Below are 230686 nucleotides of genomic sequence, written 5' to 3' on the forward strand. Positions count from 1 at the left end.
AAGGCCACGCGGTGGGAGACGACATGCGGCAGGCGCCTCCCGCGGGCTCGAGCCTTCCGCTCTGCGCATGGCTGAGGCCACGCCTCGACGGATGCACGATTCGCACAATGAAGAATAGGGGGAGCGCGCCCCGATTCATACGAAACGCGCTCCCCCAGTCCTTCAGGGACTACTGAAACTCGTCGTTGGATACGACGGACCGCATGCGCACGCGCGCTGCCACCACGGCTTGCACACGCTCTCCCTCGCGCTCTCCCGTTGCGATCCGTCTCAGCGCCCAACCGATCCAAGACTCATTTCAGCAAACCCGCACTCCCAACATCCCCCCACTCGATCGGCTGCCCCCCACACCTTCACCCCACCAACCAACCCGCCACCGCCCCGTCCTGCAGCGTCTCGAGCCCCGCCACTGTCAACACCCAACCCCATCCAACCCGCCACGCAGGCATGAGTATTCAAGCCGCGTGCCAGCAGCCTGGGGACAGACCTGATTTCGCATGCTCCGCGAAAAGCCATGGGGAAACCGCGAGATCCGGGCCGGCGGCAAGACACCGTCATCCAAGGCACAGGCCCAAGGCTGGCGTCATCGGTAACGACGGCACTGCCGGCATTACGGGATCGTAACCCGACGACCAAGTGTGCTCCCGCGCAGGGCTCAGCGCTCTGAGGGAGCCGGGCGCGCGGCGAAGGCGGTGCCCTCGTGAAGGGGTGCGTTGTCGAACACGAGCGTGTCGCACACACCCTCATCGAAATGACGAGCCGCAAGGTCCAGGCGCGTACGAGCGTGGTCGAGACGGTCAGGGTCCGCGTCTCGAATCACGTATCCTGCGCCGTGTCCGTCGGCCACGCTCAGCAGCGCAACGTCGCCTGAGCGAGCGAATTGGGCGCGCGCCCGCTGAGTCATCCGAAACACGTAGGCCTCGAGGTCTGCGAAGGCCTCGGTCGTCTGTGCGGCCGGCTCCCACGCCACCATCACGCAGCCTGGACCGTAAACCACCTTCATACGCGCCGCGGGCGGAGGCGCACACGCGTCCTCCACACTCGTCGAATCGCCTCTCTCGGTGCGGGCAGGCCCGGCACACGACCACCACGACATCGCTCCAAAGACACCCAAGACAAGCGGTGTCCCGGTTTTCCACATCTTGACGTTCATGGTTGCTCCCTGGGCTGCAGGTGGCGCGCCACAATTGAATTGTGCCACGGGGGCTGCTGTTTGGCAGGCCGAACGTGGCCCCTGGCGCAGGGAGGTTACTCTTGGCCCTAAAGACGACCTACGTCCTGGCTGCGGACCCAGCCTTCGAGTCCGTTGGCCAGGCGAATACGCATCCACCCGTCGTCTTGTTCGAGCAGACGTACCCGTAGTCCCGCGTGGATCTGGAAGTTGGTGCGGTAGTTCGTGTCGGCGCCTTCCTTGACGTTGACCTGGTCAGGCAGAACGATGCCGAAGGGAATGTGATCGAGCGCCACCCGGCCTAGCAGCAGGAGACCGGTGAGCACGGCGCCTGCCGCCGTCAGGGCTGCGGCAGCCGACCAGGGCGCGCGGTTGTCGCGCGGCACCCGCAAGCGCCAAAAGAGGAACCAAAAGGTCAGGAGATAAAACACGACAAAAGCCCAGGTCTCGGCCGAAGGCGTCACCACCGAGACCACGCGGATCCACAAGGCGTCCCGCTCGGCACCTTCGATCTTGTCAGTCGTCCGGCGGGCGAGCACCTTGCGGACCTGCGCAAGGTTGAACTGGGCGTCGTCGTCTTTCGGCTCGAGGTTCACGGCACGTTCGAAGCTCCAGGCTGCGCGGCCAAGATCCTCGGTGCGAAAGTACGCAACGCCCATGTTGTAGTAGAGATCGGCCGAGACCACCCCCTGGCGATCGAGCTGATCGTAGGCTGAGATGGCCTTCTTCCAGTCGCCGGCGAGGTACGCTGCGTTCCCTTGCTTCCAGACCTCCTCGAAGAGGTCGGCCCGCGCGGGCCCACTGGTCACCAGCGCGAGGAGGCTCGCCACGAATAACGAAGACGTGAAGTGGGCGAGGGAGCGTTTCACACCTGCACCTCCGACGTGACGAGGCGGGTACGTTCCAGCTGCACGATGAGTTCCCCGGCCCGGTCGAGGGCCGTCGTCATGCCGTCATCGCTGACGCTTCCTGGGGCAAAGCGCGCGCGGTCACATTCTTCGAGAACACTCGTCACCCGCGTGCAAAGGCTCTCATCGACGCCCGCTTGCATCAGCTTTGCCGTGAGCTCGTCCATGGACAAGCCACTAACGGCGCGACCGAGCTTGGCGCTCAGCAGCTCTCGCACGGTCCGGTCGATTTCGATGAAGAATTCGGCCTTGTTGCCAGCGGCGCGGTGGCGTTCGGCCAGGCCAAGCCGGCGTTTGACCTGCCGGCGCATGCGGCGGCCCCGCCGGCGTTCGGTATCTTGCCCGAGGCGCAGCCGAATCTGTCCGACCATGAGGGTGCCCGCAAACGCCAGGGGAGGCAGCAAAAGCAGCCAACCGAAGAGGCGCGACCGGTAGAGCGACGCGCCGAGATCCCGCCGCAGGCTCGAGCGGGCTCGGATGGGACGCAGCTCCGTGGGCAACACGTTCTCGACCACGGCCGACGGGGCCCCGAGGCTCGGCTGAGACGGGGCGGCTTCGACGGCCACGGGGGCCGCTGCCAGGTTTCCTGTCACCACCAACGTGATCGGCTCGGTGCGTGCCGTGGTGTATTCCACGCGCGCGGGATCGAAGTAGGTGAGGCTCATGGCCGGGATGACGAGCGACCCTGGCTTTTGCGGCAGCAGCAGCACCTCGACGGTTTTGTGGCCGGACACGGGCTCGCCGGCAATCAGGTCGGTGGTCACCTTCGGCTCGTAGGCCCGGAGCCCGTCGAGGCGGGGCAGCTCAGGGGGCGCCAACTTGCGGAGGTTCCCCTGCCCCGAGACCGTCAGCTTCAACGTGACGGGCTCGGAGACATTGACCTGGGTCTTGTCGAGCGTGGCAACGAGCGCAAACTGACCCACGGCCGCGCGATCGAAGTTCGGCGGCTGTCCCGCTTTGGGAAGCGGCAGCACCTCGACCTCCACCGCATCGGCCTTGATGAGCTCTGTCCGCATCGTCGAACCGAAGAAGTCGACTTGAGAGATCTCGGCCTCGAGCGGCCAGATGGAAAGAGGCCCGGAGCGCAGCGGGAACAGGGCGCGGCGCAAGAGTGGGGCAACCAGGTACGTACGTCCCTCGTGAGTTTGTTGGGTCAACGACAGTCCCCGATCGTTTCCCGGGATCGGGAGATCTTCGACCCAGAAGCCATCCGTACGAGGCTCTTTGAGCGTTTCGTATTTGTCCTGGCGCTCGGTGAGGTACAGGTACCACTCGGCCGTGAGCGGCTCACCCACGTAGACCTTGGTTTTGCTCGGCACCACACGAACGAAGTTTCTCCCGCCGCCGGCCGGCGCGCTGGACGGTGCCGCTCCGAACAGGCCGCCGAGCCCTCGGGGCAGGCCTCCCGGGCGCGCCGCCGGGGCAGACGGGGCCAGCCCGCCTCGTCCGGGTCCCACACTGCCGGTGATCGTCACGGACACGGGCGTGGTCTCGATCTCGCGGCCTCCCACCTTCACCTTGGCCGGGCCGATCGTGAAGGTGCCCTGCGCCAGGGCAGACAGCTCGTAGCGCCACGAGTACACCACCTGCATGAGCGTTCCGCCGCCGCCCATCTGAATCTGGGTGCTCTGGCTCGGGTGTTCACCCAGCACGCGGAAGTCCTTGAAGTTCGGGGGGCGATAGCCGGCGGCGCGGCCTTCGTCGAGCACCAAGGTCACCTCGAAAAGGAACGAATCATCGAGCGGAACTTGCGTGCGGTCTACGCGCGCCACGAAGGATTGAGCTCCGGCGTGGACCATGGGCATGGCCACCGACTGCACGAAAACGGCTGCGAACACGAGGAGGCGGCGCAAGGGGGTCACCAATCTTTCACGGGAGGAGCGCGCCGCGTGGCGCGTAGGCGGGCCCGTTGCTGCTCGATCTGGTGGGGACTTTGCTCGAGGCTGTCGAGGATCGCGTTGATTTCTTTGAGATCGGGGGTGTTGCCTTCGGATCCCGACGCCGCACCGCCCTTCGCGCCTTGGGTCTCGTCAGGTTGTTCCGGCTTCGCCGGGCTGGCTTCGGAGGGCGGCGGGGGTTGTGGCTCGGTCTCGGGCTTCGGTTCCGGCGCTTCGTCGGCAGAGTTGCCGCCTTGGGATCCTTCTTGCGGGGACTCGCCGTCTTGGGGTTCGGGATCTTTCTCCCCGGGGTCTTGCTCATTCTGGTCTTGGCCCTGGGTGTCCGGCGTCTTTGACTGGTCTTGGCCCTGCTGATCCTGCGGATTGTTCTGATTCTTCTGTGGGTCTTGCTTTTGTGAGTCTTGCTTTTGTGGGTCTTGGTTTTCGTCCTGCTTCTTTTGCTCGTCTTTGCGGCGCAGGGCCAGCTCCAGGTTCCACTTCGCGTCCGGGCTCTTGGGATCGAGCAGCAGCGATCTCTTGTAGGCCTCGACGGCCTCGCTGAACTTGTCGCCCTTGAAGAAGGTGTTGCCCAGGTTGTAGAAGGCGCGCGCGCGCAGGCTGACGTCCTTCGACTTCGTCGCTTCGAGAAAGGCCTGTGCGGCCTCGTCGTGCTTTTCGAGAGCCGAGAGGGCGCTGCCCCGGTTGAACTCCGTTGCGGCGCGGGCCTGAGGATCGGTCAAGCCGTCATGCTCCAAGGCGCGCTCGTAAAGCGCGAGGGCATCCGCAGCGGCACCGGCCTCGAGCTTTGCGTTGCCTTGCTCGACACGGCGGTTGCTCGTGCGCCACAGCTCGAACCCCGCAAGCACGGGGAACAGCACGACGAACACACAAACACGTTTCACGCGAGCCTCCTTCGTCCGCTGAGACAAGCCTCGGCCACCAACAGGAGAAACGCTGGCAAGAGGAAGAGCTCGTACACTTCATCGTACTGCTTGACGAGCCGCGCCTCGGATTCCGTGCGCTTGAGCCCTGCGAGCGCCTGCTCGATCGCCTCGACCCCGAAGCGGTTGGCATCGGCACGGATGTATTCGCCGTTGGTCTTGCTCGCGATCTGAGACAGCATGTCTTCGGCCAAGCGAGACGTGACATACTTGCCTTCCCGGTCCTTGAGGTAGCCCAGCACCTTGCCCTCGTCGTCGAGCTCGGGAATCAGCTCACCCGAACGAGAGCCCACGCCCACGGCGAAGATCTTGATCCCCAGACGCGCCGCCTCGGCCGCGACCTCGAGCGGCTCGCTCTCGGTGTCCTCGCCATCGGTCAACAGCAAGATCACCTGCGCGCGCGACGCCCCGCCCTTGGCCCGCAAACGGGTGAGCTGACCCACGGCCGCCTTCAAGGCGCGCCCCACGGCTGTGCCCCCCACGGCCATGTCCTGGGGCTCCAGATCCCGCCAGAACAGCTTCACGGCGGCATAGTCGGTGGTGGGGGGATACGACAAAGTCTCTCCCGCGAACGCCACCAGGCCGATGCGATCTCCGGCGAGGTCATCCATGAGACGCTCGAGCTCGCGTTTGGCGCGTTCGAGGCGCGAGGGGTAGATGTCTCGGGCCAGCATCGACTTCGAGAAGTCGAGGGCCACCACCAGATCGAGCCCGCGCTGCCGCTCGAGCTTGGCCCGCCCGCCCGCCTGGGGACGGGCCAGTGCCACCACCAACAGCAAAACGGCCACGGTGACATAAACCGCGCGCAGGACCTGGCGCGCGCCGGAGACGTTGGCCGTCATGCGGCCGATCAGCCCCGCTTCACCCAGCCGGGCCAGCTGCCGGCGCCGCCTCGTGAACGAGCTGACGAACGCGAACACGAGCAAGGGCAGAAGCAGGAGCAGCCACAGCACGTCGGCTTCAGCGATGCGCATCATGGCAGTCGCCTCCACCGCGTGAGGCGCAGCGCCAGCTCGATGAGCAGCAGCGCCAGCGCGGGCCACAAAAAGCGGGGATAAAGTTCGGCATAGAGCAAACCACGATCGTCCATCCGCGACTTCTCGAGTTCTTCGAGGATGGATTGAAAGCGCTTCGCCAGGGCCTGCGTGTCACTGGCGAGGTAGGGACTTCCCCCCGTGGTGGTGGCGATCTGTTCGAGCAGCTTCGGGTTGACCGGGTAGCGATGTCCGGCGCGCGCCTCGCGCGGGTCGTCGGACGAATCGTTGCTGCCGGCGAGGATCGTGTACACCTTGACCCCCAATGTTTGCGCCATGGTGGCCGCCTCTATCGGCGAGATGTTTCCTGCGTTGTTGTCCCCGTCGGTGAGCAGGATGACCACCTTCGATTGGGCCTCGGAGCGGCGCAGGCGCGCCAAGGCCACCCCCAAGCCGTTGCCGATCGCCGTGCCCTTGCCGTCGACGACGCCCAGGCGCAGATCCGCCAGCATGCGCAAGTAGGTGCCATGGTCGAGCGTGGGGGGGACGTACGTATAGGCCTCGCGTCCGAAGAGCACGAGCCCGAGCCGGTCCGAAGGGCGACGCGTGACGAAGTCGTGGATGACCTTCTTGGCCGCCTCGAGCCGATTCGGCGCCAGATCTTGCTCTTCCATCGAGCCCGACACGTCGAGTGCTACCACGATGTCGATGCCTTCGAGCTCGAGGGCATCGTCGATGCGGCTCGTCTGCGGGCGCGCCACGGCAAGGCCCGCCAAGGTCACGGCGAGCAAGCGCAACACGAGGGGCAGATGCTGCAGCTTCGCCACCCAGCCCGGCGACAAGGCGCCAAGCTCGTGGGTCCGGGCATAGCGCAAGGTACCCGTGCGCTGGGGGCGACGAATCAGCGCGGCGTAGACGATCAAGCCCAGCGCGACGGGTACGAGCGCCAGCGCGTATCTGTGCGCGAAACGAAACCCGATGGCGTCGCGCAACGTCCAGGTGTAGAGCCCCCCTACCACCACGAACGCCGCCACGGCCAGCAGCGCCGTGAAGCGCAGACGGGGCCACAGACGCGAGGGGGCCGGGGCAGCGGCACGCGCCAAGCGCTCGCGGGCGAGGGGCGCCCCCGCTTCGGCGCTGAGGTCAGGCTTCACGCGTGGCCTCCGCAGGAGGGAGCGCGGCGCTCGGAGGGGCGGGCGGGCGGGTGCTGGTCACGAAGCGGAGGGCGCTTTCGAGCGCGCCGCGGGCCTCGGTTTCGGTAGGAGCCACACGTGCGAACTTTACGAGGTCGCACGTTGCCATCCAGCCTTGAACCTCCGAGACGACCAGCGGCTTACGGCCGTGGCGCTCGAGCTCGAAGATGAGCTCGTCACTGGTCAACTCGAGGCTCTCGAATCCATAGCGGGCGCCGAAGTATTCACGGAGGACCTCGGAAAGCTCGAAGTAAAACGGCCGTAGGTCTTCGGTGCCGCCAAGGCGCGCACCCAGGCCGTCGAGCCGCTCCAGGGCCCGCTCGTGCGCAGGCCTCGGTGGGACCGCCGGTACAACCTTCTTGCGCCGACGCCACCGCGCCAGCAGAAGCGATCCGACGAGCGCGCCCAGCAAAGCAGCCAACAGGCCCGCCCCCACGTAGAGCGGCCAGCGCACCTCCTGCATGACCGCCACGGGGGCCGCGTTGGCCTTGAGCGCCGGCTCGGGCTCGTTGGCAAGCAGGCTGCTCACGGTCACCACCACGGGCTCCGTGCCCACGGTGCGCACGGCCCCCTCCTGCGCCAGATAGGTCAACGGCACGGACGGCACCGTGAGGTCACCCGTCTCGAAGGCGGCGATGCGGAAGACGAACTCTCGTCGCATGCGCCCGTCTCCCAGCGGTGTTTCGCGCTCCGTGCGCTCGACCAACTCGAAGGGGCCGAGTTCGACGTGCGCGGGCAGGTTCACGGGCACCCGCGCAGGCCCCACGGCGGTCACCGTGAGGGTGACCACGTCGCCCACCTTCACGCTGCGCGCGGACACACGTGCCGATACGGTGGGGGCCTCGGGATCCTGCGCTCCGGTCGGTGGGGGGCTTGCGCCCGGGGACTCGTCCGCCCGGGGGGCGCCGGTCTCCTCAGCGGGGGCTTGTGCGTTGGGGGGCACGGCGTCGGCCTGGGCCCCTCCGGCCCCTGCAAGCCATGCCAGCGCCACCAGTCCCGGCACAAAGCCGTGCCAACGTCGTGGGCCCCTCAATGCCGGAGCCTCCGGGCGCGGGCCTCGAAAAACGCCGTGAGGGCCGGCAGATAAGGCCGGTCCGTGCGTGCCTCGATGCCGTCGAGATCCAACTTTTTGAACAGCGCCTGGCGCGCCTCCTTGGCCTTCGCAACCGCTGCGGCGAAGGCCCGGGCCTCCGCACCGCTCGTGTCGAAGGTCAGAACCTCCCCCGTTTCGGGATCTTCGAGCTCGACGAGCCCAACCGAAGGCAAAGCTTCCTCCAGCGGATCGATCACCGACACCGGCACCAAGTCGTGCCGGCGCGCCGCCACACGCAGGGCCCGTTCGTAGGTGTCGAGCGGGGTGAGGAAGTCCGAGATCAAAAACGCCACGGCCCGGCGCCGCGCCACACGGCCCAGGAACTCGATCCCGCTGCGCAGGTCGGTGCGCCGCGAGCGTGGCTCGTAACCCAAGATCTCGCTGACGACCCGTAGCACGTGCTTTTTGCCCTTCTTCGGAGGCACGAAGCGCTCCACCTCGTCGGTGAAGATGATGAGCCCGACACGGTCGTTGTTTTTGATCGCCGAAAACGCCACCACCGCGGCCAGCTCGGCGGTGACCTCACGCTTTTCGCGACCGACCGAGCCGAACTGCCCCGAAGCCGACATGTCCACGAGAAGCATGACGGTCATCTCCCGCTCTTCGGTGAAGAGCTTGATGTAGGGCTCGTTCATACGGGCCGAGACGTTCCAGTCGATGAGCCTGATGTCGTCGCCCGGCATGTACTGGCGCACCTCGGAAAAGGCGATGCCACTGCCCTTGAACACGGACAGGTACTGCCCCGCCATACGGTCCCGCACGAGGCGCTCCGTGACGATCTCGATCTTGCGAATTTTTTTGAGTACTTCGCGGGTCAGCATGCAGAGCCCCTCAGGTGCGCCCGAGGCGAGGGTGTCAGGGCACCTCGATGGTCTCGAAGAGGCGGCGTACCACTTGCTCCGAGGTGATGTCTTCGGCCTCGGCTTCGTAGGTGAGGATCACGCGGTGCCGGAGCACGTCGATGCCCACGGCCTTGATGTCCTCCGGGGTGACGTACCCCCGGTGGCGCACGAACGCGTGGGCGCGGGCGGCCAGGTTGAGGAAGATGGACGCACGCGGGCTGGCACCGAACTCGATATAGTCGCCGAGATCCTTGAGACCATGAGCCTTGGGGTCACGCGTGGCGTGGACGATGTCCACGATGTAGTCGCGAATCTTCTCGTCGATGTAGATCTGGGACACGACACTGCGCGCGTCGGTGAGGGCCTGGGGGTCGGCCACGCGTTCGGCCCGCGGGGGTGGGCCGCCGATCGAAGCGGTCATGCGGTCCATGATGGTGCGCTCGTCTTCCTTGGTGGGGTACCCCACCTTCACCATGAGCATGAAGCGATCGAGCTGCGCCTCGGGCAGGGCGTAGGTGCCTTCCTGCTCGATGGGGTTTTGCGTGGCCATGACCAGGAACGGATCCGGCAGCTTGTGCGTGGTGTCCCCGATCGTCACCTGCCGCTCCTGCATGGACTCGAGCAAAGCCGATTGGACCTTGGCAGGCGCGCGGTTGATTTCGTCGGCCAGCACGAGGTTCGCGAACACCGGGCCTTGCTTCGCGACGAACTCGCTGCGGGCCTGGTTGTAAATCACGGTGCCGATGATGTCGGCGGGCAAGAGGTCGGGTGTGAACTGGATCCGCGAGAACGCAAGGCCCAGGGCGTCGGCGATGGTCTTCACGGTGAGCGTCTTGGCGAGGCCGGGCACGCCTTCGAGCAGCACGTGCCCCCCCGTCAGGAGCCCAATCAGAATGCGCTCGACCATGACCTTTTGGCCCACGATGACCTTGCCCACCTCGTGGGCCAGGCCGTCCACGAACCCACAGTGCTTTTGCACCAAATCGTTGATGACGCGAACGTCCATTGTCCTGCTTTCTGCGACTTCGGCTGGTTTGCGGGCACGCGGCGGAACCGGTCGGGGGTCCCGCGGGCGCGACCCGGGCCGCGCGTGCTTACAACTAACCGGAACCCCGGGTTATTTCCAGCTTTGGGCAGCCGGGGCCCGCAATCGCGTCCCGCCGTGGGGCTAGCGGCGCTCGTGGGCGCCGAGGTCGGGGGCCCCGGTGCGGGCTTGCCCGTCGAAGGCGTCGGCGGGCGCGCCACCCAGGGTGCCCCGGTCGAGGGCGGGTGAGGTGGCCTGGAGCTGGTAGGACGCCGCCTCGCCGGGCAGGCCTCCCACGAACTGGGGGTCGGAGTCCAGGTTCGAGGCCGAGAGCAGCAACCCCTGGACGAGGCTGAACGAGGGTGCGCATTCGGCGCTCAGTTGGCGATCCGGAGCGCCGTCATTGCCCCACACGATGCTGTTGACGACGGCCGTCGCGGCGGTTTCGCAACGAATGCCCGTCAGGTCGGCCATGCGGCCCCGGGCTTGATTGCCCACGACGGTGTTGTTGAAAAAGGTTCCCACGCCCTTGAGGCGAACGCCCCCGAAGGCGCTCGAGGCGCTCCCGTTGCCCGCCACGATGTTGTTCGTCAGCTGATAACCACCCTCGTTGTTGGCCCAAATTCCCCCACCCGCATGCCCGCGCACGAAGTTGCGGTTCATCACCAGGGCGCTGTCTCCGGTGGCCCGCACCCCTTCGCAGTCGCTCGGCCCGATGTCGTTGGCCACCAGCTGGGCCTTGCCGTCTTCGACCACCACGCTGCCCAGGATGCGAAAGCCCACGAGCTTCACGTCGGCGCCGCGCAAAGCGAAGCGCCGACAGGCCGTGGGCTGGAGGATGGCGCCGGGCCGTCCGTGGATCTCGTGGCTGCCGGTGATCGTGATGTCGCCGTAGGTGCCAGGCCCCAAAAGCAAAAACCTGCGTCCGCGTTCCAGGGCCTTGTCCCACGCGCAATCGGGCGCGCTTCGTGTGCCCAGGGGCATGGCCCCGCACGAGGCCTCCATATAGGTAACCTCGGCTTCGTCCGGGCACCGTCCGTCGAGCGCGCACAACCCGGAGAGGCAATCGGCTCCGCTGCGGCAAACGCCGGGGCCCCCTCCCCCACCCATCGCCCCGCCGAGCCCCCCGGCGCCCGGGCCTCCGCCCGAAGGGCCCGCCCCGCCGCCGCCCGGCGCGCCGCCCGAACCCGTCGGGTTCGCATCCGCCTTGGCGCCCCCGGCAGCATCGGCGAAGCCGCCATCAGACGCTCCGCCGTCGTCAGACGCACCGCCGTCGGACCCCAGGAGGCTTTCGGGAAAGCTCCACGACCAACAAGCCCCAAGCCACAAAGGGACCAGCCAAAGCCCGAAGCAGACGCCCCGCGCCGCCATCAGAAGGCCCCCCGCAGCCCTACCAGGGCGCCCGCATCACCCAGACCCACGTCCACCTCGACGGGGGCGGGGCCCGCGGCGTGCCGGCCCCCGAAGTAGCCCCACCCGGCGGCGAGCAGCGCCACCGCGCTCAAAGAGAGCGACACCACGGAGGTGGCGGCAAGCGTACGGCCGCTGTCGCGCAGATCGCGGCGCCGCGCCACACTGGTGGCAGGATCTCGGTAGGCTTCGCTGCGCGCGTCGGCCATCTGCCCCGTGACCAGGCCCGTGAGCAACAGCCCGAGCCCCGCACCCGAAGCCGCCCACACCCAGGGTTTAACCTTCGCGCCGGCTGCGGCTCCGGGCGCAACCGCTTCGGGCAACGCCACCGCTCGGGCCTCGGACGGGGGCGGCGCGACGGGAGCGCTCGAGGGCTCGGGCGCGCGCTCCCTCGGGGGAGGGGATTCGCGCGGCGGCGGCACGGCTTCGGACGGAGCGGGAGCCGGCGCGGTTTTCTGCCCCTCGAGCTGCGCCACCAGCGCTTCCACTTCGGCGCGGTTGGCGGCCTCGGGCGCCTTTTGCAGGTACACACGAAAGGAAAACGCAGCTTCGGCGAAACGCCCCGCCAGCCGGTGGCACTGGGCGATGTTGAACAAAAACCCAGGCAAGGGCCGGAGCTTGTACGCCTCGGAGTAGTGCGCGAGGGCCTCATCGAATTCACCCAGGCTGAAATGGACCTCCGCCTGGCGAAACAGGGCCCGCGCCTTGGCCTCGGCCTGCGAGGGGGCGGACAGCACGGGGCGCGGCGCCAGGGCATACGGCACCAGGGCCACCACGAGGACGACCACGAAGGGACGAAGCGAGGCGCGAAAACCCACCGCGCCTTCTACATCGTCAGGGCCACGCGGGAGTCAAGGGGCAAAGGGATCCAAGGTCAATCGGGGGCGCCGGGCCGACCTCTTGGTCTTCAACGGCCGCCGGCGCAGGCGCGGCGGGTCTATCTTGGCCTCCCGGCTCGCAGCGGCGGACAGAGATGGCTCTTCGGCGACCTTGGCGGGCGGCGGCGCGACGACGGGAACCAGCTTGCGCTTGACGTGCACATCCGTCTGCGCCGCCAGGGCCACGATGACGGGCTTGCGCCCGGGCATCTTCATCTCGAAGAGGCGGGTCACCCCGTCTTGCGGGAACTCCTGCCGGAAGGGAGTCAGGCCGAGCAGGGTGGGCTGACCCTGCCGGTACACCTCGGCGCCCGCGGGCTCCGACGCGAACACGAAAAGCACGCTCTTGCGGGCCGGGTCCGGGCCCCGCGGTGCACGCAGCCACCACGCCCCCGCCCCGCCACAAAGAGTGACCAGAAGCGCTCCCACGACCAGCCCTCGTCGGGATGGCCGGGGCGCGGGGCGCGGCAGCCCCGGTACGTCGACAGGCTCACCCTGCGCGAGCCGCACCAGCAGCTCCTTGACCTCCGCCGCCGAGCCGAATCGGTCGGCCGGTGACTTGGCCAGGCACTTGTAGGCCACGTCGGCCAGCGCCTGGTCGATGGGTCCGCTCAGTCGGGCAGGCTCGATGGGCGGCACAGGCAGGGTCAGGTGCTTCACGAGAAACTCGCCAAAGTTGCGCCCCTCGAAGGGCAAGCGGCCCGCCAAGAGCTCGTAGAGCACCACCCCCAGGGCGTAGATGTCCGTGCGGTGATCCACCGGCTTGGCGGAGGCCTGCTCGGGGGAGCAATAGGCGGGGGTGCCCACGAAGGTGCCTTCCATCGTGTGGTGCGAGCGCTCGCCCGGTTTGACGTCGGGTGCGGCGCTGGCAAAGGACTTGGCCAGCCCAAAGTCGAGCACCTTCACCACGTCGTCTTGCCGCCCCCGCCGCGTGAGGAAGATGTTTTCGGGCTTGAGATCGCGGTGGACGAAAAAGGCGCCATGCGCAGCGGCCAGGGCGTCCGCAACCTGAGTCATGATGCCGAGGATCCGCGCGGTGGACATGCGTTGGCCTGCCAGCAGCGCCTGCCCGAGCGAGACGCCCTCGAGCAGCTCCATGACGATGGCGTTGACGCCTCCGGGCGCCGACGATTCGACCAGATCGGTGACATCCACGATGTGCGGGTGACGGATCTTGTTGACCGCTTGTGCCTCCCGAAAGAGCCGGCGGACGGCCCCGGGCCGGTGCGCATGTTCGGGCGCCAGCACCTTCATGGCCGCGCGCCGGCCGATCGTCGTGTGCTCCACCTCGAAAACGCGCCCTGCCGCGCCTTCGCCCAGGAGGCGCATCAGACGATAGGCCCCCACCACGTCACCCACGGCGGGGCCCGGAGGCACGGCATCGGCGCGGGGACCGTTTTCGGATGCGGAGGTCATCAGCGCCGCCTACGGAGCAAAGGGATCGAGGGTGCCCACGCCCGAGGGCGGCACCGCCCTCCGGGACGTGGGGGCGGGACGCCGCCGCCCAGGGCCAGGAGGGGTCGCCTGGGCCTCCGCAGGCGCAGCCTCCGCCGCCGCGCTCCCCGCAGGCGCAACCTCCACGGGCGTGGTCCCCGTGGGCGCAACCTCTGGGGGCGGGGCCGGCGGCGCCGGCAAAGGCGCCAGAGACACCGCCACGGTGGACACCCCGAGCGCCTCCACCCGCCGCTCAAGCGGCTCGTGTCCCGGGAGTTCGAAGCGCACGGAGAACACGGCTTTTTGCGGCAACACCCGCTCGAGCGGGGTGGGGCCCCAGCGCTCGTGGGTGTCCACCCGCCACACGATGGCCCCGGGCGGTTGGCTCTGAAACAACACCCGCGCGGGCTCGGCCTGCGCCGGCGCGGCGCCCGGCCGCGTGGCCCACAGCGCGGCGCCCACCAAGGCCCCCCCCAGCACGGACAAGGCGAGCCAGCGCGCAAGGCCTCGAGGCCGCAGCGCCCGCAGCGCCTGCGTCGCCTCCAGGCTCTTGACCACCGGACGGAGCCCCGACACAGCGCGGGGGGGCAAATCGTGCGTGGGTGCCACGGGCATGAGCGCCTCGAAGGATCCTGAGCCGTCGAAGGGCCGGCCTACCGCCGTCGCCAGCGCCTGCGCCAGCGCGAACGCGGACGCGGGCCGTCCATCGGCCTCCTTGGCGAGGCAGCGGAGAATCAAGGCGTCGAGCGCGGGGGGTACGGCGGGGTTCAGCGCCCTTGGGCTCTGCGGCGGCTCGTTCAGCTGCGCCATCATGACGTCGGCGTGAGCGCCTGCCCCGAACAGGGGCCGACCCGTCAGAAGCTCGAAGGCGATGCACCCGAGACCATAAAGGTCCGACCGCCCGTCGAGCGGCTCTCCGTAGATCTGCTCGGGTGACATATAGGCCGGGGTACCCATGGTGAGGCCTTCGAGGGTGAGCCGCCCCCCGGCGCCCGCCAGCTTCACGATCCCGAAGTCGAGCACCTTGACGAAATCGGCCTGACCTTCGCGGGTGGTGAGGAAGATGTTCGCCGGCTTGAGATCGCGGTGAATGATGCCCTGGCGGTGCGTGGCCTCGAGGGCGCCGCAGATCTGTTCGAGCACATGCACCACGCGTGCGACGGCCCAGGGCTGGCCGGTCCGACGGGCCAGCTGGGTCGCCAGATCCTCCCCCGCGAGGTACTCCATGACCATGTACACATCCTGACCGTCAGAGACCAGGTCGTAGGTCTGCACGACGTTCGGGTGACAAATGGAATTGACCGCGCGGGCTTCGAGGAAAAATCGCTCCAGCACCACGTGATCGGCTTGCATCTGGCGCGCAAGCAGCTTGATCGCCACGACCCGCCCGAGGCGCTCGTTTTCGGCCTGATACACCACCCCCATGCCGCCCCGGCCCAGGCGGCGGATCAGCCGGTACGCCCCGAGCCGCTGCACGTCCGCGCTCGGAGGTCCAAGGGGCGCCCCGTCGAGGGGGCACCGGAGCAACGAAGCCTCGAGCCGGAACCCGCAGGTCGCGCACAGCCTGGTCAGGGGTTCGAAATCCAACACGTCCTGGTAGGTATCGGAAGATTCGCCCCACAACTTTTCCCGTGGTGCCTCTGCCGGTCACGATGTCTCAAGCCGCAACGAATGCTGCCGAATGCCATGGATCGGGTGTTGACCTGGCGGCAAAGACAGCCGCGTCCTTGCGGCGCGTTTCGGGGGCAGTCCGCCCGCGCGCCCCGTCACGGGCGAGGCGTGCGATGATGCGCTGTCCGCAATGTGGCTGTCGCCTCGCCTCGGCCGATCCCGTGTGCCCTGCACATGGGGTGCAAGCGCTTGCCGAAGAGGCGGCACGCCTGCCCGCGCCCCCTCCCGACCCCCGGATCGACGGGTTCGTGATCCAAAAACGAATTGGCCAAGGCGGGTTCGGGGCCGTCTACCGGGCCGAACGGCAGTCCGATGCACAGCCCGTGGCCATCAAGGTGGCCCTGGGGGACAACCCCGCCGCCCGCCGCAGCCTCGACAAGGAGATCTGGGCTCTGCAGCTGCTGCGCCCGCCCTACACGCCCGCGCTGATGGGCAAGGGCACCACGGCGGAGGGCAACCCCTTCTTGGCGCTCGAGTACGTTCCGGCACCCACCCTGGCCGAGGTCATGGACGAAATGCCCGGGCTGTGGACCTTTGACCGGCTCGCGGTCTTCGGCAAACCCCTGCTCTCGGCCATGGCCGAGGTCCACCGGGCGGGGATCGTCCACCGCGACATCAAGCCCGAAAACTTCTTCGTGAGCGGCCAGGGCACCAACGTCACCGTGCGCGTCTTCGACTTCGGCTTGGCCGCGCCCACCGGCCAACCGGGCGACCCCGAATCGGCACGTGAGGGCACCCCCGAGTACATGGCGCCCGAACAGGACGCCGCCGAGCTCTCCATCGATCCCCGCGCCGACGTATATGCCCTCGGGGTGATGTTCTACGAGCTCTTGGCCGGTGCCTTGCCGTTTCCCGGCACCGCCGCCGACATGCGGGAAGGGCACCGAAGCCGGCGGCCTCCTCTGTTGGCGCGCAGGCTCGGCTTGTCTCAGCCGCTCGAGGCGGTGATCCTGCGCTGCCTCGCGAAGGACCGCGAACGGCGGTTCGCGGATGCGGGCGCGCTGTTGGCCGAACTCAAGCCCCTCTTCCGCGCGGCCGCGCCCGACCTGGCGACGACCACCATGGAGCTGCCGGCCATCACCTCCACGAGCGGCAGCGGCAGAATGCCCGCGGCGCCCCCGGAGCCCGGGGCGCCCGCAAAAGCCAAAGCCGAACAACGTCCCTTGGCGCTCCTGTTTTTCAAGCCCAACGAGGGGCAGGCGGTGGGCCCTGGTGAAGCCCGACGCCTGGGCGGCGAGCTCGCCAGCGCCAGTCCTTCCCTGGGCTTGGTGCTGGCGTTCGATCACGAAAGCTCCGACAACCCGGTGCGCCTTGCGGCCTCGGCCGCGCAGCGGGTGGTGGAGCTCGGCATGACCGACCGCGCTTTGGTGGATTCCTTCAGCGTGCTGGTCCAGATCCGTCCGAACGGCCAGCGCCGCTTCGTGAGCGCAAACTTCAACCGCAAGGACAAGTATCCCGGGCCGTCTTTGCCCGCGGGTGTCCTGCTCACCCAGGCCGCGCTCGAGCTCGTGCCCCAGCTCGATGCCCACCCGGTGCCCGAACATGCCGACCTGCACCTGCTCGACACCGCCGACAAACAAGAGCTCACCGTGGTGGGCGCCGTTCGCCACGCCTTCGTGGGCCGCGACACCGAGCTCGAGACCCTGTTCGCCTCCGCCCGCGCGGCCGCTTCGCCCACCCCCACCATCGCGACCGTGGTCGCTGAAGGAGGGCTCGGCAAAAGCGAGCTCGCGGGCGCGTTGGCCTCCGGCCTGCCCACGAAGGTGCCCGCAGGCAACCTGTTTGCGTTTCGCTGCCAGGAGGGCCTCGACGGGGGGGGCAGCCGCTCGCTGGGCGAGCTGTTGCGCTTCGCGCTCGCCCTGCCCAAAGAAGCGCCCGAGGACAGAGGCCGCGCCCTGCTTGCCGAACATCTCGCGCACGCGGGTGAGGGCCTCTGGGCCCCCGCGGCCCTTGCCGTGGGCTGGGTGGGGCTGGAGCTGCCCGAGCTCCAGGAGACTTTGGCCGCGCCCGGCGCCCTGCGTGCGGCCCAGGCGCGCGCGGTGGGCGAGGCCCTGAGGCTGAGCGCCAAAACGCGGCCCGTGCTCGTCATTGCCGACGACGCCCACCTGGCCGACGAGACCCTGCTCGACGCCCTCGAGTACGCCACCTTGAAAGAGGGCGGCGCGGCGGTGTGGGTGTGCGTGCTCACCCGTCCTTCGCTGCTCGTGGGGCGTCCCTTGCTTGGCGCGCGCGCCGCCGAGAACCCCCGGCTCGACTTGACCCCGCTGCGCACCGAGGACGCCCTGTCCCTGGCACGCTTGCTCCTGCAGCCGGCCGAAAACGTCCCGACCCCGGCCCTCCAAAAGTTGGTGGCGCGCACCCAGGGCAACCCTCTGCTCCTCGTCGAACTGGTGCGCGGCCTCAAGCGCGACGGCGCCATCCAGCAAAGCTCGAAAGGGGAATACAAGCTGGCCGCCGAGGCCATCGACCAGCTTCCCGATTCGCCGGTGATGCAGTGGCTGGCCACCCGGGAAATCGAGTCTTTACCCCCCGATCTGGCAGGGCACGCCCGTATGGCGGCCCTCCTCGGCAGCGAGGTGAGTGACACCGAGCTCGAAGGCGTCATCGCACTCGGTGAAGGCGATGAGATCGAACTCGAGACCCTGCTCGACGCGGGCGTGGGGCTGCGCCGCTTGGTGGATGCCGGGGTGCTCGTGCGCCACCGCAACGCACGCTACTCGTTCCGCTACGGCGTTTTGCGAGACGCCACGTACAACATGGTGCCCGAAGCGCGGCGCAGGGAGATCCATGCCCTGGCCTTCCGCTTTTACGAAGCCCAGGTCGAGATGCCCGAAGAAGAGGCGCTGCCGCGGCGGGCGTTCCATAGCGCCCGCGCGGGCCTTCGCGAGGAGGCCGCGCATCTGTTCATCCGCCTGGCCGAGCGGGCGCGGCGCCGGCACGCCTACCTCGAGGCCTCGAACCTTTACAGCCAGGCCCGTGAGCAGATCGACACCGTTCATCCCGAACGCATCATGCCTTTGTCTCTTGCTCACGGCCTGATGCAGTTTCGGCTGGGCAACTACGACCGCGCCTTCGAGCGCCTGAGCGAGGCCCGCAGCTTCGCGCAGCAGCTACAAGACCGCCGCAGCGAGTTCGAGATCCTGGTGGAGATGTCGACGGTGCTCGATTTCCTCCATCACTACGAAGAATCCAAGCGGGTCGTGGACGAAGCCGCGCAGCTCATGCCGGAAGACAACGATCCCCTCAGCCACGCGCGCGTTCAGTTCGGCCGGGGCCGCAGCCTCTATCGCTTCAGCCGGGTGGAAGAATCGATCCCCCCCACCTGGGAGGCGGCCCGGGTGGCCGAAACCCTCGGCGACGCCGGCTACGAGACCCGCGTCGACGCCCTGCAGATGGTGGGTGCGGCCCTTGGCACCGTGGGCCGGCTCGACGAGGCGCTCGCGGTGTTCGACGAGCTGCTCGAGATCTGTGCGCAACACGGCGACGTGCTTCACGAGACCGCCACCCTGGGCAACCGCGTCTACGTTTGGCTTCCGCGGGGCAACTTCGCCCAGCTGCGCCTCGAGTACGAGCGCGCGCTCAACCTGGCGCGCGAGAACTGCTTCTCGACCGTCGAGACAAACCTCATCCACAACCTGGCCGAGGTGGCGCTCATCACGGGCGATCTGGAGTCGGCTGACAGCTACGCAGCCCGCGTCGTGGCGCTGAGCGATCGCACGTCGGGGCAAAGCCCCTATCCGGCGCTGGTCATGTTGCTCCTGCGCGCGCGCGCCAGCATCGCCAAGGGCGACGAGGCGGCCGCCACGGCGTTTTTGCAGGAGATCGCGCGACGGCAGGACACGGCCCGACAGGCGGGGCACCCGATCGAGCTCATGCCGTCAGACGCCGTCCTGAGAGATACGGTGGAGCTCGCCACCCGGGACGCCACCGCCGACGAGTGGAAGGCGTTGTTCGCCCGCTGTCAGGAGTTCTCCGTGCAGCTCGAGCCCATCGAGATCCATGCCCTTCGCGGCTTGGCGGCGCAGCGGCGCGGCCAGACTTCCGTGGCACGGGAGGCCCTGGCTCACGCCCTCACCCTGGCCCAGGGAACCCCCTGGGTCCCGCCCATCGAGGCGTGGCTTGCGGCCCTGGCCGCCTGAAATCGCCTGTCGTCACCGCAGCGGCGCGCCTTTTCGCTTGGCGGCGAAATCGGATTTCGCGACTCTAGGCCGATGCTTTCCCACGTCGTGATTTTTTGGACCAAACCCGAAGTGCCCGATGCCGCCGATCGGCTGCTGGCGGGCATGCGTGAATACCTCGCCGACATCCCCGGCGTCCGCGGTTTTCATTGCGGCAAGATGGTGCCGAGTGAACGCCCTGTGGTCGACCAGAGCTACCAGGTGGGGCTCTACGTGTTGGTCGACGACAAAGCGGCCGAGCTGGCCTACCAGGTGCACCCGCAACACCTGGCCTTCATCGAAAACGTGGTCAAGGCCACCACCTTGCGCGCCGTGGTCTACGACTACGCCGACTGAACGGCCTCTCGTGGCCTGGGCGCGGGCCGTCGCGCGGTGCGCACCGCGGCCCTGCGCCCCCCCTGACTAAAGCCAGCCCTCCGAACCGTCGAACCACATACCGGTTTTTCGGGAGGACGGTTGGCCACATGATCGAGGTGCGAGGCCTCACCAAGTACTACGGCGACCACGCCGCGATCCGCAACATTGCCTTCGACATCGAAAAAGGCGCGGTGATCGGCTTTCTTGGGCTCAACGGAGCCGGAAAAACCACCACCCTCAAGATCCTGAGCTGCATCCTGCTACCCACCGCCGGCACCGTCGTGGTGGACGGCGTGGACGCCCTCCAGCACCCGCACGAGATACGCAAGCGCATCGGGTTTTTGCCCGATACCCCGCCGCTATACAACGAGATGACGGTGGGCGAGTACCTCACCTTCGCGGCGCGCGTACGGGGCGTCGCCCGCGGGCGCACCATGAAGGCCGTGGGCGAGGCCGAGGAAAAAACCGGCCTTGTCCACAAGCACAAAGAGCTCGTGGGACGCCTATCTCACGGCTACCGTCAACGCGTGGGCGTGGCGCAAGCCCTCGTGCACAACCCCGCGCTGCTCATCCTCGACGAACCCACGAGCGGGCTCGACCCTCTACAAATCGTGGAGATGCGCAACCTCATCAAGAGCCTGCGCGGTCAGCACACGTTGCTCATCTCCAGCCACATCCTCGCGGAGATCTCACAGACCTGCGACCGCCTGCTCGTGATCCAGGCCGGCGAGATCGTCCGCCAGGGCACCGAGGAGGAGCTCGCCTCGTCGATGGGCACGAGGGTCGACGTGGAGATCGATCTGCAGGGGGAAGCGGGTCAAGTGGCCGAGCGGCTGCGTACGCTCGCGGGTGTGTGCCAGGTGGACGTGGCGGCCGAACAACACGGCCTCGTGAGGCTCCACGTGGTCACCGAAGGCGAAAAGCGGCCCGAGCTCGTGGCCACGGTGGTGGCCGCCGGAGGTCAAGTGCTGCGCGTGGATCGGGGGCGCGGGCGGCTGGAGAAAATCTTCATCGAGCTCACCCGTGCCAAGGAGGAGACTGTCTCATGAGCAACGTGCTCACCATCGCGGGCCGCGATCTCGGGGCGTACTTCCGCACGCAGAGCGGGTACGTCATCTTCGCCCTGGTCCTCCTCATCGACGGCCTCTTGTTCAACGCCTTCGCGCTCGGTGAACCGGACCGACGGTCCTCTGAGGTGCTCGCGAAGTTCTTTTATTTCTCGAGCGGAACCACGATGATCGCGAGCGTCCTCATCTCGATGCGCCTCTTGGCCGAGGAGAAACAAACCGGCACGATTGTCCTGCTCACGTCGTCGCCCTTGAGAGACCGCGACATCGTGCTGGGCAAGTACCTTTCGGGGTTGACCTTCATGGCCATCATCACGTTGGCCACGGTTTACATGCCACTTCTGATCTTGGTGCACGGCAAGATCTCCTGGGGTCACCTGGCGGCAGGTTACCTTGGCCTCTTGCTCCTGGGCAGCGCCACCTTGGCGCTTGGCACTTTGGGCTCTGCGCTCGCGCGCACGCAGGTGCTGGCCGCGATCATCTCGGGCGTGCTCGTGGTGTTGCTGCTCACGTGCTGGCTGCTCACCCGGGTGACGGACTACCCCATGAACGAAGTCGTGCTGGAGCTGGCGCTTTATCACCGCCACTTTCCCTCGTTCACGATGGGCCTCATACGTCTTGCGGACTTGCTCTACTACGCGATGGTGAGCTACGTGGCTCTGTTCTTGGCGATCCGTGCCCTGGAGGCCCGCAGATGGCGCTGACGCCTGTCTTGCGACCAGGCCACCGCGCAACGGGCTCCGTGGTCTATGCCTGCGGCATGGGCGCGATGTTCCTGGGGCAGCGCGTGCTGGGAAGCGGCACGACAGCGTGGATCCTCACCGCCGTGGGCTTCGTGGCCGTGGCGGGCGCCTTCGGCGCGAGACTCATGTCGCTGGCGCGGGCGCGTCTTGGGGATCGTACGGGACAATCGGGGCTCGCGTTGCTTTACGGGCTCGGCCTGGCTTCACTCGTGGCCTACGTGCTCTCTTCGGAGATCTTGCTGCTGACATTGGGCACGTCGCTCGACAGACATGCGCCGTCCCTGGATCAAGCCCTCGAGACGCTTTGGCCGGCGCTCTGGCTCGCCGGGTCGCTTCCCGTGCTCTTCGTCGAGCTGGCTTATCGCTCCATGCGACGCGCTCCGGTGTTCGAGCGGGGGCGGCTGCGCACCTCGCTTCTGGCAGGCGTGGGCGTGGCGTTTGCGCTCGTCTTCGCGTTCGCCACCGTCTACACCGGGCGCATCACGGACGTACGCTGGGACGTTTCGTACTTCCGCACGGCGAAAGCAGGCGATTCCACCCGCCGGATCGTGGAAGCGCTCGACAAACCCGTGACCATCACCACCTTCTTTCCTCCCACGAACGACGTGGCCCGAGAGGTCGATGCTTACGTAGGACAGCTCCAGGATCTATCGCCCTTGCTGAAGATCGAGCGCTACGATCACGCGCTCGACCCCGGCAAGGGGCGAGAGCTCGGGGTCACCGGCAACGGTGTCATCGTGGTGAGACGGGGCACCATGCGACGCCAGATCGGCATACCCCTCGAACTCGAAAGAGCGCGGCCGGAGCTGCGGAAGCTGGACCAACAGGTGAACAAGACCCTGCTCACCGTCACACGCCCAGTGCGTCGGGTCTATTTCACGCGAGGTCACGACGAGCGCGTCTTCAAACCCGTGACCGACACCGATCGGCGCAGCACGCTCTCGCACCTCGAGCGCACCCTCGAAGACGAAGGCTTCGACGTCGTCGAGCTCAGCATCGCTCACGGGCTGGGTGCCGAGGTCCCCGAGGACGCCGCGGTCGTGGTGGTGATGGGCCCCATGAAGGCGTTTCTTCCCGAGGAAGCAGCGGCCCTGCAAAGGTATGTGCAGCAGCGAGGCGGAAGCGTGCTCGTGGCGCTGGATCCGGAAGTGGGACTTGGTTTCGAGGGGCTCCTGGCTCCCTTGGGGCTGGCCTTCACGCCCACCCTCCTGGCCAACGATCTCGTGCACTGGCGCCGTACGGGACAGGCCTCGGATCGGGCCAACGTTGCCACCGTGAGTTTTGGTACCCACGTGTCCGTATCGACCCTGGCCAAGCTCGGCATGCAAGCGCCTGTCGTGTTCATAGGGGCGGGTGCGCTCACGAGCCTGCCTGACGCCAAGCCCGCCGCCGAGCCTGTCATTTTCAGCGACGCCAACACCTGGGCAGACGTCGAACCGGACTTCGAGCCCGGCCCCACCGAGGAGCGGACCACGTTCACTCTGGCCAGCGCCGTTTCCTTTGCGCTGCCAGATCCTCAGCCGGCCGGTCGCCTGCTGGTGGTGGCCGACGCCGACGCGTTTGGCGACGTGGCCATGCAGAACCCCGGCAACCGCACACTTTTTGCCGACTCCCTGCACTGGCTTTCGCGTGACGAGACCATCGTGGGCGAGGTGGCTTCGGAGGAGGACGTTCCCCTCACGCACTCGAAGAAGCAGGACCTGGCTTGGTTTTATCTGACTAGCTTCCTTCCGCCGGCTTCTGTGTTGATCTTGGGTACGCTCTTCACGCGGCGCCGTCGCGCCGAGCGCGCCCGCGATGAGCACCTGAATCCGCAACACACCGGCAGACCGCCCGAAGCAGCGGCAACCGAGCGCAAGGAGGCGGTCTGATGACGGGGCGAGGTACCGCCGTTCAAGGCGCCCTGGCCGCCACGGCGCTGGGCGTGGCGTTTCTTCTGTCTCGGGCCGGAGACTCTGCGAGCCTGGCGGAGGCGATCGTCATCGACGCGCGGTCGAGCGATCTCGAGAGCCTCACCTACTTCGACGGCAAGCGACACTACCGGGTCGAGCCCGATCCCGCCGCTGGCCCCGGAGAGTTGCGGGTCCACGTCTCCGGGGGCGACCGCAGGGTCCCGGTGGGCATGGCACCGGAGCGGGTCCCCGATCGCACACTCCGGGGGGGACGGCTGGCCAAGGACCTCTGGGCATTCTTCTCTCCGCTTCGTTCGATGCGCGCCCTCGGCAAGGTGTCTGACGAGCGCCGCCAGGCCCTCGGACTCACCGAAACCAAGAACCGGCTCACGGTGAAGGTGAGGGGCGTCGAACGCAAGTTCCGACTCGCGCCGCCCCCTCCCGGTGCGGTGGAACCGTACTTGCTCTCCGAGGACGATGGGCGGGCGTACCTGGTTCAGCGCGTGGTCATGAACACCTTCTCGGAGCGGGCGCTCGGACCGGCCGAGGTGCACGACTTCCCCATGACCGCCTACGACCGGATCGCGCTGACACCCGTGGGCAAACCCGCCGTCACGTTGAAGTCCCTTCGCGCCGAAGGCACTGAAACGCACCTCTCACCCGAAGCGGAGCTCTCCGTGAACCTCGCCTCCCTCGAGGACTGGCACCGTGCCCTGTTCACGATCCCGATCGAAGATGCGCTCGGACCCGAAGAGCTGCCCGCCTCCGGTCCCGTGAACGTACGGTACCGGCTGGAATACTGGAGCGGCCGCGACCGGATGGGGTGGATGGACCTCGCCGTGGCCTCCTTCCGGGGTGGGCCGCGCCTTTACTTCCGTTCGGAGCGCTCACTCGGCTGGATGGTGGGGCCCCAGGGCTCGGCTGCCTTGCTCGACCAGGCCGACAAGCTCTTTCGCTAGGGGCCCTGCGCCCCTCCTGCCGCGGGCCGGGAGCACAGCTTGTCCCCAAAGACGAGCTTCGCCTTGGGAGCAGCCTCGTGGCGAAGATGGCTTCTGTCGGGAGTGGCTGCATCGCACATTCACTTGTCGCCCGGCCGCCGACGCAGGCTCGCAGGTACGTCTCGCGTCTCGAGAGCGGCTACAGGCGTGCCGCGAACGAACTGTGTCCCTCGTGCAAGGAACCCACCTTGCCGAGCCCGCGGCCTCTCGCAGGGATCACACGCAGGCCGCTCGTCCCGGCGTGAGCTAAGTGCGCCGCGACCAACTTGGTGCGTACATACACGAAGCCCCGGCTCCACCGCAAGGTAGACGCCGGGGCTCACATCGAACCGCAAGGGTCGATTAGAACAGGAGCCGCAGACCCATCCGCGCGTTGAACGGCGCCTGAAAGAGCCGCGCGTTGCCAAAGTTCGGATTCACGTTGACGGCTTGACCGCCCACGTTCTTTGCCACTGCCAGATCTTCCTTCGTACCGCCCACGATGGGGGCCACCATGTCGAACGTGTAGTTGTCGTCCGTCAGCAGGGCCGTGCGGGTGTTGAACAGGTTGAAGAAGTCGGCGAAGACCTCGAGGCTCAGCTCTTTGCCCAGGTTTTGCCGGTAAGACAGCTTCAGATCCACCTGAGACACCATGGGCGTGCGGCCTCCCGAGCCGCGAGGCAAGAGGAACACAACCTGGTAGCCGGGGATGAGCGCCCCGATGTAGTTGCGCGGCACGCCCGAAAACGCAGAGAAAATGAGGCCGCCCAGAAGCCGCCCTGGACCCACGTTGTGCTCGTAGTATCCGGCCACGCGACCGGAGTGAGGCCGATCGTTGGCCAAAGGACCCTTGCGGTTGAGCACCAGCTCGGGGGTGTCGTAGAAGTTGCTGCCGTTCGGCGCCGCGTACGAGTTATCGGCGTCGTAAAGGCCGTTGTAGTTTCCGCGCACCCGGGCGTACGTGTACTGCGCGTCCATCCAGAAGTTGTTCGAGAACCGCTTGTTCACGTTGAAGGTGACACCCGTGTAGCGCCGCTCGGGCTTGGGCGATACCGCCAGTCCCTTGAGGTTGGCAGAGCGGGCTTGAAGATTCCCGAGCTCAGCCTCGAGCCGCTCCTTGTCCACATCGTTCGTGGCGCCGGCCAGCTCCATCTCCTTGGCCACCACTTCGGCGTCTGCCTTCTCGAGGGAGCTACCGGGGATGTTGCCGGGGTTGGCGAGCACGAAGGTAAAGTCGGGCGCCGCCGTTCCGTCTTCGATGATGTTGCCCACCCAACGGTGGGTCACGTTGAACCCGACAAGCAAGTCCTCGAGCGGTGACCACTGAGCGCCCCCGATGACTTCATCATGAAACTGACCCCGAAGGCCAGGCTGCACGGGGTAGGTCGAGCCGTTGTTGGCGGCAAAAACACCCGTCTGCTGGCAACTGTTCCACTCACCCCCGGCTCCCGTCCACTGCGAGGGGGGTACGGCACAGGTACTGGGGTCGAAGTTGCGGATCGCCACACCCTCGCCACCAAAGTAACGAGCCGCCAGGTTCAGCGGAACGGTCTCGTAAAAGCGGCCGTAGTGGCCGTAGATCTTCGCCCGGCCTTCGTTCGTGGGATCATAGATGGCGCCCGTGCGCAGCCCGAGGTTGTCGAGCGTTGCGAAGGGGTTGTCGTTGAAGTCGTACAGCTTCTGGCGCTCGTAGCGAAGCCCTGCGTTCAGGTTGAGGTTCGGCAGGGGTGAGTAGCTGTCCTGAACGAAGGCCGCGGTGCTCACGTTCCGCACCGTCGCGTTCAGCTGGTCTTTGTAAAAAGGTGGCTGGGTGAGCGGACTCGCGTCCTGGGCGAACTCGAAAGGGAAACGCCCTTGCGGCAAGGTGAAGAGGTTCCACACCTGCGTCCGGCCCCCGAAGTCCTGAATCGCGTTGCGGAACCCAGGTGGACCGGAAAAGCCCCGTTGCAGGGTCATGCGGTTCAGCTCGCCATGCAAACCGTACTTGAACTCGTGGCGCCCCGCGGCCTCGAATACATGCGTGGATTTCAGATCGCCCGCGAAGCGGTCGCCGGTCGAGCGCTCGATCTGGCCGTACCCGCCTCCGTGGTAGATGTCGACGGGGCAGGGATCGAACATCGTGCCGTTGACCATCCGGGGTTCACAACCTGGAGTTCCCTCGAGCGTCCAGAGGTTCGAGCCAAAGTACTCGATCGAGTTGCGCCCGTTGATGTCCGAGTAGGGGCTATCCCGACGGAAGAACTCACGGTGCCAGCCGAGGCTGGCGTCGATGCGCCACCTGCGGTCGAGAAGCTGAGTGGTGCCAGACAAGAGGAGATCCGTGTTGTCACGGGCGAACTCCGTCAAACCGGCGTACCGATCTTGGCTGGCCAGCGGGATCGTTTTGTTCAGGGCGTAGACCGATTGCGACCGCGTGGGCGTGCTGAAGAAGCTGAGGTTGAGGCGCGTATCGGGCTCGGGCAGGAAGGTCAGCTTGGCGCCCATCTGGTACATGCGACGATGCTGGTCCCACGATTGCGCGCCAAGCTGCGTGCGTCTGAGCTCGCCCTCTTCGTCCACATCGGCGACACCGTCGCCGTCGGCGTCGACGAGAGCCAAGGTCTGCCGCTGAAACGAGCTCGATTCCAGCCGTGGGGCAAAGCCCGCCCAGAAGAACAGCTTGTTCTTGACGAGCGGCCCGCCCACCTCGAACCCAAAGTTCAGATCGTTGCCGGGATCCGTCCGGCCGGTCAGCACCGAGCTCACGCGTTTTTCCCCCTTGGGCGTTCCGTAGAACGAGGAGGGGGTCCACATCCCGAACACCGTTCCGCGGTACTCGTTTGTGCCTGACTTCGTGACCACGTTGACCACGCCGCCCATCGCACCGCCGTACTCGGCGGCATAACCACCCGTGTTGACCGAGGTCTCGTCGATGAAGTCGAGCACCAGATTCGTACCGCCCTGGCTATTGGCTTGCCGGCTCTGCGTGCTCCCGAACTCGATGCCCGTCACGTTCAGCCCGTCCACCACGTACACGTTCTCGAGGCCCGAGGCGCCCAGCACAGACACGTTCCCTGTGGTGTCGAAGAACGCACCGGGGGTGAGTGTCAGCAGATCGTTGACCGTGCGCTCGAAGGGCAGGTTCCGGGTGAGCTCGCTCGAGATTGTGAGCCCCGTCCGGGCCGAGCCCAGGTCGACGGGCGCGGGCTTCCGGGTGATCACCATGGTCTCCGACGGCGCCAGCGGCGCGTTCACCACGCCGTTGGCGCGAAGGGACTCACCCGCGTGCAGCTCGATGGGCGGCGTCACGACCGGTGTCGTGGCGTCGGGGGCGAAAAATTGCAGCACGTACGCGCCCACGGGCAGCGCTGTGATCTGGTACGACCCGTCATCTCCTGTGAGCGTCGCCTGGTCGCCCTGAGGCCCCGAGGCGATCACCGTCACTCCGGAGGCGGGTAGCTGGGTGGTTTGGTCCACCACGTTTCCGAAGAGGGTGCCGGTCGTGGACTGTGCGAAGGCTTGCTCCGCCACCAGCAACCCACCCAACACAAAAGCAATTCGCTGGATCCAGGATTTCATGCTGTCTCTCCTTGCGGTCATGCGCGTGTGATTCGTCATGGGACACGCGCGGCTACGGCGCAGCCACGGGGAAGGTCAGGGTGACGAGCTGCCCAAGCGGCACGCCGAAGAGGTCTGTCGCGTCTTGCGCCACCGTCACCACGACGGAGGCCCCGGCGGGCCACATGCCGCTCTTCGGCGCTATCGAAAAGCTGGCAGGATCGGATTCGTCCGGGGTGATCTCGGTCTCGACCCCCGCCACGGGCACCGTACCCACGCTCACGCTGACGGAGATCTTCGAGGCGAAGGTGTCCGCCGGCAGGTTGTTGGCCGTGATCTTGAAAACGTGATCTGCCGTGAAGGGCATTTCGCTCTCCTCGCCAACGACCATGAACGCGTCCGTCACGAAGGTCAGCACGGGGGCGGCGCTGGGACCCACGACCAAGGGCGCACCGTTTTTCCCGCGCATGATCGCCGTGTTCAGGCTGACCTTCACGGCAGAGCCCGCGGGCAACCCGGGCACCGGTTGGGCGCTGATCGACGGACCGGGCGCGTAAATCAGGGTGAATTGGCTGTCACCGTTGGGCGTATACACGGTGGTGGCCGTGGGGTTTCCGGTGGCTTCGATCAACACCACGCCGGGCTTGTCCACGCCCGCGTCCACGTCAACCAGCGGGTCGAAATCGAGCAGCTCGGAGAAGAGCGCGTTGAACGACACCCGCGGTGGAACCGAAAACACGCCCGCGTCAGGGTCTCTCGTCACAGGCGAGCCCGAGGGGCCCACGACATCGAACGCAAGCAGCGTGGGGGTCCCGGCCTTGTCGGTCTCCACGCACGCGGTCATGGGCACCAACGCCGCGAACCCGAGGAGAAGAAAAGGTCTGCCGAATCGAAACATGTGTCACCTCGCCAAAGAAAATGAAAACGCCACCCTGATGGCCCTCAGCATCATTCGGACGCCCCTGGATACAGCTTGAGCACTTTTGTTTCAAAAGTGCACAGCGGCGAGAGTGCGGGAAAAAAGGCAAAAATCGAGAATTCGTACACCCCAGGCCTGGCCCGACACACGGCGCGTTAACAGCCCACGACCGAGCGGCGGCAGGGCAAAGGCCCCGATCGTCGTTGGGTTTTCCCCGGTCACTCGGCGCGGAACTCGAAGCGCACGAAGGTGCAAAACGGCACTGCGGTGTCGCCAGCGACGAGCGGTTTATAGCGCCACGTCCTGACGGCCTTGGCGATGCTGTCATCGAGCGTGGGATCTGCGCGCTTGACGAACTCGACCGACTCGACGGCCCCGCTCATCGACACACAGACCTTGGTCATGGCCACGAACGAGGCCCCCGTTTTCGCTAGATGCGCAGGAAAGGACGGGGGCTGCCCCGAAACCCGCTGTAAGCGCCCCAGGGCCTCGGGGAGCATGCGTGGCCTCGCGGCTCCGGTACCGCCCGGCACGCCGCCACCGGTCCCGGTGCCCGTGCCGGCTCCGCCACGCCCCAGACCCCCGCCACCCGCGGGACCCGCAGCCGCCACCGTCGCCGCGGCGCCTGCGCCTGCCGAAGAAGCCGTTTCCGGACGTGGCTCAACCGGAGGCGCCGCAGCTTCGGTGGGCGCGATCACCGGTGTGGGTGGAGAAGGCCGCTCCTCGGGTACGGAGGGCGGCGGTACCTCGGGGCGACGCCTCAGGTTGGGTCTTTGTCCCTGATGCCTCGGAGGACCCTTGTCTGCCGCCGGCGCGCCCGCAGACGCCTCCGGCTCACCCTTCAGTTCCGGTGGCGCCGCGGCCAGCGTGGGCGCGCGCAGGAAGCTGAGCTTCACCGAAGGCGCGGGAAGCTCCTCCACGGTGGTGAGGGACTCGACCGTGGCCCACGCCAAGGCCCCCGCGTGTGCGAACACGGAGATGAGCACGGTGGCGTGAAATAGAACGCCGCGCTTGGCCTTGGTTTTTCCTAGGTAGGTCTCGAAGGGCAAGGTGTGGGGCCTCGCAGTGTTTGCCCGGGTAAGACTCTCTTCTCATGAAGCGTTCGGCGGCTTTCGATTCAGTCTTGATGTAGGTCCCACGCGTGCCGGTCACCGCTTGGCGTCGCGGCCGCACGGGGCCCGTTCTCGCGGCCGCATTTCAGCTTTCGCCCGTCTCTTCCGAGTACCCAGGACGTCCGCTCATGGTTGGGTTTTGGCGCCGTCGGCACCTCGGGTAGGGGGGCTCTGGGTGCCGTTCATGCGCGGAAGGAAACGAATGCCTGTGTCGAAAACGGGGGAATACTCGACTTATCCTTTTACGCCGGAACGGCGTGCCCACGTGGCGTCCGCCTTCGATCGGCTCGTGGGTTCGTCGGACCTCATGAGGGCCGTCTTCGAGCGTCTGCGGCGCGCCTCTCTCTCGGACGCAACCATTTTGCTCCAGGGCGAGACGGGAACGGGCAAAGAGGCGGTGGCCGAGGCCATCCACCTGACCAGCACACGGCGCAATGGGCCTTTCATCGTGGTCGATTGCGGCGCTCTGCCGCCGCAGCTGATGGAGGCCGAACTGTTCGGGCACGAAAAGGGCGCCTATACGGGCGCCGTGGTGGCGCGTCCCGGGTGTTTCGAGGCGGCTCACCAGGGCACGGTCTTCCTCGACGAGATCGGGGAACTCGACATCTCGTTGCAGCCAAAGCTGCTCCGCGCGCTCGAGCGCCGGCATATCAAGCGGCTCGGCAGCACCGAGTACAAGCCGGTGGACGTGCGCATCCTCGCGGCCACCAACCGCGACCTCAAACGCGACGTGGAACGGGGGACGTTTCGCTCCGATCTCTTCTTCAGGTTGGCAGTGGTCTCAGCCGCCTTGCCACCCCTGCGCGCCCGCACGACTGATCTGGCGGGTCTCATTCAGCACATCCTCGCGACGCTCGGGGACGTGGATCGCGAGATCTTCGACATGATGATGGATCCCGCGTTCCACCGGGAACTTGCCCGGTATCCCTGGCCGGGCAACGTGCGTGAACTGCGCAATCACATCGAATGCTGTGTGGCCCTGGGCGAATCTCGCCCGCCCGGCAGCGTCGACATGGACATCACCGGGGTGATTCCCCTCGACCAGTTTGCCCTGGATCTTTCGCTGCCGCTCAAGGAGGCGCGGGACGTGTGCCTGCGCGCGTTCGAGCAACGCTATCTGGACGGCCAGCTCGCCAGGCACCACGGCAACGTCAGCGCCGCGGCCCGGGCGTCCGGCGTCGATCGCGCACACTTTTACCGCATGCTGTGGAAATACGGGCTGCGCGAGCCCGGCACCGAAACGCGTGAGCTGCCAGCCATGGGGCCTGACATACCGGCAAACCTCGACGAGTACACGTAGGCGCACGAGGCATGAGGATTTCGGAATGAAGGCGCGGCCCACGCGCAGCACACCGGGGCCCGAAAGGGTGCCCGAGGCGCTCATCCCGGGCGCCATTCCCAACATGGTGAGCCCGGCGACGACGACGGACTCCGCCTTGCCGTGTATGGAAGAGCGCACGCTCGAACGGCTGACCGAGGTCGTCGAACGCACCCAGTCCGTATCTGCCGCACCGACGATTCCCACCATTCCTCGGGCCCCCTATTTGGTCGTGCTCACGGGGGATCATGAGGGCCGCGTGATCAAGCTTCCCCTCGAGGGCAGCTTCGTCATCGGCCGATCGGAGTCCTGCGATCTGTCCCTCGAGGACGACGGGATCTCGCGCTTGCACGCGAAGCTCGACGTCAAGGCGGGCAGCGTGATGCTCGAGGATATGGACAGCCGCAACGGCACGTTCATCGGTCCGCAGGCGGTCCGGCGCCAGCGGCTCCTCGGCGACGAGATCATCCGCGTGGGTGCCCGCACGGTCCTGAAGTTCTCACTCATGGATGCGGTAGAGGAAGACTACCTGCGGCGCTTGCTTGCGGCAGCGCTTAAGGATCCCCTCACCGGACTCTATAACCGACGCCACTTCGACGAACGCTTGGCCATGGCCTGCGCCGCTGCCCAGCGGCACGGCGAACCCTTCGCCCTGGTGCTCGCCGACGTGGACGACTTCAAGCGCGTCAACGACACGTATGGGCACGGCACCGGGGACCTCGTGCTCCGGCAGGTGGCGGACATCCTTCACACCCGCGCTCGCCGTGAGGATGAGGTATTTCGCTACGGCGGCGAAGAGTTTGCCCTCGTCATGCGCAACACACCTCTCGCGGGCGCCGCAGAGGGGGCCGAGCGTATGAGAGCCGCAGTGGCCCTTGCGTCGGTCGAGACCGACGGAGTGTCCGTGGGCGTCACCCTCAGCCTGGGTGTGGCCGCGTTCCGTCCCGGCGACACGCCCGAGGGCCTCTTCGACCGCTCGGACCGCGCGCTCTACGAGGCCAAACACGAGGGCAAAAACCGCGCGGTTACGCTCAGCGACTGAGCGCGGAATCGTTTCGCGCCCCGGGGTGAGTGGGTCACCTCCCACGCAGAGCCCGCGCTTTTGGTCTCAACCTCGGGCCCGACCCTGCCGAAGATCCAGTCTCGGGGGTCCTGCTCGTGCCACGAACGTACACGCTCGACATACAGAGTTCGCAGAGCTCGTTTCGGCTCAGGACCGGCAACGGGTTCGTCCTTACAGGAGGTGCACACCGTGGCTGAGTCCGAAAAAACGCGCGTTTTGGCGGTCCCGCCGCAAGAGGACTCATCGTCCGGGTACCTGGCGCCCGGGTCGCCGGTCGGCAACTACGTCATCTCCGATCTCATCTCTGACGGCGGCTGCGGCAGCGTTTACCGTGCCAAGCACAGCCTCTTGGGGCGACCCGTCGCCATCAAGGTTCTGCGCCGGGAGTTCTCCGAGACGGGCTCGTCGATGGCCAAGCGCTTCTTGCTGGAGGCGCTGGCCATCAACATGATCCGGCACCCCAACATCGTGGATGTCTTCGAGTTCGGTCAGCTTCCCGACGGGCGCCCCTTTTACGTGATGGAGCACCTCGAGGGTCAAGACCTCGATAGCGCCATCAAACGGCATGGCCGTTACACGCCCGCCGAAGCGCTCGTTTTTCTCGAGCCGGTTTGCGAAGCCCTGGAGGCTGCCCACCGCGCGGGGTTCGTTCACCGCGACATCAAAGCAAGCAACGTTCACGTGGGACGAAGCCTGGATGGTAAGACCACCGTGAAGCTGCTCGACTTCGGTGTGGCCAAGGCACTCAACCCCGACAACCCCGGAGCGGGCCTCACCGTTGCCGGTTCGCGCATCGGGACCACCAGCGCCATGGCGCCCGAACAGATTCGCGGCGGGGACATCACGCCGGCCACCGACATCTACGCGCTGGGGGTGCTCCTGTTTCGGGTCCTCGTGGGACGCAACCCGTTTTCAGCCGCGGATCCCAACGAAGTGGAGCAGATGCACCTCAAGGCGTCGCCCCCCCGACCGAGCGAGTTCGCCCGGGTCTCCCCCGAGATCGACGCTGTCGTCCTGCGCGCCATGCAGAAAAAGCCCCAGGAGCGCTTCGGGACGGCGCACGCCTTCCTCGACGCGCTCAAGGCCGCGGTGACGGCCGAGTCGCAGGTGTCCGCCCCGCCGGCGGCAAGGGCCGTCGGCATTCTTGTCGACCTGCGCACGGATGAAACCGCAGACGACCTGGCCATGGCCGACGTGCTGACCTGCCTCGACATCGCGGAGCCAGCGCTCATCGCCGCCGGGTACAGCATGGTGCTTCAGACCGGCTCGGCCCTTCTAGCGGTCAAGCCCCTTCCCGAAAATGACCCTGTCATGGACCGCTTGATGCGGGCTGAGGCCATCGGCACCGCCCAGCACCTCTGGCAGGAGCTTTCGGCGCGCCCCGACCCCGAGACGGCCGTGCAGGTGAACGTGTCGGTTCACGCGACCTCCGCCACCGTTCGGAAGGTCGGCGACGGGCTCGAGATCGAAGGGGGCCCCATCGTCGAGATCTCCCAGTGGGCACCCGGGGATGCGCAAACCGGCGTGTTCGTGACCGCGGATGCCGGTCGAGACGTCGACCAGGCCGCCTGAGCCACCGTCCGCCCCGGCGCCTTAGACGCACCGGTGCAGAAGAATCCGGGCCGTCCGTCTTGACTTCGCCCAGGGCCTCGGATACGAAGCAGGCTCCATGTCCAGCGAAGAAGATCGCAAAGCGGAACGCCTGTTCGATAAGCGAACGCTCGAACGCAACCTGCGCAAGGGTCTGGTCTCCGTCAAGGACCTGGAGAAGCGAAACAGCGCCCTTCCTGACGTGAAGGACAAGATTGCGCCGCCGCCGGCCGACCTGCCCTTCAGCCCGACGCCCATCGCAGCCGTCCTGCCGGCCCCGACCTACATCGTGAGCAACGGGCGTCGTGACAGCCTGTCCGCCGACCTCGACGATGAGGACGAGGACGAGGACTTCGACGACGAAGAGGACGAAGAGGACGAAGAGGACGAAGACGAAGACGAAGACGAAGGCCTCGACGACGAAAAGGGCCTCCCCGAGGCCGGCTGAGCCTCTTGAGGGCCGCTGCCCACGGTGGGCCGTTGATCCCTCCGAGGGACGCGGTAGATTGCCTCCATGACCAGCGGTGAATTCCCAGCTCGGGGCTCCGCCGACGGGGCCGAGCGTCCGGCGTCCCTGCCCCCCGTGGATTTCCAGACGCTGGTGATCTCTCTTGGCAGCTCTGCCTTGATGCACCTCGGCCTGGTTCCGCACGTCGAGTCCGCGGGAACACGGCCTGATCTGCCCCTGGCCAAGCACACGCTCGACGTGCTGGCCATGCTGCAGGAAAAGACCCGGGGCAATCTGAGCAAGGCGGAGGCCGACCTGCTCGAGGGATTGCTTTACGACTTGCGTCTCAAGTACATCGAGGCCACGCGGCGGTGACGGCTCCTGCCGTGGGCCCACGAGCTCTCGCAAACGGGCCCCGGTAGGAGGACATCAAGGTGCGCTTCGATTTTCTGTCCCCCGCATCCCGCCAGGTGGTGGTTGGCGCCCAGCGGCTGGCACGCGGGCGCGGCGAGGAGCAAGTCGAGCTCGAGCACCTCTTGGCCTCACTTTGCGAGCATGAGGCCACACGCGACATCCTCGCCCGCGCGGGCGGTCGACCGGACGAACTCATCGCGCACCTGACACCGGTAATGGCCGGATTTCCCAAGGTGAACGCACCGACGGTCTACCTCGGGGAGCGGGTGCTGCGCCTCTTCGACCTGGCCCAGGCCGAAGCCGCGGAACGCGAGGGCGGCCTCGTCGAGCCTTGGCATTTGCTGCTGGCAATCCCTCTCGAGGATTCTGCAGCGGCGCGGGCCCTCAAGAGCGCCCAGGTGACCCTCGACCAGCTCGAACGCGCCACCATGGCCGACAAACTCGGCGCCGCACAGGAGGCCCAAGCGCCGACGAGCACGCCGCTGCTCGATCAGTATGCCCGTGACCTCACCGCCATGGCCGCGGCGGGCAAGCTGGACCCCGCGGTGGGGCGAGACCGGGAGCTACGCCGGGTGCTGCAGATTCTGGGTCGAAGGACCAAGAACAATCCGGTTTTGGTGGGCGAGCCCGGCGTGGGCAAAACCGCCATCGTCGAGGCCCTGGCCCAGCGAATCGTGGCAGGCGATGTGCCTCCGCGTCTTGCACGCCAGCGGATCTTCGCCATGGATGTGGGGGCTCTCGTGGCGGGGGCACGTTTTCGGGGCGATTTCGAGGACCGCGTGCGCGGGATCTTGGCCGAGGTGCGGGCGAGCCAGGGAGACGTACTCCTGTTCTTCGACGAACTGCATACCCTGGTGGGAGGGGGTCGCAGCGGCAACCTCGACGCAGCCAGCCTGCTCAAACCCGCGTTGGCGCGGGGCGAGGTGGCCATCATCGGTGCCACGACGCCGGACGAGTTCCGCCAGTCGATCGAGGCCGACCCCGCCTTTGAGCGGCGCTTTGCCCCCGTGCCGGTCGACGAGCCCGACGACGCCCGCTGTCTCGCGATGTTGCGGGCACAAAAGCGCCACTACGAGCAACGTCACGAGATCCGGATCCAGGATGCGGCGCTCGAGGCTGCGGTGAAACTGGCCCGTCGCTACATCAGCGCCCGCGCCCTGCCCGACAAGGCCTTTGACCTGCTCGACGAGGCGGCCAGCCGCTTGCGCCTCGAGCTGGACGGTCACCCCGACGAACTCGACGCCGTCGCGCGGGAGGTGCAGGCCCTCGACATGGAGCTCGCCATGCTCGCCCGCGACGGCTCACCCCAAAAAGAGCTCACCCGGACGCGCCTCGAGGACGCCCGCGCGGCCAGCGCCGTGAAGCTCACCGGCCTTCAAGACCGGCTCGCCCTCGAAAAGGAGGCCATCGAGATCCTGTGGGCCGCCACGGCAGCCTTCGAGGCGGCCCAGGAGCAGGCCGTGCGCGACGAAAAACGGGGGTGATCTCGCGGCCGCCGCGCGCCTGCGCCACGGCGAGTTGCCCGATCTCACGAAGCGGCTCGACGACGCCCGCACCCGCCTTGCAGAGGTGCACCGCGCGGGGCGCTTGCTCGAAGACGCCGTGGAGCCCGTTCACGTCGCGCGGGTGGTGGAGGACTGGACCGGCATCCCTGTGGCACGTACCCTCGAAGGCGAGGGCGACAAGATCCTGAATGTCGACGAGCGCCTCGGCGCCCGCGTGATCGGCCAGGACGAAGCCGTCAAGCTGGTGGGCAAGGCGATCAAGCGCAGCCGCGCCGGGCTCTCCGATCCGAACCGGCCCATCGGTTCGTTCATGTTTCTCGGGCCGACCGGCGTGGGGAAGACAGAGCTGGCGAAGGCCCTCGCGGCCTTTCTTTTCGACGACGAACACGCGCTCGTGCGCATCGACATGTCGGAGTACATGGAGAAGCACGCGGTGGCACGGCTCACGGGAGCGCCCCCGGGTTACGTGGGCTACGAAGAAGGCGGGCAGCTGACCGAGGCCATCCGCCGACGCCCCTATGCCGTCGTCCTGCTCGACGAGGTCGAAAAGGCCCACCCCGACGTGTTCAACGTGCTCTTGGCGCTTCTCGACGATGGCCGTCTCACCGACTCGTCCGGGCGCACGGTGAGCTTCGCGAACGTGGTCCTCATCATGACCTCGAACCTGGGCGCGGCGGCGATCCTCGAGACTGCCGAAACCCTCACCGATCCGCCCGCCCGGCGCGAAGCGATCACGGCCGCGGTGCAAAGCGCCCTGCGGGGACACTTCCGCCCCGAGTTCCTGAATCGGATCGACGAGGTGGTCGTGTTCAACCCCCTCGACCTCGAGACGATCGGGGCCATCGTGGACCTGCAGATGACCGCCCTCAACAAGCTGCTCGCCGAGCGGCGTCTGCGGCTCGAGCTGTCGCCCGAGGCAAGGGCCTGGCTCGCGGCAGAGGCTTACGATCCCGCATTCGGTGCGCGCCCGGTCAAGCGCACCATGGCACGGCACGTGCGCGACGCCCTCTCCGAGTCCATCTTGAGGGGGGCCTTCCAGAGCGACCAGGTCATCCGCATCGAGCGCGGCGAAGACGGTCTGCGTTTCGTTTAACGCGCGTGGGGTAGGGCGGGGCAGGATTTCTCCAACCTGCGCCCCGGCGTTATGATGGAGGCTCGATGCCGCTCCGTCTCGCCCACGTGCGCCGATTGGCCACCCTCGCGGTGCTCGCGGCCAGCGCGGGCTGCATCGAGCAGCCCCTCGCCTCGAACGATGCGGGCCTCGAAGCCGACACCGCGCCGAAGCGCGACGCCGCGCCCCCGCCCCCCGTGACCCTCGTGCCCACCACACGCGCGGCGCTCGCCACCTTTCTCGAGGAGGGCCAGTACCGGGCGTTTGCTGCCGAGTCACGCGTGCACGCGTCCGAGGGGCCGCACGGTCTCGTCCTCACCTTCATGAACCCCATTCTCTTCGACTCTCTTGCCGCAGGAAATCGCACGCATCCGCGCGGGGCTGCGGCGGTCAAGGAGATCTACAAGGGTGGGCAGACCCTCGCGGGCTGGTCGGTGATGGTGAAGGTCGCCTCCGAGAGCCTTGGGGGTGACGGCTACTTTTGGTTCGAGGCGGTGGAAGGCCGCTTGACGGCGGAAGGCACGGGCGATCCCTTGTGTGCTCAGTGCCATCAGGTGGGTAACGATTTCATCCTTTCGCGCTTCCCTCTGCGGTGAACCCTCGGATATGAGTCCCCCACGCCCCCCCGTCACGGTTCCGATCACGCGGCCCGCGTTCGATGAAGCGGAAGCCGAGGCCGTGGCCCACGTGATCAGGTCGGGATGGATCATGCAAGGCCCCGTCGTGGAGCGGTTCGAGCAGTGCCTGGCCGATTACCTCGGCGCGCCCCACGTGATCGCCGTAGCCAACGGCACCTCCGCGCTCGAGCTCGCGCTGCGGGCCCTTCACATTGGGCCGGGTGATGAGGTCGTGACCGTGAGCCATAGCTTCATTGCCACGGCCAACGCCATCCTCGCCGTCGGCGCCACACCCGTGTTCGTGGACATCGAACCCGAAGGGCTCGGTATGGATCCCGCAGCGGCGGCGGCAGCACTTTCGCCCCGCACACGGGCCCTTCTGTGCGTTCATCAGCTCGGCTTCGCCTGTGAGATGGGCGGGCTCTTGCAGCTGGCCGCGCGTGCGGGCATTCCGCTCGTCGAGGATGCGGCCTGCGCCCTTGGCAGCGAAGTGCTGTCCCCCACGGGGAGTGAATGGCACAAGCTCGGCCGTCCCCATGGCGTGATGGCATGCTTTTCGTTTCATCCCCGCAAGGTGATCACCACGGGAGAGGGAGGGGCCATCACCACCCGTGACGTTGCGCTCGCCGGCCGCGTGCGGGCGTTGCGCCAGCACGCACTGGGAACCGTGCCGGTGCCCCGCGCGAACGAGGGGCACGATGGCTTCACGATACCCGCCTTCAACGCCCGCATGACGGACATGGCGGCTGCGCTCGGCGTCTGCCAGATGGCCAAGCTCGAGCGCCTGCTCGAAGCCCGGCGCGCCCAAGCCGCTTCACTCACCGCCGCGCTCGCGACCCATCCCCTGCTCGCACCCGCACCCGTGCGAGCGTTCGAACGGCCGAACTGGCAAAGCTATCCCGCACGCCTGCGAGACCCCGAGAGCGTCACGGGCCAAGCCGTCATCGAAGCCCTCGCACAGAGGGGCGTGGCGGCCCGCGGCGGGCTCACGAACGCACATCGCGAGCCCGCCTACACGACCGCCGCCGCGGGGCGCTGGCGCGCGCTGCCCGCTGCCGGTCTCCGAGCGCGTACGTAAGGAAGTCATCATGCTGCCCCTCTTTGCCGGCATGACGGACTCAGAGCGAGACGCCCTTCACGAGGCACTGTCGGTGCTGCCCACACTCGTCACGAACGCCTGAGGTGCTGATGCGTTCGCGCCCCAGGCACGAAGGGGCCGAGACGCGGCCTCGTCCGGTCACGTCAGCGCTTCTGGCAGCCCGCACAGAAGAAGGTCGAGCGTCCCGCGTCCACCCGCCTGCGGATGAGCGCCCCGCAACGCACACAAGGCTCTCCCGCGCGCCCGTAGACCTGCAAGCTGTGTTGGTTGCCACCCGCGTGCCCGGCACCATCCACGTAATCGCGCAGCGTTGTGCCTCGGTTCGCGATGCCCCGCTCGAGCACCTTGCGTATCGCCGCGAGCAAGGTCCCTGCGTGTCGGCGTGCGCTTCGCGCGGGTTTTCGTGGATGCAGCGACGCTTCGAAGAGCGCCTCGCACACGTAGATGTTGCCCAGCCCTGCCACCTTGCGCTGGTCGAGCAGAAACGACTTGAGCGGCGCACGGCTACCCACGAGCGCGGCGGCGAGCCGTTCTTCGTCGAGCTCGTCGAGCGGCTCGGGTCCCATCTCCGCCAGTTCCGGAAAGCCCTCGCGGGTGCTGGCCACCTTGACCAAGCCGAAGCGGCGCGGATCGATGAAGCGAAGCTCCTCGCCGCCTGCGAGCGTGAGCGCTACGTGCGTGTGGGGGGGACGCAGCGTAGGGGCCTTGGCCACGACGAGCCGTCCACTCATCCCCAGATGAACGAGGACCACGTGCGGGCTTGCACCCTCTACATCGAGCAGCAGGTATTTGCCCCGCCGTGCCACGCCGTGGATGCAGGAGCCAACGAGCGCATGGACCAGGGCCGCGGCATCGACGGCGCGTTGCAGGTGCAGGGGAAAGCCACTCGTCCACACGGCCTCGATCCGCCGTTGCTTCAACACGGGGTCCAGGGAACGAACGACCGTCTCGACCTCGGGCAATTCAGGCATCGGCGTCGTCGAGGGTCTCGGCGTGGGGCGCGTCGTGCGCGCGCGCGCCACGCTCCCACAGGGCGTTCGTCAGCGCGCCGAACTCGGCCACCGACAATGTCTCTGCACGACGCGTGGGTTCGATGGCGCTGGCCTCGAAGGACGCCGTGAGGCGCTCCGCACCAAACGCTTCGAGTGCCCGGCGCAGCATCTTGCGGCGGGTGCTGAAGGCTTGCCGAACGACCGCCGCAAAGAGGGCGTCGTCGTGCACGGCGGCCCAGGGCACCGCCCGCGGCACCAGCGCAAACACCGTGGAGGTCACCTGCGGTTGAGGGACGAACGCATGGGGAGGCACACGAAACAAGGCCTTCACCTCGGCCAGCTGTTGCACCATCACCGAGAGCCGTCCGTACACCTTCGACCCGGGCGGCGCCGCGAGCCGATCCGCCACTTCCTTTTGCACCATGAACACCGCGTGGTTCACCACCGCACCGCCACCTGCCTGCGCGAGCACGTGGAAGAGAATCGGGGTGGTGATCTGATAGGGCAGGTTCCCCACCACACGAAGAGGACGCCCCGCCTCCTGGGCTGCCGCCCGAAAGTCGAAGTCGAGCGCCGAGATGAACGATACGGTGACTTTCTGGGTATCAACGAACACGTGTTCGAGCACGCGGATCATGTCCGGATCACGATCGAGCGCGATCACACGGCCCGCCCGTTCGGCCAGACCCATCGTCAAGGCCCCCAGCCCCGCGCCGATCTCCACCACGGTGTCGTCAGGGCCTGCGTGGGCCGCTTGCACGATGCGGCTCTTCGCATGGCCATCCACGAGGAAGTTTTGACCCCAGCTCTTCTTCGGCTGTAGGCCAAAGCGATCGAGTAGCTCGCGCGTGCTGCCCAACCTCGGATCCTCAGGTGAGGGGAAGCCCCGGATCGACACTGAGATCCAGAGGGGCCACGATGCCGGCCCTGAGCAGGCGCGTGCCCGCCGCGGCGATCATGGCGGCGTTGTCCGTGCAGTAGCAAACCGGGGGGATGTGCAACCGGAAGCCGTCCTGGCGCGCGGCGATCTCGAGGGCGGCGCGCAAGCCCCGGTTCGCCGCCACCCCGCCACAAACGAGCAGGTCCGAAAGCCCTTCCTGCACGAGAGCCCGGCGTGCTTTTCGCACCAGCACGTCGATCACCGCCGCCTGAAAGCTGGCGCAGACGTCCGCCAGGGCCTGGCCCTCCGGCATGGGACCTCGGGCCAGAAATGTGGCCACGGAGGTCTTCAATCCGGAAAAAGAGAATGCCAGATCGTCGCGGCCTGGCAAAGCACGGGGAAACGCATGGCGCTGCGGATCCCCGGCCGCCGCGAGCTCGTCGATGCGCACCCCGCCCGGGTAGCCGAGACCCAAAAGCTTGGCTGTTTTGTCGAACGCCTCGCCGGCCGCATCGTCGCGTGTGGCGCCGAGGAGCGTGCACCCCGCGTCCGTCACCCGCACGAGGGCCGTGTGCCCTCCCGAGACCAGCAAGGCCACGTGGGGCCCGCGGGGGCCGGGCTGTGCCTCGCCCTCGTGCGCGAGGTAGGCAGCCGCCATGTGCCCCGCGTGGTGATGAACGCCCACCACGGGTTTTTGGAGAGCGTAGCCCAGCGCCTTGGCCGTCTCGACACCCACCAGCAAGGCGCCCACGAGCCCCGGCCCATGGGTCACCGCGATCCCGTCCAGGTCCGCCCACTGCACCCCCGCGCGGGCCAGCGCCTGCTGGATCGTGGGAACCACCGTTTCGAGGTGATGCCGGGACGCCACCTCGGGGACCACGCCTCCGTAAAGCGCATGCACCGCCACCTGAGACGCCACGACGTTGGCGTGCACCACACGCCCGTCGGCCACGACAGCGGCCGCCGTTTCGTCACACGAGCTTTCGAGACCAAGAACCAGCACGGCGAGGGGCGCTCGACAGCGCGAGCCCACTCTAGCAGGCAGCGTGCGCGTTAGAGGTTCTGTACGATCACCCGGAGATCCCGCGCGTAGCGGCCGTTCGGCTCGAGCTCCAGGTACCGGCGGTAAGCGGCCCGGGCGCCGTCTTTGTTGCCCCCCTCTTGCTCCACCTCGCCGATGAACACGTAGGCGTCCGCGATCTTCGGATCGGCCGCCACCGCCTTGCGGGCCCAGCGCAGCGCAGCCCCGCTGTGGCCCCGGTCTAGCTCGGCGTGGGCCAGCATCACCATCAAGCGCGCATCGTCAGGGCGCAGCGAAAGGGCTTTGCGGCAGGCCGTCATGATGGGCTTGTACCTCTCGCGCCCGTACGCCTTCCTGCAGGCCTCGAGAGCCGCTTCGGTCTCGGAAACCGACGAAGCTTCGGGCGCAACCATCGCCGTGGGCGAGCCCTCCGTCGGCGCGTTGTCCACGGCCGGTTTGTCGCGCACCGCCGGGGCTTTGGAGGGTGCCACGGGCGGCGCACCGGCCCCGGCCAGCGCGGGGGCCGCTTCGGGCGCCGCAGACGGGCGCTCCGCGACGGGATCGGGAAGCTCGACTGCCGGCAAGGTTTCGGTGGACGCGGCTTCGGTGGGCCCGGGCTCTTGCTGCGACGCGGGCGGGCGCGCGCCCGGGGTCGCCATGAGCGGTTCCACCTTCCAGTTTCGGTACACCACGAAGCCCACCACAGCTCCCACCAACATCGCTGCGACCACGAGCGGCATCGCCCGGCGTTGCCGATAGGGCTCATCCCCCAGATCGAGATCGGCAGCGTCCTTGCGGGCCGATCCCGAGCGACGTGGCAACGTGGCGCTCAGATCGGCAGCAGACGATCCCGCCGGGGGAGGCGGTGGAGGCGTGGGCCGGGGCTCGGGCACGGCCGGGGGCTCGGGCTCGAGCAAGGCAGTGCCCTCCACGGCAGAGGGCGACTCCGGAAAGGGTTCGGCTTCAGCGGTGAGGGCCTTCGGGTCGTCTCCGTCGAGGTTCGCCAGCGCGGAAAGCACCGGCGTCAGATCTTCGTGAGCCTCTCGTCCCTGAAGATCCGGCAGCTCATCGGCAGGCGGGGCGGCTGACACCACGGCATCCTCGTCCTTGTCGTCCCGCGCCTCTTCTTCCTCGTGCCCTGCTTGCCCTTCCCCTTCCTCCGCGGATTCCTCCGCGCCCGCGCGGTCACCCGCGACCAAGGCCTCGTCGCCCTCGCCGAGCGCGGCCGAGGACTCGGACTCGCCCTCTTCGAGCGGTTGAGAACCGAGCGCCACGGGAGAGGGCGTCTTGTCGGGATCTGCCTCGAAAGAGGGCGGCTCGGGCAGAGGAGACGGCACGAGCACGGGCGCAAACCCGTGCAGGGTACGACCCGTAGGCGCCCCAAGCAGGTCGGGCAGATCGTCTGCCACGGCCGCCATGCCGGGGTTCGTGCCGCCAGGGCGGGGCTCGGGCTCAGGGGGCTCCTCCTCATCCGCCGCCGCGAGGCCCATGAGGCTCAAGAGATCCTCGGACTGCCCGAGCTCGGGGGCGGCCGCTTCCACACCGCCCTCGTCCCACGCAGGAGCATCGGTCTTCGCGTCCTCCCTCTCGGTCTCGTAGGCGGCGGCCTCTGCAGAGCGGTCGTCCTGCTCTTCCTCCCCGTCACCGTGCGCGCTGACGGGTGCCTCCGCGCGAGCCTCCTCAGCTTCGAGAGCGACCGGGTCTCCCGCGTCGGTGCTGTCTTCGTCACGCGCGTCGGTGCTGTCTTCGTCACGCGCGTCGGTGCTGTCTTCGTCACGCGCGTCGGTGCTGTCTTCGTCACGCGCGTCGGTGTTGTCCTCGTCACGCGCGTCGGTGTTGTCCTCGTCACGCGTGTCAGTGCTGTCTTCGTTACCCGCGTCGGTGCTGTCCTCGTCACGCGCGTCGGTGTTGTCCTCGTCACGCGTGTCAGTGCTGTCCTCGTCACGCGTGTCGGTGTTGTCTTCGTCACGCGTGTCGGTGCTGTCCTCGTCGCCCGCTTCAGGGGTGTCGGCGCTTTCGCCCTCCTCGGCGTGTTCGTCCACGGTGGGGGACGGCTCGGGTTCGCTTGGCGCATCCGCCGCCTCCCGCTCGGCCGGACCTGCCACCTCTGGCTCCGCGGCCTCCGCGACAGGGGGCGGCGTGCGCTCACGCGCCCAAGGTGACTCGGAAAGCCACCTCTCCAAGCGGCCCAGGCGCGTCTGGCGGGGCTCGGCCTCGGGTCGTGGTTCGCCACGGGCCTCGCCGATCACCTTGTCGTCGCGCAGGCGGCACACGATCGCAAGCGCCTCGAGGTCGGAGAAGTCGCCGTCTTCGATGACCTGTAGCAACGAACGACGTCCGTCGAAGAGGCGAAGCAATGCGTTGACCTCATCCGGGATGTCCGCAAGCCGCTCGGCAAGCGCTTGGTAGTCGACCTCGAAGACGGTCTCGAGCGGAGGCAAGGTCTCGAGCAAACGGGCCCACTCGTCGAGCCGCCTCATGCCCTCGACGAGCATCGCTTGAGCCGAAAGTTCGATCACGTCGCGACGTCGAATGTTCTTGAACTCGACCTCGAAGCTTCCGTCGGTCCAAGCGAACAAGCGGTAAACCGCCTCGACCCCGGTCTGGCGCCCCGCTTCGGCGTCGATGACACGGCCCTCGCGAAAGTAGATGTCCGCTCGACGCCCATCGGCGTTCGTGACGTGCACGATGCCGCTCTTCCGGTTCACCTCGATCGTCTGGACCAGGTCCACGACACCGATGTCCGCAAGCTCCCCGGCAAAGCGGGTGCGCGTGTCGCGCCTCGATTCCAGCCGCTCGCGCTCGCGGCGCTGCAGAAGCATACGAACCCGCGTGGTGAGCTCTTTGATGTAGACCGGCTTGATGAGGTAGTCCTCGACGCCGATCTCGAGGCCGCGAATCTTGTCTTCGATGGCCTTACGGCTCGACACGAAGATGAAGGGGATGCGGGCCCACTCCGCGCTTTCCTTGATTCGCCGACACAACTCGAAGCCGTCCATCTCCGGCATGTGCGTGTCGGAGATGACGAGATCAATCGGGTGCTCAGCCAGGCGGGCGAGGGCCTCGGCGCCGCTGGGGGCCGTCAGCACGTCGTAGCCAGCCTTCTTCAGACTGACGTCCAAAACCCGGAGGCTCTGGGGATCGGCGTCCACCAACAACAGACTCTGTCGTGCCCCCACAGTCATGCCGCGTTCGTCTCGGCCTCCGATTGTATCCGGGGGCTCGTGGGGCCGCAAAGTTGGGCCGGCGATTGTGAGGCCCGCCGGTGTCAGCGCAGCTCGGGGAGATATCGCCCCAGGAGTGCGTGAAGGTCGGCCCACGCGGGCAGGGACGCAAGAGCGTTTCGCACGTATTCGAGCGTAAGTGGAATTGCAGAGAGAAAGCCGGGATTCCCCCGCTTTCGATCGATGAAGACAAATCGCCCCGCGTCCTTGAGCTTTCTTTGCAGGGTCTGCAGGTGAAAGAGGTGGCGGGTAGCGGCGGCGGACTCGCCCGTCAACTCGGAGAATTCATCAATGAATTCATTAACTTCCGAAGTTGGAAGCGAGAGGTACGAGTCGCGAAGCAAGGCCACGAGGTCATACACCCGGGGTCCGAGCAGGGCGTCTTGAAAGTCGATCACACGGATCTCGGGCCCCGTCGTTCCTTCCAGCACCATGAGGTTGCGGCTCTGAAAATCGCGGTGGACGAGCACCGCGGGACTCTCTGCCAGAGTCTGGGCGAGGGTATCGAAGTGCGCATCCAGCTGGGCCCGATCTTCGGGTGGAAGCACCACCCCGCGTCCCTCCTCCAGGAGCCACTCGCGAAAGTGGTCGAGTTCCCAGCGCAAGAGCGCAAAGTCGAAGCGGCGGCCGAAGGCCAGGCACGCGGGGTCGGGCCGTGCGGCACCAAGCACCTGGAGGCGGGTGATGAGGGCAATGGCCTGCCTGTAGAGAGCCTGCCGATGGCCCGCCGAAGGTGCCTCCGCCACGGCCCGCTCCAAGGTGAGGTCCCCCAGGTCCTCGAGGGCGATCAGGCCCTGGGCCAGGGCCGAGCGATAAATGCGTGGCACCGGGTAAGCCCCGCGTTCGAGGTAGTGGTGCAGGTTCAAAAACGGGTACTGCGCCTCGGGCACCTTTGTGTCGTCTGCGGGAAGCTCCATGACGACACAGCTTGCGGGCCGGCCGGTCGTGCTCACGCGATGGTAGCGTCTCGTCGAGGCCTGTCCCGCCAAGGTGGCCACCGTGCCGTCAGTCCCTCCCGCGAAGGTGTGGACGAATCCCAGAATGTCTTTTGCACCGGTCAAGGCGGCTTCCATCGCGTTCGGCCCACTATACTGGCGACGTGCCAGCCAACAAAGTTTCGCAGCGGGAGCCCAGGCAGGCCTCGTTCGCCAGCCTGCTCGACGGCCTCTTGCCGGGTCTTGCGCTCCGTGGCCAGGGCCCCTCCGCGGCTCAGATCGGGGCCCTGGAGGCGTTTGCGCGATTGATGCTGGACTGGAACAAGAGCCTCAACCTGACGGGCGCACGCGGGGTCGAGGATCTGGTCGAGGACCATCTGGGCGACCCGCTGGTGGCGGCGGAAGAGGTCGCACAGGGCGCTCGCGTGATGGATGTGGGAGCCGGAGGTGGCCTTCCGGGCCTCGCCCTCGCCATCTTGCGTCCTGACCTGAGGCTGGTGCTGATCGAGCCCCGGGCCAAGAGGGTCGCCTTCCTGCGCACCGCAACAAGGGAACTGGGCTTGAAGGGCGTCGAGGTGTTTGGCGGGAGGGTCGAGCAGTTCGAGCCCAGCGGCCGTCCCTCTGTTGCCATCTCCCGCGCCACGTTCCCGCCGGAACTCTGGGTCCCGATGGGGAAGTCACTCGTGGCGCCGGACCCCGCGAGCCGCGTTTTTGCCTTTTTGGGCGACAGGGAGGCCCCCGACACTTTACCGAGCCCACTGTCGACGCGGTCGTACAGGCTCCCCAAGGGGCAGACCCGGGTGCTACTGGGGTTCGGCGCCCCGTAGATGGGGCTCAACCGTTCGTTTCACGTGGAACGGCGGGCGCCTGGCAAGTGTTCCACGTGGAACGATTTCCCCCACCGGGGCCTCATCCCGACGGGGACTTCGGAAAACGTTCCACGTGAAACCTCCAAGCCGAGACCCCATGTTCCCCTGCCGCCAGTGTATCTTCCCCCGGACATGAGCAGCCCCCTCGACACCGTGCTCGAACAGGAACTCGCGGCGATCGCAGGCCGAAACCGCCGCCGCTCCTGCCCCGAGATCTCGGGGCCCTCGAGGTCCTACCCCTGCGTCGAGGGCCAACCCGTCGTTTCCTTCTCCTCGAACGATTACCTTGGCCTCTGCAGCCACCCGGCGGTCGTCGACGCCGCGGCCCAGGCCGCCCGCCGCGGCGGTGTGGGCGCCGGTGCCTCCCGTCTGGTCTCGGGCGACCACCCCGAACACCGCACCCTCGAGGCGAGCTTGTCCGCCCATCTCGGCACCGAGGCCGCTCTGGTCTTTCCCTCTGGCTACCAGGCTAACCTCGGCCTCATCGGCGCCCTCGCAGGCCCCGATGACCTCATCCTCTCCGACAGTCTGAACCACGCCAGCCTCATTGATGGCTGCCGACTCAGCCGTGCTCGCGTGGTCGTCTACCGCCATGCCGACCCCAAAGCCGCCGCAACCTGCTTGCAGACCGCCCGCGACGAACACACCCGGCTCCCTCGGCGCATTTTCCTCGTCACAGAGTCCGTCTTCAGCATGGACGGCGACCTCGCGCCCCTTCCGGAGCTCAACGCGCTCTGCCAGGCCGAGGGCGTGCACCTGCTGGTCGACGAAGCACATGCCCTGGGCGTGCTCGGCCCCGGAGGCCGGGGTGTCGCGGCCGCCCAGGGAATCACCCCCGCCGCGCTCGTGGGAACTTTGGGCAAAGCGTTTGGGGCCAGTGGGGGCTTCGTTGCAGGAAGCCGAACCCTGCGCCAACTCCTCGTGAACCGCGCCCGCACCTTCATCTTCGCCACCGGACTTCCTCCCATCCTGGCCGCCGCCGCCCGGGCCGCCCTCGATGTCATCACCTCCTCCGAGGGGGACACGTTGCGGCAGGCCCTCCACGCCCGCATCGCCCAGCTACAGACCCTGCTCGACCGCCAGGTCCCGGCAACACCCATCCTGCCCCTGATTCTCGGCAGCGAGGGAGCCGCCCTCACGGCCTCTTCGCAGCTTCGCGCGCGCGGTCTCTTCGTCCAGGCCATCCGTCCCCCCACGGTTCCCGAGGGTACCTCCCGCCTCCGCATCACCCTCTCCGCCGCCCACCGACCCGAGGACATCGACGCCCTCGGCATTGCCCTGCGCGCCGAGGCTCTGCTCTCCTGAGCCCCAGCCGCGCGGCCCCGGCTCCGCGACCGGCCGGGTCCTTGCCCGCCGGCCCCCGCTTGTCATTCTGCCTCCATGCCCCCCAACACCCCGACTCCTCTGCGCTTCCCTGGTTCTCGCCGGGGGCTCATCGTCGTGGGCACCGACACGGGCGTTGGAAAAACCACCGTATCTCGAGGCCTGCTGCGCCTGGCCGCCCGTCGCGGCGACGCCTTCGTCCCCGCAAAACCCACCGAATCCGGCGTTCCCCTCGGCGGCTTGCCCCCGGACGCCAGCGCCCTCCTGAACGCCAGCGGGCAGGCCAGCCTCTCCGTTTCCGACGTCTGCCCCTTTCCCCTTACCCTTCCGGTGACCCCCTACGTGGCCGCCCAAGCGGCGGGCCTAGCCCTCCGGCTCGACCAGCTCCTGGCCGCCTGCGAGACCCTCGCCCGCAGGGGCGCTCCCCTCCTGGTGGAAACCGCGGGCGGCCTGCTCAGCCCCCTCACAGCCCGCGAGACCAACGCCGACCTCGCGGCCGGGCTGGGGCTACCGATCCTGCTCGTGGCACGAAACGCCCTCGGCACCATCAATCACACGGCGTTGGCCGTCGCGGAGCTGCGGCGGCGCCAGCTTCCGCTGCGCGGGGTCATCCTGTGTGACACCCAGGCTGACGGGCCTGACGCGCCCACCAACCAGCCCTGCATCGAGACGCTCTGCGGGCCCGTCGTGCTCGGACGCCTGCCCCATCTACCTGCCGGCACCGATGACGCGTTGGCAGACGCTTTGGCCTCACAGCCCGCCGTCGTCGCCCTTATCGAGGCTCCGCAGGGCGACCCGAGCCTGCCCAAGCCCACCTAGCAGGCCAGCTCGAGAGCTCTTTTCAATCCAACGCGGGCGCGCCCGACCGCTTCCCGTTCGTGGGGAACACCACCACGCGTCGGGCAGGGCCTTCGCCCTCGGACTCGGTGCGGACACTCTCGTCGTCCGCCAGGGCGTTGTGCACGATCCGCCGATCGTGGGGACTCATGGGCTCGGCCGCCACGGGACGCCCGGAGCGCACCGCCTTCTCTGCCAGCTTCTTCGCCAGATCGGACAGGGAGTCTTCTCGACGACCCCGGTACCCTTCCGCATCAACGACGACGGAAGGGCCCGTGCCGGGCTTCTTGAACACGATCCGGTTCACGAGGTACTGGAGCGCGTCCAGCGTCGCGCCCTTTTTCCCAATGATTATGCCAGATTCCGGTCCATGGGCGTCCAGGATCACACGCTCGCCGTCGTCGAACGCGCTCACTTCCGCCTCCATCCCCATGCGTTCGAGAATCTCACGCAGAACGCGCGCGGCTTCTTCCCTTTGCTCCGCCAATCCGGTGTTCGTGCTCATCAGAGGGTCCTTTCCGTAACCACATCGCTCACAGCGTGAAGGTCGCCACCGGTTTAGGCAGCGGAGGCGGCGGCCCGCGATCGGGATCCTCGGCCGCCTCACCCTTGTCGCTCCGCTTATCCTTTTTCGGGCCCTTGTCCTTTGGGCCCCGGTCTGACCGCTCCGGCTTGTCACCCTTGCGCGTCTTCCCTGGCTCCGCAGCGGCAAACTGGGCGCCACCCGCCGACGGCCCGACGGCCTCGTCAGCGATGAATTCATCGAGACGCGCGCGGCTCTCGGCGCTTGCCTTCGCTGCGGGACTCGCGCCTACACCCGCCATCTTCGACTCCGGTTTCACCATGGGCTCTCGGCCTGGGGTCCCAGAAACTACGGGACCTTCCGCCATGCTGTCAACTTGGAAGCCTTTGATTCTGACCGCTTGGCCTCGCTTCCTTGCTCCCTCCGAGACCCACGGGTACCTTTGCCTGGTGCCTCTGAATCTCACGACGTCCACCCTTCCCTGGTCCGAACACGAGGCCGACTGCCTCGCCCTGGTCTGCGACGAAAGCGCGTTCCTCGCATCCCCTGCCATCGGTCTCGTGGCCGAGATTGATGAGGCCCTCGGCGGCGCCCTGCTCTCGCTCGCGGCGTCCGAACGCTTCAAAGGCAAAAAAAATCAAACCCTGACCTTCCCGACCTTCGGCCGCCTGCGCGCCCAGCGCCTCGTTTTGTTGGGGGTCGGACCCGCCGCGGACCTCACCCCAAACGATCTGCGGCCTGCCGCCGCCCGCGCCGTGCGCGCCGCCAACGGGTTCGGTGCCCACGCGGTCTCTCTCTTGCTGCCTTCCGGGCTGCAGACCCAGGAGCACGCCGCCGCGTCCGTGCAAGCGGCCGCCGAGGGTGCCTGGCTCGGCACCTACCGCTTCGACAAGTACCTCTCCGAGGACAAACGCACGCCCGTCACCGTCACGGACGTCCAGATCGCCCTGCCAGCCACCCCGGTCGACGCCGATCTCGCACCCGCGCTCGCGCGGGGCCGGAACACCGCTCTCGCCATCTGCCAGGCCCGCGACCTCGTCAACGAACCCGCCGTGGCGATGACGCCCACGCTTTTGGCTGCGGCTGCCGACGCCCTGGCCAAAGACTGCGGCCTCAGCATCAAGGTGCTCGGCCCCGAGGCGTGTCGAGACGAGAACATGGGCCTCTTCCTGGCCGTCGCGCAGGGCAGCGACGAACCCCCGCGATTCGTCCATCTGGCCTACACGCCGCCCCAACCCAAAAAGCGCGTCGTCATCGTGGGCAAAGGTGTCACCTTCGATTCGGGTGGCCTGTCGCTCAAGCCCAACGACGGCATGCTCGACATGAAGGTCGACATGGCAGGCGCGGCTGCCGTGATCGCAGCCATCGGGGCCGTCGCCCGCGAGAAGCTGCCCATCGAGGTTCACGCGCTCGCCGCCTGCACCGAGAACATGCCCTCGGGCAGCGCCTATCGCCTGGGCGACGTGCTGCGCTCCAAAGCCGGCAAGACCGTGGAAATCAACAACACGGACGCTGAAGGGCGTCTCACCCTTGCCGACGCGATCACCTACGGCCTTGCGCTCGAGCCCGACCAGCTGTTCGACTTCGCCACGCTCACCGGTGCCTGCATGGTAGCCCTGGGGCCGCACATCGCAGGCGTCATGACAAACGACGAGGGGCTCGGGCAAGACTGGCTCGCCGCGGCCCGCCAGGCCGGGGAAGAGATGTGGCGGCTTCCCCTGCCCGAACGTCTCAACGACATGTTGCGCTCCGAGATCGCCGACATGAAGAACACGGGCGAACGCTGGGGTGGAGCCCTCACCGCCGGCTTGTTCCTGAAGAGCTTCGTCGGCAACACCCCTTGGGTTCACGTGGACATCGCGGGTCCCGCCACAGCAGACAAAGAAGCGGGACACGTGTCGAAAGGTGGAACCGGCTTCGCCGTGGCCACGATTCTTGCGCACCTCCGTCGTCTGGCCGCAGCGTAAACGTTCGCGTACGGATCACGCTTCGGTGATCGAAACGACAGCCCGCCTCCGTCATCGCGAGGCGGTTGACGTTTTTTGCCCTCATGACGCCTTTGCCGGGTCCAAACTTGAGGAATGGCCGATCAACAGAAAAAACCCCAGCAACTTCAATTAGCTTGACGGTGCAAGGGTTTAGTGGTCTTTCTAGCTTGCCCTGTGTGTGCCCTCGTGGTAGATTCCGGCCGCCTCGAAGCTAGGGCAAGAGGCAAATCCACTCAATCTTAGGAGTGTCTTCTCTATGGAGCCGAACTTTCAGGTGGGCGATTTGGCAGTCTATCCGGCTCACGGCGTTGCCGAAGTCATGGGCATCGAGACGCGTGAGATCGCTTCATCGAAGCAGACCTTTTACATCCTCAAGATTCTCGACAACGGGATGAAAGTGATGATTCCCACGCGTAACGCAAGCGCCGTGGGGCTGCGCGAGCTGATTCGCGAAGACGAAGTGGAAGAGGTTTTCGAGATCCTCAAGAGCCGTGAGATCGCCGTGGAAGGGCAGACATGGAACCGGCGCTACCGTGAGTACATGGAGAAGATCAAAACGGGCTCGGTGTTCGAAATCGCCGAGGTTCTGCGAGATCTTCAGCGTCTCAAGTCCGACAAAGAGCTTTCGTTCGGTGAGCGCAAGATGCTCGACACCGCACGAACGCTTCTCGTCAAAGAGATCGCTGTCGCCACCAAGTCGAACGAAGTCAAAATCGAAGAGAAGTTGAACCACATCTTCTCCTGCTGATTCGCGCAAGCCACCGCTTGCTGAAAAACCCCGGAAGGCACGCGCCGACCGGGGTTTTGCTATTTTGCGGCCTTCTCCACGTGGGCCCGCTGCGCGCTCGATGCGAAAAGGGCCACACCCGCAACCTGTGCCGGCGTGGCCCTCGGAAAACCTACGCTTCGTTCAGATGTCCAGATTGCGCACGCTCAGCGCGTTGGCCGCAATGAACTCACGCCGCGGCTCGACCAGATCCCCCATCAGCGTCGAGAACAGCTTGTCCGACTCGAAAGCGTCTTCGACCCGCACTTGCAGCAACGTTCGCTTCGCGGGATCCATCGTGGTCTCCCAGAGCTGCTCGGGGTTCATTTCCCCCAGGCCCTTGTAGCGCTGGATCGCGAGCCCCTTTTTGCCCATCTCGCTCAGTTTGTCCCCGAGATCGTCGAGCCTCTCGAGGGGAAACTGCCCCGATTCACTCTCGAGCGCGTACGTGTCCTGCCCCACCGCCACGAGCTGCGCCCAGAGGCGACGGAGGTCCGCGTACTCGCCTTCGTCCAAGAGCACGTAGTCGAGCACCGTGTATTTCCGAACTCCGCCGGGCCTCACTGAGGACTCGATACGGAAAGCCCCGTGCTCCTCGTCGCTCGTGACAGAGAAAACCACGTCACTCAGCTCCGGCTCGTGCCGCGCAATGTAGGCCTTCATGGCCTCCACGGCTGCGTCTACCGCACTGCGATCCTTGAGCCCTTCGCGATCGAGCTGGGTCGCCTTGATGGCGGCGTTCACGATGCGGCTGTCCAACTTGCGATCCAGCAATCTCATGATGCGCCGGTAGTTGCTGGCAGCCCGTGCCAGTTTCACGAGCGCTTCACCCGAGGTCACCGTCGCGTCGCCACTGCGCAGCGAAATCCCCTCGACTGCGCCCTCGAGCAAATACTCCTCGAGCGCTTGCTCATTCTTCAAATACAGCTCGCGCTTCCCCTTCTTCACCCGGAAGAGCGGAGGCTGGGCGATGTACAGGTAGCCATGCTCGATGATCTCCGGGTAGTGCCGGTAGAAGAAGGTGAGCAGAAGCGTGCGGATGTGACTTCCGTCGACGTCTGCGTCCGTCATGATGATGATGCGGTGGTAACGAAGCTTCTCGATGAGCTTCTCTTTTTCGACACCGCACCCAAGCGCCGTGATCAGCGTGACGATCTCCTGCGAGGACAACATCTTGTCGAGACGCGCCTTTTCGACGTTCAAGATCTTGCCTCGCAGCGGCAACACCGCCTGATCCTTGCGGTTCCGGCCTTGCTTCGCGGAGCCGCCGGCGCTGTCACCCTCGACGATGTAAAGCTCCGAGTGCGCCGGATCGCGTTCCTGGCAATCCGCCAACTTTCCCGGAAGCGACGAGAAGTCGAGGGCGCCTTTGCGCTGCACGAGCTCCCGCGCCTTGCGAGCTGCATCACGGGCGCGCGCCGCAAGCACCGCCTTCTCGATGACGCTCTTGGCCTCTTTCGGATGCTCCTCGAAGAAGCGCGAGAGCCTCTCGTTCACGATCCGCTCGACGATGCCTTTGACCTCGGACGAAACTAGCTTGTCTTTCGGCTGGTTCGAGAACTTGGGATCGGGGTGCTTCACCGAAACCACCGCGGTGAGCCCCTCGGTGATGTCGTCGCCGCCCAGGCCCGCCTTCAAGTCCTTGAGCAGACCGTTTTCCTGGGCATAGGCGTTGACGGTGCGCGTGAGCGCCGTCTTGAAGCCCGTCAGGTGGGTTCCGCCATCCTTGTTCTTGATGTTGTTCGTGAAGCAAAACACGGCCGGCTGGTAGGAGTCGTTCCACTGGAGCGCGATCTCCACCACGGTGTCGTCCACTTGGCCCTCCACCATGATGGGGGCGTCGTGCACCGTAGTCTTCGACTTGTTCAGCTCCACGACGAACTCGGCGATCCCGCCGTCGAAGCGAAAGTCCTGGTTCTTGCCGCTGCGCTCGTCGCCGAGGGCGATGGTCAGCCCCTTGTTCAGGTAGGAAAGCTCGCGCAGCCGCTGCGAGAGGATCTCGAAGCTGAACTCGACCATCTTGAAGATGACGGGATCGGGCTTGAAAGTGATCTTCGTCCCCGTACGCGGGCTCTTCCCGATCGGCTTGAGCTCGGTGACCGGATCGCCCTGTTGGTACAACTGATGAAACGTCTGCCCGTCGCGGCGGATCTCCAGCTTCAGCCACTCGGAGAGGCCGTTGACCACCGAGACGCCCACGCCGTGAAGCCCCCCCGAGACCTTGTAGTTCGACTGATTGAACTTGCCGCCGGCGTGCAAGACGGTCATCACCACCTCGGCCGTGGGGCGCTTTTCCGTGGGGTGCTCGCCTACCGGGATGCCGCGGCCGTTGTCCTCGACGGAGACCGACCCGTCGAGGTGGATCTTCACGTCGATGCGATCGCAGTGACCCGCCAAAGATTCGTCGACCGAGTTGTCGACGACCTCGTAGACCATGTGGTGCAGGCCCGTGCCGTCGTCGGTGTCACCGATGTACATCCCGGGCCGCTTCCGAACGGCTTCGAGGCCCTTGAGAACCTGGATGCTGCCTTCGTTGTACTCGGAGCCCACAGGTACACGGGGCTCACTAGAGGACGCATTCTCCTCGGCTTCGCTCATGTCTCGTCACTCACCTCGAGGGGCGCGGGTCGGCGCCTTTTCGGCGCTGGCCTCGAGACCCTCGAAGGGCTGGCCAGCAGTCCGGACCATTCCGAAAAAACAAAGAATTTTTCAATATCTAGCACACTTTGGGGGCACACGGACAAGGAAAAGCGGAGGCGCGCCGGCGGGCGGCTCCGTGCCCCTTCATGCCTGCCCCGGAACCATCACCGAGCCGCCAACCAGCTGCACGTCTTGCCGCCCCGGCAACTGGGGTAGCAGATCGGGATCCGTCACCGTGATGAGAGATTGTCCCGGGAGGGCGGCGATTGTCTCGAAGAGCCGTCGGCGCCGCAAACCGTCGAGCTCGCTCGCCACGTCGTCGAGCAGCAGCATGGGCGGCTCTCCCAGCGCCTCCGTGAGCAGCTCCAGCTCGGCGAGCTTGAGGGCCAGAACCAAGGAGCGAAGCTGGCCCTGGGAACCGTGATCGCGCGCCAAATGCCCCTTGAGACCCAGCTCCAAGTCGTCCGTGTGGGGACCGTACCCCGTAAAGCCACGCCGCAGGTCCAGACTGCGACGCGCCCGCAGCCCGTCGGTGAGCGCCGCGACGAGATCCTCCTCGCTCGAAACCCCCCGTAGACTCTCGTGCCCGCGATAGGCCAAGGTCGCACCCAGGTCGGCGTGTATTTCAGAGAACACCCGCGCGAGGCGCGGTGCCAGCGCGTCCACCATCTTCCGACGCCGGCTCACCAAGCGCGCGCCCGCGGCTCCCAGTTGCAGGTCGTAGCTATCGAGGAGGTTCGGGTCACCGCCGAGCTTCAAGGCCGCATTGCGGCTCTTGAGCAGCTTTTGGTATACGGCTGCCTCGCGGTAGTAGGACCTGTCGGTCCCGAAAATGGCCAGGTCCACGAACCGCCTCCGCGCGGCGGGGGCTGCCTTCGGCAAGAGCAGATCCTCTGGCACGAAGAGCACGAGCCCAAAGGGTGCCAACGACGCGCTGTCTCGCCTGACACCCTTGCCGTCCAACTTGAAGCCCTTGCGCCCCGGCTGAAGCTCGGCCTCGAGCCGGCGGTGAAGGCCACCGCCCTCGACCTCGGCGACCAGCTTCAGCCCCGGCTCCTCCCAACCCAAAAGATCCGCCACGGCATTCGTCCGAAACGAACGAAAGGTCAACAGGAAGTAGACGGCCTCGAGCAGGTTGGTCTTGCCCTGGCCGTTTTCCCCCCAGACCACTGTCGCCCGGGGGCCCGGACAAAACACGGAGGGCCGCAGGTTTCGCCAGCCCCGCGCCCGCAGGACGTTCAGCTGCATGAAGGTTCCCAGGCTGACCCGGGGCCACTGCCCCTGGGCCCCGCCGTCAGCTCACAGGCGCATGGGCATGACCACGCCCAGGTAGTCACCGTTGTCCGAAGGGCGCACCACCGCCGGATCCAGCTCTCCCGCGAGCTCAAGCTGCACCTCGGGGCTGCCCATCTCTCCGAGCAGCTCGATGAAATACCGTGCGTTGAAGCCCACCTGAACGGGTTGACCCTTGTACTCCACCTCGATCCGCTCACGCGCGTTGCCCAGGTCGGGGCTGTCGGCCTCGATGGACAGCCACCCCTTGTCGAGCGACAAACGCACGCCCCAGGTCTTGTCAGAGGCCATGATGGCCACGCGCTTGAGGGCGTCGAGGAAGGCATCTCGGGATACGAAGACCTTTCGGTCATTTTCGGCCGGGATCACCTGTTGATAGGGGGGGAACTGGCTATCGGACAGCTTCACCGCCAAGCCGATCTCATCCGCCTTGACGATGAGCTGCCCGTCTTTCACGCCGAGGCCCACGGGCGCCTCGCGTCCTTCGACCACGCGGCGAAGCTCCAGCACGCCCTTGCGGGGAATCAGGATGCCCGACGCCAGCACAGGACCGCCTTCGAGCTTCCGCTCCACCTTCGAGAGGCGATGGCCGTCGGTCGAGACCATGCGCCCCACCTTCCCGTCGCATTCGAAAAGCACGCCAGCCAGGTGCTGCCGCGTTTCATCCGAGGACACGGAGAATATGGTCTTGCTGATCATCTCCGCGAGGGTGCGCGGATCGACATCGACCGTGGGCACCTCGGCGATCGATGGGAGCTTCGGAAAGTCTCGGTCCGCCATGCCGACGATCTTGAACTCAGCGCGGCCCGCCCGAATCTCGGCCCAGTTCTGCTCGGTTCGCCGCAGGTGAACCTCATCGCCTGAAAGCCCCTTGATGATGTCGTGGATCTGCTTGGCCCCGAGCGTGAGACCACCTTCTTGCTCGACCCGGGCGGGTAGATCCGCCACCAAGGTCACGTGCAGATCCGTCGCGGCGCAGATCAGGCGATCCTTGCCGTTCGTCTTGAAGAGGACGTTCGCCAGGATCGGTAAGGTGCTTTTTCGATCCGCGATGCCTGATGCCAGGTGCAGACCCTTGAGGAGTTGATTGCGGTCTATTTTGAAGTCCATCGGGACACCTCGTCCGGGGCGCCTACCCTACATGAAAATAAAAGAAATAGATCAGATCTGTAGAGGTCTTTAGTAGGGCCTGTGGGAACGTTGAAGAGCATGAGATAACTCGGGTTTTCCTGTGAAATGAGCTGGGGACGAAAGCTGGTCTCGCCGGGGATAAGCCCAAAAAGGCGCGCTGCGCGGCTTTATCCCATATCGCACAACAGGTTTGCCACACCTCCACCAACAGGGATGTCCACACGTTCATCCACAGGGGCGAAACCCCAAGCGCGCGTGGTGAAGGGGGATACAGCACCCCACAAACGAAAAAACCCCCGTGTGCACGGGGGTCTCCTGGCCAGATTCCTGGCCTGCTGGGGCAACGCGGCTCAGTCGTCGCGGAGGTGTGACTCGAGCGTGTTCACGATGCTGCGCTGGGCGGGATCCTCTTTGACCAGCCGTTCGATCTTCCTCACCGCGCTAATGACCGTGGAATGATCTTTGCCGCCGAAGCGTGAGCCGATTTCGGGGTAGCTCATCGACGTGAGCTTACGTGCCAGGTACATCGCCACGGCGCGGGGATGCGCCACGGCCCGGTGGCGCTTGGGGCCCTTGAGGTCGGCCAACTTGATGCTGAAATAGGTGGCCACCTCCCGCTGGACCGCCTCGATCGTGAGACCCACCGGGGAGCTCGCCACGATGTTCTTGAGCGCATCTTGCGCCAGCTCGAGGGTGAGCGGGCGGCTCTCGAACGAGGCGCGGGCGCTCACCCGCGCGAGGGCACCCTCGAGATCTCGGACGTTCGTCTTGATGGCTGTCCCGATGAAGAGAGCCACGTCGTCGGGAAGCTCGATCCGGTCGAGCTCCGCCTTGCGCTTGACGATGGCGACGCGGGTCTCCATGTCCGGCGTACCCACCTCCGCGATGAGTCCCCAGGTAAAGCGGCTTCGCAGCCGGTCTTCGAGCCCCGCGACCTCACTCGGGAGCTTGTCGCAGGTCATCACGATCTGCTTGTGGGCGTAGTGGAGCGCGTTGAAGGTGTGAAAGAACTCGTCCTGGGAGCTGTCCTTGTTGGACAGGAACTGGATGTCGTCGATGAGCAGAACGTCAGGGAACTCCCGGTAGCGGGCCCTGAACTCCTCCATCTGGCTGCCGCCGCCACCGCCTCGGTTCATGAGCGAGCTGATGAAGTCCGTGACGAAACGCTCACAGGTCACGAACACCACGTTCCACTCGGGGTGCTGACGGTAGATCTCGTGTCCAATCGCCTGCAGGAGGTGGGTTTTCCCCACGCCCACGCCACCGTAAATGAACAGCGGGTTGTACTTTTCCCCGGGCGACTCGGCGACGCTGAGCGCGGCGGAGTGGGCGAACCGGTTCGTGGGCCCCACGACGAACTTCTCGAAGGCGTAGCGCGTGAGCAGGTTGGGCGGCTTGGCCCGTGAGGGAAGTTCGACCGTGGGGCTCCGGGTGGCAACCGACGCGGGGGAGCCCTCGGGGGCAAGCCCGGCTGGACCCGTTTTCGGGGTGGCGGCGGCCGCATCCTCTTCGATGACGAACTCCACCGTGAAAGTCGTCTGCGTTCGGCCCTGGAGATCCTTCAATATGGACGGGAGGAAATGGTCCTCGAACCACTCCTTGTGGTACCGGTTCGGCGCCCTGAGCCGAATGCGCCCGTCCTCGATGGACACACACTCGATGGGCTTGAGCCACATGCTGCGATGCAGTGGCTTGACCATCGGCTCGATGGAACGGACGGCTTCTCCCCAAAGTTCGATCATGTTCTCCACAGGTCAGGGCGCAAGAATTCCATAATAGACACGGGAAATTACGACGGTCTTTCCCCAGTCTATCCACACGACGCACCCCCCTTGAGGGGCCCCCGGATGCCCGTCACGAAAAGCATGGTGACGAAACGGCCAGAGCCCGTTGGGCGCGTCGGGCGAGCACCTCTCTAGCAGAGCCTTTTCGAGCCCAGCAAGAGCGTCCAAACCCGAAGCCGTAAGGTGTCGGAGATCAGGGAGGTTTTTTTACAAGAAACTTTTTCTCACTTGCCGTCTTGACGAGCCGACGGCGTCCAAATCAACGCATAACTATTTGGAATTCCTTGCCTTTTCATCACGCCTCCGAACCCCGTGTCGGGCGCGTCGGCAAATCTCGGGACGATCGCTCACTCGTTCCCGCTAGGCCCCGTAACTTGGGACTTCGCGGGACCGGGGACCCTACGCATGCCGTTTTTCCGGGTGATCGCGGAACGGGAGCGTCACGAACCTGTCACAGCCCGCGAAAAACGAGGTGTTGGTGCCGTATCGTATTGTAACCATATGAAACTATTCACCTATCTGGGATGAGGCGCGGGGCGGTGAGGTAACCGGCCTCCTGCCCCGATCCAGAATGTGAACGAACGGCGTTTTTCGCCCCCAGGGCTCCTGGTGACCGCTGGGGCGTGCTTGTGGATAAGTGGGGCGATTCAGGGGGGCGTTTCGTTGACACCCTAACCGGCCAATGCTAGTTGTTCGCTCCCACTGCGGTTCGGAGCCGGAGGACAAGCGTGAAACGGACATATCAGCCCTCTCGAAAAAGCCGGAAACGAACTCACGGCTTTCGTAAACGAATGAAAACCAAAGCCGGTCGCGAGGTGATTCGTCGCCGTCGCCGTCGTGGGCGCAAGCAGCTCACGGTCTCCGTACCCAAGAAGTGACGGGCCCGCGGCCCTGCGCAGCCGCACGATACGGAGCGCAGGCCAGCCAGCCGGGGAATCGGGGGGGCTCATGTCTTTAGCCAAGGACCGTCACCCCAGGACCCGACCCCGGTCGGTACTGTCTCGCAACATGCGTGTCCGCAAGCGCACGGAGTTTATGGAACTTCAGGCGCAGGGCGAAAAAGCGAGCGGTAGGCATTTCACCGTACTCGGCGCCCCGGCGCCCGGTGGGGTGTGGCGCCTCGGCGTCACGGTGAGCCGCAAGGTCGGCAACGCCGTGACCCGCAACCGGGTCAAGCGGCGCATCCGTGAGAGCTTCCGGCGTCACGTGGTGGACCTACGAGCGCCCTGGCGGGTGGTCGTGATCGCGCGCCCTTCCGCTGCGGAGGCCGATTGGGAGGCCGTGTTCCGGGAGCTTGGCCATCTGCTTGCACGTTTCGGGAGGCGGCCATGACAAGCCCCTCGCCGAACCCTCCGCGCGAGCGGACCCCGCCTGCGCCCGGCCTGGTGGTCCGCGGCCTTGGGGGGATCCTTCGTCTTTACCAGCTTCTGCTGTCTCCCTGGCTCGGGCGTGCTTGCCGCTTCGAGCCCAGCTGCTCGGCATACGCCCGAGAAAGCATCGAAACCCATGGAGTCGGGCGGGGTATATGGTATGCCCTGCGGCGCCTGCTGCGCTGTCACCCGTTTTGCGCGGGGGGCTTCGACCCCGTTCCTCCCAGGGCTGCGCCACGACGTGCGGCGGGGGGGCAAGGATCCGGGGAGTCAAGCAGGTAGGTCGTCATGGAAAATCGTCGCAATCTGATCGTCGCCGTGGTCCTGTGCATTGGCATCTTGTTGGTGTGGGACCGTTTTTTTCTTCCCAAGTCGGCCCCGCCGCCAAGCCCTGCGCCTGTCGCCGGCGCGGGCACTGCGCGGAAGGCGGGCCCCGCGCCCGAAACGCAACCCAAAGAAGCCGCCCCCGCGCTGGCCCCCGGTGGCCGGGCCGAGCGAGGTCCCGAGCGGACCGTCAGCCTCGAGACACGTGACGCGCGCTACGTGTTCAGCACCTGGGGCGCTTCGGTCAAAGCGGTCTACCTGACCGGCCCCCAGTTTCGGGCCAAGACCGGTGACGGCAGGCCCAAAGGCAGCGCGCTCGAGATCGTGCGGGCCCCGACGGGTGACGCAGCTCCCTTCGTCATCGGTTTTCCGGAGTCCGGTTTCTCATGGCCCGACGACGTCGCCTGGCAGGTCGTGAGCCAGACACCGAATCAGGTACGGTTTGCCGCCGCGGCCGGGGGCGTCACCGTGACGAAGATCTTCAGCACGGTCCCCGAAAGCTACCAGCTGCGTCTCGACGTGGAGGTGCACAACCAGTCGGGCGGGTCCTTGGCGCCCCGCTTGTCTTTGACGATTCCCGGTCGGCAGGACCCCGACAAGAAGGGGGGCGGCATGTTCAGCTACGCCGTCGCCAGCGTCGAGGAGATGGTGTGCTTGGTCGACGACAGCATCGAACGACACGCCGTCGAAGGCCTTCGCGAGGACCCCATCAACAAATCGGGTGTGGTGAAATGGGTGGCAGCGGACGAGCGCTTTTTCACGATCGCGGCCGTCCCGCCCCAGCAAGACTTGGCTGACACGCGCACCTGCCGCCAGACGGCCTCGAGCGAAGAGGCGGGAGCGGTCACGGTGGTCCTAGGACCTCTGACCCTTGCGAACGGGGACCGCCACACCTATCCCTTTGCGCTCTTCACGGGACCGAAGTACCGCGATCTTCTCGCCGGGGTGGCTGCGTTTCCGATGGAGGGCGTGCAGGCCAAGGGTGGCCTCTCCGCCGCAGACGTCGAGCTCGACAGCAGCGTCAACGTGACCTTCGCCTTCATTTCGCGCCCCATGATGGCGACGCTGCGTGCGTTCCATGGTTTCACGCAGAACTGGGGGCTTGCCATCATCCTGCTCACCATTCTGGTGAAGCTCATCACCTTCTACCCCGCACACAAGGCACTGCTCTCGGGCAAGCGCATGGCGAAGCTTGCCCCGAAGGTGGCCGAACTGAAGGAGAAGTATGGTAACGACCGGGAGCGGCTCGGTCGCGAGACGATGGCCCTGTACAAGGCCCAAGGCGTCAACGTGCTTGGGGGGTGCTTGCCCTCCCTCATTCAGATGCCCATCTGGATCGCCCTCTACTCGACGCTGAGCTACTCGGTCGAGCTCTACCGCGCCTCCTTCGTAGGGTACATACACGACCTTTCTTCACCCGACCCGTACTACATCCTGCCCCTCGTCATGGGTGTCACGATGTTCGTGCAGATGCGGATGACCCCTGCCGGCACGGATCCGCAGCAACAGAAGATCATGTCGGTGATGATGCCCGTCATGTTCACCTTCTTTCAGATCTTCTTGCCTTCAGGCCTGGCTCTGTACGTTCTCACGAATTACACGCTGGGCATCGTTCACCAGGTGATCGTGAACCGGCTCGACAAACAAACCGCGAAGCTCCGACCGGCGAAGGCAAGCTAACCTGGCTCTCGGCCGTCCCCGGCCTTTGTCTCGTACGAGGGATCTCGAGGTTGCAGGCTTGAAACTTCTTCATGTCTGCGACGATCCTGAGTTTCGTCAAAGCGAGAGAGGCAGACGCATCCGGGGATGGAGTCCCGCGGGAGTTGTGATACGCTCTACCGGTCATTGGGCGTCTTGGATACGGGTGTTGAATGTCAGAACGGCTTTCGGATCTCGAAGAGAAGCTAAAGAGCTCGCGCAGCAAGCTCGAAGCGCTCGCTGAGCGCGCCGCTCAACTGCGCACGAAGCTCGAAGCTGACACCGCGCTGATCTCGTCCATGGAGAAACTGGCCGAGTTGGCCAAGCGCGCTCCGAACCCCGTTCTCCAGGACGACTATCACGAGGATGATGGCTACTACCTTTCGGACGGCTGGGAGATCGAGCTGGCCAACGAAGAAGGCAAGTAGCTAGGCAACTCGTTGGTATCGTGAGGGCAGGTCCCCGGCGCTTCAGTGCGGGACCGCAGGGGGCTGCACGAAAGGCGTACATCTGGCACACTGGCGCGCCTTCGCATGTCTTCTCGTCGCGTTCGCCAACACGTCAATCCTCTGCGCTCCGATCTTCTCTCGATAGACGACGTGCCGCGGGTCGAGGGGCCCCCGGGCGCGTCTTTAGAGGTCGAGCTCGGCTCGGCCGAGGCCCACTTTCTGATGGACCGGGCTGTCGAGACGCCCGACCGACACTACGTGGGGATCGAGATCCGGATAGAGATGGTGCACAAGGCGAACCGAGAAGCTGCGCACCGAGGCTTGGCCGGGAAGGTTCGCAGCGTCTTCGCGAACATCTCAGTGGACATGCCACGCCTGTTTGCTCCGCACAGCGTCTCTCGCTTCTTCGTAAACTTCCCCGACCCTTGGTTCAAGGAGCGCCAGCACAAACGGCGTGTGATCGACCCCTCTTTGGTCGACGACATGTTGGATGCCTTGGTGGACGGCGGCGAGATCTACGTGAACACCGACATCTTCGAGCTCGCGCTCGACGCCATGCAAGCCCTGGAGATGAACCCGGGCGTCCGCAATGTGCTGTCCCCTTGGACCTTTCTGCGACAGAGCGTGTTCAGCTCACGCTCTCGACGGGAAAGGCAATGTGAGCGGGACGGCACGAAGATCTGGCGGCTCGCGTACCGTCGCGCGTGAGCGTTCGTGCTCAGGAAAGTTCGACCAGGCGATCTTCGAGCAGCTTGATCTGGTCTCTGACCGCAGCGGCCTTCTCGAATTCGAGCGCCTCGGCGAGGCGGTGCATGTCCTTGCGTAGCTTGTCGAGGGCTTTGGGGATCTCGCCGAGGGGCAGGTCGAGGGGGCTTGCGTGGCGCTTACGCCCCTTGTCGCGCCCGCGCGGAGGTGCCCCTTTTCCAAGGTCGTAAAAGTCGTCGAGGGCCGTGCCCGCGAGTTCTTCGATGGCCTTGCTGACCGTCTGTGGGGTAATGCCATGTTCCTCGTTGTACGCCTGCTGAAGGGCCCGACGGCGTTGCGTCTCACCGATGGCTTTCCTCATCGACTCGGTCTCGCGGTCGGCGTACATGATGACCTTGCCCCGCACGTTGCGGGCGGCGCGGCCGATGGTCTGAATGAGTGAACGCTCGGCACGGAGGAAGCCCTCCTTGTCGGCGTCGAGAATGGCGACCAACGAGACCTCGGGCAGATCGAGTCCTTCCCGCAACAAGTTGATGCCCACGAGCACGTCGAACTCGCCGAGGCGAAGCTCGCGCAAGATCTCGATGCGCTCGAGGGTATCTATATCCGAGTGCAGGTAGCGCACGCGGATGCCGAGCTCCGTGAGGTATTCGGTGAGATCCTCGGCCATGCGCTTGGTCAGCGTGGTGACGAGCACACGATCTTTCATCTCGACACGGGTCCGAATCTCGCCAACGAGATCGTCTACCTGGGTTCCGACCGGGCGCACCTCGATCTGGGGATCCAGAAGACCCGTGGGCCGAATGATCTGCTCCACCACGATGCCCTCGGCTTGTTCAAGCTCGTACTCACCCGGTGTGGCCGAGACGTACACACATTGGCGCGCGCGCTCCCGCCACTCCTCGAACTTGAGAGGTCTGTTGTCGAGCGCCGAAGGCAGACGAAACCCAAACGACACCAGCGTTTCCTTGCGCGCCCGATCGCCCTTGAACATCGCGCCGATCTGCGGAATCGTCTGGTGCGACTCGTCGACGACCATCAGGAAGTCCTTCGGAAAGTAATCGATCAGTGTGGGGGGAGGGTCGCCCGCGCCTCGGCCTGACAGGTGCCGGGAGTAGTTCTCGATGCCCTTGCAGCGCCCCATCTGTTCGAGCATCTCGAGATCGTACATCGTGCGCTGCTCGAGGCGTTGGGCCTCGACGAGCTTGTTGTCTCGTTTGAGGTCAACGAGCGCTTCGCGCAGCTCTTCCCGGATGCCGCGCATGGCGCGGGTCAGCTGCTCTGCCGGTGTCACGTAGTGCGAGCCTGGGAAGATCGAGACCTCCTCGAGCTTGCGCAGGACGCGTCCCCGCAGCGGGTCCACCTCGGAGATGGATTCGATCTCGTCGCCCCACCACTCGATGCGGATGGCCTTCTCCCTTTCGTAGGCCGGGAAGATCTCGACGACGTCTCCTCGCACACGGAAGGTGCCGCGCGAAAAATCGAGGTCGTTGCGGTCGTACTGGATTTCGACGAGGCGCCTCAGCACGGCGTCGCGGCGGACCTCGACGCCCGTTTCGAGATCCACCTTCATGCCGAGGTAGGCCTCGGCGGCACCGATGCCGTAGATGCACGAGACCGAGGCCACGATGAGCGCGTCACGACGGGTGAGCAACGCGAAGGTCGCCGCGTGGCGCATCCGGTCGATCTCCTCGTTGATGAGCGAGTCCTTCTCGATGTATGTGTCCGTGGAGGGGACGTAGGCCTCGGGCTGGTAGTAGTCGTAGTAGCTGACGAAGTAGTGGACGGCGTTGTCGGGGAAGAGGTTCCTGAACTCGAGGTAGAGCTGATGCGCCAGGGTCTTGTTGTGCGCGATCACCAGGGTGGGGCGCTGGATGGCGGCGACCACGTTGGCCATCGTGAAGGTCTTGCCGCTGCCCGTGATACCCAAAAGGACCTGTGCGGCATCGCCGCGCGTGACGCCTTCGATGAGCTCCCCGATGGCGCGGGGCTGGTCACCCCGGGGGGACAGGGAGGTCTGCAGACGAAAGGGCGTGGGCATCAGGTCTCGCTTTCGACGGCCCCGACGGGCGGGTCGGTGAAGTAGTGTACGCGGATGTTGCACGGTTTCTATGCGATCCTCGACCTCTCACCGCACCTCGTGCTCGGGGGTGCATCGGCAATTGAACGAGCGGCTCGGAACCTGCTTGCCGCAAAACCCTGTGTTCTGCAGTTGAGAGCGAAGAGCGCCACCGCGGCCGAGATGCTGGCGGTGGCCGAGCAGGTGGCGCCTCTCTGCCAGGAGGCGGAGGTTCCCTTTTGCGTCAACGACCGCCTCGACGTGGCCATGGCCGTGGGCGCCGACGCCGTGCACCTCGGACAAGACGATCTGCCCCTGGGCGCCGCCCGCGCGGTCCTGAAACGCCAGGGCTTCCCGATGCGCATCGGGGTGTCGACCCACGATCGGGCCCAGGCCCGGCGCGCAGCCTCCGAAGGCGCTGACTACATCGGCTTTGGACCCGTCTTTCCCACGCAGTCCAAGCTGAATCCGGATCCCGTCGTGGGCCTCGAAGCCCTGCGGGCCGTGGTGCAGGAGGTGACGGTACCTGTGGTGGCGATCGGCGGCATCACGCTCGCGTCCCTGACGTCCGTGGTGGCGAGCGGCGCCGCGGCCGCTGCCGTCATCTCAGCCGTATCCGCCCATTCTGATCCTCGTTGGGCGGGCCAACAGGTGCAGGCGGCGTTCGGGGTTCAGCCGAAACGGCCGGTGATGTAGTCTTCCGTGCGCTGCTGGCTGGGCTTGGTGAACAAGATCTCGGTCTTGTCGAACTCGATGAGATCACCCATGTAGAAGAACGCGCAGTAGTCGGAGACGCGCGCGGCCTGTTGCATGTTGTGAGTCACGATGATCACCGTGTAGTCGTCCGCCAGCTCGTGGATGAGCTCTTCGATGTGCGCGGTGGCGATGGGATCCAGCGCCGAGGCTGGCTCATCCATCAGAAGCACCTCGGGTTCGACCGCCAGCGCGCGGGCGATGCAGAGCCGCTGCTGCTGGCCACCCGAGAGGCCAAGGGCGCTGTCCGAAAGGCGATCCTTCACTTCGTCCCAGAGCGCGGCGTGCTTCAGGGCACGTTCAACGCGCCCCGCGATTTCGCTGTTGTCCTTGATGCCGCCGATGCGGAGCCCATAGGCCACGTTCTCGAAGATTGATTTCGGGAAAGGGTTCGAGCGCTGAAACACCATGCCGATGCGTCGGCGCACCGAAACCGCGTCGATGCCCGCGCCGTAGATGGCGTCACCGTCGAGCCGAATGTCGCCTGTGACGCGACAACCCGGAATCAACTCGTTCATCCGGTTTATCGATCGCAAGAAGGTGGACTTGCCACAGCCCGAAGGACCGATGAGCGAAGTCACGTGCTTCTCTGGCAGATCCAGAGAAATGGGGCCGATGGCCTTCTTCTCTCCGTAAAAGACCGAGAGCTCTTTTACGGTCATCTTGGCGGGAGGGGTCTCTTCCGTACTCATGGGCGCGGCCGTCTCTTTATCAGGGTTAGTCTAGTGGGCGCCGGAGATTCGTCGCCGCATCCTCGCGCGCACCACCACGGCAGCGAGGTTGAGCGCGAAGGTGAGCGCCAAAAGTGCAGCCACGGTGGCGTAGAGTAACGGTTTGGTGGCGTCCACGTTCGGAGACTGGGTGGCCAACGTGTAGACGTGGTTCCCGAGATGCATGAACTGCGACGACAAGTTGTCCGGAAGCGTGGGAAGGAAGTAAGCGACGCCTGTGAACATGATGGGTGCCACCTCGCCAGCACCGCGGCTGATCGCCAGGATCGTCCCGGTCAAAATGCCGGGTGCAGCCTGCGGCACCACCACCCGAAAGATGGTCTGAAATTTCGTTGCGCCGAGCGCGAGGGACGCTTCTCGCAGGTCGCGCGGGATGGCCCTCAAGGCTTCCTCGGTGGCCACGATCACTACCGGCAAGGTGAGCACTGCCATGGTCAGCGACGCCCAGATGAGCGCGGGCTGGGCATAGATCTTTTCGCCTCCGAAGAAGACATCGTCCACCGCGGGGCCGACGAACTGAACGAAAAAACCAAGCCCAAACAGACCGAACACGATCGAGGGAACACCTGCGAGGTTGTTGACCGCGACACGTATGGCGCGGGTGAACTTCGAGCTGGAGGCGGCGTACTCGCTCAGGTAGATCGCGGTCGCCACGCCCACCGGCACGACGGCCACGGTCATGAGCAGCACGAGGGCCACCGTTCCGATGAGAGCGGGGAAAATGCCCCCTTCGGTCATGCCCTGCCGGGGGGATTCGAAGAAGAAGCCCAGCGACAGCTTGGGCCAGCCGTGCACCAACACGTCCGTCACGATGAGGAAGAGAACCGTCAGAATCAGCAACGTGGCGAGCCCGGTCGCAATCTTGAGGGACGCGTCGGCAGCCAGGTGCCTTCCGCTGCGCCTGAAGGGCGCGGTCATGCCGACACTCCGAGCTTACGCTTCATGCGCTGAATCACGAGATCACCCGAGAAGTTCACGAGGCCCGTCACCACGAAGAGAAAGGCGCCCAAGAAGAAAAGGATGGTGTAGTGAGCGCCGCCGAAGACGACCTCGGCGAGCTCTGCGGCGATTGTGGCCGGGATGGTCCGCACCGAATCCGCGAGGCTGGCTGTCAAAAGGGACGCGTTGCCAGAGGCCATGAGCACGATCATGGTCTCGCCCACCGCACGGCCAAGACCCAGCGCGACGCCGGCAGCGATGCCGGGGCTGGCCGCGGGCACCACCACGCGCAGCACGGTTTGCCATCGTGCAGCGCCCAGAGCGGTCGATGCCTCGACGAAGCTGCGTGGGACGGCGCGGAACGCCTCCTCCGAGATGGTGAACACCACGGGAACGACCGCGAAGGCCAGAGCCACGCCGGCGACCAAGGCGTTGAGTCGAGACTCGAGGCCGAGCCAGGATTGGAACACGCTCGCCATCACGATGAGGGCGAAAAAGCCCAGAACCACCGAAGGAATGGCGGCCAGCATTTCGATGGCGGGCTTGACCACCTCGCGCACACGGTTGGCCGCGAATTGGGAGACGTACAGCGCGCCTCCCACCGCCAAGGGCACGCCCACCAGCATCGCCACCAGCGTCACCTTGAGGCTACCCACGATGAGAGGCCACACGCTGAACTTCGGTACATCGGAGACGGGTTGCCAAATGTAGGCCGCTTCGTCGTAACCCGGCCACAACTGCGGGGTCCACATTTGTCCGAGGGTGACCTCCTCGTGAACGAGGGGGCTCCACAGAAGCGGCAGAGCTTCCTTGGCCACGAAGAGGAAGATGAGAGCCACGGCGCCAATGGCCGAAAAGGCCATGACCTTGAGCAGCACCTCGGCTGCGGCATGCCAGCGGGGCGGGCGCTTGAGATGGAGCGCCTGCGGACGGGCCATCTCCCCGACACGGCTGGGCGTGCTGGTTGAGGGCGCCGCCGCCTCCATGGCGTTGACGCCACCTAGGGTACCGCCTTCGGTTGACACGGCTGAAATAAACCAGGCTGCGGTGGAACCTGTGTGCCTGCTCTGTGACATCTGCGTGACAGAACCGATACTTCTGGGCCAGGCCCCAGGCGATCTCCTTCCCCGTCGCTGGAACCGACGGAAGGAGGGCCGAACGCGCCGCTGCGATCCGGCCCCGCTGCGGGCAGCGTCAGAGTACGGGGAAGTAACCCACGTCAGCCACCAGAGACTGCCCCTGCTTGCTGAGGACCCAGTCGATGAACGGCTTCACCGAGCCTCCGGGAGGCTTCGCGAGATAGAAGAAGAGGGGCCGGGACAGCGGGTAGCTGCCGTCACGCACGGTGTCTTCCGAGACGGACACGGCGGGACTGCCCTCGTCTTTTTTGACCTTGAGCACCTTGATGCCCTCGGCGTATGCCGCACCCCCGTAGCCAATCGCGTTGTTCTCCTTCGCCACGGCATTGACGACCGACGCGGTGCCCGGCATGGTCTGGGCCTTGGCGGCGAAGTCGGCGCTCTCGAGTACGTGTTCCTTGAAGAAGACGTAGGTGCCAGAGCTGTTCTCCCGGGAATACACGATGATGGGCGCGTCCGCGCCACCGAGCTCTTTCCAGTTCGTCACCTTGCCGGTGAAGATCTGGTTGAGCTGCGGCACCGAGATCTCTTCCATCGGATTTGTTGCGTTGACGTAAACGGCCAAGCCATCTTTGGCCACCGGAATCTCGACCGGCTCACGGGAGGTTTTCTCCTTCAGCATGGTTGTTTCTTTGCCCTTGATCTGGCGCGACGCCTGGCAAATGTCGGTGGTGCCGTTGATGAGCGCGCTGATGCCGGTACCCGAGCCGCCCCCGGTCACCTGCACCACCGCGCCCGGGTGGCCCTTCATGTAGACCTCGGCCCACCGCTGTCCCAGCGTGACCATGGTGTCGGAGCCCTTGATCGTGATCGGTTTGCCGGCCGCTTCGGATCCGCTCCCGCCTTGGCCCGCGCGCGGCTTGCAGCCCGCGAGGGCGGCGAGGGCCATCAGCGCGAGCAGAGTGACGTTCTTCGAGCGGGTCTCCATGAAAATCTCCTGAGTGAGCGCGGAAGGCTAAGGCCAGCGACCGGAAGAGTGTGGGACGTGCTCGCGAAAATACGAGCCCTTTCGTGCGGCATCACGGTAGTTGCGGATTGTGACGTTCCTGTGCCAAGCCCGAAAATTCTGACGGGGCGCTCCGCAGCCCCATCCGCGCGGTCAGGCCTCGGGGGGCCGCTCGAGAAAGCGATAGCCCACGCCCCGCACCGTTTCGATGTAGTCGCCCGCCAGGCCCAACTTTTCGCGGAGGCGCTTGACGTGAGTGTCTACCGTCCGGGTGGCCATGTCCTCGCTGGCCCCCCAGACCTCGTCGAGCAGCGTCGCACGCGACTGCACGCGGTTCCGGCGATCGAAGAGGGTGCAGAGCAGCCGGAACTCGAGGGCCGTCAGGGTGACCTCCTGGCCGCCCACCCACACGCGGTAGGCCTCCCGGTCGATGGTGAGCTTGCCGAACCGGGTCGTGGCGCCGCTCAACACGGGCTCGGGCGTCGAGGGCTGCTGGCGCCGCAGGATGACCTGCAGGCGCAGCATCAACTCCCTCGTGCTGTAGGGCTTGACGACATAGTCGTCTGCGCCCAACTCGAAGCCCACGACCCGGTCGATTTCCTCGCCCTTGGCCGTGACCATCACCACGGGGATGCTTTTCGTCTCCGCGTCACTCTTGAGAGAGCGGCAGACGTCGAGCCCCGAAACGTCGGGCAGCATGAGGTCGAGCAGCACGAGGTCGGGCTGATGTTCGCGCGCCAAGGCGAGCACGGCCGCCCCATCGTTCGAGACCAACACCTCGTGGCCGGCGGCCCTGAGATTGTAAGTCAGAACGTCTTGTAGGTCCTTTTCGTCTTCAACGACCAAGATGCGGGCCATGGGCCTTCCGAACGCGTTTTAGCGAACCTGAACGATAGGGCAAATCGATTCTCGACGATCTTGTCATCAGTTTACTTGAACACCACCAGAAGGTCGCCGCCGTCCACACGATCCCGCGCCTTGACCGCAATCTCCTTGATGACCCCCGCAAGAGGGCTGGCCACGGTCATCTCCATTTTCATGGCCTCGAGCACGACCAACTTGTCGCCCTCTGCCACCGCGTCACCAGGATTTACCTTGACCTCGATGACGGTGCCGGGCATCGGTGCGCCGAGATGATGCAAGTTGCTGGGGTCGGCCTTGGGGCGTACGGCCCGCTCGATGCCCAGCGTTTGGTCGAACACCTGCACCTCGCGCGGGTGCCCATTGAGCTCGAAGAACACGGTGCGCATGGCGTGCTCGTTGGGCTCACTGATGGCCACCAACTTGATGAACAGGGTCTTGCCCTTTTCGATCTCGATCTCGGCCTCTTCGCCGACGCGCAGCCCGTAGAACATCACGTCGGTGGGCACCACGGAGACATCGCTGAAGGCCTTGCGGAACTCGGCGAAGTCCGTGAAGACCTTCGGGTACATGAGATAAGACAGCACGTCTCTGTCCGAAGCCGGGCGCCCCGTTTTCTTCTCCACCTCGGTGCGCGTCGTTTCGAGATCGATGGGGGGCAGGCTGTCACCGGGTCGCCCTTCTTTGACGGGGCGCCCCTTGAGAACCACCTGGCGCAGAGGTTCGGGGAAGCCTCCCGGGGGCTGTCCGATCTCGCCCGCGAAGTACCCGATCACGGATTCAGGGAACGAGAGGTCTTTGCCACGCTCCACGAGATCTTGGGCGGTGAGGTTGTTCGTGAGCATGAACAGCGCCAGGTCGCCCACGATCTTCGACGACGGGGTCACTTTGACGATGTCCCCCAGGATCTCGTTGACCACCGCATACATGCGCTTGAGCTCGGGCAAGCGATGTCCCAGGTTCATGGCTTCGGCCTGAGGTCTCAGGTTGCTGTACTGGCCCCCGGGTATCTCGTGGATGTAGACGTCGGCCGAGCTTGCCTTGAGACCGCTCTCGAACGCGGCGTAGTAGTTGCGAACTTCTTCCCAGTAATACGTGAAGTTGACGAGGGTGTCGAAGTCGAGCTTCGTGTCCCGCTCCTGGAACGCGAGCGCTGCAACCACGGATTCCAAGTTTGGTTGAGATGTGAGCGAGGAGAGCGCGCCAAAGGCCGCGTCCACCACGTCCACACCGGACTCGGCCGCGAAGAGCAGCGTGCCAGCTTGAATGCCGGCGGTGTCGTGCGTGTGCAGGTGAATGGGCAGGCCCACCTCGTCCTTGAGGGCCTTGACGAGGCGCCGCGCGGCGTAAGGCCGGAGCAAGCCAGCCATGTCCTTGATGCCAAGGATGTTGGCGCCCGCCTTCTCGAGCTCCTTGGCCATGTTCACGTAGTACGTGAGGTCGTAGCGCGAGCGCTTCGGGTCATCGATGTTGCCCGTGTAACAGATCGCTGCCTCGGCGAGCGCCCCCGCGTTGCGCACCATCTCGACGGCGGGCAAAATGCCGGGCAGCCAGTTGAGCGAATCGAAGATGCGAAAGATGTCGATGCCACCGGCCGCGGCCTGCTTCACGAAGGCCTCGACGACGTTATCGGGGTAGTTCGTGTAGCCCACGGCATTTGCGCCCCGCAGGAGCATCTGGAAAAGCACGTTCGGGATCTGGACCCTCAGCAGATCGAGTCTCTCCCAGGGATCTTCGTGCAAAAAGCGCATGGCCACGTCGAAGGTGGCACCGCCCCACATTTCGAGGGAGAACAAGCCGCTTAGCTGTCGCGCCACTGCGGGCGCCACGCGGGTCATATCATGGGTGCGAAGCCGCGTGGCGAGTAGCGACTGGTGGGCGTCGCGGAACGTGGTGTCCGTGAGCAACAGCGGCTTTTGCTCTCGCATCCACGCGCTGAAGCGCTCCGAGCCCAGCGTCTTCCACAGGTCGCGGCTGCCCTGCGGAATGGGGGCGTCGGGGTCGTAAGCGGGAACCACCGGCTTGCGCAGGAGCGCAGGCTTGGATTTGCCCTTGATCTCGGGATTGCCGTTGACGCTCACCTCGCCCACGAACTGCAGCAGCTTGGTGGCGCGATCGAAGCGCTCGGGGAACTCCAGCAGCTCTGGTGTATCGTCGATGAAGGTGGTGGTGGCTTCGCCCGCGCGGAACTTCGGGTGCTTGAGCACGTTGCGCAGGAAGGGAATGTTCGTCTTCACGCCGCGGACGCGCCACTCGGCGAGGGCGCGCTCCATCTTGCGGCAGGCGTCGTCGTAGGTGAGGCCCTGCGCGCAGACTTTGACGAGCAAGGAATCGTAGTACGGGGTGATTTCGGCGCCGGAAAACGCCACGCCGGCGTCGAGGCGAATGCCGAAGCCCGCGGCCGAGCGATAGTGGCTGATGCGGCCGTAGTCGGGGATGAAGCCGTTCGCGGGATCTTCGGTGGTGATGCGGCTTTGGATGGCGAAGCCCCGCACCGAAACGGCTGCCTGCGCGGGGAGGCCGATCTCCCGGCTGGCAAGGGGGTGACCCTCGGCGATGCGAATCTGCGACTTCACGATGTCGATGCCCGTGACCATCTCGGTCACGGTGTGCTCGACCTGAACACGGGGGTTCATCTCGATGAAGTAGGGGCGACCCGCCTTGTCGACGAGGAACTCCACCGTTCCGGCGTTGACGTAGCCGCTGGCCGAGGCCAAGCGCACGGCGTCTTCACAGAGCCGATCGCGCAGGGCCGGGTCGAGCCGCGGCGAGGGCGCGATCTCCACGACTTTTTGGTGACGGCGCTGGATGGAGCAGTCGCGTTCGTAAAGGTGCACCACGCTGCCGTGGGCGTCCGCCAGCACCTGAACTTCGATGTGCTTGGGGCTCTCGACGTATTTTTCGAGGAAAATGTCGCCGCGCCCAAACGCCGCCCGCGCTTCGCGCCCGGCTTGTTCGAGGAAGGCGCGCAGCTCGCCGTCGTGGCGGCACACGCGCATGCCACGCCCACCCCCGCCGAACGAGGCCTTCAAGATGACGGGGTAGCCGATCTCCGCCGCCAGCCTGGATGCGGTGTCGGCGTCCGGCAGCGGCTCGTCGGTGCCGGGCACCACGGGGATGTTCAGCGCCTGGGCACATTTGCGGGCGGCGGTTTTGTCGCCCATGAGCTCCAGCACCGAGGCCGGCGGCCCGATGAACACGATGCCCGCGTCGGCGCAGGCCCGGGCAAAATCGGCGTTCTCCGAGAGAAAGCCGTACCCGGGGTGGATCGCGTCCGCACCGTTGCGTCGCGCGATGGCCACGATGCCCTCGATGTCGAGGTAAGCCTTGAGGGGTTCCAGCCTCTCGTCGAGGGGGTAAGTTTCGTCGGCTTTGTAGCGGTGAAGGGCGGCGCGGTCCTCTTTGCTGAAGACGCCCAACGTGCGGATACCGAGCTCGGAACACGCGCGGAAGATGCGGATGGCGATCTCGCTGCGGTTCGCCACGAGCACGCGCTGGAATTGACGAGGACCGGTGGAATCCATTTTGTGGTAGTGCCTGAAATGTTTGGTGATTCGCCGCAGCCTCGGGCACCCTGCCCGCGACGCCTCGGCCCGCGTGACCTGACGCGGAAGTCTAACCCCAAACCTGCCTCCGCTTGATGGAAAGCCTCGTGAAAATACAGCCCGATCCCGCGTGCCGCGCCTGGTTTGCCGTGGCGAGCCCGGGTCTCGAGGACGCGGTGGCCCGCGAGGTCGAGCGGGTCCTGCCAGGCTGTGCCTTCTTTCCGGAAAAGGGGGGCGTTTTGGTGTCGGCGCGGGTTGAGCAGGTGCGGCGGGCCTTGCCGCTCCTGAGGGTGACCGCGCGGCTTTGGCAGCGCGTGGCGCAGACGCGGGGGCGCGCGTTCGGCGAGCTCGAGCGGAAGTGGGCCGCGCTGCCATGGGAGGCGTACATGCGGGCGGGGCAGTCGGTGCGCATCGACGTGACCACGCACCGCTGTCGCCTGCACCACACGGGGGCCCTCCGTGAGCGCCTGCTCGACGCCCTTGGCAAACGCCTCGGCCAGCCGTGCACGCTCCTGCGCGACACGGACGACGCCAACAGCCACGAACCGGCTGCGGAGGCCCGGCCGGCCGCGCGGCTCCTGGTTCGGGGGGAACAGGACGCGTTCGAGCTCAGCGTCGACGCCGGGGGTGACACGCTGGCCTTTCGCGGGTACCGCCTGGAGATCGGCAAGGCGCCGCTGCGCGAGACCTTGGCGGCTGGCCTGCTTCACCTTGCGGGCTGGACGCCGGCAGAGCCTCTCGTCGACCCGATGTGCGGCGCGGGTACGATCCCCATCGAAGCGGCCTTGCTCGGGGTGGACCGAACGCAGGCCCGCTTTGCGATGGACGACTGGCCGAGCATGACGCCCCGGGCGCCTGTGATGACGCAGGCCCCCGCGGCCGGGGCCGGGCTGGTGTTGGGCTGCGATCGGGATCCGCAGATGGTCGACAAGGCCCGACGCAACGCCGCGCGCGCCGGAGCGGACACCCTGCGCTTCGAGGCGCAAACCTTCGAGGCGCTCGCGCCCCCGGCCCCCTCGGGCTTGCTGCTGTTCAATCCACCCTACGGCCACCGCCTCGGCGGGCCAAGCGCCGTGACGAGGCAATGGCGGGACCTCGCAAAGACCCTGGCCCTGCGGTGGCAGGGGTGGCGGGCTGGTGTTTTGGTGCCCCAAGGCACCCGGCTCGAGGCGCCCGGGCTGCGCACGGTGCGCGACCACCCGCTCAAAAACGGAGGTCTCCCGGTCTCGCTGCTCGAGCTGGCGATCGGCCCGGGCGCGGGGCCCTGAGCGCGCAGGCGCGAGGGTCTCCTCGGACGGTTCACGGTGGGGCCCCGAGCGCGCAGCTGCCAGGTCGTTGCCCTGCGGGCGCCTGGCGTGCAGTATCCCCGCATGAACGGGGCGCCCCCGATCGGCTTTACGTTGAGCCCCGCCGCCAAGTGGCTGCTGGGCTTTGGCGTTTTTTGTTTCTTCATGCTGACGGGCAGCCGGGAGCGGCCGTGGGCCGACGCCACCCCCATGTACGAGGTGGCCGACGCGATCGTGAACCGCGGTGAACTCCACATCGCGACAGCCTGGCCCGAGGATCTGCACGAAGGGCGGGGCGGCAAGATCTACGCGATCGCCCCCCTGCTCCAGTCCCTGCAGCACGTTCCCGGCGTCTTCATCCGCAAGGCGCTCGTTTCCTTGTGGCCTGGCACCTATGAGCTGTCGTGGCCCTTCGCCGCGCACGTGGGGCCCGCCGCGCTGGGGGCGCTCACGGTGGTGCTGTTTCTGGCGCTCGTGCGGCTGTGGGGTGCGAGCCTGCGCGCCGCCCTGGTCATGGGGGCCGCTTTGGCGGTGGGCACGATGCTGTGGGTCTACGCCCGATCTTCGTACTCCGAGTGCCTGCAGGCGGCCTGCTTCACGTGGCTCGCCGTCGAGGTGACGCGGGTTGGTGGGGGTGAGCTTTCGCGCCGCCGCGCGTTGGCGCTGGGCGCCGCCGCCGGGCTCTTGGTGAACGCGAAGAGCGTCTACGCCCTGGCGCTCGGGGGGGCCGCCGCTTACCTGCTGGTGCGGCTGTGGCCGCGGCGTGCGGCGCTGGCCCGGTTGGTGGGCACCAGCCTCTTTACCTTCGTGCCTCTCGTAGCCCTCTTGCCTCTTTACAACTGGCTGCGCTGGGAGTCGCCCTGGCATGCGGGCTACAACCTCGACATCCCCGTCTTCGAGGAGCGGCTGCTGATGGGGCTTTGGGGGCTCTTCCTGTCGCCAGGGAAAAGTGTGTTCGTTTACTGCCCGCCTTTGCTTCTCTCGGTGGTGGCTCTGCCGCGCCTCTGGCGAACAATCCCTGCCCTCGGCCTGCTGACGATCGGCTTGGTGGGGCCGGTGCTCGCGCTTTACGGGAAGATGCTTTACTGGAGCGGCGACTACGCCTGGGGGCCCCGCTACCTGCTTTTTGCGGTGCCGCTGCTCCTCGTGCCCGGCACCCTGTGGCTCGACGATGCATGGCAGGTGGCCTCCGCGCGGGTGCGGCGGTTGCGGCTTGCCGGCGCGGCCCTGGTGGTGGCCTGTGGGGTGTTCGTGTCGTTCCTGGGCAGTGCGTTTTATTGGGACCACTTCATCCGCATTAGCCAGCAAGCTCGGCGCGACTGGCTCGGGTCACCCGATCGTTCCGGGGCGCCCACCCCGGAGGTGGACGGGCTCTGCGGCGCCTGCTTCGAGGACACGCATCAGCTTCACTGGTTGCCCCCCTTCCATCCCGTGGAAGGGCACTCCTGGTTGTTGCGGCATGCCTGGGCAGGGAGCGACGCAAAGGCCGCCCTCGCGGACGCACCCTGGGTTCGCTACACCCGCAAGCCGCTTGCCGCCGAAAGAGCCTTCGCGCGCGTGCGCTTCGACTGGTGGCCCCTCACGTTCTTCGACCGCGGCCGCGGCGGCATGGCCGTGGTTCTCGGTGCCTGGTTCGTGTTCGGCATGGCCGTGGTGGGTTTCATGCTGCCCCCGAGGCTCAGGCAAACACGACCCTGAGAGGACCTCGAGGGCCCAAACGAAAACGGCCGGAGCCCGAAGGCCCCGGCCGCATCGCGGGGTGTGCTTTTGCCCAGGTCTACAGGGTTTCCATGAAGGAAACCAGGTCGTCGAGCTGGGTCGCCGAAAGGTGCGACGTGATACCGTGCTTGTCTCCGCCGCCACAGGAAGGATCGAAGCGCTCCCGGAGCGTCTTTGCACAGCCGGTGTGCATGAACGGCGCGTGCTCGGCGATGCCCCTGAGGGACGGGACCTGGACCGCGCGACCCGTGCCCACGTCGAAGGTCTGGTTGTTCGAGAGCCGATCACCGCCGTGACAGGTGGCGCAGCCCACCTTGGCATCGTTGAAGAGCAGGCGGCCGCGTTCCACGGCAGCCAGGTCCGCGGGGTGGCTTGCCGCAACCGGCGCCAGTTTGTCCATGAAGCGGGCGAGCGCGTTCACGTGAGGCGTGTCGAGGGAGGGGCCTTGCATGCGCCCGTTGAACACTTCATGCATCAGCGTGCTGAGGTCCTTCATGTCGCCGTCCCAGTGAAAGGGCGCCGTTTGGGAGATCTGGCCCACCCGCAGCGTTTGCGTGCGCCGCATGCCCAGCGTCTCGAAGGCCCACACGCGCCCGTCGTCGCCGCCCTCGGGGTGGCAGCTGGCGCAGGCCAAGCCCGCATTCGTGGCCATGTGAAACACCTCAACGCCACTATCGGCGCGGGACTCCTTCGATAAAGAGATGTCGCCGCCATTCGGCCCAAGGATCGTGAGCACCGCGGGCTCGCGCGACTGCACGACCAAACGCCCCTCCTGGTCGAAGGCCACGGCCACGGGGTGCTTGTTCGCCACGGCCTCGACCGGATCGGGCGCGGGCAGTGTGACGTCGCCACCGCCGCCTTGTCCGCCACCCCCGCCCTGTCCGCCACTGCCGCCTTGTCCATCGGGGGCGGTGTCTGCCGGGTCCAAAGGAAGGTCGGGTGCGCCGGGGGGCACGCAGTCGCCAACGAGGAGGTCGACGTCGGTGCGCATCACGGACGTCTCGCGCGCCATTTTCCCCCCGTTGCCCGCGAAGACCATGGCCACCTGATGTCCGCCGGGCGAGACCGCCACGTCCACGGGGAGGGTCCCGAACATGACCTGACCCGAGGTGTGCACAGCTCCGTCTTTGTCCACCGTGGTGATGGCAGCTGCGATGGCCCCACCGCACACCCCGCCGCCGTAGCCGCCCGGCGTGAGGCTGAGGGGGCCGTTGCTGGCCTCCTGGTGGATCATGACGAGACCCCCGTCGCCCGTTTCGCGTAGCCGCCACGCCACGCCCGGATCCGCGGCGCGGGGCGTTTCTCGCAGTTGGCTGTCAGGCGTTTTGAAGAACCCCGGTTGTGTCGAAGCGGTGCTTCCCGGGGCGGCCGTCCGCCCCAGGACCTTGCCGTCGCTGGGATCCACGGTGAGCATTTCGGCGGAGCGGAAGCGGGACACCACCAGGCGCCCCCCCATGACGGCCACGTCGCGGAGGTCACGATCGAGCTTGAACACACGTGTGGTGCCCCCGGATGCGGACGCCAGCTGGACGAGCTCACCGCCGGCGCACGCCACCCACAGCGCGCGGCCATCGAACGCGACCCCGCGCGGGGCCGGGCAGACCTGCCGAGACCCGGCCACCGCCCAGGTGCCCGCTTGCAGGGTGAGCAGCGTGCCGGCGTTTCGCAGCACCACGTGGACCTGGCCCTCGGCGTCTTCCACGGCCCGCCCGGGTTCGCTGCCCGGGGTGAGAGGGATGGTGGCCAGCAGCTGCTTCGTGCGTACGTCGGCCACGAAGACCTTGTCGCGATCGGGATCGGCGGCCACGGCCGTGTGCCCGTCACGAAGCATGAGCAAGGTGCCGCCCGAGATCGGGGGGGGCACCACGTTCGCCTGGACCACGTCCCCGAGGTCGGGCTGGTCGGGCGCCCCGATGGGGGGACCGGGCGGCTGGGCAGGCTCGTCCCCGGGGGACGGCAGCGGCGCGCTGCCAGAGCAGGCCGCGAGGGACAGCCCGATGCCCCCCACCAGAACCAGGGACTGACGACCGACGAACCGCAACCTGGTGGCGAGAGCGCGCATGCGCTGACCATCCATCCTGAAACCACGTGGCGCCATGAGACCTCCGAGGACAAACTGAGCCAAAGAAAAAGGTGCCCTCAGTTTCCTCCATGCGGCACAGACTTGGCAAGCAGTGCAGGTCATTCGATTAACAAGTATCTGGGGGTCTTGCGAAACGCACCGCGTAACCGCCAAAGCTGTTCATTGCTCGATCCGGCGGGGCCACTGAGACCGTGGAGCCCCCAAAAGGAGCGCTAAGTGCCTGAACTTCCTGACCTCGTATACGTAGAACGCCAGCTGCGCGATCAGGTGCAGGGGGCCGTGGTGCAGTCCGTGGCGGTGGGAGATCCGACGCCGCTTCGCATTATGACATCAGGCAGTTTTTCAACGCAGCTCGAGGGCAAGCGCCTCGAAACAATCGATAGGCGAGGTCACTTTCTTCGCTTTGGCTTCTCCCAAGACCTGGTTATGGTGGTGAACGCGATGCTGGTGGGCCGCTACACGCTGGGGCCCGGACCCGCGGCCAAGCCGCCGAAGAGCCTGGTGTTCGCCCTGCGCTTCGAGGGCGGGCAGGAGCTCCGCTATCTCGACGCCAAGCGCATGGGCAAGGTGTACTTGACCCTCTGCGCCGACGAAGCCTCGATCCCCGGCTACGGGGAGCTGGGAATGGAGGTGCTTTCGGAGGATTTCACGCGCGAGCGCTTCTCGAGCTTGGTGAAGGGCCGAAGGGAGCAAGTGCGCACCTTCCTCATGGACAAGCGCACCTTGGCCTCGATCGGCAATGCGTACGCGGACGAGATCCTCTTTGCGGCCGGTCTTCACCCCAAGACCTTCTGCTACCAGCTGAGCGACGAGGATCGTTTTCGGCTTTACGACAGCATCCGGGCCACGCTCGTACATGCCATCAATCACATCGCGCAGGTGGGGCCGGACGTGTCGGAGAAGCTCCGGGACTTTTTGAAGGTGCGCGGACGTTCCGGACAGCCCTGCGAGGTGTGCGGGACCACGCTTCGGTCGGTGCGGGTGGGCCCGGCAGACGCCGACTTCTGCCCACGCTGCCAGCCGGCCCGGCGCGCGCTGTTCATCGATTGGTCCCGCACGTCCTGATCCGATCCGTGGGCTTTCCCGTGCTTTCGGCGCGACATGGCTTTACGCGACGGGGGCTTTCGGACACGATCCGGCCGCGATGCTCGAAGGAAACAAGATTTTGGGGTTCATCGGCTGCGGCACCATGGGCGAAGCCATCATGCGTGGGGTTCTGCGGGCTGGGGCGCTGACCCCCGCGCAGGTGCAAGGCGCCGACCGCTACAAAAAGACCGCTGACGCCGTGGCGGAACGTCATGGCGTGCGGACCACCACCGACGCCGAAGAGGTGGCACGGCTCGCGTCGGTCGTGGTGGTGGCCGTGAAACCGCAAACGATGAAGGACGCGCTCGACACGGAGGGCATGCGCAAGGCGCTCGCCGGCAAGCTGGTCATCAGCGTGGCGGCGGGCGTGCGGGTCGAGCAAATCGCTGCGTGGCTTCCGGGCATCGCGATCATCCGGGCCATGCCGAACACCCCGGCGTTGATTGGGGAGGGCATGACGGCGCTGGCGCGGGGCTTGGGGGTCACCGACGCGCAGATCGCTCTCGCCATGGAGATCTTCCAGGCGTGCGGACGCTGCGTGGAGATCGACGAAAAGAACATGGACGTGGTGACCGCGCTCAACGGCAGCGGGCCTGCCTTCGTGTACCTGATGCTGGAATCGCTGGCCGATGGGGCCGTGATGATGGGGATGCGGCGCGACGTTGCCTTCCAGATGGCGGCGCAGATGTTCCAGGGCTCGGCGCGCATGGTGCTCGAAACGGGCCTGCACCCGGCGGCCTTGAAGGACCAGGTCACCACGCCGGGCGGTTGCACGATCGCGGGGCTGTTGACGCTGGAAGATGGCCGCATCCGCAGCGTGCTCGCGCGGGCCGTGGAGGAAGCCACGCGGGTAGCCGGCGGACTCGGTAACAAATAGCGTCCGTGCCCCAAGGAGACGGCCAAGCTCGCCCAGGCGGCCCCGGGTGGAGATCGAAGTGACGAGGCAGGGGTTTTTGCCCGGGCGCCGGGTACACTGTGCGCATGTCGGACGCCCCTGCCTCTTCCTCGTTGGTTTGCTCCATGTGCCGTAAGCCGATAGCCCGCGGCAAGGCCCTCATTCGGTGCTCCGTGTCTACCTGCAACAGTGGGCGCGTGAAGCTGGTGTTTTGTTCGCTTCCTGCTGGGACTCGCACCTGCCCGGGGCCCGGCACCGCACGGCCTATTTCGTGGAAGAAAAGGCGCCCTGAGAGGCAGACGCAGAAAAGCTCCTGTTGCGCCGCCGCGGAAAGCGGCAGGGCAACGGGAGCTTGCACGCCTGCGGGCGTTAGCCGCGGTCGGCGGGGTTGACCTTCAAGATGCGCCCGTCGAGCTCGGCGCCGTCCATCTCTCGGATGGCCTCGGCGGCGGCGCTCGGGGCCTCGAAGGTCACGAAGCCAAAGCCCCGGGAGCTTCCGGTGTGGCGGTCCACGATCACCGTGGCTTCCACCAGCGGACCAAAACGGGAGAACGCTTCGGTCAGGCCGGCTTCGTTGGTGTCCCAGTTGAGACCACCCACGAAGAGTTTCGTCGGACCCCGTTCGCTGCGTGGAGGCCGGGGCGCGACGCCCGAGGTCATCACATCTTCAAGACTGACTTCCGGGAGGTTTTGGGGGCTGGCGGACTCGTCGATGTCCGGGTCCCTGCCCGACGCCCGCATCTCTCGATTGCGGCGTAACCTCTCGGCCTTATCTTGCTTCTTGCGGGCCTTCTCCGCCTCGCGCTGACGCTTGCCTTGCGCGTGACTGCGGTTCATCGAAGGCTCCCCATGTTTGCGAAGTGACTCGCCCCCCTCACCCGCGAACCTCGCGGGTGTGGCCTGTTCCGTTACGATCGATCATCCGCGCAGCTTAGCGGACGCGGCCCCCCGCGGCATCCCCTTTTTTCCGGGGCTCTGCGTTAGCCCTTGCCGAGCCGACTGACCAATTTCCGAAGGGTGGTTTGTGTCTCCTCGCTGAACCACTGCTCGACCACGCCGTCGATGAGGGCGGGGGTCACGCTCGCGAACGCCTCGCGCAAGGGCGCGCGGGCGTGGGCGCGCGTCTGCAACATCGCCGTGCGGGGCCGGGTGAGAAGGTCGTGGGCAAACGCCAGGGCCCGGGGCACGACCTCCTCCACGGGCGCGAGCTCGTCGACCAAGCCCACGCGCAGGGCCTCATCGGCTTCGAGCAGAAGCCCTGCCACGCCGAGGCGCGCGGCTTGGCGCTCTCCCACCACGAAGGTGAGGGCGCGGTAGAGAAAAGGCGGGACCGGAAGGCCCACCTGCACTTCGTTCAGCCCCACCACGTAGCGGCCCGCAGCCAACACCCGGTAGTCAGCGTAAAGCGCCAGCACGGTCCCGCCCGCAGGGCTGTGGCCGGTGAGCGCGGCCACCACGGGCATCGGGGCGTGCGCCAGGGACGCGAGCAGGTCGAAGAGGGCCACCCAGGCTTGACGGATCTGGGGACGTGGGAGCGCCAGCAAGGCCGGCACGTCGAGCCCGCCCGAGAACCGCCCCGGTGCCCCCGAGAGCACCACGGCCCCCACGCCCTCCCGTTCCGCCTGACCCAAAGCTTCGTTGAGACGCACGAGCAGGGCAGGGTCGAGCGCATTGACGGGCGGGCGAGCGAGGCGCAGTTCGCGAACGGCGCCGTGGTCGAGGAGCTCCAGCATCTAACGAGTTTACCCCCGAACCCCGGGGGCACGCCTGCCCGGACGGACGCCTCACACTACGACACGCGCCACGGCGTAGGGGGGCAATAGGAGCCGCTCGCCGTCCTCGAGCGCGTTTCCCTCTTCGGCCCCGCCAAGACCATGAAGAGCGTGGGCCGCCTCCCGCACGTTGTCGCTGGCAAGCACCTGCGCCCGGGCGTGCGGAGCGGCCAGCAGGTGAACGAGCTGGGGCCGCTCCGTCACGTTGGCCAGGATCAGCACCCGCTGCGCGTCCGCGGCGAACGCAAAGGCATCGACTGCGGTGCCGGGATGCGCGCTACAGCCGAGGCGGGGGCGGCCCTGGGCCTCCGCCAGCCACCGCAGCACGTGGAACGCAGGGTAGACGCAGGCAGGGGCATGCATGGGGCCCGGCACGGCGCAGGACCCGGGGCTTGCGACCACGCCGGGGGGCCCGGTGAGCGCGCCCAAGGTGAGCACTTCGATGCCCGCGCGCGCGGCCTGGGCCGCATAGCCCGCGTAGTACGCCGCGCCGAACAGACCCCGCTGGCGAGGATCGCTGCTGGCCATCGGCACACGCAGCCCGCGTGGGTTCGGGGCGGGGCCCGCGCCGGCGGGATGCAAGCGCAGGCCGATCGCCGAGGGTCCGATGAAGTAAGCCGGGGCGTTCGTCAGCTGCCACGCGGAGGCAAAGACCCAGGGCAGCGCCTGCAGCGTTTGCATGACGGACTCGTCGTCGGCGGCATGCACGATGGGACACGTGGTGTGTGTGACGAAGTCGATCCCGTCGCGAGGCGGCGGGTGGCGGTTGAGCTCGGTGAAGTGGGTCATGACCCCGCCGCCCAGCCGCACGCCCGGAAATGCCCGCCGGGCTGCCGCAAAAAGCGCTGCCTGCGTGGCGGTGTCGGCCCCCGGCCCGCCCCGCAGGAGCGCCCGCGGTGTGAGGGTGAGCGCACCCAGCGGCAGCCCCGCCTCCGCGACGAGCGCGGCCAACGGGGCCAGCTCGTGCGCGACATCGGACCCACAGACCACCGGCGCTTCGAGCCACACCTGCGCGTTCACCTCGTGGGCCAGGCGCGCGAGCGCTCGCAGGTACGCCGGATCGGTCTGCGCTTCGCAGCGGCCGACCAGCCAGGCGGGGCGCAGCGCCCGGAGGGCCTCGCCGTGGGCCTCTGTGGCGGCCAGCTCGTCGGGGGCCACGGCAAGTGCGAGCGCCGGTAGCCGTCCCGCGGGGGGACCGAGCTGGAAGGTTTCGGCCGCGGGCCCCTCGACCACGAGGTGCGGGCTGGGCCCTGCCGCCGCGAACGAGAGCCGGACCGCCTGGCTGACCAGCTGCCCCGCTGGCAGCGTGAACGGGAAGGGTTTTGCTAGCGGCCGTCCGTACGTCTTGAAGGAGGCGTCCGTCCAGTTGCGCTGGTCTTCGGTCTCGAACGCTTCGCCTTCCATCGTGCAGGTGCACGTGACGCCCGGACGGACCTCGTGGGCCAAGGCGCGCAGGTCGAAAAAGGGCTGGGAGCCGCTGACGTGTTTGGGAAAACGCGCAGCCTCCGTGCGGCCGTCCGTGTGCGTGAGCATGACCGGCTCGCCCGCCACCCCGTCGAGCGGATGCAGCACCACGAGCCCCGCCCGGTTCGTGACGAAATCCGTTTGCGGCGTGAGATGGACCTCGAAGGCAAGCGTGCCGCGGGCCTGGCCCACGATGCGTGCCGTGAACGTGAGCGCCTGAGGCCTCCTTGCCCCCGGGCCCTCGCACGTGCCCGCGTAACTGACCTCGAAGCCCTCGGCCGTTTGCACGACGCGTACGCCGGTGAGCTGCGCTTCGTAGGTGCCCCAGTTCGCGTCACGCACCAGGAACGCGATCCCGCGCATCGCCTCGTGCCCCTGCCAGCAGATCGCGCGGAGCTGCCCGCCTTCGAGCACCGCCGACAGCGGCCCCGCCGTGAGCGATCGCCTTTCAGGGACCGGGGCGTCGGTCCCGAACATGAGCACGGCGGGCGAGGGCAAAGCTGGCATGGGGGGCTGATCTCAGCACAAGATGAACGGCAGGTGTACTCATGACGTCTGCAACCTCGTTGCCGAGCTCTCCTCCGCCCCCCGGCCGCACGTTCTGGGCGCTCGAGGGCAACACGCAGCGGCTCGATGGCGGCGCCATGTTCGGCAACGTGCCGAAGGCGCTCTGGAGCCGCTGGTTGACCGCCGACGCCGACAACCGCGTCTCACTGGCCTGCCGGTGTTTGTTGGTGCGCGAAACGGTCCCCGGTGCGCCCCCGCGCCACCTGCTCTTCGAGACCGGCATCGGTGCCTTCTTCGAGCCGAAGTTGCGTGCCCGCTACGGCGTGCAAGAGCCAGAGCACCGCCTGGTGGCGAGCTTGGCTGCGCAGGGACTCTCGCCCGCCGACATCGACGTCATCGTGCTCTCGCATCTGCACTTCGACCACGCCGGCGGGCTGCTCGCGCCCTACGACGGCGGTGCCCTCACGCTCGCCTTCCCCCGGGCGCGGGTGGTGGTGGGCGCCGAGGCCTGGGCGCGGGCGCGCGCGCCCCACCCCAGGGACCGCGCATCGTTCATTCCGGGCCTCGCGCCGTTGCTCGAAGCCTCGGGGCGGCTCGAACTGGTCGAGCCCGGTGACGAAGGCCGCGTGCTCGGCCCGGGGTACCGCTTTTTCACGAGCGAGGGCCACACCCCCGGCTTGTTGCTGACCGAGCTTGCCACCCCCGCCGGCCCGCTCGTCTTCGCTTCGGACCTCATCCCCGGAGCCGCCTGGGTGCACCTGCCCATCACCATGGGCTATGACCGCTTCCCCGAGCGCCTCATCGACGAAAAGCGCGCGTGTCTCGAAGACCTGTGGGCCCGCGGGGGCGTGCTGTTTTTCACGCACGATCCCGCGCTGCCTCTCGGCCGCGTGACCTACGACCCCGCCCAGGACCGCTTCGGCGTTTCGCCCTGTGGGTTCGAAGCCTTGCACCCCGACGCGGGGGCCTGACCCCGAGGGCGCCTTGCCCCCGCGCCGGCACGCCGTTAGCCTGATTCCGATGCGCCGCTTCCCCGCCTTAGCCTTCGCCTTGTTGGCCGCCGCTGGCAGCGCCCCCGGCACCGTCCTGGCCGGCCCTGACGAGGTTTCGAGCCAGGACAAGCTGCGCATTCTCTACAGCAACGGCTTTTCATTCACTGCCGAAGGCCTGCCTCTCGTCACCGTGGAGCTGATGAGCCACCAGGGCCAGGTGCGTCTCGGGGGGGACGAGCCCTTGCTGGTATGGCCCGACGGCGAGGGCGGGGCGCAGATCGACGCGGGCCCGGGCGTGTGGACCCTGTCAGTGGAAAAGCCGACCCCCGGTGTGGTCCGCACGTGGACCGTGGTGGCCGAGATCCCGGCCGGCCACGGCGCGGAGGTACGGGAGGCCCTTGCCACCTGGAAAACCCGCGGCTTTTCACCGCGAGGCTTCGAGGTGGGCACCGTCTTTGGCGTGGAAGGCACCGTGTTCGACAGCCGCAAAACCCTGGTGGCCGTGGCCCCCGAAAGCCCGGGCGCCGGCCGGCGCCGCGCCGACGCCCTGGCGAAGACCTACAGCCTCGAGACCTCGCTCTACGAAGAGCTCGCCGAACGTCCCGCCGGCACGGTGGTGGCCCGCCACCCCTCGGGGGTGGAGGTACGCAACCCCTCGGTGCTGTGGTTCGTGCCCAAGGCCAAAGGCGCCACCGTGACCATGTACGACGTCGAGCACGGCGGCGGCGGCTCGCAGCTTGGCCCCCCGAAGCGCCAGACCCGCGCCTACCATGGCCAGGTCTACGTCACCGTGGGCAACGACGGCCGCCTCGTGGCCGTGAACGCCATCGACGCCGAACGCCTGCTCGAAGGCCTCGTGCCCTCGGAGATCTACCCCAGCAGCCACGAAGAGGCGCTCAAGTCCCAGGCTGTGGCCGCGCGCACCGAGCTGCTCGCGAGCCTGGGCATGCGGCACCACGCCGATCCCTTCCTCATCTGCTCGACCCAGCAATGCCAGGTGTATGCAGGTGCCGGCAAAGCCCACCCGCGCACCACCAAGGCCGTCAAAGACACCCGCGGACAGGTCCTGTTCCGCGCCGACGGCCGCCTGGTCGATGCCCGCTACAGCGCCAACTCGGGAGGCATCTCCGAGCACAACGACTTCATCTGGGGCGGCCCCCCCGACCCCGCCTTGCGCGGCCGCCCCGACCTTCTGGCCAGCCGCCGCCCCGAGTGGAAAGCCTTCGCCGAGGGCGTGAACGACACGAACATCGACGCCTTTTTGCGCCTGGACCCCGCAAGCGCCTACGCAGGCAGGACCAGCATCGGCGCGCGGCAGTTTCGCTGGGAGCAGACCCTCGCCAATGCCGAACTGTCGCGCCTGGTGGCCGAAGCCTACCCCCACGTGGGCACACTCCGCGCGTTGACGCCGCTTGCGCGCGGCTATTCTGGCCGCATCGGCGCGCTGAAGCTGGAAGGCAGCCAAGGACAAGCCGAAGCGCGCGGCGACCTGCACATTCGTCGTCTTCTGGGCGGCCTCAAAAGCGCCCTGTTTTCGGTCACACCCGTAGGTGACCCCAAGGTCCCCAGCGCCTTTCGCTTCGTGGGCGCAGGGTTCGGCCACGGTGTGGGCATGTGCCAAAGCGGCGCCATGGGCATGGCCGAAGCCGGCATGCGCTACAAGGACATCCTGGCCCACTACTACCAGGGAAGCCAGGTCCGCCGCCTGTACTGACCCCCGCGCGGAAGCGCGCCCCCGGGGGTGCCGGCCACCCCTGCCGTGTGGCAGATTCCCTGCCCCATGACCGATCGCCGCCTCCTCGTCACGAGCGCCCTGCCCTATGCCAACGGCCACATTCACCTTGGCCACCTGGTGGAGTACATCCAGACCGACATCTGGGTCCGCTTCCAGCGCTTGCTCGGCCGCAAGGTGGCGTACATCTGCGCCGACGACACCCACGGCACCGCCATCATGATGCGCGCCCGCCAAGAAGGCCGTTCGGAAGAAGCCCTACTGGCCGAGATGAGCGCCGCCCATCAGCGCGACTTCGCCACCTTCAGCGTGCACTTCGATCACTACGGCAGCACCAACTCGGACGAGAACCGCGAGCTTTGCCACGCCTTCTGGAAGACCTTCCGTGACCACGGCCTCGTGAGCGAACGCGAGATCACGCAGCTTTACGATCCCAGCGCCGGCGTGTTCCTGGCCGATCGCTTCGTGAAAGGCACCTGCCCCAAGTGCGGCGCCAAGAACCAGTACGGCGACGGCTGCGACGTATGTGGCAGCACCTTCTCGCCCACCGAACTCGTGGACCCCGTGAGCACCCTCTCCGGCAGCACCCCCGAGACCCGATCGGCCACCCACCTCTTCGTGAACATCGAGCGTGAACACGCCTTCCTCGAAGAATGGACCCAAACCGGCGATCGCCTGCACCCCAGCATCGCCAACTACCTCAAAGGCCACTTTCTCTCCGAGCCCCTCAAAGACTGGGACGTCTCGCGCCCCGCCCCTTACTTTGGCTTCGAGATCCCCGATGCCCCCGGCCATTACTGGTACGTGTGGTTCGACGCCCCCATCGGCTACCTGGCCTCGACCCTTGCCTGGTGCCGCAAAACCGGCCAGTCGTTCGACGACTGGTGGCGATCGCCCACGACCGACATCTATCACGTCATCGGCAAAGACATCGTGTACTTCCACACCCTGTTTTGGCCCGTGATGCTCAAAACCGCGGGCTACAGCCTGCCCCGCCGCGTGCAGATCCACGGCTTTCTCACCGTCAACGGCGAGAAGATGTCGAAGAGCAAAGGCACCTTCATCACCGGCAGCGCCTTTGCCGAACACCTCGACCCTCAAGCCCTGCGCTACTTTTACGCCAGCAAGCTTGGCCCCAAACCCGAAGACATCGACCTCGACCTGGAAGAGTTCACCCAGAAGGTCAACGCCGACCTCGTGAACAAAGTGGTGAACCTCGCCAGCCGCAGCGCCAAGTTCCTGCAGGACAGCGGCCTATCCCCCACCTACCCCGACGACGAAGGCCTCTTCGCCAAAGCCGCCGCCGCCGGCGACGAGATCGCCAGCGCCTACGCCGCGTGGGACACGAACAAAGCCATGCGCCTCGTGATGTCGCTGGCCGATGCGGCCAACGAGTACTTCGATCGCAAAGAACCCTGGAAGCTGCGCAAAGACCCCACCCGCGCGGCCGAAGCGCAGGACGTGTGCACCGTGGCCATCAACCTCTACCGCCAACTGGCACTTTACCTGGCCCCCGTGCTGCCCAAGCTTGCCGCCGACAGCGCCGCCCTGCTCAACGCCCCCTTCGCCAGCTGGGAGGAAAGCAAAACCCCGCTGGCCGGCACACCCCTATCCCCCTTCACACACCTCATGCAGCGGGTGGATCCCGCCGCCGTGGCCAAAGTGCTCGAGGCCTCCGCCACCGCGCCCCCCACCCCCGAAGCCCCCGAAGCCCCCGCCCCCCGCGACGACGCCGCCGCCCTCGAAGCCGAACCCCTCGCGCCCGAGTGCACCATCGACGACTTCGGCAAGGTGGACTTGCGTGTGGCCCGCGTGCTCACCGCCGAGCCCGTAAAGGGCGCCGACAAGCTGCTCCAGCTCACCGTGACCCTGGGCGGCAACACCCAGCGCACCATCTTCGCCGGCATCAAAAGCGCCTACAGCCCCGAAAGCCTCGTGGGCCGCCTCGTGGTGATCGTGGCCAACCTCAAGCCCCGCAAGATGAAGTTCGGCATGAGCGAAGGCATGGTGATAGCCGCGGGCCCCGGAGGCGACGACATCTTCGTGCTCTCCCCCGACGACGGCGCCAAACCCGGCCAGCGCGTGCACTGAAGGCCTCCGTGCCCGCGCCTCTACAGGTGCACAGCGCTTTTTGACCCTTCCCCCCGCAGCGAAGGTCGAACACAGCAACCCCCCAGCGCGGCCGCATTTTCGCGGCCTTCGGGCGAAAGGAGCATGTGATGCGCGCTTCCTTCGGTGTTTCGACGTGCCTAGCGGCCCTGATCGTCTGGAAAGCCCAGTCCCGCAACCTGCCCTCCGCACCAGGCGCTGCCCCTGACCCTGCCCCAAAAGACTCCGCCTCGGCCAAGACATACGAGAGCGACCGGGCGCCCGCGCGCTCCGATCGCTGGGCATCCCCATTTCTGCGCGCCCTTCCCCAATTCGTGGTCGATCCGAGTTTCGACGACATCCCCGTGCCGGCACAGCCCGACGGAGCGCAGCGGATCGACGTTCAGGTATGCGTGTTCAAGGACACCGGAGAGCCCCTGCCAGGCGTCTTCGTGTGGCTCACCGCTGGCGGCCACGAAACCTGGGATGGCTTCACGGGAGACGACGGCTGTGACGCCCTTTTCGATGTGGCCCCAGGGCCCGCCACCCTGGCAGCCCGGTGGGAAGGTGAGCTTGTCAGCTCGAGCCAAGAGCTTCGAAGCGCCGGGGAGGTCCTGGCCTTGATCATCCCCACGGAGTCTGTCGGGACATCATGCGGCGGCGGCTTCGTGGAAGAAGACTTCGAGCTGGAGCTGTCGCCCTCACATCAGGACGACACGTTCGGCGAGCCAGAGCCAGAGCCCGGCCCCGCGGCCCCCTGACCCCACGCCAGCTACGTCTGCTTCCAAGAACCCCCGCCAACGGCGGGCAAACGCGGCCTTCGTCCCAGGCACCTCACGGGCGCGGCGGAATCAACAACCCTCGTTGCACCGCCGGCCGCGCGCCCACCCTTTCGAGCCACGCTGCCACGTGGGGATACTCCTCGAAGCCACCCAGGCCTTGGCGAGACTTCACCCACGCGTAACTGGCCACGTCGGCGATGGAGTACTCCCCTGCGAGATACGCCCGGCTCTCCAGGTGCCCGTTCAGCACAGCCAAGAGCCGGTTCACCTCCTTCGTATACCGATCGATCGCGTAAGGCACCTTTTCCGGCGCGTACGTCACGAAGTGATTGAACTGCCCAAACATCGGCCCGATCCCGCCCATCTGAAACATCAACCACTGCAGCGCCTCGTAGCGCCCCTCCGGTTCCACCGGTAGCAGCTTGCCCGTCTTCTCGGCCAGGTAGATCAGGATGGCCCCAGACTCGAACACAGTGATGGGCCTACCCCCCGGCCCCTCACTGTCGACGATCGCCGGAATCTTGCCGTTCGGGTTGACCGCCAAGAACTCAGGTGTGTGCTGTTCTCCCTTGCCGATGTGCACCGTGTGCACCCGGTAGGGCAGCCCCACCTCCTCCAGCATGATGGAAACCTTGAGCCCGTTCGGTGTGGGGAAGCTGTAGAGATCGATCATGCCCCACAAGATGCCGCGAACGCCCCGCCGTTGCGAGCGAACGCCCCGCCCCACCCCCCGAGTCCCGCCCCGTTAGCCCCAACGCCCCAAATTCACGCAACTTTCCCCGGGATTCACCGAAGGCTCAGCATGAGCCGTGTACTGCCCCTCAACCCCGCCCCCACCCCCACGTCCGCCCCACCCCGCCTTCTCGACCAACTTCGCCTGGCCCTGCGCGTTCGCCACTACAGCCCCCGTACCTGCGCCGCCTACACCCAGTGGGTGCGCCGCTTCATCCTGTACCACCGCAAGCGACACCCCAAAGACATGGGCGCCGCCGAGGTTGCCGCGTACCTCTCGTACCTGGCGGCCGAAAGACACGTGAGCGCCTCGACACAGAACCAAGCCCAAGCGGCCCTCCTGTTCCTTTACAAACACGTGCTCGATTGCCCCCTCGACTGGCTCGACACCATCCAGCGAGCCAAAGCCCCCGTGCACGTGCCCTGCGTGCTGACCCGCCAAGAGACTCACGCCGTACTCAACCATTTGCGGGGCTCCACCTGGCTCGTGGCCGCCCTCATGTACGGCAGCGGCCTGCGCCTCCTGGAGGCCCTCAACCTGCGCGTGAAGGACATCGACTTCGAAACCTCGACCATCACCGTGCGCCGAGGCAAAGGCGCCAAGGACCGCCGCACCATGCTGCCGAGCTTCGTTGCCGAGCCGCTGGCCAAACACATGCGCTGGGCCCAGCGCCAACACGAACGCGACCTCGCCGAGGGCGCAGGCTACGTACACCTGCCTCACGCCCTTGAACGAAAGTCACCCGCCGCCGCCCGGCAATGGATGTGGCAATGGATCTTCCCCGCCAGCCGCCACTACGTGGACACCGAAACCGGAGAACGCCGCCGGCACCACCTGCACGAAACCGGAATCCAGCGCCAAATCCGGGAAGCCGTACTTGCCTCGGGCATCACCAAGCCCGCCACGGCCCACACCCTGCGCCACTCCTTCGCCACCCACCTCCTGGAGGCCGGCCAAGACATCCGCACCATCCAGGAGCTCCTTGGCCACAGCGACGTCCGCACCACCATGATCTACACCCACGTCCTGAACCGAGGCCCCATGGGCGTCATGAGCCCCCTGGACCTCACCGCCCGCCCCACCCCTTTATCCCAGTTCTTCAATAAACCAACCCCAAAGAAGTAACCCCAAGGATTGTAACGACTTGCTGGCACCCACGGCGTTTTATTCAAGAAAGGGCCGCAGTGCGATACCATACCAGCAGCAGTACAATTAACGTTGGACGGACTTCCCTCATCGACGAAGCCGGGAATGCCCTCCTCGACCAAAGCACGACATGCGAGGTCATGCTCCGCCGCTTTGTGTGACGGAAACTCTCAGAAAAGTTGGCTACTGGGCGGCGTTCTTACTTGGCGCGAACGTTGCAGAGGAGTGCACGAAATGGAGGCTCAGCTTAGTCCTCCGCTGCTTCCTGCCTCCGCCTGGCGCGGTGAATAAGTCGCTTCGCAATCTGGCTTGCTGAAGCTTTCACGGGCTCACATCTCTCAAAAAGGAACTTACGATGAAATGGTCTATGGCATTGCGTGTGGCTGCGTCTTCAATCGGCCTAAGTTTGGTTGCCTGCGGCGACTGCACTGAAGAGATCGAGGCGGCGAGGGTGTTCTTGGAAGAAAACCGTAGCTGCCAGACCAATGAAGACTGCGTCGCCGTCTCGACCGGATGCCACACGTTCGCGAACGGGCTATGTGCCCAGGCGCCGCTCAATCGCTCGGCTGCGGCCACTGCGCAATGGCAGCGGCTGAGCCAGGGATTGGAAGAATGCGAAAACAAATGCGCGACATGTACAGCCGCGCTTATCCCGCAGTGCACCTCTGGAGTCTGCGGAGGTGCGCCTTGAAGCGAATCGTCAACTGTCCATAGTGGTCGGTTGCGCGCTGGCCGTCCAACCCAGCGTTGAACTTGACAAAGCCCGTCGGCGTTTACGAGAACCTAGACAGGCCGACGTGGTGCAGGCACTATGCGGTTGCTTGCGTTCGCGAAGTGGGCTTTGCAAGTTAACGCCAATCACGTTATGCCGACCGCCAAGCGAGTAACTCTCCAAACGGGACTTGCACGTATGCACAACTGTGCATACACTTACAGCAGTGACCTTCGAATGGGACCCCAAGAAACGCCGCGACAACCTTGTAAAGCACAAGGTTGACTTCGCCGATGCGGTGGCAGTCCTTGAGGATCCGCTCGCCCTAACTCGGGACGACCCCCACCCCAGAGAAGAGAGATTCGTAACGTTGGGGATGGACTCACTCGGGCGCATCCTGGTGGTGTCGTGGACGCCACGTGGCGGACGGTTTCGCCTAATCTCAGCTCGAAAGGCCACCCAAAGCGAGCGAACACAATACGAGGTGGACAAATGAAAAAGAACTACGATTTTAGCCAAGCGAAGCGTGGGCCTGTCGTCGCACAGTCTCCGGGAAAAACCAGTATAACTATCCGCATTGATGACGACATTCTTGACTGGTTTCGAGAGCAAGCAGACGTCGCGGGTGGTGGCAATTATCAGTCGATGATCAATGAAGCCCTACGTTCGCATATGGCTGGTGCGAGCGGGTCAGTCGAGAAGGTACTGAGACGGGTTGTGCGGGAGGAGCTCCAGCGAGCCAAGAAGCGACCGGTGAAGGCGGCATAACCGGGCGTTGAAGGCTGACAGTGCCACGGGCATTCTTCTTGAACCTAAACACGCTGGCGGGACGCAAGCGACAATGCGGTCCTGAGGCGTTGGCGGGCACTGCAGCTTAACGCCAACCACGTTGGGCGGACGAATTGGGAACCTGATGAGAGCGGCCGAGCAGACAGATCGCCACGAGCTACACGGAGCGCAGACGGTGCTGTTGGTGGGAGACGTGAGAAAGACGGTCGCGTTCTATTGCGACGTTCTCGGCTTTCGTCTTGACTTTGAATGGGGCGATCCACCAACGCATGCCCGAGTGTCGTCAGGTGACCGTTCACACGCAAGTGCCGCGCGCATACATTTTCACGAGGCAGACCCCACGCTTCTCAAGCACAAAACATGCTCGATCTACGTGCATGTTGGAAACGACTTGGATGAACTCTGTCGGGAGCTGAAGTCTAGGGGAGTCGAAGTCGTCGAAGAGCCTACGGAGCGGCCGTGGGGGCGCCAGTTTGGCATACACGACATCAATGGGTTCCTGCTGTTGTTCCTTGCCTCAAGTTGATGTGCCAAGGGTATGAAGATGCGCCTTCAGCCTAGAATTCACGATATCGGGGGTGTCAGGACACGATCCGGGTTCGGGAGCAACAAGAAGGTGTTCCTTCGGCGGGAGGCACAAGAATTCGACGACAACATCTTCGACCGCCGCCCAACCCGGGCTTGAAGGCTGACGAAGCCCAGGACTGCAGAAGAAAACCTGGATGCACCTGAGGCTCTTGAAGCGCTGAAGGGGTTGTGAGACCCTTTCGAAAGGGCTTCGCAGCTTAAGCCCAAACACGTTGGGCGGACCACATCGCGCTATGCCATTGACTTAGTAAGCCGTGGGCTTATACTTCATGAGTGCGATTTGCCTGGGATGAAGCGAAGGACGCGTCAAACCGCTCCAAGCACGGCGTGTCGTTCGAAGAGGCAAGTTCGCTTTTCACCAGCGGGGAGGATTATCTTGAGATCTTCGATGACGCGAACTCTTTGGACGAGGACAGATTCATCGCGATAGGCCCAGTTATCCGAGGGGTTATCGTCGTCGTCTATACTGAGAGAGATGGCGACACGATTCGAATCATCAGCGCACGCTGGGCAACCAAGCGCGAAGCGAGCCGGTACCGAAGTTACAAGGAAGGAGGCTGAAAACATGATTGATGAGCTAACGGACGAGCAGTTGTCACGGGCAATATCAGCGCGCCTGCGTAAGCGGCTGATGGACGGGAAGATTGAGTCTGGCGAGGATGTGTCCGCTCTCAGGCATTTCGTTGGGTTGACTCAACAGCAGTTTGCCGAGGCTATGGGAATCAGCGTTCACACATTGCGCAACTGGGAACAGGGGCGCCGACATCCGGAGGGCCCTGCAATCGGTCTGCTCCGGATCGCGGCTCGTCATCCACGGATCATTCGCGAGAACGTGAAGACAGCCGCATGATTCCGATGCAGCCGCCCAACCCAGCGTTGAACTTGTCAAAGCCCGCAGGCGCTTTCGAGAACCTAGACACGCCAGCGCGGTGCAAGCGCCATGATGCTGTGGGCGTTCGCGAAGTGGGCTTTGCAAGTTAACGCCAACACGTTGGGCGGACACCATGAGAATTGGTGATGGCTTGTCGGCGCCACGAATGCTGGCAATTTACTTGAGAAGTGATCAGCGTCTTTAAAGCAATCTGACAATGTCGCTATACATATTCACGCCAAGGTGGAGAGAGGAACTTGTATGCAAGTGCGACGCTGGTCAGCTTGTATTCGAGATGCCCATGGGCCGCGTGAAGGTCCTTTTCCCAACTGACGACAGATGGAGCGACATCGTCAAGGCCCCTCATTGGGCACGCCTCCGACGCGGCGAGATCCTTGCCGCCCTTGAGAACTGGTGCAGGGACGAAGGGATACCCCTGGTTGTCACGCGCGAGACTTTGCCAACAGACCCGACGTGGGTACCAACGCAGTAGGGGAAGTCACTCGGTACAGCGAGGATGATCCGGCAACCCCAGCCCGCCGCCCAACCGGGCATTGAACCCGACAAAGCTCGCAGGTTACTTTTGAACCTAGACACGGCAACGTGATGCGAGCCACAATGCTGTCTTCGACGTTAACGGGCTTTGCGGGTTAACGCCAATCACGTTGGGCGGACCACATCGCGCTATGCCATTGACTTAGTAAGCCGTGGGCTTATACTTCATGAGTGCGATTTGCCTGGGATGAAGCGAAGGACGCGTCAAACCGCTCCAAGCACGGCGTGTCGTTCGAAGAGGCAAGTTCGCTTTTCACCAGCGGGGAGGATTATCTTGAGATCTTCGATGACGCGAACTCTTTGGACGAGGACAGATTCATCGCGATAGGCCCAGTTATCCGAGGGGTTATCGTCGTCGTCTATACTGAGAGAGATGGCGACACGATTCGAATCATCAGCGCACGCTGGGCAACCAAGCGCGAAGCGAGCCGGTACCGAAGTTACAAGGAAGGAGGCTGAAAACATGATTGATGAGCTAACGGACGAGCAGTTGTCACGGGCAATATCAGCGAGCCTACGTAAGCGGCTGATGGACGGGAAGATTGAGTCTGGCGAGGATGTGTCCGCTCTCAGGCATTTCGTTGGGTTGACTCAACAGCAGTTTGCCGAGGCTATGGGAATCAGCGTTCACACATTGCGCAACTGGGAACAGGGGCGCCGACATCCGGAGGGCCCTGCAATCGGTCTGCTCCGGATCGCGGCTCGTCATCCACGGATCATTCGCGAGAACGTGAAGACTGCCGCATGATTCCGATGCAGCCGCCCAACCCAGCGTTGAACTTGTCAAAGCCCGCAGGCGCTTTCGAGAACCTAGACACGCCAGCGCGGGGCAAGCGCCATGATGCTGTGGGCGTTCGCGAAGTGGGCTTTGCAAGTTAACGCCAACACGTTGGGCGGACTGCGGCAGGTTTTTTCGGTTTGACTAGTGGTCATACCGGGTCATACTAAGGGTATGAAGACGGCCATCTCTATCCCCGACGCGATATTCGAAGACGCCGAGCGCCTTGCTCGTAGTCTGAAGCGTTCTCGCAGCGAACTCTACAGCCGTGCGTTGTCGGAATACGTTGCTCGTCACGCCCCGGACCAAGTGACCGAGGAGATGAATCGGGTTGTCGCCGCTGTGGACGAGCCTGACGACACGTTCGCCACAACTGCTGCCCGCCGCACGTTGAGGCGCGCCGAGTGGTAGCCGTGAGTCAAGGAGACGTTTGTTGGGTAGACATCGGAGAGCCAAGTGGTTCGGAACCAGGGTTCCGAAGGCCCGTTGTCGTGGTTCAAGGTGATGCGCTCAACCGCAGCCGCATCTCCACCACCGTCTGCGTAAGTTTGACGAGCAACTTAAAGTGGGCGGCGGCACCAGCCAACGTACTGCTTTCGGCGGCGGCGACCGGGCTGCCAAAGGACTCAGTTGCGAACGTCTCGCAAATCGTGACCATCGACAAGACAGACCTGTCCGAGCGAGTCGGGAAGCTCCCCCGCCCCAAACTCAGCCTGGTACTGTCTGGAATTGATGTGATCCTTGGTCGATGAGACGCCGCCCAACCGATCGTTGCAGCTGCCGGTGCCGCATACGTCACCGTGATCCTAGACATTGCGGTGGCACGCGAGCGACAATGCGGTCTTGGAGCCTCAGTAGGCACCGCAGCTGAACTTCACACGTTGGGCGGACACCATGAGAATTGGTGATGGCTTGTCGGCGCCACGAATGCTGGCAATTTACTTGAGAAGTGATCAGCGTCTTTAAAGCAATCTGACAATGTCGCTATACATATTCACGCCAAGGTGGAGAGAGGAACTTGTATGCAAGTGCGACGCTGGTCAGCTTGTATTCGAGATGCCCATGGGCCGCGTGAAGGTCGTTTTCCCAACTGACGACAGATGGAGCGACATCGTCAAGGCCCCTCATTGGGCACGCCTCCGACGCGGCGAGATCCTTGCCGCCCTTGAGAACTGGTGCAGGGACGAAGGGATACCCCTGGTTGTCACGCGCGAGACTTTGCCAACAGACCCGACGTGGGTACCAACGCAGTAGGGGAAGTCACTCGGTACAGCGAGGATGATCCGGCAACCCCAGCCCGCCGCCCAACCGGGCATTGAACCCGACAAAGCTCGCAGGTTACTTTTGAACCTAGACACGGCAACGTGATGCGAGCCACAATGCTGTCTTCGACGTTAACGGGCTTTGCGGGTTAACGCCAATCACGTTATGCCGACCGCCAAGCGAGTAACTCTCCAAACGGGACTTGCACGTATGCACAACTGTGCATACACTTACAGCAGTGAGCTTCGAATGGGACCCCAAGAAACGCCGCGACAACCTTGTAAAGCACAAGGTTGACTTCGCCGATGCGGTGGCAGTCCTTGAGGATCCGCTCGCCCTAACTCGGGACGACCCCCACCCCAGAGAAGAGAGATTCGTAACGTTGGGGATGGACTCACTCGGGCGCATCCTGGTGGTGTCGTGGACGCCACGTGGCGGACGGTTTCGCCTAATCTCAGCTCGAAAGGCCACCCAAAGCGAGCGAACACAATACGAGGTGGACAAATGAAAAAGAACTACGATTTTAGCCAAGCGAAGCGTGGGCCTGTCGTCGCACAGTCTCCGGGAAAAACCAGGATAACTATCCGCATTGATGACGACATTCTTGACTGGTTTCGAGAGCAAGCAGACGTCGCGGGTGGTGGCAATTATCAGTCGATGATCAATGAAGCCCTACGTTCGCATATGGCTGGTGCGAGCGGGTCAGTCGAGAAGGTACTGAGACGGGTTGTGCGGGAGGAGCTCCAGCGAGCCAAGAAGCGACCGGTGAAGGCGGCATAACCGGGCGTTGAAGGCTGACAGTGCCACGGGCATTCTTCTTGAACCTAAACACGCTGGCGGGGCGCAAGCGACAATGCGGTCCTGAGGCGTTGGCGGGCACTGCAGCTTAACGCCAACCACGTTCGGCGGACCGGCCCGGGGAGAGGGAGAAGTACGGAGGGGGCTCGAGGCGACGGTCTGGAGGGGAGGGAGACCGGGACGAAGAGCCGAGAAGGGATGGGCGTGGCTGTATCGATGTCGTCGGAGCACTTATAGGGCGCCAGCATCGGGTCTGTCGGGTGCCAGCATCGGTTCTGCAAATAGGGTCCGGAGTCCTCTGCGCGGCCGCAGGTAGAGCGAGGCAGAGGGAAGTGATTGGGGAGGATCCTCGAAGGGATGAGGCCGGCCAGTCGGTGAAAATGCGGAGACGAGGCCGGGGCTCGCAAGGCGTATGGAACGCAGGACCGGATTCGCTCGCATCGGGGCAGCAGGTTCGGACCGGGAGGGATGCTCGAAGGGATGAGGCCGGCCAGTCGGTGACACCCATGAAAATGGGGAAATGAGGCCGGGTGCTCGCAAGCGCAGGGCCGGATTCGCTCGCATCGGGGCAGGCGGTTGGGTTCGGATAAGGACCGAAGGACGCAGGGCCCGAAGACAAGTGCGGCGACGTTGTTAAGGGAAGCACCTGAGATGTGCATGATGAGTTCAGCCGCCGAACAAAGGCTTGCAGCTGCCGAAGCCCAGAACGTTGGTGGACAACCAAGATGGGTCTTGGGCCCTTGAAGCGCATGAGGGGTTGTGAGAGCCTGTCGAAGGGCTTCGCAGCTGAAGCCCGACACGTTGGGCGGACCGGCACGGGGAGAGGGCGAAGTACGGAGGGGCTCGAGGCTTCGGTGAGTAAGGGGTGGGAGATCCGCACCAAGAGCCGACAAGGGATGGGTGTGGCTGTGTCGATGTCGGGAGGGCACTGGTTTTGGGACGTCTGTCTGCACAGGGTGGGAGATCCGGACCAAGAGCCGACAAGAGTCGAGCACGGCCACGTCGATGTCGGCGGAGCTTTGGTTGGTGGCAAGGACCGGTTGTGCAGATTCGGATCGGTCTGCCCGGCGGGGCGAGGCAAAGGAAGCAATCGTGGAAGTTGGCTTCTTGGACATCTCTTGGAGATCTCTGGCAAGAGTTTGAAACTGAGAGAAGCGAGGTCATTGACCCCCGCTGCAAGAGTGCGAGTGCGAGGCCGGAATACGGAGGCAACAATTCGGACGGCTTGAAACGAAGAAAGGAACAGGAGGTGCCTGGCCCGAAGACGACTGCGGCGACGTCCTGGAGGGAGGTACCAGAGGGGTGCACGATGAGTTCAGCCGCCCAACAAAGGCTTGCAACTGACGAAGCCCAGAACGTTGGTGGAAAACCAAGATGGGTCTTGGGCCCTTGAAGCGCCTGCGGGGTTGTGAGAGCCTATCGAAGGGCTTCGCAGCTGAAGCCCGACACGTTCGACGGACGAGAATTGAGCCATGGGCGCAGGGAGAATAGACGCCATCCTGATCGCGGGTGCGAACGGCGCCGGCAAGACAACGTTCGCCAGGCAGTTCCTGCACGTACGTTATCCCGAAGCCACGTTCTTGAACGCAGATGAGATCCAGCGAGAGAGTAACGAGTTCGATCACCCGTTCGCAGCAGGCCGAGAGCTACTTCGCCGCTTGTCGCGTTTGGAGTCCTTGCGGAGGAGCTTCGCAATAGAATCGACGCTGTCTTCGCGGATGTACGCAAGGAGGATCGTAAAGTGGAAGAGCCTCGGATACCGCACCCAACTCCACTTCATCGAGCTGCCATCGGCGGATTTGGCCTTGAAGCGTGTGGCGGCCAGAGTCGCCGCGGGTGGTCATGACGTTCCGGCGGAAGATGTCGAGAGGCGGTTCCAGCGGGGGCTTGCGCTGTTCCGTAGCGAATACTCCCACTTGGTGCATCGGTGCTATCATTGGAAGAGTGACGAGCGAGGTCTAACTCTTGCAGAACGACGCGAAAACCCCTGAAGACTCAGAGGAGTTGGAAGCCCTACTGGAGGCGGCAAGGCGAGCGAACTGGGACGCTCAGCATGGCCCGAAGCATCTGCGCTCTGGGCGATACTTCTCCTACGAGAAGCCGACGCGTCAGGGCGGAGCGTCGGTGGCGAGAGACGCCGCCGTCGAACCAGGCATTGAAGACTGACGGCCGCTTCGCGGCCGCAGCTTAATGCCCATCACGTTCGGCGGACCGGCCCGGGGAGAGGGAGAAGTACGGAGGGGGCTCGAGGCGACGGTCTGGAGGGGAGGGAGACCGGGACGAAGAGCCGAGAAGGGATGGGCGTGGCTGTATCGATGTCGTCGGAGCACTTATAGGGCGCCAGCATCGGGTCTGTCGGGTGCCAGCATCGGTTCTGCAAATAGGGTCCGGAGTCCTCTGCGCGGCCGCAGGTAGAGCGAGGCAGAGGGAAGTGATTGGGGAGGATCCTCGAAGGGATGAGGCCGGCCAGTCGGTGAAAATGCGGAGACGAGGCCGGGGCTCGCAAGGCGTATGGAACGCAGGACCGGATTCGCTCGCATCGGGGCAGCAGGTTCGGACCGGGAGGGATGCTCGAAGGGATGAGGCCGGCCAGTCGGTGACACCCATGAAAATGGGGAAACGAGGCCGGGTGCTCGCAAGCGCATGGATGGCAGGGCCGGATTCGCTCGCATCGGGGCAGGCGGTTGGGTTCGGATAAGGACCGAAGGACGCAGGGCCCGAAGACAAGTGCGGCGACGTTGTTAAGGGAAGCACCTGAGATGTGCATGATGAGTTCAGCCGCCGAACAAAGGCTTGCAGCTGCCGAAGCCCAGAACGTTGGTGGACAACCAAGATGGGTCTTGGGCCCTTGAAGCGCATGAGGGGTTGTGAGAGCCTGTCGAAGGGCTTCGCAGCTGAAGCCCGACACGTTATCCGGACTGTACGATGCCCAGAAGGACCATCTTAATTGGCAACGGAATTGGAATGGCGCTCGACTCAGAGCACTTCCTGCTTGCGAACGCCTTAAGACTGGTATGGGAAGCACCAATGGCGCTTGAGCCGGAGCAGAAAGCACTCATCAAGAGTTGCCTTAAAGCGCAGGGCGTCGGCACACATCCGCGGGGCGAAGGGGACTTAGATGTTCTTCACCGCGCGTTGATTGCCTGCAGCTTCTTGAAGGACTTGCCTGAAGGTGAGGCTAAATGGCTTACTGACCATGGCGCGGATTTCCCCGCTGCAACAATGTCCTATTTCACGCGCGTTGCCTGGCATCTACATCGTTCTCCGAAGCCACTTCCTGACGCCTTCGTGAAGCCGCTCGTCGACTTCCTACAATCCACGAGAAGTCATCTCGCTACTGTGAACTACGACAATCTCCTCTACCAGCGGCTGATTGCCGCAAAAGTGCTGCAGGGATACGATGGCTGTCTGGTCGATGGGTTTTACTCAGAAGGCGGCTTTGCTCCTACTAACCTCGACCGACGATACGGCAAGAATTTTGGCTGGTACCTGCATCTTCATGGAACCCCTCTCTTCATTGATGACTCTTCCGGGCGAACGACCAAGCAAGCTCAGAATGAAGCGAACCCTTACCCCACCAGGCACCTTGTTCTCACCCACGTCAGCCACAAGCGGTCTGTGATTGACGCTTCGCCCGTGCTGTCCGAATACTGGAGGCGACTCAGGTTGGCACTTCACGAAAGCGATGGGGTAACGGTAATCGGGTATTCAGGCTGTGACGAGCATCTCAATGAGACCATTAAAAGCAGTCAGACATCTAGCCGTTTAGTCGTGGAATGGACCGGCGCGGGGCAAGAAGATGCGCGCCGCGCCTACTGGGCCGAAAGGATCGGCGATGGCGTTCACCTAATCAGACTAGACAGTGTTCTTGATTTCACTGATTGGGGCGGAGCCGGATAACAAGGCGTTGAACGCCGACGGGCGCGTGCGCGCCCGCGGGTTAACGCCAAGCACGTTAGGCGGATCCTGGTTTCCGGTCCTTCATGCCACCCGATGGCGTGTACACGCCGTCCTTAACCGTTCCAATCCGAGGCGGGATAGCACCTGCCGGTGTGCGTTCCTGAGCAACGTCATACAAGTCATAAACGGCGTCAAGTGTCAGGCAGATCGTCTGAGTGGCCGCTTCGACATCTGTTGTCTCTCACGCTATCTCACCTCGAGTTTCTCAGCGAAGATCACCCTGACAGGGGGTTGATTTCTCAGATTGGAGGGTGGGTGCGTGCCGGGTTGGATAAGGGCACAAATGGAGAAGCCCCGGCGCGGTTGAGGCGAAGCCGGGGCTGATTTGGGGATTCTTCTCGGGGTTCAGAAGGGCAGGTCGAGCTGGTCGCAGGCGTTGTCGATGGCCACGTGCCTGTATTCCCTGATCGCGGTGCGCAAGTCGACACAGCGAAAGAGAAGGAGGTACGCCGAGCGCGCTTGCGGTGAGAGCGGCTCACCAAAGGCCAGCCCGCCCAGGGTTAGGTCTGGATGCGCTGCGTGTAGCTGTTGGGCAGCAGCTGCGAGCGTGGCGTCCAGGGCGGCAAGGACGCCGATCGCGGGCGCGACACAAAGCTCGTCGAGCCCGGGCTGGATGATGGGACCAGCCTCCAATGGAATCGTAGTGCCCATGGTCACCCGACCTCCGGCAAAGCTGCCTGGACGTGCTCGACAGTCACGGATTTGGCCCGTGCGAGAGCTGCGGCCATGAGGGCGTGGTGAGCAAGGAGGTTCACTTTTCGTGGCAGACCTCCTGTGGCCTGGAAGGTTGCCTCGAGGGCTGCGGGATCAAAGAGCGGCAGCTCGGTCCCCGCGAGGCGAAGCCGGTGAGCAAAGTATCCGGACAGCTCCTCACGGGAAAGACCTGCGAAGTGATAGCGCATGACGATGCGCTGGCTGAGCGCCTCGTAGACAGCCATGCCCAGTCGACGACGCAGCTCAGATTGTCCCACCAGCAGCAGGCAAAGCCGATTCTCTGCGTCCATTTGGTAGTTGGTCAGGAGCCTGAGGTCTTCGAGCACGTCAGGCCTGAGATGATGGGCCTCATCGACGATGAGGATGGGGCGACACCGTGCCTCGGTGGTCAGGCGTGTGACCTCGGTTCGGATCTGCCGATACACGGCGGCACGGTTGCGCTCGGTGGGCAGGCCCATTTCCCAGGCGATGGCTTTGTAGACGTCCATGACGTTGCCGGTCGAGTGGGCGACGTAGACCACCTTGTGTAGCCCCGTGTGCAGTCCCGAGACTACCTTGCGACAGGCAGTGGTCTTCCCGCTGCCGCTGTCGCCCGTGACGAGGCCGATGCCCCTCATCTCGATGAGGTGATTGAGGCGGACCGACAGCTCCTGACTTGCAGATGAGACAAAGAGGTCATCAGGCTCGACCTCCTTGCCGAAGGGATGGCGGTTCAGGCCGAAGTGCTTGCGGTACATCATCGCTCTCCTTGGTCGTGGTGCTCGACGACGTCGAAGTCGCGCAGGCGAAGTCCTTCTGGCGGATTCGGTGCAACGCGGTCGGCACGCAGGACGGAGCGCACCTCGTTGTCGCGTTTGACGAAGCAGTTGGCATACGCATCGACGGGTTTGGCCAGGCCGACTTTGCGCCCCTTGACCCAGAGCTCGACGGGCTTGCCGACCCGGCTCGGGTCGAAGCGCAAAGAGACGGTTTCGCCGACGAGCGAAGCGTCCACCTCATAGACGACGCCCCGCAAGCTGACGGTTGTCGCCACCGGCGCGGAGGGGTACCACTTTCGCCGGAATCACCGGTACCCAGGAGCCCACCCGGTGATTTCGTAGCGGTTCTTCGCCTTGACCTGCGCCGGGTTGAGGGCGCACGTCGGCCTGGGCCGTCTGAGTGACGGCCACCGGGGTGCAGGCAACCTGCCCGGTCAGGCGGCGAGGCTCATGCCCTGTTCGATCGGTACCCTTTCCCGTCAAGGACGAAGGTCTCGGAGCGCTCGGTGAGTCGTTCGGCGATCACCTGGGCGTTGAGAGCGTCGGGAAAGACCTTGGTCCAGTCCTTGAAGGCGCGATTGGTGGTGATGAGGGTTGCACGGCGATAGTCGTAGCGCTCGGCGATGACCTGAAAGGCGAGCTTGGCTTGCGCGGGATCCATGGCCAGGACGGCGAAGTCGTCGATAGCGAGCAGATCCGCGCGTACGTAGCGACGGAGGGCGCGGTCCAGTGAGCCGTGGATGTCCGCACCATGCAGGTCGGTGAGCATGCGGGGTGCCGAGGTGAAGACGACGCGCTTCTGGGCTTGGCAAGCGCGATATGCAAGCGCTCGTGCGAGGAAGGTCTTTCCTGTCCCCGGCGCGCCAATGAAGATCGGGTTGATGCCCTTGGCGAGGAAGTTCAGATCATGAAGCCCCAAGTAGCGAGCCCGCAGCTTCTTTCGCGCTGGGTCGAAGTCAAAGTCGAAAGCATCCACAGTGTTGACTTCGGGAAACCGCGCATCTTTGATGCGTCTGTCGACCGAGCTGCGGATGCGGCTGTCCTTCTCTTCGTCGCAGAGGCGGCTGATGACGTTGGCGACGGTAAGGTTCTCGGAGGCCGCGCGTGCGAGAAGATCTTTGATGGCTCTGGCCATGCCCGGCAGGCGCAGCCAACGAAGCTTCTCGGCCAGGACCTCGATGTCACTTTCGTCTCCTGTGTATCTCATGACTGTGGGTCCTCCCGGTCTGGTTGTTGGGTAAGGTCGCCTGGGTCCCGAGTCATGGCGGGCGATACGAGGCGGTCGTAAAGGCCGAGGTCGGGCTCGCGTAGGGCGATGCTGTCGAGCGCAGGGTCTCCCAAGTAGAGCGGCTCTGCCGATGGGATGAGGCCCCGCTTATGGCGCAGGACGTACTCGATGTACTCAGCGCCCACATGGCCGGTCTTCATCACTTCCTCGAGGGCGCTCGCCGTCGCCGACTCTCCGAAGAGCTCGACGAGAAAAGTAAGGCGGACGATCTCACGCCTGATGGATCGCGTGCCCGCCGCGACTATCTTGAAATACTGCCCCCCCGCGCTCCCCAATCGTGCCAGCACTGGTGGAATCTCCGCGCCACCGGCCCGGGGCTTGTGGGCGAGTGCCTTCGCCCTGTGGGATGGGTCCTCGATGTCTTTGTTGATGTCCCAGGAGCGCGGATGCGTCGCGACGAGTTTCGGTCCGAGGTACATGGAGACCTGGTGGTCGTCACCGCGTACGAGCACGACTTGATCGACGAGGTGCGGGGGTACGGAGTAAAGGTTTCTGTCGAAACGCACGCGAAAGGTCTTGCTGACCGTGGCGGTTTCGATGTCGTCCGTGTTGAATGGTAGGTCATCGAGAGGCCGAAGCATCTGCTGCTCCTCGTGCTCGAAGACAAGAGCGGGAACCTTGCCTGTCACCTCGTGAATGCGATTGTTGGCAAACGTCTCCCGCCAGGCTGCTGCCTTCGTGTTCAAGTCGAGGAGATCGCTGGGGCGACACCCCGGCCAGAAACGTTCCCTGATGAAGCCAATGGGCCGCTCGACGAGGCCCTTTTCGTTACCGCGGGCGACGTTGCAGGCCACGACGCCAAAGTGGCGGGCGCGCGCATAGTCGAGGAAGCGCTGGTTGAAGACGGTCCCTGCGGCGGTGTGCGACTTCACGACGGTCTTCATGTTGTCGAAGATGTCGACCTTGGTGGATCCCTTGAAGAATCGCAGCCCCCTGTCCATGCATCTCAGAAATGAGCCCATCGTTTGGCTGAGCTGGAATTCCAGATAGAGGTAGCGAGAGTGGCAAAGCACCATCACGAAGGCGCTCACCCGCCTCGGGCAGCCAGGAAGTGCAAAGCCGAAGTCCGCCCAGTCCACCTGCACGGCCGCTCCTGGCAGAAACTCCAGCGTCAAGAAGGGCTCGCGCTCCGCACGTGGACGCAAAGTCCGCAGCCGATCCCGCAGAATCGTAATGCCGCCGCGGTAGCCCATCACCCGAAGGCGCTCCAGCACCGCTGGGGCACGCATATCAGGTGTCTCCCGCAGAATCTGCCGAATGACCCCATCAAAGGGATTGAGCAAATGCGCCCGAGGCGCTCCCGATAGCCTCTGCTTGTGTGAGCGATCTCCATCCAAAAGCTGGCGCACGGTCTTCCTCGCCATCTTGAGGTTTCGCGCTATCGCGCGTATGCCGAGCCCCTCGGCATAGGTCAGACGCAAAACCTCTGCGCGCCGCTGGGCGAAGATCTCATCGTCAGCGCTCATGACCCACCAACATGGTGCCAGGAAAGCCTCGGACCTCCAGATGGAGGTCAACCTGGTGGAGGCCGAGCCACTGGAGGCCATCGTCCCAGCGCAAAGCCCACTCGGTATCCTCGTTTGTCCCGTCCACAGACAACACAACCCGAACCGGTCCTTGATTCCAAGCTGCTAGGATCGCCAGAAGCCGACAGATCGTGCGGGGGGGCGGCACTGAGGGTGCTACCCCCGAAAGGCGGACCTCTGTCGCCCCCGTCTCGCTTCTCCGCCTTAGCCTCAATGTCAGGGTCGTCGGCTCGAACATGGTTGCCGACCATCAATGCCACGTCGGTCAAATTTTCGCAGGCATGATCCCCCACGCATCGACTTGCACGCTTGCGTGCCCTCGCAGCACGCTGCTGGTCGCGGTGGTCCTGGCGGCCCTCATCTGACTGACGGTGACGTCGGTGTGCCGCCCGCGCTGTACGGCGCCGGCCCTCTCTCCGGCACAATTCACCGCAGTAGACATGCCCACGGTCGCACTGCCGATGCACCCAGAACGGGCCTCCGCATTGCCGACACTGTCGCTCTCGAATCTCCAGTCGCCCTCGGCGAGGTCGAGGAACTGGACAGCGCCATCACCTTCCCGCATCATCGACACACCTGTGTGGGGAGTGTGCGGTGCCCTGGTTGGCGCTGCCCACGAAAGGCTCGGAGCGCCAACTCCGGGCCTTTCGTCATTCAACCTCTCGTCGGGCCAGCTTCATCCAGACCGGCCCGTTGCGCCAATTTCGGGGTGGGCTCCTGGGTACCGGTGATTCCGGCGAAAGTGGTACCCCTCCGCGCCGGTGGCGACAGACGGTCCTGTCTTTGTGTACCTTGCGCTTTTCCTCGAAGAGAAAGAGCGCACTGAAGTCTGCGCCGATGTCCGGCAGCCGCACCTCGTCGCAAGCGCGAGCCCAGCGCTCGAGCGGGGTCTCGCCATCAAGGCCTCTGTGAGGGGCCTGGTGGTACTCCCCCTCGACCCAGGTCCAGAGCTTGCGGTTGAGGGCTTCGAGGCTCGCAGTGTCTCCTTCGGCGAGGGTGCCAAGGCATTGCCGGCGCACCTCGCGGTGCCAGCGCTCCTGCTTGCCCTTGCCCTGGGGCTGGTGGGGGCGTGCGTGGATGAGAGTCACGCCCAGCCTGGCACAGACGAGGGACAGATGATGCGACCGATATGCTGCCCCGTTGTCGACGTAAAGCCGCAGGGGAAGTCCACGCCGTCGCAGCGCTTGCTCGAAGACGGGCATGAAACAAGAGACGTTTTCGCCGAGCGCGAAGGCAGCGTACGGGACGACTCGGGTGGCGTCGTCCATGAATGAGATGAGATACGTCTTTTGGCGGCGCTTGCCTCCGATCAGCACGGACGGTCCGTGCATCACGTCGCTCATCCACATCTCCCCCGCCTTCGCGAAGGCGAAGCGACGGCGGTCGTTGCTCGTTGGCGTCTCGGGCTTGCGAGCCATCAAGCCTGCACGAGAGAGCACCCGATGCACCGTGGCTGGCGCCAGCTCCAGGTCCTGTGGTACCTCGCCCGAGGCTCGCACGGCATCGATGACCATGCGCACAGACAGTGCGGGCCTGTCTTCCTTGACCATGCACAGAAGGTCCACGATGGACTGTGGGATCTTGCGTGCCTGCCCCTCGTCACTGCGCGCCTTGGGCATCAGGGCATCGAAGCCGCCGTGGCGATAGGCCTTGAGCCAGTCTCTGATGGTTTCGGCAGCGATACGGCTCCTGCGTGAGCCGGGGATGTCGTAGGTGCGGTCCGCCTTCTTTGCGATTTGCTCGCCCAGGCCTCGCTTGCCTTTGGGCCAGTGCAATAGGTCGGCAATCACACCATAGCGAAAGAGCGCGACGGCCTTGCGTCGCTCGTTGTCGTCGGCTTGGGTGTCCATGTTTTCTCCTCGGCGCCCGTGGTTTTGGCGGTGAGCGCCTATGCCTCGACCACTACAGGCGTTAGGGCGGCGGGTCTGGCCCCGTTTCGTGTTCGCGAGGTGTCCACAGTCTGCTGGCGGCTCGACTGCGGGGGCCGAATCCGACTGGCGCGGGCAAGGCGCCAAGCTGCTTCTCGGATTCGGCTCGTACGTGCCGCAGTACCGGAGTGCCCAGACGCTGGCGGACCTCAGCGAGCGTGGGCTCGCAGTTGCCGAGCAGCGCGGGCGTCGAGGTCACCAGCACCAGCAGGGCCGCCCGGGTGGCGCTGTAGCGGCGGCGCACCCATCGCACCGCCCCGGGCAGTTCGATGTCTGGCCGCAGCCGATCGGCGGCTGCCTCTATCGACGGCGCGGCCTCCACCGCGGTCACCACGGCCTCGACCTCCTCCAGGGAGCCACTGAGCCGAGACGCCAAGCAGTCGGGCAACAGGCTGAAGGTCCGATGTGCCGTCGGGCAGTAGTACCGGGCCACCCGCATCCCAGCTGGCTCCACCCGGGCGTAGGTCCCGAGGCTGCGAAAGCCACATTTGCTACCAGATCCGTGCGCCGGACACCGCTCGAGCCTTGCCTGTTGCCAGCCTTCCTGCTTAACGTATTGCTCGCTGGTCAGTACTGTCGCTTGGCGCAACTGCACGACCGGCCAAGGGCTCGCACGGTTGCCTCCGTGGCGGGCCCAACCTTTTTCTGGGGTCCCAAGGGCGGGCGTTATGCCTGCCGGCCGGTAGCCTCACCCAGATCCCCGTTTCCCGCAAAAAGCCACCTCACCCTTCTTCCGCTTTCCGCCCCCTCATCACCAAAACCACCAGGGACCCAGTGCGGGAATTCCTTCCTGGGGGTTTACGGATTTACGTGAGACCTAACAACATCCGTCACGTCCATGCTTCTCAGCTCCTCGCGAACATCACCGCGCTTCGGAATAGTCCGCCGCTCAACGCGGCCGTTTCCTTCGAAGACCCAGCTCGCGTGGACGAACTGGTTGCGGACGTCCAGCGCGTCATCCAGCGCGGCGTTGACCTTGTCAAACTCATTCTGTAGACCTAGAGACCGAAGAGCAGTCGCCTGATCCTTGACAAGCTGTACGAGCGCTCCGAGCGTCTTCCCTCTGACAGTCCGAAGCAACGTTACCTCGTCCAGCCGCGCGGTGATCCACAGCAAGTCGATAAGCGCCTCCTCCAGGTAATTGGCCTGTACTACCAATTGCCCCAGTTCCCTCAGGAACGTCTCCGAGAAGTCTGGCTCACTGTCACCGTCGTCCATCGCTACATCTTAGGTCAAATCTGCTCATCCTCGTCAACGGCAAGTAGACCGCCTAACCCAGCGTTGAACTTGACAAAGCCCGCCGAAGCTTATGAGAACCTAGACATGTCAACGCGGCGCAGGCACTATGGGGTTGCTGGCGTTCGTGAAGTGGGCTTTGCAAGTTAACGCCAACACGTTGGGCGGACCGGCACGGGGAGAGGGCGAAGTGCGGAGGGGCTCGAGGCTTCGGTGAGTAAGGGGTGGGAGTTCCGGACCGTGAGCCGACAAGGGATGGGTGTGGCTGTGTCGATGTCGGGAGGGTACTGGTCTTGAGACGTCTGTCTGCAAAGGGTGGGAGATCCGGACCAAGAGCCGACAAGAGTCGAGCACGGCCACGTCGATGTAGGCGGAGCTTTGGTCGGTCGCAAGGATCGGTTGTGCAGATTCGGATCGGTCTTCCCGGCGGGGCGAGGCAAAGGAAGCAATCGTGGAAGTTGGCTTCCTGGACATCTCTTAGAGATCTCTGGCAAGAGTTTGAAACTGAGAGAAGCGAGGTCATTGACCCCCGCTGCAAGAGTGCGAGTGCGAGGCCGGAATACGGAGGCAACAATTCGGACGGTTTGAAACGAAGAAAGGAACAGGAAGTGCCTGGCCCGAAGACGACTGCGGCGACGTCCTGGAGGGAGGCACCAGAGGGGTGCACGATGAGTTCAGCCGCCCAACAAAGGCTTGCAACTGACGAAGCCCAGAACGTTGGTGGACAACCAAGATGGGTCTTGGGCCCTTGAAGCGCCTGCGGGGTTGTGAGAGCCTATTGAAGGGCTTCGCAGCTGAAGCCCGACACGTTAGCCCGACAAGCCAGCGCACGGGGCGGGGCGGCGAAGGAGAGCGCGCTGTCACCTCGCCTCAAATCGGACACGCCGACCGCCAGCAATCGGCCCGGCTTGCAGTGTATGTACGATGTAGTTACACTGCTGGGACGTGAAGCCGCTTGAGTTTGAATGGGACCCTGACAAAGCAGCCGCCAACAAGCGGAAGCACAAGGTTTCGTTCGAAGAGGCAAGAACCGCGTTTTTGGATGAAAACGGGTTGGTAATCGCGGACCCAGAGCACTCGAGAAACGAAGAGCGATTCGTGCTCCTGGGACTCAGTGCCAGCTTGCGTATTCTGATTGTCTGCCACTGTTACCGGCGAGACGACTCTGTCATCCGGATTATTTCGGCGCGGAAAGCCAACGGCTCAGAGCGCATCCAATACGAAAGAGGCCGAGGACGATGAATAAGAACTACGACTTTTCGGAAGCTGTCAGAAACCCCTACGCGAAGCAGCTGAAGAAGCAGCTCACGATTCGGGTCGACACGGATACGATCAGCTACTTTCAGCAGCTGGCTCAGGAGTATGCGGTCCCCTACCAAACGCTCATGAACATGTACCTTCGTGACTGTGCGACTACGCGTGCACGGCCGCACTGGGCGCCGGGGACGAAACGGCGGGCTAACAAAGGCTTGAAGACTGACAAAGCCCAGAAAGTCAGTGGAAGACTCAAAAAGGCAAGTGGGTCTTGAGGGGCCGATGGGGTTGTGGGACCCTGTCGAAGGGCTTTGCAGCTTAAGCCCAACACGTTCGGCGGACCGGCCCGGGGAGAGGGAGAAGTACGGAGGGGGCTCGAGGCGTTGGTCTGGAGGGGAGGTCGACCGGGACCAAGAGGCGAGAAGGGATGGGCGTGGCTGTATCGATGTCGTCGGAGCACTTATCGGGCGCCAGCATCGGTTCTGTCGGGTGCCAGCATCGGTTCTGCAAATAGGGTCCAATGTCCTCTGGGCGGCCGCCGGTAGAGCGAGGCAGAGGGAAGTGTTTGGGGAGGGATGCTCGAAGGGATGAGGCCGGCCAGTCGGTGACACCCATGAAAATGGGGAAACGAGGCCGGGTGCTCGCAAGCGCATGGATGGCAGGGCCGGATTCGCTCGCATCGGGGCAGGCGGTTCGGGCCGGATAAGGACCGAAGGACGCAGGGCCCGAAGACAAGTGCGGCGACGTTGTTAAGGGAAGCACCTGAGATGTGCATGATGAGTTCAGCCGCCGAACAAAGGCTTGCAGCTGCCGAAGCCCAGAACGTTGGTGGACAACCAAGATGGGTCTTGGGCCCTTGAAGCGCATGAGGGGTTGTGAGAGCCTATCGAAGGGCTTCGCAGCTGAAGCCCGACACGTTGGGCGGACCACATCGCGCTATGCCATTGACTTAGTAAGCCGTGGGCTTATACTTCATGAGTGCGATTTGCCTGGGATGAAGCGAAGGACGCGTCAAACCGCTCCAAGCACGGCGTGTCGTTCGAAGAGGCAAGTTCGCTTTTCACCAGCGGGGAGGATTATCTTGAGATCTTCGATGACGCGAACTCTTTGGACGAGGACAGATTCATCGCGATAGGCCCAGTTATCCGAGGGGTTATCGTCGTCGTCTATACTGAGAGAGATGGCGACACGATTCGAATCATCAGCGCACGCTGGGCAACCAAGCGCGAAGCGAGCCGGTACCGAAGTTACAAGGAAGGAGGCTGAAAACATGATTGATGAGCTAACGGACGAGCAGTTGTCACGGGCAATATCAGCGCGCCTGCGTAAGCGGCTGATGGACGGGAAGATTGAGTCTGGCGAGGATGTGTCCGCTCTAAGGCATTTCGTTGGGTTGACTCAACAGCAGTTTGCCGAGGCTATGGGAATCAGCGTTCACACATTGCGCAACTGGGAACAGGGGCGCCGACATCCGGAGGGCCCTGCAATCGGTCTGCTCCGGATCGCGGCTCGTCATCCACGGATCATTCGCGAGAACGTGAAGACAGCCGCATGATTCCGATGCAGCCGCCCAACCCAGCGTTGAACTTGTCAAAGCCCGCAGGCGCTTTCGAGAACCTAGACACGCCAGCGCGGTGCAAGCGCCATGATGCTGTGGGCGTTCGCGAAGTGGGCTTTGCAAGTTAACGCCAACACGTTAGCCGGAACCCATCCTTGACCTCGTATATACTTGTGTATATACTTCTAGGATGTCGGCCCGAGCAAAGATTTTTCAGAATGGCGGCAGCCAGGCCATCCGCTTGCCTAAGGCTTGCCGTTTCCCAGATGGCCAGGACGAAGTAGTGGTTCGTCGCTCGGGAAAGCGAATTATTCTTGAGCCCGCGGATGAGTGGTCAGATTCGTTTCGTTCCACCCTAGGAGGTTGGCTCGAAGAGATGGAGAGGCCTCGCCAGCGGGCCATCTCCAACAAAAAGAATCCTTTTGATTTATGAAATTTCTGCTCGATACTGATACGGTCAGTTACGCGCTTCGAGGGCAGGGCGGTGTGGGCTCTAAGATCTTGAGTCTCAAACCCTCGCAGTTGGCGGTCAGCTCCATAACGGTAGCGGAACTGCGATACGGCGCTGAGAGGAAAGCTTCACAGCGGTTGCACGCTCTGGTTTCAAATTTCCTCAGCGGAGTAGAAGTCGTTGATTTCGACAACGACGCAGCTGCCATCTTTGGTCGAATAGCGAGCCTACTCGCCGAGAGGGGCAGTCCAATCGGGGACTTTGATGTTCTCATAGCTGCCCACGCTATCTCGCTGAAACGAGTTTTGGTGACCAACAACACGAAACACTTTTCTCGCGTGCCGGGTTTGAAAATCGAGAACTGGAATGATGCAAAATGACTCTGGAGAATACCGCCGGCTAACTCATCGTTCAAGTCTGACAGCGCCTCGACTGTTGTCTCTCACGCTATCTCACCTCGAGTTTCTCAGCGAAGATCACCCGGGCAGGGGGTTGATTTCTCAGATTGGAGGGTGGGTGCGTGCCGGGTTGGATAAGGGCACAAATGGAGAAGCCCCGGCGCGGTTGAGGCGAAGCCGGGGCTGATTTGGGGATTCTTCTCGGGGTTCAGAAGGGCAGGTCGAGCTGGTCGCAGGCGTTGTCGATGGCCACGTGCCTGTACTCCCTGATCGCGGTGCGCAAGTCGACACAGCGAAAGAGAAGGAGGTACGCCGAGCGCGCTTGCGGTGAGAGCGGCTCACCAAAGGCCAGCCCGCCCAGGGTTAGGTCCAATGCTGTTCACTTAAGAAACCTCGTAACCATCTGAAAATATTGTGCAATTCGTCTTGACAAGGCCCGAGGCTGCGAGCGCCGGCCTTCATGAGCCTGCTTCGTGGACCTGGCGATCACTTTCGAGCGTTCTTCAAACTGACCAGTGGCTGTGCGGACAAGTTCGACCGGACACGGACATGGAGCGCCCGCAGCGTCTTGATGTGGCTGATGGTCCTGACGATGCCGGACCGAAAGATGAGCTATCGACGGAGCTTGCGGATCGTGGCGTACTACGGGCGCAAGGTGTTCGATTGGGCGAAGGTACCGACGTTGTCGTCCATCAGTGAAGCAAGAAAGAAGGTCTCGATCGAGACATGCCGTGGGTTGCTGCACCAGCTGGTCGAGCGGTGCGAGTCCATCATGCCGACTCCGAAAACCCCGTGGGGGAAACGTCGATTCATCGCGTTCGATGGAACGCGGGTTGTGTTGCCGCGCAGCGCGGATACAGCGAGGAAGATGGCGCGGCCGAAGCGGCCGAATGGGACGTCGGTGCACAATCCACAAGGGTTGGTGGTGATGGCTGCGGATGTGTTTCGCCGTCTTCCGTTGGATTGGTCCCTGACCGGAAAAGGCATCGGCGAGAGGACGTCCATGCAGAAGCTGGTTCACCGATTGCCGTTCAAGGCAGGCGACGTGGCCGTCATGGACAGAGGGTTTCCGAGTCGCCACCTGTTCTCAGCCTTGATTGAACATGGCGTTGACATCATTGCGAGAATGAGCGCATCGAAGGCGACGGCGTGGAAAGAGCTCAAGCCATTCTTGTCTTCAAACAAGAAGACCGCGAAAGTGACACTGACGCTTCCGGGGGCGAGAGGGAACATTGAGCTTCAGGTGCGCGTCGTCGAGCGCGACGCAAAGCCAGGCCGCCCGAGGAAAGGCACGAAGAACGAAAGGATGGTCATCGTGTCCACCTTGAGCGGAAAGGACGGATTCGATCGCAAAGACATCATCAAGCTCTACGCCTCTCGATGGGGAATCGAATCTCTCTTCAAGGAAATGAAGAGCTTCATGCAGACCGAGGACTTCCACAGCAAGAGCGTCCAAGGATGTGAACAGGAACTCATTTCCGCGATGATCTGGATAGCCCTGGCATCGTTCCTTCAAGCAGAAGCGGAGCGTACCCTTGATGGCCGACGCGTCGTTCGCGCAGACTGCCTACGAGCGGCCGGTGATCTGCTCTCTGCGATGCTTTCAGGAAAATCCATCCATGAACAGATGGACGATGACATCGCCGCCCTTCGAATGTTCGCGTACGCCCCACAACAAGACAGGCACTATCCGAGAGAGTGCAAACGTCCCTTCGGTCGCACCATCCAAAGGGGTGGTGCTTAAGTGAACAGCATTGGGGTTAGGTCTGGATGCGCTGCGTGTAGCTGTTGGGCAGCAGCTGCGAGCGTGGCGTCCAGGGCGGCAAGGACGCCGATCGCGGGCGCGACACAAAGCTCGTCGAGCCATTCCAGCCTTATGGGCAAAACCCCAGCTGAAGTCTACGAGTCGCATCCCCGCGCCCCCATGCCGGACACCCTGCTCAAAGAGGTGCTCATCGTCCGGGCCCCGCGGCGTGTTCGGCGTGACGGAACTGTCTCGGTGGCGGGCACCGACTTCGAGCTTACTCAAGGATATCTGTCCGGACGCACCGTGACGGTGGCAAGAACGCTCCTTGACGCCAGCGAACCGCCTTGGGTGGAACATGAGGATCAGAGGCTCGCGCTCCACGTCGTCAATGCGCAGAAGAATGGCAAGTTTCCTCGGCCCCACCGTCCACAGCGTGGAATTGATGCACTGCCGTTCGACCCGGCCGGAGCCCTGCTGGCCGCCGCCACGGGAGGCGCACGATGAACACCCAATGGCTTTCCCACTTCCGCCTTTCCGACCCACCCTTTTCCAAGGAGATCTCCGACGTAAACCTGTGGGTGCCATCCTCGCGGAAGGCCGTGCTGGAGGATCTGGTGGAGGCCTGCAGCGACCGCGGGCACGTGATGCTCACGGGCGAGCCTGGCGTGGGCAAGACCTGCGTGCTGCGTGCTCTGAGGCGCCGTCTTCCAGACGCAGGCTTCCGCCTGACGTACTGCCACAACGCCACCCTCGGCCGGCGTGACTTCTATCGGCAGCTTTGTCTCGCGCTCGGCCTGTCGCCGAAGGCAACCGCGGCAGCCGTCTTCTTTGAGGTGTCGAGCCACGTGCAGCAGCTCGGACAAGATCGCGTACATCCCGTCTTCCTGCTCGACGAGAGCCAACTCCTTCACCAAGATGTCTTGGATCACCTGCACATCCTCGCCAACTACGAATGGGACTCAAAGGCACTCCTGTCCCTCGTCATGGTGGGACTGCCAGAGCTGAGTGATCGCATGAGCCTGCGCCGCAATAGGTCGCTTTTCTCACGCATCCACACGCGCCTTACCCTTGCCGAAGCAGCGCCCGAGGACACCGCCGAGTACGTGGCCTATCGGCTCGAGCGGACGGGTGGCAGGCAAGACGCCTTCACCAGCGACGCCCTAGCCCTACTGCACGAGGCCTCTGGCGGCCGCCTCCGCGACATCGACCGCATCTGCACTGGAGCGCTCAAAAGGGCGGCACGCAAGGGTCTGAAACGGGTGGACCCAGGAATCATTGAACAGGCCTCAAAGGATTAAAGCAGACCTCGCGTCACCGCCCCGATGGCCATCGCCGACGTGCCGCAGATCGCGCACGTATGCGATGGCCATTGCTTTATCTGCTCAGCTGCCACGCCAATCCCCATCAGTGACCACGACTCAATGTCCATCACCCGACGTGCGCGGCAACAATGGGAGGACGCGGTGCTATCGCTTGAGCCGAATGTGCGCCCCGGACTTTTCAGCGCCCAAGACGATCTCGACATGTGTGCCTTCGTACGGATCTGCACCCACTACCTGCAGATAGGGCATGGCTTGAAGAGGGAGCGCTCATCCGCGACGCGCACCTGCTTGCAGATATCCCCGGCGTCCTCATTCACGGGCGGCACGACATGAGCTGTCCCGTCGAGACGGCATGGGAGTTGTCTCGCGCATGGCCGGGCGTCAAGCTACAGGTTATTGAGGACACAGGTCACCTTCCGAGCGACACGAAACGCAGAGCACTGCTTCAGGCGCTTGACAGCTTCGCGCGGTAAGGTTGAGGAGCATTCCGTCCAACCCGGCGTTCAAGCTGACGAAGCCCAGGACTGCAGAGGAAATCCTGGATGCACCTGAGGCTCTTGAAGCGTTGAAGGGGTTGTGAGACCCTTTCGAAAGGGCTTCGCAGCTCAAGCCCAAACACGTTGGACGGACGAAGACTGAGCCTGTTTGTCGGTTGGCCACATGTGGTAAGCTCGACCCTGTGGAAGCGAGAATCGCTACTTTTTCTACTTTCGAGGAAGCCGACGAGGCTGAGGCGCGTTATTACGCCAGCCTAAGCGGTCAAGAGCGCCTTGAAATTGTGGTCGAGCTAGCAAGTCGGTATTGGGGAGAACACGTTGAAGATTCCGGACGATTGGCGCGAGTTTATCGGGTTGATGAACTCTCACGGCGTTGATTACCTGCTGGTCGGCGGCCATGCAGTCGGGTTTCACGGGCATCCTCGCCTAACGGGAGACATCGATTTTTTCGTCCGACCGACCGCAGAGAACGCTGCTGCTCTGGCAAGAGTTCTCGAAGAGTTCGGCTTTGAGAAGACGGATGAACTCCGAAAGGAGTTCGCGAAGCCGGACAAAATTGTGCAGCTCGGGCGCCCACCTTTCCGCATCGATTTGCTGACGTCGATCTCCGGCGTTAATTTCGCCGATGCTGAAGCCGAATGTATGGCGGCTGTGCTCGACGGTGTCGCCATTCGGGTGATCGGTAAAGAGGCGCTACTGACCAACAAGCGCACATCGGGCCGTCCCAAAGACCTGGTTGATGTCGCGGAGCTGGAGAAGGTGGATCGCGTAAAGGGGCGTTAGCCCTTAGCGCCGTCCAACTAATCCCAGTGATCACTTGTGTTGAACCTGGTACCCGGCATGGGCGAACCTGAGATGTGCATGATGAGTTCAGCCGCCGAACAAAGGCTTGCAGCTGCCGAAGCCCAGGCCGTTTGTGGAGAACCAAGATGGGTCTTGGGCCCTTGAAGCGCCTGCGGGGTTGTGAGAGCCTGTCGAAGGGCTTCGCAGATGAAGCCCGACACGTTCGACGGACGAGAATTTGCCGATGGGCGCAGGGAGAATAGACGCCATCCTGATCGCGGGTGCGAACGGCGCCGGGAAAACGACCTTCGCTAGGCAGTTCCTGCACGTCCGTTATCCCGAGGCGACTTTCCTAAACGCAGACGAAATCCAAAGGGAGCGCCACGAGTTCGCCCATCCGTTCGTGGCGGGCCGAGAGCTGCTGCGTCGCTTGTCGCATCTAGAGTTCTTGCGGAGAAGCTTCGCGATCGAATCGACGCTGGCCTCGCGGATGTATGCCCGGAGGATCTTAAAGTGGAAGAGCCTCGGATATCGCACGCAGCTCCACTTCATCGAGCTGCCATCGGCGGATCTTGCCTTGAAGCGTGTGGCCGCCAGAGTCGCCGCGGGTGGTCATGATGTCCCGGCGGAAGATGTCGTGAGGCGATTTCAGCAGGGAATCGCGCTGTTCGGCAGCGAATACTCGCACTTGGTCCATCGGTGCTATCTTTGGAAAAGTGACGAGCGAGGCCTAACTCTTGCACAACGACGCGAAAACCCCTGAAGACTCGGAGGAGTTGGAAGCCCTTCTGGAGGCGGCAAGGCGAGCGAACTGGGACGCTCAACATGGCCCAAAGCATTTGCGTTCTGGGCGATACTTCTCCTACGAGAAGCCAACAAGTCAAAACGGAGCATCGGTGGCGAGAGACGCCGCCGTCGAACCAGGCATTGAAGACTGACGGCCGCTTCGCGGCCGCAGCTTAGTGCCCGACACGTTGGCCAGACTTAGCGTCACACGGAGAGATCACGCTGCGATCGCTTTTGCCAGTTCCTTCTTCGATGCGCCGAGTGCGAGGAGTGACCGAACCAATAGGTCCAACGACACTGACGGATCTCCAGTCTCCATCTTGGCCACCCGCGACTGGCTCGACCGAATCATCTTGGCCAGATCAGTTTGCGTAAGTCCACGGCGCTCTCGTCGACCCCTGAGGGAATCGCTGAGGTGAAGCTTCAGCTCCACGTAGCGTGCCTCTTCTGGCGTCAGCTCCAAAAATTCCTCGGCATTGCCGACCTTCCAGCCCTTCTTTTCGAGTGCAGTTCGCTTTGTCTTACGCATCGTCATACTCCCTCAGCCGTCGTTGCGCGGTTTCGATCGCGCTCTTCGGCGTTTGATTGGTTTTCTTCTTAAAGACCTCAGCAAATATTATGGCGTCTGAATCGGTTCGATAGACGAGCCTCCATGTACAGTCCCTGTCGACGATTCGTAGCTCATGACACCTCGGCCCGATCACCGGCATGGGACGTGACTGCGGCATCGACAGCGTCTCCCTGCTTGAAGCATTCTCAGGAGGAAGCCCGCCTCTAGCCGCGCTTCTTTGCCAATGGGTGGCGTTTTCACCACAGTTTTAAGCCAAACAAGGGGCTTGTCCTTGGGACTCACTTTCCACAAGAATATGTCATTTCTGACATGGCGTCAACAGGTTCTGTGCATGCCTCCCCGGGTGCGCTGGCCAACCCACGCCCTGAGGCGGACCGCAAGGATTAGGGAGAGGATTCGGCAGCAAACTTCAGGAGGGGTGACCCCCGCCTCTTGAGGGCCTCGAGGTAGGTGGATTCGTCGTACGAGACGCGGTCGTGCCAACAGCGCCAGAGGATGCGGATCCACTTGAAGGCCAGGGCACGAATGGTGGCGTTTGTGGGAGACGCCCTTGGCTTTGTGGCGCTCGTAAAAGGCTTTTGCCCAGAAGGACCTGGGGATGGTCTCGCCGACCCACTCGACGAAGCTCTGGCGGAGGAAGGTGGAGCAGATGAAGCGCCAATGCACCCAGCTCTTCTGGCCGCTGCGTTCGGTGACCGGGGCGACGCCGGCATACTTTTGCATCGAAGCCGCGTTGGGGAAGCGCTCTCGGTTCTCTCCGAAGGCTGCGAGCAGACGCGGGGCCAGAGCGGCGCCAGCGCCGGGGAGCTGCTTGAAGATGGCGGAATCGGGGAGTTTGGCGCACGTGGCCTCGATGGTGTCGTCGAAGCTTTGGATGGCCTTGTTCACCTCACGGAGCTGGCCGATGAGGCCCCTGACCATCAAGATGGCCGGCTCGATGACGGCAGAGTCCTGCGTGAGGGGGCGGGCCTCTGCGATGGCCTGGAGGCGCTTTTCGATGATGGCGGAATGGCGGAGGTTGCCCTCACGGAAAAAGGTCCTGAGGGTCTCTGGGCGCGCCCTCTTGAGTGCCTGGAGGATTGGCCACCGTTCGACGAAGTCCAAGAAGACATCCGTGAACTTGTCTCGAAAGAGGCTCAAAACCAAGGGATGGTAGGCTTTGAGATGCCACGTGAGGCGGTTGGTCAGGCGGGTGCGGTCCTGCACCAGCTGGCGTCTATCCTGCACGAGGCGGCGGAGCTGACGCATCTCCGGCTGCAGGGGGAAGAACCGCTCGGGGTGCCGCAGGACGAAGTCGGCAGCGAGGAGGGCATCGGAGGGGTCGTCCTTCGCCCGGGAAGGCGTGAAAGTCTGGCGGTACTTGGCGAGGCCATCTCGCCTCACCGGGAACAGCACGAAGCTGTCGTACTCGAGGAGGGCGGACACCACCGGGCCCCGTTCGAGCTCGAGATGTCCCGCCTCGATGCTCGCCCCTGTCGAGCCATTCACCAAATTGGAACGCAACACCCATACCAGCGTTGAAGACGTACAAGGCCATGACTGTCACCTTGAACCTAGACACGGCAGCGGTGCGCCGGCGACAATGCGGTCTTGGGCGTTGATGGGCTTTGCCGCTTAACGCCAAGCACGTTAGCCAGACCCGGGGCGCCCACGACACCCGCCATGATGGGCCTTGAAAATGGTATCGCCCGTGATACCATTCTAGGGACGTGGTGATTGTTGTTGATACATCCGTACTTGTCGCTGCCTGGCGGTCAAGACAAGGTGCGTCGTTTGCGCTGGTGTCTCAGATTGGTTTGGGGAAGTTTGAAGTGGCGGTTTCGGTTCCGTTGGCTTTGGAATACGAATCAGCACTGCTTCGAAATCTGGCGCCCGGTAAGTTAACGCCCGGAGACGTCCGCATCTTTGTCGACTTTATTTGCAGCGTTGCACAGAGACAGGACATTTTCTTTTTGTGGCGACCGATGTTGCGAGATCCCAACGATGACATGGTAGCGGAAGTCGCAGTGGCCGCTGCGTGTAATGCGATCATTACCCACAACACCCGTGACTTTGCCGGATTGGACCGCTTCCAAATCACGGTACAGACTCCTCAGGAGTTCATTAGAACGTTAGGGGACAAAAGATGAGCACTCTAAGTCTTCGACTCCCAGAGTCGATCCATCAAAAGCTAGGTGAAGTCGCCGAAAAAGAAGGCGTTTCGATCAATCAGTTGATCAACTCTGCTGTGGCGGAAAAGCTTTCAGCCTTGCTGACTGAAAAATATCTCTCTGAACGGGCTAGCCGCGGTGATCGAAAGGCGTTCGAATCCGTCCTGGCAAAGATTCCCAATGCCCCCGCAGCGCCTGGCGATGAATTGCCGACAACACTTAGCAAGGTGGGCAAACGTCAGCTGGCTAACCAGGTGTTGCAGCAGTCGGGGCCGCAGAAGCGTTCGCGAAAAGTTGTTTCGGCCAAGCGGCGGCCCCGTAGCTGAAGCCCAACACGTTAGGCGCACAGAGGGAGACCATTCTTGACGACCGCCCATTTAGTCGTGGGATTGCCCTGTTCAGGCAAAAGCGTTTATGCGGCAGCTCTTCAGAAGGAAACTGGCGCCGTTTTGTTCACGCTTGATCACTGGTTGATTGAAGCCTTCGGTCGTCAGCCCCTAGGCGAGGCTGGGCATCCCGAACATGTATGCCGCGTGCTGAAGGTTCGAAGACTGATCTTGAACGTGGCTTGCCAGGTACTCGCGCGAGGGCTTGACGTAATCCTAGACGATGGCTTCTTCCTTCGTAAGCATCGACGCCAAGTGATCACCGAGGTCAACGGTTGTGGAGGCGCCGCCAAAATTCACCATCTTAACCCACCGCTGGAAGTTATTTTAGATCGACTAGCGAAGCGCAATGACTTCCTTCCGGAACACAATTTCTACATTGAAGATGCGCTGTTCATGAGGTTTGCCGCGCTCTTTGAAGCGCCGACCGATGGCGAAGGAGCGCAGCTATTGATAGCCAACGCCGGCGGTAATCGGGACCCTTGAGGCCTGGGTCAGTAACTTGCTCTGCCATGCTGGCGCCCAAGATTAACCAGGCCTTCCCAGGCCTTGAAGACAGACGAAGCCCAGGACTGCAGAGGAAAACCAGGATGGACCTTGGGCTCTTGAAGCCGCAGCTTAAGCCCAACCACGTTGGACGGACTGGCGATCGTGCTATTCCGAGATCATGCTTGCTCGCTAACATTACCGTGGTAATGTGGTTGTTATGGTGCTCGCAAAGTCGAAAGTTACCGCACAGGGTCAGATCTCAGTTCCAGCCGAGATCAGACGCGTGCTTGGCGTTGGACCTGGAGCGGTTCTCGAGTGGAACGAGGAGAACGGGAGGATCATTGTTACGCGGGTGAGGCAGCACAGTTCGGAAGAAATCCACGCGGCGCTTTTTCCGAGCGGCACGAAGAGGAGAAGCACGGAGGAACTCAAGGAAGGGATCAGGAAAAATGTCAGGGCCCGCTATGCGCGCCGTTGATACCAATGTCCTGGTCCGCCTGTTTACGAGGGACGACGAAAAACAGGCGGCCTCTGCTGATGACTTCATACAAGGAGGAGCTTGGGTCTCCCATCTGGTGTTGCTTGAGACGAGTTGGGTGCTCACCAGCGTGTATGACGTGACATCGAAGCAGCTCATGGCGGCGCTGGAGATGCTACTGCAGCATGAGAGCTTGGTGATCCAGGACGCAGATGTTGTCTCTTCGGCACTCGGCCTGTTCAAGGAGAATCCATCGCTCGGCTTCTCAGATTATCTTGTTCTTGAGGTAGCGCGGAAGGCCGGTCACCTGCCACTAGGGACGTTTGACAAGCAGTTGGGGAAAGTCGATGGAGCGCATCGACTTTAAATTGGGCGTCCAACCAAACGTTGAAGCTGCCAAAGCCTTCCGGATGTCGTTGCAGAACCAAAATGGGTTATCGAAGGGCATGCTCCACCTGGTCGTGCACTTCAACGAAGGCTTCGCCGCTGAACGCCAAACACGTTGGGCGGACGGCTGGACCACGTTATGAACATCGTTCATAATCGACTTTATGGCGAAGCGATTGCAGGCGATCGGGAATAGCTCCGGAATCATTATCGACCGGCCAATTCTCGACATGCTCGGAATCACCTCAGAAACCGAACTCGAGGTGAAAACGGACGGCAAGAGTCTGATAATCACTCCGCTGGATGACGCGAAGAGGCGGAGCAGGTTGAAGGCGATTCAGGCAAGGACCCTTAAGAAGCACGCCGGGACGTTTCGGAAGCTGGCCAAGTAGTGGATTCCCCGGATTTTCTGACTCTGCAAGAGGTGCTCGCGCTGCATGCTGACCAAATTCGTGAGTTTGGCGGGGCGGATGGGGCAGAAGCATGGAGGGGCTTCGATCAGCTCTGGGGCAGCCCGAGGCAACGTTCGGCGGAGGGTACCTCCACAAGGGGTTGTTCGAGATGGCTGCGGCGTTGCTTTTCACATCGCGGAGAATCAACCATTCGTGGATGGAAACAAGCGGACGGCGCTGAACGCCGCCATGAAACTTCTTGGCGCTCAACGGCTTCGAGATCATCGATCCCGAAGAGCACCTGTATCCCGCGATGATAGCGCTGGGGTCGGACGAGAATGCCAAGGAAAACTTGGCGCTCCTGTTCGAGCGACTCTCGATTCCCTGGGTAGACTAGCGGCAACTGACGCCGCCGAACCCGGCGTTGCAGCTGCCAAAGCCGCGGGGCTCAAAGCAGAACCTAGACAGCCCTGTGGTGGGCAGGCACCATAGGGGATGTGGGCATGAGCGATTCATGGTACGAAGACGGCCGTTTCCATCCCCGACGCGATATTCGAAGACGCAGAGCGCCTTGCTCGTAGTATGAAGCGTTCTCGTGCAGCGAACTCTACAGCCGTGCGTTGTCGGGATACGTTGCTCGTCACGCCCCGGACCAAGTGACCGAGGAGATGAATCGGGTTGTTGCGGCGGTGGACGAACCTAACGACACGTTCGCCACAACTGCTGCCCGCCGCACATTGAGGCGCGCCGAGTGGTAGCCGTGAGTCAAGGAGACGTTTGTTGGGTAGACTTCGGAGAGCCAAGCGATTCGGAACCAGGGTTCCGAAGGCCCAACGCAGAAGGACAAAGGCATGCTGGGTGCTTGAAGCCCAGTCGCGGTTGTGGAACCCTGTCGTGGGCATTGAGCTTAAGCCCGAGACGTTAGGCATTCACCCGTGGACTATCAGATACATCGCGAGAAGGCGGTCCTGGACTCGACGGGGTACATGGAAATTGGGCCAGGGAGGTATTCGGGAAAGCATTGGCAACAGGGGTTTCTCTTTGTATGGGAAGATGCTTTCGGGATGGCTGAGGGAATCCTCGCCAAGCACGTCGCCAACTACGATCACTTCTCTATGATCGACATCCCGAAGCACGTCGGCGAGAAGGTGGTGGCTGAATGGCGCGACGTCGCAGATCGTTTGGAAGACATGAGTTCTGAGCAGGCACACACAGCCCTCAATCTGTCCGCCGCGTATCGTGACCGAGTGGACGGAACACCCATGAACGACGCGAAAACCCCTGAAGACGCGGAGGAGTTGGAAGACCTACTGGAGGCGGCCAGGGGAGCGAACTGGGACGCCCAACATGGCCCGAAGCATCTGCGTTCTGGGCGATACTTCTCCTATGAGAAACCGACGAGTCAAGGCGGAGCATCGGTTGCGAGAGACGCCGTCGTTGAACCCGGCATTGAAGACAGTCGGCCGCTTCGCGGCCGCCGCTTGACGCCAACCACGTTCGGCGGACAGGGCGTGCGGCACTTGCGGGCGATACCGGGATATCGTGACCAATAAGCCACCGAAAAGAGCGAAAGGGAACGCCTCGAGCTTTTTGGAGCAGCTCATGAAGGGCCCAGTGACGTTGGGAGACGCTCTGTCGGCCATTCGAGAGTCCGAGGAGATGAGCCTTTCGGAGTTCGCAGCGATTTTGGAGGTTTCGCGCTCGCACCTTTGCGACCTGGAGCAAGGGCGTAGAGCCGTCAGCCCCGGGCGAGCAGCACGCTTCGCGAAGGCGTTGAAGCAACATGAAGCTCAGTTTGTACGACTTGCGCTGCAGGACCAAGTGCATGCAGCGGGGCTCAAACTGAAGGTCGAAGTCCATGCGGCGTGAAGCCCAGGACTGCCGCCGAACCCGGCGTTGCATATGCCCAAGCCGCGGGGCTCAAGCAGAACCTAGACAGTCCTGTGATGGGCAGGCACCATGGCGGATGTGAGCGATCAGCGATGAGGCTTTGCCGCTTGACGCCAACCAAGTTCGGCGGACGGCTGGACCACGTTATGAACATCGTTCATCATCGACAGCCGGACGGCAAGAGTCTGACAATCACACCAGTGGATGACGGGAAGAGGCGGAGCAGGTTGAAGGCGATTCAGGCGAGGCAACGTTCCGCGGAGAGTCCATGTTGACCGTGGGCATCTTTGTGTTCGACGAGGTCGAGGTCCTCGACTTCGCAGGGCCTTTCGAGGTCTTCTCGACGGCATCCCGGGTGAGCGCAAAAGGGGGGGCCGTCCCGTTTCGGACCGTCACCATCGCCAAGTCCTGTGCGTTCCCGGGGTGGGCTCCAGATCCAACCTCACCACTGGTTCGGTGAACATCCTCACCTGGACGTCGTGATCGTGCCGGGCGGCGACGTGGCAGGGGAGCTACGCGATGACAGCGTCATCCGCTGGATCGCAGCGACCGCAGCCGCTGCGCGCCTGGGAAAGTCGACGGAGCTCATCGACTTTGAGTCGGTCGTCCTACAAACTCCCACGTTACAGCAGCCAAAGCTCTCAGATGAAGAACGACTGTCTCTTTTGCCGAATTGCCTCAGGCGTCATCCGGACGAGGACGATTGAGGAAGATGAGCACTACATGGCGTTTCTCACGATCTTTCCGAATACGCCCGGTTGCACGGTGGTGATTCCTCGTGAGCACACGCCGAGCTACTTCGTGGAGGCCAATCCTGCGACCCTCGCGGGGTTGATGGACTTCTCGAAGCAGGTCGCAAGCGTGCTCGACGCAGCATTCGATGACGTAGGTCGCACGGCCCTGGTTTTCGAGGGGTACGGGGTAGATCATCTACACGCGAAGCTCTTTCCGATGCACGGCACGCCGAAGCCGGGTGAACCATGGCGGCAGATCAAGTCGGACATCAATGCGTGGAGCGACACCTACAAGGGTTACATCTCGAGTCACGACTGCAACACCTGCAGTGACGACGAGCTAGACCGGGTTCATGCGCATATCCTGGCCCGCAAGGCGACGCTGCCGAGCGCTCGTGGCGATACGGGGCCGAAGACGACCTGAGGCGCACGGACGGCGCAAAGTGCAAACGTTTGCGAAGTGAGCTACATCTTCCGCATGTCGCCACCCGAACCGGTTCGCCTCTTTGGCTCGTATACGTCCCCTTTCGTGCGCCGTATCCGGATCGTGTGCCTGGAGCTGGGCGTTCCCTTTTCCATGGTCGATACCATGACCCCCGAGGGACAGGCTGATTTGCGGCAGCGCAGCCCCATTTGGAAGGTTCCTGCGGCGGAGATCAACGGCCAGCTGGTGCTGGACTCCCACGTCATCTCGGACGTGTTGCTCGCGCGGTACGGAGGCCAGGGCCCCCTGGCTTCCTTGGCCCTGGACGATATCGAAGGTCGTAACGCCGTGAGCGTGATCGACGGTGCGCTGGATGCGCTCATCAACGTCTTCTATCTTGCCAAGGATGGGGTCACACCCGAGCAGGTGCCCTATCTCGAAAAACAAAGGGCCCGTGCGGCCAGCGCGCTTTCATGGTTGGACGCGCGGGTGCATGAGCCCTTCGTGACCTCGAAGCAGGCATTGGGGCTGCCCGAGGTGGCGCTGGGCACGGCGCTCGGCTGGATGCGTTTTCGCAACGCCTACCCCATCGGCACGCACCCGCGGCTGATGCGTTGCCTGGAGGCGCTGGAGGCGCGGCCGAGTTTCCTGTCGACCGCGCCCGGCTGACCCGTGTGCCGTGCAGGCGCCTGCACGGCCTTCAACGGTGCGGGGCCTCGGGCACCGGAGCTTCGGGCGCCGGACCCAAAACGTCGCGACAAGCGGCCGGTAACGTGGGCTCGGCCTTTGCCCTGGCTTCCTTGCGCCGCTCGAGGGCCGCGCGGCTCTCGTCAGAGATCCACCACGAGAGCTTGTCGCAGCCGGGCTCGGACCCAAGCGGGGGCTGAGGCTCGCAGTGCGGGCTGTCCGTGGGGCAGCGCAGGCGCACATGGAAGTGGTCGTGGTGCCCCCACCACGGACGAAGCTTGGCCAACCAGGCCCGATCCGTGGGCACGCTGTCGCAGATGAGCTGTTTGACCCGCGCGTGCACGAAGATCCGATCCACCTCGGGGGCTGCCGCCGCCAGCGCGAGCACCCGTGCGAGGGACGGATGCCAGGCCGACGTGGCCCGCTTCGTGGCGAGATCCACGACCGCCGCGGCCTCGAAGCGGTTGCGCTCGGCTTCGCTGAGGGCGCGCCGGCGCGCCTCGGGTGGCGTGACGTACCAGATGTCCACGTCGAGACCCGTCTGGTGGCTGGCGTGGCCCGTTGGCGCGGGCCCTCCGCGGGGCTGCGACAAGTCGCCGACCATGAGCGGACCCAGCTTGGCCTTGGCCACCTGACGGCTCAGTTTGCGGACGTAACGAACCAGGTCCGGGTGGCCGAACGTACGCCTGCGGTGGGGACGCGTCACCTGGTAGGTGGGGTCGTGTTCGGGCAACGCCTGTGCCCCCGTCAGGCACCCTGCACTGGTGCCGCCATAGACCTGCGCCGGGCCCGTCGTGGGCACGCGCACCCGGCTCCAGGGCACGGGGTCCGCAGGAAAGCGGTCGGTCGAGACCCCGGGCGCTGCCGAGGCGCTGCCCAAAGACAGAGCGAGCGCCGCGACCCTCAGCCCAGCTTCCACGTGGTGCCGCTCGTGCCGTCGAAGAGCTTTACGCCCTGGGCGGCCAGCTCGTCGCGGAGCTGATCTGAGAGCGCAAAGTCCTTGGCTGCGCGGGCCTGCGTGCGCGCCGTGATGCGCCCCTCGACCCAGGCCGGATCCAGCCCCCGGGCGTGAGCCCGCCGATCGCGTACGCGCAGCAGCAGCGCCTCGGGCACCTGGGCGCCGATGCCCAGGTGGCGGTCGAGCGCCGCGAAGCCAGCCTGGGCCAGATCCACCCAGGCCTTCGGCACCTGGCCCCCTTTGCCGAGGGCCCGATCACACAGCTCGTTCACGGCGCGCAGGAAGTCGATCATGTGCGCCAGGGCCACGGGCATGTTGAGGTCGTCGTCGAGGCTGTCGGCGAGCCGCTCCGTGAACGCCGCGAGATCGGCGGGCGGCGTTTCGGCCTTGCCACCCAGGCGCTTTTCCGGGAGCGAGGCCAGGCGCAGCTGGGTCTCGTAGAGGTACTCGAGCCGCCGCTCGGCCTCCTCGAAGAGCGGAAAGCCCGTGACCTTGCCGGTCTCGTCTTGGGTCCAATCGAGGTTGAGCGGTGAACGGTAGTGCACCGTGAACATGCCCAAGCGGACCGCTTCGGCTTCGACCTTCGCGAACACGTCGCGGCAACCAAAGAAGTTGCCGAGGCTCTTCGACATCTTCTCTTTGTTCACCTGGACGAAGCCGTTGTGCATCCACAGGCGCGCCATGGTGCAGCCGGTGGCGCCCTCGCTTTGCGCAATCTCGTTTTCATGATGAGGAAAGACGAGATCCAGGCCCCCACCGTGCAAATCGAAGGAATCGCCCAGGTGCTTCATGCTCATCGCCGAGCACTCGATGTGCCAGCCGGGCCGACCGGGACCCCAGGGGCTTGGCCAGCTGAGCTCGCCCTCGCTCGCCCCCTTCCACAGCGCAAAATCGTGCGGATGGCGTTTGCGCGCGGCTTCTTCTTCGTCGGTGCGCCCGCTGGCGCCCGCTTCCAGATCCTCCACTTTGCGGTGGGACAGCTTGCCGTAGCTCTTGAACGCGGGCACGTCGTAGTACACGTCGCCGCCCGAGACGTAGGCCATTTTGGCCTCGATGAGGCGGCTGATGAGCGCGCGAATCTCATCGAGGTGCTCGCTGACCCGCGGCTCACGATCCGGCGGCAGATTCCCGAGCGCCGCCATGTCGGCGTGGTAGGCCTCGGTCATGCGCTGGGCCAACTCCAGGGGATCTTCGCCTTTGTCCCGCGCCCGGTTGAGGATCTTGTCGTCGATGTCGGTGACGTTGCGGACGTAGGTGACCTCGAGCCCCCGCGCGCGCAGGTGGCGGGCCAGGACGTCGTACACCACGTAGCACCGGGCGTGGCCGAGGTGAGAGAGGTCGTAGACCGTCGGCCCGCACACGTACATGCGAAACCGCCCCGGTTCGAGGGGCGTGAGGAGCTCTTTTTGGCTGGTGAGCGTATTGAAGAGGCGAATGTTCATGGCCGAAGGGCGGGATGATAACGGCCCCAGCCCCCCGCGCCAAGGCCACGTTGGCCGCGAAGCGGCAACGAATCTGTCACCGTGCCGGGTAAGCGGGCGAAATCAGGTTCATCGTATCCTCGCGGCGGCTGTCGCTCGCCCACAAAAGCCCGCGGCGTGTGATGCCGAGGGCCTCGGGAACGTCGAACACGTCGACCGTGTGCCCGAGGGAGCTGTAGAACACGCGCCCCTTGCCGTAGACCTTCTTCCAGCACACGGGCATCACGGCGTCTGCGATCCAGTCGGCATGGTCACCCTTGAAGGTGGTGGTGGCGAGGACCTTGTTGTTGGGGTCCACGTGCATGTAGTACTGCTCGGTGCGAAGGTCGAAGTCGGGCACGCCGCGGGTGACGGGATCTTCGTGGTCCGTGATGTTCACGCGATAGCCGATGATGCCCCCCGGGTGAGACACCCACTGGCCGCCGACCATGAACTGGTATTCCGTCTCGTTGCGGAAGGCGTCCCCCAGGCCGCCATGCCACCCGGCCAGGCCCACGCCCGACTTGACGGCCCTGAGCAGACCCTTGAGCTGCTCTTTTTTGATGGTGCCCATCGTGAAGATCTGCACGACGAGGTCGAGCGAGGCCATGAATCCGTCATCGGCGTAGGGATCGAGGGTGTCCGCCACGGTGACCCTGAAGCCCTGCGTCTTGAGCCAGGGCACGAACAGATCCCTGCACTTGTCCGGCTGGTGCCCGGGCCAACCGCCATAGACGAAGAGGGCGTTTTTGCGGCCCCTGGTGCGTGGCAGAGGGGGAGGCGGCGGCTCTTCTTTGTCGGCCGGGCGTGCGGCGGGTGAAGCGGGCTCTGACTGGGACAAGGCGCGCCCGGGCAGGGCAACGGTGAGACCCACCGTCGCCGTGCCCCGAAGAAGCTGTCTTCGGCTCGTGTCTGACATGTTCACCTGACTTGCCGGCCAGGCTACAGAGCTGGGCCGGGGTGGTGCAAGTGCAGGCGTCGCAATGCAGGCAGCGAAGGGGGCTTCGCTGCGGCCGCGCTCACTCAGGTGAGCAAGCCCGGGATGATTTCGGTGGCCTTGGCATCGCCGCTCACGGTCTTTTCGCCGAAGCTCGGGGCGTTGATGCCGATTCCGCGCAGCACCGTCAAACAGGCCTTGCTCATGTTGTCCCTGCGGCTCATCGCGTGGTGCACGCCGGCTTTGAGCTTGCCGCCGCCACGCCCGCAGATCAGCACGGGATGAGGGTTGCCGAGGGAGTGCTGCCCCCCGTCCATGTACTCCCACGTGTGGTAAACGGCCGTGTTGTCGAGCAGATTGCCGGCGCCGTAAGGTGTGTCTTTCAGCTTCTTCAGCAACACCCCGAACTGGTCCACGATGTAGCGGGCGATCTTGTTGGTGTTGTCACGGTCGTAGTGGTTCACGCGATGATGGTTCATCGTCGTGTATTGCGGGTACACGGCTTCAGACTGCGCGGCCGACCATTCCATGGAGAACACGCGCGTGATCCCACACGAGAGGGCCATGGCCATGAGGTCGGACATCATCGCGTGGCGGGTGGCATCGTTGTTGGGGCTGCCGGGCGCCGCAGGCTTTTCACACTTGACGGTGGTGGGATCGTTGCCGGGCATGGGAGGTGGCGCATCGACGGGAGTCCCAGGCGGGGTCTCTGGGGGAATCGTCTGCTTGATCTGGTTTTCGATGGCTTCGATTGATGACAGGTGAGCGTCGAGACGGACCTTGTCGGGGGCACTCAGCCGGGTCTCGAGGGACTTGGCGTGTTCCAGGACCGCGTCGAGCACACTGACCGTGGCTCGCTTGTGGTCGGGCATCTTGGGTGCGGGCATGTTGCCGCCGGCGGGCGGCAGCGTGGGCGGGGGGGGCGGGGTGGGCAGGCCGCCCCCGAAGAGGCGGTTGAAGACGCGCCCGGGATCCGTCTCGGCCGACATGAACTGTCCCGCTTGCTGGCCAGAGCCACGAAACGAGGTTCCCCCCTTGTAGGGACCCACCGGATGGATGCCGAGCTGCATGGACTTGATCGGTGACCCATCGCCCTCGAACTGGTCGGCCACGATCTGATCGATGGACGGCAGCGTGGGGCCGCCGCCGCGCGACTTGCCTTTGTGCTCGTGAGAAAAGGTTCCCGAAACGGCCGCGGGGTGGCCGTCGGAGTGCGCGAGGCCGCCGAAGTCGAAGATCCCGCCAGACACGACGGTGACGTACTCCTTCGTGGCTGCCAGGCCCTGCAGCGTTTGCGAGAGCGTGTAGCCGGGCCCCGTCTCCTTCGGGGTCCACTCGCTGGGAAGGGGGCCGCCTCCCGAAAACCAGCTGATGAAAAACGGGCGGGCGGCGAGCGCGGTGCCCTGGGCGAGCGCGTCGCCGTTACCGTTGAGCATGCCCTCGAGAAGAGTAAGGCCGATGGCCACGGAGCTACCGCCGAGCACGCCGCGAAGGACCGTTCTGCGTTCGATGAATCGCTTGGACATGTCTTCATTCCCCCTTGGATGCGAACCGAAAGCCATCGCTCGAGACCGCAGCCACGAAGAGCGCCGCCGGTGCGTAGCTCGAGGAGGCGAAGGACGTCTCGAGAGCGTCCACCAACCCTTGGTTGGCGTCGGACAACTCGTGACCCACCATCGACCGGAACACCTGCTTGGCAAAACATCGGGTGGTTTCGGGGTTGGCGCGCAGATACGCGGCGAGGTCTGCGGGGCCCTGGTAGCTTTTGTTATCGAGTTCCCAGGTGGCGTCCACGGGCTTGCCTTTGTCCTGGGTGCGGTAGGCGCCCACGGCATCGTAGTTCTCGAGCGCGAGGCCCAGGGGATCGAAGAACGCGTGGCAGCCGGCGCAAACGGGATCTTCGCGATGCTTGGCCAGTCGCTCGCGGATGGGCAGGTTCTTGAGCGATTCGGGCTGATCGCCGAGAGGCGCTACATCGTCGGGTGGATCGGGCGGGTGCTTGCAGAGCAGGCGTTCGTAGACGAACACGCCGCGAGACGTGGGGGACGTATGCCGGTCAGAGGCGTGCAATGCCAGCAGGCCGCCGAAGGTGACGAGCCCATGGCGCTGGCTTTGGGGCGTGAGGCTTACCTTTTGGAAGGCAGAGCCGTTGGGACTCTGGAGTCCGTAAAACGAGGCCAGCTCCGCGTTCACATAGGACGACTTGCCTTCGAAGAGGGACAAGAAATTGAGGTTTTCGTCCCACAGGTGCGTGAAGTTCTCTTCGATCTCGCGCTTCATGGCCGGGAACAAGCCCGCGGGCAGGTTCGAGAAGGTCGCCGTGTCCTTGACGAGGCCATCCAGCTTGTCGAGGCTCAAGTGCTCTTTGACAAACTCCAGCATGGCCTGGCGGCCGCGGGGTGAGGCCACGAGCCGCTTGGCCTGCGCGGTCACGCCCTCTTGGGTGTTCAAGGCCCCGCTGGCCGCTGCGTCGAGCAGTTCGTCATCCGGCGTGCTGTTCCACAGCGCAAACGAAAGCCTGGCCGCCATCTCGTACCCGGTGAAGCGGCGGATCTTTGCGTTCTTCGGATCGTCGACCGGCTTCGTTCACGTAGAGGAAGTGCGGAGATTGCAGCATGCCGGCGACCGTCATCTGAAGCGCGCCCCAGAGATCACCTTGCAGGTGCTCCGCCACCTTGCCGACGAGGCCCGTGAAGAGTTCCACCTCGGCGGGCTCGGGCGCACGGCGAAACAGGCGCCGCGCGAGGGTCTCTATGAAGGTCTTGATGCAGGGCTCGGAGGCGGTCTTCGGGGCACAACCCACGAGCGCCTGTCGTTTGTCCGCGGCGAAGGCGGCTCCCGAGACCGTAGCGGCCATCGATTGATATTTGTCCACGGCGGCAGGCGACGAGGTGACGAGCCGCGCCCCGATCGACGAAAAGCCCCGGGAGAGATCCTCGGGGTCGAAGGCCACGTCGTTGCCGAGCGTGACCCCAAAGATATCCTTCACGCTGTTGCGAATCTGTGTGGCGGTGAGGCGGCGCATGCCCGCCGGCGGGGGGACGATGCCGGCACTCGGGCCTGGGCCTGCGGGGGCCATGTTGCCGGGGTCCGTGGGGTCGAGCCCCGGCGGGCTTCCCGGCCTTCCAGGATTGCCGGGCGTGCCGGGACTGTTGGGAACGCCGGGATCCGCGCTGTCGCCGTCGGCGATTTTGGCCTGGCAGCCCATCAGCACGACCGCGAAGGCGGCGAGCAGAAAGCCGCTCCGCCCACTCCCGTTCCTGTCCCCCGTGCGCACCTGACCGAACTGCGAATCCGCGCTCATGGCAGGCTTAGTGCCTGCCCGGCCGTCCAAGGGCTCAACTAAGTGTCGAAGACATGAACGACGTGTTTGTGCGTGTTTACGAAAGCCGCGCCACGAAGGTGAACACGCCCGATTCCACGAGGAGCCTCGCGGACGGGCCGGGGTCCGGGGGGCAGGGGCAGCCGAAAACGTTGCGACCGGTACGCCGAACGCCGGCGGCGGGGTGGAGCTGGCCCACGTATGTCCTACACGCCTCGTGTAGTACCTCCACGGTGCGGGCCAATCGGGCGGAGGCTCGGCTGCTCGTCGCGCGCAGACCACGTCGGAGTGAAGGACCGTAAAGCCGGCGCTGCTGCCGAAGAGCGTTGCCAATCTTGCGGCGAAGTGGCGGGTCGACGAAGCAGGCCGGAAAGCCGCGGCCAGGTGGGCCGCCGGAGCGAGCTCCCAAAGCATCAAAAAGAGGCTCATCATCACGTGGCCGAGGTGGCGAGCCGCTTCGGGGTGATGAGTCACATCGACGAAGGCTTGTGCGGCCTCGGCAGGTTCGGGTGGCGTCGCAGCAAACCGATCCGCGTAAGCCGAAAGCATGTCCCCCAGCGGATCGCGCGCGCGGCGCAGGAGCTCGACGAGGTCCCTCAGGCTCTGGCTGGGAAGCACGACGAGATCATCCAGGGGATCCAGGAAGCCCTCGATGTGCCCCCGCAGCGGCGACGGTACGCCGTCAAGGGTGCCTTTGGCATGGGCGTAATCGGCCACGAAGTTGGGGAACGCGACCAGACTCTCAGTGCCGAGCGTTTCGAAGACGGGCTCGAGGTGCGTGGTCATGTCGAGCCAGTGCACGAACACCCCGCCGGGGCCAAGGACCCGGGCCACCTCGTCGCGCGCCCGCGCGGGTGCGGTCACGGCGTCGAAGGCGCACAGGCCGACGACCGCCGCCAGGGAGCCCGCGCGGAATGGCAGTGCCTCCGCCGCCGCGGTGAGGCCCCGCGCGTCGGGCCAGCGCCGCGTGAGCTTGGCCGTAAACGCGGCTGACATGTCCGAGTGCACGAGCCGGGCGCGCTGGGCCTCCGTGAGCCAAGCCCGGCTTTGCCCCGCGCCGCAGCCGATCTCGAGCACGAGGCCCTCGGGGGGCAAAAAGCGCGCAAGCGACGCGGAGACCACGTCGCCGCAGGGGGGCCCGAAGAGGCCGCGCCGGTCCTCCATGCGCTCGAGGTTCGCCAGGGAAAAGCTGAGGGTCACGGCGCCTCACTCGGACAGGGCGAAACAGTAAATGCCGCCATAGCCGCCGCCGGCGCCCACGGACTCGTCCTCGAAATCGCGGGTTGGATCGACGTTGATGCCAGCCGCGCAGCCGCCCGCCACGTGGGCAGCGATCCAGTGCCGCCCCGAGGTGGCGGAGCGGGGCCACGCGTGGCCCACCAGGGGCGGAACCGTGTCGTCGTTGTTGGCGCTCGTCCAATCGAGGCAGGTGCTGGCCTCATCGCCGTAGAGCTGGCCCCGCTCGTCGGAGCCGGTCAGGAAATCGTGGTTGTCGATGCGCAGGGGGTCGGGGGAAATGGGATCCCCCCCTTCGTCGGTGAACATCACGGCGAGCGCGGGATCGCCCCCCCGGGGGCGTCCCAGGGCATGATCTTCGTCGATGAGGTTTTCGCGCGTCGCCGCCAGGAGACGGCCCCTGAAGTCGTACCAGGGGCCGGGACCGATGCGGTCGATGGCGTGCACGGGGGCGCCTTCGTCACCCGCCGCGACGCTCAGGAAGGCGCGCCAGGTTTTGCGGTTGCCCGGGGCGCCCCGGGACGCAAGCGTGGTGCACAGGGCGTCGGCTCCGGCGAGCCCCCCGAGGTTGCCTCCGAAGCCCTCCGGCCCGGGGGCGAGGCTGATGAGTCCGGTTTGGCTGGTGGCGAAGAACGAAAAGCGGAGGTCTGCGCCCGTCACCGAAGCGGCCGGGGGCTCGGCACGCCCGCAGCTGGCAAGACCGAGTGACACGAGGACCAGCATGGGCCTCGGAATGGGCCTCGCGAACGTGCGTCTGGGCCGCCTTCCGTATTCCACCGATCTCAGGATACGACAGAGCGGGGCGCCAGGGCGCCTCGAACGTGTCAGCCCACGAGGAAGACGTGGGCCGAGCGGGCCCCATGGGCGCCGATGACCAGGGACTGCTCGATGTCGGCTGTCTTCGAGGGGCCGGCGAGGAACAGGCCGAACCCGGGGCCAAAAGTGCCGATCCGGGCGTACGCTTCGTGCATGTTGTGGACGAGGCTGGCCGCGTCCAAGATCACGGCCAGGTGCTGGCAGATGAAGAGGCCCGCTTGAAGCCGGCCCTCGAGGCCCGTGACCCAGATGGCGCCGTTTTCGGCCACCCCGAGCTGTCCCCTCACGATCGTGAGGTCGACGTCCTCGAGCGCGTGGGGGTCGGGCCCCGCCGCAGGCCCCTTCAGGGCAAAGCCCGGCACGAAGGACAACACCCGCTGGGCGCCAGCCAGGGCCGGAAGCGCCGCGATCTCGGCGCGCGCCTCGTCTTCGCTCGCGACGCGCACCACACGCCCCCCCACGTTGCCGAGCGCCGTCGTGAACTGGGCGACGGCATCGGGGTAGCGAATCCAGGGCCCTTCGAGGCTGGGCAGCGGGGGTACGGGCAGTTCCCGTTGCCGCAGGGCCCGCAGAAGCTCGTCGCGGGCGCTCATGCGGCATCTCCCTGTGAGGGTTTCGAGGGCAGCTCGGCGGGCGGAGCTGCGCGTGCGGGCTCACGCGCGGAAGCCGCGTCCCGCTTGCGGATGACGTACAACTCGCGGAAGGACTGCGGTGGCATGGGGGGAAGCTCGCGCTGCCGACCCCAGGCGTTGAACCGGTTGTAGAGCAGCGCCCGCGGAAGCTTGGGCACGAGCCTGCGCATCAACTTGCCACCGAGAGCGAAGAGCCAGCTGCGCTGAAGCACGAAGGACAAAAGCTTCATCGACAACCGTTTGGTGGCCGGCACCAGTTTTTTGAGCGCCAGCTCGCGGCGCCACGTGAACAGCTGGTGGTGCAGGTCGATCTTGACGGGGCAGACATCCGTACACGAACCGCACAGGCTGCAAGCGAAGGGAAGCGTACTGTGTTTTTCGGCGTCCATGGCCGGCGAGAGGATGGAACCGATCGGTCCCGGGACCGTGCTGCCGTAGCTGTGGCCCCCGCTGCGGCGGTAAACCGGACAGGTGTTCATGCACGCGCCACAGCGGATGCACGCGAGGCTGCGGCGAAACTCGTCGCTCGATCGAATCTGGCTGCGCCCGTTGTCGACAAGCACGACGTGCATCTCGCACCCCGGGCGGGGGCCATGGAAATGGGACGTGTACGTGGTGATGGGCTGTCCCGTGGCCGAGCGTGCGAGGAGCCGGACGAAAACCCCCAGATCCGCCGCGCGCGGGATGATCTTTTCGATGCCCATGCACGCGATGTGAAGCTTCGGCAGCGCCACGCCGAGATCGGCATTGCCCTCGTTCGTACACACGACCACGCCCCCGGTCTCCGCGATCGCGAAGTTGACGCCCGTGATGCCGGCATCGGCGGCCATGAACTTCTCGCGCAGGTGCCCGCGCGCGCTTTCGGTGAGGTATTGCGGATCGTCGGCACCGGCCTTCGTGCCGAGGTGCTGATGAAACGTGTCGCCCACATCCTGCTTTTTGAGGTGGATCGCCGGCAAAACGATGTGGCTTGGCGGCTCTTGCCGCAGTTGCACGATGCGTTCGCCGAGATCGGTATCCACCACCTCGAGCCCGTGGCGTTCGAGATAAGGATTGAGGTGGCATTCCTCCGTGAGCATGGACTTGCTCTTGACCACCTTGCGCACGCCATGCTGTTGCAAGATGCCGAGCACGATGCGGTTGTGCTCTTCAGCGTTTGCCGCCCAGTGAACCTTCACGCCAAGTCGCTGCGCATTGGCCTCGAACTCTTCGAGGTAGTGGGCGAGTTTCGCCACGGTGTGGGCTTTGATCTGGGACGCGCGCTCGCGCAGGGTTTCCCACTCGGGCAACGACGCCGCGGCGCGATCCCGCTTTTCCCGGATGAACCACAGCGACTGGTCGTGCCACGTGGCGCGCCCGCGGTTGGCAACGAAGGCGGAGGCCGCGCGGGCGTGGTCCTGCCGAGGGCTCGTGTCGTGCTGCGGGCTCGTGTCGTGCTGCGGGCTCGTGTCGTGCTGCGGGCTCATGAAGCCCTCCTTAGTTGTACGAGAGCGCTCGCGCCCGCCACGATTTGGGGCACGGGCCGTCCGGCGAGGATCTGCGCCACGTGCATCACCGCGATCGTTTGGCCTTGTCGGCGCAAGATCCCTTCGAGGTGCATGAGGCAGGACATGTCGGCGGCGGTGAGCACGGCCGTTCCGGCCTGGTTGTGATCGGCGATCCGATCCTGCCCCATCATGCACGACACGGCTTCCTCGGCCACGGCGAAGGTGCCCCCAAAACCGCAACACTCGTCGGGCCGCGCCAGCGAGACCAGCTCGAGGCCCTCGAGGCCCGCGAGCAGCTGCCGGACTTTGTTCGGGGCTTCGTTCATGAGCTCACTCGGCTTGCCGAGGTGCAGCTCCCGCAGGCCGTGGCAGCTTTGGTGCAAGCCCACCTTGTAGGGGAATCGGCCAGTCCATGTGTCCACCTTCAATACATCGGTCAGGAACTCGCAAAGCTCGAAGGTGCGTGCCTTGAGGCTGGCGAACGCCGTGTCGCCAGGGAAGTACTCGTCGTAGTGGTGCCGCACCATCGACACGCAGCTGCCCGAGGGGCAAACCACGTAATCGTACGGCGCGAAATGGCGCAGGAAGTGTTCGGCCAGAGGGCGCGCGGCCTCGGTGCAGCCGGTGTTGGCCATGGGCTGCCCGCAGCAGGTCTGCCCGGGAGGAAACTCGACCTGGAGCCCGCGCCGTTCGAGCACCTCCAAGGTGGCGAGCGCCACGTCGGGGTAGAGCTGGTCGATGTAACAGGGGACAAAAAGGCCAACCTTCATGGGCAGGGGTCCATGGGCTTAGATGAGGGAGGAAGGGGGAAAACGTCCGCCCCACGGGCGAGCAGATGCAGCTTAGCAGTCACCTGCCGAACGTCAGGATCACGGCGCGACGCGGCGGGCCGCGCTCCACTTATCCACAGCCGAGCCCTTGACCCTCGGCAGCTTCCATGTCATTTCCTTCGGCCCGCCCAGGGTTTGGGGTGAACCGTGTTCGCCCAGCACCCACGTGGGGTCCACGGAGTCTTCAAATGGCCAAAGGCAATCGCGTCATCGTCCAACTCGAGTCCACTGCGGGCACGGGGTATCGGTACACCACCACCAAGAACAAGCGCACCAAGCCCGATCGGATCGAGATCAAAAAATACGATCCCAAGGCGCGCAAGCACGTTCCTTTCAAGGAGACGAAGTAATGCCCGCTCGCATTCGTAAAGGTGACACGGTCGTCGTCATTGCCGGCAAGGACAAGGGCAAGACGGGCGAGGTGCTTCGCTTCGAAGGTGATGACCGCGTGGTGGTCCAGCGCATCAACATGCAGAAGCGCCACAAGCGACCCACCCAGCAAAACCAGAGCGGCGGCATCGTGGAGCAGGAAGGCACCATTCACGTCTCGAACGTGATGCTGGCCGACCCCAAGGAGCCCACGAAGGGAACCCGCGTCGGCTTCCGCAAGGATGGCGACAAGCTGGTTCGCGTGGCGAAGCGCAGCAGCACCGACGTTCCTGCGGCCTGAGCTCCGGCTCCCGCAACAGCGATTGGCCCGCGTAGACCCCGTGACCGCAAGGTCTCGGGGTTTCGTGCGTGTGCTCTTCGCGGAACCAGCTTATTCCGTGGCGTCCGTCGTGGGCTCGAGAGCGGGCACGCGCGTCTTCGGGCGCCAGTTGCTTTCCCGGTGCACGAGGGGGTTTTGCAGCGTGCCCGTGGCGATGTAGGCGCGGATGCGGCGGAGATCTTCCTTCGGGATCTGGGTCCACGAAAAGAAGACGTAACTCACGAAGAGGAACACCAGGTAGTCGTAGACGAGCCGTCCGTTGCCCAGCGCGGCGCTGACCACGAACATCACGGGTGAGCCCCCCAGGAACACCCATTTGCCAAAACGCATGGGTCCCATGAAGCGCCGCTTTTGGTGGTTGGGAAAGGGGATCCGGGAGAGGTGAAAGAAGCTGCCCACCACGATGAGCAGAGCCACCGACGCGGGGGCCACCACGTTCCACGGCGCGGCTTTTGCGTTGAACCAGCTCGAGTTCACGAGTGAAAGCGCAAAGAGGGCCAGCACCGGCCGGGGCAGCCCCAGCCAGTAGCAGGGGTACGAGAGCGGCCGGTCCATCGAGCGCGCTTGGCGGAGGGTTCCGAGCGTAAGCGGAAAGGCAGCGATGATCGCCGCCAGGGGCAGCGGGTACTGAACGTTTTTCCAGAACGCCCAGAACAGCACGAAGCTGGCCATCACCGAGTTCGTGATGTAGTCGCAGACCTCGTCGAGCACGCTGCCGAAGGTGTCATACTGGCCGGTGAGGCGGGCGACCGGGCCGTCGAGTACGTCGAACACGTAAGCGATGTAGATGAGGAGGCAGGCCCAATCGAAAGAGCCCAAAAACAGCGCCACCACCGCGGCGAAACCCCCGAGCAGATTGCCTAAGGTTACGTAATCCTTTAGCTTCACCGCGACCTTCCTAGCCGGAATTGCCGGGAATGTCGAGATGAGGTAACTAAGGGCGCCCGGATGGAAGGTTGGAGGACGACGATCGGCGCACCGCGGGCACTTGTTGCCATGCCCGGGGAAGCTGCGGCCGCCTCGGTGGATCATGCGGCCGGTCAGGCGGCGGCGGGGCCGGTGCCGGGAGCCGAGGGGCAAAGGGTGTTTGCCCACGGTGTGGACGCGTACGCACGCATCCTTGCACGCATCGCCGGGGCGAAGGAACGCATCGAGCTGCGGGCCTTCGTATGGCGGGACGACGACACGGGACGGGCCGTGGCGCGGGCGTTGCTCGAGGCCGCCGATCGGGGCGTGCGCATCGACATTCACAAAGACCGCGTGGCGGCCAGCTACGAATACCACGGAGGCACCCGGCAGAGCCTCTTTCACAAGCGCATCGGCATCGACCAGCGGCTGCAGACCTGGTTCTTGGACCGGGCGTATGCGACGGGCGGCTCTCTCGTCCAGCAGCCTTCGCCCGAAGCCGCAGCGCTCCTCACCCACCCCAACATCCGGATCGAGCACGCGCAGAAGCGCTTCGATCACGCCAAGGTGTGGGTGTTCGACGAGGAGGCGGTGATCCTGGGCGGCATGGGCATCGGTGACGAGCACTGCCACGAGTGGGTCGACTTCATGGTGGAGCTGGAGGGGCGGGCCGTGGTGTCACGCTTGCGTGCCCGGCTCGAAGAGCGCGAGGCCTTCTCACCTGAACGTCCGTTCGATTTTCTTTGCCACAGCCGCGCGGTACACGGCACGGGGACCTGTCCCATGTTGGGTCAACGTTTGGCCCTGATCGGGAGCGCCCGTGAGTCTCTCGACATCGCCATGGCGTACCTGGGCGATGCACGCTTTACCGAGGCGTTGCTGGCAGCCATCACGCGCGGTGTGCGCGTCTCGCTCATCACCTCGTCACGGGCAGACGTGATGGGGAACATCAACCGGGCCACGTGCAACGTTTTGCGGGCGCGGGCCGCGCGGCCGGAGCTGCTGCAGATCTACTTGCACCCTCGCGTGGTTCACGCCAAGGCGATCGTGATCGATGGCCGCGTATGCGACGTGGGCTCGGCGAACTTCACGCCGCTGTCTCACGGTGTGTACGATGAAGTGAACGTGTTCGTGAACGACCCGGCCTTTGCCCGCAAGGTGCAGGAGGCCCTGCGCGCCCGTGCCGAAGAGGCCGTGACGCCCTCGGGCCGCATCGCCACGGCGAAGACGGTGCTTTTGGTCGAGCGCGCCGTGGTGGCGTACATGGCCCGGCGGGCCCGCAAGGCTCGCCGCTGAACCAGGCCGGTACGGGCGTTTTCGGCGGCGGGTTTGTGAAAACTTGCACCCAAAGAGTGACGGCCGTGCAGAAGTCGCATCTAATGGGCCTTGGTTCGATTGGCCGCAGCGCACGGCGCGCCGGCGGCGCTTCCGGAGGAAACATCATGAAATCTCTCGTTCTTGCATCCGTATTTGTCGCCACGGGCCTTTCGGCCGGGGCCAGCCAGGCCAGCGAATGGGCCATCGACTCGTCTCACAGCACGGCCCAGTTCACGGTCCGTCACATGATGGTCACCGACGTGCGCGGCACCTTCAACAAGGTGGACGGGCTCGTGAACCTCGACGACAAGGACCCGACCAAGTCGGTCGTGGAGGTCTCGATCGATGTCAATTCGGTGGACACGCGAGAGCCAAAGCGCGACGAGCACCTCAAGGCCCCCGACTTCTTCAACGCCGAGAAGAACCCCAAGATCACCTTCAAATCGTCGAAGATCAAGAAGGCGGGCAAGGACAAGTACAAGGTCACGGGTGATCTCATGATCAACGGCGTGACGAAAGAAGTGACGCTGGATGTGGCTGGCCCCACCAAGCCCCTCAAGAACCCCTGGGGCATGATGGTTCGGGGCGTGAGCGCCACCGGCAAAGTGAACCGCAAGGACTTCGGCCTCGTGTGGAACAAGGCCCTCGACGCCGGCGGCGTGTTGGTGGGCGACGAAGTGAAGATCCAGGTCGACGCCGAGCTGGTGGAGAAGCCTGGCGCTGCGGCGGCTGCAGCCCCCGCGGCGAAGTGAAAGTGACCTAGCGCTTCGGCGCGGGTCGCCCCACGCCCTCCCCTTGGGGCCGAGTGCCCGGGAGGGCGTGTTTCGTTTCGAAGGTCACGGGAGCTTGGTCTTCAGGAACGCCTTGCGTTTGTCGAGCAAGTCCAGCACCCCGGGCAGCTGCATGCGAAAGGACGCAAGGTCATTGGCCACCCTCGTTCCGCCCTTGTCCTGCGGCCAGGCTTCGATGGCCTTGGCGCGCTCCTGGAACTCTGCGCGCAAGTCGGGCACATCGAGGGCGTTGTCGACCACCCAGCTCAAGGCCTTTTTGTAGCGTTCGCGGCTTGGCGCGTCGGCCTCGGCGAGACCTGCAAATGCGCTCGAGCCGGAGCCTGCCGGCGAGGCGCTCACCCGCAAAAAGGGGTCCTGGTTGGCGCGCGGCTCGTAGTCGGGCCACCCGTCACTAAACAGCCAGTCCATGCCATGGGGGATCATGCGGAATCGCCCGTCGGGGTGGCTATAGACGTAGTAGTTGTTGTTGCCGTACCAATACCCATCCCAGTGGCCCACGACGGCGTCTATCGCCCAGCTACGGAACGCATGCTCCACATCCATGAGCGGGGCCAAGGCCGTCATCGCGGTGGCTGCCGTGGCCGAGCGAAGCGCTGCCGCGAGGGCCTCGAGATCATCGCGCTTCCGCATCTCCTCGACCTCGTTTTTGAGATCCATGCCTTCACTGTCGGCCATGAAGTCGGCGTCTTGGCCTTCGTAGAGATTGCCGTCGTTGGCGTCCTTGCCGAAGGTACGCGTGAGGAACTGTTTGTCGATCCCGTCCTTGACGACGTAAAGACCGAAATACTCGCCGTTGACGGACACCACCGCGTGTGAAACGCGCGGAGCCGCGAATCCTGCGCGGCGGTAAAGACCGTATCCGATCGCTTCGTTCAAGAAGGTGGGATCCTGAACGGCGTTGTTTAGAATGATCTTGTCGAGTCCGCTGTGCCGCTGACCCATCACGAACTCGTTGAGCTTCAAACTGAAGGCAGGTTTTTCTCGGCTATCGGAACCACGGAACCCCTTCGTCCGGATGCCCGCCTTGGTGATCACGCGGCCGTCGATGCTCACGTCGCAAGGCACGCGCTCTTCGTCGCCGACCTCACGCAGGCGGTGACGCCACAGGCGGATGTGGATGCGGTGGACCCGATCGAGAGCGAACAGGTCGGTGTCGACGAGGGGTTCGGACGCGAGCAGCTCGTCTCCGGGAAGCTGGGGGTCACGGTAATCGGGTGCCGCCGGGTCCATCGAGGGGGGCGGAGCCATGACGACCGGCTTGTTGGAGGGGGGACTGCCCCCGGCGCCGTTGCCATTGCCGGACCCACCGCCTCCGGTATCGCCCCCGCAGCCCCACGACACCAGGGGAAGGACCACTGCGGCAAACGCGGACAGCGTGGCGGAAGGGTCGACCGAATGTAGGCGCGACGCAACAGGCATGCTGGTTTGTTTAGTGGCCTGGGCGGCCCGCAAGGGCTCAGCCAAATGCCGCGTGTGGAGGCTGCTGCAGAGCAGCAGGTAAGGCCCTGGCCGTGCCCCCGGGGACGCTCTTGCGGCTTCGCCGGGGTTGCTTCGCTTTGCATCGTGGCCCTGCGGTGTTATCAACGCGAGGTGAACCCGCCTCTCACTCCCGCCCCCGCCCCTCGTGCGGACTCTGTTCGCCCCCTGCGCTGGCCCGAGATGCTGGGCTACGGGCTCGGCGATGTAGGCTTTGGTGTCTACTGGAAGACCTTCGAGGCGCTGCTGCTGCTGTTCTACACGGACGTCTTCGGCATCTCGCCCGCCCAGGCCGGAACGATTCTTCTGGTGACGCGTGTCTCTGACGCCGTCACAGATCCGTTGATGGGCATGCTGGCGGACCGCACGAAGACACGCTGGGGCAAGTTCCGGCCCTATTTGCTGTGGATGTCGCTTCCCCTGGCGGCCGCCGCCGTGCTGACCTTCACCACGCCGAACCTCGATCAGGCGGGCAAACTGGTCTACGCCTACGTGACGTACATCTTCGTCATGATCATGTACACGGCGGCGAACATCCCGTACGGCGCCATGCTGGGCGTGATCACGCCCGACGTGAAAAAGCGCACGACCGTGTCCACTGTGAAGCTGGTGGGCGCGTTTTCGGGCGGCACCTTGTTCATGCCCATCATCCCGAAGCTGGCCGCGTGGCTCGGGCAGGGCGACGCCGCCACGGGTTGGCAGCGAGCGATGATCGTTTTGGGGGCCGTGGCGGTCGCGTTGCTCTTCGTGACGTTCTGGACCACCCGAGAGCGGGTCAGCCCGCCTCCCCATCAAAAGCCGATGATGAAGCGGGATCTGGGCGACCTCGTTCGCAACGGTCCCTGGCTCACACTGTTCGCTTTGGGCTTCGTGGTCATTCTCACGATCGCCATTCGCAACAACGCCTTCGCCTACTACATCCAGTACTACGCTCAGGTTCCGTCGGCAGACCTCGAGAACGTGCGCTACTGGTTCCTCATGGCCACGCAGGCGCCTTACGCGGTGGGCGCGGCCCTGACCCCCTGGCTGTCGCGCTACTTCGACAAGAAGCAGCTGTTCACGTACCTGATGGTGGGCGTTGCGCTGCTGTGTGGGGTGCTTTACATGGTGCCCCGCGACGCGCTGTGGGCGATGTTTGCCGTGAACATCGGGATCTCGCTGGTGTTGGGTCCGAAGTCTGTTTTGTCGTGGGCGATGTTTGCGGACAGCGCTGACTTTTCGGAGTGGAGGACCGGGCGTCGGGCCACGGGCCTCGTTTTCGCCGCGGCGACTTTTTCGGTGAAGCTGGGCGGTGGCGTGGCGGGCTGGCTGAGCGGCAAACTGTTGCAGTCCGTGGGTTACGTGCCGAACCAAGAGCAAAGCGCTACGGCGTTGACCGGGATCGTGGTGCTTTCGAGCGTGCTTCCGGGGGCCTGCGCGCTGGCGGCCGCGGGGATCGTGCGGCTTTACTCGCTGACGGGCCCGAAGCTGGCCTTGATTCAGCACGAGCTCGAGCGCCGCCGCGCGGCCGAAGGCGCCGGTCCGACGTCCTGACAGAAGGCCCGCGCCAACGAAAAACCCCCGCGAGGCGTGACGCCTGCGGGGGGTTCGAGCCGGGTGCGCAGCCGCTCTAGTAGCGGTAGTGCTCGGGCTTGTATGGCCCTTCCGCGGCCACGCCGATGTAGTCGGCCTGCGACTTGCTGAGCTCGGTCAGGCGAACGCCCAGTTTGCCGAGGTGCAGCCGTGCCACCATCTCGTCGAGCTTCTTCGGCAGCACGTAGACCTCGTTCTTGTACTCGCTGCGCTTTTGCTTGAGCTCGAGCTGGGCGAGGACCTGGTTCGTGAACGAGGTGCTCATCACGAAGCTGGGGTGTCCGGTGGCGCAGCCCAGATTGAGCAAGCGGCCCTCGGCGAGGATGAGCACGCTGTGCCCGTCAGGGAACACCCACTCGTCGTACTGGGGCTTGATCTTGATCCGCTTGACCCCCGGCACCTTGGCCAGGCCCGCCATGTCGATCTCGTTGTCGAAGTGACCAATGTTACCCACGATGGCCTTGTCCTTCATCTTCGCCATGTGAGCCGTGGTGATGATGTCGCGGTTGCCCGTGGCGGTGATGAAGATGTCGGCCGTCTCCAGCACGTCTTCGAGGCGCAGCACCTGGTAGCCTTCCATGACGGCCTGCAGGGCGCAGATGGGATCGATCTCGGTGACGATCACTCGGCAGCCCTGGCCGCGCAGCGACTGCGCGCAGCCCTTGCCCACGTCTCCATAGCCGCAGACCACGGCCACTTTGCCGGCCATCATCACGTCCGAGGCGCGGTTGATGCCGTCGATGAGCGAGTGACGGCAGCCGTAGAGGTTGTCGAACTTGCTCTTGGTGACGCTGTCGTTGACGTTGATCGCCGGGAAGGGCAGCTTGCCGCTCTTCTGCATCTCGTAAAGCCGGTGAACGCCCGTGGTGGTCTCTTCGCTCACGCCCCGGCAGGTCTCGGCGAAGGCGCTCCACTTCTTCGGGTTCTCGGCGAAGGTCTGGCGCATGATCTTCAAGATCTCGCCCCATTCTTCGGGTTCATTGGCTGCGTCGAAGTTAGGAATCCTGCCCTCACGCTCGAACTCGGCGCCTTTGACGATGAGCAGCGTGGCGTCGCCGCCGTCGTCGACGATCTGATGGGGGCCGGAGCCATCGGGCCAGGTCAGCATCTCGTTCGTACACCACCAGTACTCCTCGAGCGTCTCGCCCTTCCAGGCGAACACCGGCACGCCCTTGGGCTCGGCTGGGGTCCCCTTGGGGCCCACCACCACCGCGGCGGCCGCGGAGTCCTGCGTGCTGAAGATGTTGCAGGACGCCCAGCGCACGTCGGCGCCGAGCTCGACCAGAGTCTCGATGAGCACGGCCGTTTGCACGGTCATGTGGAGAGAGCCGGCGATCTTGAGTCCGGCGAGGGGCTTATCCTTGCCGTACTGCTCGCGCAGGGCCATGAGGCCGGGCATTTCTTGCTCCGCGAGCCGGAGCTCTTTGCGGCCAAGTTCGTGAAGGCTGATGTCTGCGACTTTGTAGGGTGAACGTGCCATCGTGTGTTGTCCTTTTTCCTCTTGCTCTTGTCTGGTTACCGAAATTTCAACCGTGCGCGGTGGTGAGCCGGGCCGTGTGGGTCTCGCGGGCGCGCGGGCTGGCGCGCTCGGGTACTGCGGCCGTTGCCACGAACAAACCAGGCCCACGGGCCGAGGGTTCCGGAGGCAACGCCACGTGATGAACGAGGGTGACGCCGGCCGCCTCGAACCACGAGACGATCTGGGGGCGGGAAAAACCGAGCCAGACGTGGCCCATCTGCTGCCGGTACTCGTTGCGCTCGTGTTGCTGCATGTCCACCACCACGATGCGGCCGCCCGGCCGCACCACGCGGGCCACCTCGGAGAACACGCGCAGGGGGTCGCTCACGTGGTGAAGCACCAGGCTCACGAAGGCCACGTCGAGCAGGGCGTCTTCGAGGGGCAGGTCTTCCAGGCTGGCCCGGTGTAGCTCGATGTTGTCGTGGCCGCGGAGCCGCTGGCGCGCGGCCTTGATCATCGCGGCGGAGGCGTCGACCGCCACCACCTTGCGGACGAAGGCTGCCATCAGCTCGGCGGTTTTTCCCGTGCCGCAGCCGAGATCCCCCACGGTGGTGCCAGGGTCGAGCAGCGCCACGAAGCCCGAAAGATCGAAGGTGGGGCCGAAGAGATCGGTGCGCAGGCGATCCCATTGTCCGGCGCTGGTGGCGAAGAACGCCTGGCTCTGGGTTTGGCGCTCGCGCAGCACCCGTTCGAGGCGCGCGTCGTCGTCCCGCAGCGTGCCGTCGTCGGCGCATTGCTGTTGCACGAGCTTCCACAGGCGGCGGGCGGCCGGCGCCAGTTCGTCCTTGGCCAGCTGGTAGAACCGGCTCGTGCCCTCGCGCCGTGCGCGCAGCCAGCCGTTTTCCCCCAGCACCTTCAAGTGCCGGCTGGCCGTGGACTGAGGGACCTGGAGCACCGCGCAGAGCTCGGCCACCGAGAGCTCCTGCTGCTCGCAGGCGTGCAGCATCCGCACCCGGGTGAGGTCCCCGAGCTCGCCCATCCAGGCCAGCACCCGATTGGCAAGCGCACGGTTCGCTGATGTATCCTTCAATCCGGATACAAGAATGGATCAGATCCCGGGCGCGTCAACCCGGAAGCGTGGGGACGTGGCCGGCGCCCGGTCTCGGGCGGGGCCCGCTCGCCCCCCTCTCGAGTCAGTGGGTCTGGCCGCCTGGGCCCGGGAGCTCTCGCACGAGGGCCTGCCAGGCCTCGTCGAGGCGGGCGGTGAGCGCAGCGAGGGGCCGCACGACGCAGGCTTCGTGGAGGGCCTCCGCGGCGGCCCGTTCGCGGAGGAGACGGGCGCGGGCCTCCGCGCGGGTCTCGGCGAGGGTGGCGTGGCTTTGCCGCAGAGGCGCCCAAAAGAAGCGCTCCGGATCGGGGAGCGCGCGCTCGAGCGTCCGGCGCCGGGCGTCACGGGAGATGCTCGGTCCCTGCGCGGCCACTTCGGCGGCGATGGCCGCCTCGAGACGCCCGCGGGTCTGTGCGAGGTACACGTCGCGCTGCCCGCAAAAACGAGCCTCCTGCCCGGGCGCGGGCAGGGTGGCGAAGGCCGTACGCAACCGCCGCAGCATCACGCGCGCGAGGGCGTCCTCAGACAAGGCGGCTCCCGCCGTGGCCGCCTCGTGGCAGGTGGACGCGAGGTCCGCGAGGGCCTGGGTGAGCGCGCTGGCGAGGGTGCTCACGTCCTGGGGAGTGAACGCGGGTGGCTCGGCTTCGAGGTGCGTGGCGGGCGGGAGGGGTGAGGAGGGGAGCCGGGCGAGGGCTTGGTGCACGAGGGCCTGCAGCGCGTGCAGCGCGGATCGCTGTTTGAGCGCCGGCAGACGGGGCTCGCACGTGGTGGACAGGGACCCGAGAAGGGCCTCCGTGGTGGCCTCGGCCTGGGCGGGCGTTCGCAAGCTGGCGTCGATGACGTCGACCACCCGGTCCGCGAAGGCAAGGGCCACGGCGGCGTGGACCCCCGGGACCTCTTCGGGCTCGAGCTGGTCGGTTTTGTTGAGCAGGGCCACGACCGGGGTGCGCGCTTCGGCGAGAGCGTCGAGCGCGCTCCTCTCCGAGGCCTTCGCGGCCTGTTGGGCCGACAAAACGAACACCACCACATCGGCCGTGCCCATGAAGGCCCGCGTGGTGCGCTCGTGCGCCTCGCGGGCGGCGTTGAGGCCGGGGGTGTCGATCCACTCGAAACGCTGGAGCGTGGCGTGGGGCATGAAGATCTCGACGTCTTCAATCGAAGCGGCATCGTCTTCGGCCAAGGTGGAGAGGAACGCCGCCACCTGAGCGCTGTCGAGCCTTCGCACCCGTCCCGTGCGGTAGACGACGTGAGCGCCCGGCAGGCCGTGGCGAAACACGTTCAGCGTGGCCGTGGTGGGCTTGACCCCCACGGGCGCCATCGCGTGGCCCACGAGCGCGTTGACCAGCGAGGACTTGCCCGCGTTGAACTCTCCCACGATGGCTACGCGGAGGGGGCGTTCGAGCTGCGCGCGCACCCGGGCGAGGGGGGGCAGCAGGGAGGCCAGCGCCGGGGTCAGGGACACCAGGCGCTCGCAGGCAAGGGTCAGGGCCAGGGCCGAGCCGTCCTCGGCGGGCGCCGGGGCAAGCCGCTCGGCCCAGTGGCGGCGCGCGGTCTCGCAGGGCGCTTCGTGCACGAGCGCGGTGAGGGCTTCCCGGTCGGGGGGCGTCCCGAGGGCGGCGTGCAGGCGCGCGGCCTCGGCGGGGTGGGTGGGGGCAAGCGCTTCCGCCCACGCGTGCAAAGCTTCGTTGCGACAGGTGCCAAGGGCGTACGCCGTCCTCGTCTGCGGCGGCAGGTGGGGATAGGTGGGGGGCAGGGCTTGGGCGAGGGCGTGCGCCGAGGCGTAATCTTCGAGTCCGGCCGCCGCCCGGGCCAGGTCGGCTACGGCCTCTTGCGTGAGCGCGGTGGGCCCGGCGGCGAGCTGCGTGAAGGCGCGCGCGCCGAGGGGCCCCAGCTGCTGGCGGGCGGTCTCGTGTGCAGGCGGCCCTTCTTGCACGAGGCGCAAACATCCATGAGCTTCGAGCGCCAGGCGCGGTTCCGGGTCCGTGGGGGCGCACGTGCGCACGTGCGCCGCGATGAGCGCAGCCGCCACCCCGGGCGCACGCTGGACGCGGGCCGCTTCGAGCACCAGGGCGTCGGTGGCGCCAGGCGCGCGGGCCGCGTGCAGAAGCCAGCGCGCTCCCTCGCTGGGTTCGGAGGGGAGCAGCGCACGTCCCAGATCGGCTGCCAGGTCGTCGTCGTCAGCACCCAGGGACAGGGCCCGCTCGAACTCGTGGTAGGCGGCTTCGGGATCGCCCCGGCGCAGGGCCACCCGGCCGCGCAGCACGAGCGCCGCGGCGCGCAGCGTCCGGCGGGCCGGCGCGGGCAGCTCGTCGCTCAGCGTAAAGACGCGGCGGGTGGCCTCGAGGGCCGGGTCGAAGCGCGCGAGCGGAAGGAGGGCTTGGGCAAGCGCCAGGTAAGGCGCAGGGCGTGTGGGGTCCGCGTCGACGGCGCGACCGAACCACGTGACGGCAGCCTCGAAATCGAGCCGGGCGCTCGCCAGCTCGCCGGCCAGGGCCAAAACTTCGGGTTCGCGGGGCCACGTGCGCACGAGCTCGTCGCAACGCGACGCGGCTTCGACGAAATCACCCCGGTCCACGAAGCCCCGGACCAGGGCCAGCTCGGCCCGCAGCGTGGGGTCGGGCCCTTCCGCTTCGAGCTCGTTGGCGATGCGCGAGGCGATCTTGTCGAGCCAACCCATGAACTCCCCATACTCCTTCAGCCGCGCGCGCGGACGCAACCCATCGCCCGCAGGGCGCGGCTTTCCCACGAAAAACGGGCCGGGGGACATCCCACCGGCCCGTCTGACCTGACCTTCGTGAAGGCTAGCGGTCGGTCAGAGCGGCCACGCCCGGAAGCACCTTGCCCTCGAGGAACTCGAGGGAAGCGCCACCGCCGGTGGACACGTGCGAGACCTTGTCCTGCACCTTGGCCTTCTTGACGGCCGAGGCAGAGTCGCCGCCGCCGATGATGGTGGTGGCGCCGGCGTCGGTGGCCTTGGCAAGCACCTCGGCCACCGCGATGGTGCCCTTGGCGGTGGCGTCGATCTCGAACACGCCCACGGGGCCGTTCCAGATCACCGTCTTGGCGGTGGTCAGGATCTGCTCGAACTCGGCGATGGTCTCGGGGCCGATGTCCACGCCCTCCCAGCCGGCGGGAATGCCATCGCGGGGCACGATCTGGGTGTTGCCCACGGTGCGGCCTCCGAAGTCGAGCTTGTCGGTCACGACGAAGTCGCTGCCGAGCACCAGCTTGTCGCCCGCCTGAGCCAGCAAACTCTTGGCGAATTCCACCTTGTCGGCCTCGAAGATCGACCTGCCGATCTCGAGCCCTTGCGCCTTGAGAAAGGTGTAGGTCATGCCGCCGCCCAGCAGGAGCTTGTCGACCTTGGGCAACAGCGACTGGATGACGTCAATCTTGCTCGACACCTTCGAGCCTCCGATGATCGCCACGAAGGGACGCTGCGGGTTGGCGAGTGCGGTGCCGAGGTAGTCGAGCTCGCGCTTCATCAGGTAGCCACAGGCTGCCTGGCTGACGAACTTCGTGATGCCTTCCGTGGAGGCGTGGGCCCGGTGTGCGGTGCCGAAGGCGTCGTTGACGTAGACGTCGGCCAGGGCGGCGAGCTGCTTGGCAAAGCCTGGGTCGTTGGCCTCTTCGGCGGCGTGGAAGCGGAGGTTCTCGAGCAGCAACACCTGGCCGCTTTGCAAAGCCGCGACGGCCTGCTCGGCGGGTGCGCCCACGCAGTCTTCGGCAAACTTCACCTCGGTGCCGAGGATGTCGCCAAGGGCCTTGGCCACGGGCCGCAGGCTCATGTCGGGCTTGCGCTGGCCATCAGGGCGGCCAAGGTGCGACATCAAAATCAGCTTTGCGCCCTTTTCGCGCAGGTACTTGATGGTGGGCAACGAGGCCTTGAGGCGCTTGTCGTTTTCCACCACGCCGTCCTTGAGGGGGACGTTGAAATCCACACGAACGATGACGCGTTTGCCCGCGACATCGATGTTCTCGATAAATAGCTTGTTCACCGCGCTCATTGTGCGGCCATGTCTACCCCGCGGGGCAGGGCGTTGTCGAGAGGGGGGACGGGGCCCCGGCCGTTCACCCGAACACCTGACGCGCGCAGGCAGCCAGGCCCCAGGCCACGGAGGTGAGCTCTTCACCCCCCATGAGTTTTTCGGCGCCAAAGCGGGCGGCCAGCGTCTGGCGCACGGCAGGCACGAGCGATGAGCCTCCCGTGGCGAAGACCGCGTCGACGTCCTTTGCCGCGACGCCGGCCCGCTCGAGCATGGCCGCCAGGGCGCCATCGATGGCGTCGAGCTCGGGGCTAATCCAATTGTCGAAGTCGCTGCGGCGGAGCGGGACGGTGAGGTCGATGGAAGGGAAGTGGAACGAGGCCTCGGGCGACGAAGACAGGCTGACTTTGGTGCGCTCCACGGCCCGGTGAAGGGGCAGCCCGAGCTCGTCACGCACGAGGCTTTGCAGCCGCTGAATCTTCTGGGGCACGTCCGTTCCTTGTTCGATGCGATCGAGCAGCCGCAACGTGGTGGGCTCCTTCAGGAACGACAAGTAGTGCCAGCGGCGCAGCTTGCCGAAGAGAGCCGCAGGCACGGGTGTGGGCCGTCCGAATTCGTCGCGGTAGCTCGTCCCCAGCCCGAGCTCGGGGGAAACGGCGGCGTCGATGAGGCGGGCGTCGAAGCTGTCGCCGCCGAGTCCCAGGCCCGCGGTGCCGAGCAGCGCGCTTTTCGGATCGTGCGTGGCCCCGGGGCCCACACGCAACAAGGAGAAGTCGCTGGTGCCGCCGCCGAAGTCGGCCACCACGATGAGCTCCTCGTGGTCGAGCCGGGCCGCGTAGCGCTTGGCCGCGGCCACGGGTTCGAACTCGAACACCACCTCGTCGAACCCCGCCGCCGCCAGGGCTGCCTGCATGCGCGCGAGCGCGCGGCTTTCGTCGGCCTCGTCTTCGGCGCCCCAGTAGCGCACGGGCCGTCCCACCACGACACGCGACCCGAGCGGCTGGGGTGCGCCTGCGCGGAGGGCCCGCAGGTACTGGGCAATGAGGTCTTCGAGCGTGAGCGGGCGCCCCATGATGAAGGTGCGCTTGAAGCTGGCGCTCGCGAGGTGGGACTTGATCGACTGCACCAGGCGCCCCTCGCCCTCCGTATCCACGAAGCGTTGAATCGCAGGGGCGCCGGCGGCGGGGGGCTGACCCTCCTCGAAAAAGAGCACCGTGCGCCAGGTGTTCGTTAAGCCGCCTTGCCCGTCGGGCAGCGGGAGTAGCTCTATCGTGCCTTGCGGGTCGGCAAAACCGAGCGCGGTGTTCGTGGTTCCGAAGTCGAGGCCGAGGCCGGGCGGCTGCGAGGGCATCGGGCGATGGTGACGGGCGGCTGCGCCGTTGGCAAGGCGGCGCAGCCGGGGCGTCGCATTCACCCTGAGGAGGTGCGCCCGTCAGGCGGCGGGTGCGGTGAGCACGGCCGTGTCTTCGGTGGCCGCAAGGACCTTGTCGGGTGGCGCCCGGAGATCCCATACGAGCCCCACCGCGGCGAGCGCCTTGAGCACGTAGTAGGTAGTGTCCACCTCCCACCAGCGGAAGCCCTGGCGGGCCGAGCTTTGGAAGTGATGGTGGTTGTTGTGCCAGCCTTCGCCGGTGGTGATCAGGGCCAGCAGCCAGTTGTTGCGCGAGTCGTCCGTCGTGGCGTAGCGCCGCCGGCCGAACATGTGCGACAGGGAGTTGATGGTGAAGGTGCCGTGCCACAGCAGCACGGTGGACACCACGAAGCCCCAAAACAGGCCGAAGCCGCCGCCGAAAGCGTAAAAAAGCCCGGCCAGGGCGGCAGCCGGCAGCAGCCGGACCGACCGGTGGTCGAGGATCTTCAGCTCGGGGTAGCGAGCGAGGTCCGAGACGCGGGACTCATCGGTGTCGTCCCAATCGGGACCCAAGATCCAACCGATGTGGGAGTACCAGAACCCCCGCTGCTTTGCCGAATGCACGTCGAGGGCGGTATCCGAGTGCTTGTGATGCCACCGGTGATGGGCCGCCCACCACAACACGCCTTTTTGGGCCGAGCTCTGCGCGCCGAGCGCCAGCAAGAACTGGAACCAGCGGGAGGTCTTGAACGAGCGGTGCGCGAAGTAGCGGTGGTAGGCCGCGGTCAGGACCGTCATGCGTACGTAGTACGAGGTCGCGGCAAGCAAGGCACCCCGACCAGACCACCCGCCGACGGCTATCCCCGTGACCACGGCGATGTGGAACGCCCAAAAGGGCCAGGTGCGCGGGGAAAAGTACCCCGCAAGGACGGACGAGGGGGCCAAGGCGTGCGAATGCGGCATCTGCAGCATTGAACGCACGCTCGATTGTGATCGTGTGCGCGTCCCATGACAGTTTGGCGACGATTGTCGGCGTCCGTTCACGGGGCCTTTTGACCCGTGACGTCCGGGGGCGGGGCGGGCGGCGCGCCGCGGGCCGTGGCCTCGGGAGGCCCGCCTTTGCGCGCGCCGTGGCCGCGGAGGCGCTGCATTTGCCAGCGGCGCAGGCGCCACTTCTTGACGGCGCTCACGAAGCCGACGAGCCCCGCAGCGATGAAGACGTATTTGAGAATGTCAGTGGCCACGCGGTTGCTCAGGTTTCGTCGGTGAGGACCAGGCGATGGGGAAAAGCGGGGGGAGGGATGTGCGACGCGACGACGTACTCGTCCCAGTGGGCCAGTTTCTCGGCGTCCCGTGGGTTCCCGCGGGCCTCGATCCGGGCTTTGCGGACGGGGTCCGAGCAGGTCACGAAGTGGACGTCGACGGGCGCGCCACAGGAGGCCTCGAGCTGCGCGGGCCAACCTGGCAGACGGCATTCGCGCGTGAAGGGCCCCACGACCACGCAGCTCGTGTGGGGGAGGTTGTGCCGGGCGATATCGAAGAGGGTGTCGTAGACGGGCTGGCGCAGCAGGGCCTTGAACGCGGGGGAGTCTCGGTCGGTTTCGGGCAGGCCGTTCGCCCGCAGGACCAGGCGCGCGAGGCGCTCGGTGGCGACGTCGATGTCGACCAGGGCGGCTTTGAGCTGCGCGGCCAACCGCTCGCCGTAGGTCGTCTTGCCCGCTCCGGCGGGGCCGCAGACGATGTGCAGGGTGTGCGGGCCAACCATTTCCGCAGTTTAGCGCTTGGGGCACATATTGGGGACCACGATGGGGCGCGGGGGCCCCCTTCTCACAAAGCGACGCGTCAGGCCGATGGGTCCTGACGTCCGTCAGGTGATGGCAAGTTCGGCGTGAGATCTTTTGGGAAACAGTGTTATCTCTTCACATGGGGCATGTTCTGGCTGAGCCCCTGAAAATCTGTCGGCGCGAGTTCCCTGCGTGGTTTCTCAGAGCTCCGACCCGTCCGCACCCGTCACAAAGGAGTTCGACCGTGGGCATTCAGCGCAGCATCCTGGCCTTGTGGTTTGCCACCGCCGCTTGCACGGGGGTGGCCAGTGAGGACCCGAACGTCGACGACGAGGGCGGCAACGGCGGCTCGAACACCGGCGGTAGGAACGGGAGCGGCAGCGGCAGCGGGGGCACCTCGGGGAGCGGTGCTGGGGGCACCCCCGGTCCCGTCACTCCGGGCCCGAACGGAGAGCTTTTCGACGGAAGCAAGCCCTTTCACCCGGGGCCGCGGGCCTTCAAGCGTCTGACCAATGAGCAGTACCTGAACGCCGTTTCCGACATTTTGGCGGTGAGTCCGGATCTATCGGCCGAGCTGAACGACGACCGACGGCTCGAGGCGTTCTCGAACGACGAGACCCAGTCGGACCCGTCGGGCGGCATGGTTCAAGCCTACGAGCGTGCGGCGGGCACCGTGGCCAGCGCCGCGACGGCCAGCGCAAAGCGGGCCGCGCTGTTCAACGACAGCGCCTGTGGCAGCAAGGACGCGTGTCTGGCGGCGTTCGTCTCCGAGTACGGGCGACTTTTGTTCCGCCGCCCGCTCGCCGACGCCGAACGAACGCCCGTGGTGGAGGCTGCCAAGGGCGAGATGGCGAGCAAGGGCGGAGATTTTTGGGCCGGCGCGCAGCTCGGTCTCGAGATCTTGCTGCAATCGCCGGCCTTCCTGTACGCCATCGACGAAGCCGCAACGACGAAGGCGGACAACGGCTTTTTCCGCCGCACGCCGGCTGCGATCGCTGCCCGGCTTGCCATGGTGCTGTGGAACTCCGTGCCCGACCGGGAGCTGCTCGACCGCGTCGATGCGGGAGGTCTCGACGACGATCAAGGCGTTTTGGATACGGCCCGCAACATGATCGAGCGCGCCCCTGCGAAGTTCGAGCGGGCCGGACGCCACTTCGTGCGGGAGTGGATGGGCTACGACCTGGCCAAGCGCGCCTCGAAGGATCCTTCCTTCGGGGATTGGAACCAGGAGCTGGCCACCTCGATCGTGAAAGAAACGGACGCGCTGGTGGACCACTTCGTCAAGAACGACGAACCGCTCCTCGACCTTTACGGAGCGGACTTCAGCTTCCTGGACGACCGGGTCAAGTCCTTCTACGGGGGAGGGCTCGACAGCATGGGCGAAGGGAAGTTCAAGTTGCCTGCGAATCGCCGCGGGATCTTGAGTCACGCCAGCTTCATCGCGGCCCACAGCGCCTTCGAGCGCCACTCACCCACCCTGCGGGGCAAGGCGGTTCTCGAGCGCTACCTGTGTGGAGCCGTGGGAGAACCGCCGGCCAACGCCCCTGCCGAGCTGCCGGCCTCGCAAACCGAGCCCGAGACGGTTCGCGAACGCACGGAGCGCTACATGCTGGGCGACAGCAATTGCAACTTCTGTCACGACTTGATGGATGGTGTGGGCTTTGCGTTCGAGCACTTCGACGCGATTGGGAAGTACAGGGAGTTCGAGGCGGTCGAGGGTGCGCCGGGGGGCAAAAAGCCCGTGAGTGCGAAGGCGTTCGTGAAGGTGCTGGGAGCGCAAGATGTCGATGGCTTGCCCGGGCTTGCCGGTGTGCTCTCTGCCAGCCCCGACGTAGAGGCCTGCATGGTGAGGAACGTGTTCAGCTGGTCGCTCGGCCGCCATGACGACAACCCCGACACCAAGACCTTGGCAGACATGCACCGCGAGTACCGGGAGGGTGCGAAGTCACTTCGTGACCTGATGGTGGGCCTGGTGAAGAGCGGGGCCCTCACCTACAAGTCCGAAGGCTGAAGCGGCGTTAGCGATTTTCGACCCGTTGCGAACAGGAAGTACGACCATGAAGACCTCCGACAAAGCCAAGCCCACGCGTCAGGTCCGTAACGTGGCTCTGCCGCGCCGCCTGTTTCTCAAAGGTGCGGCTTCGACCATCTGGCTGCCGGCGCTGGAAGGCATGCTGAACTCGAACGGAAACGCCTATGCCAACGGGGACGCTCTGGCCAAGCGCTTCGTCGAAGTGTACTTCGGCGTGAGCTACAGCAAGCGTGACGGGTCGAAGACGACCTGGGCGCCCCGAAACGGCAGCGGCCCGTTGCCCGCGCAGCTCAACTTCGAGTTCACCACGGACGACGCCTACCAGGCGAAGATCAAGCGCCTGATTTCGAAGGGGCAATACGGTCTGCGCCAAAAGGACCTGATGAACTCCATCAGCGACCCGGCGATCAAGAAGTACGTGCGCATCATCGACGGGATCAGCACGTCGGGCTTGGCGCAGTCGAATCAACACGGCCAGTGCATGAAGTCCGTGGTGGGTGTGCTGCCTGGCTACCAGAAGATGACGAACAACGCGCCCAGCGTGGCCACGCTGGACCGCTACGTGGCCTCGTACGACAAGTTCCGGTCCGGCACCACCGACGTGGCGTTTTTGGCCTGCTCGCCCGCGGGGCGGCAGACCTCGACGATCGAGTTCAAGTCGTCTTGTTACTTCAGCGGCACGAAAAACGGGCTCATCCCGGGGGGCAGCAGCCTGCAGAAGCCCGAGGCCGAGTTCGATCCCGCGGCCGCCTTCGCCGCGCTGTTCGGAAACGGCGGAGCCAACCAGCCCGCGCCGGGCGCCAACGATCCGGCGAAGGACCGGCGCCGGTCGGTGCTCAATGGCGTATTGAAGGCCAACGAATCCGTGCTCAACCGGTTGAGTGGCGCCGACAAGCAGGAGGTGGAAGCGCACCTCGATTACATTTCCGAGATCGAGAAATCGCTGACGTCCACGAAGCCCCTGTCCTGCGATACGCCCGACAAACCCGAGACCGCCAAGAAGAACGGCAGCTGGGATCTGGCGTACGCCAACGGGATCGCGCCGCGCGTGGCCAAGGACATGCGCGATATCGCCGTGCTGATGCTCAAGTGCGGTTACACCCAGGTGGTGAACCTGGTGATTACTCCTGCGTGGGGCAACATCAACGCCTCGTACTTCATCGATCACACGGGAGGCAAGGATCTGGATGCGGCGCCTGACGGCAAGCGCCAGCAGCATCCCGATAGCCACGATTTCCGTTCGACGCACGCGCTGCTCACGCCCTACCACACGGGCCAGCTTGCCAGCCTCATCAAGCAGCTTGCCGACGTGAAGGAAGGTGCCCAGAGCCTGATCGACGAGACGTTGATCTGGTTCACGAGCGAGCATGGGCCACAGACTCACGACCAAAGCAACATCGCCACGGTGATCGCTGGTGGGCCGAGCCTGGTGAAGGGCGACTACTACGACGACGTGGGGTCGCGGCGGATCGCCGATCTGCACATGGGCATCTTGGCTTCGCTCGGGCTTCCCGATGCGCAGTACCGCGACTACGTGAAATCGCCGCAACCGAGCCCGGTGAGCTTCCTCTAAACGGTGGCGAACAGCGCTTCGGCCCTGTGGGGCCGCGAGGGGCTTTTGGTGGGGGTGTTTGGCGGCTAAGCTTTCGCCCCCATGCATGCGCTCGCATCCTTGACCAAACCCTCCGGTGCCATGTTGGCGATGGCCACCTTGATGTCTTCCCCGGCGTGCCGCAAGGCCGGAGCGCCGGGCCTGCCGGCGCACGCGCCGCTAGGTGCCGAGGTCAGCTGGGGAGGGCTGAGGGTGCGCACCTTGGGAGAGCGGCGAGATCCGCAGCAGATCGTGGTGCTGCTGCATGGCTGGGGCGCTCCGGGAGACGATTTGGTGCCGCTTGGGCAGGTGCTGCGGAGTCCGGGACGGCTGTTCCTTTTCCCCGAGGCGCCGCTCGTGAGCCCGGGAGGGGGCCGTGCGTGGTGGCACCTCGACATCGATCGCCTGATGAAGCTGCGTGAGCGCGGTGGGGAGCGGGACCTGCGTCAGGAGCAGCCGCAGGGCCTCGTCGAAGCCCACGACAAGGTGCGCGCCCTGATTGATGAGGCGAAGCGGCACTTTGGCCTGCCCGCGTCCCAGGTGGTGCTGGGGGGATTCTCCCAGGGCGCCATGCTGGCGACGGACGTGGCGCTGGGGCTCGAGGCAACGCTTGGCGGGCTCGTCGTGCTCTCGGGGACGTTTTTGGCCGAGCCGCGCTGGCGGGCTCAGCTTGCGCGCCCTGTGGCGCCGTTCCCCGTGCTGCTGAGCCATGGGCACGACGATCCGATCTTGCCCTTTTTCCTGGCCGAGGAGCTGAGCGCGGTGCTCCGCGAGGCACGGCTGCCCGTGACGTGGATTCCCTTCGCCGGGGGACACGAGATCCCTCGTGAGGTGCTGGCCGAGACGGCTGCGTTCCTAAAAGCCGTTTCGCCGAGCCCAACGAGCGCTGCCCCCCTGAGGTGCAGACCCCAGCCCTCATGCGGAGGGGTGGGCTCAGCGGCCCACGAAGGGGTTGGCCACGCCCTGCTCGGCCGCGATGCGGGCGTTCCGGGTGCGCTCCCAGGCGTCCGGGGGATCGGCGTGGTGCCACGCCTCGAGGCGCGCACGCTCCGCCCCCGAAAGTCGAAAGGCTTCCGGATAGACGAGGTTCATGTAGAGGTACGCGCGAGCCACGTCACCGCGGCGGGAGGCCGGCAGCTCGGCGGTTTGCCTGGCGACGTCGATCTCGAAGTCACACTGGCCGAACGCGCGGGGCTCGCCGGGCACGTTGCCGAAAGTGAAGTGCGCGCGGGCTTGGTTGAGCTCGCCGAGGGCGGGGACCAGGTTGTGAAGATCGGCTTCCATACGGCGGAACTCATCGTCGATCTTGCGGCAGCATGCGCGGCCGTCGAGCCGACGGCCGTTGCGGTCGAGACAAGGCCGATCCCGCCAACAGGAGCGCTGGGATCCGAAGGCCGAGGCGGGCACCACGTGCTCCCATGTGAGGCGCTGGCTCGTGCGGCTTCGGCCCCGCGGACGGTAGCCGCAGCCACGCGCTTCGATGAGGCCCTCGGCAGAAAAGGAACAGCTGCAGTAGAAGGTTTCCCGATGATCGGCATAGATCGCGGCCGCCCGGCGCTTGGCCGCGGTAAACGAGGCCGGCGTACGGGGGGCTTGCATGAGCGCGGGTGTCGGTGGGCTCCGGCGGGAGGTGTGGCAGGTGGTGAACAGAAGGACCAGGACGGCCAGCGCCAAGAGCCCGCGCACCATGAAGGTCTGGGAGGGGGCACCACGCGGAGGCCGGGGCTGGGCACTGCGCGGGGACCGAGGGTGGGCCGGCACTCAGAAGCCCAGCACGAGGCCCAAGCCCCAGCGCTCGAGGCTGCAGCCGTTCGACAAGGCTTCACAGTCGGTGCCCGGGAAAAGGCGGAGGTAATCGTAGGAGATCTGCAGGGCCATAGGGCCGCCGAGCGCCACGAGCGCACCCACGGTGGCGCCTGCCCCCCACAGATCGGGGTTATTCTCCACGAACAGCCGCCCCGCCCGCGGCACCAGCAGGGGCCACAGAGGGCCCGCGCGCCAGGGCAGCCACCGCACGGCGGCCATGGTGCTGGCCACCGTGAGGACCTCGGAGCCCCCGGACACGTCCACCTCGACCGTGGGAGCGAGCCCGTCGAACAGGAAGTGGCCGTATTCGGCTCCGGCGGCCCACACGAACCCGTTGCCGCCACCGCCCAGCCCGAGGGCCACACCCACGTGGTGGCTGCCCGCATCGCCGTAGCGGGGCGGGGCCGCAGGCAGGGCGCCCAGGTCCTGCGCCACCCCCGGGCGGCCAGCGAGCACAACCACCGCCCCCACGAGCCACGCTGTTCGCATCGGGGGAGTCTGTCAAAACGTCACCCTTTGACAAGAGCCCCTGGCGTGGGGAGGCACAGGCACAGCTGGTGTTTGCAGGGCCTCACGCGCATCATGGCGGGCGAACATGTCGACCCGCCCCAAGCGCCCGCGCGCCCACCAGCGTGAAAAACGCCGGGAACTCACCAAGCTCGTGGATAAGCTGGATCGGCTGGTCCACGAGAGCGCCGGTGGCAGCCCCGAACGTGCGGTGGAGGTGAGCTCGGCTTCGGTGATCGAGGTGAAGGCCCGCGCCCATCGCTGTGGCCGTTGCGAGGGCGAGCTGCTGCTCGTGGCCCACGAGGCCGAGTTCCGCAACGGCGTGCAACTGCGGCGCGTGGACTTGCAGTGCCGGAGCTGTTTCGCGCCGAGGCGCGCCTGGTTCCGCTTGGGTCCGCCACCGGCGAACTGAGATCGCCTCCAACCGGGGCGTGCAAGCACCACGGGAGCGAGCCCCCCGTTTGCGGCTTTTGGCCAGGTGCTTGCAACTGCCGTGGGGGGGCATGGCGCTCAAGTACTTTTTGTGGGCCGCGTGGTGGCTGAGTAGCGGGGTGTCCTGTGCGCCACGGAGCGCGGGGTTCCGGCCTTTTCCGGGCACACCGGTGATCTGGCAGGAGGACGATCGCGGTCACGTGGCAGAGGTCCCCGTGCGCAGGCAGCTCGAGGCGCAAGACCTGGGGCTCTTCGTACGCGACTTCGGCAGCCGCGAGCTGCAGCGCTTCTTGTCGCTCGAGCAGATGAAACCCGCCGAGGACGTCAACGCACGCGACGAGGTGCCGTGCTCGACGTGGTTTTGCGCCCGTCACCACCTTGCACCCATGACCACGGAGGCGCTGTTGGCAGGCCCCCCGGGGGCGCGGCCACCGGTGTTGCCGCTAGCGGTCACGAAGAGCAAGGACCGGGGTGCGGCGGCTGGCTTCTCCGCCACGGACGCGCAGGGCCATCGGTTCTTGATCAAGCTGGATCCCCCGCATCATCCCGGGCTGAGTTCGGGGGCCGAGATCATGGGCAATCTGATCTTTTACGGCGCGGGCTACAACGTGGCAGGGGCCTTCAGCCTGCACGTGCCCCGGGACGCGTTTCAGCTGGCGGAGAAGGCCACGTTCCAGCTCTCGGGCGTGGCGGAGCGGCCCTTCACGCGGGCGCGCCTGGACGCACTGCTGGCGAATGCGGGGCGCACGCGCGAGGACGAGGTCTCCGCTGCCGCGATCCCCTGGATCGAAGGTGAGGTGCTGGGCGCGTTCGACATGATGGGCACCCGCGCGGATGATCCCAATGATCGCATCCCTCACCAACATCGTCGTTCGTTGCGCGCCTCGCGCCTTTTGTTCGGATGGCTCAACGTTCACGACGCGAGCGCCTTGAACACGCTCGACAGCTACGTCGAGGAGGACGGTCGACGTTTCGTGCGCCACCACTTCATCGACTTCGGCGCGGGTCTGGGCTCGGCGTCGTGGCGCCGGAAGGATGTTTTCGAGGGGCGAGAAAGCTTGTTTCCTCTATCGAGACTGCTGGCCTCACTGTTGACACTCGGGATCTACCAGCGTGACTGGCAGCGCGACCAGGCGGCACATCACGCCAGCTTGGGGCAGCTGCCGCCCGCCCTGGGGTGGTTTCATCCCACGCACGGCTGGGATCCGCGCGCGTTTCACACGAACCGAAAGGTGCCGGCGCATCTACGCATGACCCCGCGGGATGGCTACTGGGGGGCGAAGGTCATCACGTCGTTTACGCGCGCCCAGCTGCGGGCGCTGGTTGATTTTGCGTACGCGGGCCGGGGAGAAGCCGATGCCGTCTTCGAGGCCCTGGTGTGGCGCCAACGTCGCATCGGGGAGACGTACCTGCGTGGTTATGCCGCCGTTGAGTCGCCCCACGTGGAGGGCTCGCGCTTGTGTTACCTGGACATCGCGGTGGCGCGGGGGTTTTACCCAGCAGCGCCGCGGCACGTCTTCGAGCTGCTCGATGCGCGGGGGCGGCTCGTCGCGCGCGCCGACATGGTCACGTCCCAAGCCCGGTTGTGCGTGCCGCTGCCCGAGACGGGCCCCGCGCGGCAGGCGCCGTATCTGGTGATGGCGATCAGGACCCAAGAGGCCACGCACACGTCACGGCCAAGCTACGTCCATCTTCAGCGAGGGGTTGGCGGGCGGCTGCACGTCGTGGGCCTGGAGCGTATCGATTGACGTTGCGACGCCCCCGCCACCGCGTGTCCGGGGTTGTGGTGGTGATGGGGGTCCTGGGCCTTTGGCGTTCCGTGCTCGCTGCGGAGGCACCTGCGTCCCCCGGAGGACGCCCCGAGTCTGCCGCCGTGCCAGGCCTCGATGGGCGGGTCCCGCCCCCTCCCCCGCGCGATCTGGCGCTGGCGCGTGGGCTGTTGGCACCGCTACGGGCGGCCGCCTGGCTCGTGTCGACGCCGGTGGATGCGGCCGTGGGCTTCGTCGAGAGGCACGAGCTGCCGGCCCACGCCTACGAGCTGCTCACCAGCGACGATCGCCTCGTGGGGGTGCGGCCCAGCGTGCGCTACGAGTCGGGCTTTGCCTTGGCCGGCGGCGTGCACTTTTTCGACCGGCGCAGCTTGGGGCCCGGATCGTTTTTGGGCTTGAATCTGGGCGGAGGGCCACGTTCTTTCGATACCACCTTCGCGCTCAGCCCCCCCGGCAGAACGGGTCTGCGGCTCTCTGCCTGGGCGTGCTGGCAAGGAGACGCGCTGTTTGGAGGGCTTACGGGACAAAGCACCCAGGCGCTGCGGGACGAGGGTTTCGACCTGGCTCGCTACCAGGTGCACGGGCGCGGTGTGGGCGTGGGCTGGCGCTGGCCGCTCGCGGGGGGCCTGCGGACACGCACCGGTGTGGACCTTCACGACCGCCGCTACGCCAACGGGCTTACAGACGGACCGCAACAGATCCTGAACGTGTACTGTCCGCCCGGCCAGGAGAACCGGTGCGCGCTCGGGGGTGACGTGGTACCCGGGTTTGCGCGTGGCCTCACCGTGCTGCAGGGACGCGGGGAACTCGCCCTGGATACCCGACGCGATCCCCGCTTTGGCTCTGGCTGGTTGGGTGCGCTCGAGGGCGTGGGCACGCTCGGCGTGGCAGGGGATCCCAGCCGTCACGCGAAGGTGCAGGTGGGGTTCGGCCGCGTCCTCACGTTTGGTCACCATGGCCTCGACCTGCGCGTGCAGGCCGGCGCCCTGTGGCGGCTGGGTACAGCGCCGATTCCGTTCGAGGAGCTGCTGTCGCCTTCAGGGCCCCGCGGCTTGCGCGGCCTGCGCTCGGGACGGCTGCGGGGGCCGACCGCGCTCGTGGCCACGGTGCAATATCGATGGCTGCTCGCCCCGTGGATGGATGCCTTGCTCTTCGTGGACAAGGGCAATGCCTTTCGGGAGAACTTCGAGAACCTCTCCTGGGCGCAGACCTTCACGAGCTATGGGCTTTCCTTTCAGCTCGTGGAGCGGGCAAGGTCCGAAGGTGCCGAGCGCAACGTACCCTCCCTCGCGTTCACGTGGGCGTATACGCCCGGGGAGGGCATGCGCTATGCCGTCGTGAGCAACGTGACCGCCTGGTAGGCGTGAGGGCCTCGGCTCAATCCTCTGCCTTGGCGAGAAAGCGCGCGAGCTGCGAGCTCGGCGTCTTGAGATCGAGCGCTTTGACGACGGCACGGAAGCGCGAGCTGGTCTGGCCGTCAGCCTCCATGGCCTGCAGGAACGCCTGCGCGAGGGCGGCGAAGTTCTTGGCGAGGACGAGGGCGGTGAGCCCGTCCCGATCGAACGCCGCGTCCATCTCGCGCAGCCGGCGGCGCACGTCAGCCCAAGCGGCAGATGCGGACGATACGGCGGCGGGGCTCATGATGAAGAGCTTAGCGCGCGCGTCGGCGCGGGGGCGAGGGCGAGGGCGTATCGCCAGCGGGAAGCTCCACCACGAAGGTGGTGGTGGGGGCGTGCGGGTCGAGGCGCACGTCGCCTCCGTGAGCGCGCGCGATGTGGCGCGCGATAGCCAGCCCGAGGCCACTGCCCTCTTGCCGACCCGTGGCGCCCTTACGGAAGGGCTCGAAGAGGATGTCCGGGTCCACGGGTGGTACACCTCCGTCTTGGACGGCCACGAGCAAGGCGTTCCCCTCGTGCTGTAACGTCACGTTGACCTCGGTCCCCGAGGGGCCATGGCGAAGGGCGTTTTCGAGCAGATTGCGGAAGAGCCTCACGAGTTCGTTGTGGTCCCCGTACACGCGATCGTCTTCCGCGCGCGGAAGCCTGATGCGCTCGCGTGTCGCCGCCCCGGCTGCCATGTCGCGGGCCTCCTCAAGAACGCACAGAAGTGACACCTCGGCGCGCGAAGGCGCGGCCTCAGCGCCGAGCCTGGCCAAAGCAAGCAGATCGTCCGCCATCGACTTGAGCCGCCGGGTCGACGCGAGGGCGTGTTCGATGGTCTCACGATAGTCAGAGGCGGCGCGCGGCTTGCGCAAGGCGAGCGACAGCTCACCGAAGATCACCGTGAGCGGTGTGCGCAGCTCGTGGGCCGCGTGGGCGACGAAGTGTCTTTGTGCCACCAGCAGCGCGCCGAGCCTCTCGATCATGGCGTCCACGTCCCGCGCGATCTGCGCGATCTCGCCCGTGCCGAGGTGCTTGCCCATGCGGGCATCGAGGTCGCCGGCCGCGACGTTGCGGGCCACCTCCGCAACCTTGGCGTAGCCGCGGGTGAGGCGCGTGATCGTGAAGGCCACCACACCGATCGTCCAGGCGCACGCGACGGCGAAGACCGCCAACATGGCACGCCGGAGGAATGCGGCGTCGCCGTCCAGATCGGCCCGGGACACCGCCAGGAGCACCCGTTGTCCGGGCCTGCCCGGCACCGGCGCCCAGGCGCCGCGCAGCTTCACGCCCCGAGAGAGGGAGAAGTCGATGCAGCACCCCGTCGTTCGACGAGGAAGCTTGGGGACCCACATCGCGTCGAGGTTGGCGCTGCTACGGATCACGGTGCCGCTCGCGCCGATGAGAGCGGCGTAGGGTTCGAGGGGACCCACGTCGTTGGCTTCGGGCCCTCGGCGCGAGCCGAGTAACAAGAGCGCGCCTTCGTCTGCCGAGGCGAGCTCACGCGCTTCTTCTGCGGCCTCGGCCACGAGCACGTCGTCCAGTTGCCGCTGCTGATCGCGGTTCACGGCCGCCGAGATCACGGCCAGGGCCCCGCCGAGGGTGACCAGGCTCGAAGCGCTCACGGCGGCCACGAACTTGAGACGGTAGCTAGCGAGGGGTCGCGCCATCTCTTTTCCATCGATAGCCTCGCCCTCGAACGGACTCGAGCCGGTGAGCGTGGACCCCTAGCTTGTCACGGAGGCGGCTCATGTAAACCTCGACCACGTTCGTGCCCGGGTCGAACGGCATCTTCCAGGCGTCCGAGAGCAGATCGGCTCGCTTGACGAACTGGTCAGGCCGCTCGAGCAGGTAGGCCAAGAGCGTGAACTCTCGCGATGTCAGCTCCACGGCGGCTCCCTCGGGCAGGTGCAGCTTGCGCTCGCGCCAGTCGAGCGCGGGCATGTCCGGGGCACCCGGCGCGCGGGGCCTGGCCCGCGCCCGACGTGCCAGGGCGTCGAGGCGGGCCAGGAGCTCTTCCAGCTCGAAGGGCTTCGTCAGGTAGTCGTCGGCGCCCGCCCGGAGGCCCCGGACGCGGTCTTCCACCTCGAAACGAGCCGTCAACATCAAGATGGGAACGTCGTGCTGCTGCCGCCGGAGGGCCTCACAAACCTGCAGACCGTCGAGACCCGGCATCATCCAGTCGAGCACCACGACATCGAAAGGCGCCGTCGACGCCTGCTCGAGGCCTGCCTGGCCGCTTTCCACCACCAAGACGTCACGGCCGTCGTCGGCCAGCGCCCGGGCCAGGAACTTGCCCATCTGGCGATCGTCTTCCACGACGAGTACCCGCATGGGGACATAGTAGTTCCGGCGTGCCGCGCCCGTTAGCCGGGCGGGAATTAAAATCAATTAATGACCGGGCTTCGCCGCGTTCCTGCAGCTTAGGGCCCCGTGGGAAACGTACTCGAACGACTGGTCACCTTCGCCGTTCAGCGGCGCAGCGCCGTTTTGGCCGTCTCGGCGCTCGTGGCCGCGGTGGCGGCCCTCACGCTGCCGCGGCTCGCGGTCGACGCCGTGCCTGACGTCACGAACGTCCAGGTCTCGATCCTCACCACGGCGCCGGGGCTATCGCCGTCCGAGGTCGAACAGTACATCACGTACCCCGTGGAGACCGCCATGAACGGCCTGCCCGACATGGTGGAGGTCAGGTCCGTGAGCAAGACCGCCGTGTCCGCCGTCACGTTGGTGTTCGCGGATCACGTCGACGTCTGGTTCGCACGCCAGCTCGTGTCCGAGCGGCTCAAGCAGGTCGAATCGGTGATCCCGCCCGGCTACGGACGCCCGGAGCTGGCGCCCGTCTCGACGGGGCTGGGGGAGATTTACGAATTTTACCTCGACTCCAGCCAACACAGCCCGATGGAGCTGCGCACCTTGCTCGACTGGGTGGTGGCCCCGCGCCTGCGCTCCGTTCCGGGGGTGATCGAGGTGAACTCGATGGGCGGAGAGGCCAAAGAGTTCCAGGTGGTCTTGGACCCCAAACGCATGGCGTCCTTCCGGCTGAATCTGCGGGATGTCCTGAGCGCCGTGAAGGAGAGCAGCGCGAACGTGGGCGGCGGGTACGTCGAAAAGAACGGCGAGCAGATCGTGTTGCGGGGAGAGGCGCAGTTCAAGGACCTGGAGGACATCGCCGCGACCATGCTGAGCGCAAACGATGATGGGACGCCCATCCTGCTTGTCTCACGTTGCGGAGATCCGCGTGGGGTCGGCCTTGCGCTACGGGGTGGTCACCATGCACGGCAAGGGCGAAATCGTCGCGGGCACGGTGATGATGCTCATCGGGCAGAACTCCCGGGATGTGGTGGCCGGTGTGAAGACGCGGCTCGAGGAGATCGCGCGTGACCTGCCCGCCGGGGTCACGATCAAGAGCTACTACGACCGCGCCGAGTTCATCGCGCGTATGCTCCGCACCGTCACGATCAACCTGGGCGAGGGGGCCTTCCTCGTGGTTTTGGTGCTGTTTTTCACCCTCGGCAGCGTGAGGGGCAGCTTGCTGGCGGCGCTGGCGATTCCGCTTTCGATGGGTGTGGCGGTCATCGGCATGCATCAGCTGGGTGTGACGGGAAATTTGATGTCGCTTGGAGCCATCGACTTTGGCTTGTTGGTGGATGGCGCCATCGTCATGCTCGAGGGCACGCTTCATTACATCGAGCATCATCGACCCTCACGCGACGAAATCCCCACCGCCGTGGCCACGGCCATGCGGCGCTCGGCCAAGCCGGTCACCTTCGCCGTGGCCATCATCCTGATGGTCTACCTGCCGCTGATGGCGCTCGAAGGCCAGGAAGGCAAGATGTTCCGCCCCATGGCGATTACGGTGGCTTTGGCACTTGGGGGGGCCCTGCTCTTTACACTCGTAACGTTTCCAGCGGCCTGCGCCTACGCTCTGCGCACGCCGAAGGCGCGGACCAAGGAGACCCTCTTCGATCGAGCGGGCGTGGCCTATGGCCGTGTTTTGAACCGGGCGCTCGCGCGGCCGGCTTTCCTCATCTTGGCGGGAGGGCTCGTCTTCGTGGTCACGGTGCCGTTCGCGGCCCGGCTGGGGGCCGAGTTCGTGCCCCGGCTCGATGAGGGAGAGTTTTCCCTGGACGTCAGGCGCATCCCTTCGATTGGGCTTTCGACGGCCAAGGCCTTGTCCGAACAAACCGAAGCGGTGGTGGCTCGGTTTCCCGAAACCCTCTCGGTGGTCACACGCTTGGGACGCCCCGAGGTGGCCACCGATCCTGTCGGTGCCGACGAATCGGCCGTGCGGGTGAAGCTGCGCCCCAAGACCGAATGGACGACGGCCAAAGACATGGACGATCTGGGCGTGGCGATGAAAGACGCGATCGAGGCCGAGGTTCCCGCCACCTTCGTTTCAGTGTCGCAGCCCATCGAGGACCGGGTCAACCAGCTGCTCTCGGGGTCGAAGGCCGACCTCGCCATCAAGGTTTACGGTTTCGACCTTGAAACGCTGCTCAGCATCGGAAACGAGGTGGCCGCCGTCCTGCGTGGCTTGGACGGCACGGGTGACTTGCGTGTACAGCGGGTCCTGGGGCTGCCCTTTCTCGATGTCGACGTGGACCGCATGAAGGCGGCGCGCGTGGGCATTCGGCCGGCCGACGTCCTGGCGACGGTGGAGGCCGCGCGCTCGGGCATCGAGGCCGGCGTGGTCTTCGAGGGCCCCTGGCGCTTTCCGGTAAAGGTTCTGCAGCCGCCCCCGGGGGTGGATCCCGAGTCGATTGGGGAGGTTTTGGTGAGCAGCGCGCAGAGCAAGATGGTTCCCATCGCCCAGGTCGCGGACGTGAAGCTGCGGGAGGGCCCTGCCACCATCAACCGCGAGAACTTCTCCCGCCGTCTCTTGGTGGAGGCCAACGTGCGGGGGCGTGACCTGGTGAGCTACGTGGGTGAGGCCAGGCGCATGGTCGAGCAAAAGGTCGTGCTTCCGCCCGGGTATCACCTCGAATGGGCGGGCCAGTTCGAGAACTTTACCCGGGCGAAGAACCGCCTGATGCTCGTGGTTCCCGTGGCGCTGGGGATCATTTTCGGCATGCTGTTCCTGATGTTCGGCGATCTGCGCACGGTCCTGTGCGTGTTCGCGTGCGTTCCGTTCGGCGTGGTGGGCGGCATCTTCGCGCTGGTGGTGCGCGACCTGCCGTTTTCGATTCCCGCGGCGGTTGGCTTCATCGCCCTGTGCGGTGTGGCGGTGTTGAACGGTGTCGTCATGGCCAGCGAACTGCACCGGCTTCTCGAAGATCCAGGCTGCCTCAATCCCTGGCGGCAGAGCGCGATCAAGACGCTGCGCCCCATGCTGACCACTGCGCTCGTGGCCGCCATCGGGTTTTTGCCCATGGCCATCTCCACCCGCGCGGGGGCCGAGGTGCAGCGGCCGCTGGCCACGGTGGTGATCGGGGGCATCGTGTCCTCCACCTTGCTGGGGCTCTTGTTGCTGCCGGTGCTCTTGCGCCTTGCCACCCGTCGGATGCGGTCGGCCGCGCTGCCCTGAGACCGGAAGCGTCCCCGGGGAGCAGCGCACTTACGTGTGCCGCTCACGCCGCGCCCCCACGATGACCGCCACGAAGCCCAAAACACCCAGGCCCGCCAACAGCGCGGCGAGCCTCACCCCGGGGGGCTGATAGGTCATCACGAGGTGGTGCGTGCCCGCGGGGGCGGGAACGCCTCGCATCGCATGGTTCGTGCGCCACAGGGGAGCGGCCTTGCCATCCAGCGTGGCCGTCCAGCCCGGATCGTAGCCTTCCAGCACGACGATGAGCCCCTGTCGATCGAGCGTGCAGCGCGCTTCGATCCGCGACAGCTCGTAGCGCGTGAGCTGGCATGTGCCTGCGCGCCCAAGGGGGGCATCGAGGGCTTGGGCCCCCTGGCCCTCTGCCAGCAAAGCCAGGTGGCCGTCCGCGACCTCGGGCGTGAACATGCGGAACAAGACGTCCTTGTCGCTCGACACCGTTGCGCGGGCCACCGGGTACACCCGCGGCAAGGTGTTGCGAACTTTGTAAAGCCTTGCCCCGGGCAGCGGATCCATGAGGGCCTCGTAGTGCGACGCCCGCTTGTCGGGTGCGCGAGGATCGCGCACAGGCAAGATGGTGTATTCCACCCCCAGCAAGCGCAAGCTGGTGGCGCCAAAGCCAAGGCCTTCTTCCCAGATCTGATCCACCCGGTTGGACGTGGCGGCATCGTAGCCGGGCACCACGGTGATGCCGAAGGCCGCGGGGAAGTTGGGCGTCAAGATCTCGAGCCAACGCCGCTCGGAGTCTTGCCGCGTGAACGCGGGCACCAAGGGCAGGACGGTGTCGACGGTTTTTCGGCTGTGATAAAAGCGCGGCGGCGCCGGATGGTCACGCGGGTCGTTCAGGATCGCCTGCGCAGCGGCGGGTGGCCGGGACGCCACGTGCGCGGCCTCGAAAGGTTGCAGCTCCCATGCCGTGGGGGCGAGATCCATGAAGACCACGCCCGCAAAGAGAGCGGGGAGCCACCGGGGGCGCCGGCGCTTGAACCACAGCGCCGCGAACACCAGGGCGATGGCGAGGGCCCCGTGGGCGGCGCCTTTGCGCACGAAGGGGGCCCATCCCGGCGGGAACAGGGCGGGGGCCGTGACCGCCAAGCCCAGCACCAGGGCCAGGAAGGCCAGCCCTCGTTTCCAGGGCAGACCGTCCATGCGGCGTACGCGTTCGAGCCCCAGCGCCGCCAACAGGCAGACCCACGCGACCAGCAGCACCACGTACTTTTCGGGGTAGCGCATGTACGCAAACGGCAGCATCACCGAGCGCCACACCGCGTGCACGGGCGTGTAGCGCCCAAGACACAAGAAGAGCGTGAACACCCAAAAGCCACCCAACCACAGGGCCTCTTTGCGGCCTCGTCCGAACGCCAGCAAGGCCAGGCAAAACAATGAGGCCCCAAGATACGCGTTGAACGCGAGCGGGGCCCCGTCGATGGCGGCCTCGCCCGCGTAGCGGCCCCCCGGATAGTCCACGGCAGGAATGCCCATGGCCTCGGGGGCAACGAACTCGATGAGCCGGATCGGATGGAACGAATACCGTTCGGCCTCGGCACGGGCCACACCCTGGGCGCGGGGCGTCTGCGCCAGCACCGCGCGCGCCGGCGCGATCATGATCGCCCCCACGAGCAGCGCCAGCCCAAGCCCCCCCCCAAGCGCGAAGAGGTGCGCCCTCGTCAGGTGCAAGCCAGGGCCTTCGGCCTGCGCGGCGCGGGCCGTGTGGCGGTGCCACACCCAGGCGGTGAGCGCTCCGCTGCCCACGGCCATGAGCGCCACGAAGAGCTCCCCCGCCAAAAACGCGAGCGCCACGGGCGTGGCCAGCTTCAACGCCCCCGTAAACGGCCGGCGTGCACGTAAAGAGGACAGGCTGGCCAGCGTGCCCACGGCCACCCAGGGCACCCAGGCGCCCGCGATCACCAAGAGCCCCGCGGACCACATCGAACTCGTGTACCCCGACAGAGCCCAGCCAAGGCCTGCCACGAGCTGCGCTGCCTTGCCGCAACGAAACTGACGCGCGAGCCACAGCATCCCGAACCCACCCCACAGCGTGTGCCCGAAGCTCTGCCAGGTCAGGGCCTGGGCCACCCAGCCCTCGGGAACCCACAGCAAGGTCCAATTCGGTGGGTAGAACACGGCGTAAAGCGGGTTGCCCCACACCGGCAGCCCCAAGCCCGAGTAGGGATTCCAGTGGGGGAACTGACCCGACAAAAGCGCGGTGCGTACGAAGGCGCGCGCAGGAAAGTTCCAGTGCGCGGGGTCGCGAAAAAAGATGATCTGCCCCCAGAACATGGGCGCATAAGCAAGGGACAACAACACCACGAGCCACAGGCCCGGGCGCGTCCACGCAGGATCCCTCGGAGGCAAAGGGGGCGCCACGTGACCCTGCGGCGGTGCGGGGGGCTCGTCGGCGCTCACTGGCCTTCGTTGAACTCCCTGATCACCGACGAGTTGTGGGTCACGCCCATGACGTGCACGTTGTTCGGAAGACCACCCACCCCAAGGAAATTGCAGGCAGCCAGGGCATAGAACCAAGGTGTGATCGTGCCACCCGCGGCACCCAGCAAGCGGTTGCCGTAGTCGGCGCCGCCCGGCACCGCCTGGCCCGCCCTACCGGCGTTCACGATATACGTGCAGTAAAGCTCCGAGCGTCGCGGCCTCAGGCCCACCGCGCGCCAGGTCTGAGGCCACCCGGCGGGGTTCGCGATCGACGTGGCCACGCGGCGCGAGTTGAAGCCTGCGTCGTCGGGGGAGATCGGATAAAACGCCGCCGCGCTCTCGTTGGTGCTGGGCGCATCGAGCGCGTCGTCGGCACGCAGGGGCAAGTAAGCAGCGAATTCGCCGATGTACACCTGCTCTTTGGCGCTCATCTCGGCCAGCATCGCGACGGCCTCGGCGCGGCGGGCACGGCTAATCCACTTGCCGTAGCCGTAGGCCGCCATCGTGGCGAGAATCACGATGATCACCACGACGATCATGAGCTCCACCAAGGTGAAACCTGCCTGGGCGCGTCTTGGGCCCGTCGTGTTCGTATAGGAAGATTTCAAGGGTTTACCTCGTGCCGTCTCGGTTGGTGGGCTTGCCCAACGTCCTCACCCGAGGGCGTGGGCCCCGGCAACACATCGGCAGGTCGCGCCCGATCTAGAGGAGGGTGGGCAAGAGTTGACCATGTAGGCCCCCGTGTGAGGGGCGTGGTGCCCGCGGCAAAGACACGATCGAGAGCGTTTTCCTGTCGACGCGCGGTGATATAGTGCCGCCGGTCTCAGGAGGCAGCAGGATGCTTACGTCGATTCGCACGGGATGGCGCACAGTGGGCCGGTCGGCCTTGGTTTTTGGTCTCGCGGCGGGCATCGTCGCGCCGCCCGCTTGGGCGCAAGAGCCGGAAACGCTCACGGCAGTGCCCGAGAGTTCACCTTACGCGCAGCAGTTCGGTATGTCGGTGCGGGGGCGCTATGTCACCGTGCCCAGCTGGTTTTTGGACCTGTTCACGAAGGAAAACGTACCGCTGCACACGGCGGGCTTCCTGGTGGAGGCCTTCCGCCGCAAGGACAACTTCGACATCGCGCTGGGACTTGGCTACCAGAACATGTCGCCTCCCGACGGCAACTGGCTCGGGCGAGGTAAGGATCTCGCCCAAGATACGGATTACGTCCAGGTGAAGAACATGTCGCTCATCAGCCTCGACGTATCTTTCGTGTGGAACGCGTGGATCAACGAATACCTGGGCGTCTACTACGGTGCGGGCCTGGGTCTCGGGATCGTGACGGGCAAGGTGCTGCGCACGTCGGCGGCGGGCTGCACGTCCGAAAACGTGGGCGACGAAACGCAGTGCAAGCCCCTCGTGTGCAACGGCGAGACCTGCACTGAAGCCGAGCTGGCCGGCTCCGAGGGGGAGCGCGATGAGGGTCCGTTAAGACCGCACAGGTTCAAGGAGAGCTCCGTGCCGGGCGCGTTGCCCATCGTCAACGTGCTTGGTGGCTTCAACCTGCGCTTGCCCGAGGTGCCCGGGCTCGAGTTTCGTCTGCTCGAAGCGGGCTTTCACAACGCCTTCTTCGTCGGCTCGAGCGTCGCCTACCTCTTCTGATCGCGCGCGAACGAGGGCTGGGGGCCGAGTTGTCCCCAGCCTTGTCCACAGGGGCGCTGGCGCACGTCGGGTGATGGAGACACCTGGATCGGCTTGGGACATGAGGAGTGGTGTGTTTTGAAACTCCTTTTGAAGCCATCAGCAGGCTGGCTCCTGACGTTCTTCCTTCTTCTTGCGTGCTCGAAAGCGGCGAACAAGGCAAACCCCATGACGGCGACAGTGGTGCGCCATAGCAATGGTCTGAGCCTACTCATCAACGACAAGCAGCAGGCGGCTGAAACGGCAGCCGGCTTCCGGATCACGATGCGCGGGTCTCAAGAGCGTCGTAACCCCGAGGAAGTAGACGTCGAACTTCGGCCTGGCCAGCCAGCGGAAGGGTTTCCGAAGTCACGTAAGGCCGGCGGTCGGACGTACCACTACCGGATCGACGTAGAGAGCGCCGGATCTTCGGGCGATCTGCACGTGCTGAAGGCATGGGCAGACGCCGGGGCAGGTCACGTATGGATCGAACAGGCAGGGGCGGCTGAGGGGCCCGGGGCTCCCGACTTCGGGCTCGCATGGGAGGTGGCGGGCGGCGCTCGCGCGCAGAATTAGCCAAAGCCACGCCTCCGCTCCCTCCTGGATTGCTGCAGAGTGCACGCCTATTCAAGGGTTCGCGTCTTGTGAAGGTCGACGGCTGTGTGACTGCGTTCAGCACAGGCTGAGGATTCGTCAGACCTTGTCTTCCCCGGCTCGCCTGAAGCATGCTCGACTGGTCGCAGCCGCGGGGGCGCCAGGACGCAAAACGGAAACAGATGCAGCGACTCGTTGAGCCTGTGCCACGCCGTGGCATACAATCGCCAGCCTAGGATTCTGATGCCGCCGCTATGCGCTGCCCAGCCTGAAGTTCTCTTATGCCTAACGAGATGAAGATCGTTCAGCGGTGGCCCGTCCAGTCTAAATCGCGGATACCTAGTACAGCGCGAGCGGGGGCGTTTGTCCGCCTCGTGGAAGGCGGGGGCGGCGCGATGACCCCCTCCGAAGCGCCCAAGGGGGAGCTGGTCCTTTTCCAGACTGACGATGGGCGGACGCGCATCGAGTGTCGCTTCAAGGGCGACACGATTTGGCTCACGCAGCTGCAACTCGCCGAGCTCATCGAGCGCCTCCGATTGATTGAGAAGGGCATGCTGAGATGACCATCCCCGACAAGCCGAACAGCCGCTTGCAAAAGTATCGACTCACCGATGCAGGCAAGGCACGCCTCACCGCGATCAGAAAGGGCGCGCGGTGACCGTCTTCACGGAGCCCGTCGTTGTCCTCGATGGCCGCTTGCGCGAGATCCATTTGTGTCCTTGCCTATTTTGGCGTTCGCTCAACATTCCGGCCTCAGGGGCCCCATGACCCGCAAAAAGACCCCCGCCCCCGCGTCCATCGTCCGTTCCTCGGCCGCCGAGTACCTGACCTTCGTTAGCGCGACCGGCGACGGCGGGGTCGAGGCGGTCTATGCCGACGAGAACGTCTGGCTCAGCCAGAAGATGATGGCCCAGCTCTACGACGTGGAGATCCCGACCATCAACTACCACTTGAAAAAGGTCTTCGAGGACAGCGAGCTCGAAGCCGAGTCAGTTATTAGAAATTTTCGAACAACTGGGCCCGACGGCAAGACCTGCGACACCAAGCACTACAACCTCTCGGGCATCATCGCCGTTGGTTACAAGGTCAACTCCGAGCGCGCGGTGCAGTTTCGCAAGTGGGCAACCGGCATCGTTGAGGAGTTCACGATCAAGGGCTACGCGGTGGACGACGAGCGCCTCAAACGCGGCGGCTCCGTCCTTACCGAGCAGTACTTCGAGGAGCAGCTCCAACGCATCCGCGAGATTCGTCTTTCGGATCGCAAGTTTTACCAGAAGGTCACCGACATCTACGCGACGGCCATCGACTACGACGTGACCGCTCAGGCTACGAAGCGCTTCTTCGCCACGGTGCAGAACAAGCTCCACTGGGCCCTCCACGGGCAGACCGCTGCGGAAGTCATCGTGGACCGCGCCGACGCTTCCAAAGAGCACATGGGCCTGTACACCTGGTCAGACGCTCCGCTCGGGAAGATCCAGAGGTTCGATGTAGTGGTCGCGAAGAGCTACCTGAACCAGGAAGAGCTCGAACAGCTCTCTCGCCTCGTCAGCGCCTACCTCGACATCGCCGAGAACATGGCGCGTCGCAAGATACCCATGACGATGCAGGACTGGGAGACCCGGCTGAACCGCTTCCTCGACGCGACGGACTACGCGGTTCTCTCCGACTCCGGCAAGGTGACCGCCGAGATCGCGAAGGTGCACGCCGAGAGCGAGTTCGAGAAGTACCGGATCGTGCAAGACCGCCTCTTCCGGAGTGACTTCGACCGCGTTGTCGAAGAGGCCAAGCAGCTTGGTGAAGGTGCCAAGCCGAGAAAGCTCCCGCGCAAGGGGAAGAAGGCATGACGCTGTCCCAGTCCACCGTCAGCGGGATTGCCAAGTGGCATGGGGAGCCCGCCCCATGAGCCCCAAGCGCAAGAACGGCGAGACGCACCTCGTCGAGTGGAAGGAGTCGTGGCGCGACGAGTACCTGAAGTGGCTCTGCGGCTTCGCCAACGCCGACGGCGGTACGCTCATCATCGGGATGAACGACAAGGGCGAGCCTGTCGGTGCAGGTGACGCAGATCGCCTGCTGGTCGATCTGCCCAACAAGATCCGCGACACCCTCGGCCTCGTGGTGCCGGTGCGCACCGTGGCCAAGAACGGCAAGACGCTCGTCGAGATCGACGTAGCGCCCTCGCTGCCGCCCATCAGCTACAAGGGGGAGTACCACTTCCGTTCCGGAAGCACGAAGCAGCAGCTCACGGGCAACGCGCTCTCGACGTTCCTGCTGCGCAAGTTTGGCCGCACCTGGGATGGGGCGCCTGTGCCCAACATTGCAGTCAAGAACCTGAGTGCCGAGGCCTTCAAGCGCTTCAAGGGCTACGCCCGTAGCAGCAATCGACTGCCTGCTGGGGCGCTTGCGCTGAGTCGCGCGGAGCTCGTCGAGAAACTACGGCTGACCGAGACCGGAATGCTCAAGCGTGCTGCCCTCTTGCTCTTTCACGAAGATCCCGAACGCTGGGTCACCGGTGCCTACGTGAAGATCGGCATGTTCCGTAGCGAGAGCGACCTCGCCTATCACGATGAGGTGCACGGCGACCTGTTCACGCAGATGGACAAGACCGTTGAGCTTCTTCTGACGAAGTACATGGTGGCGTGGATCAGCTACCGCGGGCTCGGTCGCCTCGAGACGTTCCCCATTCCGCGCGAGGCGCTGCGCGAGGCGGTGCTGAATGCCTTGATCCACAAGGACTACAGCGTTGGCGCACCGATCCAGATCCGCGTGTACCGTGACGGGCTCCGAATCTCGAACGCAGGCGAGCTGCCGCCAACATGGACGGCAGAAACGCTTCTGAGAACACACGACTCACAGCCCCCGAATCCCGACATCGCGAACACGTTTTTTCGCGCCGGGCTCATTGAGGCCTGGGGGCGGGGTTATGAAATGATCCGCGATGCGTGCCAGGAAGCAGGCGCGCCCGAGCCGACCGTCGCCACCGAGGGTGGTTTTCGAGTGGAGTGGAAGTGGCAAGTGCCCGACGACGCGCGAGCCACGAACCCGGCGGCCACGGAAGTCACCACGGAAGTCACCACGGAAGTCACCACGGAAGTCACCACGGAAGTCACTCGTCTGCTCGCCGTGCTCACTGGGGAGACGACCCGGCGCGAACTTCGGACGGCACTCGGCCTGAAAAACGATGAGCACTTTCGCAAGGCGTACCTCCTTCCTGCGCTTGAAGCCGGCCTCGTCGAGATGACTATCCCCGACAAGCCGAATAGCCGCTTGCAAAAGTATCGACTCACCGATGCAGGCAAGGCCCGCCTCGCTGCGATCAGAAAGGGCACGAAGTGACCGCCTTCACCGAATCTGTCGTCGAGCAAGCAACCCTCGCGTGGTTCGAGGCGCTTGGATACACGATCACGGCAGGCCCCTCGATCGCGTCCGGTGAGCCCGGCCAGGAGCGGCAGACCTACGCCGACGTCGTGCTCGACGGCCGCCTGCGCGACGCGCTCGCGCGGCTGAATCCCACGGTTGCGCGCGAAGGCCTCGCCATCAAGAAGATGGCGGGGTCGACACCGTGAAGCAGAACGTCACCATCGACTGGACCGTGAAGGAATCGGTCCGCGCGAAGCTTCGCGTGATCGTGAAGCGTATCCTGCGAAAGTACGGCTACCCGCCCGACAAGCAGGAGGCCGCGACGAACACGGTGCTGCAACAGGCTGAACTGCTCAGCGATTTCTGGGTGGGGACGTCGCCGTGAGTAGCCGCACACCGCCAGAGGATTGGCGATGCGGCTCGATCGTCCGCGCGCTTCGGGGCGAGATTTGTGGACGGTCGAACGCAGGGGGTGACGCCGGGGGCCGAGTTGTCCCCAGCCTTGTCCACAGGGGCGCTGGCCTCGGGGCGCGCGTGCGTTAGACTTGGCGTGTAGGGATGTAAGGGGGTGGTCGAGGAAAGATCGTGGAAGGAGTGTGCACATGGCCCATGCGGTTGCCCTGCAGCTAACGTTCCCGCGATGCGAGTCGGATGGTGTCACCCACACCCGTGATTGCGGATGCCCACGATGCGTCTGCCGCGAGCGAGCCAGCCTTCCGCCGCAAAGCCGCGGCCCCGAGGCGCTCGACAAGGCCCAGCAGGCGCTGGCCCGAATGAAGGAAAAACGGCGCGTGCGCGCGCTCAAGATGGAGCTAGCCCTCGCCGAGTCCGAGCGGCAAACCGAGCACCTGCTGGCAGCCCAGCAGGAGGTCTACGAGCGGGTGGCCCACGACGAAAGGCTCACGTCGTTGCTCCGCCTCAGGAAGGCGGGGGTGCCCTTTGGCGAAGCGCTCGCACGCATCGACGCCGAGACGCGCTTTCCCGCACGCCCGGTGCGCCCCGGGCCCGAAGGCGGAGGCTGAGCGCCCCCTCCGGGCCGGTAAGGTGCGCAGCTCGCTGGCCAACTTTGGGCTCTGCGGTAGGCTGGGGGCACGTGAAACGTGGGCGTAGCAAAATCAATGACTTAGACGCCTTTGGCCGGAAGACGCCCGCGCCCCTTCGCCTCGAAGTCGCGCCCGCCCGAGAGTGCCTGGCATGAGCTGGCTCAGCGAGAGGGTGCGGGCCACGCCGCGCGCCGCCCTTGGGGGCACCCTGGCAGGTATCGTCCTCTTCCTGGTGGTGGCCGCTGCCACCTTCGGCATCCGGCCCGAGCAGGTGGGGGTATGCCTGCTCGTGCTTTTCGCCCTCGTCTACAGCCCGGGCAGCCGGCGCTTCCTGCTGGGCATTTTGCCCTTCGTCATCTTGGGGGTGGTGTTCGATTTGTCGCGGCTCTTGAAGCCGCTTCTCGAGCTGGTCACCGTGCACGTCAAAGAGCCCTATGCCTTCGACAAGGCGCTGTTCGGGATCTCGAGCGCAGGGGGAACGTTGACCCCGAACGAGTTCTTTCGGCTGCACCACGCGCCCTGGCTCGACTTCGTGACGGGCCTGGCCTACATCGCCTATCTCTACGAGGCGATGGGCTTTGGGCTTTATTTGGCTGTCTTTCGCCGCACTTCAGACGGACGGCGCTTGTTGGCGCGCTTTGGGTGGGTGTTCCTGGGAGTAAACCTCATGGGCTTTGCCACCTACTACATCTACCCGGCGGCCCCTCCCTGGTATGTCGAGCTGCACGGCTTTGGGCCTGTGGATCTAACCACCCCTCCCCACGCGGCCGCCGCCCTCAGGTGGGACGAACTCACGGGCATTCCCTACTTTCAGCACTTTTACGCGCGTGGGGCCTCGGTGTTCGGCGCCATCCCGTCGCTGCACGCCGCCTACCCGCTCATCGTGTTCTTCTACGCCCGCGAACTTGGCAAGCGGTGGCTGACCATCGCCACCTTCGCGTTCTTCTGCTTGGTGTGCTTCTCCGCGGTCTACCTGCAACACCACTACATCCTCGACGTGGGCGTAGGTGCCCTCTACGCGGTGGTGGGCTGCCTCGTCGAGCGGCTGGTCACGCGCCGCTTTTTTCCCCGCGCCGCCTTCGCCGCCTGAACAGGCTCACGCTCAGCCCAAGGCCCACGAGGCCAGGTAAGAGAGCGCTGCCCGGAGCGCGGCCGGCCAGCGATTCAGGCTGGAGGAAGCAGCTGCCGCCGGGGTCGCTGTCGCACGCGTCGCCGAGGCCGTCATTGTCCCGATCCCGCTGACGCGAGTTCGTGCGGGTGGGGCAGTTGTCGCAGATGTTGGCGGTGCCGTCTTGGTCGACGTCCTGGCAGGCGTCGCCCACCCCGTTGCGATCGGCGTCTTCCTGCAAGGGGTTGTAGTGCTCGGGGCAGTTGTCCTCGGTGTCGATGAACCCGTCAGGCTGAGGCGCGCCGTTGCAGGCGGCATCCGTATCGCCGAGCTTTTCGGGGTCGACGAACCCGAAGCGAATGAACTCGATGTCCACGTCGAACGCGGGCGCCGTCGACGGCACGAAGGTGAAGCCATCGAAGTCATTGCCGGCGTAGCCCGGGACCTTCGACAGATCGGCGGAATAGGTGTGCCAGCGGCCATCGGGGATGAGGAAGCTCGACGGCTCCGAGGGCAGGCGGATGGCAACGCCGCCCGGCAGCTGCAGGAGGGCCTCGGCGCGGGGGGGACCATCGGTCGGCAGGCGTAGGCGCACCGCCAGGGCGTTGATCGCGCCCGGTGTGTCCAGCTTGCCCTTGATGCGCAGCGGGAGCTGGTTTTCATGGGGGGAAAACTGCAGCGCTCCCGTGGCCCCGGGTGTTTGCAGGACCCGTGCGAAGCTGTTGATGGCGGGCTCGCCCGGCGTCGCCAAGGGGCCGGGGAATTGGACCTGCAAGCCGCCTGTGGGCACGAAGGTGCGCGCGTCGTCGAGCGGCTGGCCGAACTCCCAGTAGGGCGAATCGTCGAAGCTGGCGTCGGCCGTGGTGACCATGCGCCCCCGGTAGCTCGTGAGCATGTAGTAGTACGCGTTCCAGGCGCGGCGCCAGCGCTGCATGTACGCGAGCTGCTGCGCGGACTCGGAAGGTGCGTTCGGCTTTGTCACCACCACCCACATCTGCCGGTGGGTGTGGGGCGCCACGCTGAAGTCCGGGTCGCGGCCGCCTTCTTGTCCCAGGATCGATCGCACGGGGTCGAAGAGGCGGTCGCTGTCGGTGATGCGGGTGCCGGTTTCGGTGCCGTCGTCGGTGTCGCGCAGCTGCACGGCCACGTCGGACAGCTGCCCGAAGCGGGTGATGGCGCCCGCGAACGAGAACCCGAAGAGCTCGTCGAGCCTCGCCGTGAGCGGGTTGACCGTGTCCTTGCCGTCTTCGTTTTTGAACGAGTAATCTGGAATCGGATCGAGCTCAGCCGCGGGAAGAAGACCCATCAGGTAAAGCTCGATGGGGTGAAAGCGCGACAACGATTCGCCCTGGTAGGGCGGTGAGGCCGCCCAGAAGGGACTCGGAAGGGTGGTTTGGGCCGTGCCATCGCCGTTGAGGCGCCAGCGGTTGCCGCCCATGAGTGAGGTCTCGAAGTTCAGCAGCGAATTCCAGACATACCCAGGCTCGCCCCCCGTGGGCGTCGACTTGAAGCTGGACAGGTCGAAGAGCCCGGTCCGTCGCGGAATGGTTTGGCCAGGGGCGAGTGGACCCGCTTGCTCGAGCCTGCGCAGGATACGATCGTCGAGGCCCTCGACCTGCGGCCCGAACATCTGGGCGACGGCCGACGCGAGGGCCTGGTAGCCGTTGTGAAAGTCCCGGTAACAGACGGCGTCTGCGTTGCACTCGGGGTAGCTGAAGGCGTAGCCGGGAACCCCTGCGGGATCGGGATCGGGCCACTTTGCAAGTCCCGTGGGCGGGGGAACTTCGGGGGTGATGAACACGCCGAAGTTGGTGGTGCTGCCGGCCGCAATGTAGCCCACGAAAGGCTCGCTGCCGCGGGCGCCTCGGGGGATGCCGATGCCGTCCACCTCGTTGATGCGGTTGACCCTGAAGAACCAGGGGCCCACGCCCCCGCCGCTGCCATCGGGCCGGCGTTCGCGGGGAAAACCCGCGCCGAAGATGGCCATCGTATCCCACGTGGCCCTCACCCCGGCTTCGCGCAGGATCTGGGTGACGCGGTTATAGACCTCGCGCTCGGCAAGACCCTCACACACGGGCCGTGGTTTGTCCGTCAACCTCTCTTCGAAACAGTTTTCAGCCAGCGGCTTCTGGATGATGGTTCCACCCGTCTCCTCGAGCTGGTAGGTGGCGGCCCCATCCACCACGAAGATCTCGTCCTGGAAACAATCAACGCGCTTCGTTTCGGTGCACAGCAGGGCGGCAGGTACCGCGGCCAGCGCCTCACCCGGGGGCACGAAGAACGCGGGGGCAAAAACGACGGGTACCAGGAGCCTTCGCATCAGCATTGCAACTGCCTGAGCCGGGGGGTGACCGAACGGCACGGAACGCCTCAGGAGCGACGGCGGCCGTGAAAACGAAGCTCAGGCTATCACAACTGCGGCGTTGGCGGCGCGGCGGCCGTCGTTGCGGAGCTCGTGGGCAAAGCGCCGGTCTCGGGCACGCCCGCCGCGGCCGCGGGGATTCCGATATGCGCGACCGGATCTTCCATGATGCGTCGGGCGATCTTCAAGCTGGCGGCGCAATAAAACCCATCCGCCACCCGCTCGTCGAGGGTCCAGCGGGCCTCCAGGATGTCGCGGCTCACCGGCTGGTTTTTGCGGTCGAAGGTGGTTTCGCGCCGGGGGCTGCCCAGCACCGCGAACAGGCTGGCGGTGCCCTCTTCGTAAAGATGGTGGTAGGTGCGATCGAGGCCCACCGAGCCGAGGTTCGCCGCGAACATGCTGGTGTAGAGGGGATCGCCTTCGATCATGAACCGCGGCTTGAGGTTGAGTGTGTCCAGCCAGCGGAGCAACCGCATCAGACCCGACAGCAGCCAGCCGGGCAGCGCCATGGCCAACGCCAGCTCTTTGTCCACCGTGGAGCTCCTCGGGCCGCGGCCTTCCATGATGGCCGCGTTGATGCGATCCACGCACGCGGCGAAGGGCTCGACCGGCGGAAAATCGAGCTTGATGGTGACGAGGGGGGCGTCGTCCTTGAACGCCTTTTTCGCCGCGAAGGAGATGAACACGCCCTTGCGCCGATAGAGCCGCGCCCCCGAGACGAAACGGTTGAGCTCGGGGCGCTTGTGAAGGCCCTGGGCGCACGCCCAGATGAAGAGATGAAACAGCCCGGCGGGCAGCCGCTCGGGGCGGGCGCGGTTGAAGTCACGCAGCCAGGTGCGGGTCTTCGTGATGTCGTAGCTCTCTTCGTGGTAAATCGCGCTCTCGTTCCGGCCCCGCATCACGTACGGCAAGATCGTACGTACGGGGGTTTCCGTCTTGACGAGCTCGCCGTCGCAGCGTCGGAAGAGGGGCATGTACGCTTCCGGGTCAGGGTGTCTCGGGCCGCCCCGTGGTGCGGAACACGTGGTCCATCCACGGGCAGCTCACACCAAAGCGCGTGGTGGGCGCCTTGAAGTGATGAACCATGTGCTCCCGGCGCAGCCAGCGGCCAAAGCGCGTACGGGGCACCCGGGCGTGCAGATACCAGTGGGTGGTGTCGTAGATGACGTAGCCCCCCACGAACCCCCCGAAAAAGGGATAAAGCCCCGTGGGCCCGAAAACGAGCCGGAAGAGCCCGTAGAAGATCGCCGCCAGAATGAGGCTGGCCCCCGGAGGGATCACGAGGCGGCTCGTGTCCCAGGGGTAATCGTGGTGCACCCCGTGCACGATGAAGTAGACGCGTTTGGTCTTGGGGCCTCTCACGGTGAGGTGGAAGAACAGCCGGTGTAGCCAGTATTCCAGCACCGTCCACCCCACATAGCCCGCCAGCAGAGCGCCGAGCGCCCCTGCCCACGAATAGCCGCCGCGGGTGAGGGCCAAGGCAAACGAAATCACCACCACCGGTCCGTACAGGATTGCCGGCGTGGCGGGGTGCACGCGGGAGAAGGTCTCGAGCAGCTCTGTCTCGAACATGCGCGTGCTGCCCTTGTGCACCTTGGGCAGCGGGCGGCCCGTGGGGTTCTGGAGGTCGGTGCGCTCCGGAGCTCCGCCCAGGCTGCTGGGATGAGCGGCGGTGGGCTCGGGGGGAGCGCTCGAGGGCATCATGGCTGTGATCCGGACGGCAGGGCGCTCGGCACACCGGCGGCCGGCCGTGCTGGGGTCGGTGGCATGAGGCGGTGCAGCTCTTCGGCAAGGATGTCCGCCGTGGTCCGCAGCTGCTCGTCGGTGTGGGTGACCGAGATGAAGAAGCGCAAGCGGGCCTGGTTCTCCTCGACCGCGGGGTAGAGGATGGGCTGCACGTTGATCCCCCGCGCGAGCAGGGCCTGCGAGAGCTGCAAGCAGATGTAGGAATTGCCCACCACGCAGGGAATCACCGCAGAGCCCTCCGAGGGGCCGGTGTCGAGGCCGCGGGCACGGAGCAGCTCGAGGAAAGTGCGTGACTTCTCGCGCAGGCCCGTCACCAGCTCGGGGTGTTGCTCCATCAAGCGGATCGCGGCCAGCGCTGCGGCCGCGTTCGGCGGCGAGATGCCGACGCTGTAGACGAAACCCGGAACCGTATAGCGGAGGTACTGCACCAGCCGGTGTGATCCGGCGATGTAGCCACCGCAGCTGGCAAACGACTTCGACAGCGTGCCCATCCAGAGGTCGACCTGGCTGCGGTCGACGTCGAAGTGCTCTCCCACGCCCCGGCCGGTTGCGCCCAGAACGCCGACCGAGTGAGCCTCGTCGACCAGGAGGAGCGCACCGTAGCGCTGCTTGAGCTCGATGATCTCGGCGAGGGGCGCGATGTCGCCATCCATGCTGTAAACGCCCTCCACCGCGATCAGGGCCCGTCGCACGCCGCCGCGCGTGTCGCGCAGGATCCGCTCCAGCGCGGCCACGTCGTTGTGGGGGAACGGCCGGCGTCGCGCGCCCGAGAGCTTCACCCCGCCCAGGATGCTGTCGTGGGCGAGGCTGTCATGGACCACGAAGTCCTCCGGGCCGAGGAGGTGGCCGAGCACGGAGACGTTCGTGGCGTGACCGCCCACCATCACGATGGCGTCCTCACAACCCAAAAGGCGCGCAAGCTCCGCCTCGAGATCGCTGTGCAGGGGCCTCTGGCCCGAGGCGATGCGGCTTGCCGAAACGGAAGAGCCGTAACGGTCCAGCGCCTCCTTCGCGGCGCGCGTGACCTCGGGGTGGCCCGAAAAACCGAGGTAGTTGTACGAGGAGTAATTGATGAGGGCCTGGCCGTCGATGGTGGCCGTGGCGGCGTTGACGCCCTCGTGCGAGCGGAAGTAGGGAATGGCGATGCCCATGGCTTTGGCCATCGCCATGCGCTGCTCGAGGTCCTTGACCTCGGGGAACTCTTCGATGCGGTGGTGCGCGCTCGGCACCACCAGGGCGGCCGGGGCCTGGACGGCGTGGCCGTGGCCGTTGGTCGCCTTGCCGTGGCCGTTGGTGTGTCCGTTGCTGGGCGCCGAGGGCCGTGCGGCCGAGGTGCCGAGGGCGATCTCCCGGGGCTCCGCCTCGAAGCCCCGCAGCTGCATGACCAGCGCGCCTGCGGCGTCGCGGACGTCCGCATCCCCGTGCAAGCGCCCGCCGTCGCTGCTCTTCGCCACGGCATGCACGGTGAGGGTCTCGTGGCCCTCGGGCATGCGGTGGAGCGCGAACTGCGCGAGGGACAGCGGCAAGCCGCCGCGGCGCAGGCGGGCCGCCGACCAAAACCCGAAGAGCTGAAGCACGCCGTCGAGCGCCGCCACGAGCGGGCTGCCGCCCTCGACCGGTAACGCCTTGACCTGCCCCACGATGCTGGTGGCGCCGAGCCCCTGCACCTGGGTGATCGCCTGAAGCGCAGGACCGTGGAAGGTGCCCTCCGCGTAAAACTGCGCGATCGAGAGCTCTGCAGCGGCGAGGCCCCGATCCACCACCACGGGCGCCAGAGCGGGCGCTGGTAGGGCCAGCTGGGCGCGGAAGCCCACGCGCGGACGGTGATCGAGCCGCACCACCGAAAGGCTGGCGCCGTCGTCACCAGGACGGGCATCGAGAGACACCTGCAAGGTGGCGGTGGGGCCTTCCAGGACCACGCCCTCCACCACGGTGATGTGGCTCAGGTCGAGCGGCGCCCCGTGACCGTGGGCCCGCGCAGCCTCCACCATCCAATCCACGGCGCCGGCCAGGGGCAGCACCGGCCGCGCGGCGATCACGTGGTGGGCCAGGTAGCCCGGGCTGTCGACGCTCACGGTCCGAACGAAGCTGCGCCGCTGTCGGGCGCCTGTGGGTGCGGCCCCCAGCACGAGCGCGCCGCTGTCACCGCGGGCTGCCAGGGCCTCGAGCACCGCGGGCAAGCCTTCGGCGTCGCTCAAAAACCGGACACGGGCCGCGAGCGCTTTGCGGGCCGGCTCGGACAGAGCCTCGACGAGGCCCCCGCCTTCCCAGGGTGGTAGCTCGAGCACCGTCGTGCGCACCGCGGGCCGCGCGACGTGAAAGCCTGCGAGCAAGGGGGCCAGACCCGCATTCGCCGCGGCGTAATCGGTTTGGTGCGTGTTGCCGAAGCGCCCCGCCCAGGAGCCCAGGGCCACGAACGAGGTGAGCGGTTGGTGCTGGCAAGCGAGCCAGAGGTTCTGGGCGCCCACGAGCTTCGTGCGCAGCACCTCACCCGCCTCCGTGGCGCTCTTGGCGGCCACGGGAGCATCGTGCGCCACACCGGCCGCGTGCACCACGAGCTCTACGGGTCCAAGGTGGGAGGCCACCTGCTGCACGGCCGCAGCCACGGCGCTTGGGTCGCGCACGTCGCAGGCCAGATAGAGCGCTTGGCCGCCCAGGGCTTCGAGCTCGGCGACGAAAGCCGTAACTTTCGGATCGGAGGCGGGCCTGCGTCCCAGCAGCGCCACGCGGGCGCCGGCTTGGCTGACGAGCGCGCGGGCGATCTTGGCGCCGAGACCGTGGGCGCCTCCCGAAACGAGTGTCACCTGGCCGAGGGCAGGCCCCTGCGGACTGAGAGGTTCAGGTGAAGGTACGAGCGCGGCGGCGAAGCGGGCGGGAAGGCCCTGGGCGTCGGCCGTGAGGCGCACGTCGGGGTCGAGCGCGCCTGCCTGCAGCTCTGCCAGGAGCAGCGCCGCCACGGTCCCGGGTGCGTTCAGGAGCGCTTTTTCGATCTCGAGCGTGCAGACCGGTGTGTGTTCCCACTCTGCCGCGAGCGCCTTGGCAAAGCCGTCGAGCGTTCCCGCGCCAAGCCCGCTGCGCACGAGACGCCACGATGCGGGTTTAGCGGCTTCGAGCGACCGGGCCGTCACGAGCGCCGCCAGGGCCGGTCCCACGAGGTCCTCGGCGTCGCTGACGGCCGACCGGGCGCTCGCAGTTCCACTCACGGACAGGAAGCGCAGGTCGAAAAGATGGGCCCCCCTCGCGACCGAAGCTTCGGCGGCCTCGAGCTGCGGGGTGTGTAGGGTGCGCACGATGCGGCCACTGGCTTCTGCCGCGCGGGCGAGGGCCTCGGCTAAAGGCAGAGCCGAAGCGTCTTCGCCGACCAGCACCACGACGGGGGCATCGTCGAGCGGGCCACTCGTGGCGGGGGGCAGCTCAGCCGGCTGCCACGACGGCACGTGCCGAAGGGCGGTTTGCCGCGCGGGGCGCGTGGCGGCGCGTGCCTTGTCGGTCAGGATCTGTACGACCTGGCGCGCGAGCTGGGTCAGAGTGACGTCACCCGCAAAGGCCGAGCGGGGCAGCTCGAGGCCCGGGAACGCTTCGGTGAGCGCCGAGATGAGCTCGACGACCATGAGCGAGTCGAAGCCGAGGTCCGCCCCGAGGCGAGTTTGTCCCGACAAGCTTCCGAGGGGGCTGGCGGTGATGCGAGCCGCGGCGGCCACGCACGCGGCCTCTGCCTCAGCCAAGGAGAGGGTCTCGGTGCCGGCCGAGGCAGCCGGGGACATCTCTGCCACAGGGGCGGGTGCGCTGACCGAAGGCCCCGTTTGCCCCGCTGCCGTGGGCGCGGCCTGGAGTGAAACCGGCACGGCCTCCGCCCGCGGCGGGGACGTGACCTGAAGGTGCGGAAGGGCGCTTTCGGAAAGACCCCGTCTCAGCAAAAGTTCGTTTTGCTGGCGGATGATGGCCACGTGGGATTCGAGGACCGCCATTTGGTCCCGGAACAAAGCCGACAAGCCTTCGGACGCGGGCTGTTCGAGGCGCTGGGGGGACGACGTCTCTTCGGGCGAAGAGGCGCCTTGTCTTGCCTGGCTATTCGACATCGGTGCGGGCTCCCGTGGCTCGGTTTGGTCCACCCTCAAGACGGGTTGGCCTTCCTCTTTCTTCACCGGCCACAAGTGGCGAGTCTCTAGCACCGAAGCTGGCAGCGTGGCGGGGGAAAATCCGTGAGCCGCGAAGAGCGCTTCGGCCCGCAGATCGATGCCTGCCACGAAGAGCCGCGCCAGGGTGTCGAGCAAAATTTCCGTTTCATCCGTGGCCCCGCCCGTGGCCGGAAGGCACAGGTGCGGGCGCTCCGCAGAGGCCAGCGTCGCACGCGCCATGCTGGCGAGCGCGCTGCCGGCGCCCACCTGCACGAACACCTTGGCCCCCTGCGCGGCCAGCCGATGCACGGCCGTCACGAAGTCGACCGAGCGGGTGCCGTGGTCGGCCCACAGCTGCCGGAGGGCTTCGGGCTCCGTGGGGTAGGGCTGCTCGCTCACGGCGGACACCAGCGTGGTGTGCGGGGCGCTGAACGTGAGCGCTGCCAGATCTTTCGTGAAGCGGGGCCGCAAGCCCTCCATGAGGGGCGAGTGGAAGGCATGGGACACCGAGAGCGTCCGTGACTTCGTGCCCTGGACGTCGAAGCGAAGCTGGGCGGCCCGTACGGCGGCCGTGGTGCCGGCGATGACCGTTTGACGGGGGTGATTGACGTTCGCCACGCCCACGCCCGCGAGGCCTTCGAGCCCCGCCGTCACGGTGTTCACGTCGGCCGCGATCGCCGCCATGGCGCCTCGATCTTCGAGAGACAGGCCAGCGATGTGTTGCCCCCGCGCCGCCACCAGCGCCACCGCCGCGCCCGGCGGCAGCAGACCCGCGTCGGCCGCGGCCGCGAACTCACCCAGCGAGTGGCCAGCCACCGCCATGGGCACCACTCCCAGCTCGCGCAGGAACGCGGCGGTGGCGAGCCCGAGCGCGGCCATGATCGGCTGGCACACCTCTGTGCGCGTGAGCTCGGTCATCGCGCGTTCGCGCGCGCCGTTGCGAGGATAGAGGTAGGAAAGCAGCGAGCGGCCGTCCACCTGGGTGCCCCCCCCGAGGGCTTCGAGCGCCTCGCGGAACGCGGGGAAGCGGTCGTAGAGATCCCGGGCCAGGTCAGGTGCCTGTGCCCCTTGGCCCGGAAAGAGAAAGGCCACCTGGGGGGCCTCGGCCGGGGCTTCGCCCAGGTGGAGGCGGCCGTCGGTGGGTGCATCGGGAGCGGCGGCTCCCGTGGTGATCTGGGCCAGCGCTTCGAGCAGCTCGTCGCGGGTGCGCGCGACGAAGGCGGCGCGCACAGCCGCGGGCTTCCTCAAGCTGAGTGTGTAGGCCACCCGCGCCGGCTCGGTGCCGGGCGCGTCGAGCAAGCTTTGGCGAAGGTCGCGAGCGTGCTGGGCCAGCAAAGCACCCGTGGGTGCCGAGACCAGGAACAACGTGGAAACCGGCTCCGCATGAGGACGAGGGGGCAGGTCTTGCGTCCGCACCCTGTCGGCCGACCCTGCCGCCCCGGGCACCTGTACGGACACGGCACGGTCCGTATGCGGCGGCGGTGCTTCCTCGAGCACGACGTGCACGTTGGTACCGCCGAAGCCGAACGAGTTCACGCCCGCGCGCCGGGGGTGGCGGGCAGGTGCCGCCCACGCCGTCGTGCGATCTGGCACCACGAAGCCGCGTTCGGCCAAAGCCAGCTCGGGGCGAGACTGTCCGTACGCGGCGTGAGGCGTGATCTCACGCCGGTCGACGGACAGCGCCGCGCGAATCAGCCCCACGATGCCCGCGGCACTCATCGAGTGCCCCACGTTGGCCTTCACCGAACTGAGGGCGCAGAGGTGATCGGGGGTTGCGCCCCGAAAGGCCGCGAGCGCAGCCACTTCGGTGGCATCGCCCACCGGCGTCGCGGTGCCATGGGCCTCGAGCAAGTCCACGGTGCGCGGGTCCACGCCTGCGTCGGCGTAGGCCCGATCCAGCACCGCCAGCTGACCCTCTTTGCGAGGGGTCATCGGGCCTTCACCTTTGCCGTCGTTGTTGATCCCCACGCCGCGAATCACGGCGTAGACGTGATCACCGCTCGCGAGCGCGTCGTCGAGACGCTTGAGCATCACGGCGCCCACGCCCTCGCCCACCACGAACCCATCGGCGCGCAGATCGAAGGGGCGGCAGGCGTTCGACGCCGAAACGGCGCCGATCCGCGCGAAGCCAAGCACGTTGTCGGGCGAGAGGACCATGTACACGCCGCCCACGAGGGCCGCGTCCGTGAGGCCGTGTCGCAAGTGCAGCACGGCTTCGTGCAGGGCCACGAGGGCCGAAGAGCAAGCCGCGTCCGTGGTGAAGGCAGGGCCGCCGAAGTCGAAGCACTGGCTCACGTTGGCCGCGACCATGTTGAGCAACGAGCCCACGACCGTATAGGCCTGTAGCGGCACCACGTCTTTGGTGAGGGCCTTGTACGCATCGGTGGGCGCAAGGCCTTGGCCAAACTCGCCGCCGGCCATCAGGGTGGCGCGCATGCGGACGGTGACGAGGTCCATGAAATCCGAGACCGTGGCGCCCACGTACGTGCCCACGCGGTCCCGCGGCAAGGGCCGGCGCGCATAGCCCGCGTCCTCGATCGCGGCCCTCACGGCGTCGAGGAAGAGCCGTTGCTGAGGGTCCATGATGCGAGCCCGCCGGGGCGTGATGCCGAAGGCATCGGGCGCGAACTGTCCGGGGTCGTCCACCATGCAGAGGCGGTTGACGTATGTCTTGTTGGGGTCCCGCGCGCCCAGCTTGTCGCTGTAGAAGAGATCGTGGTTCCACCGCGATCGCGGGATGGGCGCCGACCACACGCGCCCGTCGCGCACGGTCCGCCAGAAGGCGGGCAGGTTGGGAGAGCCGGGAAAGCGGCACCCCATGCCCACGATGGCAATGGCATCGTGCGGGCGTTTGTGGCCAGGGGCGCTCACGCGATATGCCCTGCCTCCCGCAGCCAAGCGACCGTGGGTGCCAGAGTGTCCCGTGCCGACCGAAAGACCACGCCAAGCTCGGCGCGGGCCTTTTTGTTGTCGACGAACCAGTACCGCGTGGCGTACGGGATGACCTTCGGGTTGAAGGGAAGCGGGATGTGCGCGAACGAGGCTGCGCTGGCCACGCTGCGGATGACACTTTTCGGCAGCTTCATGATCGAAGGCTTTCGGCCTACCAGCTCGAGGGTCAGCTCGGCCAGCTGGCGCACGGTCAGGTTTTCGCCCGCCAGGATGTAGCGTTCGCCCGGACGGCCCCGCTCGAGGGCGCGCACGATGCCCAAGGCCACGTCGTCCACGTGCACCACGGACGTGCCGCCGTCACACACCACGACAGGCGAGCTCTTCGCGAAATCAACCAGGTTGCCGGCCGTGATGAACGCCGTGTCGCCGGGGCCGTACACCTCGGCCGGGTTCACGATGACCACGGGCACACCGCTTTCCAGGCACATCCGTTCGGCGTCCCGCTTGTGGCGGGCGTAAGAGAGCTTGCGGTCGTCGAGCGTGAATGCCGAAGCCTCGTCGAAGACCTGGGGCTCTTCGGAGCCGTTGATGGCGGTGGCGGACGATACGAACACCACCTTTTTGTTGCCGGTGGTCCGGGCCGCTTCGAGCACGTTGCGGGTGCCGCCCTTGACCACTTCGTCCATCAGCGGCGAGTCGATGTCGTTCCAGTTCGACAGGCTCGCCAGGTGGATGGCGCCGTCGCATCCCGCGAAGCCGTCGCGCACGGCTTGCCCGTCGCGCACATCGCCCTCTGCCCGCTCGAAGGGCAGGTCCGCGATGCGCGAGACATCCGACGATTTGCGAAGCAGGCAACGCGGAACGATGCCCTGGTGAACCAGGGCCCGCACGACCCGGGAGCCAATGAAACCACTGCCTCCGGTGACGAAGACCTTCCCTAACCCAGTCAAAGTTCGTCCTCGCTTGCCGTTTCCCGATGTCCTGTGACGCGCCGAAATATAGTGAAAAAGCCTACAAAGTCCACGCTGCGGCGCGTTCGTTACCGCCCGATCCGTTGCGGAGCCTCGAATGTTACAAAAGGCCGACAGGTTACAAGAGCGAAGCTCGTGTTCCCAGGATGTTTCTTTCGCGTGGCAAAAAACAGGTAAACACTTGTGATCACTTCAGTTTTGTGGCTTTTTGGGGGCTTTGAGGCCAGGCGCCCCTCGGCTGCCCCCGTCCTGAGCGTTGCGCTGGCGCAACGCTCATCGGGGCTGCGCGGGTGCTCTGCAAGACGAGGTCCGCAGGCTGGAGGCGAAGCGCCCTGGGGGCGCCCATGCAGAGTGTGCTCCTCGGCTCCGGGTCTGGCCCCGGAGCCCGGAGGGGCCCGCGACGCTATTGGTTGACGCCGCTGGCGAGGAAGCCGCCGTCGACCGGGAAGGTCTGGCCGGTGATGAAGCTCGCGGCCTCGGAGGCCAGGAACACGGCACAGCCCGCCAGTTCACCGAGCTGTCCGAAGCGCTGCATCGGCGTGCGCATCTTGAGCTCGGCGCCGCGGGGCGTTCCGTCGAGCAGCGCCGCGTTCAGGTCCGTGCGGAACACGCCGGGCGCGATTGCGTTGACGTTGACGCCGCGGGGGGCCCACTCGACCGCGAGGGACTTCGTGAGCGACATGACGGCGGACTTGCTCGCGCCATAGGCGGCCACCTCGTGGAGTGCCACGTAGCTCGTGAGCGAGGCGATGTTGATGATGCGCCCGTAGCGGCGCTCCAGCATCGAGCGACCGAACACCTGGCAGGCGCGCAAGGTGCCCGTGACGTTCGTGTCCATGATCGCGTTCCACTCGTCCTCGGACACCTCCAAGGTGGGCGTGCGCTTGGTGCGGCCGGCACAGTTCACCAGGATGTCCACCTTGCCAAGCGACGCGATGACCTCGTCGTGCAGGGTTTGCAGGGACTCCTTTTGGGTCACGTCCGAGGTCAGGGCCACCGTCTTGCGGCCCGCGCTGCGGATGGCCTCGGCGGTCTTCCCCACCTCGTCTGCGCGGCGCGAGGTGGCCACGACGTCAGCGCCTGCGGCAACGAATCCGTCGACCATGGCGCGACCAATGCCGCTCGTTCCGCCGATGACGACGGCCACGCGGCCTTCGAGCGAGAGGGCCTGAGGGAGGGAGCTCATGCTTCGTATCCTTTTCTGAAGGTGGAAGGGGTGCCGGCGCGCCCCGGGAGCCAGCCATTTAGTCCTGGCCCGTCGCCGGCGCAAACAAAAAGAGCGGCGGGAACGCCCCCGGCGCTGTGCCCTCCGGCCGTGGCCTGCCCCGGCGCCCGGCGCGCGCTCGACCGGGGGGGAGGGCCCGAGCGGCGCTCTTCGATGCTACCCTGCCAGGGCCGTGGCTCCGCCCCCTCCCCCCTCCGATCGAAGCCCGCAGGCGCTGGGTGCCAGTGCGCTGCGCACGCTGGCCTTTTTGGTGCTGGTGATCGCCGGGCTGAAGGCGGCGTCGTCGCTGGTTTTGCCGGTGCTGGCGGCAGCGTTGGTGTCGCTGGCTTGTTTGCCCTTCACGCGCCGCCTCGAGCGCTGGGGCGCGCCCAAGGCCGTGGCCATCATGCTCGTGATGGCGGTGGTCACGTTGGCCTTGATCGCCGCGACAGGGTTCGTGGCGGCGTCGCTGCGGAACTTCATCGCCTCCCTCAGCACCTACCAGGTGCGTATCTGGGATCTGATCCTGGGCATGCGCAGCTGGCTCGAGGCGCGGCACATGGATCTGCCGGACTATATCTGGGCGCCCGCTGGAGGCACCTCGAACGGCGTGATGGAGCTGGCGAGCTCGGCCGCGCAGGGCCTGCTCAGCCTCTTTACCAACACCTTCTTGGTGCTGTTCATCGTGTTCTTCATTCTCTTCGAGGCCCACACCTTCGGCAGCAAGCTCAAGGCCGCCTATGGCCAGAACACGGGGCTCGACCTCATCAGCGATCAGGTCTACCGCTATCTAAACATCAAGGCGGCCATGAGCGTGCTCACAGGGGTGCTCGTGGGGGCGCTCGATCTCGCGCTGGGGATCGACTTTCCCTTCGTGTGGGCGCTGGTTGCTTTCCTGTTTAACTTCGTGCCCACGGTGGGATCGATCATCGCGGCGATCCCGCCCATCGCCTTGGCGCTGCTCGAGTTTGGTACGGGCCACGCGGCGATGGTGACCTTGGGCTACCTGGTGGTGAACCTCGGCATCTCGAACGTCCTCGAGCCCCGGATCATGGGCGAGCGCCTGGGCCTCTCGCCGTTGGTGGTGATCTTGTCTTTGGTGTTCTGGGCGTGGGTGTGGGGCCCGTTCGGCATGATCTTGGCGCTGCCCATGACCATGGTGGTCAAGATCTTGCTGGAGGCGAGCAGCGACCTGCGCCCCATCGCCATCTTGCTTGGGCCGCCCATGCGGGAGCCCAAAAACGCGCCCGAAAGCGCGGTGGCTTCGCTCGAGGTGCGTTGAGCCCAGCCGCGCCGGCCTTCAGCTTGGGCTGGCCCTGCGGGCGTTGACCTTGTCTTCCAGCTTGTCGATCAGCTTGGCCTCGAAGCGCTCGCCGTAAAGCACGTTCGCCTCCAGAATGCCGGTGGGACTCGTCACGTTGATCTCGGTCAGGTAGCCGCCGATGACGTCGAGCCCCACGAGGAAAAAGCCCGCGTCGCGCAGACGAGGACCGACCACATCGACGATGGCGCGATCCTTTTCTGACAGCTCCGTGGCCTTTGGCTTGGCGCCCACGTGCAGGTTCCCGCGCGCTTCGTCGGGGGCCGGCACGCGGAGCACGGCGCACAGGGGTTCCCCCTCGACGAGCAGGATGCGCTTGTCTCCTTCGCGCACCTCGGGTAGGTACTTCTGCGCCACCGTCCATCGCCGGCCCAGGTTGGTGGCCTGCTCGAGGATCGAGCCCGTGTTCGGATCGCCCTGGCGCACGTGAAACACGCCAAAGCCCCCGGACGCGTCGAGGGGCTTGATGACCATCTCGCCGCCTTGCTCTTGCAGGAAAGCGCGCAGGCGTGCCACCTCGCGCGTCACGATCATGGGCGCCGTGAGCTTCGGGAACTGCAGCACGGAGAGCTTTTCGTTCGCCTCGCGCAGCCCGCGCGGATCGTTGAGCACCAAGGTGCTCTCGCGGGCCCGTTCCAGGATCAACGTGGCGAAGTAGTAATCCAGGTCGAAGGGGGGATCCTTGCGCATGAAGACCGCGTCGAAGCCCGCAAGCGGCTGCGTGGTCTGCGGCCCGAGCAGGTAATGGTCGCCCTTGTGACGTCTCACGGTGGCGGGCCAGGCGGCGCCCACGGCGCGCTCGTGCTCGAGCCCGAGATGAGAGGGTTCACAGAACCAGATCTCGTGCCCACGCGATTGCGCTTCGATCATCATGGCGAACGTGGTGTCGCCCTCGATCTGGATGCGCGCCAAAGGGTCCATCACGAAGAGAAACTTCATGCTTTTGCAATCCTAGCGCGACGGTCGGGGGGGCGACACTCAAAAAGCCGCGCTCAGCCGGGCAGCTCGGCCGCCGCGCCGTCCTCGCTGCTCTCGTCCCGGGTGGTGGGCAGCAAGTGTTCGAGGCCGTGTTTGCGCATGCGGTAGTAAAGCGTGGATCGGTTGATCCCGAGCGCCCGTGCCGCGTGGGCGATGTTGCCCTGGGCTTGTTCGACAGCCGCCACGATTTCGCTGCGCTCTTGCTCGGAGAGGCGCTTGCTGAGCGAGCGGCCACCGCTTCCGCTGGGGGCGTTGCCTGCGGGGGGGGCAGGCGGGGCGGGGCGGGGTATGGCTGCCGGGGCGAACGCCGCCTCGGTGGCTCCGGCGATCAGCCGCCGCCCGAAATCGAGATCGCTGGCGGTGACCTCGCTGCCTTGGGCCAAGATGAGCGCGCGCTCGATCACGTTCTCGAGCTCGCGCACGTTCCCCGGCCAGGGGTAGCCCCCGAGCAGCGCCAAAGCGTCGGGGGCGATCCCCAGGAGCTGCTTGCCGGTGGATTTCGAGAACTTGCCGATGAAGTGCTCACACAGGGCCGGCAGATCCTGCAGCCGCGCGCGCAAGGGAGGCAGGGTGATGGAAAACACGTTCAGGCGGTAATAGAGGTCTTCGCGGAAGGTGCCGTCGGCGATCATCTGCTCGAGGTTGCGGTGTGTGGCCGAGATGACCCGCACGTCCACGCGCACCGTCTCGACGCCTCCCACCCGCTCGAACTCGCGCTCTTGCAGCACGCGCAGCAGCTTGACCTGCACCTCGAGGGGCAGATCGCCCACCTCGTCCAGGAACAACGTGCCGCCATCGGCCAACTCGAAGCGCCCCGGCCGCCGGGCCACCGCGCCCGTGAAGGCGCCCTTTTCGTGTCCGAACAGCTCCGACTCGAGCACCCCCGCCGCGAGCGCCGCGCAGTTGACGCGCACGAAGGGGCGGCTTTCCCGGGTGCTGTTGATGTGGATGGCCCGCGCCACCATCTCCTTGCCCGTGCCGGTTTCGCCGCGCAAGAGCACCGTGGAGTTCGTGGGCGCCACCTGGGCCACGCGCTTGAGCACATCCTGCAGCGGCGCAGAATCCCCCACGATCTCACCGAAGTTGAACGCCCCGTGGGCCTCTTGCGAGAGCAGGCCTGCGTACTGCGCGAGCTGCTGCTGCAGCCGGGCGTTGTCGCGGAGAAGGAAAAACCGCTCGATGGCCTGGCGAACAATGCCGCGCAGCTCCTCACGATCCCAGGGCTTCGTGACGTAGCGGTAGATGTGGCCGAGGTTGATGGCCTCCACCAACACTTCCACGTCGGTGAACGCCGTCATGATGATCCCCACCGCGTCGGGGCGCACGCCGCGAATGGCTCGCAGCAGCTCGAGTCCCGTCATGTGGGGCATGCGCTGGTCCGTGACGACCACGGCGATGTCGTGGGCCTTGGCCAACGCCAGCGCGGCTTCCCCCCCCTCGGCCAAGTGAAGGTTGAACATGCGCTGGAAGTTGAAGCGAAACGCGTCGAGGTTGTCGCGTTCGTCGTCCACGACCAGGATGGGGAATCGGCTGTAGTCCACGGGCTCTGTCGCCATGCGCAAGAAAAGTAACACGTTTTTGCGGGAAGGGTCATGCGCGTGGGCACGGAGGCTTGGCGCGCCCCCTCCGACGGGCGAGAGCCCCGGGCCATTCACAGCCGCTTTGCCGGGCTGGCTGTTGGCGACCTCCGGAAGGTCGGGATACCCTGGAGGCCAGGTGGTTTCCCGGTCCAGCCGTAGCTTCGCGACGCCCTCGGGCGCGAACGTTACGCTTTGGTTCGGGGTCGAAGTGGTGCTCGTGGCCTTTGGGATCTACGTGTACCGGTTGGCCTCACACCCCTATCTGCTCGACTCCGCCGAGCTGGCCGCCGCCGCCTTCGGGCTGGGTGTGGCACACCCGCCAGGGGAGCCGCTGGCCCTGCTGCTCGGCAAGGCTGCGTGCTTCCTTCCGCTCGGGCCCGTGGCGTTTCGGGTGGGCTTGGTGCAGGCGGCGGCCGGGGCGTGCGCCGCGGGACTGGTCTATCTTTTGTCGCTGGCGGCGATGACGCAGTTGGATGCCCGGGTGCGGCCGGGTCCCACCCTGCGCGCCTGGATCGCCAACGCAAGCGCGCTTGCCTTCGCGTGGGCACCCGGAATGGTCGACAACGCCACGCGTCCCGAGGTGTACGCGCTGTCCACGGTCCTGGCGCTCGCGGCCACGGGGCTGGCGCTACAGGCCGCCGAGCAATCCGATCCGCGCTTTGCCTTCGCGGCGGCGTTCGTGTTGGGCTTGGGCATGGGCAGCCACCCCTTGGTGGTGGGAGGCGCGGGGCTGGGGGCGGTGGCGGCAAGCCTCCCCCTTCTGGCGCGCACGAGCTGGGCCCGGCGCTGGGGGCTCACCGCGGGGGCCGTGGCGGCGTTCGTCGCGGGCGCGCTGGTGCTGCTCTACGTCCCTGCGCGCGCGCAGGCGCTTCTGTCGCACCCGGACGGAGACACCCTGGTGTGGGGGGACGCGCGCAGCCTGTCGGGTTGGTGGTGGGTGGTGTCAGCCCGCACCTTCGCAGGGAAAAACGCGTTCATCCAAAGCGGGGCCGAGCCTGCAAGTCTGCCTTTCGTGCTGATGGAAGAGCTGGGCTTGGCGGGGGCCTGTTTGGCCCTGGTGGGATTTTACGTGTTGTTGCGGTTCCGCCGCATTCACACCACCTTGGCGTTGCTCTTGACCGCCGGAGGGGCGATGGGGGCGGCCTTGGTGGCAGGGTTTGATCCTCACAATCCGGACATCCGGGGGTATTTGGGCCCCGCGTTGGCCATCCTGGCCGTGGGGGCGTCCGTGGCCGCAGGGGCGCTGGTGGGGGCCCTCGCCCGGCCTCTCGTGCGCCCCGTCGTGGCGCTCGTGACGACGGGGCTGCTCGTGCAGAGCGGCGCCCGCGCACTCGCCGCGCGGCCCTCGCTGGCGGAGGTGGGCGCGCCCGCGCGCTGGCTGACGGCGTCGGTCGGGGCGCTCTACCCACGGACCACGTTGCTGACGGCCCATTTCGAGACCGCGTTTCTGCTGGCCTATCTACGCGTCGTCGAGGGGGTGCGGCCCGATGTGACCTGGGTGCACCTCGGCTTTGGCCGTAGCCCCGGCTACGCGGCCCGGATGCAGACCGTGGCGCCGGCTGTCGCGCCGGTGTTCGCGGCCCACGCGCGCGGGCCGATCACGACTGCGGCCGTGGACGCCCTCGGTCACCCGCTCGCGATGGAGGGGCTCGTGCCCATGGAGCCCGCGTTGGCGCGGGGGCTCAGCTACGCCGGGGCCCTGTGGCACTGGCCGCCGCGCCGTCCCGAACCGGAGCCCACGCTGCTGACGGCACCGCTGCTGCGTGAGGCGGAGGCACACAGGTCCGTGCGCGGGTTTGTGGGCTGGCGCGTGTTTCAGGACGCCCGCCTCGCCTGCACCGTGCGGCACCCCATGACCGCACATCTCGTAAAGACCACGGCCGCGTTGTTGCCGGACGACCTCGTGGCGCGCCAGCTGCGCGAAGATTGCGGGCCCTCGCCGCCCTGAGCCCGGGGCCTGGCTGGAGGCGACGGCCGCTCGGGCGAGACGTGTCACCTGACCAGCGGTGGGGCCTGCTCCCGTCGGGGGCCGCCGTGGGTTATGCTGTTTGTGATGGAGTTCGTCGCGCACGCTGGGCGAGGGGGCTGGGGATGAGTGGTTCCGTGGCGCCCCCCAGTGAACCTCAGCTGGTGAAGGTTTCGCCCCGGCACAGCGTGGTGCTGGCCCCCGAGCTTTATCTGCTGGTGCTGCGGCCGCCCCGCGCGGACTTCGTCGTGCGCACGCTCGCCCGGCGAGAGGCCAATGGCATGCCGCTCATGGCGGCCGAGATGGTGATCGCCAGCGACGACACACGCAAGCGCCACCCGGCGGCCGACATTTACCCGCTGCACTTTCGCAAAACCTACTTCCCCGGCCGCCTGCACGGCGATCCCGAGGACGAATACACCCGGCACCAGCGGGCCTCGCAGCTCATCAAGGTGCCTGCCCCCATCGGCTTCGGCGACAACGTGTTCCGCAGTTGCTTGCTGCCGGGGCAGCCTTACACGCGCCTCACCCCCTTCGACAGCGAGCCGCCCGAGAGCAACATCGCCAAGGCCGAAAAGCCGGCGCTGGCCACCGTGGCGGGGCTGTGGAGGCTGGCCGAAGAGACGCTGGAGCAGCTGCTCGCCTTGCACTACGGGGGCTTGGCCCACGGTGACGCCGAGCTGCACAACGTCATCGTATGCCCGGCGCCCCTCGAAACCGTGCTCATCGACTTCGAGGCCGGTGTTGACGCGGCCACCTTGGACGAAGGGGCCTGGGACAAGCGGTGTGCGCTCGATCTCGAGCCCCTGCTCAGGGAAGCGGTGTACCTCCAGTGTGCGCTCGGGCGGCAGCCGAGCCGGTTAGGCGCGCTGTCGTGGGAGCGCATGGGCCGGCTCTTCAAGGAGCCCGACCGGTTTCGGCGGGCCATCGAAGCCCGCGCGGGCATGTGAGCGGGCGCGGCCGCGGCGGGGCGGGGGATCTGCTTTTCCGGCACGGTAGGCGGCGGGGCGGGCTCTCAATCGACGGGACTTCTTGATCGCGCGCGCGCCGCGGTCTTTACTCGTCCGCCATGGTCACGAGCAACGACGAACGTATTGGCAGGACCCGGTGGTTGATCTGTGCCCTGCTGTTCGCAGCGACCACGATCAACTACGTCGATCGGCAGATTCTCTCGCTGCTCAAACCCCTGCTGGACCAGGAGCTCGGGTGGACGAACGAGGAGTTCGGGTGGGTGAACTCGGCGTTCCAGGGGGCCTATGCCGTGGGGCTGCTCTTCTTCGGGGCGTTCATCGATCGTGTGGGCACGAAGCTTGGCTATGCCGTGTCCATTGCTGCCTGGAGCTTCGCCGCCATCGGCCACGCGTTCGTCACGTCGATTCGTGGCTTTTACATCGCACGCGTGGCGCTGGGCCTGGGGGAAGGCGGCAACTTTCCGGCGGCGATCAAGGCCATCGCGCTGTGGTTCCCGAAAAAAGACCGTGCCTTCGCGACGAGTCTGATGAACGCTGGCACGAACGTGGGGGCGATCCTCGCGCCCGCCGTCGTGCCTTGGCTGGCCGTGCACTGGGGCTGGCAATCGGCCTTCGTGGTGGCGGGCATCGGCGGTCTCTTGTGGCTGTTCCTGTGGTGGCCGCTTTACAGCGTTCCCGAGGCGTCGAAGATCCTGTCGCGCGAGGAGCTCACCTACATCCGCAGCGATCTCGACGAGCCTACCGACCCTACCCGCAAGACGAAGTGGCGCACCCTGTTCCGTTACCGGCAGGCCTGGTCGTTCTTCGTGGCGAAGTTTCTGACGGACCCCGTGTGGTGGTTTTTCCTGATTTGGTTGCCCGATTACTTCAAAAAAACCCGCGGGCTCGACATCAAGTCCAGCGCCGTGCACCTGGTGACGATCTATTCCATCGTGACCGTGCTCAGCGTGGCGGGCGGATGGCTGACGGGCTACCTGAACGCGCGGGGCCAGTCCGTCACGCGGGCCCGCAAGACGGGCATGTTGCTGTTTGCGTTCACGGTGCTGCCCATCTTCTTCGCCACCCGGGCCAGTGACTGGGCGGCCGTGGTGCTGATTGGCATCGCCGGGGCCTCTCATCAAGCCTTCTCGGCCACCATCTACACGACCGTCTCCGACATGTTCCCGAAGACGGCCGTGGCGTCGATCATCGGCGTGGGCGGCATGGCGGGCTCGCTGGGCGGCATGCTCTTTCCCGTTTTCGCCGGAAAGCTGCTCGACCGCTTCGCCGCGGAGGGCAACATCGGGGGCGGTTACACCGTGCTCTTTGCGATCTGTGGTTCGGCGTACATCGTGGCCTTCCTGCTCAACCACCTCCTGGCGCCGAAGTTCGACAAGGTCGAATGGAAGGGCTGAGAGCGCTTATGACGCGTCGCGCTCGATAAGTTTGCCAGTCCGCAAAGATTCGGAAAAGTGCCGGAAACAATTGGCGCTTAATCTAACGCCTCGTTCTCGCTTTCATGTGAGGACACGCAAAAAAGCCGTTGCCCCGGCGGCCACAAAGCGCTCTAACAAGGGGCGACTTCGTTAACAATTCGCAGATTCGATAGCGTCCAAAAAGGAAAGAGAAGCACCATGAGCACGGCACGACGAGCAGCGATCACAGCGGCGACGAGCTACAAGCCGGCCGGTCCTCCCCTGGATTACAAGGAGACGCCGGCCACCTCCTTGTACGGCTCCAACGTCTTCGGCCTGGTGGCCATGAAGGCTCATCTCCCCAAGGAGGTGTTCAAGTCACTCAAGAAGACGATCGACGCGGGCTCCAAGCTCGACCCGGCCATCGCCGACACCGTGGCCGCGGCCATGAAGTCGTGGGCCTTGTCGCGGGGTGCCACGCACTACGCGCACGTGTTCTACCCGCTCACGGGCTACTCGGCCGAGAAGCACGACAGCTTCCTCTCGCCCGACGGCGAAGGCGGGGCCATCACGGAGTTCGCCGGCAAGACCCTGATCCAGGGCGAGCCCGACGCGTCCAGCTTCCCGAACGGCGGCATCCGCGCCACCTTCGAGGCCCGCGGCTACACCGCGTGGGACGTGACGAGCCCTGCGTACCTGCTCGAGACGGACAACGGCACCACGCTCTGCATCCCCACGGCGTTCGTGTCGTGGACGGGTGAGGCGCTCGACAAAAAAACGCCCCTCCTGCGGTCGAGCCAGGCCCTCAACACCCAGGTTCAGCGCATCCTGAAGCTCTTCGGGCACGAAAAGCCCGCCATGGTGGTCTCCTTCGCGGGGGCCGAGCAAGAGTACTTCCTCATCGACAAAAACTTCTACTTCGCGCGCCCTGATCTGCTCAATGCGGGCCGCAGCCTGTTTGGCGCCAAGCCGCCCAAGGGCCAGGAGTTCGAGGATCACTACTTCGGCTCGATTCCCGACCGCGTGATCGCCTACATGATGGAGGTCGAGCGCGAGCTCTTCAAGCTGGGCGTGCCCGTCAAGACCCGTCACAACGAGGTGGCGCCCGCCCAGTTCGAGGTGGCGCCCGTGTTCGAGGCCGGCAACATCGCCGCTGACCACCAGCAGCTCGTGATGGTCACGCTCAAGCGCGTGGCCGACAAGCACGGGTTCGTGTGCCTGCTGCACGAAAAGCCCTTCGCCGGCGTCAACGGTTCGGGCAAGCACCTCAACTTCTCGTTCGGCAACGCCACCCAGGGCAACCTCCTGGATCCGGGCGAGACGCCCCACGAGAACGCGCAGTTCCTGGTGTTCTGCGGAGCCGTCATCCGCGCCGTACACCGCTACGGCGGCCTGCTGCGCGCCGCGATCGCGTCGGCCAGCAACGACCACCGGCTGGGTGCCAACGAAGCGCCTCCCGCCATCATCTCGATCTTCCTCGGGGAGCAGCTCTCCGACGTGTTCGAGCAGATCAAGGGCGGTGGCGCCAAGTCGTCGAAGATCAAGGGCAAGCTGGAGATCGGGGTCGACACCTTGCCCGCACTGCCGAAGGACGCGGGCGACCGCAACCGCACGAGCCCGTTTGCCTTCACGGGCAACCGCTTCGAGTTCCGCGCGGTGGGCTCTGGTCAATCGATTTCGGGGCCGCTCCTGTCGGTGAACACGGCCATCGCAGAGGCCTGCGACTACATCGCCACGAAGCTCGAGACGGCGTTGGCTGCCGGTACGAAGCTGAACGCCGCCATTCAGGACGTGCTGGCCGACATCATCAAACAGCACGGTGCGGTGATCTTCGACGGCAACGGCTACTCGGAAGAGTGGCACCTCGAGGCGGAAAAGCGTGGGTTGTTGAACCTCAAGACCACCGTGGATGCCCTTCCTCAGCTGCAGAAGCCTGAGGTGATCGAGCTCTTCGACAAGTACAAGGTGCTGTCGCCGCGTGAGCTCAAGAGCCGCTACGAGATTTATCTCGAGCAGTACTGCAAGTACATCAACGTCGAGGCCAACCTCACCGCCAAGATGGGGAAGACCACGATCCTGCCGGTGGCCTTGCGCTACCAAAGCGTCCTGGCCGAGAACGTGGCGGCCGTCAAAGCGGCCGGCGTCACACCCGACACGTCGTTGCTCACAGAGGTGACCGACCTCATCGGCAAGCTGCAGGCAGGTCTCAAGAAGCTGGCCTCGGCGACGAGCCACCACGGCGCTTCGGACGTGCTCGAGGAGGCCAAGCACTTCTGTCACAGCGTCGTTCCGGCGATGGGCGAGGTTCGTCAGGCGGCAGATGCTCTCGAAGGCATCGTCGATGACGACATGTGGCCGATGCCCACGTACCAAGAGATTCTGTTCATCAAGTAAACAGGCGCTCTTGGCGTGAGACGAGCGGCTCCGGGGCAACGCGGAGCCGCTTTCTTATCGAAACGTGCGGGGGCCGGGGGGCGATTTCGTCTGTCACCCGGGTGCAAAGACCCTCGGGCTGGTAAAGGGCTGGGCAGCGCCTCATGCCTGGTTCTTCGCCCCACGGTCCGCCAAAACTTCCGGAGCTCTCCCCAGATCCTCGGGCGCGCCGGGCGGGTGTGCAGCTGGTGGTGGCCTCCGTGTTTTTTGGCCTGATGGCGGTGGGCACGAAGGCGCTTGCGGGGACGATGTCAGGGCCGCAGGTGGCGTTATTGCGCATGGTGTTCGGGGTGCTGCTGTTCGCCGGCCTGGCGCTTCGCCAGCCCGAGATCGTGCGGGTGAGCCGACCGGGCTGGCTCGCGGCACGCGGCTTGTTCGGAGGCGCGGCCGTTTTGCTCTACTTCGTGTCGATCGAGCGGGTGGGCGTGGGGCTGGCCACGCTCGTGCACTACAGCGCCCCCATATGGGCGGCGCTTTTGGGCTCACTCGTGCTGTCCGAATCGGTGGCGCGCCTCACCCGCGTGGCCATGGTGGTGGCGCTTGCGGGGGTGACGTTGGTGATGGCGCCCGCGCTGACCCTGGCGTGGCAACAAGGCACGACGGGAGCCATCGGGGTCGGGTGGTATTTCGTTTCGCTGGCGTCGGCTGTGGTGTCTGCGGCGGCTTTGGTGTCTGCGCGGGCGGGGCGGCGCGAGGTGGCGCGCGTGGGGGCCCGCGCGCCCGATGGCACCTTGACCCTGTTTGGCGGCTTTTCGGTGTTCGGTGCGCTCGCGGCGGCACCTTTCGCCCTGCCTCCACTCGGGACGTGGGTGTGGCCCACGCCGAAGCTGTGGGCGCTCGTCGTGGGTGTGAGCGTGGTGAGCGCCCTTGCCCAGCTCCTCATGACGACCGCCTTGGCTCATGCCTCCGCGGCCGCCCCCGGTGTGGCCAACCAGCTCTCGGTGGTGATCGCATCGATGGGAGGTGTGTTGTTCTTCGACGAGACCCTCGACGCGTGGGCGTTCGCGGGCGCCGCGCTCATCATGACGGGCGTGCTGCTCAACGTACGGGCGGCCAGTCCCGTGCGCCCGCGCTGACAGGCGAGGATTTCGCAAGGAAGCCCGACTGACGCGTCGACGCTTGCGTCTCACGACCGCGGAAGGCGAGCTTCGCCTCGAGCTCGGTGATCTCCTCGACGTCCGCGTGAATGAACAGCGTCCGCCTCCGCTCGTGCAACACGAGCAGCGTCACGGCGCAGCGCGCTATATACGCCTCGTTGCAAAGCGATTCGCACGCAGGCCCTGCAGGCGCCTTGTGTGTCGGGAATTGCACCTACTCACCTACTGCCGTGCCGCGGGCGCTCCGCGGCCGCCGCCTCGCGCGATCTCTGTGGCAACATAGGGAGATGCTCATCAAGCGCATTCGCCTAAAGAATTGGCGAAACTTCCAGGCCATCGATGTCGCCCTCCACGAGACGACCTACGTCCTTGGCCCCAATGCATCCGGCAAATCCAATTTCCTGGATGTTTTTCGCTTTCTGCGGGATGTCAGCAAGGCCAAAGGAGGGGGCTTACAAACGGCCGTGGCCGACCGTGGCGGAATGAGCAAGTTGAGATGCCTTCACGCGCGACGTGATCCGGAGGTGCTCATCGAAGTTGAGGTTGCACAATCCCCTGACGAGGCTCCGGCATGGAGGTACGTGCTTGCCTTCAAACCCGAAGGGAAGGGAGCTCAGCGGACCCTCGTTTCCAAGGAGGAGGTATGGTCGCATTCTACGAAGCTGTTTTCACGCCCAAACGAAGAGGACAAGAAAGATCCGGCGCAGCTAACGCAGACCTATCTCGAGCAGATTCAAGCGAACACGAAGTTCCGCGTTCTCCCATCTTTTTTTGGCGAAAGTACCTATCTCCACATTGTGCCGCAGTTGCTCAAGTTTGCCGACAAGCTCGGGGGGCAACGACTTGAGGACGACCCGTTTGGCCAAGGCTTTTTGGAACATGTCGCCCGTACACCTGCAAAGACACGCGACGCGCGACTGCGCAAGATCGAAAAAGCACTGACGCTGGCAGTGCCGCAATTCAAAGAACTGAAATTTGAAAACGATGAACTGGGACACCCTCACCTAAAGGCGTTGTACTCGCACCATCGGCCCAATGCGGGCTGGCAATCAGAGGAACATTTCTCTGACGGTACGTTGAGACTTTTGGGTTTCCTTTGGTCTCTACTCGAGGGTGACTCGCTTCTGCTGCTAGAGGAGCCTGAAATTTCTCTCAACGACGCCATCGTGAAGGAGATCCCTCTCATCATGAAGCGCATTCAACAAGGCAGGAAGACCAAACGTCAGATTGTGGTCAGCACCCACAGTGCCGCCCTCCTCAGCAATGAGGGTATCGATGGGAGGAGCGTTGTGCTTCTGGAGCCAGGGTCGGAAGGCACTAAGGCCAGAACTATTAACGAGCAAGAAAGGATGGCGCTTGAGGCAGGATTGTCGATCGCCGAGGTGATTCTTCCCAAGGCCAAGCCCACGGGCGTAGAACAGCTTGGTCTTTCGCTGTGAAGCCCATTGCTCTGGCAACGGAGGACGCGCTGAGTGAAGCCGTGGGCAGACGACTACTCGCGTATCATGGCGTCGAGCCCACCCAAGTCTTGGGCGGAACTGGGTGTGGCTACCTTCGAAGCCGAATGGATAGCTGGTGCCAGATGGCAAGAAACCAGCCCGTACTCCTTCTGACCGACCTCGATAGAGGAGAATGTGCGCCGTCTTTTCTTCGAGGTTGGTTCGCGGGCCGGGTCATGCCCAGCAATCTGATCATTCGTGTTGCTGTTCGAGAAATAGAATCGTGGTTGTTAGGGGACCACATCGGGCTCCGCAGTGCGCTTTTCGGGCGGAGGCGCGGAGGGAAGTTTCCAGAAAATCCAGATACGCTCCCCGATCCCAAGCAATACCTATTGACCCTGGCAAAGAGCGCGCCCAGCGAGATAAGGTCCGATTTGGTTGCAGTCTCGGGTTCGACGGCCCGCCAAGGCATTGGCTACAATGCACGGCTCTGCGCGTTCGTTGCTGAGAACTGGGACCCAGATGAAGCGTCCAAACGCTCTTCTAGCCTACGAAGGTCACGGGATAGAATCGCAACTTTCCTTCGCTAAAAGTCTTGATGAAGAAGTAGCTGTGGTCGTAGCCGTCATCTCGATCCAGCGTGAGGCCTTGGCAGCTGCGGCTTCCTCCAACAACTCTGGCCTTAGGCGCTCCAAGAAGGCATAGATTGGCGCCAACAACACTTGGCCGGCAGCCAGCCGGCGGAGGCGTCAGGCCTCGACCCAGGCGGTTTCAGCCAACCTTACCGCCCGCCGCAGTTCACGTTCGTCGAGGCGTGTGAAGCCCATGCGAACGAACGGCACGGGCTTGCGGAACACGTGGTAATCGCGTCCCGCGCCAAACGTGACACCGCGCTCCCGTGCCTTTTCCGCCCACGCTACCGGATCGCCTCCGTGAACCTGCACCCATAGCGCCATGCCGCCCTGGGGCACCTCGAACGAAACGCGTTCACCCAGCGTGTCTCGAAGCGCCGTCATCAGCACGTCGCGCCTTGCCTGATAGACCTGGCGCATGCGACGCGCATGGCGGGCCAGCTCACCATCTTCGAGAAGCTCCGCCACCGCCGCTTCGGCCACGTTGTCGCCCTGTCGGTCGATGGATGTCCGCAGGGCCGCCATCCGTTCGAGCACGGGAGCGGGCGCCACCGCGTAGCCGATGCGCAGCCCGGGGGCCAGGACCTTCGACAAGCTGCCCACGTAGATGACCACGCCGTGTTCGTCCTGGCTGGCCAGGGGCAAGCGGGGACGCCCCGTGAAGTGAAACTCGTGTGAGTAGTCATCCTCGATGAGGGCGAAGCGGTGCCGCTGGGCGAGCGCGAGCAAGGCCAGGCGACGAGGCGCGCTGAGGGAGGCCATCGTCGGGTATTGGTGGTGGGGTGTCAGGTGCGCCGCCACGAGGCCCCCGGCCGTCAAAGCCCGTTCGAGTTCGTCGAGGCGAACGCCTTCGGCGTCGACGTTCAGGGGCACGAGCACGGCCCCCGTCGAGCGAAGCGCCTGCAGTGCCGGCGGATACCCGTAGGTCTCGACGCCCACGCGATCGCCAGGGCGCAGGAGGGCCTGCGCTGCCAACCAGATCGCCTGCTGGCTGCCCCGCGTGATGAGCACGTCGTCGGCCCTCGCGGCCAAGCCGCGCGTTTCGGCCAACATGCGGGCCAGCCCTTCGCGCAGCCGCGCTTCCCCGCGCGCATCGCCGTAGTCGAGCAAGCCAGGACCTCTTCGCGCCAGCACACGGCGGTAGGCGCGCGTGAGCGGCACGTAAGGAAACAGCCTCGGATCCGGCACGCCACCCGTGAGCACCAGCTCTTTGTCCCCTCGGGCGCGTCCCACGGAGCCCGTCAGGAGCGGAGGCAAAGAGAACCCGGGGTGCACGGCGAGCCCAGGGCGGTGCGCTTTGCCTCGGCGCCTGGGGAGCGGCTCACGGGCGTCACGGGCGCGCACGAACACGCCCCGGGCCGGTGCGGTTTCCAGCCAGCCCTGAGCGACCAGATCAGCCAAGGCCGCGTTCACCGTGTTGCGGTTGACACCCAACCTCAGGGCCAGACGCCTGGATCCAGGCAGCTTGTCCCCCGGCTGCAGCCTTCCCCGGGTGATGTCGGACACGATGGCCTCGGCAATGCGCAGCCCCAATGACTTGGCCGTCGTCAGGTCGAGAGACAAAAGATAGTCGCGCGCCATGAACTGGTCTATCAGAAATTCTACAACTGGTCCATCCGCGTGGTCCAGTTACTGGGCATGCTGACCTCATGAGCACCCATCCGGAAGAGGCGCCCAGCCCCTACGAGGGCACCCGTGAACAAGCCTGGAAACTCCTGTCCACCGCTGATTACGTGCGCTTTTCAGCCTCGGTGGACGGACAGCAGGTCGTTCGCTGTTTCAACGTGGCCGTCGTCGATGGCACCCTGTGCTTTCACGGGGGGCGGCGGGGTGGCAAACAGGCCCTGATCGGCGCCACCGTGCTGGCCAGCGCCGAAGAGGTCGTGGCGCAGGTCCCGAGCTATTGGGTCGACCCCGTGATGGCTTGCCCCGCCTCGACCTACTACCTGAGCGCGCAGGCCGCGGGCACCGTGCGGCCCATCACCGACCTTCACGGCAAGGCCCGGGTTCTGTCGGCGCTCATGCAGCGTTTTCAACCCGAAGGGGGGTATGCGGCCATCGACCCGAACGACCGCAAGTACGCCGCCGTCCTGGAGCGCCTGACCGTGGCAGCGTTCGTGCCCGAGCGCATGCAGGCGCGCAACAAGCTGGGGCAGAAGCGCTCGGCCGCACAAATCGAGCGGGTGCTCGAGGGTCTGTGGCAACGGGGACAATCGGGAGACTTGCGGGCGATCCGGCTCGTGCAGGAAGCACACCCAGCGCGGCCACGGCCCGCCTTCATGCGCGGCCCGGCAGACACGGGACTGTGTGTGAACCCGAACGCAGACGACGCACGGCAAGTCGCGGCCTTGCTCGAAGGGCAATACTGGACCGAAGGCTACGAAAGCTCACGCAGGGTAGCGGCGCACCTGTCCTCCAGCGCCTGGCTCGTCGCGCGCAGCCGCGAAGGTGAGGTCGTCGCCAGCGCGCGGGCCGTGAGTGACGGGGCCCGCTACGCCTGGATCCTCGACGTCGTGGTCCGCTCCGATCACCGGGGCCGAGGCATCGGCCGCTTTGTGACCCAGCGTTTGCTCGAGCACCCTCGCCTGGCCCAGGTGCAGAACGTGGGCTTGGCCACCCGAGACGCCCAGGCGTTCTATGGACGGCTGGGGTTCGCGCCGAAGGGGAAGGGTGCAGACGAAACCTTGCGCCTCGTCCGCGTCGAGGGTTGAAAGCGCGATGCCCACAGACGTTCAGGTTTGCGCCGCCGCGGCTGTCTCGCGCTCGCAGCGTGATGGTTGAAACGGCGCGCAGCGCCCTTGAGGGTGCGCAAGGCCACCGAGTACACTGTTGTAGTGCCGTCTCTCAGAAACATAACCTTGTCGGCCGACGAAGAGGTCATCGAGCGGGCGCGGGAGCGGGCACGTGCTGAACGGTCCACATTGAACGAGCAGTTCCGCGGGTGGCTCGAGCGATATGCGGCGCAGAATTCGCAAGCGGAGACTTGCGATGGGCTGATGCGGCGTCTCGGCCATGCCCGTACGGGTCGACGCTTCACGCGGGACGAAGCCAACGAGCGCTAGCGGATGTGGTTCCTCGACGCCAACGGAATGCGCCGACTACCTTGAAGCCGTGCTTGCGCCCCTCTGCCATGTCTTCTGGTCACCCAAGCTCCCTGTTCGCGCCCTTGATCTACACGAGGGTCTTCGTTCTCTGGAAAGATACTCTGCAGAGCCGCCAGAACGGCTTGACCTCAATGCTCGCTATGCACCTTTCCCTCCGAAAGCAACTGAAGCATCTCCACGCGGTTTCCCAGCCGCGCGATATCTTCTGCAGTTTTGCCCTCATGATCCCTGGCCATCTTGTTCGCCCCCGCGGACAATAGGAGCTCGGCCACATCCTTACGACCTGTCCAAGCAGCATCCATGAGAGGAGTACGTCCCTTGCTTCCCTGTTGATTCACGTTGGCACCTGCAGCGATCATCTTGCGAATGATAACGAGAAGTGTGGCACCGCCTAGGCCGAAACCGGCAGCGCGCGAAAGAGCGGAATTGCCGTAGGCGTCTAAAGCCAGGGGGTTGGCGCCACTATCCAGTAGCCACAAGGCGACCACCATGCGAGCGTCCGCCGCTTGATCCATTCTGCGGTTCTCTTTGGCAATCTCTTCCCTTGAGGGATGCATGCTCTTTGATGGCCACCCGATTTCGGGCGTGAATGCCGCCATCAAGGGTGTGTCGCCACACGAGTCGGATTCATTGACGGAAGCCCCCGCTTTCACCAGAGCTTTGATGGCATCAAGGTCGGGGGCCCTAACTGCTGCCTGCATTGCGGTAGGCTGGCGGAACGGGGAACAAAGATCCTCAATAGGAGCTTCGGCATCGCTGCCAGCATCCTTCGATGATGCTACGACGAGACTTCGAGCGGGGCTAGATTGGGATCGACATCCACAAAAAAGCACCGCTAATAATAGCAGGCCCCACAACAGGAGGGCCGCGGCCACTCGAGCCCGGCGAATCACGGCCGACATCAAGGGAGCGGTCCTGGCGTGAATTTTTTGTAGTCACCGCGATCGGGCTGGAGACGATGCACAAGTTTTGGAGAGGGCCAGCTATTCACTTCGGCGCGATATCGCTCGGACTTGATCCATTTGCCACGGTGTAAGACCTCGACATGCGCGCCTGATGTCGCTCCGTAGGTCACCCTTTGAAAAAAAATCCGCGAACGCTTGAGCAATAGCAGGCTTGGGCACGTTTCTGGTGTTCAAGGCCCGCCAATAATATGGGATCCTCTCATCGTAGACATTGGGATCGGCTTCGCCATTGTCGCCATACAACCAGCCGTCGACCCCGGAGTTGCAGCCCCATATTTTTATGGTCGAACCGACCGCGAAAGCGGACCGCATCGCGGCCGCCTTCGCTTTAATGGCAGGCCTAACAAAGTCGTCGGTGAGGACCGCTCCAATCTCAGTCGCAACGACCTCGTCATAGCTAATTCTACGCTTCTTCTTCTCCTGAATCTCGAGTTGAACAGACCAGCGAGAATCGTTGATGGCCGCAACGTGGTAACCGAGGAAAAGACCGGCACCAATTGCGTGTGAAACGATGTGTAGCTCAGTTATCGAACCCACATAGGTGTTGGCGAAAGTATCGATCAAGTGAAAGAAGTCTTCCTTTCGGATCACGTTCTTCACGATCACGTCCTTGTGCCCATACGACTCCGGAAGGCTCTTCTGGATGCCCCGGGCGAACACTTCAAGGTTCCCCAAGTCGCCACCGTTGCCGTAAAGAATCACCGCCTTTGCAGAAAGCATTCCGTTACCTCCCGGGCCGAGTAGCGATCGAACCGTCGCATCAAGACGAGAGACTATCGGATGCCATCGAAGATTGGTTGCAAATTTTTGGTTCGATTGATGTCCAAGACAATACGGTGCCCCCGGAAGCGGAGCATTCCTCTGCTGACGGTCTGAATGGATTGCCTGGCTGGACGCACGCCTGCGCCGCCCTTCACGGCCGCAAACCTTAGCCCCGGCCTTCGACGTCAGTGCGGCGCTCGCGCGAAGGTCCGACCCGAAGGCCGCGTAAAGGGTGGCCGCTGGCTGCTCTAAGGGCCGAGTCTTTGCGCCCAGTGGTGGAGGACCTTGGTGGTGACGTGATCCACGCCAAGCACCACGCCGTAGCCATCGTTGCCCGCAAGGATTCGCGCGGGGGGAATGAGCTGCCACAACAGCGCCAGGGAGCCATCGCTTGCATCGAACGCGGTCAGCCAACGCTCGAAGAATTCGGCGCGCTCCCGGTCCGGGGTGGGTGAGCCCGCCCGGGGGCGGAGGCCAAACTCGCCGAAGAGCGCCGCTTTGCCGAGGGTGGCGGCAATCTCTTCGTGGCGGCGGATCCACAGGTCGGCATCACCGCCAGCCCCAAGGCCCCAGGTTCGCGGATAAAAGTGGTACGAAGGCAGGTCTACGTCGGCCAAAGCGGTGAGGTCCGCGTAGCTCGAGCCCTCGGCGCCCTCCACGGGGTAACGGCTCGACAGCCCCTCATAAAGCGCGGGTTTGTCATCGAAGCCCTCACCCCCGTCACTGATGAGCTGCTTGACGCCCAAGCCGCGCAGGTGGCGCGCCAAGGTGCCCACGGTTGCGGTCAGCGCGGACGTGTCCGGGCAGCTGCGGCAACGAAACTCGTTTCCCAGCTCCCAGGCGAGGATCGCGGGCTCATCTCGGTAGGCCACGCCCGTGAGGGTGTTCACCCGGTTGACCAGCATCGTTGCGTAGTCTTCCCAGTGCCGGCGCAAGGCAGCTGAGGTGAAGAAGGCGTCCTTGTCCAAGCCCTCCCACCGGGCGTAGGCGGGCAGGCCGCCGAAGTCTGCGTGGTTGTTGGTGAGAGTGATGACGAGCCGCAGCCCGCGCGCGCGCGCTTCGGCCACGGCCCGGTCCAAACCCCGCAAGCCTTCTTCGCGGTACGTGCCCGGTAGCGGGCGGATGGCGGCTGCGTCTTGCGAGTCGTTGTAACCGGGCGTGCGAATCACCTGCAAACCCAGGCACACGGCATCGTCGAGCGCCGCAAGGGCCTGGGCCGTGGCAGACGCAGAGCCCTTCAAGCCGTAGGTGAACTGCTGCTGCAGATAGTAAATGTTGGCGCCCAAGCCGCGGAACCGCGTGCCATCGAGCCAAAGTTTGCCCCCTTCGGCCCGCACGAATCCGGTGATGGGGGGACGCGGCGTGCAGGGAAGCAGCGCCGGGGTGTCGTCGAAGGCCACGGGAAAGCCAGTGTCGTCCATGGGATCCTCAGCTCCGCAGGCAGCGCCCGCGCAGGCCAGCATGACATACACGAAGAGGGCCCGGGGCTTCCGCAGCGACGCGGGGTGGGGTGGGGGAGGCAGGGCAACGCAGGAACCGGAACGCATGGCTTGGTTGGCGCCGTGAAGCCCACGTCGCAGGGATGACTTTGGGAGATCCTACACCCGCACGTGGTCCCCCGGCAGCCGTCTTTTGGCGGCGGCGCTTTCGAGGCGTCAGACCCCCGCGGACGGAGCCTCGGTCTCCTACACTCTCGTGACTCATGGGAAAGAGGGCTCGAACGAGGGGATGCGCGGCCGTTGTCTGCCTCGCAGGCTTCGTGGGTGCGGCCGTTGGGAAGCCTGGGAGCGTCTGGGCCCGCGAGCCCGTGCCGGTCCCCGAACCCGCGGCGTCCGTCCGCTACGTGGACCATGCCTTGCTGTTTCGAACGAGCGACGGCAACTTCAGCGCGCGCGTGCAGCACCGGCTTCAGTTTCGCTATGCGACGCCGTTCGATGAAGATCCACGCACCTTCGGTGATCTCGACCGGAACACGAGCTCGTTCATGGTGCGGCGGGCGCGCCTGAGGCTGCGCGGACACGCGTTTCGTCCCTGGCTCGAGTGGACCTTCCAGTACGATTGGGCGCAGCCCGTGCTGCGGGATTTCTCGCTGACCCTGGCGAGGTTTTCGTGGTTCAAGGTGTTGATCGGGCGGCGCAAGGTGTTCTGGAACGACGAGCGGGTGGCTTCGTCGGGCCAACAGCAGTTCGTCAACCGTTCGATCGTGAACGACCTCTTCACGGTGGACCGTCAACAGGGCGTTCAGGTGTTTGGTCGTGTATTGCCCGGCTCGGTTGCCGACCTCACCTACTACGCGGGCGTGTTTAGCGGACGGGGTGTCGGGCCGCGCAACAACGACGACCACCACATGATGTACGCGGGCCGGCTCCAGTGGAATGCGCTAGGGGGCGAGATGCCGTTTTCACAAAGTGATGTGGAGGGTCACGATGCGCCCGTGCTGAATGTGGCCTTCGGAGCGGCCACGAACATCAGTGACTGTACGGCCTTCGAGACCGACGCCCGGAGCTGCCGGGGCCTTCGGACCCCCCGCTCGGATCTGACGTCATTTCCGAATCCAGAAACCGCGGGGGCGGCAAAGCCGGGGCAGTTTCAGATGAGGCAGGCCTTCGCGGAATTTCGCCTGATGTGGCGAGGTCTCTATGCGAAGCACGAGTTTCACTGGAAGCGGGTTTTGGATCGCACGATGGCCGAGGGGGCCGCAGGGCGGGTCACGCGCTTGCGGGGTAGCCTCGTTCAGGTGGGGTATTTCCCGCATCATCTCGTGCCGCTCGTTCCAAAGTCTCTCGAGCTGGCCGTGCGCTACGCGTTCGTGGATCCCGTGATCACGGTGCCGCACACCCTGCAGACGGAGAGCTCGGCCGTCATCAACTGGTTCTTTGACGGACATGCGAACAAAGCCTCGTTCGAGGTCAGCCGCTTGACCGTGGCCGACCCCGCAGCGAAGGCGACGCGGGCCGAAACGCGGATCCGTTTGCAGTGGGATATCTCGTTTTGAGCGCCCTTGCGGCGGCGGGACATCACGGCAGATCCGCGGGGCGGCCTGCCAGTGTTAGGATGGGTGCACTTTCATGCGCCCCCTCATTGCTGCCGCGTCCTTGAGCCTTTTTGCCCTTTTTTCTTGTGGTGAAGATAAAGGGGGGCCTGTAGACGCAGCCCTGGACGCAGGTTTGCTGGATGGGGCAGCGGGAACCGTCGCCCCCGAGGCGGGGCTGCTGGACGGACTCGCGCTGGCTGACGCCGGCTCGGAGGCGGGCCCGGTGGCCTCGTTCGAGGAGGTCACCTGCCCGACCCCGCTGCCGCCGGTGGCGACCGGGACGTGTTCGGTGTCGGGCAGCGGCGCGGTCAAGCTGTTGCAAGGCGAGGTGCTGACGCCCGACCGTATCTATCACGCGGGGCAGGTTGCGATCGACGCGCAGGGCTTGATCACGTGCGTGGGCTGCGCCTGTGCGCTTGGGGGGGAAACCGTCATCACCTGTCCGGATGGCGCGATATCTCCTGGTCTCATCAATACCCACGAGCACCTCACGTTCGGGCAAAACAACCCCCACCCGGACACGGGAGTTCGTTATGATCACCGCCACGAGTGGCGCCGTGGTCAAGGTGGCAAACCACCCGTGACCGCCGGGGGCAGTGCGAGCGCCGATCAGGTGCGCTGGGCGGAGCTGCGGTTCCTGATGGGCGGAGCCACTTCGATTGTGGGCTCCGGTGGTCAGCCCGGCTTGCTGCGGAACCTGGACTCGCAGAACCAGGAGGGACTTGGCCAAAAGCCGGTCGACTTCGATACGTTTCCGCTCGACGACTCTGACGGCTCCCGCCGCACGATGGATTGCAACTATGGCGGCACACCCACGAGTGCGGCTGCGATCGCAATGACGGACGCCTACGTGCCGCACGTCTCCGAAGGCGTCGATCGGAGCGCACGCAATGAGTTTCTCTGCCAGAGCAGCGTTGCTTACGACACGATGCCCCCCGGGATCTCAAACGATCTGCTGCAGGATCGTATGGCGATGATCCACGCTGTGGGCCTGCAGCCTGCAGACTACGAGGCCATGGCCAAGGCGGGTGCGGCCTTGATCTGGTCGCCTCGCTCGAACATCACCCTCTACGGCGAGACCGCGCGCGTGACCACGGCGGCGCGTCTGGGCGTGCAGATCGCGCTGGGGACCGACTGGATGCCGACCGGGTCGATGAACCTGCTGCGCGAGCTTGCCTGCGCCGATGCCTTCAATCGGACGTACCTCGACGGATTTTTCAGCGACGTCGACTTGTGGCAGATGGTGACCGTGAACGCGGCGGTGGTGACCGCCACGGACGATGTCATCGGTCGGCTCGCACCGGGGTTGGTGGCGGACGTCACCGTCTTTCGGCGCGGGGGGCGGGCGCCGTACCGCGCCGTGATCGAGGCCAAGCCCGAGGATGTCGTGCTCGTCCTGCGCGCAGGCAAGCCCCTCTATGGTGACGACGCCGCCATGACGGCGCTCGTGCCCGCAGGCTGCGATCCGGTCGACGTTTGCACGGTGGCAAAGAAGCTGTGCCTCACGGGCGAGGTTGGCAAGACCTACGACGTGCTCAAAGCGGCGGTGGGGGCCACGACCTATCCCGCCTTCGCGTGTGGGCAGCCGCTGAACGAGCCGTCGTGCACCCCCAAACGCCCGAGCTCGACCGCGGGCTCCACCGTGTTCACGGGTGAGCTTCGCAGCGGCGACCTCGATGGCGATGGGATCAGCGATAGCGACGACAACTGCCCGAGGGTGTTCAACCCCGCTCGTCCTCTCGATGAGGGGGTTCAGGGCGATGCCGACGGCGACAAGGTGGGCGATGCCTGTGATCCCTGCCCACTCGACGTCCTTCCAAGCTGCACGCCAAGGCCCTAGTTGCGATGGGTATCATTCCCGATCCATGACACGCTGTCTGACCTGCGGAACTGACAACCCGGCTTTGTCCCGGACGTGCTCCCGGTGTGGGGCCGCTTTGTCGGAGGGGCCTTCTGAAGACGCGGCAGCCCTGCGCGGTAAACCGCACGACGCACGAGGGGGCGGCCGCGTGATCTTCGCCATGGTGGGCCTCATGGTGCTGGGGGTGGGCGCGGGGATCGCGATCCGGGATCGGCTACACAAGAGCGCTCTTGGCGAGAAGCTGGCCTGGTTCGATCGCTGGGTCGAGCGTGACAAACAAGAGGTGGGCGGGCTTTGGACCTGCCTCATTCAAAGCCCCACGCCGATCGAGACCTTCACGAACGCCACCCAAGTCGAAGCCAAGGTGGAAGCCGCGGCGAGGGTGCAGCCCAAGACCTTCGCCGACCATCTGCGCAACGAGTGTTTGCCCCGCGGGGATCAGGTGGTGGCGGCCTTTGCCGGCGTTACGGATGTGCCCGCCGAGTTCACCACGGTCTTCGAGGTGTACAATCAGAGCCTGCCGAAGTTGAAAGACGGCATCGCTGCCTATGTAGAGGGCCTCGAGGCCCGCATCGAGCGGGCCAACCTTTTGGCGAAGATTCAAGCGACCGGAGCCGCGTGGCATACCAGCGCCGCGCCGACGCCCGAAGGCATCGCCTTCGAGAAGTTCGTGAGATGCGCCGTTCCCCAGGTGAGCCAACTGAAGAGCGCTCAAGCGCTGCTGCAGACGTTGGCGGACCAGTGTCGCAAAAAAGACGCTGCCGCCTTCTGGAAGCAGGTGGCGGCACAATGCGGCGCTCTCGTCATGGACGTCGATCCGCACGCACAAGCATCGCCGACCAATCAGGATTCGATGAAGCGGTTCTTCGAGTCCGAGCAACGCCTGATGGCGGCCTGGGACTATTGCGCCCGGCAGGCCGAAAAAGGAACCTCCACGAGCGATCTGTCCTCGTTTCTGCAGGCCTTCGCCACATATGGTGAAGCCCGCGTGCGGATGGTCGAGGTGGCGAAGGCGCTCGGCGAGACCTCGTAGCGGGCGCGGGCTTGCCGAAAACGCCACCGCCCCGCTCCGACGCCTGCTTGTCTCTGCAAGGGGGCGCCAGCCGGGGCGGGGCGTCAAGGGGAGCCAGGCGGCTCACCCTGCCAGGTCAGGGCTGCTTGGGGCTGACCGGGGGGCCGGCTCCCGTGGGCAGGGCGCCTTGCGAGATCACGAAGCGATCGAACTTGGCGTTGGGCTCTCGCCGCTTGAGGGTGAAGGTCTTGACCCCTGCGGAAGTGACGTTGATCGTCGAGCTCAAGAGCACCCAGCCAAAGGCCGTGTCCCCTCCCGAACCGCTTTCGATGAGAACGGGGGTGCCGTTGTCGATGCGGTAGAAGGCCGAGTTCGCACCGTTGTCGGGGAAGAGTTTGCGGCCGTAGAGCTTATACGTCCCAGTCGTAGCGAACTGTAGGGGGTAGTTGAGCTCTGCTGAAGGTTCGTTGGCTTCCTTCACGCCGAAGTTGGTCGATCTCGCCACCATGTAGCCCGTGCCCTCACCGACGGGAGGCGTGTTCTCGAGGACCCAGGGGATATCGCCGTTCGCATTCTGGTTTGCGAATCCCTCCGCCTCGAAGACGACTGAACCTCCTTGTTCGAGGTAGGCGCCTTGGGTCCAACTCACCGTCACGGAGACAGGAGCCGAGGCCGTTCTTTGTCCAATCTCATCCTCGGCCACGGCGGTCAGCACCTTCGGTCCTGCCGTCAGGACGACGTTGGCCAGCGCGTAGGGCGCTGTGTTGTCGCTGCCCAGGAGCTGTGTGCCGGCGAAGAAGTCCACTTTTCGCAAGGTGCCTCCGGGTGAGGACGCCATGGCTTCGAGCGTGATCGCCGAGCCTGGCATGATGCTCGTGTTGGCCATGGGCCGCGTGAGCGTCGCGGTGGGTGCGGCCAAGAGGGTGAACGTGACCGGCGAGGAGTTTGCCGTGCGGTTTGCGTTGGTCGTCGCTTTTGCCACGAGGGTGTGCGAGCCCGCGGGCAGTCCCGTGACGTTCACGGTAAAGGGTGCCATGGTCGATGTGCCTCGAACGGTGGTTCCCTTCAAAACTTCTACGCGTGTGATGGTTCCCGGAGACGCCACGGCCGCGTTGACTTTCACCTGAACCGGCGTCGCGGCGGGAAGCCTGCTGCCGGGGGTGGGAAGCGTGATCGATATCGTCGGAAGAGGTTGTGTCGAACCGCCCGAGCCGCCTACGCCACCCGAACCGCCCGCGCCACCCGAACCGCCTGCGCCGCCCTTGCCCCCGGCGCCGCCCTTGCCGCCGGAGCCGCCTTTGCCGCCCGCGCCACCGGAGCCGCCTTTGCCGCCTGCGCCACCTGCGCCGCCCTTGCCGCCCGAACCACCCGCGCCACCAACGCTCGAACCGCCGGAGCCGCCTGCACTCGAGCCGCCGGAGCCGCCTGCGCTCGAGCCGCCGGAGCCGCCTGCACTCGAGCCGCCGGAGCCACCGTTGCTCGAGCCGCCGGAGCCACCAGCGCTCGAGCCGCCGGAGCCGCCTGCACTCGAGCCGCCGGAGCCGCCGTTGCTCGAGCCGCCGGAGCCACCTTTGCTCGAGCCACCGGAGCCACCTGCGCTCGAACCGCCGGAGCCGCCACCCGTGGAACCGCCTTTACCGCCTGTGGCGGGCGCGCCGCCTCCACCGCCCTGCCCGCCTCCTCCAGCGCTGCCGCCTTCCCCCCCGCCACCCGGATCATCGTCCGAGTCTCCGGAGGCGCAACCGCTTGCGCTTGCGCACGCGAAGGCCATCGCCGAGACGGCCAAACCGATTTGCAGATACCCGTAACGTTTCATCTTCGTTGACTCCTGGTTGAACTGAAAACCATCACTCGGTCGATCCGTGGTCCCGCGCATCGTGGCCGCTCCGTCGCGCTGCACGCCTTTCGGTGTGCAGTCTCCGACTGGTGGTTTCTTGAAGGTCGCTACCGCCAAATGGGACATGTCTGGCGAGCTACACGCACCCGGAGACGCTGGGCACCTCGAAGACGGCTCAACAAAAAATCATCACGGGAACGAGGCGCGTTGCGCTGTGAAGTTTGCAAGGTTCGTGAGGCCCCGTGTGCAAGCGTTGCCGCAACACATCTCGACCAGCTGATGCCTTCGCAAAATAGAGCCTGAAAAACTAGCTGAACGACGTCGTCGTCACGAAAGCGTCCCGAATGTCGTGGACGTGATGGCAAGTGCAGTCGATGTGGGTCGTGCGGTGAAGCGCATCAGTGGGCTTAGCCTTGGAAGGTCACGCATTGGCCGTTGTGGGTCTTCGGCTTGACGAGAGGGCTCGTGACACGCGAGAGCCGCCCACCGGAGGCCCTGACGCCAGGCTCTCGTCCACGGTTCGGAGTCCGCAGTGGAAGGCGCGGTTTCTCTCGCATCAACCGATCATGCGAGGGTTGCGGCGCGGGGCTCGTTTTCTGGCGCGGCGTCGTCGGTGGTGTCCGCATGCTCGTACGGCGAGAGGCCTCGATGCAGGCCCGCACATAGGCTCCACATGCCCCCGCTGAGTGTGCCCTAGCGCCATCATGAGGGCTTCGACGATCCTTGGACGAAGGACCCTGGTTGGCGAGGGCGCTCGCGGGTAGCACTGAACTTTAATCAGCTCGCCGAGTGCATCGGCTTCGGCATCGCTCAACAGCACCCTGGTCCTCGGAGTACCTCGCCTCGGATGGATCATGTTGCTTCTTTCTGCTCGACGTCCGCCAGTATCACTGGAGGGGCAAGGAGCCCCTTCACGAGCGGTACATCTGGTAGACGTCGGCGTCGCCGTCGGCGGCTCAGGTTTCGACGGCAGCTACGTGCAAGGCCCGTCGCGGAGGTACAAACAAAAAAAGCCAGCCCCTTTGGGGACTGGCTTTGGTTGAGGCCTTGGCCGTGAGCTTACTTCGTGGGCTTCTCGACGGGGTACGGCCAGGCGTTGCAGAACTCGTTCAAGTTCTGCTCCCAGCAGGTCCCCAGGCACGAGGTGAAGAGCTTGTCGTTCTCCATGATGCACGCCTCGTTGCCTGGGCCCTTGCCACATGCCTCGGACCTGTCCGAAGCGGCGGCCTCACAGGCATTCGAGCAGGCGTTGATGGCATCCTCGCGCTTCTGACACTCCGGAGGAAGGGGCTCATCGGGCGACGCGTCCTCGCCGTCGTGGCAAACGTAAAGGTCGACGCAGCCATCCCCGTCGCGGTCAGTCCACTCGGGGTTCGCGCACCCCATGCCCAGGTTCTTGTCCATCGGCTTGCATTCCTTGGAGTCCTTGGCCGGGGGCACAGGGTCCTTCGGGGCGTCGGGATCGGAGGACGAGTCCGTGGGCTCGTCGTGGCAAACGTACAGGTCGAGGCAGCCATCGCCGTCGCGGTCGGTCCACTCGGGGTTCGCGCACCCCTTGCCCAGGTCATCTTCGAAAGCCTTGCAGCCTTCGGGTGTCTTCGGCGGCGACTTTTTGAGGCTTCCTTCTGCCAGCTCGGTTACGTCCTCCACAGGGGCGCCGCAGGCCCCGATCACGCAAAGTGGAACCATCATCAGACCCGCAAACAGCACTCGTTTCAACATCTCTCCACTCTCCTCGTGTAGGTCCGCTCAATCCTCGTTTCGCCCACCTGGACGAACGAAGCAACGGACTGGTAACGCGGGGACGCAGGACCCTGGACGTACGGCTCAGGAAACTGCAGAAAAAGAGACGAAACGGCGGTGCGCGGGGATCGGCATCTTCGCGGCGAAGTTTTTCCGTGATCGAAGTTACACAAAGTCTCTCCTGGGCTCCGCCTACCACCCTTATTGGCAATTTCGTTTCAAATGTGACGATTTCCGCACCAGGCGTGCCTGGGGCTGCCCGGGGCGCTGGCTGTGTGTCAAAGCAGCGGGCCGATCCCCCTGGCCATTCGGGGTCCCCGGCCCCGATTCGATGATGCGTGTCGCATGAACACATCCCGACCCCTCGACCTGCCAAGCTCACGCTTACCTGCCGGCAAAGAGCCTCTGGTCAGCTGCCTCATGGTGACCCGCAACCGGGTGAAGCTCGCGCAACGGGCGGTTCAGTGCTTCATGGACCAGACCTGGTCGCACAAGCAGCTCGTCATCGTGGATGACGGGGAAGAGAGCTACGCGCCCCTCGTAGGCGCCTGTCGTGCGCGCGGCTTCGACGTACTCTACCATCGCGTGGCTACAGAGCCGCGCCTTACGCTGGGCGCCCTGCGGAACGTGGCCATCGAGCAGAGCGACGGGGCCTTTTTGGCACAGTGGGATGACGACGAATGGTACGCTCCCGAGCGCCTCACGATGCAGCTCCAGGCGCTCATCAACGAAGGGACACGGGCTTGCGTGCTCAAGTGGACCTTGATGCATCTCGACACCCCGGCCTTCACCCACCATCCGTACCGGGCGGATGTGGGGCGTGGCACGCCCGGCACCATCGTGCATCAACGCTCGGAGATTCGTTACCCGGCGCTTCGGATCGCCGAAGACAGCGTATTCCTGGATGCCCACCGGCCTTTGGGTGTCTCGATCTTGGGGCGTGAGGCGAGTCACCTCTTCATTCGGTGCTTCCATGGCAGCAACACGTGGGACGCCAACCACTTCCTGCGCCGGTTGAGGCGCACCCCACGGGACATGATTCACTTCGGTCTGGCGCGCCTGCGCGGCGACATCCTGCGGCACCCAGCTTTCGCGCTGGAGGCGCGCGAAGCGTCCGCCGTGAGCCGGTTTCGGGAGGACAGCGCAGCGGTCGGTTTGCTGCGGAGCGGGGCGTGAGCCCGCTGGCGCGGCGGGTGACCTTGCTCGCCCTCGGCCAAAGCGCCGGTAAGCTCGCTCAGGTCGTCGTGGCCTTGGTGCTGGTGCGGGTCCTGTCGCCGGAGGCGTGGGCCACATCGGCGCTGCTGCTCTCGGTTTATGCCGCCGCCACGGCCTTGGGTACGCTCAGCTTGCCTCAGTCTCTGATCTTTTTTCTTCCTGGTCTGGCGCCGCCCGAGAAGTCTCGTTTGGTTCGGCAAACGCTGGTGCTGCTCGCGGGCGCAGGCGTGCTGACCGGACTGCTTGTGGGCTTGGCTCTGCCCTGGGTGCTCGAGGGAGCGTTTGGTCACCTGCCCGCGTTCGCGCTGCTCGGGCTGGCGTGCGCCCTCGAGATTCCGTCGCTCGTCGCGGCTCCGCTGCTGGTCGCCGACGATCGGGCCTCCACCGCGGGCCTCTTCGATGGCGCGATGGCGGTGGTGCAGGTGCTCGCGATTGCGGTGGCTGCGCTCGCGGGTTTCGGTCCCGTAGGCATCGCTATGGCGCTCTGCGCTTACGCGAGCGTGCGGCTCGTCCTGGTGATCCGTCTCGCGCGCGCGGTGGCACCTGCGGCTCCCGCACCGGCGTCGTGGGCCCGCGCGAAGGCCTACGTCGTGCATGCCTTGCCGCTGATGGTGGCGCTGGGCGTGTCGGTGCTCACAAAGCACGTCGACAAGTGGATCGTGGCGGCGGTCGCGCCTCAGTCGTTCGGGGTGTACGCCGTGGCGGCCCAAGAGCTACCGTTCGTGGCCGTTCTTCCTTATGCTCTCAGCGCAACGTTGGGTGCGCAGATGTCCTTAGCCTTCAAGCACGGACGCATTCAGCAGGCGCGCGACCTGTGGCTCATGCAGACGCGATCGATGGCAAAGATCGTGGTGCCGCTCACCATCGTACTGGTTCTCTGCGCCCCGCAGCTGGTGCCGCTCTTGTTCACCGACGCCTACACAGCCGCCGTGCTTCCCTTCCAGCTCTTCGGGCTCATCACCCTGCACAGGGTGGCGGAGTACGGGCTGGTGCTGCGGGCCCAGGGACGTCCCCAGGCGCTCTTTGCCGCCAGCGTCTGCCTTCTGGCGCTCACCACGTTGCTGGGGGTACCGCTGGCCTGGATCTTCGGGGCCACGGGTGCGGCCGCCGCGGCGCTGCTCAGCCAGCTCGGTGCGTGGCTCTTCATTTTGCGCCCCTTGGCGCGGGGCTTCGAGATGCGGTTTTGGGACGTATTTCCGTTCCGCCACTATCTCGTCTGGCTCGCTCGCGCTGTGGCGTCGGCGCTTCCGGCCGCGCTCATCGCCGATCTCTGGTTCGCCGAGCATGGTCGAGGCTTGAGGCTGGCGCTCAAGGTGGCGGTGTTCCTGGCGGGTATGGGCCTCCTGTGCGTGCGCTCCTTGCCGCTTCGTCGCGTAAGCGCGGCATCGCCACCCTGATCGCCGCCACGGGCGGCGCGCGCCTTTGCGTTGGCCTTCACCCTCGGCTCCTGTGCTAGATCGGCCGTGTGCCCACTTTCGGTTGCCGTGAATGCCAGCGCGAGTTCGACGTCCCTGAGGCCACCTTGGCAAAGTTCCCTGGGTGGCAGCCGAAGGTCTGTCTTGCCTGCAAGAAGAAGGCGTCACCGGCCAAACCTCAGGGCGCGCGACCCGGGGCTGCGCCGGCGCGGCGGGCACACCGCGGCGCCAGTGCGCGTGAAGAGAACCTGACCACGGCGCAGGTGCTGGCCACGTACACCGCAGGGCCAACCGAAGGCGTGTTCACCGACGGCGCCGCCGACCCGAATCCGGGCCCCGGAGGCTGGGGAGCCGTGTACGTGTCCGGCAACGCGGTGGTGGCTGAGCGCTGGGGCCACGAGGCTCACACCACGAACAACCGGATGGAGCTGGCAGCGCTCATTGCCGGATGCCAGCTGGTGCCGCCCGGCACGCCTGCCGTCATCTACACAGATAGCGAGCTGTGCGTGAAGACCATCAACGAGTGGGCAGCCGCGTGGAAGGCCCGCGGGTGGAAGCGAAAGACGGGGCCCATCAAAAACCTCGAGCTCGTTCAAGAGCTCTACGAGCTCATGCAAGGCCGCAAGGAGCTGTCGTTGCGCTGGATAGCGGCCCACGCGGGCAATCGATGGAACGAATACGCCGACGCGCTTGCCACCGCCTACCGGCGCGCCACCCGGTGACCGGGGTTATGGGGCGATGTCCTGACGCCCCCGCCTGGTGTGAGCCGTCCGGTGGCTCCCCGTGAGCCATCATGGCGCAACCGAACGGCCCTTGACGAGACTCGTCAAGCTCGTCTGCTCGATTTGTGCTCAATCTGTGCCCCGGTAAGCCGATGAAGCCGAGCGATGTCGAGTCGTCGTGGACGCGTCGCGGTCGCCGCCGTGCTCCTGGGCCTGGGGGCGTCCTCGTGCGGTGAGGCCACGCCTGCTCCCGAGGTCCTGGCGCAAGAGGCCGTCGTTCCGCTCACAGGGCTTGCGCCCGCCGAAAGCGCCAGCTTCTCGCAAGGCCGCAGCGAGTTCATGGAAGCGGAGACCGCGGCGCAAGGGCTGGGGCCGTTGTTCAACGGCAGCTCGTGTGCCGGTTGCCACAATAGCCAAGGCGTAGGCGGGCCCGGTGTGCTCACTGTGGCCCGGGCGGCGTGCCGCGCGCCGGATGGCGGGATGGTCGAACCTCCCGGAGGAAGCTTGGTGTTCCTCTTCACCACGCGCCCTGATGTGGCCAATGCCAGCTTGCCCGCCCATTGCACGACCCTCGCGCGCCGCCGCACCACGAGCGTGTTGGGACTGGGGCTCATCGAGTCCATTCCCGACGAAGCGATCCTTGCGGCCTCGGTGGAACCCAAACCTCCAGGCGTCGGGGGACGCGTGGCCATGGTCGTCGATCCGATCACGGGGGCCCTGCGCGTGGGGCGGTTGGGGTGGAAAGCCCAACATGCGTCGTTGGATTCGTTTGCCGCAGACGCTTACCGCAACGAGATGGGCGTCACGAACGAGGTCTTCCCCACCGAGAACGCCCCAGGGGGTCGCATGGACCTTCTCGCTGCCATGGATCCCACCCCCGATCCCGAGGCGCGGGTGGGCGTGGTGGGCCTGCTTGCCGACTTCATGCGCTTTTCCTCGCCCCCTGGCTCGTCAAGCCCAAATGCCGACACGGCCGCCGGGGAGGCGCTCTTTCGCAAGGTGGGCTGCGACTCCTGCCACCGCCCCGCGTACCAGACCCAAGCGGTGATGGTGCGAGGTGTGCCCAGTGCCGCCCTATCGAACCGCGACGTGTTTCTGTACTCGGATCTTCTGCTTCACGACGTGGGCACCGGGGACCAAATCGCTCAAGGCGCCGCTGCGGGAGCGGAGTTCAAGACGCCCGCTCTTTGGGGCATGGCCCGCAACGTGGGGCTCATGCACGATGGCCGCGCCGCCACCGTGCGCGAGGCCATCGAGGCGCACGGTAAAGAGGCCACCCAGGTGGTGAGTGCCTTCATGGCTTTGACCGAAGCGGAGCGAATCCAGCTTGTGTCGTTCGTAGAGGGTCTTTAGGCCCACCAGGAGAGTGACCGTGAACCGGAGGTGTTTAGTGTCGGGTAGAGGACTTATGGGTGTTGTCGTGGGTGCGGTGTTGAGCCTGGGTGTTCCCCCACAGCAGGCGCAGGCCCAAGAGGTCACGACGTCGTTGTCGGCATTCTCCGACGTGACCTATGGTGTGCTTCGAGGCGGCGTGCGAAACGCGTCGCAGGCCGCGAACCAGGAGGCATTCGGAGTCGACCCCTTTCCGAAGAACAGCAACCAGGGCTTTGGGTTGGTGGGCACCGATTTCGTCCTGATGTCCGAGCTGGACGATCACTTCGTTTACCTGGCCGAAGTGAATCTTCAGGTGATGCGGGGGAAGCAGAACGAGTTCGAGTTCGACGTCGAACGCATGTACCTCGAGTACCGAATACGACCTCAGTTGAACATCCAGGCCGGGCTCTTCTTCACGCCCGTTGGGTACTTCAATCGTAACCTCTACGCGCGGTCCTGGATGATGATCTCGGCGCAAGTTCCCGAGCTCTTCGAGGAGGAAAACGGCTTCGTTCCCACGCACACCACGGGGGTGCAGGCGCGAGGCATCTTCGATCTGGGGGGAGATCACCGCCTGAGTTACGCCTTGTCCCTGGGCAACGGCCGCAGCCGCGATCCCGTATCGAACGTGTATGCCCGGGACGATGACGGCTGGCGCTCGAGCACGGCGATGTTGGAGTGGCTGATCCCTGCGTTTCGCTCTGCCACGTTGGGTGTCTCGGGTTGGTACGACCGCATCTCCACCTTCTACCTGCCGACCACGGGCAGCGGGATCTCGACACTCGCGCCCGGGACGCAGGGACTTCGCCTGTCGGAGCTCGGTTTGAGCACGCACGTGGTGGTGTTCTCTCGCTGGGTCAACTTCATCGGTGAATACCTCTGGCAGAAGCACAGCGATCGCGATCAGGTTTTGCCCGCAACCGAACAGAACGACGCCTTGCAGGGCGCGTTTGTGGAGCTGTCGGCGAACGTGCTGTCCACGGGCGCCCTCAAGCCCTATGTCCGCTTCGACTACGTTCGCCTTCCGGCACGGGGCGGGGGAGCCTACCTATCGCTCCGGGGCGAAGACACCGAGCTGGTCCGCGCCTTCGTCGCGTCGACCAAGATGATCATCGCAGGCGCCTCGTATGACTTCGCACCCCGGGTGCGACTGAAGCTCGAGTACTCCCAGGCTTTGGATGGCGCTCGTCAAAGACACGGGCTTTTGTTTCAAACCGCCTTCGCTTTCTGAGGTGAACGATGAAAGCCTACAAGACAGCCGTTGCGATGTTGTTGGTTCTGCTCTTTCCACCTTCGACCAGTCGATCGGAGCCCCCCGTCGAGGTCGCCGTGGTGATCAACGCCGCAAATCCCATGGGGAGCATGACCTTGGACGAGGTGCGCAGCTTTTACATGAAGCAGAAGAGCTCGTGGCCAGACGGCGAAAAGATTCGCCCCGTGGACACCGAGACCGACGACGCGGCGCGAACTCTCTTTCTGGGGAAGGTGCTCAAGACCAATCCGACCGATCTCGAGCGCCACTGGTTGGAGATCAAGTACCGCTCTGCCGAAAGCCCCCCGAAACGCATGGAGGACGAGGCAGGTGTTCTCAAGTACGTCGGCGCTTTCAAGGGCGGCATCGGGTTCGTCGCTGTGTCCGCACTCGAGCTGGCCAAGGACAAGCCCATCAAGGTCGTACTGAAGGTCAAGAAGTAGGCAGATCATGAAGTGGATTCACAGCATTCGATTTCGGTTGATTGCAGCCACGGGGCTGCTGGCAGTGTTTCTGCTTTGTGTGAGCGTTCTGGGCACCCAGCAGTTCTCGAAGATCGCCGCTACCGTCGAAGACGTCTCGGCACAAACGGAGCTGCTCATTCGTCTTGGCCACACCGAAGACAACCTCGACGGCCTCGTGCGGTTGCTCGCCAAGGGCTGGGGCGAGGCGGCCGACGTGAACGTGCAGACCCGGGTGTTCGCCGTTCTGGATGACGTCCGCCTTCATCTGCGCTCGGCCCTGGCCCGGGGGACGGGTGCGGAGGCAAGCGCAGCCCTGACGGAAGTCACGCGCAGAATGGGTGAGGTCGAGACCTGGCTCGGCGCCGCACGAGGCCGCAGCCTGGACGAGATCGATTACTTGCAGACGGAAGAAGCCCTGGGCGATGCCCTCGGCACCCTCGCGAAGCTCAAGCTGGCCACGGCGCACTCCGTGGAGTCGGGGCTCGTGGGCGTCAGGAAGGGGGTGCGCGAACCTGTGCGCCTGTTCTGGATCGTCGCGGGGCTGGGGCTTGCACTCGCGATCTGCGTGATGATCTTCGTGCACGTCCGCATCGCCTCGCCCATCAACCGTCTGGTCGCCGGCGTCAGAACGCTCGCGCGCGGCGAACGCGTGGTCGTGCAGGCGGAAGGACGAGACGAGCTGGCCGAGCTGGCAAGCTCATTCAACAAGATGTCAGAAACGATCACCGATCGCACCAACCGCCTGAAGTTGGTCCTCGACAGTACGGGAGATGCCTTGGTGCCCGTTGGCCTGGATGGCTTCGTATCGGGCGAGTGCTCGAAGCGCACCTTGGACTGGTTCGGAGCCGTTCCCGACGGCGCCACCGTCTGGGAGTTTCTGGGGGCGCGGAGCCCCGCGTTCGCCGACAAGTTTC

203 protein-coding genes and 2 pseudogenes (1 of these 205 cut by a window edge) are annotated in these 230686 nt (G+C 65.5%); 113 read left to right on the forward strand and 92 right to left on the reverse strand.

Annotation, left to right across the window (positions count from 1 at the left end; translation table 11 throughout):
- Positions 1–655: 655 nt before the first annotated feature.
- The 13 genes from KA712_13660 to KA712_13720 form a co-directional block, all read right to left on the reverse strand.
- Entirely contained in the window at positions 656–1153 is a 498-nt protein-coding gene (locus KA712_13660; GenBank protein ID MCG5054005.1) for a hypothetical protein, read from the reverse strand.
- Between the two features lie 107 nt (positions 1154–1260).
- Positions 1261–2040, reverse strand: a complete 780-nt coding sequence (locus KA712_13665) for an SH3 domain-containing protein (GenBank protein ID MCG5054006.1) — start codon at positions 2038–2040, stop codon at positions 1261–1263.
- Positions 2037–3932: a BatD family protein gene (locus tag KA712_13670; GenBank protein ID MCG5054007.1), complete on the reverse strand. Its 1896-nt coding sequence runs from the start codon at positions 3930–3932 to the stop codon at positions 2037–2039. Before KA712_13670 ends, KA712_13665 begins: the two co-directional genes overlap by 4 nt.
- A gap of 5 nt (positions 3933–3937) precedes the next feature.
- Positions 3938–4858 carry a tetratricopeptide repeat protein gene (locus KA712_13675; protein MCG5054008.1) on the reverse strand — a complete coding sequence of 307 codons (921 nt, stop codon included), beginning with the start codon at positions 4856–4858 and terminating at the stop codon, positions 3938–3940.
- Positions 4855–5874 carry a VWA domain-containing protein gene (locus tag KA712_13680; GenBank protein MCG5054009.1) on the reverse strand — a complete coding sequence of 340 codons (1020 nt, stop codon included), beginning with the start codon at positions 5872–5874 and terminating at the stop codon, positions 4855–4857. Before KA712_13680 ends, KA712_13675 begins: the two co-directional genes overlap by 4 nt.
- On the reverse strand, positions 5871–7025 hold the full coding sequence (locus tag KA712_13685) for a VWA domain-containing protein (GenBank protein ID MCG5054010.1): 1155 nt from the start codon (positions 7023–7025) through the stop codon (positions 5871–5873). Before KA712_13685 ends, KA712_13680 begins: the two co-directional genes overlap by 4 nt.
- Positions 7015–8097 carry a BatD family protein gene (locus KA712_13690; GenBank protein ID MCG5054011.1) on the reverse strand — a complete coding sequence of 361 codons (1083 nt, stop codon included), beginning with the start codon at positions 8095–8097 and terminating at the stop codon, positions 7015–7017. The genes KA712_13685 and KA712_13690 overlap by 11 nt, the downstream gene beginning before the upstream one ends.
- Positions 8094–8978 (reverse strand): DUF58 domain-containing protein, encoded by an 885-nt coding sequence (locus KA712_13695; protein ID MCG5054012.1) that lies wholly within the window; start codon positions 8976–8978, stop codon positions 8094–8096. Before KA712_13695 ends, KA712_13690 begins: the two co-directional genes overlap by 4 nt.
- 34 nt (positions 8979–9012) lie before the next feature.
- Positions 9013–10005 carry a MoxR family ATPase gene (locus tag KA712_13700; GenBank protein ID MCG5054013.1) on the reverse strand — a complete coding sequence of 331 codons (993 nt, stop codon included), beginning with the start codon at positions 10003–10005 and terminating at the stop codon, positions 9013–9015.
- 162 nt (positions 10006–10167) lie between these two features.
- Entirely contained in the window at positions 10168–11394 is a 1227-nt protein-coding gene (locus KA712_13705) for a right-handed parallel beta-helix repeat-containing protein (protein ID MCG5054014.1), read from the reverse strand.
- A complete protein-coding gene (locus tag KA712_13710) occupies positions 11394–12251 on the reverse strand; it encodes a tetratricopeptide repeat protein (protein ID MCG5054015.1) in 858 nt (285 codons plus the stop codon). Before KA712_13710 ends, KA712_13705 begins: the two co-directional genes overlap by 1 nt.
- Positions 12252–12284: 33 nt before the next feature.
- On the reverse strand, positions 12285–13727 hold the full coding sequence (locus KA712_13715; protein ID MCG5054016.1) for a protein kinase: 1443 nt from the start codon (positions 13725–13727) through the stop codon (positions 12285–12287).
- A gap of 9 nt (positions 13728–13736) precedes the next feature.
- Positions 13737–15332: a serine/threonine protein kinase gene (locus KA712_13720; GenBank protein ID MCG5054017.1), complete on the reverse strand. Its 1596-nt coding sequence runs from the start codon at positions 15330–15332 to the stop codon at positions 13737–13739.
- 197 nt (positions 15333–15529) lie between these two features.
- Between KA712_13720 and KA712_13725 the strand changes: the two genes are divergently transcribed.
- From KA712_13725 to KA712_13750, 6 genes are all read left to right on the forward strand, one after another.
- Entirely contained in the window at positions 15530–19555 is a 4026-nt protein-coding gene (locus tag KA712_13725; GenBank protein ID MCG5054018.1) for a protein kinase, read from the forward strand.
- A gap of 72 nt (positions 19556–19627) precedes the next feature.
- Positions 19628–19930 carry a Dabb family protein gene (locus KA712_13730; GenBank protein ID MCG5054019.1) on the forward strand — a complete coding sequence of 101 codons (303 nt, stop codon included), beginning with the start codon at positions 19628–19630 and terminating at the stop codon, positions 19928–19930.
- A 128-nt stretch (positions 19931–20058) separates the two neighbouring features.
- Positions 20059–21000, forward strand: coding sequence for an ABC transporter ATP-binding protein (locus KA712_13735; GenBank protein ID MCG5054020.1), 942 nt, complete (start codon positions 20059–20061; stop codon positions 20998–21000).
- The gene (locus tag KA712_13740) at positions 20997–21722 is read left to right on the forward strand and encodes an ABC transporter permease (GenBank protein MCG5054021.1); all 726 of its coding nucleotides are present in this window, start codon (positions 20997–20999) and stop codon (positions 21720–21722) included. Before KA712_13735 ends, KA712_13740 begins: the two co-directional genes overlap by 4 nt.
- On the forward strand, positions 21713–23632 hold the full coding sequence (locus KA712_13745) for a GldG family protein (GenBank protein ID MCG5054022.1): 1920 nt from the start codon (positions 21713–21715) through the stop codon (positions 23630–23632). The genes KA712_13740 and KA712_13745 overlap by 10 nt, the downstream gene beginning before the upstream one ends.
- Positions 23632–24612: a hypothetical protein gene (locus KA712_13750; GenBank protein MCG5054023.1), complete on the forward strand. Its 981-nt coding sequence runs from the start codon at positions 23632–23634 to the stop codon at positions 24610–24612. The genes KA712_13745 and KA712_13750 overlap by 1 nt, the downstream gene beginning before the upstream one ends.
- Positions 24613–24993: 381 nt before the next feature.
- Here KA712_13750 and KA712_13755 read toward each other — a convergent pair whose 3' ends face one another.
- From KA712_13755 to KA712_13765, 3 genes are all read right to left on the reverse strand, one after another.
- Complete coding sequence (locus KA712_13755) at positions 24994–28188, reverse strand: TonB-dependent receptor (protein ID MCG5054024.1); 3195 nt, start codon at positions 28186–28188, stop codon at positions 24994–24996.
- Between the two features lie 52 nt (positions 28189–28240).
- Positions 28241–29065: a hypothetical protein gene (locus KA712_13760; GenBank protein MCG5054025.1), complete on the reverse strand. Its 825-nt coding sequence runs from the start codon at positions 29063–29065 to the stop codon at positions 28241–28243.
- A gap of 239 nt (positions 29066–29304) precedes the next feature.
- A complete protein-coding gene (locus tag KA712_13765) occupies positions 29305–30135 on the reverse strand; it encodes an energy transducer TonB (protein MCG5054026.1) in 831 nt (276 codons plus the stop codon).
- A 265-nt stretch (positions 30136–30400) separates the two neighbouring features.
- Between KA712_13765 and KA712_13770 the strand changes: the two genes are divergently transcribed.
- The 8 genes and pseudogenes from KA712_13770 (at position 30401) to KA712_13805 (ending at position 39342) form a co-directional block, all read left to right on the forward strand.
- Positions 30401–31498 carry a sigma 54-interacting transcriptional regulator gene (locus tag KA712_13770; protein MCG5054027.1) on the forward strand — a complete coding sequence of 366 codons (1098 nt, stop codon included), beginning with the start codon at positions 30401–30403 and terminating at the stop codon, positions 31496–31498.
- Positions 31499–31523: 25 nt separating this feature from the next.
- Positions 31524–32558, forward strand: coding sequence for a diguanylate cyclase (locus tag KA712_13775; protein ID MCG5054028.1), 1035 nt, complete (start codon positions 31524–31526; stop codon positions 32556–32558).
- A 210-nt stretch (positions 32559–32768) separates the two neighbouring features.
- Positions 32769–34151, forward strand: coding sequence for a serine/threonine protein kinase (locus KA712_13780; protein MCG5054029.1), 1383 nt, complete (start codon positions 32769–32771; stop codon positions 34149–34151).
- A 97-nt stretch (positions 34152–34248) separates the two neighbouring features.
- The gene (locus KA712_13785; protein ID MCG5054030.1) at positions 34249–34617 is read left to right on the forward strand and encodes a hypothetical protein; all 369 of its coding nucleotides are present in this window, start codon (positions 34249–34251) and stop codon (positions 34615–34617) included.
- A gap of 66 nt (positions 34618–34683) precedes the next feature.
- Entirely contained in the window at positions 34684–34992 is a 309-nt protein-coding gene (locus tag KA712_13790; GenBank protein ID MCG5054031.1) for a DUF1844 domain-containing protein, read from the forward strand.
- Between the two features lie 59 nt (positions 34993–35051).
- A pseudogene (locus KA712_13795) lies at positions 35052–37629 on the forward strand (AAA family ATPase).
- A gap of 65 nt (positions 37630–37694) precedes the next feature.
- Entirely contained in the window at positions 37695–38243 is a 549-nt protein-coding gene (locus KA712_13800) for a hypothetical protein (GenBank protein MCG5054032.1), read from the forward strand.
- A gap of 10 nt (positions 38244–38253) precedes the next feature.
- Positions 38254–39342 carry a DegT/DnrJ/EryC1/StrS family aminotransferase gene (locus tag KA712_13805; GenBank protein MCG5054033.1) on the forward strand — a complete coding sequence of 363 codons (1089 nt, stop codon included), beginning with the start codon at positions 38254–38256 and terminating at the stop codon, positions 39340–39342.
- A 164-nt stretch (positions 39343–39506) separates the two neighbouring features.
- On the opposite strand, the gene mutM is transcribed toward KA712_13805, so the two are convergent.
- From mutM to KA712_13830, 5 genes are all read right to left on the reverse strand, one after another.
- Entirely contained in the window at positions 39507–40334 is an 828-nt protein-coding gene (gene mutM / locus KA712_13810) for a bifunctional DNA-formamidopyrimidine glycosylase/DNA-(apurinic or apyrimidinic site) lyase (GenBank protein MCG5054034.1), read from the reverse strand.
- A complete protein-coding gene (gene rsmA, locus KA712_13815; GenBank protein ID MCG5054035.1) occupies positions 40327–41214 on the reverse strand; it encodes a 16S rRNA (adenine(1518)-N(6)/adenine(1519)-N(6))-dimethyltransferase RsmA in 888 nt (295 codons plus the stop codon). The genes mutM and rsmA overlap by 8 nt, the downstream gene beginning before the upstream one ends.
- A 10-nt stretch (positions 41215–41224) precedes the next feature.
- The gene (gene tsaD / locus KA712_13820) at positions 41225–42238 is read right to left on the reverse strand and encodes a tRNA (adenosine(37)-N6)-threonylcarbamoyltransferase complex transferase subunit TsaD (GenBank protein MCG5054036.1); all 1014 of its coding nucleotides are present in this window, start codon (positions 42236–42238) and stop codon (positions 41225–41227) included.
- A gap of 50 nt (positions 42239–42288) precedes the next feature.
- The gene (locus KA712_13825) at positions 42289–45441 is read right to left on the reverse strand and encodes a response regulator (protein MCG5054037.1); all 3153 of its coding nucleotides are present in this window, start codon (positions 45439–45441) and stop codon (positions 42289–42291) included.
- 83 nt (positions 45442–45524) lie between these two features.
- Positions 45525–46553, reverse strand: a complete 1029-nt coding sequence (locus KA712_13830) for a phosphotransferase (protein MCG5054038.1) — start codon at positions 46551–46553, stop codon at positions 45525–45527.
- A gap of 26 nt (positions 46554–46579) precedes the next feature.
- Between KA712_13830 and rsmG the strand changes: the two genes are divergently transcribed.
- From rsmG to bioD, 3 genes are all read left to right on the forward strand, one after another.
- Complete coding sequence (gene rsmG, locus KA712_13835) at positions 46580–47242, forward strand: 16S rRNA (guanine(527)-N(7))-methyltransferase RsmG (GenBank protein ID MCG5054039.1); 663 nt, start codon at positions 46580–46582, stop codon at positions 47240–47242.
- Positions 47243–47416: 174 nt separating this feature from the next.
- On the forward strand, positions 47417–48589 hold the full coding sequence (locus KA712_13840; GenBank protein ID MCG5054040.1) for an 8-amino-7-oxononanoate synthase: 1173 nt from the start codon (positions 47417–47419) through the stop codon (positions 48587–48589).
- 75 nt (positions 48590–48664) lie between these two features.
- Positions 48665–49426 (forward strand): dethiobiotin synthase, encoded by a 762-nt coding sequence (gene bioD / locus KA712_13845; protein MCG5054041.1) that lies wholly within the window; start codon positions 48665–48667, stop codon positions 49424–49426.
- A 22-nt stretch (positions 49427–49448) separates the two neighbouring features.
- On the opposite strand, the gene KA712_13850 is transcribed toward bioD, so the two are convergent.
- Entirely contained in the window at positions 49449–49949 is a 501-nt protein-coding gene (locus KA712_13850) for a KH domain-containing protein (protein ID MCG5054042.1), read from the reverse strand.
- 28 nt (positions 49950–49977) lie between these two features.
- Positions 49978–50289 (reverse strand): hypothetical protein, encoded by a 312-nt coding sequence (locus KA712_13855; GenBank protein ID MCG5054043.1) that lies wholly within the window; start codon positions 50287–50289, stop codon positions 49978–49980.
- Between the two features lie 127 nt (positions 50290–50416).
- On the opposite strand from KA712_13855, the gene KA712_13860 reads away from it, so the two are divergent.
- Both KA712_13860 and KA712_13865 read left to right on the forward strand, forming a co-directional pair.
- On the forward strand, positions 50417–51934 hold the full coding sequence (locus tag KA712_13860; GenBank protein ID MCG5054044.1) for a leucyl aminopeptidase: 1518 nt from the start codon (positions 50417–50419) through the stop codon (positions 51932–51934).
- Positions 51935–52211: 277 nt separating this feature from the next.
- Positions 52212–52703, forward strand: coding sequence for a CarD family transcriptional regulator (locus tag KA712_13865; GenBank protein ID MCG5054045.1), 492 nt, complete (start codon positions 52212–52214; stop codon positions 52701–52703).
- Between the two features lie 162 nt (positions 52704–52865).
- Here KA712_13865 and gyrB read toward each other — a convergent pair whose 3' ends face one another.
- From gyrB to dnaA, 4 genes are all read right to left on the reverse strand, one after another.
- Positions 52866–55319, reverse strand: coding sequence for a DNA topoisomerase (ATP-hydrolyzing) subunit B (gene gyrB, locus KA712_13870; protein ID MCG5054046.1), 2454 nt, complete (start codon positions 55317–55319; stop codon positions 52866–52868).
- Positions 55320–55505: 186 nt separating this feature from the next.
- The gene (gene recF / locus KA712_13875) at positions 55506–56609 is read right to left on the reverse strand and encodes a DNA replication and repair protein RecF (GenBank protein MCG5054047.1); all 1104 of its coding nucleotides are present in this window, start codon (positions 56607–56609) and stop codon (positions 55506–55508) included.
- A 51-nt stretch (positions 56610–56660) separates the two neighbouring features.
- Positions 56661–57764, reverse strand: a complete 1104-nt coding sequence (dnaN, locus tag KA712_13880) for a DNA polymerase III subunit beta (protein MCG5054048.1) — start codon at positions 57762–57764, stop codon at positions 56661–56663.
- A 371-nt stretch (positions 57765–58135) separates the two neighbouring features.
- On the reverse strand, positions 58136–59527 hold the full coding sequence (dnaA, locus tag KA712_13885) for a chromosomal replication initiator protein DnaA (protein MCG5054049.1): 1392 nt from the start codon (positions 59525–59527) through the stop codon (positions 58136–58138).
- A gap of 770 nt (positions 59528–60297) precedes the next feature.
- Here dnaA and rpmH point away from each other — a divergent pair.
- From rpmH to trmB, 6 genes are all read left to right on the forward strand, one after another.
- Positions 60298–60447, forward strand: coding sequence for a 50S ribosomal protein L34 (rpmH, locus tag KA712_13890; protein ID MCG5054050.1), 150 nt, complete (start codon positions 60298–60300; stop codon positions 60445–60447).
- 130 nt (positions 60448–60577) lie between these two features.
- The gene (rnpA, locus tag KA712_13895) at positions 60578–60901 is read left to right on the forward strand and encodes a ribonuclease P protein component (protein MCG5054051.1); all 324 of its coding nucleotides are present in this window, start codon (positions 60578–60580) and stop codon (positions 60899–60901) included.
- The gene (yidD, locus tag KA712_13900) at positions 60898–61221 is read left to right on the forward strand and encodes a membrane protein insertion efficiency factor YidD (GenBank protein MCG5054052.1); all 324 of its coding nucleotides are present in this window, start codon (positions 60898–60900) and stop codon (positions 61219–61221) included. The genes rnpA and yidD overlap by 4 nt, the downstream gene beginning before the upstream one ends.
- Positions 61222–61227: 6 nt before the next feature.
- Positions 61228–62943, forward strand: coding sequence for a membrane protein insertase YidC (yidC, locus tag KA712_13905; GenBank protein MCG5054053.1), 1716 nt, complete (start codon positions 61228–61230; stop codon positions 62941–62943).
- A 191-nt stretch (positions 62944–63134) separates the two neighbouring features.
- On the forward strand, positions 63135–63389 hold the full coding sequence (locus KA712_13910) for a hypothetical protein (protein ID MCG5054054.1): 255 nt from the start codon (positions 63135–63137) through the stop codon (positions 63387–63389).
- A gap of 105 nt (positions 63390–63494) precedes the next feature.
- Positions 63495–64118, forward strand: coding sequence for a tRNA (guanosine(46)-N7)-methyltransferase TrmB (gene trmB, locus KA712_13915; protein MCG5054055.1), 624 nt, complete (start codon positions 63495–63497; stop codon positions 64116–64118).
- Positions 64119–64128: 10 nt separating this feature from the next.
- Here the strand turns inward: trmB and uvrB are convergent, their stop codons facing one another.
- Positions 64129–66156 carry an excinuclease ABC subunit UvrB gene (gene uvrB, locus KA712_13920; protein MCG5054056.1) on the reverse strand — a complete coding sequence of 676 codons (2028 nt, stop codon included), beginning with the start codon at positions 66154–66156 and terminating at the stop codon, positions 64129–64131.
- 54 nt (positions 66157–66210) lie between these two features.
- Between uvrB and thiE the strand changes: the two genes are divergently transcribed.
- Positions 66211–66870 (forward strand): thiamine phosphate synthase, encoded by a 660-nt coding sequence (gene thiE / locus KA712_13925; protein MCG5054057.1) that lies wholly within the window; start codon positions 66211–66213, stop codon positions 66868–66870.
- On the opposite strand, the gene pstB is transcribed toward thiE, so the two are convergent.
- From pstB to KA712_13955, 6 genes are all read right to left on the reverse strand, one after another.
- Complete coding sequence (gene pstB, locus KA712_13930; protein MCG5054058.1) at positions 66846–67589, reverse strand: phosphate ABC transporter ATP-binding protein PstB; 744 nt, start codon at positions 67587–67589, stop codon at positions 66846–66848. The genes thiE and pstB overlap by 25 nt on opposite strands.
- Before the next feature lie 60 nt (positions 67590–67649).
- A complete protein-coding gene (pstA, locus tag KA712_13935) occupies positions 67650–68576 on the reverse strand; it encodes a phosphate ABC transporter permease PstA (protein MCG5054059.1) in 927 nt (308 codons plus the stop codon).
- Positions 68573–69583: a phosphate ABC transporter permease subunit PstC gene (gene pstC / locus KA712_13940; protein ID MCG5054060.1), complete on the reverse strand. Its 1011-nt coding sequence runs from the start codon at positions 69581–69583 to the stop codon at positions 68573–68575. The genes pstA and pstC overlap by 4 nt, the downstream gene beginning before the upstream one ends.
- A 208-nt stretch (positions 69584–69791) precedes the next feature.
- Entirely contained in the window at positions 69792–70664 is an 873-nt protein-coding gene (locus KA712_13945) for a phosphate ABC transporter substrate-binding protein (GenBank protein MCG5054061.1), read from the reverse strand.
- A 171-nt stretch (positions 70665–70835) separates the two neighbouring features.
- Positions 70836–71540, reverse strand: coding sequence for a response regulator transcription factor (locus KA712_13950; protein ID MCG5054062.1), 705 nt, complete (start codon positions 71538–71540; stop codon positions 70836–70838).
- A 71-nt stretch (positions 71541–71611) separates the two neighbouring features.
- A complete protein-coding gene (locus KA712_13955) occupies positions 71612–75067 on the reverse strand; it encodes a pyruvate carboxylase (protein MCG5054063.1) in 3456 nt (1151 codons plus the stop codon).
- 128 nt (positions 75068–75195) lie between these two features.
- Here KA712_13955 and KA712_13960 point away from each other — a divergent pair, with 128 nt between their 5' ends.
- Both KA712_13960 and KA712_13965 read left to right on the forward strand, forming a co-directional pair.
- Positions 75196–76356: a hypothetical protein gene (locus KA712_13960; protein MCG5054064.1), complete on the forward strand. Its 1161-nt coding sequence runs from the start codon at positions 75196–75198 to the stop codon at positions 76354–76356.
- Between the two features lie 102 nt (positions 76357–76458).
- On the forward strand, positions 76459–78072 hold the full coding sequence (locus KA712_13965) for a hypothetical protein (protein MCG5054065.1): 1614 nt from the start codon (positions 76459–76461) through the stop codon (positions 78070–78072).
- Positions 78073–78151: 79 nt separating this feature from the next.
- Here the strand turns inward: KA712_13965 and KA712_13970 are convergent, their stop codons facing one another.
- Complete coding sequence (locus tag KA712_13970; protein MCG5054066.1) at positions 78152–80155, reverse strand: cytochrome-c peroxidase; 2004 nt, start codon at positions 80153–80155, stop codon at positions 78152–78154.
- 237 nt (positions 80156–80392) lie between these two features.
- Here KA712_13970 and KA712_13975 point away from each other — a divergent pair, with 237 nt between their 5' ends.
- The gene (locus KA712_13975; protein ID MCG5054067.1) at positions 80393–81241 is read left to right on the forward strand and encodes an endonuclease VIII; all 849 of its coding nucleotides are present in this window, start codon (positions 80393–80395) and stop codon (positions 81239–81241) included.
- Positions 81242–81320: 79 nt separating this feature from the next.
- Positions 81321–82139, forward strand: coding sequence for a pyrroline-5-carboxylate reductase (proC, locus tag KA712_13980; protein ID MCG5054068.1), 819 nt, complete (start codon positions 81321–81323; stop codon positions 82137–82139).
- Positions 82140–82526: 387 nt separating this feature from the next.
- On the opposite strand, the gene KA712_13985 is transcribed toward proC, so the two are convergent.
- The 3 genes from KA712_13985 to KA712_13995 all read right to left on the reverse strand — a co-directional run bounded on the left by KA712_13985 (position 82527) and on the right by KA712_13995 (position 85900).
- Positions 82527–82817 carry an RNA-binding protein gene (locus KA712_13985; protein MCG5054069.1) on the reverse strand — a complete coding sequence of 97 codons (291 nt, stop codon included), beginning with the start codon at positions 82815–82817 and terminating at the stop codon, positions 82527–82529.
- 320 nt (positions 82818–83137) lie between these two features.
- A complete protein-coding gene (locus tag KA712_13990) occupies positions 83138–83890 on the reverse strand; it encodes an enoyl-CoA hydratase/isomerase family protein (GenBank protein ID MCG5054070.1) in 753 nt (250 codons plus the stop codon).
- Between the two features lie 51 nt (positions 83891–83941).
- On the reverse strand, positions 83942–85900 hold the full coding sequence (locus tag KA712_13995) for a hypothetical protein (GenBank protein ID MCG5054071.1): 1959 nt from the start codon (positions 85898–85900) through the stop codon (positions 83942–83944).
- Positions 85901–85941: 41 nt separating this feature from the next.
- Between KA712_13995 and KA712_14000 the strand changes: the two genes are divergently transcribed.
- From KA712_14000 to KA712_14015, 4 genes are all read left to right on the forward strand, one after another.
- A complete protein-coding gene (locus tag KA712_14000) occupies positions 85942–86871 on the forward strand; it encodes an MBL fold metallo-hydrolase (GenBank protein MCG5054072.1) in 930 nt (309 codons plus the stop codon).
- A gap of 49 nt (positions 86872–86920) precedes the next feature.
- Positions 86921–88606, forward strand: a complete 1686-nt coding sequence (locus KA712_14005; protein ID MCG5054073.1) for a SpoIID/LytB domain-containing protein — start codon at positions 86921–86923, stop codon at positions 88604–88606.
- A 66-nt stretch (positions 88607–88672) separates the two neighbouring features.
- Positions 88673–90715: a methionine--tRNA ligase gene (gene metG, locus KA712_14010; GenBank protein MCG5054074.1), complete on the forward strand. Its 2043-nt coding sequence runs from the start codon at positions 88673–88675 to the stop codon at positions 90713–90715.
- Positions 90716–90843: 128 nt separating this feature from the next.
- A complete protein-coding gene (locus tag KA712_14015) occupies positions 90844–91473 on the forward strand; it encodes a carboxypeptidase-like regulatory domain-containing protein (protein MCG5054075.1) in 630 nt (209 codons plus the stop codon).
- A gap of 73 nt (positions 91474–91546) precedes the next feature.
- Here KA712_14015 and KA712_14020 read toward each other — a convergent pair whose 3' ends face one another.
- Complete coding sequence (locus KA712_14020) at positions 91547–92167, reverse strand: glutathione S-transferase N-terminal domain-containing protein (protein ID MCG5054076.1); 621 nt, start codon at positions 92165–92167, stop codon at positions 91547–91549.
- Between the two features lie 129 nt (positions 92168–92296).
- Here KA712_14020 and KA712_14025 point away from each other — a divergent pair, with 129 nt between their 5' ends.
- The 14 genes from KA712_14025 (at position 92297) to KA712_14090 (ending at position 103627) form a co-directional block, all read left to right on the forward strand.
- Positions 92297–93352, forward strand: coding sequence for an integron integrase (locus tag KA712_14025; protein ID MCG5054077.1), 1056 nt, complete (start codon positions 92297–92299; stop codon positions 93350–93352).
- Positions 93353–94311: 959 nt separating this feature from the next.
- Complete coding sequence (locus tag KA712_14030) at positions 94312–94581, forward strand: BrnT family toxin (protein MCG5054078.1); 270 nt, start codon at positions 94312–94314, stop codon at positions 94579–94581.
- Entirely contained in the window at positions 94578–94853 is a 276-nt protein-coding gene (locus KA712_14035; GenBank protein ID MCG5054079.1) for a BrnA antitoxin family protein, read from the forward strand. The genes KA712_14030 and KA712_14035 overlap by 4 nt, the downstream gene beginning before the upstream one ends.
- A gap of 145 nt (positions 94854–94998) precedes the next feature.
- A complete protein-coding gene (locus KA712_14040) occupies positions 94999–95400 on the forward strand; it encodes a VOC family protein (GenBank protein MCG5054080.1) in 402 nt (133 codons plus the stop codon).
- A gap of 335 nt (positions 95401–95735) precedes the next feature.
- The gene (locus KA712_14045) at positions 95736–96023 is read left to right on the forward strand and encodes a BrnT family toxin (protein MCG5054081.1); all 288 of its coding nucleotides are present in this window, start codon (positions 95736–95738) and stop codon (positions 96021–96023) included.
- Between the two features lie 4 nt (positions 96024–96027).
- Positions 96028–96312: a helix-turn-helix domain-containing protein gene (locus KA712_14050; GenBank protein ID MCG5054082.1), complete on the forward strand. Its 285-nt coding sequence runs from the start codon at positions 96028–96030 to the stop codon at positions 96310–96312.
- Between the two features lie 747 nt (positions 96313–97059).
- A complete protein-coding gene (locus KA712_14055; GenBank protein MCG5054083.1) occupies positions 97060–97347 on the forward strand; it encodes a BrnT family toxin in 288 nt (95 codons plus the stop codon).
- Between the two features lie 4 nt (positions 97348–97351).
- Positions 97352–97636 carry a helix-turn-helix domain-containing protein gene (locus tag KA712_14060; GenBank protein ID MCG5054084.1) on the forward strand — a complete coding sequence of 95 codons (285 nt, stop codon included), beginning with the start codon at positions 97352–97354 and terminating at the stop codon, positions 97634–97636.
- Positions 97637–97840: 204 nt separating this feature from the next.
- Positions 97841–98077: a ribbon-helix-helix domain-containing protein gene (locus tag KA712_14065; GenBank protein MCG5054085.1), complete on the forward strand. Its 237-nt coding sequence runs from the start codon at positions 97841–97843 to the stop codon at positions 98075–98077.
- Positions 98071–98418 (forward strand): type II toxin-antitoxin system PemK/MazF family toxin, encoded by a 348-nt coding sequence (locus KA712_14070; protein MCG5054086.1) that lies wholly within the window; start codon positions 98071–98073, stop codon positions 98416–98418. Before KA712_14065 ends, KA712_14070 begins: the two co-directional genes overlap by 7 nt.
- Positions 98419–99167: 749 nt before the next feature.
- Entirely contained in the window at positions 99168–99437 is a 270-nt protein-coding gene (locus KA712_14075) for a BrnT family toxin (GenBank protein MCG5054087.1), read from the forward strand.
- A complete protein-coding gene (locus KA712_14080) occupies positions 99434–99709 on the forward strand; it encodes a BrnA antitoxin family protein (GenBank protein MCG5054088.1) in 276 nt (91 codons plus the stop codon). Before KA712_14075 ends, KA712_14080 begins: the two co-directional genes overlap by 4 nt.
- Positions 99710–101199: 1490 nt before the next feature.
- Positions 101200–101718, forward strand: a complete 519-nt coding sequence (locus tag KA712_14085) for an AAA family ATPase (protein ID MCG5054089.1) — start codon at positions 101200–101202, stop codon at positions 101716–101718.
- A gap of 973 nt (positions 101719–102691) precedes the next feature.
- Positions 102692–103627, forward strand: coding sequence for an SIR2 family protein (locus KA712_14090; GenBank protein MCG5054090.1), 936 nt, complete (start codon positions 102692–102694; stop codon positions 103625–103627).
- Between the two features lie 405 nt (positions 103628–104032).
- On the opposite strand, the gene KA712_14095 is transcribed toward KA712_14090, so the two are convergent.
- The 8 genes from KA712_14095 to KA712_14130 form a co-directional block, all read right to left on the reverse strand.
- On the reverse strand, positions 104033–104338 hold the full coding sequence (locus tag KA712_14095; GenBank protein ID MCG5054091.1) for a hypothetical protein: 306 nt from the start codon (positions 104336–104338) through the stop codon (positions 104033–104035).
- Between the two features lie 2 nt (positions 104339–104340).
- Positions 104341–105141, reverse strand: a complete 801-nt coding sequence (locus KA712_14100; protein MCG5054092.1) for an AAA family ATPase — start codon at positions 105139–105141, stop codon at positions 104341–104343.
- Positions 105138–105434 carry a hypothetical protein gene (locus KA712_14105; protein MCG5054093.1) on the reverse strand — a complete coding sequence of 99 codons (297 nt, stop codon included), beginning with the start codon at positions 105432–105434 and terminating at the stop codon, positions 105138–105140. Before KA712_14105 ends, KA712_14100 begins: the two co-directional genes overlap by 4 nt.
- Positions 105435–105607: 173 nt before the next feature.
- Complete coding sequence (gene istB, locus KA712_14110) at positions 105608–106366, reverse strand: IS21-like element helper ATPase IstB (GenBank protein MCG5054094.1); 759 nt, start codon at positions 106364–106366, stop codon at positions 105608–105610.
- A complete protein-coding gene (istA, locus tag KA712_14115; protein ID MCG5054095.1) occupies positions 106363–107913 on the reverse strand; it encodes an IS21 family transposase in 1551 nt (516 codons plus the stop codon). The genes istB and istA overlap by 4 nt, the downstream gene beginning before the upstream one ends.
- Positions 107914–108623: 710 nt before the next feature.
- The gene (locus KA712_14120) at positions 108624–109823 is read right to left on the reverse strand and encodes a DDE-type integrase/transposase/recombinase (GenBank protein ID MCG5054096.1); all 1200 of its coding nucleotides are present in this window, start codon (positions 109821–109823) and stop codon (positions 108624–108626) included.
- 61 nt (positions 109824–109884) lie between these two features.
- The gene (locus KA712_14125) at positions 109885–110340 is read right to left on the reverse strand and encodes a hypothetical protein (GenBank protein ID MCG5054097.1); all 456 of its coding nucleotides are present in this window, start codon (positions 110338–110340) and stop codon (positions 109885–109887) included.
- 359 nt (positions 110341–110699) lie between these two features.
- Positions 110700–111119 (reverse strand): hypothetical protein, encoded by a 420-nt coding sequence (locus KA712_14130; protein MCG5054098.1) that lies wholly within the window; start codon positions 111117–111119, stop codon positions 110700–110702.
- Positions 111120–112082: 963 nt separating this feature from the next.
- On the opposite strand from KA712_14130, the gene KA712_14135 reads away from it, so the two are divergent.
- From KA712_14135 to KA712_14155, 5 genes are all read left to right on the forward strand, one after another.
- Positions 112083–112379 (forward strand): BrnT family toxin, encoded by a 297-nt coding sequence (locus KA712_14135; protein ID MCG5054099.1) that lies wholly within the window; start codon positions 112083–112085, stop codon positions 112377–112379.
- Positions 112376–112666, forward strand: a complete 291-nt coding sequence (locus KA712_14140; GenBank protein MCG5054100.1) for a BrnA antitoxin family protein — start codon at positions 112376–112378, stop codon at positions 112664–112666. The genes KA712_14135 and KA712_14140 overlap by 4 nt, the downstream gene beginning before the upstream one ends.
- A gap of 703 nt (positions 112667–113369) precedes the next feature.
- Positions 113370–113657, forward strand: a complete 288-nt coding sequence (locus KA712_14145; GenBank protein MCG5054101.1) for a BrnT family toxin — start codon at positions 113370–113372, stop codon at positions 113655–113657.
- A gap of 4 nt (positions 113658–113661) precedes the next feature.
- Positions 113662–113946 carry a helix-turn-helix domain-containing protein gene (locus tag KA712_14150; GenBank protein ID MCG5054102.1) on the forward strand — a complete coding sequence of 95 codons (285 nt, stop codon included), beginning with the start codon at positions 113662–113664 and terminating at the stop codon, positions 113944–113946.
- A gap of 432 nt (positions 113947–114378) precedes the next feature.
- On the forward strand, positions 114379–114780 hold the full coding sequence (locus tag KA712_14155) for a type II toxin-antitoxin system VapC family toxin (protein ID MCG5054103.1): 402 nt from the start codon (positions 114379–114381) through the stop codon (positions 114778–114780).
- 226 nt (positions 114781–115006) lie between these two features.
- Here KA712_14155 and KA712_14160 read toward each other — a convergent pair whose 3' ends face one another.
- Positions 115007–115171 carry a hypothetical protein gene (locus KA712_14160; GenBank protein MCG5054104.1) on the reverse strand — a complete coding sequence of 55 codons (165 nt, stop codon included), beginning with the start codon at positions 115169–115171 and terminating at the stop codon, positions 115007–115009.
- A gap of 87 nt (positions 115172–115258) precedes the next feature.
- Between KA712_14160 and KA712_14165 the strand changes: the two genes are divergently transcribed.
- From KA712_14165 to KA712_14190, 6 genes are all read left to right on the forward strand, one after another.
- Positions 115259–116542, forward strand: a complete 1284-nt coding sequence (locus tag KA712_14165) for an IS4 family transposase (GenBank protein ID MCG5054105.1) — start codon at positions 115259–115261, stop codon at positions 116540–116542.
- Positions 116543–116722: 180 nt separating this feature from the next.
- A complete protein-coding gene (locus KA712_14170; GenBank protein MCG5054106.1) occupies positions 116723–117049 on the forward strand; it encodes a hypothetical protein in 327 nt (108 codons plus the stop codon).
- Complete coding sequence (locus KA712_14175; protein ID MCG5054107.1) at positions 117046–117843, forward strand: AAA family ATPase; 798 nt, start codon at positions 117046–117048, stop codon at positions 117841–117843. Before KA712_14170 ends, KA712_14175 begins: the two co-directional genes overlap by 4 nt.
- Before the next feature lie 24 nt (positions 117844–117867).
- Positions 117868–118200, forward strand: coding sequence for a hypothetical protein (locus tag KA712_14180; GenBank protein ID MCG5054108.1), 333 nt, complete (start codon positions 117868–117870; stop codon positions 118198–118200).
- A 482-nt stretch (positions 118201–118682) separates the two neighbouring features.
- Positions 118683–119147 (forward strand): nucleotidyltransferase, encoded by a 465-nt coding sequence (locus KA712_14185; GenBank protein MCG5054109.1) that lies wholly within the window; start codon positions 118683–118685, stop codon positions 119145–119147.
- 244 nt (positions 119148–119391) lie between these two features.
- Entirely contained in the window at positions 119392–119910 is a 519-nt protein-coding gene (locus tag KA712_14190; GenBank protein ID MCG5054110.1) for a zeta toxin family protein, read from the forward strand.
- 240 nt (positions 119911–120150) lie between these two features.
- On the opposite strand, the gene KA712_14195 is transcribed toward KA712_14190, so the two are convergent.
- From KA712_14195 to KA712_14205, 3 genes are all read right to left on the reverse strand, one after another.
- Complete coding sequence (locus KA712_14195; GenBank protein ID MCG5054111.1) at positions 120151–120462, reverse strand: helix-turn-helix domain-containing protein; 312 nt, start codon at positions 120460–120462, stop codon at positions 120151–120153.
- Positions 120455–120643 carry a type II toxin-antitoxin system RelE/ParE family toxin gene (locus tag KA712_14200; GenBank protein ID MCG5054112.1) on the reverse strand — a complete coding sequence of 63 codons (189 nt, stop codon included), beginning with the start codon at positions 120641–120643 and terminating at the stop codon, positions 120455–120457. The genes KA712_14195 and KA712_14200 overlap by 8 nt, the downstream gene beginning before the upstream one ends.
- 176 nt (positions 120644–120819) lie before the next feature.
- Positions 120820–122010 (reverse strand): IS110 family transposase, encoded by a 1191-nt coding sequence (locus tag KA712_14205; protein ID MCG5054113.1) that lies wholly within the window; start codon positions 122008–122010, stop codon positions 120820–120822.
- A 203-nt stretch (positions 122011–122213) separates the two neighbouring features.
- Between KA712_14205 and KA712_14210 the strand changes: the two genes are divergently transcribed.
- The 13 genes from KA712_14210 (at position 122214) to KA712_14270 (ending at position 128503) form a co-directional block, all read left to right on the forward strand.
- Positions 122214–122633, forward strand: coding sequence for a PIN domain-containing protein (locus KA712_14210; protein ID MCG5054114.1), 420 nt, complete (start codon positions 122214–122216; stop codon positions 122631–122633).
- The gene (locus KA712_14215) at positions 122630–122980 is read left to right on the forward strand and encodes a type II toxin-antitoxin system HicB family antitoxin (protein MCG5054115.1); all 351 of its coding nucleotides are present in this window, start codon (positions 122630–122632) and stop codon (positions 122978–122980) included. The genes KA712_14210 and KA712_14215 overlap by 4 nt, the downstream gene beginning before the upstream one ends.
- Before the next feature lie 36 nt (positions 122981–123016).
- Positions 123017–123526, forward strand: a complete 510-nt coding sequence (locus KA712_14220; GenBank protein ID MCG5054116.1) for an ATP-binding protein — start codon at positions 123017–123019, stop codon at positions 123524–123526.
- A 220-nt stretch (positions 123527–123746) separates the two neighbouring features.
- The gene (locus KA712_14225; protein MCG5054117.1) at positions 123747–124007 is read left to right on the forward strand and encodes an AbrB/MazE/SpoVT family DNA-binding domain-containing protein; all 261 of its coding nucleotides are present in this window, start codon (positions 123747–123749) and stop codon (positions 124005–124007) included.
- Complete coding sequence (locus KA712_14230; protein MCG5054118.1) at positions 123994–124374, forward strand: type II toxin-antitoxin system VapC family toxin; 381 nt, start codon at positions 123994–123996, stop codon at positions 124372–124374. Before KA712_14225 ends, KA712_14230 begins: the two co-directional genes overlap by 14 nt.
- Positions 124355–124537, forward strand: a complete 183-nt coding sequence (locus KA712_14235; GenBank protein ID MCG5054119.1) for a hypothetical protein — start codon at positions 124355–124357, stop codon at positions 124535–124537. Before KA712_14230 ends, KA712_14235 begins: the two co-directional genes overlap by 20 nt.
- Positions 124538–124558: 21 nt before the next feature.
- Positions 124559–124786 carry an AbrB/MazE/SpoVT family DNA-binding domain-containing protein gene (locus KA712_14240; GenBank protein ID MCG5054120.1) on the forward strand — a complete coding sequence of 76 codons (228 nt, stop codon included), beginning with the start codon at positions 124559–124561 and terminating at the stop codon, positions 124784–124786.
- Positions 124787–125045: 259 nt separating this feature from the next.
- Positions 125046–125183, forward strand: coding sequence for a hypothetical protein (locus KA712_14245; protein MCG5054121.1), 138 nt, complete (start codon positions 125046–125048; stop codon positions 125181–125183).
- Positions 125184–125850: 667 nt separating this feature from the next.
- Complete coding sequence (locus KA712_14250; protein MCG5054122.1) at positions 125851–126339, forward strand: hypothetical protein; 489 nt, start codon at positions 125851–125853, stop codon at positions 126337–126339.
- A 49-nt stretch (positions 126340–126388) separates the two neighbouring features.
- The gene (locus KA712_14255) at positions 126389–126655 is read left to right on the forward strand and encodes a helix-turn-helix domain-containing protein (protein MCG5054123.1); all 267 of its coding nucleotides are present in this window, start codon (positions 126389–126391) and stop codon (positions 126653–126655) included.
- A gap of 289 nt (positions 126656–126944) precedes the next feature.
- Complete coding sequence (locus tag KA712_14260) at positions 126945–127136, forward strand: hypothetical protein (protein MCG5054124.1); 192 nt, start codon at positions 126945–126947, stop codon at positions 127134–127136.
- Between the two features lie 263 nt (positions 127137–127399).
- A complete protein-coding gene (locus tag KA712_14265; GenBank protein ID MCG5054125.1) occupies positions 127400–127834 on the forward strand; it encodes an HIT family protein in 435 nt (144 codons plus the stop codon).
- Between the two features lie 54 nt (positions 127835–127888).
- Entirely contained in the window at positions 127889–128503 is a 615-nt protein-coding gene (locus KA712_14270) for a glutathione S-transferase N-terminal domain-containing protein (protein MCG5054126.1), read from the forward strand.
- 31 nt (positions 128504–128534) lie between these two features.
- Here KA712_14270 and mepA read toward each other — a convergent pair whose 3' ends face one another.
- From mepA to KA712_14320, 10 genes are all read right to left on the reverse strand, one after another.
- The gene (mepA, locus tag KA712_14275) at positions 128535–129440 is read right to left on the reverse strand and encodes a penicillin-insensitive murein endopeptidase (protein MCG5054127.1); all 906 of its coding nucleotides are present in this window, start codon (positions 129438–129440) and stop codon (positions 128535–128537) included.
- On the reverse strand, positions 129425–130921 hold the full coding sequence (gene cysS / locus KA712_14280) for a cysteine--tRNA ligase (protein ID MCG5054128.1): 1497 nt from the start codon (positions 130919–130921) through the stop codon (positions 129425–129427). Before cysS ends, mepA begins: the two co-directional genes overlap by 16 nt.
- 76 nt (positions 130922–130997) lie before the next feature.
- Positions 130998–131858 (reverse strand): ThuA domain-containing protein, encoded by an 861-nt coding sequence (locus tag KA712_14285; GenBank protein MCG5054129.1) that lies wholly within the window; start codon positions 131856–131858, stop codon positions 130998–131000.
- A gap of 104 nt (positions 131859–131962) precedes the next feature.
- Positions 131963–133402 carry a DUF1552 domain-containing protein gene (locus KA712_14290; protein ID MCG5054130.1) on the reverse strand — a complete coding sequence of 480 codons (1440 nt, stop codon included), beginning with the start codon at positions 133400–133402 and terminating at the stop codon, positions 131963–131965.
- 4 nt (positions 133403–133406) lie between these two features.
- On the reverse strand, positions 133407–134405 hold the full coding sequence (locus KA712_14295) for a DUF1592 domain-containing protein (GenBank protein ID MCG5054131.1): 999 nt from the start codon (positions 134403–134405) through the stop codon (positions 133407–133409).
- On the reverse strand, positions 134359–136398 hold the full coding sequence (locus tag KA712_14300) for a DUF1595 domain-containing protein (GenBank protein MCG5054132.1): 2040 nt from the start codon (positions 136396–136398) through the stop codon (positions 134359–134361). The genes KA712_14295 and KA712_14300 overlap by 47 nt, the downstream gene beginning before the upstream one ends.
- 6 nt (positions 136399–136404) lie before the next feature.
- Entirely contained in the window at positions 136405–137157 is a 753-nt protein-coding gene (locus tag KA712_14305; protein ID MCG5054133.1) for a hypothetical protein, read from the reverse strand.
- Positions 137158–137258: 101 nt separating this feature from the next.
- Positions 137259–137843: a lactate utilization protein gene (locus tag KA712_14310; GenBank protein MCG5054134.1), complete on the reverse strand. Its 585-nt coding sequence runs from the start codon at positions 137841–137843 to the stop codon at positions 137259–137261.
- Positions 137840–139348, reverse strand: a complete 1509-nt coding sequence (locus KA712_14315) for a lactate utilization protein (GenBank protein ID MCG5054135.1) — start codon at positions 139346–139348, stop codon at positions 137840–137842. The genes KA712_14310 and KA712_14315 overlap by 4 nt, the downstream gene beginning before the upstream one ends.
- Positions 139345–140139 carry a (Fe-S)-binding protein gene (locus tag KA712_14320; protein MCG5054136.1) on the reverse strand — a complete coding sequence of 265 codons (795 nt, stop codon included), beginning with the start codon at positions 140137–140139 and terminating at the stop codon, positions 139345–139347. Before KA712_14320 ends, KA712_14315 begins: the two co-directional genes overlap by 4 nt.
- A gap of 248 nt (positions 140140–140387) precedes the next feature.
- Between KA712_14320 and rpmG the strand changes: the two genes are divergently transcribed.
- Positions 140388–140549, forward strand: a complete 162-nt coding sequence (rpmG, locus tag KA712_14325) for a 50S ribosomal protein L33 (protein ID MCG5054137.1) — start codon at positions 140388–140390, stop codon at positions 140547–140549.
- Positions 140549–140869 (forward strand): 50S ribosomal protein L24, encoded by a 321-nt coding sequence (rplX, locus tag KA712_14330; protein ID MCG5054138.1) that lies wholly within the window; start codon positions 140549–140551, stop codon positions 140867–140869. The genes rpmG and rplX overlap by 1 nt, the downstream gene beginning before the upstream one ends.
- 90 nt (positions 140870–140959) lie before the next feature.
- Here rplX and KA712_14335 read toward each other — a convergent pair whose 3' ends face one another.
- On the reverse strand, positions 140960–141796 hold the full coding sequence (locus KA712_14335) for a CDP-alcohol phosphatidyltransferase family protein (GenBank protein MCG5054139.1): 837 nt from the start codon (positions 141794–141796) through the stop codon (positions 140960–140962).
- 108 nt (positions 141797–141904) lie between these two features.
- Here KA712_14335 and KA712_14340 point away from each other — a divergent pair, with 108 nt between their 5' ends.
- Together KA712_14340 and KA712_14345 are read left to right on the forward strand one after the other, a co-directional pair.
- On the forward strand, positions 141905–143110 hold the full coding sequence (locus KA712_14340; protein MCG5054140.1) for a phosphatidylserine/phosphatidylglycerophosphate/cardiolipin synthase family protein: 1206 nt from the start codon (positions 141905–141907) through the stop codon (positions 143108–143110).
- Positions 143111–143256: 146 nt separating this feature from the next.
- On the forward strand, positions 143257–143883 hold the full coding sequence (locus KA712_14345) for a YceI family protein (GenBank protein ID MCG5054141.1): 627 nt from the start codon (positions 143257–143259) through the stop codon (positions 143881–143883).
- Between the two features lie 84 nt (positions 143884–143967).
- On the opposite strand, the gene KA712_14350 is transcribed toward KA712_14345, so the two are convergent.
- On the reverse strand, positions 143968–145341 hold the full coding sequence (locus KA712_14350; protein MCG5054142.1) for a CotH kinase family protein: 1374 nt from the start codon (positions 145339–145341) through the stop codon (positions 143968–143970).
- 171 nt (positions 145342–145512) lie between these two features.
- On the opposite strand from KA712_14350, the gene KA712_14355 reads away from it, so the two are divergent.
- Positions 145513–146931 (forward strand): MFS transporter, encoded by a 1419-nt coding sequence (locus KA712_14355; protein MCG5054143.1) that lies wholly within the window; start codon positions 145513–145515, stop codon positions 146929–146931.
- Between the two features lie 76 nt (positions 146932–147007).
- Here KA712_14355 and ahcY read toward each other — a convergent pair whose 3' ends face one another.
- From ahcY to KA712_14395, 8 genes are all read right to left on the reverse strand, one after another.
- Complete coding sequence (gene ahcY, locus KA712_14360) at positions 147008–148450, reverse strand: adenosylhomocysteinase (protein ID MCG5054144.1); 1443 nt, start codon at positions 148448–148450, stop codon at positions 147008–147010.
- 46 nt (positions 148451–148496) lie between these two features.
- Entirely contained in the window at positions 148497–149468 is a 972-nt protein-coding gene (locus KA712_14365) for a metalloregulator ArsR/SmtB family transcription factor (protein MCG5054145.1), read from the reverse strand.
- A gap of 154 nt (positions 149469–149622) precedes the next feature.
- Positions 149623–152304, reverse strand: a complete 2682-nt coding sequence (locus KA712_14370; protein MCG5054146.1) for a dynamin family protein — start codon at positions 152302–152304, stop codon at positions 149623–149625.
- Positions 152305–152338: 34 nt separating this feature from the next.
- Positions 152339–153535, reverse strand: coding sequence for a phosphoglycerate kinase (locus KA712_14375; GenBank protein MCG5054147.1), 1197 nt, complete (start codon positions 153533–153535; stop codon positions 152339–152341).
- Between the two features lie 73 nt (positions 153536–153608).
- The gene (locus tag KA712_14380; protein MCG5054148.1) at positions 153609–154937 is read right to left on the reverse strand and encodes an Hsp70 family protein; all 1329 of its coding nucleotides are present in this window, start codon (positions 154935–154937) and stop codon (positions 153609–153611) included.
- Positions 154938–154955: 18 nt separating this feature from the next.
- Complete coding sequence (locus tag KA712_14385) at positions 154956–155837, reverse strand: acyl-CoA desaturase (protein ID MCG5054149.1); 882 nt, start codon at positions 155835–155837, stop codon at positions 154956–154958.
- Positions 155838–155914: 77 nt separating this feature from the next.
- Positions 155915–156118, reverse strand: a complete 204-nt coding sequence (locus tag KA712_14390) for a hypothetical protein (protein ID MCG5054150.1) — start codon at positions 156116–156118, stop codon at positions 155915–155917.
- An 8-nt stretch (positions 156119–156126) separates the two neighbouring features.
- Entirely contained in the window at positions 156127–156639 is a 513-nt protein-coding gene (locus KA712_14395; protein MCG5054151.1) for an ATP-binding protein, read from the reverse strand.
- Between the two features lie 263 nt (positions 156640–156902).
- On the opposite strand from KA712_14395, the gene KA712_14400 reads away from it, so the two are divergent.
- The 3 genes and pseudogenes from KA712_14400 to KA712_14410 all read left to right on the forward strand — a co-directional run bounded on the left by KA712_14400 (position 156903) and on the right by KA712_14410 (position 161148).
- Positions 156903–158669, forward strand: coding sequence for a DUF1588 domain-containing protein (locus KA712_14400; GenBank protein MCG5054152.1), 1767 nt, complete (start codon positions 156903–156905; stop codon positions 158667–158669).
- 46 nt (positions 158670–158715) lie between these two features.
- Complete coding sequence (locus KA712_14405; GenBank protein MCG5054153.1) at positions 158716–160263, forward strand: DUF1552 domain-containing protein; 1548 nt, start codon at positions 158716–158718, stop codon at positions 160261–160263.
- 81 nt (positions 160264–160344) lie between these two features.
- Positions 160345–161148, forward strand: a pseudogene (locus tag KA712_14410) (hypothetical protein).
- Positions 161149–161214: 66 nt separating this feature from the next.
- Here KA712_14410 and KA712_14415 read toward each other — a convergent pair.
- Complete coding sequence (locus tag KA712_14415) at positions 161215–161970, reverse strand: endonuclease (GenBank protein ID MCG5054154.1); 756 nt, start codon at positions 161968–161970, stop codon at positions 161215–161217.
- A 72-nt stretch (positions 161971–162042) separates the two neighbouring features.
- A complete protein-coding gene (locus KA712_14420; GenBank protein MCG5054155.1) occupies positions 162043–162576 on the reverse strand; it encodes a hypothetical protein in 534 nt (177 codons plus the stop codon).
- A gap of 106 nt (positions 162577–162682) precedes the next feature.
- Between KA712_14420 and KA712_14425 the strand changes: the two genes are divergently transcribed.
- The 3 genes from KA712_14425 to KA712_14435 all read left to right on the forward strand — a co-directional run bounded on the left by KA712_14425 (position 162683) and on the right by KA712_14435 (position 166156).
- The gene (locus tag KA712_14425; protein MCG5054156.1) at positions 162683–163006 is read left to right on the forward strand and encodes a hypothetical protein; all 324 of its coding nucleotides are present in this window, start codon (positions 162683–162685) and stop codon (positions 163004–163006) included.
- 70 nt (positions 163007–163076) lie between these two features.
- On the forward strand, positions 163077–164774 hold the full coding sequence (locus KA712_14430) for a hypothetical protein (protein MCG5054157.1): 1698 nt from the start codon (positions 163077–163079) through the stop codon (positions 164772–164774).
- A 2-nt stretch (positions 164775–164776) separates the two neighbouring features.
- Positions 164777–166156 (forward strand): hypothetical protein, encoded by a 1380-nt coding sequence (locus tag KA712_14435; protein MCG5054158.1) that lies wholly within the window; start codon positions 164777–164779, stop codon positions 166154–166156.
- 16 nt (positions 166157–166172) lie between these two features.
- Here KA712_14435 and KA712_14440 read toward each other — a convergent pair whose 3' ends face one another.
- From KA712_14440 to KA712_14450, 3 genes are read right to left on the reverse strand one after another with little or no spacing between them, the layout of a single operon-like run.
- Complete coding sequence (locus tag KA712_14440) at positions 166173–166436, reverse strand: hypothetical protein (GenBank protein MCG5054159.1); 264 nt, start codon at positions 166434–166436, stop codon at positions 166173–166175.
- A gap of 10 nt (positions 166437–166446) precedes the next feature.
- Positions 166447–167844 carry a HAMP domain-containing histidine kinase gene (locus tag KA712_14445; GenBank protein ID MCG5054160.1) on the reverse strand — a complete coding sequence of 466 codons (1398 nt, stop codon included), beginning with the start codon at positions 167842–167844 and terminating at the stop codon, positions 166447–166449.
- On the reverse strand, positions 167825–168508 hold the full coding sequence (locus tag KA712_14450; protein MCG5054161.1) for a response regulator transcription factor: 684 nt from the start codon (positions 168506–168508) through the stop codon (positions 167825–167827). The genes KA712_14445 and KA712_14450 overlap by 20 nt, the downstream gene beginning before the upstream one ends.
- Before the next feature lie 99 nt (positions 168509–168607).
- Between KA712_14450 and KA712_14455 the strand changes: the two genes are divergently transcribed.
- Complete coding sequence (locus tag KA712_14455; protein ID MCG5054162.1) at positions 168608–169555, forward strand: efflux RND transporter permease subunit; 948 nt, start codon at positions 168608–168610, stop codon at positions 169553–169555.
- A complete protein-coding gene (locus KA712_14460; protein ID MCG5054163.1) occupies positions 169446–171698 on the forward strand; it encodes a CusA/CzcA family heavy metal efflux RND transporter in 2253 nt (750 codons plus the stop codon). Before KA712_14455 ends, KA712_14460 begins: the two co-directional genes overlap by 110 nt.
- A gap of 30 nt (positions 171699–171728) precedes the next feature.
- Here the strand turns inward: KA712_14460 and KA712_14465 are convergent, their stop codons facing one another.
- Both KA712_14465 and KA712_14470 read right to left on the reverse strand, forming a co-directional pair.
- Positions 171729–174122, reverse strand: coding sequence for a YfhO family protein (locus tag KA712_14465; protein ID MCG5054164.1), 2394 nt, complete (start codon positions 174120–174122; stop codon positions 171729–171731).
- On the reverse strand, positions 174119–174751 hold the full coding sequence (locus KA712_14470) for a prepilin-type N-terminal cleavage/methylation domain-containing protein (GenBank protein ID MCG5054165.1): 633 nt from the start codon (positions 174749–174751) through the stop codon (positions 174119–174121). The genes KA712_14465 and KA712_14470 overlap by 4 nt, the downstream gene beginning before the upstream one ends.
- A 230-nt stretch (positions 174752–174981) precedes the next feature.
- Between KA712_14470 and KA712_14475 the strand changes: the two genes are divergently transcribed.
- The 9 genes from KA712_14475 to KA712_14515 all read left to right on the forward strand — a co-directional run bounded on the left by KA712_14475 (position 174982) and on the right by KA712_14515 (position 181890).
- A complete protein-coding gene (locus KA712_14475) occupies positions 174982–175788 on the forward strand; it encodes a hypothetical protein (GenBank protein MCG5054166.1) in 807 nt (268 codons plus the stop codon).
- A 207-nt stretch (positions 175789–175995) separates the two neighbouring features.
- Positions 175996–176382, forward strand: a complete 387-nt coding sequence (locus KA712_14480; GenBank protein ID MCG5054167.1) for a Tsi3 family protein — start codon at positions 175996–175998, stop codon at positions 176380–176382.
- Between the two features lie 413 nt (positions 176383–176795).
- Positions 176796–176963, forward strand: coding sequence for a hypothetical protein (locus KA712_14485; GenBank protein ID MCG5054168.1), 168 nt, complete (start codon positions 176796–176798; stop codon positions 176961–176963).
- Positions 176964–177164: 201 nt separating this feature from the next.
- Complete coding sequence (locus KA712_14490; GenBank protein MCG5054169.1) at positions 177165–178244, forward strand: virulence RhuM family protein; 1080 nt, start codon at positions 177165–177167, stop codon at positions 178242–178244.
- 55 nt (positions 178245–178299) lie between these two features.
- Positions 178300–179733: a putative DNA binding domain-containing protein gene (locus KA712_14495; GenBank protein ID MCG5054170.1), complete on the forward strand. Its 1434-nt coding sequence runs from the start codon at positions 178300–178302 to the stop codon at positions 179731–179733.
- Positions 179730–179963, forward strand: coding sequence for a hypothetical protein (locus tag KA712_14500; protein ID MCG5054171.1), 234 nt, complete (start codon positions 179730–179732; stop codon positions 179961–179963). The genes KA712_14495 and KA712_14500 overlap by 4 nt, the downstream gene beginning before the upstream one ends.
- On the forward strand, positions 179960–180142 hold the full coding sequence (locus KA712_14505) for a DUF3387 domain-containing protein (protein MCG5054172.1): 183 nt from the start codon (positions 179960–179962) through the stop codon (positions 180140–180142). Before KA712_14500 ends, KA712_14505 begins: the two co-directional genes overlap by 4 nt.
- 388 nt (positions 180143–180530) lie before the next feature.
- Positions 180531–180779, forward strand: coding sequence for a hypothetical protein (locus tag KA712_14510; GenBank protein ID MCG5054173.1), 249 nt, complete (start codon positions 180531–180533; stop codon positions 180777–180779).
- Positions 180780–180951: 172 nt separating this feature from the next.
- Positions 180952–181890, forward strand: coding sequence for a phosphatase PAP2 family protein (locus KA712_14515; protein ID MCG5054174.1), 939 nt, complete (start codon positions 180952–180954; stop codon positions 181888–181890).
- Here the strand turns inward: KA712_14515 and KA712_14520 are convergent.
- The 6 genes from KA712_14520 to KA712_14545 all read right to left on the reverse strand — a co-directional run bounded on the left by KA712_14520 (position 181850) and on the right by KA712_14545 (position 195183).
- Positions 181850–184234, reverse strand: coding sequence for a thrombospondin type 3 repeat-containing protein (locus KA712_14520; GenBank protein ID MCG5054175.1), 2385 nt, complete (start codon positions 184232–184234; stop codon positions 181850–181852). The two genes, KA712_14515 and KA712_14520, sit on opposite strands and share 41 nt — an antisense overlap.
- Positions 184235–184317: 83 nt before the next feature.
- Complete coding sequence (locus KA712_14525; GenBank protein MCG5054176.1) at positions 184318–185244, reverse strand: hypothetical protein; 927 nt, start codon at positions 185242–185244, stop codon at positions 184318–184320.
- Between the two features lie 13 nt (positions 185245–185257).
- The gene (locus KA712_14530; protein ID MCG5054177.1) at positions 185258–185974 is read right to left on the reverse strand and encodes a sterol desaturase family protein; all 717 of its coding nucleotides are present in this window, start codon (positions 185972–185974) and stop codon (positions 185258–185260) included.
- Complete coding sequence (locus tag KA712_14535; GenBank protein MCG5054178.1) at positions 185971–193005, reverse strand: aminotransferase class I/II-fold pyridoxal phosphate-dependent enzyme; 7035 nt, start codon at positions 193003–193005, stop codon at positions 185971–185973. The genes KA712_14530 and KA712_14535 overlap by 4 nt, the downstream gene beginning before the upstream one ends.
- The gene (locus tag KA712_14540; GenBank protein ID MCG5054179.1) at positions 193002–193976 is read right to left on the reverse strand and encodes an NAD-dependent epimerase/dehydratase family protein; all 975 of its coding nucleotides are present in this window, start codon (positions 193974–193976) and stop codon (positions 193002–193004) included. The genes KA712_14535 and KA712_14540 overlap by 4 nt, the downstream gene beginning before the upstream one ends.
- A gap of 424 nt (positions 193977–194400) precedes the next feature.
- A complete protein-coding gene (locus KA712_14545) occupies positions 194401–195183 on the reverse strand; it encodes a glucose 1-dehydrogenase (GenBank protein ID MCG5054180.1) in 783 nt (260 codons plus the stop codon).
- Positions 195184–195394: 211 nt separating this feature from the next.
- Between KA712_14545 and KA712_14550 the strand changes: the two genes are divergently transcribed.
- On the forward strand, positions 195395–196483 hold the full coding sequence (locus KA712_14550; GenBank protein MCG5054181.1) for an AI-2E family transporter: 1089 nt from the start codon (positions 195395–195397) through the stop codon (positions 196481–196483).
- A gap of 18 nt (positions 196484–196501) precedes the next feature.
- Here the strand turns inward: KA712_14550 and gshB are convergent, their stop codons facing one another.
- Entirely contained in the window at positions 196502–197461 is a 960-nt protein-coding gene (gene gshB / locus KA712_14555; protein ID MCG5054182.1) for a glutathione synthase, read from the reverse strand.
- A gap of 53 nt (positions 197462–197514) precedes the next feature.
- A complete protein-coding gene (locus KA712_14560) occupies positions 197515–199056 on the reverse strand; it encodes a sigma-54 dependent transcriptional regulator (protein ID MCG5054183.1) in 1542 nt (513 codons plus the stop codon).
- 160 nt (positions 199057–199216) lie between these two features.
- Here KA712_14560 and KA712_14565 point away from each other — a divergent pair, with 160 nt between their 5' ends.
- The 6 genes from KA712_14565 to KA712_14590 all read left to right on the forward strand — a co-directional run bounded on the left by KA712_14565 (position 199217) and on the right by KA712_14590 (position 208380).
- Positions 199217–201028: a DUF2723 domain-containing protein gene (locus KA712_14565; protein MCG5054184.1), complete on the forward strand. Its 1812-nt coding sequence runs from the start codon at positions 199217–199219 to the stop codon at positions 201026–201028.
- A 155-nt stretch (positions 201029–201183) separates the two neighbouring features.
- Positions 201184–201996, forward strand: coding sequence for a hypothetical protein (locus KA712_14570; protein ID MCG5054185.1), 813 nt, complete (start codon positions 201184–201186; stop codon positions 201994–201996).
- Between the two features lie 119 nt (positions 201997–202115).
- Positions 202116–203411, forward strand: coding sequence for an MFS transporter (locus KA712_14575; protein MCG5054186.1), 1296 nt, complete (start codon positions 202116–202118; stop codon positions 203409–203411).
- Positions 203412–203630: 219 nt separating this feature from the next.
- Positions 203631–205805, forward strand: coding sequence for a glutamine synthetase III (locus tag KA712_14580; GenBank protein MCG5054187.1), 2175 nt, complete (start codon positions 203631–203633; stop codon positions 205803–205805).
- Between the two features lie 143 nt (positions 205806–205948).
- Positions 205949–206920, forward strand: coding sequence for a DMT family transporter (locus KA712_14585; protein ID MCG5054188.1), 972 nt, complete (start codon positions 205949–205951; stop codon positions 206918–206920).
- Positions 206921–207228: 308 nt separating this feature from the next.
- Positions 207229–208380 carry an AAA family ATPase gene (locus tag KA712_14590; protein MCG5054189.1) on the forward strand — a complete coding sequence of 384 codons (1152 nt, stop codon included), beginning with the start codon at positions 207229–207231 and terminating at the stop codon, positions 208378–208380.
- A 749-nt stretch (positions 208381–209129) separates the two neighbouring features.
- On the opposite strand, the gene KA712_14595 is transcribed toward KA712_14590, so the two are convergent.
- Positions 209130–210593 carry a PLP-dependent aminotransferase family protein gene (locus KA712_14595; protein MCG5054190.1) on the reverse strand — a complete coding sequence of 488 codons (1464 nt, stop codon included), beginning with the start codon at positions 210591–210593 and terminating at the stop codon, positions 209130–209132.
- 68 nt (positions 210594–210661) lie between these two features.
- Between KA712_14595 and KA712_14600 the strand changes: the two genes are divergently transcribed.
- Both KA712_14600 and KA712_14605 read left to right on the forward strand, forming a co-directional pair.
- The gene (locus KA712_14600) at positions 210662–211723 is read left to right on the forward strand and encodes a GNAT family N-acetyltransferase (protein ID MCG5054191.1); all 1062 of its coding nucleotides are present in this window, start codon (positions 210662–210664) and stop codon (positions 211721–211723) included.
- A 123-nt stretch (positions 211724–211846) separates the two neighbouring features.
- Complete coding sequence (locus KA712_14605) at positions 211847–212074, forward strand: hypothetical protein (GenBank protein MCG5054192.1); 228 nt, start codon at positions 211847–211849, stop codon at positions 212072–212074.
- A 170-nt stretch (positions 212075–212244) separates the two neighbouring features.
- Here KA712_14605 and KA712_14610 read toward each other — a convergent pair whose 3' ends face one another.
- From KA712_14610 to KA712_14620, 3 genes are all read right to left on the reverse strand, one after another.
- Positions 212245–212817 (reverse strand): ankyrin repeat domain-containing protein, encoded by a 573-nt coding sequence (locus KA712_14610; protein MCG5054193.1) that lies wholly within the window; start codon positions 212815–212817, stop codon positions 212245–212247.
- A gap of 282 nt (positions 212818–213099) precedes the next feature.
- A complete protein-coding gene (locus tag KA712_14615; GenBank protein ID MCG5054194.1) occupies positions 213100–213801 on the reverse strand; it encodes a hypothetical protein in 702 nt (233 codons plus the stop codon).
- Between the two features lie 290 nt (positions 213802–214091).
- Positions 214092–215390, reverse strand: coding sequence for a hypothetical protein (locus KA712_14620; protein ID MCG5054195.1), 1299 nt, complete (start codon positions 215388–215390; stop codon positions 214092–214094).
- 260 nt (positions 215391–215650) lie between these two features.
- Here KA712_14620 and KA712_14625 point away from each other — a divergent pair, with 260 nt between their 5' ends.
- The 3 genes from KA712_14625 (at position 215651) to KA712_14635 (ending at position 219771) form a co-directional block, all read left to right on the forward strand.
- Positions 215651–216838 carry an OprO/OprP family phosphate-selective porin gene (locus tag KA712_14625; GenBank protein ID MCG5054196.1) on the forward strand — a complete coding sequence of 396 codons (1188 nt, stop codon included), beginning with the start codon at positions 215651–215653 and terminating at the stop codon, positions 216836–216838.
- A gap of 73 nt (positions 216839–216911) precedes the next feature.
- Complete coding sequence (locus KA712_14630; protein ID MCG5054197.1) at positions 216912–218717, forward strand: amidohydrolase family protein; 1806 nt, start codon at positions 216912–216914, stop codon at positions 218715–218717.
- 25 nt (positions 218718–218742) lie between these two features.
- Positions 218743–219771, forward strand: a complete 1029-nt coding sequence (locus KA712_14635; GenBank protein ID MCG5054198.1) for a hypothetical protein — start codon at positions 218743–218745, stop codon at positions 219769–219771.
- Positions 219772–219886: 115 nt separating this feature from the next.
- Here the strand turns inward: KA712_14635 and KA712_14640 are convergent, their stop codons facing one another.
- Complete coding sequence (locus KA712_14640) at positions 219887–221566, reverse strand: hypothetical protein (GenBank protein MCG5054199.1); 1680 nt, start codon at positions 221564–221566, stop codon at positions 219887–219889.
- Between the two features lie 1080 nt (positions 221567–222646).
- On the reverse strand, positions 222647–223309 hold the full coding sequence (locus tag KA712_14645; protein MCG5054200.1) for a hypothetical protein: 663 nt from the start codon (positions 223307–223309) through the stop codon (positions 222647–222649).
- Between the two features lie 366 nt (positions 223310–223675).
- On the opposite strand from KA712_14645, the gene KA712_14650 reads away from it, so the two are divergent.
- The 7 genes from KA712_14650 to KA712_14680 form a co-directional block, all read left to right on the forward strand.
- Positions 223676–224506: a glycosyltransferase gene (locus KA712_14650; protein ID MCG5054201.1), complete on the forward strand. Its 831-nt coding sequence runs from the start codon at positions 223676–223678 to the stop codon at positions 224504–224506.
- Complete coding sequence (locus tag KA712_14655; protein MCG5054202.1) at positions 224503–225942, forward strand: oligosaccharide flippase family protein; 1440 nt, start codon at positions 224503–224505, stop codon at positions 225940–225942. The genes KA712_14650 and KA712_14655 overlap by 4 nt, the downstream gene beginning before the upstream one ends.
- A gap of 125 nt (positions 225943–226067) precedes the next feature.
- Complete coding sequence (locus KA712_14660; protein ID MCG5054203.1) at positions 226068–226682, forward strand: ribonuclease HI; 615 nt, start codon at positions 226068–226070, stop codon at positions 226680–226682.
- A 165-nt stretch (positions 226683–226847) separates the two neighbouring features.
- Entirely contained in the window at positions 226848–228035 is a 1188-nt protein-coding gene (locus KA712_14665) for a hypothetical protein (protein MCG5054204.1), read from the forward strand.
- Positions 228036–228102: 67 nt separating this feature from the next.
- Complete coding sequence (locus KA712_14670; protein MCG5054205.1) at positions 228103–229287, forward strand: hypothetical protein; 1185 nt, start codon at positions 228103–228105, stop codon at positions 229285–229287.
- Between the two features lie 8 nt (positions 229288–229295).
- Positions 229296–229751, forward strand: coding sequence for a hypothetical protein (locus KA712_14675; protein ID MCG5054206.1), 456 nt, complete (start codon positions 229296–229298; stop codon positions 229749–229751).
- 7 nt (positions 229752–229758) lie between these two features.
- On the forward strand, positions 229759–230686 hold the 5' end (the start) of the coding sequence (locus KA712_14680) for an Hpt domain-containing protein (protein ID MCG5054207.1). The gene runs 1181 nt beyond the window's last position; the window shows 928 of its 2109 coding nt (coding positions 1–928); its start codon is at positions 229759–229761; its stop codon lies off the right edge, out of view.

This window comes from Myxococcales bacterium (assembly GCA_022184915.1).
Taxonomy (GTDB): Bacteria; Myxococcota_A; Polyangia; order Fen-1088; family Fen-1088; genus JAGTJU01.

Bases quoted from the DNA above. Each gene is read 5' to 3' on its own strand.
- KA712_13660 (MCG5054005.1), bottom strand. From the start codon at position 1,153: ATGAACGTCAAGATGTGGAAAACCGGGACACCGCTTGTCTTGGGTGTC.
- KA712_13680 (MCG5054009.1), bottom strand. From the start codon at position 5,874: ATGATGCGCATCGCTGAAGCCGACGTGCTGTGGCTGCTCCTGCTTCTG.
- KA712_13695 (MCG5054012.1), bottom strand. From the start codon at position 8,978: ATGCTGACCCGCGAAGTACTCAAAAAAATTCGCAAGATCGAGATCGTC.
- KA712_13700 (MCG5054013.1), bottom strand. From the start codon at position 10,005: ATGGACGTTCGCGTCATCAACGATTTGGTGCAAAAGCACTGTGGGTTC.
- KA712_13705 (MCG5054014.1), bottom strand. From the start codon at position 11,394: ATGGCGGCGCGGGGCGTCTGCTTCGGGCTTTGGCTGGTCCCTTTGTGG.
- KA712_13715 (MCG5054016.1), bottom strand. From the start codon at position 13,727: ATGACCTCCGCATCCGAAAACGGTCCCCGCGCCGATGCCGTGCCTCCG.
- KA712_13725 (MCG5054018.1), top strand. From the start codon at position 15,530: ATGATGCGCTGTCCGCAATGTGGCTGTCGCCTCGCCTCGGCCGATCCC.
- KA712_13730 (MCG5054019.1), top strand. From the start codon at position 19,628: ATGCTTTCCCACGTCGTGATTTTTTGGACCAAACCCGAAGTGCCCGAT.
- KA712_13735 (MCG5054020.1), top strand. From the start codon at position 20,059: ATGATCGAGGTGCGAGGCCTCACCAAGTACTACGGCGACCACGCCGCG.
- KA712_13740 (MCG5054021.1), top strand. From the start codon at position 20,997: ATGAGCAACGTGCTCACCATCGCGGGCCGCGATCTCGGGGCGTACTTC.
- KA712_13745 (MCG5054022.1), top strand. From the start codon at position 21,713: ATGGCGCTGACGCCTGTCTTGCGACCAGGCCACCGCGCAACGGGCTCC.
- KA712_13750 (MCG5054023.1), top strand. From the start codon at position 23,632: ATGACGGGGCGAGGTACCGCCGTTCAAGGCGCCCTGGCCGCCACGGCG.
- KA712_13755 (MCG5054024.1), bottom strand. From the start codon at position 28,188: ATGAAATCCTGGATCCAGCGAATTGCTTTTGTGTTGGGTGGGTTGCTG.
- KA712_13760 (MCG5054025.1), bottom strand. From the start codon at position 29,065: ATGTTTCGATTCGGCAGACCTTTTCTTCTCCTCGGGTTCGCGGCGTTG.
- KA712_13770 (MCG5054027.1), top strand. From the start codon at position 30,401: ATGCCTGTGTCGAAAACGGGGGAATACTCGACTTATCCTTTTACGCCG.
- KA712_13775 (MCG5054028.1), top strand. From the start codon at position 31,524: ATGAAGGCGCGGCCCACGCGCAGCACACCGGGGCCCGAAAGGGTGCCC.
- KA712_13785 (MCG5054030.1), top strand. From the start codon at position 34,249: ATGTCCAGCGAAGAAGATCGCAAAGCGGAACGCCTGTTCGATAAGCGA.
- KA712_13790 (MCG5054031.1), top strand. From the start codon at position 34,684: ATGACCAGCGGTGAATTCCCAGCTCGGGGCTCCGCCGACGGGGCCGAG.
- KA712_13800 (MCG5054032.1), top strand. From the start codon at position 37,695: ATGCCGCTCCGTCTCGCCCACGTGCGCCGATTGGCCACCCTCGCGGTG.
- KA712_13805 (MCG5054033.1), top strand. From the start codon at position 38,254: ATGAGTCCCCCACGCCCCCCCGTCACGGTTCCGATCACGCGGCCCGCG.
- mutM (MCG5054034.1), bottom strand. From the start codon at position 40,334: ATGCCTGAATTGCCCGAGGTCGAGACGGTCGTTCGTTCCCTGGACCCC.
- KA712_13825 (MCG5054037.1), bottom strand. From the start codon at position 45,441: ATGACTGTGGGGGCACGACAGAGTCTGTTGTTGGTGGACGCCGATCCC.
- KA712_13830 (MCG5054038.1), bottom strand. From the start codon at position 46,553: ATGGAAGCCGCCTTGACCGGTGCAAAAGACATTCTGGGATTCGTCCAC.
- KA712_13840 (MCG5054040.1), top strand. From the start codon at position 47,417: ATGAGCAGCCCCCTCGACACCGTGCTCGAACAGGAACTCGCGGCGATC.
- bioD (MCG5054041.1), top strand. From the start codon at position 48,665: ATGCCCCCCAACACCCCGACTCCTCTGCGCTTCCCTGGTTCTCGCCGG.
- KA712_13850 (MCG5054042.1), bottom strand. From the start codon at position 49,949: ATGAGCACGAACACCGGATTGGCGGAGCAAAGGGAAGAAGCCGCGCGC.
- KA712_13855 (MCG5054043.1), bottom strand. From the start codon at position 50,289: ATGGTGAAACCGGAGTCGAAGATGGCGGGTGTAGGCGCGAGTCCCGCA.
- KA712_13865 (MCG5054045.1), top strand. From the start codon at position 52,212: ATGGAGCCGAACTTTCAGGTGGGCGATTTGGCAGTCTATCCGGCTCAC.
- gyrB (MCG5054046.1), bottom strand. From the start codon at position 55,319: ATGAGCGAAGCCGAGGAGAATGCGTCCTCTAGTGAGCCCCGTGTACCT.
- recF (MCG5054047.1), bottom strand. From the start codon at position 56,609: ATGCAGCTGAACGTCCTGCGGGCGCGGGGCTGGCGAAACCTGCGGCCC.
- dnaN (MCG5054048.1), bottom strand. From the start codon at position 57,764: ATGGACTTCAAAATAGACCGCAATCAACTCCTCAAGGGTCTGCACCTG.
- dnaA (MCG5054049.1), bottom strand. From the start codon at position 59,527: ATGATCGAACTTTGGGGAGAAGCCGTCCGTTCCATCGAGCCGATGGTC.
- rnpA (MCG5054051.1), top strand. From the start codon at position 60,578: ATGCGTGTCCGCAAGCGCACGGAGTTTATGGAACTTCAGGCGCAGGGC.
- yidD (MCG5054052.1), top strand. From the start codon at position 60,898: ATGACAAGCCCCTCGCCGAACCCTCCGCGCGAGCGGACCCCGCCTGCG.
- yidC (MCG5054053.1), top strand. From the start codon at position 61,228: ATGGAAAATCGTCGCAATCTGATCGTCGCCGTGGTCCTGTGCATTGGC.
- KA712_13910 (MCG5054054.1), top strand. From the start codon at position 63,135: ATGTCAGAACGGCTTTCGGATCTCGAAGAGAAGCTAAAGAGCTCGCGC.
- trmB (MCG5054055.1), top strand. From the start codon at position 63,495: ATGTCTTCTCGTCGCGTTCGCCAACACGTCAATCCTCTGCGCTCCGAT.
- uvrB (MCG5054056.1), bottom strand. From the start codon at position 66,156: ATGCCCACGCCCTTTCGTCTGCAGACCTCCCTGTCCCCCCGGGGTGAC.
- thiE (MCG5054057.1), top strand. From the start codon at position 66,211: ATGTTGCACGGTTTCTATGCGATCCTCGACCTCTCACCGCACCTCGTG.
- pstB (MCG5054058.1), bottom strand. From the start codon at position 67,589: ATGACCGTAAAAGAGCTCTCGGTCTTTTACGGAGAGAAGAAGGCCATC.
- pstA (MCG5054059.1), bottom strand. From the start codon at position 68,576: ATGACCGCGCCCTTCAGGCGCAGCGGAAGGCACCTGGCTGCCGACGCG.
- pstC (MCG5054060.1), bottom strand. From the start codon at position 69,583: ATGGAGGCGGCGGCGCCCTCAACCAGCACGCCCAGCCGTGTCGGGGAG.
- KA712_13945 (MCG5054061.1), bottom strand. From the start codon at position 70,664: ATGGAGACCCGCTCGAAGAACGTCACTCTGCTCGCGCTGATGGCCCTC.
- KA712_13950 (MCG5054062.1), bottom strand. From the start codon at position 71,540: ATGGCCCGCATCTTGGTCGTTGAAGACGAAAAGGACCTACAAGACGTT.
- KA712_13955 (MCG5054063.1), bottom strand. From the start codon at position 75,067: ATGGATTCCACCGGTCCTCGTCAATTCCAGCGCGTGCTCGTGGCGAAC.
- KA712_13965 (MCG5054065.1), top strand. From the start codon at position 76,459: ATGAACGGGGCGCCCCCGATCGGCTTTACGTTGAGCCCCGCCGCCAAG.
- KA712_13970 (MCG5054066.1), bottom strand. From the start codon at position 80,155: ATGCGCGCTCTCGCCACCAGGTTGCGGTTCGTCGGTCGTCAGTCCCTG.
- proC (MCG5054068.1), top strand. From the start codon at position 81,321: ATGCTCGAAGGAAACAAGATTTTGGGGTTCATCGGCTGCGGCACCATG.
- KA712_13985 (MCG5054069.1), bottom strand. From the start codon at position 82,817: ATGACCTCGGGCGTCGCGCCCCGGCCTCCACGCAGCGAACGGGGTCCG.
- KA712_13990 (MCG5054070.1), bottom strand. From the start codon at position 83,890: ATGCTGGAGCTCCTCGACCACGGCGCCGTTCGCGAACTGCGCCTCGCT.
- KA712_13995 (MCG5054071.1), bottom strand. From the start codon at position 85,900: ATGCCAGCTTTGCCCTCGCCCGCCGTGCTCATGTTCGGGACCGACGCC.
- KA712_14000 (MCG5054072.1), top strand. From the start codon at position 85,942: ATGACGTCTGCAACCTCGTTGCCGAGCTCTCCTCCGCCCCCCGGCCGC.
- KA712_14005 (MCG5054073.1), top strand. From the start codon at position 86,921: ATGCGCCGCTTCCCCGCCTTAGCCTTCGCCTTGTTGGCCGCCGCTGGC.
- metG (MCG5054074.1), top strand. From the start codon at position 88,673: ATGACCGATCGCCGCCTCCTCGTCACGAGCGCCCTGCCCTATGCCAAC.
- KA712_14015 (MCG5054075.1), top strand. From the start codon at position 90,844: ATGCGCGCTTCCTTCGGTGTTTCGACGTGCCTAGCGGCCCTGATCGTC.
- KA712_14020 (MCG5054076.1), bottom strand. From the start codon at position 92,167: ATGATCGATCTCTACAGCTTCCCCACACCGAACGGGCTCAAGGTTTCC.
- KA712_14025 (MCG5054077.1), top strand. From the start codon at position 92,297: ATGAGCCGTGTACTGCCCCTCAACCCCGCCCCCACCCCCACGTCCGCC.
- KA712_14035 (MCG5054079.1), top strand. From the start codon at position 94,578: ATGAAAAAGAACTACGATTTTAGCCAAGCGAAGCGTGGGCCTGTCGTC.
- KA712_14040 (MCG5054080.1), top strand. From the start codon at position 94,999: ATGAGAGCGGCCGAGCAGACAGATCGCCACGAGCTACACGGAGCGCAG.
- KA712_14050 (MCG5054082.1), top strand. From the start codon at position 96,028: ATGATTGATGAGCTAACGGACGAGCAGTTGTCACGGGCAATATCAGCG.
- KA712_14060 (MCG5054084.1), top strand. From the start codon at position 97,352: ATGATTGATGAGCTAACGGACGAGCAGTTGTCACGGGCAATATCAGCG.
- KA712_14065 (MCG5054085.1), top strand. From the start codon at position 97,841: ATGAAGACGGCCATCTCTATCCCCGACGCGATATTCGAAGACGCCGAG.
- KA712_14080 (MCG5054088.1), top strand. From the start codon at position 99,434: ATGAAAAAGAACTACGATTTTAGCCAAGCGAAGCGTGGGCCTGTCGTC.
- KA712_14085 (MCG5054089.1), top strand. From the start codon at position 101,200: ATGGGCGCAGGGAGAATAGACGCCATCCTGATCGCGGGTGCGAACGGC.
- KA712_14090 (MCG5054090.1), top strand. From the start codon at position 102,692: ATGGCGCTCGACTCAGAGCACTTCCTGCTTGCGAACGCCTTAAGACTG.
- KA712_14095 (MCG5054091.1), bottom strand. From the start codon at position 104,338: ATGGGCACTACGATTCCATTGGAGGCTGGTCCCATCATCCAGCCCGGG.
- KA712_14100 (MCG5054092.1), bottom strand. From the start codon at position 105,141: ATGATGTACCGCAAGCACTTCGGCCTGAACCGCCATCCCTTCGGCAAG.
- istB (MCG5054094.1), bottom strand. From the start codon at position 106,366: ATGAGATACACAGGAGACGAAAGTGACATCGAGGTCCTGGCCGAGAAG.
- istA (MCG5054095.1), bottom strand. From the start codon at position 107,913: ATGAGCGCTGACGATGAGATCTTCGCCCAGCGGCGCGCAGAGGTTTTG.
- KA712_14120 (MCG5054096.1), bottom strand. From the start codon at position 109,823: ATGGACACCCAAGCCGACGACAACGAGCGACGCAAGGCCGTCGCGCTC.
- KA712_14125 (MCG5054097.1), bottom strand. From the start codon at position 110,340: ATGCGGGTGGCCCGGTACTACTGCCCGACGGCACATCGGACCTTCAGC.
- KA712_14130 (MCG5054098.1), bottom strand. From the start codon at position 111,119: ATGGACGACGGTGACAGTGAGCCAGACTTCTCGGAGACGTTCCTGAGG.
- KA712_14140 (MCG5054100.1), top strand. From the start codon at position 112,376: ATGAATAAGAACTACGACTTTTCGGAAGCTGTCAGAAACCCCTACGCG.
- KA712_14150 (MCG5054102.1), top strand. From the start codon at position 113,662: ATGATTGATGAGCTAACGGACGAGCAGTTGTCACGGGCAATATCAGCG.
- KA712_14155 (MCG5054103.1), top strand. From the start codon at position 114,379: ATGAAATTTCTGCTCGATACTGATACGGTCAGTTACGCGCTTCGAGGG.
- KA712_14165 (MCG5054105.1), top strand. From the start codon at position 115,259: ATGAGCCTGCTTCGTGGACCTGGCGATCACTTTCGAGCGTTCTTCAAA.
- KA712_14170 (MCG5054106.1), top strand. From the start codon at position 116,723: ATGCCGGACACCCTGCTCAAAGAGGTGCTCATCGTCCGGGCCCCGCGG.
- KA712_14175 (MCG5054107.1), top strand. From the start codon at position 117,046: ATGAACACCCAATGGCTTTCCCACTTCCGCCTTTCCGACCCACCCTTT.
- KA712_14180 (MCG5054108.1), top strand. From the start codon at position 117,868: ATGGCCATCGCCGACGTGCCGCAGATCGCGCACGTATGCGATGGCCAT.
- KA712_14190 (MCG5054110.1), top strand. From the start codon at position 119,392: ATGGGCGCAGGGAGAATAGACGCCATCCTGATCGCGGGTGCGAACGGC.
- KA712_14195 (MCG5054111.1), bottom strand. From the start codon at position 120,462: ATGCGTAAGACAAAGCGAACTGCACTCGAAAAGAAGGGCTGGAAGGTC.
- KA712_14200 (MCG5054112.1), bottom strand. From the start codon at position 120,643: ATGCCGGTGATCGGGCCGAGGTGTCATGAGCTACGAATCGTCGACAGG.
- KA712_14215 (MCG5054115.1), top strand. From the start codon at position 122,630: ATGAGCACTCTAAGTCTTCGACTCCCAGAGTCGATCCATCAAAAGCTA.
- KA712_14225 (MCG5054117.1), top strand. From the start codon at position 123,747: ATGGTGCTCGCAAAGTCGAAAGTTACCGCACAGGGTCAGATCTCAGTT.
- KA712_14230 (MCG5054118.1), top strand. From the start codon at position 123,994: ATGCGCGCCGTTGATACCAATGTCCTGGTCCGCCTGTTTACGAGGGAC.
- KA712_14235 (MCG5054119.1), top strand. From the start codon at position 124,355: ATGGAGCGCATCGACTTTAAATTGGGCGTCCAACCAAACGTTGAAGCT.
- KA712_14240 (MCG5054120.1), top strand. From the start codon at position 124,559: ATGGCGAAGCGATTGCAGGCGATCGGGAATAGCTCCGGAATCATTATC.
- KA712_14250 (MCG5054122.1), top strand. From the start codon at position 125,851: ATGGCTGAGGGAATCCTCGCCAAGCACGTCGCCAACTACGATCACTTC.
- KA712_14255 (MCG5054123.1), top strand. From the start codon at position 126,389: ATGAAGGGCCCAGTGACGTTGGGAGACGCTCTGTCGGCCATTCGAGAG.
- KA712_14260 (MCG5054124.1), top strand. From the start codon at position 126,945: ATGTTGACCGTGGGCATCTTTGTGTTCGACGAGGTCGAGGTCCTCGAC.
- KA712_14265 (MCG5054125.1), top strand. From the start codon at position 127,400: ATGGCGTTTCTCACGATCTTTCCGAATACGCCCGGTTGCACGGTGGTG.
- KA712_14270 (MCG5054126.1), top strand. From the start codon at position 127,889: ATGTCGCCACCCGAACCGGTTCGCCTCTTTGGCTCGTATACGTCCCCT.
- cysS (MCG5054128.1), bottom strand. From the start codon at position 130,921: ATGAACATTCGCCTCTTCAATACGCTCACCAGCCAAAAAGAGCTCCTC.
- KA712_14285 (MCG5054129.1), bottom strand. From the start codon at position 131,858: ATGTCAGACACGAGCCGAAGACAGCTTCTTCGGGGCACGGCGACGGTG.
- KA712_14290 (MCG5054130.1), bottom strand. From the start codon at position 133,402: ATGTCCAAGCGATTCATCGAACGCAGAACGGTCCTTCGCGGCGTGCTC.
- KA712_14295 (MCG5054131.1), bottom strand. From the start codon at position 134,405: ATGGCGGCCAGGCTTTCGTTTGCGCTGTGGAACAGCACGCCGGATGAC.
- KA712_14305 (MCG5054133.1), bottom strand. From the start codon at position 137,157: ATGCTGGTCCTCGTGTCACTCGGTCTTGCCAGCTGCGGGCGTGCCGAG.
- KA712_14310 (MCG5054134.1), bottom strand. From the start codon at position 137,843: ATGAGCGCCCGCGACGAGCTTCTGCGGGCCCTGCGGCAACGGGAACTG.
- KA712_14315 (MCG5054135.1), bottom strand. From the start codon at position 139,348: ATGAGCCCGCAGCACGACACGAGCCCGCAGCACGACACGAGCCCGCAG.
- KA712_14320 (MCG5054136.1), bottom strand. From the start codon at position 140,139: ATGAAGGTTGGCCTTTTTGTCCCCTGTTACATCGACCAGCTCTACCCC.
- rpmG (MCG5054137.1), top strand. From the start codon at position 140,388: ATGGCCAAAGGCAATCGCGTCATCGTCCAACTCGAGTCCACTGCGGGC.
- rplX (MCG5054138.1), top strand. From the start codon at position 140,549: ATGCCCGCTCGCATTCGTAAAGGTGACACGGTCGTCGTCATTGCCGGC.
- KA712_14340 (MCG5054140.1), top strand. From the start codon at position 141,905: ATGCCCGGGGAAGCTGCGGCCGCCTCGGTGGATCATGCGGCCGGTCAG.
- KA712_14345 (MCG5054141.1), top strand. From the start codon at position 143,257: ATGAAATCTCTCGTTCTTGCATCCGTATTTGTCGCCACGGGCCTTTCG.
- KA712_14350 (MCG5054142.1), bottom strand. From the start codon at position 145,341: ATGCCTGTTGCGTCGCGCCTACATTCGGTCGACCCTTCCGCCACGCTG.
- ahcY (MCG5054144.1), bottom strand. From the start codon at position 148,450: ATGGCACGTTCACCCTACAAAGTCGCAGACATCAGCCTTCACGAACTT.
- KA712_14365 (MCG5054145.1), bottom strand. From the start codon at position 149,468: ATGGGCGAGCTCGGGGACCTCACCCGGGTGCGGATGCTGCACGCCTGC.
- KA712_14370 (MCG5054146.1), bottom strand. From the start codon at position 152,304: ATGTCCCCCGGCCCGTTTTTCGTGGGAAAGCCGCGCCCTGCGGGCGAT.
- KA712_14385 (MCG5054149.1), bottom strand. From the start codon at position 155,837: ATGCCGCATTCGCACGCCTTGGCCCCCTCGTCCGTCCTTGCGGGGTAC.
- KA712_14395 (MCG5054151.1), bottom strand. From the start codon at position 156,639: ATGGTTGGCCCGCACACCCTGCACATCGTCTGCGGCCCCGCCGGAGCG.
- KA712_14405 (MCG5054153.1), top strand. From the start codon at position 158,716: ATGAAGACCTCCGACAAAGCCAAGCCCACGCGTCAGGTCCGTAACGTG.
- KA712_14415 (MCG5054154.1), bottom strand. From the start codon at position 161,970: ATGGTGCGCGGGCTCTTGGCGCTGGCCGTCCTGGTCCTTCTGTTCACC.
- KA712_14420 (MCG5054155.1), bottom strand. From the start codon at position 162,576: ATGCGAACAGCGTGGCTCGTGGGGGCGGTGGTTGTGCTCGCTGGCCGC.
- KA712_14425 (MCG5054156.1), top strand. From the start codon at position 162,683: ATGTCGACCCGCCCCAAGCGCCCGCGCGCCCACCAGCGTGAAAAACGC.
- KA712_14440 (MCG5054159.1), bottom strand. From the start codon at position 166,436: ATGAGCCCCGCCGCCGTATCGTCCGCATCTGCCGCTTGGGCTGACGTG.
- KA712_14445 (MCG5054160.1), bottom strand. From the start codon at position 167,844: ATGGCGCGACCCCTCGCTAGCTACCGTCTCAAGTTCGTGGCCGCCGTG.
- KA712_14450 (MCG5054161.1), bottom strand. From the start codon at position 168,508: ATGCGGGTACTCGTCGTGGAAGACGATCGCCAGATGGGCAAGTTCCTG.
- KA712_14460 (MCG5054163.1), top strand. From the start codon at position 169,446: ATGCACGGCAAGGGCGAAATCGTCGCGGGCACGGTGATGATGCTCATC.
- KA712_14475 (MCG5054166.1), top strand. From the start codon at position 174,982: ATGCTTACGTCGATTCGCACGGGATGGCGCACAGTGGGCCGGTCGGCC.
- KA712_14480 (MCG5054167.1), top strand. From the start codon at position 175,996: ATGACGGCGACAGTGGTGCGCCATAGCAATGGTCTGAGCCTACTCATC.
- KA712_14485 (MCG5054168.1), top strand. From the start codon at position 176,796: ATGACCCCCTCCGAAGCGCCCAAGGGGGAGCTGGTCCTTTTCCAGACT.
- KA712_14490 (MCG5054169.1), top strand. From the start codon at position 177,165: ATGACCCGCAAAAAGACCCCCGCCCCCGCGTCCATCGTCCGTTCCTCG.
- KA712_14495 (MCG5054170.1), top strand. From the start codon at position 178,300: ATGAGCCCCAAGCGCAAGAACGGCGAGACGCACCTCGTCGAGTGGAAG.
- KA712_14510 (MCG5054173.1), top strand. From the start codon at position 180,531: ATGAAGGAAAAACGGCGCGTGCGCGCGCTCAAGATGGAGCTAGCCCTC.
- KA712_14515 (MCG5054174.1), top strand. From the start codon at position 180,952: ATGAGCTGGCTCAGCGAGAGGGTGCGGGCCACGCCGCGCGCCGCCCTT.
- KA712_14520 (MCG5054175.1), bottom strand. From the start codon at position 184,234: ATGCTGATGCGAAGGCTCCTGGTACCCGTCGTTTTTGCCCCCGCGTTC.
- KA712_14525 (MCG5054176.1), bottom strand. From the start codon at position 185,244: ATGCCCCTCTTCCGACGCTGCGACGGCGAGCTCGTCAAGACGGAAACC.
- KA712_14530 (MCG5054177.1), bottom strand. From the start codon at position 185,974: ATGATGCCCTCGAGCGCTCCCCCCGAGCCCACCGCCGCTCATCCCAGC.
- KA712_14545 (MCG5054180.1), bottom strand. From the start codon at position 195,183: ATGAGCTCCCTCCCTCAGGCCCTCTCGCTCGAAGGCCGCGTGGCCGTC.
- gshB (MCG5054182.1), bottom strand. From the start codon at position 197,461: ATGAAGTTTCTCTTCGTGATGGACCCTTTGGCGCGCATCCAGATCGAG.
- KA712_14560 (MCG5054183.1), bottom strand. From the start codon at position 199,056: ATGGCGACAGAGCCCGTGGACTACAGCCGATTCCCCATCCTGGTCGTG.
- KA712_14575 (MCG5054186.1), top strand. From the start codon at position 202,116: ATGGTCACGAGCAACGACGAACGTATTGGCAGGACCCGGTGGTTGATC.
- KA712_14580 (MCG5054187.1), top strand. From the start codon at position 203,631: ATGAGCACGGCACGACGAGCAGCGATCACAGCGGCGACGAGCTACAAG.
- KA712_14585 (MCG5054188.1), top strand. From the start codon at position 205,949: ATGCCTGGTTCTTCGCCCCACGGTCCGCCAAAACTTCCGGAGCTCTCC.
- KA712_14590 (MCG5054189.1), top strand. From the start codon at position 207,229: ATGCTCATCAAGCGCATTCGCCTAAAGAATTGGCGAAACTTCCAGGCC.
- KA712_14595 (MCG5054190.1), bottom strand. From the start codon at position 210,593: ATGGCGCGCGACTATCTTTTGTCTCTCGACCTGACGACGGCCAAGTCA.
- KA712_14600 (MCG5054191.1), top strand. From the start codon at position 210,662: ATGAGCACCCATCCGGAAGAGGCGCCCAGCCCCTACGAGGGCACCCGT.
- KA712_14610 (MCG5054193.1), bottom strand. From the start codon at position 212,817: ATGCAGGCAGCAGTTAGGGCCCCCGACCTTGATGCCATCAAAGCTCTG.
- KA712_14615 (MCG5054194.1), bottom strand. From the start codon at position 213,801: ATGCTTTCTGCAAAGGCGGTGATTCTTTACGGCAACGGTGGCGACTTG.
- KA712_14620 (MCG5054195.1), bottom strand. From the start codon at position 215,390: ATGCGTTCCGGTTCCTGCGTTGCCCTGCCTCCCCCACCCCACCCCGCG.
- KA712_14630 (MCG5054197.1), top strand. From the start codon at position 216,912: ATGCGCCCCCTCATTGCTGCCGCGTCCTTGAGCCTTTTTGCCCTTTTT.
- KA712_14635 (MCG5054198.1), top strand. From the start codon at position 218,743: ATGACACGCTGTCTGACCTGCGGAACTGACAACCCGGCTTTGTCCCGG.
- KA712_14640 (MCG5054199.1), bottom strand. From the start codon at position 221,566: ATGAAACGTTACGGGTATCTGCAAATCGGTTTGGCCGTCTCGGCGATG.
- KA712_14645 (MCG5054200.1), bottom strand. From the start codon at position 223,309: ATGTTGAAACGAGTGCTGTTTGCGGGTCTGATGATGGTTCCACTTTGC.
- KA712_14650 (MCG5054201.1), top strand. From the start codon at position 223,676: ATGAACACATCCCGACCCCTCGACCTGCCAAGCTCACGCTTACCTGCC.
- KA712_14665 (MCG5054204.1), top strand. From the start codon at position 226,848: ATGTCGAGTCGTCGTGGACGCGTCGCGGTCGCCGCCGTGCTCCTGGGC.
- KA712_14675 (MCG5054206.1), top strand. From the start codon at position 229,296: ATGAAAGCCTACAAGACAGCCGTTGCGATGTTGTTGGTTCTGCTCTTT.